This is a genomic window from Curtobacterium sp. MCJR17_055 (assembly GCF_003224335.1).
In the GTDB taxonomy this organism is placed as follows: Bacteria; Actinomycetota; Actinomycetes; order Actinomycetales; family Microbacteriaceae; genus Curtobacterium.
On the sequence record NZ_QKLF01000005.1, the window covers coordinates 169,519 to 400,204 of the forward strand.

Genomic DNA, 230,686 nt, shown 5'->3' on the forward strand with positions numbered 1-230,686 from the left:
GTGTCGTCGGGGCTGTGGATAACCGTGTCACCCCTGAACTCGTCGTCATCCGGGTCGACCGGGAGCGGCGCCTGAGTGCTCTTCGGGTGCATGACGATGTCCCAGACGATCGGACGGCGGTTGCCCTGCCAGTGCGACACTGCGCGCTGGTCGCCCTTTCGAATCAGGTTCGCCCGCTCGAGTTCCTGCGTGGCGCGCTGGATGCTGCGGGTGCTGACGCCGAGTTCGTCAGCAATCTCGTAGACGAGGCGCCACGCCCGCGTGCCGTCCTGTGCGGCGACGTTCGCGAGTTTCGTGAGGACGCGGAACGCGAGCGGACCGCACGCGTCGTAGGGCAGCTGGTCAATCGCGTCCATGGCCTGCCAGCTCATGCAGTAGCCGCCAGGTCGTCAGCGAGCCGTGCGATGTCCTCGGCGTTGAAGACGTAGGCGCCTCGCAGACCCGGCATCTTCGCTACGGGTTCGAGGGTGCCGGCTTCGACCCGGCGGATGGTCTGCCGGATCGACTCGCCGAGCCGTTCGGACGCCTCGCGGGTTCCGATCAGTTCAGGGGTTGACATGCGTCAAAGGTAGTACACACTTAGCGTGTGTCAAAGACTTGACGCAAACGATCCAGGAGGATGACATGACCGAAGAGCAGATGATCGAACTCAAGAAGAAGCTCGCCGACTACCTCAACAGCTACCCGGGCGCCGAGAACGCAGAGGTCGTGGACGGCGACATCCTCCTGACCGTCGACGACGTCGACATGGTGGTCGACCTCGAACTCATCTGACCGATCACAAGGAAGGGCGCCCCGTTCGCGGCGCGCCCTTTTCGTGTGTCAAACGTTGCGCAGGCGTCGATATTGGGCGTACGTTTGACACATGACGATTCTTCCCGCCACGCGCAAGGTCCCGCCGGTGACCCTCGCGCACCGACTCCGCATCGCGCGCGAGTGGCGCGACCTCGAGCAGGCCGACATCGCTCGCGAACTCGGCATCAGCCGTGCCACGGTCAGCAACTACGAGCGAGGCGTCACAACGCCCGGCAAGCTCGCCGTCAACGCGTGGGCCGTCGTGACGGACGTCGAGGTCGACTGGCTGCGTGAGGACGACTGGCAAACGCCTCCTCCGGTGGGCCCTGCCGGGATCGAACCGACGACATCCACGGTGTAAACGTGGCGCTCTACCAGCTGAGCTAAAGGCCCTCGCGCGCCGCTGCCGGCGCACCCCACATCCTACGGGTGCGCCGAGAGCCGTGCCGCGCCGCTGACTACGCTCGCGCTCATGCACCGTCGCTCCCCCGCCGTCGTCACCGCCACCGTGCTCGTGACCCTGCTCGGCACCCTGCTCGCCGGCTGCTCGGTGCCCGGCTCCGACACGAGCACGACGGCGCCCCCGTGGCCGCGCCCGACGGACCTGGAGCACCGCGCCGACGAGGCCGGGCTGAAGGACGTCTGGGGCGAACGGCTGGCCGAACACGTTCACACCCATCTGTCGATCACGGACGGCGACACCCCGGTCGTCGTGCCCGGGAACGTCGGCCACTCGGCGTCCGAGCACTTCGCCGCGCAGCTCCACACGCACGACAGGTCGGGCATCCTGCACGTGGAGTCGCCGACCCGCGAGACCTTCACCCTCGGGCAGTTCTTCGACGAGTGGGGCGTCTCCCTCGGTCCGGCTCACGTCGGCGGACTCCGAGGCGAGCTCACCGTGTGGGTGGACGGGGAACGCTTCCTCGGCAACCCCCGCTCGATCGCGTTGACGAACCGGCGCGAGATCGCCCTGGCCGTCACGACGATCGGCGAGGTCCCGCACCGTCCGGCACCGTTCGACTGGCCGCGGCAGTACCGCTGAGCGCGCGGCGCCCGCGCACGCCGCTGTCGGACCCAGCCGCGGTCTGGGAAGCTGGGGAGGAGGGGGTGGGAGCACCATGACGGATCCGTCCAGCACACCGGGACCGGACGCACCAGCGAGCGGGACACGTCGACGGTGGATCGTCGGCGTGGGGGCACTCGCGGTCGTCGTCGCAGCCGCGACGACCGCCTGGGCGCTCTCCGGCACCGGCCAGGAGGCCCGCCCCACGCCCGTCGCGGCCGCACCGTCCGCCACGCGCACCCCGACACCGTCACGGACGCCGCTGCCGGCCGTGCCCGCGCGCCCGTCGGACGCCGCCCTCGCCGCCCTGCCGCTCGCGTTCCACGACGCCGTGATCGGCGGGCTCCTCGACGGCTCTCAGGTGGACGCGGAGAACCACTGGACGACCGCGACCCCGAAGACCCCGCTCGTCCCCCTCTACGCCTCCCCCGACGCCGACGCCGCTCCCGTCGCCACGCTGTCGTCCTCGGTGTCCACGCTGAACACCCCGACGGTGACCGCCGTCTGGGACCGCGCACCCGGGCGGGACGGCGGGATGGTGCTCGTCTCGACGCCCTCGCGGAACCGGACACCGGGCGACGGCGGGGTCGCCACGGCCCCGAGCGCGACGTTCGCCTGGGCCCGCGCCGCGGACTTCACCCTGACCGGCGTCGACCGGGTCGTGCGGGTGGACAACCAGGCGTCGACCATCGCGATCGTCCGTCGCGACGGCTCGGTGCAGACGAGCGAGGCCGCGCGCCTCGGCACCCCGCAGGACCCGACCCCGGCGGACACGAAGACGTACATGGAGGCGAACTACGTCGACCCGCAGGTGGCGTACACGCAGGGGCACCCGATCTCGCTGACCGGCGCGCACTCCGCGACGCTCGCCGGCTACGGCGGGAACGCCGCCCTCACCGCGTTGCACTACTACCCGGACCCGAACGGGTCGTCGCACGGGTGCGTCCGCATCTCGGCGGCGATGACCGAGGCCCTGGCCGGGCTGCCGATCGGGACGCCGATCGAGTTCAGCTGAGCAGCTCCCGGACGACCGCGTCCGGCCGCTCCACGTGCGCGAAGTGCCCGCAGTCCTCGAGCAGCACGGTCCGCACGTCCGGCAGCGTCCGCCGCAACCGGTCGAGGTCGTCGGTCCGGGCGAACACGTCCTGCCGCCCGGCGACCGCCACCACCGGACACCGCACGGCGGACCAGCGACGGGTGTCGTAGTGTGCCGCGGAGCGGGCTGCGCCGAGGAACCCGGCCGGCCGGAACTCCTCGACGAAGGCGTCGAGGACGCTGCGGTCGAGTCGGCGCACGGCCGCGAACACGGGTGCCGCGAGGAGCGGGAGCAGCCCGACCCGGGCGAACGCCCGCAGGACGGTGTGCGCGGACCCGCGGGTCACGGCGAGCCCGGCGCGCAACAGGGTGAACGCCGGCAGGGACCGCAGCGCCCGCACGGGGTGTCGCGATGCCGCCGCGGTCGCGAACGTCGTCCCCGAGACGAGCCCGAGGGACCGCACCCGAGCGGGTCGGTCGACGGCGAGGTGCAGGCCGACGAAGGCCCCCATCGAGTGCCCGACCACGTCGACGTCGTCGAGGCCGAGCGCGTCGAGCACCGCGACGAGCACCCGGGCGGAGTCGTCCACGTCGAGCGGGACCTCCGGCGCGGGCGACGCCCCCCCCACCCGGGCAGGTCGACGAACACGAGGCCGCGGCCCGGCAGCCCGTCGGCTGCTGCCAGGAGCGGCGTCCACGTCGACCACGAGCCGGCGACACCGTGCAGGAACAGGAGCGGCCGCACACCGCGACGGTGGTGGACGACGGCCGGGCCGGCGTCCGTCGCGGTCGTCGTCGTGGTCAGACCCCAGCGGGCCGGGTCGTCGACCACGGGGTACGGCGCGTAGCGGCCGTCCGGGACCCCGCCGACCTGCGGGGCCGAGCCGGTGTCGGTGGCGGTCACCGTGCCTCCAGTCCGGTGCGCTCGGGCACCGTCAGGGGTTCGGAGCCGACCGTGCCGGGGAGGGCAGGTGGGCGTCCGTCAGCGGGCGCGCAGCGGCCGGGAGGCCCGGGTCAGCTGACCGGGACCGGCGCGGAGCACGCGGCGAGGCGGTCCAGGGCGGCCCGGTACTCGGTCACGTCGCGGGCGACGCCCGGCTCGGTGATGATCGACGCCTTGATGCGTCCCTGCACGTCGATCACGAAGGTCGCGCGGGTGGCGAAGCCCTTCTTCTCGAGGAAGACGCCGTACTCCTTGGACACGGCACCGTGCGGCCAGAAGTCGGCGAGCAGCTCGAAGTCGTAGCCGTTCGCCTGGGCGAAGGACCGGAGCGTCGCCTTCGAGTCGACCGAGATGCCGATCAGCTCGATGCGCTGGTCCTGGAACATCGCGATGTTGTCCTGCAGCGTGCAGAGCTCGTCGGTGCAGGTGGACGAGAACGCGAGCGGGAAGAAGACGAGGGCGACCGGGCGGTGGCCGCGGTGGTCGCTGAGTCGGACGTGCTCACCGAACTGGTTCGGGAGCTCGAAGTCCGGCGCGAGTGAGCCGATCTCCAGTGCCATCGTGGTGGTGCTTCTCTCCCCGGGCGTTGGGTGTGCCCGTCGGTTCCACGCATCCACCGGTCGCGGACGCACGGTCGGCCATGCTACGCCGACGGCCCGCGAACGCAAGTGCCGTCCGGACCGCGTCGTCATCAGCATCGCGGTCGGTGCGTGGGCCTAGAGTGGACGCGGCCCGTCCCCGGTCGTGATCCGACCACCGACGGCTCGACATGTCCACCACCACGAGAACGAACGAGGTCAACGGTGACGGTGAACGACCAGGACCCGCGCAGCACCGCAGGGCAGGACCAGGACCCGGAGGAGACCGCCGAGTGGCGTGAGTCCCTCGACGGTCTCGTCGCGACCCACGGGCACCAGCGGGCCCGCGAGATCATGCAGAGCCTGCTGAAGCGCTCGAACGAGCTGCACCTCGGCGTGCCGATGGTCCCGACGACGGACTACGTCAACACGATCGCCCCCGAGGACGAGCCGACGTTCCCCGGCGACGAGGAACTCGAGCGCCGCTACCGCCGCTGGATCCGTTGGAACGCGGCCATCACGGTGCACCGCGCGCAGCGTCCCGGCATCGCCGTCGGCGGCCACATCTCGACGTACGCGTCGAGCGCCGCCATGTACGAGGTCGGCTACAACCACTTCTTCCGCGCGCAGGACCACCCGTCCGGCGGGGACCAGGTCTTCTTCCAGGGCCACGCCTCCCCCGGCATGTACGCCCGCGCCTACATGGAAGGCCGCCTGAGCGAGGACCAGCTCGACGGCTTCCGCCAGGAGAAGTCCCACGCCGGCGGCGGACTGTCCTCGTACCCGCACCCGCGCCTCATGCCGCACTTCTGGCAGTTCCCGACCGTGTCGATGGGCATCGGCCCGATCAACGCGATCTACCAGGCGCAGCAGGCCAAGTACCTGTCGAACCGCGGCATCAAGGACGCCTCCGAGCAGCAGGTCTGGGCCTTCCTCGGCGACGGGGAGATGGACGAGGTCGAGTCCCGCGGCCAACTCCAGGTCGCGGCGAACGACGGCCTCGACAACCTGAACTTCGTCATCAACTGCAACCTCCAGCGCCTCGACGGCCCGGTGCGCGGCAACGGCAAGATCATCCAGGAGCTCGAGGCGTTCTTCCGCGGCGCGGGCTGGAACGTCATCAAGGTCGTCTGGGGCCGCGAGTGGGACGACCTGCTCGCCCGCGACACCGAGGGTGCGCTCCTCAACCTGATGAACGCGACGCCGGACGGCGACTACCAGACGTACAAGGCCGAGAACGGTGCCTACGTCCGCGAGAACTTCTTCGGGCGCGACCCGAAGGCGCTCGAGCTCGTCAAGGACTACACCGACGACCAGATCTGGAACCTCAAGCGCGGCGGCCACGACTACCGCAAGGTCTACGCGGCGTTCAAGGCGGCGACCGAGCACAAGGGCCAGCCGACCGTCATCCTCGCGAAGACGGTCAAGGGCTACGGCCTCGGCCCGAGCTTCGAGGGCCGCAACGCGACCCACCAGATGAAGAAGCTCACGCTCGACAACCTCAAGCAGTTCCGCGACGAGATGCGCATCCCGATCTCGGACGCGCAACTCGAGGAGAACCCCTACACGCCGCCGTACTACCACCCGGGCAACGACGACGAGGCGATCCAGTACATGCACGAGCGCCGCCGTGAGCTCGGTGGCTACGTGCCGGAACGTCGGTCGAAGTACACGCAGGTCAACCTGCCCGACGAGTCGAAGTACCAGATCGTCAAGAAGGGCTCCGGCAAGCAGGAGGTCGCCACGACGATGGCGTTCGCCCGTCTGCTGAAGGACCTGCTCCGCTCGCCCGACTTCGGCAACCGCGTCGTCCCGATCATCCCGGACGAGGCCCGCACGTTCGGCATGGACGCGTACTTCCCGACAGCGAAGATCTACAACCCGAACGGCCAGCACTACACGTCGGTCGACCGCGAGCTGCTCCTGGCGTACAAGGAGAGCCCGCAGGGCCAGATCATCCACGTCGGCATCAACGAGGCGGGCGCCCTCGCGGCGTTCACCGCCGTCGGCACCTCGTACTCGACGCAAGGCGAGCCGCTCATCCCGGTCTACGTCTTCTACTCGCAGTTCGGGTTCCAGCGCACCGGCGACGCGATCTGGGCCGCCGGCGACCAGATGACCCGCGGGTTCATGATCGGCGCAACCGCCGGTCGCACCACCCTGACCGGGGAGGGCCTCCAGCACGCCGACGGCCACTCGCCGCTGCTGGCCGCGACGAACCCGGCCGTCGTCTCGTACGACCCCGCCTACGGCTACGAGATCGGGCACATCGTCCGCACCGGCCTCGAGCGGATGTACGGCACGAACGAGGACGGCTCTCCGTCCCACGACGACCCGAACGTCATGTACTACCTCACGGTCTACAACGAGCCGCTCGTGCAGCCGGCCGAGCCGGAGGGCGTCGACGTCGAGGGGATCGTCAAGGGCATGTACCTGCTCAAGCCGAGCGAGCACGACGGCCCGAAGGCCCAGCTGCTCGCGTCCGGTGTCGCCGTGCCGTGGATCCTCGAGGCGCAGCAGCTCCTGGCCGAGGACTGGGGCGTGTCCGCCGACGTCTGGAGCGTCACGAGCTGGGGCGAGCTGTACCGCGACGGGGTGGACGCCGAGCAGCACGCGTTCCTCAACCCGAACGACGAGCCGCGCACCCCGTACGTCACCGAGCGCCTGCTCGGGACCGAGGGCCCGGTCGTCGCGGTGAGCGACTTCATGCACGCCGTGCAGGAGCAGATCCGTCCGTTCGTCCCGTCCGACTACGCCACGCTCGGTGCCGACGGCTTCGGCTTCTCGGACACCCGTCCGGCAGCGCGCCGCTTCTTCCACATCGACGGTCCCTCGGTCGTCGTGCGGACGCTGCAGCAGCTGGTCCGGCAGGGCAAGCTCGACGCGTCGGTCCTCCAGCAGGCGATCGACAAGTACCGCCTGCACGACGTGACCGCCGGCACGACCGGCAGCGCGGGCGGCGAGAGCTGATCTCCGCGTGACCACACCCCGCACCGCCACCGCCGCGGGCCGGGAGGACGACCGGCAACGGGCGCTCTCCTGGCTCCGGCAGGTGTCGGGCGAACTCTCGACCGCGACGATCAAGCGGCTCGAGGACACCCTGCCCTGGTACAGCGAGATGCCCCCGGGCCGTCGCTCGGCCGTCGGCATGGTGGCCCAGGCCGGCATCACGTCGTTCATCTCGTGGCTCGAGGGCAGCGCCTCCACCCCGTGGATCGCCGCCGCCGACGTCTTCGGCTCGGCTCCGCGTGAACTCCTGCGCTCGGTGAGCCTGCAGCAGACCCTGCAGCTCATCCGTGTCGTGGTGACCGTGGTCGAGGAGCGCGCCGCCGACGACGAGATGCTGCAGGAGGCGATCCTCAAGTACTCGCGCGACATCGCGTTCGCGGCGGCCGACGTCTACGCCCGTGCGGCGGAGGCCCGCGGGCTGTGGGACGCCCGGCTCGAGGCCCTCGTCGTCGACTCGATCCTGTCGGGCGAGTACGACGACGAGCTGCCGTCGCGCATCGCCGCCCTCGGCTGGCACGGGCACGGCGAGGTCGCGGTCCTGGTCGGGACGGCGCCGAAGCAGCTCGAGGTCGACCAGGTCCGTCGGACTGCCCGCCACCAGGACGCCGACGTGCTCATCGGCGTGCAGGGGTCGCGACTCGTCGTGGTGATCGGTCGGGCGACCCCGCGGGACGACGTGCCCGAGGGCGAGGAACCCGTGTCGTTCATGTCGATCGCGCAGGAACTCGAGCCGTTGTTCGGCGAGGGCCACCTGGTGCTCGGCAACGAGGTCCCCGGGGTCGTCGACGCCTCGACCAGCGCCAAGGCCGCCCTGGCCGGGTTCGCCGTGGCCCGGGCCTGGCGCGGCGCTCCCCGACCGGCCCTCGCCGACGACCTGCTGCCGGAGCGTGCACTCGCGGGCGACCCCCTGGCGCGCTCGGCCCTGGTGCAGCGGATCTACACGCCGCTCAAGGACCAGTCGACCGAGCTCCTGCAGACGCTGTGGTGCTACCTCGACACCGGACGGTCGCTCGAGGCCACGGCCCGTGAGCTCTTCGTGCACCCGAACACCGTCCGCTACCGCCTCCGCCGCGTCGCGGACATCATCGGGTGGGACGCCACGCACGCGCGGGACGCCCTCATCGTGCAGTCCGCGCTCATCCTCGGCGCGATGTCCGAGGCGGCCTCCACGCGCCGACGCCCCACACGCCGCTGAGCACACCGCCGGGTGGGGTTCCTACAACGCATCCCGGCAATCCGTGTGGGGAGTCCACACGAGCCCGACGGTGGCGGCCCGGCATCATTGAGCGGTGATCGTCGTCGTCGCGCCCGGACAGGGCTCCCAGACCCCCGGCTTCCTCGCCCCCTGGCTCGAGGACGCCGCCGTCCGTGAACGTGTCGGACAGTGGTCCGAAGCGATCGGCGTCGACCTCGCCAGCCACGGGACGGACTCCGACGCGGACACCATCAAGGACACCGCCCTCGCGCAGCCGCTCATCGTCGCCGCCGGGCTCGTCACCGCCGACGCGTTGCTCGCCGACGGCCGCCGCGCCCTCGTCGGCGGTGTCGCCGGACACTCGGTCGGCGAGTTCACCGCCGCAGCCGTCGCCGGGGTCCTCACGCCGACCGACGCCGTGTCGCTCGTCGCCGAGCGGGGCCGGGCCATGGCCGACGCCGCTGCGCTCGAGCCGACCTCGATGGCAGCGGTCCTGGGTGGCGACGCCGACGAGCTCGCCGCGCTGCTCGACTCCCTCGAGCTCGCCGCCGCGAACCACAACGGCGGCGGGCAGACCGTCGTCGCTGGTCCGGTGGACGCGATCGCCCGCCTGGCGGAGCAGCCGCCCGCGAAGGCCCGTGTGGTCCCCCTCGCGGTCGCCGGCGCCTTCCACACGCGCTTCATGGCCCCGGCCGTCGACCGGGTCGCCCCCGTCGCCGCGGCCGCGGCCGTGCAGGACCCGACCCTCCCGCTCTGGACGAACGCCGACGGCTCGCAGGTCGAGGACGGACGCCGCTTCGTCGACCTCATGGTCCGGCAGATCGCCAGCCCCGTGCACTGGGACGCCGTCATGACGTCCTTCCAGCAGGCCGGCGTGACCGGCATCATCGAACTCGCGCCGGCCGGAGCCCTGGTCGGTCTCGCCAAGCGCGGGTTGCGCGGCACGCCGACGGTCGCGATCAAGACCCCGGACGACCTGCCTGCTGCCGTCGAGCTGCTCCAGAGCGCCACCGACGACTCCACGGAGGCCGCCCGATGACCGACGCCAGCACCACCGCCGTCGGGACGGACGCGACCGCCGGGACGGACGCGACCGCCGGGACTGTCGTGACTCCGAGCCTCCAGGCCGGCGACCGACCGGTCCTCTCCCAGCGACGCGGCCACGAGTTCACGCGGATCCTCGCCTTCGGCGCCGCGCGCGGCGAGAACGTCGTCCCGAACGACGACCTCGTCGGTCCGATCGACTCCTCCGACGAGTGGATCCGCCAGCGCACCGGCATCGTGACCCGCATGCGCGCCGGGCGTGACGTCGAGGCCGTCGACCTCGCCGAGGCCGCCGCGCGCGAGGCGATCGAGAAGGCCGGGCTCACCCCCGACCAGATCGGTGTCGTCCTCGTCGCGACCGTCACCCACACCGTGGCGACGCCGTCGATGGCGTCCCTGCTCGCCGAGCGGATCGGTGCTGCACCGGCCGCCGCGTACGACATCAGCGCCGCGTGTGCCGGATACGCGTACGGGATCGCGCAGGCGGACTCGTTCATCAAGTCCGGCATCGCCGACCACGTGCTCGTCATCGGCGCCGAGAAGCTCAGCGACGTCGTCGACCCGACCGACCGCTCCATCTCGTTCCTCCTCGGGGACGGGGCGGGCGCGGCCGTCGTCGGTCCGAGCGACACCGCCGGCATCGGGCCGAGCATCTGGGGCTCCGACGGCTCGAAGTGGGACGCGATCGGCATGACCGCGACCTACAACGAGTGGGCGGCGGGAGCCCCCCGCCCGACGATGCGCCAGGCCGGGCAGACCGTGTTCCGCTGGGCCGTCTGGGAGATGGTCAAGGTCGCACGCCAGGCGCTCGAGGCCGCCGGTGTCCGCGCCGACCAGCTCGCGGCGTTCGTGCCGCACCAGGCGAACATCCGGATCATCGACGAGTTCGCCAAGCAGCTCGGGATCCCGGACACCGTCGCCATCGCCCGTGACATCACCACGACGGGCAACACCTCGGCCGCGAGCATCCCGCTCGCCACGCACCGCCTGCTCTCCGAGCACCCGGAACTGTCGGGCGGTCTCGCCCTGCAGATCGGCTTCGGCGCCGGACTCGTGTTCGGCGCGCAGGTGGTCGTCCTCCCCTAGTCCCCTCGCGCCTCCGGGCGCGGGCAGTGCCCGTGCCCTAGGCTGTCCCACGGTCAAACGACACCCCCCTCAAGGAGAACACTCATGGCCCTGTCCAACGAAGAAGTCCTCGCCGGCCTGGCCGAGCTGATCAACGACGAGACCGGTATCGCCACCGACACCGTCGCCGCTGACAAGTCGTTCACCGACGACCTGGACATCGACTCCATCTCGATGATGACCATCGTCGTGAACGCCGAAGAGAAGTTCGACGTCAAGATCCCCGACGAAGAGGTCAAGAACCTCAAGACCGTCGGCGACGCCGTCGACTTCATCGTCAAGGCCCAGGCCTGAAACGAGCTTCCTGAGCGCCGCGGGCCGCTGACCCTCGAGTCGTGGCCCGCGGCGCTCGTCTTGTCCCTCGCAGAAAGAACCGTCGTCCATGACCAAGAGAACCGTCGTCGTCACCGGGATCGGTGCGATCAGTCCCCTCGCTGCGACCGCCAAGGAATCCTGGGCGGCCCTGCTCGCCGGCGAGTCCGGCATCACCCGCATCGAGGACACGCGCTACGCCGAGCTCGAGCTCCCCGTGGAGTTCGCCGGTCAGGCGCGCCGCTTCGTCACCGACCAGCTCACCCGCCCGGAGGCGAAGCGACTTGACCCGTCCTCGCAGCTGTCGCTCATCGCGGCTCGTGAAGCCTGGGCCGACGCCGGCATCGACGCCGAGTCCGTCGTGCCGGAGCGGCTCATCGTCGACTGGGCGACCGGCATCGGCGGCGTCAACACGCTGCTCGACGCATGGGACACCCTGCGGGAGCGCGGTCCCCGACGCGTCCTGCCCATGACCGTCCCGATGCTCATGGCGAACGGGCCGGCCGCCGCCATCGAGATGGAGTTCGGCGCCCGTGGTGGCGCCCGCACCTACCTCTCCGCCTGCGCCTCCTCCACGGAGTCCCTGGCCGAGGCATATCGCCACGTCGCCTTCGGTGACGCCGACATCGTCATCGCCGGTGGTGCCGAGGCCGCGCTGCACCCGCTGCCGCTCGCGGCGTTCGCCGCGATGCAGGCGCTCTCGCGTCGGAACGACTCCCCCGCGACCGCGTCCCGTCCGTACGACGTCACCCGTGACGGCTTCGTGCTCGCCGACGGCGCCGCCGCGCTCATCCTCGAGACGAAGGAGCACGCCGAGGCCCGCGGCGCGCACATCTACGCCGAGGTCGCCGGTTCCGGCATCACGTCCGACGCCTTCCACATCACCGCTCCGGACCCCGAGGGCTCCGCCGCCGCCCGTGCGGTCATCATGGCGCTCGAGCACGCGGACGCCAGCCGTTCGGACGTCGCGCACGTCAACGCGCACGCGACGTCGACCCCGGTCGGCGACGTGGCCGAGTACCACGCGATGCGTCGGGTCTTCGGTGACCACCTCGACCAGGTCGTCGTGTCCGCCACGAAAGCGTCGACCGGGCACCTGCTCGGCGGTGCCGGCGCGATCGAGGCGGTCTTCACCGTCCTCGCGCTCGAGAACCGTCTCGCACCGCCGACGATCAACCTCACCGAGCAGGACCCGGAGATCGTGATGGACGTCGCGACCGCTCCGCGGGAGCTGCCGGCGGGCGACCTGCTCGCGGTGAGCAACTCGTTCGGCTTCGGTGGGCACAACGCCGTGGTCGCGTTCCGTTCGGTCTGATCCGCCGTCGGCCTGGAGGCCCGTCCCGCGTCGCGGGGCGGGCCTCCGTCGTCCTGCGTGCGCCGCCGGTCGGCGCGCTCCCGGGACCCCTCCGCGGTCGCACGACGTGCCGCTCACGTCCGCCGCGGTCCCACGATGTGCGGCTCTCGACGCGCGAGGTCCGCACATCCCGGAACCTGGACGTCTGCCTCCGGGCGAGCCGCGCCTCCCGGCTGCCCGTCGGCCCCCCGCTGCCCGAGGTCGCCCGCGCTCGCCCGCGGTCGCACGACGTGCCGCTCACGTCCGTCGTGGTTCCACGATGTGCCGCTCTCGGCGCGCGAGATGGGCGGATTCCGGAACCGCGGCGCAGGAGCCCGCGCGCGTCGGACCCCGGCCCCACGACGCAGACGACGGCGCCGCCTCGGCAGAGGCGACGCCGTCGATCGGAGGAAGCAGGCCCGGGACTACCCCACGCGGTGGAGCCAGACGACCGGGTTGCCCTCGGCCGCGTGCCGGAAGGGCTCGAGCTCGTCGTCCCATGCCTGACCGAGCGCGAGTCGCAGTTCGCGGTGCAGGTCGAGGGCGTTGCTGCCGGCGACCTCCATGGCGTAGCGGACCCGGTCCTCGGGGACGACCATGTTGCCGGTGACGTCGGTCTGCGCGTAGAAGACGCCGAGGTCCGGCGTGTGCATCCACCGGCCGCCGTCGGAATGAGCGGTGGCGTCCTCGGTGACCTCGAACCGCAGGTGCTCCCAACCGCGCAGGGCGGAGGCGATCGCCGCGCCGGACCCGACGGGGCCGGACCAGGTGAACTCGGTGCGACGTGAGCCGTCGAGCGCGGGCTGGTCGAGCCACGAGAAGTTCACGGCGCGGTTCATCGCGCGACCTGCCGCCCATTCGACGTGCGGGCAGAGCGCGCGTGGTGAGGAGTGCACGTAGAGCACTCCTGACGTTGTCCCAGTCACGATTCCTCCGATCGTCAGGTGCGACTTCCCCATCGACCTGGACTGCGGAGGACCCGTTCGGGACCATCGGTATGCGATTGTGATGTCCCGCAGGACAAGCTCATCATGCCAGCTGCCGACCGGGAACGGCAAGCACCCGGACGAAGACCGTGGAGCCCGATCCCCTACGCCAGTTCCTGACGCGGGTAGATGACCTTCTGCACGATGATGATCACCGACGCTGCTGCCGGCACGGCCACGAGCGCGCCGAGCACCCCGCCCACCGTCGCTCCGGCGACCGCGGCGATGACCACGAGGGCCCCGGGGACCTGCACGGCCCGCGACATGATGCGCGGCGAGATGATGTACGCCTCGACCTGCATGTACACGAGGTAGTAGATCGCCGCAGCCAGTGCCGTCGCCGGCGAGGCGAACAGGCAGAGCAACGAGATGAGCACCGCGGCGCCGATCGTGCCGACGAGCGGGATGAGCGACCCGAGGAACGCGAACGTCGCCAGCAGCACGGGCAGGGGCGCTCCGATGATGAGCAACCAGATGATGCTCAGCACACCGTTGATGCCGGCCTGGGTGATCTGGCCGACGACGTAGCGGCCCACCGACGACGTGACCTCCTCGCTCACCGCGACGAAGTTCTCCCGACGGGACGCCGGCACGAACCGGTACGCCATCGTCTTCAGGCCGCGCATCGACGCCAGGAAGTACAGCATCAGGATGATGACGATGAGGGCACCGGTCAGGCCGGAGAGGATGCCACTGCCGACGGCGAGGATCCCGCCGCCGAGGGAGAGCAGGTTGCCGGGGTTCTCGACGAACTTCTGCGCGGACTCCAGTGCGTGGTCGACGTCGAACGACCCCTCGAACTGTCGCGAGAGGTCCTGCACCCAGCCCTGTCGTGAGATGTCGTCCACGATCTCGGGGAAGTTCTGGACGAGGTTCGTGGCCTGTTCCACCAGCAGCGGCACGATCGCGAAGACGACCCCGACGAACGCGCCGAGCACCGCGACGACGACGACGAGGATCGCCGACCACCGCGGGATGTACCGCTCGAGCAGGGTCACGAGTGGGTCGAGGCCGAGCGCGATGAACAGCGCGACGCCGATGTAGACGAGGACGGTGCTCAGCTCGTGGATGAGCGTGCCGGCCAACAGTGCGACGAGCACACCGATCGCCCCCATGAACCCGATGCGGAAGGCGTTGACGCGCACACCGGTGCCGGCCCGGCTCACCTCGAACATCACGTTCGGGGTGGGCGCGTGACTCGTGTCTTCGGGAGGGCGCTTCTTGGACGGCAGGTGCACGTAGGGCGGGCGGGACTTGAACCCGCGAATCGTTCGGTTATGAGCCGACTGCCTTGACCAGCTTGGCTACCGCCCCTCGGGGCCAGCGGCCACCGGCTCCCCACGATACAGCGCCTCGAACGTGGAGAGGGTGCGGTTGATGTCGTGTGCCTCGATCATCGTCAGGCTGCGTGCGCGCATGCGGGCGTACTCGTCGTCGGGCGCGGTGAGCACCGCGGCGAGCTTCGCGGCGAGGTCGTGCTCGTCGCCCGGCGCGAACAGGGCGCCATTGCCGTCGACGAGGTGCGGGAGCGCCATCGCGTGCGCCGCGACGACGGGCAGCCCGGAGGCCATCGCCTCGAGCGAGGAGATGCTCTGCAGCTCGGCCGTCGACGGCATCACGAACACGGTGCCCTCGGTCAGGGTGCGGAGCTTGACCTCGTCGGGGACGAACCCGAGGAAGCGCACCCGGTCCTCGACACCGAGCTCCTGCGCGAGCGCGGTGAGCTTCGGGATCATGTCGCCGTCGCCGACGATCGTGAAACGGGCGTCGAGCGCGGCGGGCAGGAGCGGCAGCGCACGGATGACGACGTCGAGGTTCTTCTCGGGCGCGACCCGGCCGACGAACACGATGTCGTTGCCGGCGGGCCGTCCGGTCGCCGGCGTGTACCGGGTGGCGTCGATCCCGCACGAGATGGCGAGCACCGGCTGCCCGGCGATCGCGTCGCGCAGGTAGTCGGCGGCGAGCTCGGTGGGCGTCGTGATCGCCTCGGCGAGCCGGTAGGTCTTCGCCGCGTCCCGCCAGGCGATCTTGAGCGCGATGGGCGTCGTCCGCTTGCCGAAGGGCGTGTACTCGAGCAGGTTCTCGGGCATGAAGTGGTTCGTGCCGATGATCCGGATGCCCCGGTCGTGTGCCTCGCGGGCGACGCCGCGGCCGACCACGATGTGGGACTGGATGTGCACGACGTCGGGCTGCAGTGCGTCGATGACCGGGGCCGTGTGCTTGCGGACCGTCCACGGCCACGCGAACCGGTACCAGGCGTGTGCCGGCCAGCGGTACGAGGCCAGCCGGTGGACGGTCAGCGTGACGCCGCGGTACTCCTCGTCGAAGGAGCCGTGGTGCGTCCGGTTCCAGGACGGGGCGATGACGTGCACCTCGTGCCCGCGCTGCGCGAGCCCGACCGCGAGTTCCTCGGTGAAGGTCGCCGCACCGTTCACGTCGGGCGCGAAGGTGTCGGCGGCGATGAGCACCCGCAGCGGCCGTCGCCCCCCGGTGGCGGCCGTGGTGTCGGTCGTCTCGGTCCTGGCGTCTGCTGACACGGCGGGGGTCGTCCTCTCGTCGCGGTCACCGGCGCGCGTCCTGACGGACGGCCGGTCTGGTCGGTTCGGAACGCTACCGCACCCCTCTGGCCGCCCGCCTCCGCCGCGCGGCTGACCCGGGTCATCCCCCGGGGTCGCGCCGGACGGGAGGCACGCCTCCCGTCCGCCCGTCAGCGGCGGGTGTCGGGGTGGTGCTTCGCGAGCAGGAACACGCCCGTGATCGCGATCGCCCCGGCGACGAGGAAGCCGATGCCGGCGCCGACCGGCGCCCCGGCGGCCTCGTCGAGGACGATCACGCCGATGCCGACGGCGACGATGGGGTCGACGACCGTGAGGCCGGCGATGACCAGGTCGGCCGAACCGCTGGAGTACGCGTTCTGCACGAAGTACGCTCCGACAGCCGAGGCGACGACGACCCCCACGATCGCGAACACCGTCACCCAGTCGAACGTGCCGTTCACGATGCGGTTCAGCGTGACCTTGGCGAGCGTCGCGACGAAGCCGTACAGGACCCCGGCGCCGATGATGTAGTACAGCGCGTTCCGCCGCTTGGCCACGAGCCGGAACGACACCACGACGAGCCCCAGCACGACCGCCAGGACCACGAGGACGGTGATGAGCTGCCCGCGCCCGATCGGGCTCTCCCGGCCGTACAGCGCGGCGATGAGCACGAACAGGCCGACGCCGCCGATGCACGTCCACACCGCCCGACGTGCCCGGGTGCCGAGCGGGACGCCGCTGCTGCGGGACGAGAACCACGTCGTCACCACCAGGGCGACCGCACCGAGGGGCTGGACGACGATGAGCGGCGCGTAGGTGATGCTGACGAGCTGCAGCACGATGGCGGCACCGAGCATGAGCGTGCCGAGCACCCAGTTGCCGCTGCCGAGCAGGGCCAGGACGTGTCGGACGGACAGGCCCTTCGACTGCTGCCCCAGCCGGGCCTCGACGCGCTGGACGCCGCGGCTCTGGAACTGCGCACCGAGCGACAGGAACACCGCACCGACCAGTGCCACGGGGATCATCAGGGCCTGGAACGGGGTCAGGTTCTGCACCACGTCGGGGATCGGCAGGTCCGGTGTCACGGGTCGAGGCTATCCGACCCGCGCGGATACCCTGGGAGCATGCCCGTCCTGCCGATCCGGATCACCGGTGACCCCGTCCTGCACACCCCCGCGACCGAGGTGACCGTCTTCGACGATGCCCTCCGCGCACTCGTGGCCGACATGGTCGAGACGATGGACCTCGCTCCCGGTGTCGGCCTCGCCGGTCCTCAGGTCGGTGTCGGCAAGCGGCTGTTCGTCTACTCGTGGACGGACGACGACGGCGTGCTGTGGCGGGGTGTCGCGGTCAACCCGGTGCTGTGGACGACTCCCCCGCTGCCGGAGTCGGTGGAGGAGCTCGACGAGGACGAGGAGTCCGAGGGGTGCCTGTCGATCCCCGGGGAGCGCTTCCCGCTGCGCCGGTCGGAGGGCGCCCTCCTCCGCGCGGTCGACGAGTACGGCGAACCCTTCGAGATCGAGGCGCACGGGTGGCTCGCCCGGGTGTTCCAACACGAGTACGACCACCTGGACGGCCTGCTGTACGCGGACCGGCTGGTGCACCCGTACGCGAAGCAGGCGCAGAAGGCCGTGCGGAAGAACAGCTGGGGCGGTCCGGGGAAGTCGTGGCTGCCGGGTCGGGACCACCCCGAGGGCTGAACGCTCCACCGGCACACCGCGTCCGGCAGCCGGGCGTCAGCCCCGGTACGTGTCCAGGGCGTCCCGGAGCCGGCCGATCTCGGGGTGCCCCGGGCAGTAGCGCTCGAGCCCGGCCGCCAGGTGCGCCTGCGACCGGCTCGTCACGGCACCCGTCCACGGCGCCGTCCCGCTGACGGCGCACGCTGCCGCGAGCTGTTCGAGCGTCGCGTCGCCCTCCGTGGCGGCCAGGGCGGACCGCTGCTGCTCCGACGGCTCGGTGCCCGTGATCGGTGCCGCCGTGCACGAGGTCCTGCCGTCCTCCCAGACGGCCGCGGCGGTCGTGTAGGTCTCGGTCTCCGGTCCGTCGCCGACGGCGCAGGTGAAGGCGAACACGATCGGTGCCGACCCGCTCGGGCCGGACGTCGCGGAACTCGCGGACGACGTCGGTTCCTCCGCGACCGCGCGGTCTGTCAGGTCGTCGGCCGAGGAGCACCCGGTGAGCGCCGTCACGGCGAGCCCGAGCGCCAGCACGGCGACGGTGGTCGCGGAGCGGCGGGGACGACGGGGCACCTGTGGACGTTAACAGCATCGGGCGGACGATCGGCTGAGGATGCGCACCACGGCGCCCGGGAACCGCAGGCCCGCGCCGTGCGGCACACGAGTCGGGCCAGGACGGGCGAGCCGGGCCGGAACGCAAGAGGCCCCCACCCCGGAGGGTGAGGGCCTGTCGCTCCCCGAGTTGGACTCGAACCAACAACCTGCCGGTTAACAGCCGGCTGCTCTGCCAATTGAGCTATCGAGGATCACTGTGTCCTCCGCTGGAGAGCGGTTGAACAGCGGGTAACAGCATAGCAGCAAACGTCCAGCGTCCCGCGCATCGGTCGCGCATCCCGGGCGTGCCGCACGGGAAGCCCTGGTCTGGGGCGGATCGTCAGTACCCCGCGGCCGGGTCGACCACGCCGATGAAGCCGGTGCCGTCGGCGCGGAGGAACGCCGCCACGTTGGTGCCGACCCGCTCCGCCAGCAGCGGCGCGACCATGTCCGGGGTGTCCGCCTGGTGCGGCGTGACGAGGGCGCCCGGCTCGCTCCACAGCGGGTGCCCGTCGGGCAGCGGCTCCGGGTCGGTGACGTCGAGTCCGGCGGCGGCGATGCTCCCGGACCGCAGGGCGTCCACGAGTGCGTCGGTGTCGACCAGCCCGCCACGGGCGATGTTCACCAGTCGGGCGTGGTCGGGCATGAGCGCGAACTGGTGCGCGCCGAGCAGGCCGGACGTCCCCGCCGTCATCGCGGCGGCGACCACGACGACGTCGGCGTCCGGCAGCACGTCGTCGAGCTGGTCGGTCGTGACGGTGCGGTCGGCGCCGGGGACGTCGTCGGCGGAACGGCGGACGACGGTGACCCGGACGTCGAAGGGCGCGACGAGGCGCAGGTACTCGAGCGCGATCCCTCCGGCGCCGATGAGGACGACGTGCCGGCCGTAGAGCGACAGGCCCTCCGGTTCGCGGCCCCAGGTCGTCGTGCGGGCGCGCTTCTGCAGCACCCGCAGGGTCGCGAGCGTCAACGCGAGGGCGTGCTCGGCGACCGGCTCGGCGTAGGCGCCCTTGGCCGAGGTGAAGAGCACGCGGTCGCCGTGCTCCGCGATGAGGTGGGCGAACGCGTCCACGCCGGCGAACGGCAGCTGCACCCACGTCACCCCCGGGGCGGTCGTCAGCGCCTGCTGCAGGCCGTCGGGGTCGCTCGCGTCGAGCCAGACGATGCCCCGCGTGTCACCGCCGAGGTCGGCGAGCGTCCCGCCCGCCTGCCGCACGGCGTCCTCGTGCAGATCGGTGGGCGTCGGCAGGACCGTCACGGCACCCGGGGTGGGCGGCCCGACCGGCAGGGGACGCCCGCCGTCGGTGACGACCGCCCGGTGTCCGCGTTGCTGGTGCTGTTCGCTCATGCTTGTCGTACCCCTCCTCGGCCGGCCGCGACCGGCTTGCGCTTCACCGGGCGCGACGCCGTCGCGGCGAGCGTCCGGACGTACGGGTCGAGCGGGTTGTCGAGCACCTCGTCGAAGGTCCCGAGCCCGACGAGCCGGCCCTCGTTCATGACGGCCACCCGGTCCGCGAGTGCCCGGGCCTCGCGCAGGTCGCTCGACACCACGATCGCCGAGAACGCGCGCTTCCGCTGCAGGCCGACCAGGGCCTCGAGCACGGACTGGCGGACGAGGACGTCGACACCGCGCGCGGGTTCGTCGGCGACGAGCAGCTGCGGTTCGAGCACGAGCGCACGGGCCAGCGCCACGCGCTGCCGCTGGCCGCTGGAGAGCTCCCACGTGTTCAACCGCAGGACCCCGAGCGGCAGGTGCACGGCGTCGACGAGCCGCGCCACGATGAGCCCGGCCTCCTTCCGGTCGAACCGGCGGTCGCGCGCGTAGATCGGTTCGGCGATGGCCTCGCCGACGAGCAGGTCGGGGCGGAGGCGGTCGGCGCCGTCCTGCGGCAGGTAGCCGATCTGTCCGGTCAGCCGTGCGTGGCGTCGCGAGGACGGCCGGATCCGGCGCATCCGCTCGCCGAGGACGGTGAGCTCCCCGCCGATGACCCGACGCCGGTGCGCACCCTCGCCCTCGCCGTTCGTGCCGAGCTGACCCGCGACCGCCGCCGCGAAGGTCGACTTGCCGGAACCGGACGCACCGAGGACCGCGAGCACCTCACCCCAGCCGAGTGACAGGCTCACGCCATCGACGGCGCGGATCGGGCTGGTGACCGCACCGCCCCGGTACTCGATGCTGACGTCGTCCGCGACGACGGCCGGCCCGTTCTCCCCGGTCATGCAACCCCTTCTCGTGCCGCGCGCACCCTGCTGCGGCACCGTGTCGGGAGGCCCGGCCGCACCGCCGACGCGACGTGCGTCGCGGACGGGGGCCGGGCCTCCAGGCTGGTCGTGCTGCCGTCGGTCCTGACCGAGCGGTCAGGCTCCGGCCTGCTCCAGTCGCTCCAGCGTACGCCGTCGCTCGGCCTGCTCCTCCGGGTCCGGCACCGGCAGCGAGGCCAGCAGCCGCTGCGTGTAGGGGTGCTGCGGCGCGCCGAGGACCTGCGCGGTGGTGCCGGTCTCGACCAGGTCGCCGCGGTACAGCACCGCGATCCGGTCGGACAGCGCGCCGACGACGGCGAGGTCGTGGCTGATGAACAGCGACGCGAAGCCGAAGTCCTGCTGCAACTCGAGGAACAGTTCCAGCACGCGGGCCTGCACCGACACGTCGAGCGCACTGGTGGGCTCGTCGGCGATGAGCAGCTTCGGCCGGAGCGCGAGCGACCGGGCGAGCGACGCACGCTGCCGCTGTCCGCCGGAGAGCTCGTGCGGGTACCGGTCGCCGTACGCCGCGGGCAGCTGCACGGCCTCCATGAGCTCGTCGACCTGCTTGCGGGCCGCGCGCGGCGACGAGGCCACTCCGTGCACGACGAGCGGCTCGGCGACGGCCTCGGCGATCGTCAGCAGCGGGTTGAAGGACGTCGCCGGGTCCTGGAAGACGAACCCGATGTCCTTCCGCAGCCGCTTGAAGTCGCGCTCCTTGTACCCGAGCATCTCGGTCCCGAGCACCTCGAGCGAGCCGCCGGTGATCTTCGTCAGACCGGCGATCGCGCGGCCGATGGTGGTCTTGCCCGATCCGGACTCCCCCACCAGACCGAGCACCTCGCCGGGACGGATCGACAGGTCGACGCCCTTGACGGCACGGAACGGCGCGGCGCCGAGCCGGCCCGGGTAGACGATCTCCAGGCCCTTCGCGGACACGACGGGCTCCACGTCCTCGGTGATCGCCGCACGCCGGGCGACGCCGGTCGACGCCTCGAGCCGGGGCACCGCGGCGAGCAGGCGCTTCGTGTAGTCGGCCTGGGGCGCCGCGAAGAGCTGGTGCACCGGCGCCTCCTCGACGATCTCGCCCTGGTACATGACGGCGACCCGGTCGGCCAGGTCGGCCACGACCCCCATGTTGTGCGTGATGACGACGATCGCCGCACCGAACTCGTCACGGCACCGGCGGAGCAGGTCGAGGATCTCGGCCTGCACGGTGACGTCGAGCGCGGTGGTCGGCTCGTCGGCGATGATGACGCTCGGCTCGAGGGCCAGCGCGCTCGCGATGACGACGCGCTGCTTCTGTCCGCCGGAGAACTGGTGCGGGTAGTGGTCGACGCGGGTCTCCGGGTCGGGGATGCCGACGCGGCCGAGGTAGTCGATCGCCTTGGCGCGCGCCTCCTTCTTCGACATCCCGCCGTGCGCCCGGAGGCCCTCGGCGATCTGCCAGCCGACCGTGAAGACCGGGTTGAGGGCCGTGGAGGGCTCCTGGAACACCATCGCGCCGGCCGTGCCCCGCAGGTCGCGGAGCTTCTGCGCGCCCACCGACACGACGTCGGTGCCGTCGAGCAGCACCGCGCCGCCGAGCGTCGCGGTCTCCGGCATGAGCCGGAGCATGCTCCGCGCCGTCACGGACTTGCCGGAGCCCGACTCGCCGACCAGGGCGAGCACCTCACCCGGGCGGACGTCGAGGCTGACGCCCTTCACCGCGTCGACGGCGCCGCCGTCGGTCGCGAAGGTGACGGTCAGGTCGTCGACGACGACCACCGGGTCGGCTGCCGTCCGGCCGGTGTCGGACCGGAGGCCCGAGGGGACGTCGCTCACGAGCCCGCTCCTTCCGTCGTGGCCGCCGCGCGACGCGTGGAGACCAGCTGCTTCAGCCGACGACGCGCACGGAGACGCGGGTCGGAGATGTCGTTGAGGCTCTCACCGATGAACGTGACACCGAGGACGAGCAGCACGATGGCGACACCCGGGAAGACGCCCGTCCACCAGACGCCGCTGGCGACGTCGGACAGTGCACGGCTGAGGTCGTAGCCCCACTCCGCACCCTGCGTCGGTCCGATGCCGAACCCGAGGAAGCCGAGGCCGGCCAGGGTCAGCACGGCGTCGCTCGCGTTGAGGGTGAGGATGAGCGGCAGCGACCGGGTGGAGTTCCGGAGCACGTGCCGGGTCATGATGCGCCACGGGTTCGTGCCGATCACGCGCGCCGACTCGACGAACGCGTCGTTCTTCAGACGGACGGCCTCGGCACGCACCACGCGGAAGTACTGCGGGATGTAGACGACCGTGATCGAGATCGCCGCGGCGATGATGCCGCCCCAGTAGGTCGACCGGCCGCCGGAGACGACGATCGAGACGACGATCGCGAGCAGCAGCGACGGGAACGCGTAGATCGCGTCCGCGACGACCACGAGGATCCGGTCGAGCCAGCCACCGATGTAACCGGAGACCATGCCGAGCAGGACGCCGATGGTGATCGAGACGATCACGGCGACGATGACGACGAGCACCGCGGTGCGCGTGCCGAAGAGGACGCGGCTGAAGACGTCGAGCCCGCCGACGGTCGTGCCCCAGATGTGCTCGGCACTCGGCGCCGCCGTGCGCGGGAAGTTCACGCCGTCCGCGCCCTGCTGCTGGCCGAAGCCGTACGGGGCGATGAGCGGGGCGAAGAGCGCGACGAGCAGGAACAGCGCGCAGATGACGACGCCGACGATGAGCATGGCGCGCTGCCATCCGGTGCTCCGACGGAGCTGGACGACGACGGGGAGCCGCTTCCACAGCGGCTCGTGGCGGTCGACGAGGGTGATGTCGGACATCGTCAGAACCTCACTCTCGGGTCGATGAGCGCCGCGATGACGTCGACGACGAAGTTCGTGACGGCGACGATCACCGCCAGCATCGCGACGATGCCCTGCACGGCGACGAAGTCACGGGCGGACAGGTACTGGTTGAGCTCGAAGCCCAGGCCACGCCAGCCGAAGGTCGTCTCGGTGAGCACCGAGCCGCCGAGCAGCATGGCGATCTGCAGGCCCATCACGGTGATGATCGGCACGAGTGCCGGTCGGAACGCGTGCGTCCGGACCAGGCGGGACTCCCGGACACCGCGCGACCGGGCCGCGTCGACGTACTCGGACCCGAGCGACCCGATCATGTTCGCGCGTACCAGGCGCAGGAAGATGCCCGCGGTGAGCAGGCCGAGGGTCAGCGCCGGCAGGACGGCGTGCTGCAGCACGTCGCTGATGATCTGACCGTTGCCCGTCCGCAGGGCGTCGATGATGTAGATGCCGGTCGGGTTCTCGATCCGGTCGAGGATGAGCTGCGCGCGGGTAGACGCGCGGTCGCCGAGGGGCAGCCAGCCGAGCCACACGGAGAACACGAGCTTGAGCAGCAGGCCGCCGAAGAACACCGGCGTCGCGTAGGTCAGGATCGCGAGCGCGCGGAGGAGCACGTCGGGCCACTTGTCGCGCAGGTAGGCGGCGAGCATGCCGAGCGGGATGCCGAGCACGAGGGCGACGATGAGCGCGTAGAAGACGAGCTCGGCGGTCGCGCCGCCGTACTGCAGGATGATCTCGGTGACCGGCCGGTTGTCGGTCGACGTCGTGCCGAAGTCGCCGCGGACGATCTGGCCGAGGTACTCGAGGTACTGGACGATCACCGGTCGGTCGTAGCCGGCGGCGTGCAGGCGTTCCTGCAGCTGGGTCGGCGTGAGGCGACCACCGACGGAGGCGGTGATCGGGTTCCCGACGACGCGCATCAGGAAGAAGACGAGCGTCACCAGGATGAAGACCGTCGGGAAGATCAGGAGGAAGCGGACGAGGACGTACCGACCGAGTCCGCCGCCGCCACTGGCACGTCGCTGTGCCTGTGGCTTCGTCGGCTCCGTGTCGATCGCCTCGGGGTTCGTGAGGGTCACGGGGTGGGTGCCTTTCGCATGACGCGACCGGGGGTGCCCCTCGTGGGAGCACCCCCGGTCGTCCGTCTGGTTACTTGGTGATGGTCCCGTAGCGGAACTTGAACGACGCGTCGAGCGTGACGCCCTTGACGTCCTTGCCGGCCACGGCGACCGACTTGCCCTGCAGGAGCGGGAGGGTCGAGATCTGCTCGGCCTCACGCTGCTGGGCCTTCTCGATGATCGCGGCGCGCTTGTCCGCGTCCGACTCCTCCTGCTCGTCGGCGATCAGACCCTGGATGGTCGGGTCGTCGTAGTGGTTCTGCACGAAGTTGTCCTTCGTGAAGAACGGCGACAGGTAGTTGTCGGCGTCGGAGAAGTCCGGGAACCAGCCGAGCTGGTACAGCGGGTAGGCGTCCTTCGTGCGCTCGACGGCGTAGGTCGTGTAGACCGTCGACTGGATGTTGACGGTGAACAGACCCGAGTCCTCGAGCTGCGTCTTGAGCGTCGCGTACTCGTCGTCCGAAGCCGAGCCGTAGTGGTCCGGCGAGTACTGGATGTCGAGCTCGACCTTGCCCGTGACGCCCGCGTCGGCGAGGGTCTTCTTCGCCTTGTCGACGTCCGGGGCACCGTTGCCGTCGCCGTAGAGCGACTTGAACGGCGTCGCGGCACCCGTCAGGCCGTCCGGCACCATCGAGTAGACCGGCGTGTAGGTGTCGTTGTAGACCTCCTTGGCGAGCTCGTCACGGTCGACGACGTCCGCCACGGCCTGACGCACGGCGAGGGCCTTGGCCTCGTCGGCGTCGTCCTGGCCGGTCCCGAAGGGCTGGGTCTTGAAGTTGAAGACCACGTAGCGGATCTCGCCGCCGGGGCCGTCGATCACCTGCAGCGCGTCGTCCTTGCGGAGCGACGAGATGTCGGTCGGGGTCAGAGAGCGGTACGCCACGTCGACGTCGCCCTGCTGGACGGCGAGCTTGAGGTCGGTCTCCTTGGTGAAGTACTGGGCGGTGACGTCCTTGGTCTTCGCCTTGTCGAGGACACCGTCGTACTTCGGGTTCGCCTTGTAGGCGATGAGGTCGTTCTCCTTGTAGGAGGTGATCGTGTACTGGCCGGCGAAGGCCTTGCCCTTGACGATGTCCTCGGCGCTGGTGAGCTCGGTCGCCGAGAAGACGTCCTCGTCGACGATCGGACCGGCGGGGCTCGAGAGCACCTGGGGCCAGGTCTGGTCGGCGTGGTCGAGGTGGAACACGACCGTGGTGTCGTCCGGGGTCTCGATGCTCTTGAGGTTCGCGAGCAGCGACCACGGGCCGTTGTCGTTCTTGATCTTCAGGTCACGCTCGAACGAGAACTTGACGTCGCTCGAGGTGAGGTCGTTGCCGTTCGCGAACTGGAGGCCCTTCTTCAGGGTCACCTCGTACGTGGTCGGGTCGGTGAACTCGGCCTTCGTGGCGATGTCCGGCTCGACGTCCGGGCTGCCCGTCGGGGTGTTCATGAGGAACGGGAAGACCTGGTTCTGCACGGCGAACGAGCCGTTGTCGTACGAGCCGGCCGGGTCGAGCGACGTGATCTTGTCGGTCGTGCCGATGATCAGGCCGTCCAGGTCGCCGGTGCCGCCGCTGGTGCCGCCTGCGCAGCCGGTGAGCACGAGCGCGGTCACTGCCGCGCCGGCGCCCAGCGCGAGGGTGCGCTTGCCCCATGTGGGAACGGATGCCATGTCCGATTGCCTCTCTGGTGTGGTTGCAGGAGTCCTGGGACCGAGGTGGAACGGGCTGTGACCGGTCGCAGGGACGTTCAATGGTCACACCCTGCCAGACAACGGAGCGCTCCGGGAACGGATTGTTTACACCGCTGTAACGCACGATCGCAGCTTCGAGGGCAGCATCGGAGTCGGTGTGCCCGGCGCGGCGCGCATCTTCGTTGCGCTCGGGACGCCTTGTTGCGTCCGGCAATTCCGCAGTACTCCGCGGGAGTCAGGACCTGGCGACGGACCGCGACGACCGGTCGGGAGGGCCCGGCCTCAGGCTCCGGGGGTGTCCGCGCGGAGGCGCATCCGCTGGGCGTCGAGGTCGACGAGTTGCCGCTGCACATCCGCCCGACGCTCCTGGTCGGACGGGTCGGTGCGCTGCAGCTGTCCGAGCAGCGACGCCTTGCGGGCGAGCAGGTCGCGCTCGACCAGGGCCACCACGATGCCGCGGCAGTAGATCGCCAGGTCCTCGTCAGAGCGCGCCGGGATCGGCGCCAGGGCGAGTTCCTGCACGAGCGAGCGGAACGGCGCCGGCACGTCCGCGAGCAGCTTGTCGAGCCAGGACCGGTCCCCCACGGCATCGATGTTGGCGACGACAGCGTCGCGGACGACCGAGAGCATCCGTGCCGAGAACGTGGCGGACGCCGCCAGGCCGAGCAGCGGCACACCGACGGACTGCGGCTGCTGCACCATCGCCATCACCGCGTCGCGCTCCATCCGCGCGATCGGGTCGTCCGGCAGGGACCGGAGGCTCGCCTGCGGCTCCTCGGGCACGCTCGGTCCGGCGCCGTGACCGGGGTGGCCGTTCCCCGAGCCGGTGTGACCGGCGCCGGACGGACCTGGCGACCGGGTCTCCGCGCCGCTGTCGGCCGGGCGTCGCCGCGCCGCAGAGACGGCGCGACGGACGTCGTCGATGTCCATACCGAGCCAGCCGGCGGTGTTCCGGATGTACCCGTCGGCCAGCGCGCGGTCCCGGATCTCGGAGATGACCGGCGCCGATTCACGGAGTCCCGCGACGCGCCCCTCCACCGTGTCGAGGTCGTGGCCGTCCAGCCGACGGCGGATCATGAACTCGAACATCGGTCGACGGTTCTCGACGAGCCGGCGGACGGCGTCGTCGCCGCGGGCCAGGCGCAGGTCGCAGGGGTCGAGCCCGCCCGGCGCGACCGCGACGTAGGTCTGTGACGCGAACCGCTGCTCCTCGGTGAAGGCACGGGAGGCGGCGCGCTGCCCGGCCTCGTCCGGGTCGAAGGTGAAGACGATCTGCCCGAGCTGGGAGACGTGCTGTGCGGCGGAGTCGCCGAGCATCGGTCGGAGGACCTTGATGTGGTCGACCCCGAACGACGTCCCGCAGGTGGCCACCGCGGTCGTGATCCCGGCGAGGTGGCACGCCATGACGTCCGTGTAGCCCTCGACGATGACGACCTGCTTGCCCTTCGCGATCTCCTTGCGGGCGAGGTCGATCCCGTAGAGCACCTGGCTCTTGTGGTAGATCGGCGTCTCCGGCGTGTTGAGGTACTTCGGCCCCTTGTCGTCCTCGAGCAGCCGTCGTGCGCCGAAGCCGATGGTGGCCCCGGTGACGTCCCGGATCGGCCACATCAGGCGTCCGCGGAACCGGTCGTACGGGGACCGGTCACCCTGGCTGACCAGTCCGGCGGCGACGATCTCGTCGATGCTGAACCGGAGGCCGCGCAGGTGGTCCTTGAGCGCGTCGAACGACTTCGGTGCGAAGCCGACGCCGAAGTGCTGCGCCGCCGCCGGGTCGAAGCCGCGCTCGCCCAGGAACCGGCGGGCCGGCTCGGCCGCGGCCGTCGTGAGCTGCGCGGTGAAGAACGCCTGCGCGGCCTCGTTCGCGGCGATGAGCCGGGCGCGCGCGTTGTAGTCGGTCCGCGGCCCGTCGCCCTCCTCGTAGTGGAGTGTGAAACCGATCTTGGCGGCCATCCGCTCGACGGCTTCCTGGAACGTCGTGTGGTCCTGCGACATCAGGAAGCTGAAGACGTCGCCGTCCTCACCGCACCCGAAGCAGTGGTAGCGACCGACCTGCGGGCGGACGTGGAACGAGGGCGTCCGCTCGTCGTGGAAGGGGCAGAGGCCCTTCAGTGACCCGACGCCCGCCGACTTCAGCGTGACGTAGTCGCCGACCACGTCGGCGATGTTCACGCGCGCGCGGACCTCGTCGATGTCGTTCCGCGCGATCAGGCCTGCCACCCGACGATTCTAGTTCGGCGGGCCGACGCCGGCGGACCGTGTGCACCCGCGTCGGGACACCGGTCCGCGCGGGCAACGGACCCGCTCCGGTCAGACGGCGATGGAGACCGTCTCGCGCTCCCCGACCACCAGCCGCTTGTGCCAGGCGAGCGCCCCCTGGTCGGTGAGGCTCGCCACCTGGTCCACCACGGTCCGGAGCCGTCCGGCGTCGTCCCCGGCGGCCCGCCAGTCGGCGGCGAACCCGGGCTCGAGTGCGGAGTCCTCTCGCGCGGCGATCGCGTCGAGCAGTTCGGTCAACACGCGCCGCTGGTCCTCGTACACGGGCTGCCGGTCGCCGTGCGTCATCACGAAGGCCGCGACGATGCCCTTGAGCACCGCGATCTCGCCGATGATCTCCGGCGGCGTGACGACGCTCGCGGCGAACCGGACGAGCGAGCCGGAGGCGTAGGACTCCCGAGTCGCCGTGGTCGCGGTCCGGGCGAAGCGGCCGATGAGCTGACTCGTCAGGTTCTTCAGGCGTGCCTGGTCCTGCCGCGAGCCGTCGTACGAGGTCATCCACAGCGACATCCCGCGCAGGCGGTCGAACGCCTCGAGCAGTTCGTCGCGGCTCAGGTCGTCGCCGACCCAGGCGTGCATGGCGGTGACGATGTCGTTCTCACCGACGCGGTCGCCGAGCGCAGCGACGTCGATGAAGCCCGCGACGACGGCGTCCTCGAAGTCGTGCACCGAGTACGCGATGTCGTCGGACAGGTCCATCACCTGGGCCTCGATGCACCGCTGTCGTCGCGGTGCGCCGGCGCGGAGCCAGGCGAAGGCCTCGTGGTCGTCGTCGTAGAAGCCGAACTTGGTCCGTCCCGACGACGCCTCGCCGACGCCCTGCGACGCCGGCCAGGGGTACTTGCAGCTGGCGTCGAGGGAGGCCCGGGTCAGGTTGAGCCCGTAGGCCCGGCCGTCGTCGCCGTAGACCTTCGGCTCGAGCCGCGTGAGCAACCGCAGCGTCTGCGCGTTGCCCTCGAACCCGCCGATGCCGGCGGCCCAGGCGTTGACCGCGGTCTCGCCGTTGTGGCCGAACGGCGGGTGCCCGATGTCGTGCGCGAGGCACGCCGTGTCGACGACGTCCGGGTCGAGGCCCAGGCTGTCGGCGAGCTCGCGCCCGACCTGCGCCACCTCGAGCGAGTGCGTCAGGCGGTTCCGGGCGAAGTCGAGCCCGGTGGTCGGGCTGAGGACCTGCGTCTTCGCGGCGAGGCGGCGCAGCGCGCTGGAGTGCAGCAGGCGGGCGCGGTCACGCGCGAAGTCGCTCCGCCGGCTGCTGTGCTGCTCGGGGAACCACCGGTCGGCGTCGGCCGGACCGTACGACGAGGTGGCGCTCATCCGCCGCTGTGGTGCATCTCGGCGGCGGCGAGGACCTTGCGGAACTCCGCGTCCACATCACGGCTCTCGAGCCACCGGTCGGGCAGTGCGGTGCGCTTGGCGTGGCCGGCACGGCCCCGCGGACCCTCGACGTCGGCGCCCGGGTAGGGGGCGCTCCAGTCGAGCTTGCCGAGCAGGTCGTCGATCTCCTGCAGGCTCGACGCCATCGCGAGACCGGAACGGACCTCTCCGCCGATCGGGTACCCCTTGAAGTACCACGCCACGTGCTTCCGGATGTCCCGGCAGCCGTGCTCCTCGGACTCGAAGAACTCGACGAGCAGCTCGGCGTGCCGACGGAAGGCGACCGCGACGTCACCGAGGCTCGGTGCCGCGCGGACGTCCTCGCCCCGGAACGCCGCGGCGAGGTCGCCGAACAGCCACGGTCGGCCGAGGCAGCCGCGTCCGACGACGACGCCGTCGCAACCGGTTTCGTCGACCATCCGGAGGGCGTCGGCCGCGGACCAGATGTCCCCGTTGCCGAGCACCGGGATGTCGGTGATCGTCTCCTTGAGGGTCGCGATCGCCGACCAATCGGCCTGGCCCGAGTAGTGCTCGTTGGCGGTACGAGCGTGCAGGGCGACGCTCGCGACACCGGCGTCCCGCGCGATCTTCGCCGCGTCGAGGTAGGTGAGGTGGTCACCGTCGATGCCCTTGCGCATCTTCACGGTGACCGGCACGTCGCCCGCGGCCGCGACGGTCTTCGTCACGAGGTCCCGGAACAGGTCGAGCTTCCAGGGCAGGGCCGCACCGCCGCCCTTGCGCGTGACCTTCGGCACCGGGCACCCGAAGTTGAGGTCGATGTGGTCCGCGCGGTCCTCGCCGACCAGGATCGTGGCGGCCTCGGCGACGGTGTTCGGTTCGACGCCGTACAGCTGGATCGACCGCGGGGTCTCGGACTCGTGGTGCCGGATCAGCCGCATCGACTCGGGCGTCCGCTCCACCAGGGCACGGGAGGTGATCATCTCGCACACGTACAGCCCGGCGCCGTACTCGCGGCAGAGGCGGCGGTACGCCATGTTCGTGATGCCGGCCATCGGGGCGAGCACGACGGGCGCATCGACCTGGATCGGGCCGATGCGCAGGGGTGCTGCTGCTTGTGTGATCGTCATACCTCGCCCATTCTCCCACGTCGGCTGCCGCCGGTAGCGTTCTCCACATGACCGATCCCGATGCCGTCTCCCGCTTCGACGCCGACGCTGCCGCCCGGGGCCTCGACGTCCAGGTCGTCGAGCGTCCCGCGGCCGATTCGCTCGAGGGCGCCGCCGCCCTGCTCGGCATCGACCCCGGCGACATCGTGAAGACCCTCGTGGTGAAGCGGCACGACGGCGGCTTCCTGCTCGCCCTCGTCCCCGGCGGCCGGAGCATCGCCTGGAAGAAGCTCCGCACCGTCGTCGGCGTGAACAAGCTGTCGATGCCCGACGCGGCCACGGCCCTCCAGGCCAGCGGCTACGAGCGCGGCACCATCACCCCGATCGGCGCGACCGGCGACCTGCCGGTGTACGCCGACGAGCGGGTGCTCGGCCGACGGATCGCACTGGGAGCGGGTCGCCAGGGCGCGAGCGCGTTCGTCGACGGCGACGCACTCGTCGCCGCCTACGGCGCGACGATCGCGGACATCACCGACGAGGAGCCCGCCCGCCCCTGACGGAGCCCGCGTCAGTCCGGGACCTCGGACCAGTCCCCCTCGGCTCCCGGCACGAAGCACGAGTCGCCCTCGCAGACGGGGGCGCCGCCGGCCGTGACCAACGTCAGGAGGGCGGGTCGTCCCTCTCCCCACGAGCTCGGCCGCCCCGCCGCTTCGCGACGCGTCGGTACCGGCTCGCGTGGGCCCAGGCCGGCCGGGAGGCCCGACCCGGCACCCAGCGGGCCCGTCGCGCCCGTCATCGGGTCACCTCGGCGTCCGCTGCCGCGTCGTCCTCGGCGCGCTGGGCGGCCTCGGCCATCTCGGCGGGGGTCGACTCCCGGAGGGCGACCACCTGGCGGAGGACCTGCTCGAACGCCGCCGGGTCCTGGGCACCCGAGACGCCGTACTTGCCGTCGATGACGAAGAACGGGACACCGTTGATGCCGTACGCCTGGGCCTGCGCCTGGTCGGCACGGACCGCGGCGAGCTGGGCGTCGTCGCGGAGGGTGGCGAGCACCTCGTCACGGTCGAGTCCGACCTCGGCGGCCAGGTCGGCGAGCGATTCGTCCTGCCCGACGTGTTCGCCGCGCTCGAAGTAGGCGGTGAAGAGCCGCTCGACCATCTCGAGCTGCTTGCCGTGCTGCTTGGCCACGTGGATGACCTGGTGCGCCTTGACGGTGTTCGTGTGCCGTAGGGCGTCGTAGTCGTAGTGCAGGTCGACCTGGGCGGCGATGCCGGCGACCTGGTCGATCATCTGCTGCGCCTGCTGCACCGGCAGGCCCTTGTGCTGCGAGAGGAACTCGGCCTCGGTGCCCTCGAAGTCGACGGGGGTGTCCGGGCTCAGTTCGAAGGAGTGGTACTCGACCTCGACCGGCCCACCGAACGCGGAGACGCCCGCCTCGAACTTGCGCTTGCCGATGTAGCACCAGGGGCAGGCGATGTCCGACCAGACATCGACCTTCACAGTGTCGCTCATGCTCACCCCAACGCCAGCCGGCGTTCCCCATTCCCGCCCCGCCGGCGTCGTTCGGCACCGCACAACCAGGACCGCCCCGAACCGACGGATCCCGTGGTTCGAGGCGGTCTTGGTCGTGCGAGTCCGATCGGCGCCGGCCGACGGAACGGCACCGGCCGCGTGCTACGCGCCGAGCAGCCGCTCCCCCAGGTACCCCTGCAGGCGATCGAGGCCGACGCGCTCCTGGCCCATCGTGTCGCGCTCGCGCACCGTCACGGCCTTGTCCTCGAGCGTGTCGAAGTCGACCGTGATGCAGAACGGCGTGCCGATCTCGTCGTGGCGGCGGTAGCGGCGGCCGATCGCACCGGCGTCGTCGAAGTCGACGTTCCAGTTCTTGCGGAGGTCGTCCGCCAGGCCGCGGGCGACCGGCGAGAGCTGCTCGTTGCGGGACAGCGGGAGCACCGCGGCCTTGACGGGTGCCAGGCGCGGGTCGAGGCGCAGGACCGTGCGCTTGTCGACGCCGCCCTTCGCGTTCGGGGCCTCGTCCTCGGAGTACGAGTCGAGCAGGAACGCCATGAGGGCACGGGTCAAGCCGAAGGACGGCTCGATGACGTACGGGACGTACTTCTCGTTCGCGGCCTGGTCGAAGTAGCGGAGGTCCTGGCCCGACGCCTCGATGTGGTTCTTCAGGTCGAAGTCGGTGCGGTTCGCGACGCCCATGAGCTCGCCCCACTCGGTGCCGGCGAACCCGAAGCGGTACTCGATGTCGGCGGTGGCGTCGGAGTAGTGCGCCCGCTCACCGTCCGGCACGTCGAACCGGCGGAGGTTCTCCGGGTCGATGCCGAGGTCGGTGTAGAACGCGACGGCGTCCGCGATCCACTGCTCGTAGTGCTCCTCGGCCGAGGCCGGCGGCACGAAGTACTCGATCTCCATCTGCTCGAACTCGCGGGTGCGGAAGATGAAGTTGCCCGGCGTGATCTCGTTGCGGAACGCCTTGCCGACCTGGCCGATGCCGAACGGGGGCTTCATGCGGCTGGTCGTGACGACCTGCGCGAAGTCGACGAAGATGCCCTGCGCGGTCTCGGGACGGAGGAAGTTCAGGCCCTCCTCGGACTCGACCGGGCCGAGGTACGTCTTGAGCATGCCGGAGAACTCACGGGGCTCGGTCCACTCGCCGCGGGTGCCGCAGTTCGGGCACGCGACCTCGGCCATGCCGCCCTCGGGAGCGCGGCCCTTCTTCGCCTCGAACGCCTCGAGCAGGTGGTCCTCGCGGAAGCGGTGGTGGCAGTGCAGGCACTCGACGAGCGGGTCGGTGAACGTCGCGACGTGCCCGGAGGCCTCCCACACCTTGCGGGGCAGGATGACGGCGGAGTCGAGGCCGACCATGTCGCCGCGGCCGCGGACGAACCGCTGCCACCACTGGCGCTTGATGTTCTCCTTGAGCTCCACGCCGAGGGGGCCGTAGTCCCACGCGGAGCGGGATCCGCCGTAGATCTCCCCCGACTGGAAGACGAAGCCACGGCGCTTGGCCAGGGCGATGACGCTGTCGAGACGGGAGGGCTGTGCCACGGAGAGCTCCTGTGTTCGCCGAGCTGGGTGCTCGGTGTGCGGGCGGACCCGGCAATGCTAGCGGCCCGGGAGGCCCGCCCAGGCTCCTCCTCGGCTCGTCACGGTTCCGACGCGGCCGGCTCCTCCCCCGCCAGCGCCGCGACCACGGCGGACACGTCGTCCTCGTCGTTCCAGTGGTGGAACGCGATGCGGAGGCGGCCGGCCCGACCCGAGGCGGTGAGCCCCGCAGCGGTCACCGCCCGGAGTGCCGTCCCGTCGGCGTCCGGGAACGTGACGATCGCCTGCCCCTCGGCACCGCCGCCGGCCGCAGCACCGACACCGCGCCCCTGCCGCGGCGACCCGAGCGCGTCGCAGAGCCGGTCCGCCAGAGCGGTGGCGTGCCTCCAGGTCGAGCGCTGGTCGAGGGCCACGGCGTGCCGGAGCGCCGCCACCGCGCCGGGCCACGCCGGCCAGGCCGGGGAGACGTCGAACCGGCGTGCGTCGTCGGCCAGGCGCATGGCGGGGCCGTAGCAGGACGACCACACGTCCTCGCCCGCGTACCACCCGGCCTGCACGGGGCGCAGCCGACCGAGTGCCTCGTCCGAGAGCGTCATGAACGCGACGCCGCGCGGGGCGCACAACCACTTGTAGGCGTGCGTGAGCGTCACGTCGAAGGGCGCGGCGGAGACCGGCAGCACCCCGGCCGCCTGCGTCAGGTCGCAGAGCGTGAGCGCACCCACCCGGCGGGCCGCGGCGACGACCGGGTCCGGGTCGGTAACGACGCCGCTCGCCGACTGCACGGCGGACCAGACGACGAGCGCGGTGTCCGGTCCGACGGACGCCGCGAGTCGGTCGAGCGGGACGCTGCGCACGCGGACGCCGCGGTGGGCCTGCGCCAGGAAGGGGAACACGACCGAGCTGAAGTCACCGTCGGGGACGACGACCTCGGCGCCGTCGGGCAGGGCGTCGGCGACGACGGCCGCCATCACGGACGTCTGGGAGCCGGTCGCGACCTGCGCCGCCGGGACGCCGACGAGGGACGCGAACAGGGCGCGCCCCTCCTCCACGAGGGCGCCGTAGCGGGCCGGGGAGGTCTCGGCGCGCGACCACGCGTCGAGGTCGGCGCGCTGGGCGGCGAGGGTGCCGAGCGACGGGAGGCCTGCGGTGCACGCCGCGAGGTAGCCGCGGCCGTCGGGGAACGAGTCCATGTCCGACAGGGTCCTCCCGACCGACCCATCACGCCAGACCATCCTGCTTGTGCCACCGGTAACATGACGTGATGGACGAGATCGATCCGCAGCTGCTCCGGGTCCTCCGCGCCGTCGCGGACCACGGTTCGATCACGCGTGCGGCGACCTCCCTGGGCTCGAGCCAACCCGCCGTCAGCCAGCTGCTGACCCGCGCGGAGCAGCGGCTCGGGCACGCGCTCGTCCTCCGCGGCGGCCGCGGTGCCACGCTCACACACGCCGGGCAGGTGCTCGCCGACCACGCCCTGCACGTGCAGGCGGCGCTGACCGCCGCGCGCGAGGACCTGGACGCCGTCGGCGGCCTCACCCGCGGCCGGGTGCGGCTGGCCGGGTTCCCGAGCGCCTCCTCGGGCCTCGTGCCCACGGTGCTCGCGCGGCTGGCGGTGACGGCGCCGGGCGTGCGGACCTCGTACGTCGAGGTCGAACCGCCCGAGGCGCTCGACCTGGTCCGCAGTGGCGAGGTCGACGTCGCCCTCACGTTCACCTACGTCGGGGACGAGGTCGGCGCCGTCCCCGACCCCGGGCTCGTCACCCGGGCGCTCGGACGCGACCCGCTCGCGCTGGTGACGCCGGTCGACGCGGGTCGGCCGGGAGGCCCGGACACCGACCGCACCGCCGCCGCCGTCGTCGACCTCGCGGCGCATCGGGACGACCGGTGGATCGGCGGCTGCCCGCGCTGCCGTGGCCACCTGCTCGCCTCGTGCGCCACGGCGGGGTTCACGCCGGACATCGTCCTCGAGACCGACAACGCGGCCGCGGTGGTGGGGCTCGTCGCCGCCGGGCTCGGGGTGGCGCTGCTCCCCCGGCTGGCGCTCGCGACGACGGTCATCCCCGCCGGTGTCGCGATCGACCCCGTGGACGACGACCTGGCCCGACGCGTCGAGGTCGTCGTCGCCCGCGGCGCCGAGCGCGTGCCGAGCGTGCGGGCCGCGCTCGACGCCGTGCGGTCGGCGGCACACCTCCTCGCTTGACCGGGCGGCCACACGCACCGGCCTCGGCTGCGCGGGCGGCCTAGGCCGTCGGGGTGTCCACCGCGCCGCCGTACCGACGGTCGCGGCGGGCGTACTCCTCGATCGCGCCCCACAGGTCGGAGCGACGGAAGTCGGGCCACAGCCGGTCGAGGAACACCATCTCGGCGTAGGCCGACTGCCAGAGCAGGAAGTTGCTCGTCCGCTGCTCCCCCGAGCTCCGGAGGAAGAGGTCCACGTCGGGCAGCTCGGGGACGTACAGCCGCTTCGCCAGGGTCTTCTCGGTCACCTGGCTCGGCTTGAGGCGTCCGGCGGCGACGTCGTCCGCGATCGAGCGCACGGCGTCGGCGATCTCGTTGCGTCCGCCGTAGTTGACGCACATCGTGAGCGTGAGGACGTCGTTGCCCGCGGTCAGCTCCTCGGCGGTCTGCAGCTCGTCGATGACGCTCCGCCACAGCCTCGGCGTGCGACCCGCCCACCGGACGCGGACGCCCCACTCGTGCAGCTGGTCGCGCCGACGGCGGATGACGTCCCGGTTGAAGCCCATGAGGAACCGGACCTCCTCCGGTGAGCGCTTCCAGTTCTCGGTCGAGAACGCGTACGCCGACACGTGCGTGACGCCGATCTGGATCGCGCCGGCCACCACGTCGAGCAGCGAGGCCTCGCCGGCCTTGTGTCCCTCGATGCGGGTGAGTCCGCGCTGGTTCGCCCACCGGCCGTTGCCGTCCATGACGATCGCGACGTGCTCGGGGACGAAGCGCCCCGGGATGGCGGGCGGCTGCTCGCCCGTCCAGTCGACCGGCAGGAAGGACTCCGGCTCGGCAGCGGGACGGCGAGGGCTCATGCGCGGGTTCCTTCGGGTTCGGGCGGTGCGGGTACGGCGCCGGCGGCGTCGGGGTCCGCCGGGTCGGGCGTCGGCACCGGCGGCGCCGGCACCGCTGCCACCGCCGCCGGCACCCCGCCCGGGTGCGGGGCCAGGGGCGACGGGTGCTCGGTGCGGTCGACGTGCGGCAACGACCGGAGCGATCGTTCCAGGTGCCACTGCGCGTACGCCGCGACCACGCCGGAGGCCCGGGATCTCGTCCGCTCGTCCGTCGCGTCGACGGTCCCCCAGTCACCGGCGAGCAGCGACCCGAGGACGTCGAGCGTCGCGGGGTCCAGGCGCGGTGTGCCGGGAGGCGCGGCCGAGTCCGCCACGACCCCGCCGAGCTGCACGACGAACGCCGAGTGCGGCCCGGGCTCCCCGGTGACGGCGCAGTCGCTGAACGACGGCGCCCACCCCGCGATGCTCATCGCGCGGAGCAGGTACGAGTCGAGGGTCGCGCTCGGCTGGTGTTCCCCGCGCGACAGCGACCGCAGGGCACCGACGAGCAGCAGGTACTGCTGGAGCCCGGCGTCCGCCTCGCTCAGTCGGTCGGCGGTCTCGACCATCGCACTCGCCGCCGTGTACGCGCCGTAGTCGGCGACGATGCGGGCCCCGTACGCGCCCAGGGACTCGGCCTGCGTGACGATGTCGAGCGACCGGCCCTCGTAGAACTGGGCGTCGACGACCATGAACGGTTCGAGCCGCGAGCCGAACTTCGACGCGGTGCGCCGGACGCCCTTCGCGACGGCCCGGATCTTGCCGTGCTGCCGGCTGAGCATGGTGACGATGCGGTCGGCCTCACCGAGCTTGTGGGTGCGCAACACGACGCACTCGTCCCGGTACAGCGGCATGACCCCAGTATCCCCCGCCCGACCGACACGACCTGCCCGCTGGTCGCCGCGGTCGCACGACCCGCCGCGCGCAGATCGCCGAGGTCGCAGGACGTGCCGGCCCGGCACGCTCCGAGCGGCAGGTCGTGCGACTTCGGCGCACGGACGGGATGGGCGGACGGACGGGACCGGCGCACGGACGGGATGGGCGGACGGACGGGACCGGCGGACGGACGGGAGGCGCGGGGCGGGCCCGCACCGCGCCTCCCGTCCGCCGCGGTGCTACGCGGAGACGAGCTCCGGCGCGCCGGAGGCCGCACCCGCGCGCACGGCACGGTTCACCGCGGACACGATCGCCTTGAGCGACGCGGTGGCGATGTCGGCGTCGATCCCGACGCCCCAGAGCCGGACGCCGTCGACGTCGAGTTCCACGTACGACGCCGCCTTCGCGTCCCCGGAGGCGCTCATCGTGTGCTCGGAGTAGTCGTACAGCGTGACGGCGACGCCCTGCTCCGCCATCACGGAGAGGAAGGCGTCGATCGGACCCGTGCCGACCGCTTCGGACGTGACCGAGCCCTCGTCGACGCGCATCGCGACGGACAGCTTCGTGGTTCCGTCGAAGTCGCTCGAGGTCGCGGTCTTCGTGATCTCGTAGCGGCCCCACTTGTCGTCGTCGACGTGCGCGGGCAGGTACTCGTCGGAGAACAGCTCCCAGATCCGCTCGGACGTGAACTCGCCGCCCTCGGCGTCGGTCCGCCGCTGCACGACCCCGGAGAACTCGATCTGCAGCTTGCGGGGCAGGTCGAGCGCGTGGTCGGTCTTCAGCAGGTACGCGACACCGCCCTTGCCGGACTGCGAGTTCACCCGGATGACGGCCTCGTACGAGCGGCCGATGTCCTTCGGGTCGACCGGCAGGTACGGGACGGCCCAGACGACGTCGTCGACACCGACGCCCTCGGCGGCCGCACGGGCCTCGAGCGCCTCGAGGCCCTTCTTGATCGCGTCCTGGTGCGACCCGCTGAACGCGGTGTAGACGAGGTCGCCCGCCCACGGCTGGCGCTCCGGCACCGGCAGCTGGTTGCAGTACTCGACCGTGCGCTTCACCTGGTCGATGTCCGACAGGTCGACCTCCGGGTCGATGCCCTGCGTGAACAGGTTCATCCCGAGGGCGACCAGGTCGACGTTGCCGGTGCGCTCCCCGTTGCCGAACAGGCAGCCCTCGATGCGGTCGGCACCGGCCATGTAGCCGAGCTCGGCGGCGGCGACGGCGGTGCCGCGGTCGTTGTGCGGGTGCAGCGACAAGATGACGTCCTCGCGGTGGGCGAGGTGGCGCGACATCCACTCGATCGAGTCGGCGTAGACGTTCGGCGTCGCCATCTCGACGGTCGCGGGCAGGTTGATGATGACCTTGCGCTCGGGGGTCGGCTCGAAGACCTCGAGCACGGCGTTGCAGATCTGCACCGCGACCTCGAGCTCGGTGCCGGTGTAGGACTCCGGCGAGTACTCGTAGTAGACCGTCGTGCCGTGCTGCAGCCGGGCCTCCGCCGCCTTGCACATGTGCGCCCCGGCGACGGCGATGTCGATGACGCCCTGCACGTCGGTGCGGAAGACGACCTCGCGCTGCACGATGCTCGTCGAGTTGTACAGGTGGACGATGGCCTGCTTCGCGCCGTCGATCGCCTCGTAGGTGCGCTGGATGAGGTGCTCGCGCGCCTGGGTCAGCACCTGGATCGTGACGTCGTCAGGGATCGCGCCCTCGTCGATCAGCGACCGGACGAAGTCGAAGTCGGTCTGCGAGGCGCTCGGGAACCCGACCTCGATCTCCTTGTAGCCCATCCGGACGAGGAGGTCGAACATCGCCCGCTTGCGCTCGGCGTCCATCGGGTCGATGAGGGCCTGGTTGCCGTCACGCAGGTCGACGGCACACCAGCGCGGCGCCTTGTCGATGCGCTTCGTGGGCCAGGTGCGGTCCGGCAGGTCGACGCTGATCTGCTCGTGGAACGGGACGTACTTGTGGATCGGCATCCCGGAGGGCTGCTGGGTGTTCTGCATCGGTTCGCTTTCGTCGGTGTGGTTCAGGAGCGGCCACGACGGACTCCGCGACGAGGTGGGCCGGTTGTCAGGCCTCGTCGCGGCGACGAAGGAGGAGGAGTGCCGAGGACATCGGGTTCACGCTAGCACCGGAGGTGGCCGCCGGCGCACTGTGTGACGGCAGGCGCACGGACGGGAGGCCCACCACCGGTCCGGTGGTGGGCCTCCCGTCCGGCACGGCCGACCCGCCGCTGGCGCGTCGCACCGGACCGGCGGCCGCTCAGTCGACCGCGAGCGCCTCCGTCGGTGGCACACGCATCGCGCGTCGCACCGGCGCGACCGTCGCGACGACCGCGAGGACGAGTGCCCCGACCACGACGATCGCGATCGTCAACGGCGGCAGGACGGGCGTGACGACCGAGCCGAGCACGCCGAGCAGCGTCTGCCCGCCGAGCCACCCGTAGAAGGTGCCGAGCACGAGCCCGGTGACGACGGCGGCGACCACCATCTGCACGGCCTCGGTGACGATCATCCGACGGACCTGCACACCGGTCAGTCCGAGCACGCGGAGCAGCCCGAGCTCCCGACGGCGCTGCAGGACGCCGAGCGCGAGTGCGTTGACGACCCCGACGGCGGCGATCACGGCCGAGAACCCGACGATCACGCTCACGACGGCGTTGAGCTGCTCGAAGAAGCTCCGCTGCTCCTCGAGCATCGCGGGCGTCATGCCGTCCACGCCGGACAGGGTCGACTCGGTGACGTGCTGCATGATGCCGAGCGCCACGGCGAAGGTCACGAGCAGCGTGACGCCGATGACGAGCCCGATGGTGGCACGGGCGGACCGCGCCGGAGCACGCATGGCGTTGCGCCCGGCGAGCAGGACCACCGGGTCGTGCGCGCCGATCCGGCCGATCGCCTGCAGCACCGGGGGCATGACGATCGTCGCGCCGACGGCGACCCCGGCGAAGGAGACGAAGCCGCCGAGCGCCGCCGGCAGGACGGCGAGCGGGGTGACGGCGCTCAGCGCGAGCCCGAGGACGGCGAGGAGCGCGCCGCCGGACATGAGGACGATCGCCCAGACCTTGCGCGCTGTGCCGGACCGGACGTCGTCGTGGCTCGGCTCGACGCTCGACGACAGGGCCTCGAGCGGGGTGACCGTGAGCACGCGGCGCGACCCCGCGGCGAAGGCGCCCCAGGTCGCGAGGACCACCGCGACCACCGGCAGGACGAGCTCCCACGGCACGAGGGTGTACGAGCGGTCCGGCAGGAAGCCGTTCCCGCGGAGGACGGTCACGAACACCGCCGACAGCCCCGTGCCGACCAGGGCGCCGACGACCCCGCCGACCAGCCCGACGAGCAGCCCGGTGCGGGTGATGCGGGACCGGATGGACGCCCCCGTGGCGCCGACGAGCCGCTGCAGGGCGATGACGCGGGTCTGCCCGGCGATGAGGGTCGCGCACGTGTTGGCGGTGACGATCGCCCCGACGTACAGGGCGATGCCGAGGAAGAGCCACCCGATCACCGAGAGGATCGCCTTGACGGTGGCGACGTCGTCCAGCGGGCTCATCGCCATCGCCTCGGTGACGATGCCGGGTGCGATGACGAGTGCGGAGCCGAACGTCGTGCCGAGCGCCGCGACGAGGACGGTCGGAGCGAACTGTCGGAGCCCGTTCACGCGGCGGCCTCCATCCCGAGCATCGTGGCGGAGATGTCCGCTGCTGCCATCGCGGGGCGGTCGGCGACGATCCGGCCGTCGGCCAGGAACAGGATCCGGTCCGCGTTCGCCGCCGCCACGGGGTCGTGCGTGACCATCACGACGCTCTGCCCCCAGTCGGCGACCGCACCGCGCAGGATGGCGAGCACGTCACGGCCGGTGCGGGAGTCGAGCGCGCCGGTCGGCTCGTCGGCGACCACGACGGCGGGTCGGGAGGCCAGCGCGCGGGCGATGGCGACGCGCTGCTGCTGCCCGCCGGAGAGCTGGTGGGGTCGGTGCGTGAGACGGTTGCCGAGGCCGAGCATGTCGACGAGGCGGTCGATCCACGCCGACTCCTCGCGGTCCGGCTTGTGGCCGCCGAGCAGGAACGGCAGCCGGATGTTCTCGCTGACGTCGAGCGTCGGCACGAGGTTGAAGGACTGGAACACGAAGCCGAGACGGCGACGACGGAGTTCGGTGAGTTCCCGGTCGCCGAGGCCGGTGATGTCCGTGCCGTCGATGGTGATGCGACCGGACGACACCTGGTCGAGTCCGGCGGCGACGTGCATGAGGGTGGACTTGCCGGAGCCGGACGGGCCCATGACGGCGGTGAACTCGCCCGCGCCGATGTCGACGCTGACGTCGTCGAGCGCCGTCACCCGGCGCGAGGCGTCACCGTAGTGCTTGGACACGTGGTCGAGACGGATGATCGGAGCGTGGTTGGTCATGGCTCCACGATCGCGTCCGGGAGGACCGTCCCGCGTCCGTCGCCTGGCTCGCGTCCGTCATCCGTTCGGCTCGGTTCCCCCGTCCGGGTCCGCCTGACGGATGATGTTTCAGTCGCCCTTGGTGACGAGCCCGTACTCGTGGGCGAAGACGACCAGGCGGACGCGGTCCCGCAGTTCGAGCTTCGTCAGGACCCGCGAGATGTGGGTCTTCACGGTCGCCTCGCTGACGTACTCGTGCTTCGCGATCTCGGCGTTGCTGAACCCCCGGGCCGCGAGGTCGAAGATCTCGCGCTCGCGGGGCGTCAGGTCCGCGAAGGCGGGCGGCACGCTCTGCCGCTGCTCTGCCGGGTCCTCGTAGCGACGCAGGAGCTCGCGGGTCGCCGAGGCCGCGAACACCGTCGTGCCCGCGTGCACCGTCCGGATCGCCGCGAGCAGGAACTCGGGGTCGGCGTCCTTCAGCACGAAGCCGCTCGCACCGGCCCGGATGGCCTTCGCGGCGGCTTCGTCGAAGTCGAAGGTGGTGAGGACGAGCACCTTGGCGGACGCAGCGCTGTCGACGATCCGGGCCGTGGCGGTGATGCCGTCCATGACCGGCATCCGGACGTCCATGAGCACGACGTCCGGACGGCTCTGCCGGACGAGTTCCACGCCCTCCGCGCCGTCACCCGCTTCGCCGACGAACTGCAGGTCGGGCTGCGACCCGATGAGCATCCGGATCCCGGTGCGGAAGAGTGCCTGGTCGTCGACGAGGGCGACGCGGATCCGTGCCGGCTCGGTGCTGCTCGTGCTGTCCGCGGTGGTCATCTCGTGCTGCGCTCCTGATCGGTGGACGGGATCATGGCCCGGGGCATCTGCCCGGTGGCGGGTTGGGCGGGCATCCGGACCTCGACGGCGAAGTCGTCGCCTCGGGGTCCCGCGGTCATGCTCCCGCCGGACATGGTGGCACGCTCGCGCATGCCGACGAGTCCGTGTCCGGTGCCGGGTCCCGGTCGGTCGTCCTCGGCGCGGCGGTTCACGACGGCGATCTCGACCGTGTCCGGGCGGTAGGTCAGTCTGGCCCGGACGGGTGCACCGCGCGCGCCGTGCTTGTACGCGTTCGTCAGGCTCTCCTGCACGATGCGGTACACGGCGAGCTGCGTGGTCGTCGGCAGCGCGGACGGGTCGCCCTCGCGCTCGACCTGCACGTCGAGGCCGACCTCCCGCATCTGGCCGACGAGCTGTTCGATGTCGTCGACGTCCGGCGTGGGCGCGGTGCCCTGCTCGTGGCGGAGTGCTCCGAGCAGCTCGCGGACGTCCCCGAGGGCCCGACGTGCGGTCGACCCGATCGTGCCGAGTGCTTCGTCGGCGAGGGACGGGTCGGCGCGCAGGGCGTACCGTGCGCCGTCGGCCTGGGCGATCACCACCGCGAGTGAGTGCGCCACGATGTCGTGCATGTCGCGGGCGATGCGTACCCGTTCCTGCTCGATCGCCACGGCGCGGTCAGCCCGGGCGGCGTCACGCTCGGCGAGCAGCTGCGCCTCCCGGCTCATGCCCGCGGCACGCCGGGCGCGGGCGACGACACCACCGAGCCACGGCAGGAGGAGGACGGCGAGGACGATGACGAGGTACGCCAGGAGCGTCTTCAGCGTCTGGTCCCATGCGTCGGCCTGCGAGGACCCGTAGTCGACCTGCCGGGCCCACTCCTGGGCCGCCGAGTAGACCGCCGCGACCACGCTCCCGAGGACGGCCGACACGAGCCCGGCGACGCGGGTCTTCCGACCGCCGTACGCGCTCGTCGTGTACATGACGCCCGCGATCATGATGTCGAAGAGGTTGCCGCGCTGCGCCGTCACCATCTGGAACACCGCGGTCAGCCACGCGAGCGCGAGCGCCAGACCGGGAGCGGACCGCCGCAGCGCGAGCGCGACGACGAAGCCGCCGATGGCCGCGAGGATGACGACCTGGTCGACCCCGCCGACCGACAGCACGGCGAAGACCCCGCCGGCGAAGAGGGCGATCAGGACGTCGACCACGACCTGGTTGCGGAGCATCGGACGGAACACCTGACCACGGTAGGCGGCGGGATGCGTCGCGCGCGTCCGACGACGGGATGACCCCTGCTCCGCGGTCCGCATCGGCCTGGTCCGGGTCAGAACCCGAGGCGTCCGAGCTGCTTCGGGTCCCGCTGCCACTCCTTGGCGACCTTCACGCGGATGTTGAGGTAGACGTGCCGCCCCAGGAGCCCCTCGATCTCGACGCGCGCACGAGTGCCGACGTCCTTGAGCCGACCGCCCTTGTGACCGATCACGATGGCCTTCTGGCTGTCCCGCTCGACGAACAGGTTCGCGAAGACCCGCAGCGGGCCGTCCGGGTCGTCGTCCGCGTCCGGCTCGACGACGTCCTCGATGACGACCGCGAGCGAGTGCGGGAGTTCGTCCCGCACGCCCTCGAGCGCGGCTTCCCGGATGAGCTCGCCGATGCGCTCCTCGTCGGTCTCCTCGGTCACGGCCTGGTCGTCGTACAGCTGCGGCGACTCCGGCAGCAGCGACACGACCTCGTCGAGGAGGTCCTCGAGCTGCAGGCCCTCGGTGCCCGACGTGGGGATGATCGCGTCCCACTCGCGCAGTCGCGAGACCGCGAGCAGCTGCTCGGCGACCTTCTCCTTGCCGGCACGGTCGATCTTCGTGACGATCGCGACCTTCCGAGCGCGCGGGTACTGGTCGAGGGTGTCGTTGATGAAGCGGTCGCCCGGGCCGATCGGCTCGTTCGCCGGCACGCAGAAGCCGATGACGTCGACGTCGCCGAGCGTCGACTGCACGAGGTCGTTGAGCCGCTCACCGAGCAGCGTGCGCGGACGGTGCACCCCGGGGGTGTCGACGACGATGACCTGTCCGTTCGGCCGGTGCACGATCCCGCGGATGGCGCGGCGCGTCGTCTGCGGCTTCGAGGACGTGATCGCGACCTTCTGCCCGACCAGGGCGTTCGTCAGCGTGGACTTGCCGACGTTCGGACGGCCGACGAAGGAGACGAACCCCGCACGGTAGGGGGTGGTCGTCTCGGGGGCGGCGTCGGTTCCGGGGTCCGTCATGTGGTTCGTGTTCCCGTCGTGGTGGTGTCGGTGTCGCCGAAGGCCTGCTCGGCCGACGCGAGGTCGGTGGTGCGCTCGGCGAGCACCGTGATGAGGTGGCGCCGCTTGCCCTCGACGCGGTCGGCGGTGAGCACGACGCCGGACACGGTGACGGTGTCCCCCGCGGACGGCAGGTGACCGAGCTCCTTCGTGAGCAGACCGCCGGCCGTGTCGACGTCGTCGTCGTCGAGCTCGATGCCGAACAGGTCGCCGAGCTCGTCGATCGGGAGCCGCGCCGAGATGCGCCAGCGCCCCGGCTCGACCTCGGCGCGGTCGACCACGGCACGGTCGTACTCGTCCGAGATGTCCCCGACGAGCTCCTCGATGAGGTCCTCCATCGTCACCAGGCCGGCGACCCCGCCGTACTCGTCGACCACGAGCACGAGGTGGTTCTTCGCGAGCTGCATGTGGCGCAAGGTGTCGTCCGCGGGCTTCGACTCCGGCAGGAACTCCGCCGGTCGGAGCATCGTGCGGACCGACCGCGACCCGACCTCGGGCCGTTCGTACAGGGCCCGGGCGAGGTCGCGGAGGTACGCCACGCCGAGCACGTCGTCGCTGTCGCGACCGGTCACCGGCATCCGGGACACGCCCGTAGCGAGGAACTGCTCCATGACGGCGGCGACCGTGTCGTGTGCGTCGGCCGTCACCATGTCGGTGCGCGGCACCATCACCTCGCGGACCAGGGTGTCGCTGAACGCGAAGACCGAGTGGATGAGTTCGCGGTCGTCGGCCTCGAGCACGTTGCTCTCCGTGGCCTCGTCGACGAGCGACAGCAGCTGCTCCTCGCTCGAGACACTGGAGGCGCTCCGGACCCGGCCCGGTGTCACCCGGTCGCCGATCGCCACGAGGAGCCCGGCGAGCGGACCGAGCACGATGCGGACACCGCGGACGAGTCCGCCCGTCGCGGCGATGATGCCCTCGGCGTGCGCGCGACCGACACTGCGCGGGCTCGAGCCGACGAGCACGAAGGACACCGCGGTCATGATCGCCGCGGACAGGATCAGCGCGACCCACCACGTGTCGGTCACCCGGACGAGGGCGATCGTCACGAGGACCGCGGCGGCCGTCTCGGCGAGGACGCGGAAGAAGTTGAGGGCGTTGACGTGCGCGCCGGGGTCGTCCGCCAGCGCCTCGACGGCACGGCGGCGCTTGCTCCCGCGGGCGATCTCCTCGAGGTCCGCGCGGGACAGCACGGAGAGCGCGGAGTCGGCGGCCGCGAGCAGTCCACCGAGGACCACCAGCACGAACGCCACCGCGAGCAGACCGGTGACGAGGAGCACTGCGGTCACCGCCCCCGACGCTGGGCGGCGAAACCGCGGAGAATCTCGCCCTGCAGGCCGAACATCTCGGCCTTCTCGTCCGGCTCGGCGTGGTCGAACCCGAGCAGGTGGAGGATGCCGTGGCAGGTGAGCAGGAGGATCTCGTCGAGGGTGGAGTGCCCCGCGGTCCGCGCCTGCTCCTCGGCCACCTGCGGGCAGACGACGATGTCACCGAGGAGCCCGGCCGGCGTCGGCTCGTCCTCGGTGCCGGGACGCAACTCGTCCATCGGGAAGCTCAGGACGTCGGTGGGGCCGGGCTCGTCCATCCACCGGATGTGCAGCTGCTCCATCGCGCCCTCGTCGACGAAGACGATCGCGAGCTCGGCGTCGGCGTGCACGTGCATGGCGTCGAGCGCGAAGGCGGCGAGGCGCTGCACGGTGTCCTCGTCCACCGCGACGCCGGACTCGTTGTTGAGCTCGATGCTCACCGGGTGCCTCCTCGGCGGTCGTCCTGGTGCTCGGAGCGCTTCGCGGCCTGCTCGGCGAGCCGTTCCTCGTCGTGGACCGTGTAGGCGTCGACGATCTTCCCGACCAGGGTGTGGCGGACCACGTCCTCGCTGCCGAGACGGGCGAAGTGGATGTCCTCGACGTCCCGCAGGATCCGCGTCACGAGACGCAGCCCCGAGACGTTGCCCGGCAGGTCGACCTGCGTGATGTCGCCCGTGATCACCATCTTCGAGCCGAAGCCCAGACGGGTGAGGAACATCTTCATCTGCTCGGGCGTGGTGTTCTGCGCCTCGTCGAGCACCACGAAGGAGTCGTTGAGCGTCCGCCCGCGCATGTAGGCGAGCGGTGCGACCTCCACCGTGCCGGCGGCGAGGAGCTTCGGGACGAGCTCCGGGTCCATCATCTCGTTGAGCGCGTCGTACAGCGGGCGGAGGTACGGGTCGATCTTGTCGGTCAGCGTCCCCGGCAGGAACCCGAGCCGCTCACCGGCCTCGACCGCGGGGCGGGTGAGGATGATCCGGGAGACCTCGCGGCGCTGCAGGGCCTGGACGGCCTTCGCCATCGCCAGGTACGTCTTGCCGGTACCGGCCGGCCCGATGCCGAACGTGATGGTGTTCTCGTCGATCGCGTCGACGTACGCCCGCTGCCCGTCCGTCTTCGGACGGACCGACTTGCCGCGGCTCGACACGATCGGCGTGCCGAACACATCGGACGGGCTGCGGTCCGCGTCGATGATGCGGGCCGAGTTCGGGATGTCCGACTGGCCGATGTCCTGCCCGCGCCGGACCATGCCGACGAGTTCGTCGACGAGCGCCCGCGCGCGGGTGACGTCACGCTCCGGACCGGACAGCGAGACCTGGTTGCCGCGCACGAGCACGGTCACGCTCGGGTACTGGCGCTCGACGGTCTTCAGCAGGCGGTCCTGCGGCCCGAGCAACTGCACCATGGCGATGCCGTCGACGGTGAGCTCTGAGACGGACACGGGCTCGGAGACGGACTCCGGCTCGGTGGTGGCTGGTTCGTCAGCTGGCAAGGGTGCCTTCCTGCAGGTCTCCTGCGAGTACGTGCGCATGCACGTGGAACACGGTCTGACCGGCGGCTTCGCCGGAGTTGAACACGAGTCGGAACTGACCGCCCGCACGCTCGTCGGCGATGCGCTGGGCGGTCGCCACGACGTGGGCGAGCAGTCCGGGGTCCGCGCTCGCGAGCTCGCTCACGGTCGCGTACTCCTGGGTCTTCGGGACGACGAGCACGTGGACGGGGGCCTTCGGCGCGATGTCCTCGAAGGCGATGACACGGTCGTCCTCGGCGACGATCGTGGCCGGGATCTCACGCGCGACGATCCTCGTGAAGACGCTGGGCTCGGTGCTGGTCATGGCACCATCGTAGAACGCGCGACCGATGCCACGCCTTCCCGCCGTCCGAGCCGGGTCCGATCAACGCGGTGGCCGCTCACCAGCGTCCGAGCCGTGCCTGCAGCACCGCGAGGGCGGCCGGTCCGGCGGTGGAGGTCCGCAGCACCGTGTCGCCCAGGCGCACCCGGACGGCGCCGGCCGTCTCGAGCCGTTCGAGTTCGGACGGGTCGATGCCCCCCTCCGGGCCGACGACGAGCGCGATCTCGTCCGTCTCCGCCGGTGGTTCCCAGGTGGCCAACCGGACCGTCGCGGTCGGTTCCAGCAGGACCAGCGTGCGCCGCGCCTCCCGTCCGGGTGCCGCCGGAGCGGCTCCTGCCCCTCCGGCGAGCTGCGCCGTGGTCACCGGAGCGAGCACCTGCGGGACCCGTGACCGGATCGCCTGCTTGGACGCCTCCTGCGCGATGGCCGCCCAGCGGGCACGGCCCTTCTCGATCTTCGCGCCGTCCCACCGCGAGACGCTGCGGGCGGCCGCCCACGGCACGACGCGGTCGACGCCGATCTCGGTCGCGGCCTGCACGGCCATCTCGTCCCGTCCGCCCTTCGCGAGGGCCTGCACCAGGGTCAGCGACGGCCGCGGGGCCTCGTCGACCTCCACCGCCTCGACCGTCAGGACCAGCGAGTCCTTGCCGACCGAGGCCACCGGTCCCGTGACGACCGTGCCCCGGCCGTCCGACAGGCGGAGCTCCTCGCCGACGCGGACCCGCGACACCGTCACCGCGTGCCGGCCCTCGGCGCCGTCGAGCGACACCCGGGCGCCCACGGCGACGTCGTCGAGCGCGTCGACGAGGTAGAGCGAGGCCATCAGAAGTTGAAGAACCGGTCGCGGAGCTTGCCGAACATGCCCTGCTGGAAGCGGGACAGCTGCGGGGCGCCGGCCTTGTGCGTCTTCGCCAACTGCTCGACGAGCTGCCGCTCCTTGTGCGAGAGCTTGGTCGGGGTGACCACGTGCACGCCGACCTTCAGGTCGCCACGGCCAGAGCCGCGCAGCTTCGTCACGCCGCGGTCCTTGATCACCAGGACGTCGGCGCTCTGCACGCCCGGACGGAGTTCGAGCTCCACCGGACCGTCCAGCCCGTCGATGGTCGTCGTGGCGCCGAGGATCGCGTCCGTCATGGGCACCTCGAGCGTGGCGAGGAGGTCGTCGCCGTCGCGGCTGAACACGTCGTGATGGCGCACCCGGACCTCGAGGTACAGGTCACCGGCGGGACCACCGGCGGGACCGACCTCGCCCTGGCCGGGCATCTGCAGCCGGAGACCGGTGTCGACGCCGGCGGGGACGTCCACCGGCACCGTCCGACGGGCCCGGACACGGCCCTGGCCCTGGCAGGTCGGGCAGGGGTTCGGGATCACGGTGCCGTAGCCGCGGCAGGTGCCGCAGGGGGCGCTCGTCACGACGTTGCCGAGGAGCGAGCGGACCTGGCGCTGGATGTGTCCGGAGCCGCCGCAGATGTCACACGTCTGCGGACTCGTCCCGGGCGCGCAGCACGAGCCACCGCACGTGTCGCAGAGGACCGCCGTGTCGACCTCGAGGTCTTTGTGGGTGCCGAAGACGACCTCGTCGAGGTCGACCTCCAGCCGGAGCAGGGCGTCGCCGCCGCGCTCGGCACGACTGCGTGGACCGGTCCCCCGGCCGCCACCGCCGCCGCCGCCCCCGAAGAAGGCGTCGAAGATGTCGCTGAAGCCGGCGCCCCCACCGCCGAAGGGGCTGTCCTGCCCACCGGCGTCGTAGCGACGACGCTGTTCCGGGTCGCTCAGGACGTCGTACGCGTGCGTGACGTCCTTGAAGCGCTCTGCCGCGTCGGGGCTCGGGTTCACGTCGGGGTGGAGTTCCCGCGCGAGCCGCCGGTACGCCTTCTTGATGTCGGCATCGGAGGCGTCGCGCGGGACGCCGAGGACGTCGTAGTGGTCTGCCAAGTGTTCCTCAGGGGGTGCGTGGGTGGGCGGGGGTGGTGACGGACGCGGCGGTCAGTTCTCGCCGAGCAGCCGCGACAGGTAGCGGGCGACCGCTCGGACAGCGGCCATGTTCGTGCCGTAGTCCATCCTGGTCGGACCGAGGACGCCGAGTCTGGCGATCTCGCCGCGCGCGGCGAGGTAGCCGCCCGCGACGATGCTCGTCGCGTCGAGACCGTACTCCGCGTTCTCGGCACCGATGCTCGCCGCGACCGCGATGTCGTCGACCTGCATCTCCCCGAACAAGCGGAGCAGGGTGACCTGTTCCTCGATCGCCTCGAGCACCGGGAAGAGTCCGCCGGAGAAGTCCTGTTCGCTCTTGGCCAGGTTCGCCGCGCCGGCCATCAGCAGGCGGTCCTGACGGTTCGCCGCGACCTGCTCGACCAGGCTCGCCACGACCACACCGGCGAGCGGCTGGACCTCCGGACGGAGCTGACCGGGGATGGCGCGGAGCGCGTGCGGTGCATCCTGCAGCGGCAGGCCCACCGTGGCACCGTTCACGACGGACCGCACCTCGGTCAGGGCGGACTCGTCGAACGGGACGTCGGTCTCGATCACGCGCTGCTCGACCCGGGCAGTGTCGGTGATGAGGACCACCATGAGCCGGGTGTCGGCGAGACGGACCAGTTCGACGTGCTGCACGCGGGCGTGACCCATCGTGGGGTACTGCACGAGCGCGACCTGGTTCGTCAACTGGCTCAGCAGCCGGACCGTCCGGGTGAGGACGTCGTCGAGGTCGTTCGACGCACCGAGGAAGGTCTCGATCGCCTGACGCTGGGCACCTGAGAGCGGTCGTGCGGCCGCGAGGTGGTCGACGAACACCCGGTAGCCCTTGTCGGTGGGCACCCGCCCCGACGAGGTGTGCGGCGCGATGATGAGTTGCTCGTCCTCGAGCTGCGCCATGTCGTTCCGGATCGTGGCCGCGCTCACGCCGAAGGCGTGCCGCTCGACAATCGTCTTCGAGCCGACGGGCTCACGGGAGGCGACGTAGTCGCGCACGATGGCCTTGAGGACCTCGAGACTGCGTTCGCTGACCACCGGTTCCCCTTCCGCTCGTGCTGACCTGCGACCGGCTGGCACTCTCACCGGTCGAGTGCTGATCTTACGCCTGACCGCCGACGTCGCGGGACTTCTGCACAGGCGGCTCGGTACGCTGCGGGCATGAGCTACGGACAGGAGCCCGGCGGCCCCGAGCAGCACCGGGACGGCAAGCCCGACGGACGGCAGTACCCCGGAGGGCAGTACCCGGGTGGGCAGCAGCCCGGCAACGGTCAGCAGTACGGCGGGTGGGAGCGCCCCGGGCAGCAGTACCCGGCCGGGTACCAGCCGCCGCAGCCGATGACCCCCGAGGACCAGCGCCTCTGGGCGACCCTGACGCACGTCGGCGGCATCTTCTTCAACATCCTGGTCCCGCTCGTCGCCTACCTCGTGCTGCGGGACCGCGGACAGTTCGTCCGCGAGCACACCCGGGTGGCACTGAACTTCCACATCACGATGGCCATCGCCTACTTCGCCGGCGGCCTGACGTCCGTGCTCGGCATCGGGTTCCTCGTCATCGCAGCCGCCGCGATCGTGTCGATCGTGTTCGGCATCATGGCGGCCATCGCCGCGAACCAGGGCCAGTTCTACAAGTACCCGCTCTCGATCGAGTTCTTCAAGCCCTGACCTCGTCCGGGAGCTAGTCGAGCAGGTCGCGCACGACGGCGTCCGCCAGCAGGCGACCCTGCAACGTCAGCTCCAGGGAGCCGCCGAGCGCAGCCCGACCGTCCACGAGCCCACGTGCGATGAGCCCGGCGACGCGGCTCCGGGCCTCCTGGCGGAGTTCGTCGATGCGCAGCTCACCGCGCACCCGCGCGGCGAGCAGCACGCGCTCCACGTACCGTGTCTCGGCGTCCAGCGTCTCGCGACCGGCCGCCGGCGACACGTCCTGCAACACCCGGTTCGCGTACGCGGCCGGGTGCTTGACGTTCCACCAGCGCGTCCCGGCGACCGCCGAGTGCGCACCGGGGCCGACGCCCCACCAGTCGTGGCCCTTCCAGTAGGACAGGTTGTGCCGGCTCGCGTGCTGCGGGCCGCGCGCCCAGTTCGAGACCTCGTACCAGTCGTACCCGGCGTCCCGGAGCACCCGGTCCGCGAGCTCGTACATGTCCGCGGCGAGGTCGTCGTCCGGTGCGGGGAGTTCCCCCCGCGAGACCGCGCGGCCCATCGCGGTGCCGTCCTCGACGATGAGCGAGTACGCCGAGACGTGGTCCGGCGCGCAGGCGATCGCGGCGTCGAGCGACGTCCGCCAGTCGTCGAGGGACTCCCCCGGCGTCGAGTAGATGAGGTCGAGGCTGACGTCGAGACCCTGCTGCTTCGCGAGGTCGACGACGACCGGCACCCGCTCGGGGTCGTGCGTGCGGTCGAGGGTCGCGAGCACGTGCGGGACCGCGGACTGCATGCCGTAGCTCATCCGCGTGAAGCCCGCCCGCTGCAGGGTGGCGATCGAGTCGGCGTCGACGGAGTCCGGGTTCGCCTCGGTCGTGACCTCGGCCCCGGGGACGATGCCCCACGTGTCCTCGATCGCCCTGAGGATCATCGCCAGGTCGGACGCCGGCAGCATCGTCGGGGTGCCACCGCCGAAGAAGACCGTCGAGACCGGGCGGCGCGGGATGCCGGAGCGCTCGAGCACCTGGTCGGCGAAGGCAATCTCCCGCAGCGCGTGCCCGGCGTAGTCGTCACGCCGCACCCCGCGGAGCTCGGACGCGGTGTACGTGTTGAAGTCGCAGTACCCGCAGCGCACCCGGCAGAACGGCACGTGGACGTAGACGCCGAAGGGGACCTCGCCGGTCCCGGGGGCCGGTTCGACCAGTCCGTCCGCGGGAGCGGGGTCGGCGATCGGGAGAGCACTCGGCATGGGGTCCATTCTCCGTCATCATGGACGGCATGGAGCACCAGCCCGTCACTCCCCCGGCCCCCGTCCCCACCACGGTGTTGTGGGACATCGACGGCACGCTCGTGCGCAACGCCGCGTCACCGGGCAACCTGTACCACCTGGCGCTCGAGCGGGCGCTCGGTCGCGACCTACCGCTGCTCGTCGGCCACCAGCACGGCCGGACCGACGCCGGCATCATCGTCGAGCACGTCCGAGCGCACCACCTGGAGGACGAGCTCGTGCCGACGGTGAGCGGGCACCTGCGCGACCTGTCGGAGGAGCGTCACCGGTCCGGGGACCGCCGCACACCCGCCCCGGGCGCGATCGACCTCGTCCGGCACTTCGCCGCGATCGGCTGGCGGAACGGCCTGCTCACCGGCAACTCCGCCCACCGTGCCCGGATCAAGCTGCTCGGCGCGGGCTTCGACGTCGACGCCTTCGACTGGGACCACTCGTACTTCGGGGACGAGCAGGTCGAGCGGTCCGGGGTGACGGCCCTCGCGGCCGCCGCACTCAGCGGGACCCGGGCGGTGATCGTCGGCGACACGCCCCGCGACGGCGAGGCCGCGGACGCCGTCGGGATCCCGTTCCTCGCGGTCGCGACCGGCGTCTACGACGTCGACGCACTCCGGGCGACGAGCGCTGTGGCGGTCGCCCGCGACTGCGTCGCGGACGCACGCCTCATCGAGGACGCGATCGCGCGTCTCGCGCCGCTGGCCTAGGGAGGGGTGACCGGAGCGTCGGACCCGCTGCGGGCCTCCAGGCCGGGAGGCCCGACGTCGGTCCGTCAGGTGGGTCGCCCGGGTGGGTGACGGCCTGGTCAGTCGCCGCGCAGGGCGGCGAGGTACTTCTCGGCCATCACGCGCTGCTGGCGGCGCACCAGGGGGGCCACGAAACGCCACTTCCGGCTCGCCGGCTGCGAGAACTGCCGGACCTGCAGCCACACCGACCCGTCCGGCGTGCGCTCGACGACGAAGGACTCCTCGCCCGACAGCGGGTGCCCCTCGAGGGTGCCGTAGGCGAAGCCCTTCCGGTCGCGCTCGTCGATGATCGCCACGACCCGCACCGGTGCGTGCACCGTCTGCCCGAACGCGTGCATCGTCAGCGTCGCCGTCGTGCCCGCCGTCACGAGCGGTGTGCCGTCCGGCGCGGTCCGCTCGACCCGGGCCGACCCGATGGAGGCCGGGGCGATCGGGACGCCGTGCTCGTCGAACGTGACCGGGTTGTACCGCACCTCGTCGTCCTCGGGCGCGTCCTCGACCCGCACGCCCATGCCGCTGCGCTCCTGGATCTGCCACGTGAGCGCCTGCATCACGGCGGTCTCGAAGCGCTGGTCACCGTGCCCGATGCGGGCGCGGGACTCGGCGGGCGTGAAGCCCTCCGGCGGGTAGGTCATCAGGTCCGAGGCCTGGGTGGCGCCGACCGCGCCGTAGGTCAGCGCCGTCCGGTGCTGCCCGCGGCTCACTTCTTCTTCTCTTCCACGTCGCCGGAGAGCGCCGCGATGAAGGCCTCCTGCGGCACCTCGACCCGACCGATGGTCTTCATGCGCTTCTTGCCCTCCTTCTGCTTCTCGAGGAGCTTGCGCTTCCGGGTGATGTCACCGCCGTAGCACTTCGCCAGGACGTCCTTGCGCATCGCGCGGATGCTCTCGCGGGCGATGATGCGGGCGCCGATCGCGGCCTGGATCGGGACCTCGAACTGCTGGCGCGGGATGAGCTTCCGCAGGCGCTCGGTCATCAGCGTGCCGTACGCGTAGGCCTTCTCACGGTGCACGATCGCGCTGAAGGCGTCGACCTGGTCGCCCTGCAGCAGAATGTCGACCTTCACGAGGTCGGCCGCCTGGTCGCCGGTGGGCTCGTAGTCGAGGCTGGCGTAGCCCTGCGTCTTGCTCTTCAGCTGGTCGAAGAAGTCGAACACGATCTCGCCGAGCGGGATCTCGTAGCGGATCTCGACCCGGTCCTCGCCGAGGTACTCCATGCCGAGCAGCGACCCGCGCCGCTGCTGGCAGAGGTCCATGATCGCGCCGACGTAGTCCTTCGGGGCGAGGATGGCCGCGCGGACCATCGGTTCGCGGACCTCGACGATGCGGCCGGTCGGGAACTCCGACGGGTTCGTGACCTCGGTGACGGTGTTGTCCTCGGTCGTGACCTCGTAGACCACGCTCGGCGCGGTCGTGATGAGGTCGAGGTCGAACTCGCGCCGCAGCCGCTCGGTGATGATCTCGAGGTGCAGCAGGCCGAGGAAGCCGCAGCGGAAGCCGAAGCCGAGGGCCACCGACGTCTCCGGCTCGTAGACCAGCGCCGCGTCGGACAGCTTCAGCTTGTCGAGCGCCTCACGGAGCACCGGGTAGTCGCTGCCGTCGATCGGGTAGAGGCCCGAGAACACCATCGGCTTCGGGTCCGTGTACCCGGACAGTGCCTCGGTCGCCGGACGCTGCGCGCTCGTGACCGTGTCACCGACCTTGGACTGGCGGACGTCCTTCACGCCGGTGATGAGGTACCCGACCTCGCCGACGGAGAGCCCCTTGGTGGGCGTCGGCTCCGGGTTCGACACCCCGATCTCGAGGATCTCGTGCGTCGACTTGGTCGACATCATCTGGACCTTCTCGCGCGGCTTGATCGAACCGTCGATCATGCGCACGTACGTCACGACACCGCGGTAGCTGTCGTACACGGAGTCGAAGATCATCGCGCGGGGTGCGGCGTCGACCGTGCCGACGGGCGCCGGGACGGTCCGCACCACGCGGTCGAGCAGCTCCGCGACGCCCTGTCCGGTCTTGCCGGAGACCCGCAGCACGTCCTCCGGCTCCCCGCCGATGAGCTGCGCGAGCTCGGCGGCGTACTTCTCCGGCTCGGCGGCCGGCAGGTCGATCTTGTTGAGGACCGGGATGATCTCGAGGTCGTTCTCGAGCGCCAGGTACAGGTTCGCGAGCGTCTGGGCCTCGATGCCCTGTGCGGCGTCGACGAGCAGGATCGCGCCCTCGCACGCGGCCAGGGAGCGGGACACCTCGTACGAGAAGTCGACGTGGCCCGGCGTGTCGATCATGTTCAGCGCGAAGGTCTCGCCGTCGAGCTCCCACGGCATGCGGACGGCCTGGGACTTGATCGTGATGCCGCGCTCGCGCTCGATGTCCATCCGGTCGAGGTACTGCGCACGCATCGCCCGGTCCTCGACGATGCCGGTGATCGACAGCATGCGGTCGGCCAGCGTGGACTTGCCGTGGTCGATGTGCGCGATGATGCAGAAGTTGCGGATCGCGGCGGCCGGCGTCGAGGCGGGCTCGAGCGGCGCAGATGCTTGTGGGCTCACGGTTCCTCGGGGTGGGTCGGACGGTCCGACGATTGTCCCATGCTCGCGCCTCGGCGGCGCGCAGTGTGCGGGTGTCCGTGGACGGTCAGGGCGTCGGCAGGGCCCCGAGACCGCGACGGAGGTCCTCCGGCGTCGCCGCGAGACAGACGCGGATCCAGCCCTCGCCGGTCCGACCGAACGCGCTGCCCGGTGCGACGGCGACCCGCTCACGCTGCAGGAACGCGAGCGCCCATTCGGCGACGTCCCCGTCCGTCGCGTGCGACACGTCGATCCAGAGGTAGAACGCGCCCTTCGGGTCGTTGTAGCGGATGCCGGCGGCGTCGAGCACGCCGGTCGCGACCTCCAGGTTCCGGCGGTAGTGCTCGCGGGCGTCCTGCACGGGCGAGTGGTCGCCGACGATCGCCGCGAGGGCGGCCCACTGGTCGGGTTCGGCCACGCAGCTGATGATCGACTCCTGCACGGTCCGCATCGTCGGACCGAGGCCCTTCGGGGTCACGAGGTACCCGACCCGGACGCCGGTCATCGCGTACGTCTTGCTCAGCGAGAAGGCTGAGAACACCCGGTCGTCCTCGTCGAGCGACGCCAGGCTGACGTGCCGGGTGCCGTAGGTGAAGTACTCGTACACCTCGTCGCTGATCACCCACAGGTCGTGGCGCTTCGCGAGGGCCAGCAGGTCCCGCAGCGTCTGCTCGCCGAAGACGGAGCCGAGGGGGTTGGAGGGCGAGTTGACGACGATGGCGCGCGTGTGGTCGGTGATCCGCGCCTCCAGGGCGGCCAGGTCGGGCTCGAAACCGTGCGCCGGCGACAACTGGTACGGCACCGGGTCGGCACCGATGATGTGCGCGTTCATCGTGAAGGTCGTGTACCCGGGATCCGGCACGAGGACCTCGTCCCCGGGCGAGAGCACGAGCGTCATCGCGGTGAACAGCGCCTGCGTCGCCCCGACCGTCACCCACACCTGCTCGAGGTCGACGTCCACCCGGTTCTCGCGCCGGAGCTTCTCCTGGATCGCCTGGCGCAGCTGCGGGATGCCGCCGTTCGGGCCGTAGTCGGTGCGGTCCTCGGCCCATGCGCGGCGGGCGGCGTCACCGATGTGCTTCGCGACCGGGACGTCCGGCTCGCCGATCACGAGCATCGTCACGTCGTCGAGGAGTGACGCCTGCTCGAAGACCCGGCGGATGCCCGAGGGCGGGACGGTGTCGATGCGGGGCGCGAGGGACGGCATCCCGTCACCGTAACCCGTCACGATCCCGCCGCGTGTCCGACGTGTTGCGCTTTGGTGACGCGGGGTCGGCCTGGTAACGTTGCTGGCTGGCTTACGCGTTCCGTCGCCCACGGGTGGAACGCGATGCGACGAAGGGCCCCTCTACCCGGGATCGCAACCACCCGTCCGAGACGAAACCAGGAGCAACACGCATGGCGAACATCAAGTCGCAGCTCAAGCGCATCAAGACCAACCAGAAGGCCACCGACCGCAACAAGGCGTACAAGTCGGAGCTGAAGACGTACATCCGTCACACCAACGAGGCCATCGCCTCGGGCGACAAGGACAAGGCCGTCGCCGCCCTGTCGCTCGCCGCGAAGAAGCTCGACAAGGCCGTGAGCAAGGGTGTCATCCACAAGAACCAGGCCGCGAACCGCAAGTCGGCCATCGCGAAGAAGGTCTCCACGCTCTGATCTGAGTCGCTGACGACCGAAGGCCCTGCACCGGTGGTGCGGGGCCTTCGTCGTTCCCGGGTGCTGCGGCGCGGCCGCGGTGCGGTGCGGTGCGGTGCGGTGCGGTGCGGTGCGGTGCGGTGCGGTGCGGTGCGGCCGCGCGGCGTCAACTGGTTTCCGCCCGCCGGATCCGGTCCACACCACGGGGATCAGCGGTTCGAACGGGAAGTCGTTGTGCGCAGCCGGACGGAACCGCGGCTGGTCGAGGTCGGCGCGTGGGGCGCCGTCGGTCGGCGCGCAGGCGCCGCGGCATCGACGGTCGGCGTGCAGATGCGGCGGCATCGGGGTCGGCGCGCAGACGCGGCGGCATCGGCGGTCGGCGCGCAGACGCGGCGGCGCCGACGCTCGGCCGGGAGGCCCGGAAGCGTCAGCGGGCCTCGCCGCGCCGGGCGATGGTGCGGACCATGAGCTCGAGGGCGAAGTGCGCGTCACGGGAGCCGCCCTTCACGGCGGCGTCCGCCTCGGCGATGCTCGTGATCGCGTTCGCGAGGCCGGCTTCGCTCCACCCGGCGACGTCCCGTTGAGCGCGCTGCACCTGCCACGGCGCCAGGCCGAGCGCGGAAGCGGCCTGCCCGCTCGAGCCGCGGAAGGAACTCACCTTCGCCATCGTGCGGATCTTGCTCGCGAAGGCGGCGACGATCGGGACCGGTGCCTCACCGGTCGCGAGGGCGTGCCGCAGTTCGACGATCGCCGGGGCGGACCGACCGGCGAGGGCGATGTCCGCCACCTTGAACGCGTTCGTCTCGACCCGGCCGCCGTAGTACTTGTCGACCGTGCGGTCGGTGATCTCGTCGGCTTCGTCGGCGAGGAGCTGCCGGCACGCGGCGGCGAGTTCGGCGAGGTCGTCGGCGAACGCGGCGACGAGTGTCCGCACCGCCGACGGCGCGATCTTCCGACGGGCGGCGCGGAACTCCGCGTTGACGAAGTCGATCCGGTCGGTGTCGCGCTTGATCTCGTCGCACTGGACCTCGATGCCGCCACCGACCCCGCTGCGGATGGTGTCGAGGAGCTTCTTGCCCCGCACTCCCCCACCGTGTCGGAGCACCAGGGTGACGTCGTCGGCGGGACCCTGGAGGTACGAGATGCTCTCGGTGATGAAGGCGTCCGTGCACTTCTCGACGTTCGTGACGCGCACGAGACGGGGTTCGCCGAACAGGGACGGGCTCGCCAGGGTCGCCAGCAGGCCCGGGGCGTACTGGTCGGCCTCGAGGTCGTGGACCTCGAGTGCCGGGTCCTCACCGACGAGCAGGTCGCGCAGCATGCCGATCGAGCGCTCGGCCAGGAAGGTCTCGGCACCGGTGACCAGGACGACCGGGGCGGGACGGATCGCCGACCACGGGACCTGGTCGATCTTCGCTGCGGCGCGCGCGGGCTTCTTGGCGGGCATGCGGGTCCTTCCGGTGGTGCTGGGCGGCGACGCCGGCCCTCCCGCTGCACGGTCGGCAGCGGTCGGGGTCGCCTCGATCCTACGGGCGTCAGCCGACGGCCCGGGCCGACGACGGAGACCGGGGCTGCGGGCCTGCTGCCGGTGCGGCGGATGCCCTCGTCCGGACCGTCGTCGTCATCGTGGCGCTCGGTCCACACCTCGAGCGGGCGAGGACCGGCCGGACCGGCGCTTCCGCCGGGAGCACCGTCATCGGCACCGTCGCCCCCGTCCGTCGGCTCTCCGCCCCGGATGACGATCGTGCCCGACCGGTCCGTCCGGTACGGGGTGGTGCCGGCAGCGACGAGCATCTCCAGCGCCCGCTCCGTCGGGTGCCCGTAGTCGTTGTCCGCCCCGACGCCGATCAATCCGACACGGGCGGCGAGCACGCGGTAGAGGTCCGGATCCTGGTCGGCGGATCCGTGGTGCGCGACCTTCACGACGTCCACCGGGGACAGGGTCTCCGGTGGCGCCGTCCGCAGGAGCCGCCGTTGCGCGTCCTCCCCCAGGTCCCCGAGCAACAGCGCCGTCGTGCACCCCGGGCAGCGCCGGCCCGGTGCCGGGTCGATCCGTAGGACGATGCTCGCCGCGTTGCCCGAACGGTCGTCGCCCGCTGGTGGCCAGGTCACCCGCCACCGCAGGTCGCCGAGCACGCCCCCGGTCCCGTCGGCGGCGCGGCGGACGTCGACACCGGCCGTGCGGAGCTCGGACACCACGCGCACGTCCGCGGGCCGGCCGACCGGTCCGACGAGGGCGATGTCCACCTCACCCGCGACCTCGTCGACCGCACCGACGTGGTCACGGTCGAAGTGCGTCAGGACGAGCAGGTCGATGTGCTCGACGCCGAGCAGGGTGAGGCACGCCCGGAGTCGCTCAGGGTCGTCGCCGGTGTCGACCAGTGCCGTCTGCCCGTCGCTCCTGAGCAGGGTCGCGTCGCCCTGGCCGACGTCGCACATCGCGGTGGTCCAGCCCGTCGGCACCGTACTGCGGACGAGCACGTCGGGCACGGTGACCGCACCGACACCGAGGACGACCGTCACCGCCGCTCCGACACAGGCCAGCCGTCGGACCCGCCCTGGACGGAGCACCGCGACCACCAGCGCGGCGCAGACCACGGTCGCGAGGAGGACCCCGACCGGGGCAGCCGGCCACGGGGCCGAGGCCGCCGGCAGTGCCGCGGCGCGGTCCGCGATCTCCCCGATGCCGGCGGCGGGGACCCACCCGACCGTCGCGAGGAGCTGCGCTCCGGACGGCCACAGCGGGGCGAGGAGGCACGCCACGAGCCCCACGACGGTCGCGACCGGTGCGAGCACCTCGGCGAGCAGGTTGGCCGGCACGGCGTAGGTCGGTAGCGTGGGAGACAGCGCGACCGTGACGGGCCAGCACGCGATCTGTGCGGCGACGGGCACGGCGACCGCGGCGGCCACCGGGGGCCAGAACCGCCGCGTGAGCAGCTCCGTCAGCGGTGGGCCGAGGACCACGATCCCGGAGGTCGCCAGGACCGAGAGCATGAACGCCGGTGACCGCGCCACCCACGGGTCGGCGACGAGCATCCCGATGGCCGCGAGCGCGACGAGCGGCACACCGCGTACCGGCCGCCCGGTCACGTGCACGACGAGCGCCACGATGGCCATCACTGATGCCCGGGTGATGGACGGGTCCGGCCGCACGAGCACCACGAACCCGAGCAACACCACGACGGCAGCGCCGGCACGCGCCGCACGAGGAGCACCGACCGCCCGTCCGAGCAGCACCACCAACGCGACGATGACGGCGCAGTTCGACCCGGAGACGGCAGTGAGGTGGGTCAGGGCAGCGGCTTCCATGGCGCGCTCGGTGTCCGCGTCGAGTCCGGACCGGTCGCCGATGGCCAACCCGCGGAGCAGTGCGGCACCGGGTTCCGGCAGGTCGGCGGTGACGGCGACGAAGGCGGACCGGGCGGCTGCGGTGCCGCCGAGCAGGCCGTGCGGCGGTGCGGCCGGACCGAGGTCACCACGGACGAAGAGGACGAACGCCGTCGGCGCTCCGGGCTCGTCGGCCTCGAGCTGACCGCGCACCTGGACGACCGACCCGGCCGCGAGCGCCTCCCGACGCGGTTCGTCGAGCGCGGGCACGATCCGGACCGGGACGCGCAGGCCGTCGTGCCGCGGGGTGCGCGCTCCGACCGCCAGGAGCGTCCCGACCACGGACCGGTCCGCGGGCGGGAGGTCACGGTCGAGACGCACCTGCGCGTGGACGGTCCGGCCGGACACGGCGCGGACCGCCGCTGGCTCTCGTCGTCCCTGGCCCACCGCGACCGCCACGGACACCAGAGCGACGAGGAGCGCGGCCGTGAGCACCAGGGCCGCCACTGCCCGCACCGAGGCGGTCACACCCGGTCCGGAGGGTCGTCGGTCGACGGCGAGGCTGCCCGACCGCGCCGGTCCCTCCCGGCGTCGGAGCACGACCGTCACGAGCGCCACCACTGCCACAGCGGCCGCCCCCGCACCGATCCAAGCAGCTGCATGGGGAGCGCCGACCACGAGCGCGACGACGACCCACGTGCCTGCGGCCGGCCCGGCGAGCCGGAGATCGGCCACGGAGGCGCGCTGCCCCCGGCCAGCCGCGACCGGGACGGCACCGTGGACGTCGAGGTCGCGTGCGCGCGGTTCGTGCGGCGCCGTCCGAGGCGTCTGCACCCCCGTCGACCCCGTGCTCGCACCCGTCGACCCCGTGCTCGCACCCGTCGTCCTCGTGTTCACACGCGCACCCGGTCCCGGAGCTCAGCGAAGCGCGCGTCGCCGATGCCGCTGACCTCGAGCAGGTCCTCGACGGCCTGGAAGCCGCCGTGCTCCTCCCGCCAGGTCAGGATGCGCTGGGCCATGGCCGGACCGATCCCGGGGAGCGTCTCGAGCGTCGTGGCATCGGCGGTGTTGAGGTCCACGACCGCGTCCGCCGATGGTCCCCCGTCCACCCCGGCTCCGGTTCCGGTCGCACCTCCGCCGCCACCGCCCGCCGGGAGTTCGGCGGGCACCTCGGTCTCCCCGACGCGGGGGACGTACAGCCGCTCACCGTCGACGACGGGCCGCGCCAGGTTCAGTCGGGTGAGGTCGGCGTCCGCCGCGGCTCCCCCGGCCGCGTCGAGTGCATCGGCGACCCGGTCACTCGCGGCCACCCGCACCACACCGGGATGCGCCACCGCCCCGACCACGTACACGACGGCGACGGTGTCCGGCGCGGACGCTCCCGCACCCGCGGCACCGCTCGAGGCCTGCACGCTCGGCTCGACCGGTGTCCCGGTCGCCCCCGCAGCGGCAGCTCCGCCGTCGTCGGACGCGGCCACCGTCGGCGCGCCCGACACCACCGTCACGCCCGTGCCGACGCTGCCGTCGCCGTCGGCGCCCCCGCCCAGCCAGACCACGCCGACCGCGACCAGCACCACGACGCCGACGAGCACCAGGGCGGCACGGGGCGAGAGCGCGAAGCGGGACATGCCGGAACGCTACGGAGCCCGGTTCCCGGATCCGGCCCGAACGGTGCGCCTGTGGACGACCGCCGCTCCCCGGTCAGATGTGGAGGGACGCCCTCTGCTCGACGCCTGGCACGCTGGGACGGACCTGCGGTCTCAACGCTCGTCCTGGTTCCGCAGGCTCCACACGGCTCGCCGCAGGGTGATGGGCATCACGACGACCAACAACAGCCACGAGCCGATGTTCGCCGTGTTGAGGACCGCGTTCACGATGCCCACGAGCAGCAGCAGGCTCGACGAGACCATCGTGGTCAGGGCGAACCACCGCGGCCACGGTCGCTGTGGCTTCACATCGGTACCGTACCGGTCGCTGCGCTGGTCGGTCCTGGCCGTGACTTCGGTCTCGGCCGGGACACGGCGACGACGCCGGAGGCGGTGGGCGCACGCCTGGCGTACGGCATGCCCCGGCTGCTACCCCTTGATCGCGATGTTCACGAGCTTCGGCGCCCGCACGATGACCTTCACGATCTCCCGGTCCCCGATGTACCGCTGCACAGCCGCCGAGTCCCGGGCGAGCTGCTCGAGCTCGTCCGCCTCGATCGACTTCGACACCTCGAACGAGTCGCGCACCTTGCCGTTGACCTGCACGACCGCGGTCAGGGTCTCCTGCACGAGCAACGTCGGGTCGGCCTTCCGCCACCCGAACGTCGCGACCGGCGAGTCGTAGCCGAGCGTCTGCCACATCTCCTCGCCGGTGTACGGCGCGAAGACGCTCAGGCCCAGGGCGATCGTCTCCGCGGCCTCGCGCACGGCGGGGTCGGCGGCGCCGGGGCCGCTGTCGATCGCCTTGCGGGTGACGTTGACCAGGTCCATGAGCCGCGCGATCACGACGTTGAACTTGAACGACTCCATCAGGCCCGGGGCGTCGGACAGGAAACGGTGGGTGGCCTGGCGGACACCACGGTCCCCGGTGGACCACACCGCGTCGGGCGTCGAGGTGACGTCGACGGCGATGCGGTACGCGCGGGCCAGGAAGCGTGCGGAGGCCGCCGGCGAGACGTCCTCCCAGTTGATGTCGTCCTCGGGCGGTCCCGCGAAGCCCATCACGAGACGGATCGCGTCGACGCCGTGTGTGTCGAGCTCGTCGCCGAGCGAGACGCCGCCCTTCGACTTCGACATCTTCGAGCCACCGGAGAGCACCATGCCCTGGTTGAGCAGCGCCGAGAAGGGCTCGGTGAAGTCGAGGTAGCCGAGGTCGAAGAGCACCTTCGTGACGAAGCGTGCGTAGAGCAGGTGCAGGATCGCGTGCTCGACGCCGCCGATGTACTGGTCGACCGGGGCCCACTTGTTGACGAGCGCCGGGTCGAACGCCTGCGTCGCGTCCTGCGGGGACAGGAAGCGCAGGAAGTACCACGACGAGTCGACGAAGGTGTCCATCGTGTCCGGGTCGCGGCGGGCGGGACTGCCGTCCACCGGGTTCGGCACGTTGACCCACTCGGTCGCGCCACCGAGGGGCGACGTGCCCTTCGGCTTGAGGTCGAGGCCCTCGGTGTCGGGCAGGACCACGGGCAGCTGGTCCTCGGGCACCGGGTACTGGGTGCCGTCCTCGCCGTGGATGATCGGGATCGGGGTGCCCCAGAAGCGCTGGCGGGAGATGAGCCAGTCACGCAGGCGGTACGTCTTGGCGGCGCGTCCGGTGCCGCGCTCCTCGAGCAGGCCGATCGCCGCGGTGATGGCGTGCTGCTTGCTCATGCCGTCGAGCGGTCCGGAGTTGATCATCCGGCCCTGCCCGGTGAGTGCCTCCCCCGTGGAGACCGGGTCGAGCGCCGGCAGGTCCTCGAGCGTCGCACCCTCGGAGATGACCGGGATCGCGCCGGTGACGGCCTGGTTCGTGTCGACGACCACCTTGACGGGCAGGTCGAAGGCGCGGGCGAAGTCGAGGTCGCGCTGGTCGTGGGCGGGGACGGCCATGACGGCTCCGTGCCCGTAGTCGGCGAGGACGTAGTCGGCAGCCCAGAGCGGCAGGCGCTCCCCGGTGAGCGGGTGGATCGCCGAGCGGCCGAGCGGCACACCCGTCTTCGGGCGGTCGGCGTTCTGCCGGTCGATGTCCGACGCCTTCTGCGTGGCGACCAGGTACTCCTGGAAGGCGGCGCGGGTGGCGTCGTCGACGGACGGGTCGGCGACGAGTTCCGCGGCCAGGTCCGAGTCGGGCGCCACGACCAGGAAGGTCACACCGTGGATGGTGTCCGGACGCGTGGTGAAGACCGTGACGGGCTCGTCCCGACCCTCGATGACGAAGTCGACGTCGGCGCCGACCGAGCGGCCGATCCAGTTGCGCTGCATCGCGATGACCTTCGACGGCCACCGTCCCTCGAGCTGGTTGAGGTCGTCGAGCAGCCGGTCCGCGTAGTCCGTGATCTTGAAGTACCACTGCGTCAGCTTCTTCTTGACGACGACGGCGCCGGAACGGTCCGAGGTGCCGTCGGGCAGGACCTGCTCGTTGGCCAGGACGGTCTGGTCCACCGGGTCCCAGTTGACCCAGCTGTCCTTCCGGTACGCCAGGCCCTTCTCGTACATCTTGAGGAACAGCCACTGGTTCCACTTGTAGTACTCGGGGTCCGAGGTGTGGATCTCGGTCGACCAGTCGAACGACGGCGCGTAGCGTTTGAAGGAGGCCTTCTGCTGCGCGATGTTCGCGTAGGTCCAGTCCTTCGGGTCGACGCCCCGCTTGATCGCCGCGTTCTCGGCGGGCAGCCCGAACGAGTCCCAGCCGATGGGGTGGAGCACGTTGAAGCCCTGCTGCCGCCAGTACCGCGCCACGAAGTCGCCGAGCGCCCAGTTCTCGGCGTGCCCCATGTGCAGGTCACCGGACGGGTACGGGAACATCTCGAGGATGTACTTGCGCGGGCGCTTGTCGTCGGGGTCGGCGGTGAAGAGGCCGAGCTCTTCCCACCGTGCCTGCCACTTCTCCTGGATGCGCCGGAAGTCGTAGGTGTGCGGGTCCTCGACGTGCTGCTCGATGGTCACGGTCCACAACGATACAAGCCGGGAGGCTCCTCCTGCGTCCTCCGGTCGGCTCACGCCGCGAGCAGGCGTCCGTCCGCCATCCGGAGGGTCCGGTCGACGAGGTCGGCCGGCACCGGCACGTGGGAGACGACGAGGAGCGTGCGCCCCGCTGCGCGGGCCGTCGACACCAGGTCGCGCAGGACGGCGTCGCCGAGGTCGGGGTCGATGTCGGCGGTCGGTTCGTCGAGCACGAGGACCGGGAACGCGTGCAGGAGCGCCCGCGCGAGCGCCAGTCGGTGGGCCTGCCCGCCGGACACGAGCGCCCCGCGCTCCCCCACGCCCGCGTCGAGTCCACCGCGACGGGCCACCCACTCGCCGAGACCGACGCGGTCGAGCACCGCGAGCAGGTCCTCGTCCGTCGCACTGTCCCTGGCGAACAGCAGGTTCTGGCGGACCGACTGGTCGAACACGAACGGGTCCTGCTCGATGAACCCCACCCGGGCGCGGACGGCGTCGGGGTGCAGCGTCCGCGCCTCCACGCCGTCCAGCGTGTAGCTGCCCGTGTGCTCGACGAACCGGACGAGTGCGTCGACGAGGGACGACTTGCCCGACCCGCTCGGCCCGCGCAGCACGACGACCTCACCGGGCTCGAGGTCGAACGACACCTCGTCCACCGCTGGTGCCGCGGCACCGGGCCACCGGACGGAGAGGTCCCGCACGCGGACGGCCACGGTCGCGGGCGCGGCGAGTTCCTCGGCGGAGGCCGCGGCGTCCGGCTCCGGCACCAGGCCGGTGGGTAGCTCGGCGGGCACGACCTGCTCGACACGCTCCGCGGCCGCGCGCACACGGCGCAGGGTCAGGACCGCCAGCGGCACGACGCCGACGACCTCGGACAGGGCGAGCGGGACGAACACCGCCAGCGCCCAGAGCGGACCGTCGAGGGCACCCGACACCACCGCGGGCGCACCGACGGCGAGGACACCGAGGACGGCGGCACCGCAGACGAGCCCGACGAGCGCGCCGACGAGGGACTCCACCGCCCCGCGGCGACGGACGGCACGCGTGACGCGGTCGTCCAGCCGCGCGATGTGCGCGAGCCGTTCCTCGAGGGTGCCGTACGCGGTGAAGACGTCGAGCGTCCGCACGGTGTCGAGCACGAGGTCGGCGACGTGCCCGCGGTCCGCAGCGGTCTCCCGGTCCGACCGGGTCGCGACGACGCTCGTGACGACCGTGCCGACGAGCGCGGCGACGCCGAGCGCCAGCAGGAGCACGAGGGCGGCCGGCGGGGACACGAACGCGACCGCGACCACGGAGAGCAGAGCCGTGACCCCGGCCGAGACGAGCGGGCCGACCACCCGGATGGGCAGGTCCTGCAGGCGGTCGGTGTCGGTGACCAGCCGTGTCAGGAGGTCGCCGCGACCGGACGACCCGAGTCCGGCCGGCGCGACGGAGGCGAGTCTGCGGTACATCTCGGTGCGCACGACGGCGAGTTGCCGGAACGATGCGTCGTGACCGGACAGGCGGTCGACGTACCGGAGGGCGGCGCGGCCGAGCGCGAAGGCGCGGACGCCGACCATGACGAGGGTGAGGTACAGGATCGGCGGGTGCTCGGCGGCCCGGGTGATGAGGTACCCGCTCGCGGCGAGGAGCGCGACGGCGCACAACGCGCTGAGCACGCCGGCGGCGACCGCCTTCGCCCATCCGCGACCACGGGGCATCGCGAGCCGGAGGACCGACGGAGGACGGGCCTCCCGGGCGGTCCCGGTCGTGCCGTCGGGCGCGCTCATGCGGACACCGCCTGCGCGGTCCGGACGGCGACCGAGCCGTCGGGGGTGGTCGACACGACGACGTCGGCCGCTGCGACGACGGCCGGACGGTGGCTGGCGACGACCACGACCGCGCCGCCGTCCGCGAGCCGCCGCACGGCGGCGACCACGAGCGCCTCGGACTCGGCATCGAGCGCCGACGTCGGCTCGTCGAGGAGCACCAGCGGCGTGCTGGCGGCCGCGGCCCGGTACAGCCCGCGCGCCACGGCGACGCGTTGCGCCTCACCGCCCGACAGTCCGGCACCGCCGGAGCTGACCGCCAGGCCCGGGTCCACGCCCAGCCCGACCGCACCGAGCGCGCTCCGTACCTGTGCGGCGTCGCCTCCGGCGGCGGACAGGGTCACGTTCTCGGCGACGGTGCCGCGGACGAGCCGCGCCCGCTGGTCCACCCAGGTGGTCCGGTCCGCCACGGACACGTCGGCCGGACCGGGGACGACGACCGTGCCCTCGTGCGGGAGCACACCGCGGAGTGCGGCGAGGAGGCTCGACTTGCCGGATCCGCTCGGTCCGGCGAGCGCGACCACGGTCCCGGCGGGAGCGGTCAGGTCGACCGGGCCGATGACGACGTCCGGCCGGTGCACGGTCACGCCGCTGAGGACCAGCGCGCCGGCGTCCCCGGTCCCCGTCGGCCGGCTGGGCACCGTCGACGACTCGGGGACGGCCTGCTGCGGGTCGGCGTGCTGAGGCTCGGCGAGCACGTCGAGGACGGCCTGCGAGGCCTCGACCCCGTCCTGGGCCGCGTGGAAGTCGGCGCCGACCTGCCGGATCGGGGCGAACGCCTCGGGTGCGAGGACGAGCACGAACATCGCCGCGCCGAGGCCGAGCGACCCGTCCACGAGCCGGATGCCGATCGACACCGCGACCAGGGCGACGGACAGGCTCGCGGCGAGTTCGAGCGCGAACCCGCTGACGAACGACAGTCGGAGCACGCCCAGGGTGCCGCGGCGGTACTCGTCGGTGACCCGGTCGATCCGACCGACCTGCCGCCGGGCCCGTCCGAACACCTTGAGGGTCGCCAGGCCCTCGACCGCCTCCGTGAACGCCCCGCCGAGTCGGGCGAGCGCGTCCGCCTGACGGCGCTGCAGTGTCTGCGTGGCCAGACCGATGAGGACCATGAAGACCGGGATGACCGGCATCGCGCACACGATGACGACGGCGCTCGTCAGGTCCCCGAGCGCGATCGCGACCACGAGGACCGGGGTCGCGACCGCCGTGAGCGCGAGCTGCGGCAGGTAGCGGCCGAAGTACGCGTCGAGGGCGTCGAGACCCGGACCGAGCGTCGTGGCGAACCCGGCGCTCGACCGACCGGCGAGCCACCCGGGGCCCCGTTCGGCCGCGCGCCGGAGCACGGCGGCGCGGAGTTCGCTCTTCACGCGGGCCCCCGCGCGCGCCGCCAGGTCGTCGGTGGCCCATGCCGCGAGCGCGCGGAGCAGGAACGCCGCGCCGAGGAGCGCGAGTGTGGCCGGGAACGTCCCGGGCACCTGCCCGTCCCGGACCGCGTCGACGACCTGGGTCACCGCCGTGGCGATGCCCCAGGCGATCCCGATGGTGGCGGTCGTCCGCACCACGCCCGTCCCGGCGGCGGCGAGGACGAACCCGCGCGCGGTCCGGGACAGCCGGAGCAGACGGGGGTCGAGCGGCTTCATCCGGGCCTCCTGGTCAGTGCGCGGCCTGCGCGACGGTCGCGCGCGAGACCCGCTTGCGGAAGACCCAGTACGTCCACGCCTGGTACGCGAGCACGAGCGGCAGGAACACCACCGCGACCCAGCTCATCACGGTCAACGTGTAGTCGCCGGAGGAGGCGTTCGCGACGGTGAGGCTGTTCGCCGGGTCGTTCGACGCCGGCATGACGTCGGGGAACACGGCGGTGAACATGGCCAGGACGACCGCGCCGATCGTGACGGCCATGAGCGTGAACGCTCGCCCCTCCCGCCCGCGGGCGGCGCAGAGGACCGCGACCACCAGCGCGACCGCGGCGACGGCGGACAGCACGAGCGACGCCGGGGTGGCGCGGACGGACGCCATCGTGACGAGGAACGCGGCGGCCACCGCGATGGTGAGGACACCGGAGCGCTTCGCCAGCCGGATGGCCCGCTCACGCATCTCCCCCTCGGTCTTCAGCGCGACGAAGACGACGCCGTGCGTGAAGAACACCAGGAGCGTCGTCACGCCGGTGAGCAGGGCGAAGGGGTTGAGCAGGTCGAACAGGGTGCCGGTGTAGTCGTGCCCGGCGTCCATCGGGATCCCCCGCACGACGTTGCCGAACGCGACGCCCCACAGGAACGACGGCACCGCGCTGCCGACGATGATCATGAGGTCGAAGCGGCGCTTCCACTCGAGGCGCTTGTCCTGGTGGCGGTACTCGAACGACACCCCGCGGGCGATGAGCGCGGCCAGGATGAGCAGCAGCGCCAGGTAGAAGCCGGAGAACATCGTCGCGTACCACTCCGGGAACGCCGCGAACAGGCACGCTCCGGCGACGATGACCCAGGTCTCGTTGAGGTCCCAGACGGGGCCGATGGTGTTGATGAGCACGCGTCGGTCGGTGTCGTCCTTGCCGAGGAACGGCAGGGACATCCCGACACCGAAGTCGAACCCGTCGAGCACGAAGTACCCGACGAAGAACAGTCCGACGATCGCGAACCAGAGAACAGGCAGGTCCATCTCAGTACACCGTCACTTCGTGCTCGACCTCGCCGGTCTCCTCGTCGACCGCGGCCGGAGCGGCCGGGCCCTCCTGGGCGACCTTCTTGATGAGTCGGAACTCGACCACCGCGAGGGATCCGTAGATGAGCGTGAACACGACGAGCGAGATGAGCACCTCGAGGCCGGTCACGTTCGGGGAGACGCCGTCGGCGGTCTTCAGCAGTCCGAACACGAGCCACGGCTGACGACCCATCTCGGTGAAGACCCAGCCGACGATCATCGCGGCCATCGGCAGCGGGACCGCCCAGATCGCGATGCGCCACATCCAGCGCTGCTGCGGGAAGCGGCCCTTGCGGGTGAGCCACAGCCCGGCGAGCGACACCATCACGGCGCCGACGCCGAGGGCGATCATCCAGCGGAAGGACCAGTAGGTCACCCAGATGACCGGCTTGTAGTCCCCGGGGCCGTACACCTGCGTGTACTGCGCCTGCAGGTCGTTGATGCCCTCGACCGTGCCGGTGAACGTGTGGGTCGACAGGAAGGAGAGCAGGTACGGGATGCGGATCGAGAACAGCTCGCGGACACCGTCGGGGGTGCCGAGGGTGAAGACCGAGAACGAGGCGTCCTTGCCGGTCGCGGTGCCGTAGAGTGCCTCGGCCGCGGCCATCTTCATCGGCTGCGTCTCGACCATGGTCAGGCCGAGCTGATCCCCGGTGAGGACGGTGAGCGCCCCGGCCGCGACCATCGTCCACAGCCCGAACTTGAGCGCCGGCATCATCGTCTCGAGGTTCTGGTTGCGCGAGAGGTGGAACGCGGCGACCGAGATGATCACGCCGGCCGCGACCATGAAGCACGCGAAGACGGTGTGCGGGAACGCGGCGAGGGCGACCTTGTTGCCGAGGACGGCCCAGATGTCGGTGAGCTCCGCGCGGCCCTTGGCCTCGTTCAGCGCGTACCCGACCGGGTGCTGCATGAAGGCGTTGGCGGCGATGATGAAGTACGCCGACATGATCGTGCCCGCGCTGACGCACCAGATGCTCGCCAGGTGGAGCTTCTTCGGCAGGCGGTCCCAGCCGAAGATCCAGACGCCGATGAAGGCCGCCTCGAAGAAGAACGCCAGGATGCCCTCGAGCGCGAGCGGGGCACCGAAGACGTCGCCGACGAACCGCGAGTAGTCCGACCAGTTCATCCCGAACTGGAACTCCTGCACGATGCCGGTGACGACACCCATCGCGAAGTTGATGAGGAAGATGCGCCCGAAGAAGCGGGTCAGCTGTAGGTAGTGCGCGCGACCGGTGCGGACCCAGGCCGTCTGGAACACCGCGACGACGACCGCCATGCCGATCGTCAGCGGGACGAAGAGGAAGTGGTAGATCGTCGTCAGACCGAACTGCCACCGCGACAGGAGGAGCGGATCGAGGAGGTCGTTCATGCGGCCGGGCCCGTCGGGATCGCCGCGCGCTGTTCGTGCACGTTGAGATGCTTCCTGTGGAAGGGGTTCTGCTCGTTGCCGTCACGTCGTCGGGACCCTTCGACGGTACTGCTGGACGCCCCACTTCGACAAGTTGTAGAGATCCCTCCTGCACATACGTGCACGGCTCCTGCACGGCACAACCGTGCGGAACACATGTCACTCCGGGGGCACATCCGTGCGGAACAGCTGTGCCCGTCGACACCCCTCCCGGGAACGGCGACAGGCGCCGGGCTGGAGGCCCGACGCCTGTCTTCGCGAACGAGGATCCGCCTCCTAGAGGAGACCCTTCTCCGTCAGGAACTCCTTGGCGATGTCCGCGGACTTCTCCTTGTCGACCGTGCTCTTCGTGTTCAGGTCGATGAGCGCTTCGGTCGTCAGGACCTCGCTGACCTCGTCGATCGCGTCGGCGGCCTTCTCGTCGACCTTGTCGGACACGACCGGCGTGACGTTCTGCGGCACGATGAGGTTCTCCGGGTCCTTGAGCGTGACGAAGCCGTTCGCCTTGATGCTCGGGTCCGCGGTGTAGATGTCGGCGAGCTGGACGGTGCCGTCCTTGAGCGCCTTGACCGTGAGCGCGCCGCCCGAGTCCTCGATCGCCTTCGACTCGACGTCGACGCCGTACACGGACTTGAGGCCCTTCGGGCCGTACGGCCGCGTCTGGTTCTCGGAGTTCGCCCCGACGGTCAGCTTCTCCTTCACGTTCTTCAGGTCGGCCAGGCTCGTCACGTCGTTCTCCTCGGAGAACTCCTTCGTCACGGTGTAGCTGTCCTGGTCGGTGGCCTCGGCGGCGTCCAGGGCACGGATGCCCTTCGGCAGCGCCGACTCGAGCTCGTCAGCGATGTCCGACTCGCTCTTCGCGGTCGAGTCCTTGTCGTAGTACTGCAGCAGGTTGCCGCTGTACTCCGGCATCACGTCGATCGCGCCCTTCTGCAGCTGGGGCAGGTAGACCTCGCGCTGTCCGATCTGGTAGTTGCGCTCGACGGTGAAGCCGTCCTTCTCGAGGACCTGCGCGTAGAGCTCGGCGATGATCTCGTTCGAGTAGTAGGCCTGCGACCCGATGACGATGGTCTTCGAGTCGGACGGGGCGCTGGAGCCGCTGTCGAGCGGGCTGCTGGACGAGCAGCCGGCGAGTGCCGCTGCCGCGCCCAGGGCGACCGCTGCGGCGACGCCGGCGCGGAGCTTGGGTGCTGTGATCACGAGGGGGTTCCTTCCGGGATGGGTTTGCGGGGCCGCTCACGCGATCCCGAGCGTTGCCGTGACCCGCGCTCGGTGACGCCCGCGGGCACCACCGCCCGCTGGAGCACGGCGAAGACGACTTCGAACGCGATCGCCAGGACGATCACGAGGACGGAGGCGCCGAGCATCATGGCGTAGTCCTGGGTCTTGAGCCCGAGGAACACGTAGCCGCCGAGGCCACCGGAGCCGACGTACGCGGCGAGGGTGGCGGTCGCGACGACCTGCAGCACGGCGGCACGGATGCCGCCGACGAGCAGTGGGAGCCCGAGGGGGATCTCGACCTTGGTCAGGATCTGCCACCCGGTCATGCCCTGTGCGCGTGCCGCGTCGACGGTGACCGGGTCGACGGACTCGATCCCGGCGTAGGCACCGGCGAGCACCGACGGGATCGCCAGGATGACGAGCGCGAGCAGCGGCGCCTGCAGGTTCACGCCGAGCAGGAGGCCGAACAGTGTCAGCACGCCGAGGGTCGGCAGCGCGCGGACGCCGCCGGAGAGCGCGATCGCGACGCCGCGCGCCCTGCCCGTGTGGCCGATGAGGTACCCGATCGGCACGGCGATCACCGCGGCGATGACGACGGCGACCAACGAGATCCAGACGTGCTCCCACAGCCGGACCGGGATGCCGTTCGGGCCCGGGTAGTTGGCGGGGTCGAGCACCCACGCGAAGGCCTGTCCGATGATCACGAGGACACCTCCGCGGTCTGCAGCACGCGCCGCGCGGCCCGCTTCGACCCGGTCGACGCGCGCGTCCACGGCATCACCATCCGGCCGATCAGCACGAGCAGCCCGTCGATCGCGAACGCGAGGACGAGGACCATGACGATGCCCGCCACGATCTCCTCCGGGATGTTCCGCCCGATGCCGTCGGTGAACAGCGAACCGAGACTCCGGATGCCGAGCACCGCGCCGACCGTGGTGAGCGAGATGGTCGACACCGACACGACCCGGAGGCCGGCGAGCAGGACCGGACCGGCGAGCGGCAGGTCGACGCGGAAGAAGCGCTGCACGCCGGAGTAGCCCATCGCCGTCGCCGCCGACGTGGTGGCCGGGTCGACCGACCCGAGCCCGTCCACGGTCGACCGCACCATGAGTGCCAGGCCGTACAGCGTCAACCCGACGACGACGTTGACCGGGTCCTGCAGCCCGGTGCCGATGATGCCGGGCAGCGCGATGAAGAGCGGGAGGGACGGCACGGCGTAGAGCAGCCCGGCGACGGTGACGATGCCGCCGCCGAACCCGCTGCTGAGTCGCGCGGCGCCGGGACGACGGAGTCGGACGACCAACCACCCGATCGGGATCGACACCAGGAACGCGATCACGATCGGCGGCAGGGCGATGGCCAGGTGCGCCAGCGTGTCGTCCCCGATCGTGTCGAGGTTCGACAGCACCCACTTCACCGGGTGCTCCCACCCTGCGCCGCAGCACCCGGGACGCGTGCGGGCGTCCCGGCCTCGGAGCGGACAGCGGCAGCGGCGTCGACGACGCCCGTGGGACCGGTCAGGACGCCGGCGGCGCGGCCGTCCCCGTCCACGACGATCGGGCCGGTCGGGGTCTGCTCGACCCGCAGGGCACGACGACCGCGCCCGGCACCGATGAAGTTCGCGACGAAGTCGTCGGCCGGCGCGGACAGGATCTCCGCCGGGGTGCCGAGCTGGGCGATCTCACCGCCCTTCTTGAGGATGACGACCTGGTCGCCGAGCTTGAACGCCTCGTCGATGTCGTGCGTCACGAAGACGACGGTCTTCCCGAGCTCACGCTGGAGCCGGATCAGCTCGTCCTGCAGGTCGTTGCGCACGAGGGGGTCGACGGCACCGAACGGCTCGTCCATCAGGAGGATGTTCGGGTCGACCGCGAGCCCGCGGGCCACACCGACCCGCTGCTGTTGGCCGCCGGAGAGTTGGGAGGGGTACCGGTCCGCGAGGGAGCGGTCGAGGCCGACGGTGTCCATGAGCTCGAGGGCACGCGCCCGCGCGTCCGCCTTCGAGACACCGGTCAGCAGCGGCACCGTGGCGATGTTGTCCGCGACCTTCCGGTGCGGCAGCAGGCCGGCGTTCTGCATGACGTAGCCGATCCGGCGGCGGAGCTGCACGGGGTCGACGCCGGCGATGCCCTCGCCGTCGATCTGGACGGAGCCCGCCGTGGGGTCGATCATCCGGTTGATCATCCGGAGCAACGTGGTCTTGCCGCATCCACTCGATCCGACGAACACCGTCGTGGTCCGCGAGGGGATCACGAGGTCGAACGACTCGACGGCGGTCGTGCCGTCCGGGTAGGTCTTGCGCACCGAGCGGAACTCGATCATGGGTGCCCTTCTTGGTGGAGGTAGCCCGACTCCGGAGACAGTACAGGTCCGGGCCTATACCGGTCCGGTCGTGTCGGCGCATGACGCCTGGCGGACATCGGTGCGGTTCCCGCGCAGTCCGGACAGGTCCGGACGCACGGACGCCCGCCCCTCGTGTTCGGAGGGACGGGCGTCGCGGTTCGGTCCGGCGAACGACCGGTCAGGAGGCTCGGATCACCGACTCCAGGTAGGGCCGGCTCATCGCGCGGTACGCGTCGATGAGCGCGTGGTCCGGGTTCTCGCGGTCGACGTGCGCGCGGGCGAGGACGGCGTGTGCCGACTCGGCGAGCACGACCCAGGCGCGGCTCAGCGCCTCCGACTGCGGCAGGTCGAAGCGCTCCCGCATGACGACGCCGACGGCACCGCCCAGGGCCGCCAGCCGGTCGGCGTCCTCGTCCCCGGAGGTGGTGTCGATGTCGGCGAAGCGGATCGCCCGGAAGCCGGGCTCGGTGCGGTACATCTCGGCGGTCATCTCGATGAGGGCGTCGCAGCCCTCCTGCCAGGTGGTGGCGCCGGACGCGTCGAGCGTCTCGACGAACCGAGCGGCGAGGCGCTGGGTGCAGCGGATCGCGAGCGCCTCGACGACGGCGATCCGATCCGGGAAGTACCGGTAGACCGTGCCGATGGACGCTCCGGCACGTTCGGCGACCATGGCGGTCGTCAGGCGCTCGAACCCGATCTCGTCGATCACCGCCGCGGCGGCGTCGAGCAGACCTGCGAGGCGGGCCGAGCTCCGTGCCTGGACCGGCTCGTTCCTGAGCAGTGATGATCCCCCTGGCAGAGCGTTCGGAACCTCGGTGACGAGCACGTGTTCTCCTTCTCGCGGTGACCGCGGGCTGAATGACTGAGACGGCAACTCTGACAGAGACCGCCTTGGTCTTGGCTGCGATTCCCGGGGTGTCGGACGCTGGCGGGCCTCCTGGACACCCCTGCATGGGATGATGGTGCGATGCCCGAGACGACGCCTCCGGACCCTGCTGCGCCCCGGGACACCAGCACTCCCCCGCAGCGTGACGCCCGGTCCGTCGAACGGGAACACGACCGTCGTGAGCAGGCGCCGTGGGGCATCCAGCAGTGGGAGACAGCGATCCCCGAGCCGATCCTGCACCGCGCGGCCCGGATCGAGGACGCCGTGCAGGAGTTCCGCGAGCAGCACGCCCGGAAGCGCGGCCAGGTCCCGACCGTGATCCCGTACACGGGGTACGGCGCGCCGGGGTGGGTCCGCGTGCTCTGCCGGGTGCTCCTGACCCGCCGCGGCCTGGCGTCGGACGTGTCGTACTCCGGGGTCCGCGGCTGGCGCAGCTTCACGAGCGTCGCCGTCGACCACGCCGAGGTCACGATCACGGCGGGGGGCTCGACGCACACCGTGACGAGCGACCGCGGCGGCGTGGTCGACACGATCGTCCCGATCGACCTCGAACCGGGCTGGCAGAAGATCCGGCTGTCCGCCGGCGGCATGCGCGACGTCGACGCCGACGTCTTCGTGGTGCACCCGGACACCCGCTTCGGCCTGCTCTCCGACATCGACGACACCGTGATGGTCACGAGCCTCCCCCGTCCGATGCTGGCGGCGTGGAACTCCTTCGTGCTGACCGAGCACGCCCGCCGTCCGGTGCCCGGCATGTCGGTCCTCTACGAACGCGTCCTCGCGCAGCACCCGGGCGCGCCGACGGTCTACCTGTCCACCGGTGCCTGGAACGTCGCGCCCACCCTCGGGCGGTTCCTCTCCCGCAACATGTACCCGTCCGGCACGCTCCTGCTCACCGACTGGGGCCCGACGCACGACCGCTTCTTCCGCAGCGGGCAGCAGCACAAGCAGGACAACCTGCGGCGCCTCGCCCGGGACTTCCCGGACGTGCAGTGGCTCCTCGTCGGCGACGACGGCCAGCACGACGAGCACCTGTACGGCGAGTTCGTCCGCGAGCACCCCGACAACGTCGCCGCGGTCGCCATCCGGCAGCTCTCCACGAGCGAGGCCGTGCTCGCCGGTGGCCGTTCCCGGGCGCAGGAGCGGACGAGGGACTCGACGAAGCCCTGGGTCTACGCACCCGACGGTGCCGGGCTCTGGACGGAGCTCGGCCGGGTCGGGATCGCCGACGTCGACTGACCGACCGCCCGCCCTGCTCGTCCGGACCGCGCCGCTTCGCCCGAGGTCATGCCGGGTGTGATCTGAACGCACCCTCAGCGCAGGTGCCCACGGGGACCGGGTGGTTCGATCGAGGACATGGCTCAGCGCATCGAGGACCACGCCCTCATCGGGGACTGCCACACCGCTGCTCTCGTGACGCGGGACGGTGACGTCGACTGGGCGTGCCTGCCCCGGTTCGACAGTGCCTCCACCTTCGCCGCGCTGCTCGGCGACGAGCACGACGGGCAGTGGTCGCTCCGCCCGACCGACGGCACCGCGACCCCCGTCCGCCGACACGACGGCGACTCCCTCGTGCTGTCGACGGTGTGGACGACCCCGACCGGCGTCGTCGAGGTCACCGACTTCATGCCGGTCGACGAGCACCGCGCCTCGATCGTCCGGCGGGTGCGCGGCCTCACCGGCTCCGTCGAGGTGCGACAGGTGCTCCGCATCCGGTTCGGCTACGGCGACGTCCTCCCCTGGATCCGCCAGGTCGGGGACGACGACGAGCCCGTGCTCGTCGCCACGGCCGGTCCGGACGCGGTCGTCGTCCGCGGGCCCCGGTTCCGCGCGGACGACCACCGGCACGTCGTGACGACGACCATCCACGACGGTGACGTCCTCGACACCACGCTCACCTGGTTCCCGTCGCACCGCGAACCCCCGGAGCCGTTCGACGTCGACGATGCACTCCACCGGACCCGCGACTGGTGGCACGACTGGACGTCCCGGACGCGGGCCGAGGGCACGTACGCGCCCGCCGTCCGGAGTTCGCTCATGTACCTGCGGGCGATGACCCACGCCGAGACCGGCGGCGTCGTGGCGGCCGCGACCACGAGCCTCCCGGAGGACCCCGGCGGCGAACGCAACTGGGACTACCGCTTCGTGTGGCTCCGCGACGCGTCCATGGCGCTCGCGTCCCTCATCGCCCACGGGTACCGCGACGAAGCCGCCGACTGGCGCAGGTGGTTGCTCCGTGCGATCGCCGGGGACCCGGACGACGTGCAGATCATGTACGGCATCGCCGGCGAACGCGAGCTGCCGGAACGGACCCTGGAACACCTGACCGGCTACGCCGACTCGACGCCGGTCCGCGTCGGCAACGGCGCGTACACGCAGTACCAGGGCGACGTGTTCGGCGAGGTGCTGTCGGCGCTGCACGACGCCCGGGAGCTCGGCGTCGAGGAGAGCGGGGCCTCGTGGTCGCTGCAACGCGCCCTGCTCGCGCACGTCGAGGAGCACTGGCAGGACGCGGACAACGGGATCTGGGAGATGCGTGGGCCGCGGCGGCACTTCACACACTCGCGGGCGATGATCTGGGCCGCCTTCGACCGAGGGGTCGCCGCCTGCGAGGAGTTCGGGCTCGAGGGACCGGTCGAACGGTGGCGGTCCCTGCGCGACCAGGTGCGCGCCGAGATCGAGGAGCACGGCTGGAACGCCGAGCGTGGCTCCTACCGGCAGCACTACGACACCGACGAGGTCGACGCCAGCCTGCTCGTCCTGCCGCAGATCGGGTACTGCCGGCCGGACGACCCGCGGATGCTCGGGACCGTCGCGGCGATCGAGGAGGACCTGCGCGTCGGCGACGACGGCCTCGTGCTGCGGTACCGGACGTCCTCCGGCTTCGACGGACTGACCGGGACGGAGCACCCGTTCCTCGCCTGCTCGTTCTGGCTCGTCGAGCAGTACGCCGGCACCGGGCGCCTCGCCGACGCCGAACGGCTCATGGACGTGCTCGTCGGCTACGCGAACGACGTCGGCATGCTCTCCGAGGAGGTCGACGTCGCCACGGGGCACCACATCGGCAACACCCCGCAGGCGCTGTCGCACCTCACCCTCGTCACGGCGGCCGACGCGATCGCGCGGGCGCAGGGCGCGGCCGCGGGGCACCGGACGCGCGCGGCGCAGCACAGCGGCGGCACGGCGAGCGTCACCGGTGCCGGCGCGCGAGCGGGGAACACCGCCTGACCCGCGGGCGGGCTGCTCCGCCGTCGGCCCTCGAGGTTCGGGAACTGCGGGACCCGCTCCGCGAGGTTCGACAACGTCGGAACCCCGCTCGGCGAGGTTCCGCGATGTCGGGACCCCGCGCGGCCAGGTTCCGGAACTGCGGAACCCCGCCGTGCGCGCACGGCGTGTCCTGGAACCTCGACGAGCACACCCCCAGCCCACCGGCCCGGCAACAGCGGCCCGCTCGGCAACCAGCGGTCCGCTCCGTAACCAGCGCCCGGCTCTGCCCGGAACGGACGGGAGGCCCGGTACCAACTGGTACCGGGCCTCCTGTCAGGACGTCGTGCCGTGCGTCAGGACGAGCTGACCCACTCGGCCGGCCCACGGGAACCGGCGCGGTACTCCTCGAGCGGGACCGCTCCGGACTTCCACGCCGTGACGACCGGCTCGACGATCTCCCAGCAGCGCTCCGCCACGTCACCGCGGATGGAGAGCAGCGGGTCGTCGTGGAAGATGCCGTTGAGCACCTCGCCGTAGGGCGTCAGCTCGCCGTCGTCGAAGGACGACGACAGGGTGACCTGCCCCATCTCGAACGGGTTGCCGCCGCCGTTCGCCGAAACCGACAGCTCGATCTCGTCCGGGTTGAGGACGATGCGCAGCGTGTCGGCCTTCGGGCGACCGGTCAGGCCGGACGGCAGGCGGGTGACCGGCTTGAAGGTGATGAGCACCTCCTTGCGGCTCGCTCCGAGCGCCTTGCCCGAGCGGAGGGTGAAGGGGACGCCGGCCCAGCGGGCGGTGTCGACCTCGACCTCGATCTCGGCGAGCGTCTCGGTCGCGCGCGACGCGTCGACGCCGTCCTCCTCCTGGTACGAGGGGAGCTCTTTGCCGTCGATCGTGCCGGCGGTGTAGACCGCGCGACGCGAGGCGATGGTGGCGTCGTCGCCCTTGAGGCGGGTGGAGCGGAGCACACGGGCCAACGAGGACCGGAACTCGACCGAGTCGATCGCGGCCGGTGCGTCCATGGTCACGAGGGCCAGGATCTGCAGCAGGTGCGACTGGATCATGTCGACGAGGGCGCCTGCCTCGTCGTAGTACTGGGCGCGGTTCTCGAGGCCGAGGGTCTCGTCGTAGAAGACGTCGACCTTCTCGATGTTCTCGGCGTTCCAGATCGGCTCGAACAGGCGGTTCGCGAAGCGCAGGCCGATGATGTTGAGCACCGTCGTGCGACCGAGGAAGTGGTCGGTGCGGTGGACCCGCTCCTCCGGCACCAGCTCGAGCACGGTCTTGTTGAGCGCCTCGGCCGACGCGACGTCGGTGCCGAACGGCTTCTCGAACGCGAGGGTGGTGCCCTCGGGGAGCTCGACGCCCTGCAGGGCCTCGCAGATGTCCGAGGCGATCTGCGGCGGGAGGGCGAAGTACAGGATCGGCTCGGCATCGGCCGCGGCGAGCAGCGCCTTCAGGTGCTCCGGGTCGGTCGGGTCGCCCTGGATGAACTGCGTCGACTCGATGGTCGCGTCGACCTCCGGGCCCGTCACGTCCTGCGACGCGAACGACTTCGTGACGATGTCCTTCCACTGCTCCTCGCTGCGGGCGCTGCGACCCGTGCCGATGAGCTGCACCGGGACCGACCGGCCGCTCTGGAGGAACGTGCCGAGACCGGGCAGGAGGAGGCGGGAGGCGAGGTCGCCCGTCGCGCCGAAGATGATGAGGGTGCGCTTGTCGGTCACCTGAGGTGACTCCTTTCGCTTGTGGACGGTCCGCTGGACCTCAGGCCGCGAGCATGCGGTCCTCAGGACCCAAGGCCCATCGTGCCCGGGTTGTTCCCGGGCCGTTGTCGAGAAGTGGGTGATGTGGATGACCGGGGCGTCGAGCTCTCCTGTGGAGGCCCGGATCACCCCGGACGCAGTTCGGGCGGCACCGAGATGGTGCCGCCCGAAGCGCGTGGAGTGGAGGTCAGTGCCCGAAGTTGCCGCGGTAGTACTCGTAGACCCAGCCGACCAGGGTGATCGCGACGAGCGCGAGACCGATCGGCACGATCCACAGACCGGCGGCGACGCCGAGGAAGCAGACCGCGATGGCCGCGGCCAGGAAGATCGGCCACCACGACCACGGGCTGAAGTGCCCGAGCTCGGCGTCGCCGTCCTCGATGTTCGCGTCCTGGCGGTCCTCCGGCAACACCCCGCCCTGTGCCGACATGACGCGGCCCAAGTAGAAGGCGATGAACGCGGACATGATCCCGGTCAGGCCGATCGAGAGGGTACCGACCCACTCGATGTTGCCGTAGTAGATGACCGACCAGATCGTGTACGCGGCGTCCGCGATCACGAAGAAGATGAACAGGATCCAGAACAGATTGGTGTTGGCGCGCATGGCGTGTTACTTCACCTCGCCCTTCGCGGCGTCGTAGGTCGGAGCGTCGGGAGCGTCCTTCGCGGGTCCCACACCGACCGGCACGCCGGCTTCCGGGTGGTTCAGGTCGAACGCCGGGGACTCCGAACGGATCCGCGGGATCGACGTGAAGTTGTGCCGCGGCGGCGGGCAGGAGGTCGCCCACTCGAGCGAGCGGCCGTAGCCCCACGGGTCGTTCACGGCCACCTTCGGCGCGTTCCGAGCCGTCACGTAGACGTTGAAGATGAACGGCAGGAACGAGATGCCGAGGATCATCGAGCCGACCGTGGACACCTGGTTCATCCACGTGAAGTTGTCGTCCGGCAGGTAGGTCGCGTACCGACGGGGCATGCCCACGACACCGAGCCAGTGCTGGATGAGGAACGTCGTGTGGAACCCGACGAAGAGCAGCCAGAAGTGGATCTTGCCGAGACGCTCGTTCAGCATCTTGCCGGTGAACTTCGGCCACCAGAAGTAGAAGCCGGAGAACATCGCGAACACGACGGTGCCGAAGACCACGTAGTGGAAGTGCGCGACGACGAAGTACGAGTCGGACACGTGGAAGTCGAGCGGCGGCGAGGCGAGGATCACACCGGTCAGGCCACCGAACGTGAAGGTGACGAGGAAGCCGATCGCCCAGAGGATCGGGGTCTCGAACGTCACCGAGCCGCGCCACATGGTGCCGACCCAGTTGAAGATCTTCACGCCGGTCGGGACCGCGATGAGCATCGTCATGAGCGAGAACCACGGCAGCAGCACGCCGCCGGTGACGTACATGTGGTGCGCCCACACCGTGATCGAAAGGGCCGCGATGGTGATGGTCGCGTAGACGAGGGTCTTGTACCCGAAGATCGGCTTGCGGCTGAAGACCGGGAAGACCTCGGAGACGATGCCGAAGAACGGCAGCGCGATGATGTACACCTCGGGGTGCCCGAAGAACCAGAACAGGTGCTGCCAGAGCAGTGCCCCACCGTTGGCCGGGTTGAAGATCTGAGCGTCGAACACGCGGTCGAGACCGAGGCCGAACAGCGCCGCCGCGAGGACCGGGAAGGCCATCAGCACGAGGAGGCTCGTCACGAGGACGTTCCAGGTGAAGATCGACATGCGGAACATCGTCATGCCCGGGGCACGCATCGTGATGATCGTGGTGATGAAGTTGACCGCACCGAGGATCGTGGAGAAGCCGGTCATGCCGAGACCGAAGACCCACAACGTGCCACCCAACCCTGGTGTGAACGTCGTGTCACTCAGTGGCGCATAGGCGAACCACCCGAACGAAGCTGCACCCTGCGGGGTGAGGAAGCCGCCGACGGCGATGGCGCTGCCGAAGAAGTACATCCAGAACGCCAGGCCGTTCAGACGCGGGAACGCCACGTCCGGTGCGCCGATCTGCAGCGGCATGATCGCGTTCGCGAAGCCCGAGAAGAGCGGCGTCGCGAACATCAGCAGCATGATCGTGCCGTGCATCGTGAAGAGCTGGTTGTACTGCTCCTTGGTCGGCACGACCTGGAGACCCGGCTCGAACAGCTGCGCGCGGATGACGAGCGCCATGATGCCCGCGAGCAGGAAGTAGAGGAACGAGGTGATCAGGTACATGTACCCGATCGTCTTGTGGTCGGTGGACGTCGCCCACCGCACGATGATGTTGCCCTTGCGACCGACCTTCGATGCCTGGAAGTCCGGCGTAGAGGGCCTGGTGGTCGCCTGGCCGACGAATGACGTTGTCATTGAGACGCGCCCTTACTTCTTGTCGCTCGACGCCTCGGCAGGCGCCTCGTTGTTCGGCTGGTTCGTGTTGGTGTCGTACTCGTTGCCGAGCAGACCGACGTTGCCCTCGTCCGCGAGGGACTGGAGGTAGTCGTCGTACTCCGCCTGCGACACGACCTTCACCTGGAAGAGCATCAGCGAGTGGTACTCACCGCAGAGCTCGGCACACTTGCCCTGGTACGTGCCTTCCTTCTCCGGGATGAAGTACTCGTAGTTCGTCTTCCCCGGGAGCATGTCCTTCTTGTAGAGGAAGTCGATGACCCAGAAGGAGTGGTTGACGTCGCGCGAGCTGAGCTCGATCTCGACCTTCTTGCCGACCGGCAGGTACAGCGTCGGGAGCAGCGACTCGTCGACCGCCCCGCCGCCGTTCTCTTCTTCCTGGGCCTGGATGCCCTGGTAGTAGACGCTGTCGTTCGGGTTCTTCTGGTCGATGTAGTTGAAGTCCCAGCCCCAGCGCTTGCCGTAGACGTGCACGGTGGCGTCCGGCTGCGCGAAGGGCTTCTCGATCGCTTCCTGGTCCTTCGCGGTGAAGGCGAAGAAGCCGAGCACGAGGATGAGCGGCACGAGCGTGTAGAAGATCTCGAGCGGCATGTTGTACCGCATCTGCACGGGCAGGCCGGTCTGGCCCTTCCGGCGGCGGTAGACGATCGCGGCCCAGATCACGAGGCCCCACACGATCAGACCGACCGCCAGCAGGACGATCCAGCTCGTCGTCCACAGGCCGACGATGCGGCTCGTGTGGTTGGTGACGTCCTTCGTCTCCTCCGTGCCGGGGAGCCATCCGTTCAGCTGCTGCTGCGAGCAACCAGCCAGTGCGATGACCAGACCGACGGCCACCGGGACGGCCGCCCAACGTATACGGCGATTCGAACGCACTGTTACCTCTCGGAAAGACGTGGGCCGGATCCAGTCGGTGGTCGACTGGCTGACGACGAGGATCCCGTCGACGAGCTCCGCGGTCGGCACGAGGCCGGCACATGGGTGGCTCCCAGCTTGGTTGGAACACTCCTAGCTTACTCGCAGCCGTCGACACCGAGCGCACAACCGACACGCGTTGTGGACGGAACGAGGGCTGCGGAAGCCGGTTTCCCCTGGTCATCGACGTCGGGGAACCGGTCCGGGGACGCGAACGGGGAGCGACCGTGTCGGTCGCTCCCCGTTCGCGTGTCGGATCGTCGGACGATCAGTGGAAGCTGTCGCCACACGCGCAGCTGCCCTGCGCGTTCGGGTTGTCGATCGTGAAGCCCTGCTTCTGGATGGTGTCCTCGAAGTCGATCGTGGCGCCGTCGAGGTAGGGGACGCTCATCTTGTCGACGACGACCTCCACCCCGTCGAACTCCGCGGTGGCGTCACCGTCGAGGAGCCGCTCGTCGAAGTACAGCTGGTAGATCAGGCCCGAGCAGCCGCCGGGCTGGACGGCGAGGCGCAGGCGGAGGTCGTCGCGGCCTTCCTGCTCGAGCAGGCTGGCGACCTTCGCCGAAGCCGCGTCGCTCAGCAGCACACCGTGCGACGGGGCGTCGGTCGCTGCTTCGGTCGTGATGGTGTCGCTCATCGGCGTCTCCCTCGTTGGCGGTGACGTTCACCGGCCGTCGCGTCGATTCTAAGCACGCGCACCGACCTCCGGGACCCCGGTCCAGCACCTGTGGAGGAGACACCTCATGCGCGGCCCTGCAGGCGGGCGAGCAGGACGGCCTCGGACAGGACGGCACGGTGCAGCACGCCGAGGTGCTGCGACTCGTTGGGGCTGTGCGCCCGGGTGTCCGGGTCCTCGACGCCGGTCACGAGGATCTGCGCCTCCGGGAACTCCGCGGCCAGGTCCGAGACGAACGGGATGGACCCGCCGATGCCCTGCTCCACCGGGTCGGTGCCCCAGCCCTCGGACATCGCGGTGCGGGCCTCGCGGACCGCCCAGCCGGACGCGTCCACCAGGAAACCGTCACCGGTGTCGACCTCCGTGATCTCCATCCGGGCGCCGAAGGGGACGCGGTCGCGGAGGTGGGCCTCCACGGCGGCGAACGCCTCGGTGGCGGCCTGACCGGGCGCGACCCGCACCGACACCCGCGCCGAGACGGTGGGCAGCAGCGTGTTCGACGCGTTCGCGACGCTCGGGACGTCGAGACCGGTCACGGTGATCGACGGCTGGAACCACATCCGGGACAGCACGGGACCGCTGCCCACGGGACGCGCACCGTCGACCAGGGCGGCCTCGGCCGCGAAGTCCGCCTCGGAGCGCTCCGGCACGGGCGCGTCGTGCGCGGTCAGCCCCGCGACCGCGACCGCTCCGTCGTCGTCGTGCAGCGAGGCGAGCAGACGCACCATCGGCATCATGGCGTCCGGCGCCGCTCCCCCGTACATGCCGCTGTGGCTCGCGTGCTCGAGGGTCGTCACGGTGAGCTTGAAGGTGGTGTTGCCGCGCAGGGACACCGTGATCGCCGGCACCTCGGTCGACCAGTTGTCGCTGTCCGCGACGACGATGACGTCGGCGGCGAGGTGGTCACGCTGCTCCCGCAGGAAGGTACGGAACGAGCGGGAGCCGAACTCCTCCTCGCCCTCGACGAACAGCACGATGCCGACGTCCAGGTCGTCGCCGAACTGGGCGTGCACGGCACGGAGCGCCGCGACGTGGGTCATCACGCCGGCCTTGTCGTCCGAGGCGCCGCGCCCGTACAGGCGGTCACCGCGGAGCGTCGGCTCGAACGGCGGGGTCTCCCAGAGCGCGTCGTCGCCCTGCGGCTGCACGTCGTGGTGCGCGTACAGCATCACGGTCGGCTTGCCGTTGCGGGCAGGGCGCACCGCGAGCACCGCCGGCTGGCCGAGTTCGGTGTCCGTGTCGGCAGTGTCGGTCCGGGTGTCGCCCTCGACGGCGGAGCGGACGATGCGGACCTCGTCGAACACACCGGTCGACCGCACCAGATCGGCCACCGCCTCCGCGCTGCGCTGCACCTGGGCGGGGTCGAACGCGGACCACGACACCGACGGGATGCGGACCAGGGCGGACAGGTCGGCGATCGTCGTGGGCAGTGCACCATGCACGTGCTCGCGCAGCGCCTCGAGCAGGGCGGGGTCGGTCGCGGGTGCCTGGGACCCGGCGTCGGGGCTGTGCTTCTCGGAGTCGGTCATGGCCGGTAATCTAGAGGACGTCCAGCCCGCACAACGCCGTTAGGAACCACCGTGGCGAAGGCAGCCCCCAAGACCAACGTGACCGTGAACCCCGGTGACGACGACCTCGTCGCACACGGCAAGGGTCGCCCGACGCCCTCGCGACGCGAGCGGGAAGCCGCGAACCGGCGTCCGATCGTCGGCAACTCCCCCGCGGACAAGAAGGCCGCCCGGGCGCGTCTGAACACCGAGCGCGAGCGTGCGCGGGTCGGCATGGCGAACGGCGAGGAGCGCTACCTCCCGGCGAAGGACCGGGGCGAGGAGCGCCGCTTCATCCGCGACTTCATCGACGCCCGCTGGAACGTCGGCGAGGTCATGATGCCCGTCCTCGTGCTCTTCCTGATCGTCGGCTTCGTCGCCGCGCAGACGCCCGCGGCCTCGTACTCGCTGCTGTTCATCTGGGCGTTCGTGCTGCTCTTCGTGCTCGACTGCACGGTCATCTGGTTCATGCTGCGTCGACGCTTCGCCGCCGCCGGCCGGACCTTCCAGCGCGGGAACTTCCTCTACATCCTCACGCGCGGGTGGCAGCTGCGGTTCCTCCGCCTGCCCAAGCCGCAGGTCAAGCGCGGGCAGTACCCGACGCTCTGACACAGATTCGACGCTCTGACACAGACCCGACGCTCTGGAACAGGGCCGTCCGCCGGCGGCTGGCGGACGAGAGCGCCGTCGACCCCCGGGTCGGCGGCGCTCTCGTCGTCCGGGGGCGACGATGGCGTCGGGCGAGCGGCCGGGAGGCGCGGCGCCAGCCCGACGCGCACCTCCCGCTGACGGGCGGCTCGGTTCCAGCCCGACGCGCACCTCCCGCTGACGGGAGGCCCGGTACCAGCCCGGCGCGCGCCTCCCGGCCGACGGTGCGCAACGCGGGACGCAGGTCGCGGTCCGGCATGGGACGGGTCGTCAGCGGAGCAGCACGACGCACTGCGTCGTCCGCGGAGCCGTTGACGCGTCAGCTGCGGCGCAGTCGCGTCAGCTGCGGCGCAGTCGCGTCAGCTGTGGCGCAGTCGCCGCCGCCGGAGCCGGTTGATCCGCATCGCCCAGGTCGGCCCCTCGTAGAGGAACGCGGTGTAGCCCTGCACGAGCGTCGCACCGGCCTCGATCCGCGCCTGGACGTCCGCCTCCGACGTGACGCCGCCCACCGCGATGACGCAGAACCCCGCGGGCACGGCGGCACGGACGCGTCGCAGCACCGCGAGCGAGCGCTCCCCGAGCGGCGCACCGGACAGCCCGCCCGCACCCATCGCCCGGACGTCGGCGTCCGGGGTCGTCAGTCCGCCGCGCTCGACGGTGGTGTTCGTCGCGATGACCCCGGCCAGGCCCAGGTCGACCGCGAGTCCGGCGATGGCGTCGATCTGCTCGTCCGTCAGGTCCGGCGCGATCTTGACGAGGACCGGGGTGCGACCGGCGGCCTCGTGTACGGCGGCGAGCAGCGGGCGGAGGTGGTCGAGTTCCTGCAGTCCGCGGAGGCCCGGCGTGTTCGGCGAGCTGACGTTCACGGCCAGGTAGTCGGCGAAGGGCGCGAGCAGGCGCGTCGATTCGAGGTAGTCCTCGACGGCGTCCTCGACCGAGACCACCCGGCTCTTCCCGATGTTCACGCCGATGACCGGGCGCCCCGGGTTCCGGCGGGCACGCTCGAGGCGTCCGGCGGCCTTGACGGCGCCGTGGTTGTTGAAGCCCATCCGGTTGATGAGCGCACGGTCGGCGATCAGTCGGAAGAGCCGCGGACGCTCGTTGCCCGGCTGGGGTCGCGCCGTGACGGTGCCGACCTCGACGTGCCCGAACCCGAGCACGCCGAGTCCGGCGATCGCGCGGGCGTCCTTGTCGAACCCGGCGGCCATCCCGAACCGGGACGGGAAGTGGATGCCCATCGTGGTGATCCCGTCCTCGGCGGACGGCCGCGCCGAGCGCTCGACGGCGCCGGCGACGACGGGCACCTTCGGCAGCCACCGGATGACGGCGAACGCGAGGTGGTGCGCCCGTTCGGGGTCCATCTTCGCGAAGACCGTGCGGAACACCACGCCGTAGCCGGCGCGGACGAGCGTCTCGACGCCGCTCACGCGCTGGCGCCGTCCGTGCTGCGGTCGGGGGCGCGGAGCTCCCGGGGGCCGGCGTGGTGGTCGATCCGCAGCTGCCCGATCGCGTCCTCGAAGTCCTCGAGCGAGTCGAACGCCTGGTACACGCTCGCGTAGCGGAGGTACGCGACCTCGTCGAGCTCGCGGAGCGGGCTGAGGATGGCCAGGCCGATGTCGTTCGCCTCGATCTGGCTCGCGCCGGAGGACCGCACGATCTCCTCTACCCGCTGCGCGAGCACCGCGAGGTCGGAGTCCGTCACCGGGCGCCCCTGGCAGGCCTTCCGTACGCCGGAGATGATCTTCTCGCGACTGAACGGTTCGAGGACGCCGTTGCGCTTGACGACGCTGAGCGACGCGGTCTCGGTCGTCGAGAACCGCCGCCCGCAGTTCGGACACTGGCGGCGGCGTCGGATGGAGGTTCCGTCGTCGCTCGTCCGGGAGTCGACGACGCGGGAGTCCGGGTGGCGGCAGAAGGGGCAGAACATGGCGCCCCCAGGCTAGCGGTTCGTGCGTTCCGACACGGCCGCACCGTGCGCCGGCAGCTGTTCCTCGGTCGAGAGCGCCACGATGTGCGGGACCACCTCGGCGAGTGCCTGCGCGGTGTACCGCACCACCTGCTGCGGCCGGAGGAAGGTGGACGCGGACAGCCCGGAGCCGAACCGTGCCTGGCCGCCGGTCGGCAGGACGTGGTTCGACCCGGCCAGGTAGTCACCGAGGCTGACGGGCGCGTGCGGCCCGACGAACACCGCGCCGGCGGCGTCGATGTCCGCGAGCACGGCGTCGTCGTCCGCGGTCTGGATCTCGAGGTGCTCCGGCCCGTACGCGTTGCTCACGGTCGCGGCGTCGGTGAGCGAGTCCACCAGGACGATCGCGGACTGCGGTCCGTCGAGCGCGGCCTGGAGGCGCGTGGCCGTCCCGAGCACCGCCGTGCGCTCCGGGATCACCGCCTCCACCGCGTCGGCGAACGCGGCCGAGGTCGTCACGAGCACGCTGCCGGCCTGCTCGTCGTGCTCCGCCTGGCTGATGAGGTCGGCGGCGACGTACCCGGGGTCCGCCGTGTCGTCGGCGATCACGAGGATCTCGGAGGCACCGGCCTCGGAGTCGATGCCGACGACGCCCCGGACGAGGCGCTTTGCGGCGGCGACGTAGTTGTTCCCCGGGCCGGTGACCAGGTCGACCGGGTCGAGACCGATCTCGGGCACGCCGTACGCCAGCGCGCCGACCGCGCCGGCGCCACCCATCGCGTAGACCTCGTCCACGCCGAGCAGTCCGGCCGCGGCGAGGATCGTCGGGTGCACGCGTCCCCCGTGGTCGCGCTGCGGCGGCGAGACGAGGGCGATGGACCCGACGCCGGCGACCTGCGCGGGGACGACGTTCATGACGACGCTCGACGGGTAGACGGCCTTGCCGCCGGGCACGTAGAGGCCGACGCGACGCATGGGCTGCCACCGCTGGTGCACCTCGGCTCCGTCGGCGAGCGTGGTCACGGACCCGGTGGGCACCTGCGCCGCGCTGGCGGCCCGGACCCGGCGGATCGCCTCGTCGAGGGCGACCCGGAGCTCGGGCGCGAGGCCCGCGACGGCCGCGTCGATCTCGGCGGCCGGGACCCGCACGTGCTCCGGCGCTCCACCGTCGAAGCGTTCCGCCTGCTCGTGCAGCGCGGCCGCGCCGTGCTCGCGGACGGCGTCCACGAGGTCCCGGGCCGCGGCCGTGGCGCTGCTGACGTCACCGGCGGCACGCGGCATGAGACGGAGGAGTTCGGCGCGGGGCGGGAGCCCCCCGCGGAGGTCGATTCGCTGCATCATGAGGCCCCCAGCGTACCGAGCACCACCGTCGACCGGGGACGACGGGGGTGCTCGGTCGCGGTTGGGGCCGGAGCCGTCAGACCAGGCAGCGCGGTCCGAGCAGGCTCTTCAGCTCGCCGAACAGGTCCGGTGTCAGCGCGACCGGGAACGGCAGCTCGAACGTCCGGGCGACGTCGTCCTTGAGGAGCTTCAACCGCACCTCGGTGTCGCCCTGGTGCCGACCGAGCACGGCCGCAAGTTCGGTCACCGTCTGTGTGGTGGCCTGGCGCTCCGGCAGGGACAGCGTGAGCGGCCCGGACCCCATCGCGTCGCCGACGTTCGGCTGGAACATGCTCACGGCGTGCAGGGCCTTGCCGTCGTCGCGGACGTTGACGCGGCCGCGCAGGACCACGATCGAGTCCGGGACGAGCGACGGCCCGAACTCCTGGTACGTCTTGCCGAGGAACATCACGCCGATCTGGCCGCCGAAGTCCTCGATGTCGACGATCCCGTACGGGTTGCCGCTCGTCTTCGCCACGCGGTGCTGCACGCTCGTCAGGAGCCCGGCGACCGTGACGGTCTCGCCCTCCACCGAGTCGTCCGCTCCGAGCAGGTCGGCGATGGTGATCGACTGGTGCTTCGCGAGTTCGATCTCGAGCCCGGCGAGCGGGTGGTCCGACACGTAGAGCCCGAGCATGTCCCGCTCGAACGCCAGCTTGTCGCGCTTGGACCACTCCGGCCGCTCCGGCACCTGGGACACCGTGAGCGATGCCGGCTGCTCTTCCGCGACCTCGGCGAACAGGGAGTCGAAGTCGAACCCGACGTTGCCGTTGGCCTCGTCGCGCTTGACCTTCACCGCGGCCTCGACCGCGCCCTCGTGGATCTCGACCAGGGCACGGCGGCTGTCGCCGAACCCGTCGAACGCGCCCGCCTTGATGAGCGACTCGACCGTCCGCTTGTTCGCCGACGAGATCGGGATCTTGCGGAGGAAGTCGTGGAAGGACTCGAAGGCGCCCTTCTCGGTGCGCGCCGCGACGATGTCGTCGACGACGTTGAACCCGACGTTGCGGATGGCTCCCATGCCGAAACGGATGTCGTCCCCGACGGCGGCGAAGAACCCGATCGACTCGTTCACGTCCGGCGGCATGACCCGGATGCCCATCCGGCGGCACTCGTTCAGGTAGAGCGCGAGCTTGTCACGGGCGTCGCCGACGCTCGTCAGCAGCGCCGCCATGTACTCGGCCGGGTAGTGCGCCTTGAGGTACGCGGTCCAGAACGACACGACGCCGTACGCGGCCGAGTGCGCCTTGTTGAAGGCGTAGTCGGAGAACGGCAGCAGGATGTCCCACAGCGTTTTGATTGCCGCGTCGGAGTACCCGTTGTCCTTCATGCCCTGCTGGAACCCGGCGTACTGCTTGTCCAGCTCGGACTTCTTCTTCTTGCCCATCGCGCGGCGGAGGATGTCCGCCTGGCCGAGGGAGAACCCGGCGACCTTCTGCGCGATGGCCATGACCTGCTCCTGGTAGATGATCAGGCCGTAGGTCCCGCCGAGGATCTCCGCCAGGGGCTCCTCGAGCTCGGGGTGGATCGGGGTGATCGCCTGCTCACCGTTCTTGCGCAGCGCGTAGTTCGTGTGCGAGTTCGCACCCATCGGCCCCGGTCGGTACAGGGCGATGAGCGCGGAGATGTCCTCGAAGTTGTCCGGCTTCATGAGGCGGAGGAGCCCGCGCATCGGGCCGCCGTCGAGCTGGAACACGCCCAGCGTGTCGCCGCGCTGCAGGAGCGCGTAGGCCTCGGGGTCCTCGAGGCCCATGGTCTCGAGGTCGAGGTCGATCCCGCGGTTGCTCTTGATGTTGTCGAGGGCGTCGCTGATGATCGTGAGGTTCCGGAGGCCCAGGAAGTCCATCTTGATCAGGCCGAGCGACTCCGCTGCCGGGTAGTCGAACTGCGTGACGATCTGGCCGTCCTGCTCCCGCTTCATGATCGGGATGATGTCGATCAGCGGGTCGCTCGACATGATGACGCCGGCGGCGTGCACGCCCCACTGCCGCTTCAGCCCCTCGAGCCCCAGCGCGGTGTCGAACACCGTCTTGGCCTCCGGGTCGGTCTCGACGACGGTCCGGACGTCCACGGCTTCCTTGTACCGCGGGTGGTCCTTGTCGAAGATGCCGGTGAGCGGGATGTCCTTGCCCATCACGGGCGGCGGCATCGCCTTCGTGAGCTTCTCGCCCATCCCGAAGGGGAACCCGAGCACGCGCGACGAGTCCTTGAGGGCCTGCTTCGCCTTGATCGTGCCGTACGTGACGATCTGCGCGACGCGCTCCGACCCGTACTTCTCGGTGACGTACTTGATCGCCTCACCGCGGCGCCGGTCGTCGAAGTCGACGTCGAAGTCGGGCATCGAGACGCGGTCCGGGTTGAGGAACCGCTCGAAGATGAGACCGTGCCGGATGGGGTCGAGGTCGGTGATGCGCATCGCGTAGGCGACCATCGAGCCGGCGCCGGACCCGCGACCCGGGCCGACCCGGATGCCGTTGTTCTTCGACCAGTTGATGAAGTCGGCGACCACCAGGAAGTACCCCGGGAAGCCCATCTGGTTGATGATGCCGACCTCGTAGTCGGCACGCTCCTGGACGTCGGCCGGGATGCCGCCGGGGTAGCGGTACTGCAGCCCCTTCGCCACCTCCTTCTCGAACCAGGAGTGCTCGGTCTCCCCCTCCGGCACGGGGAACTTCGGCATGTAGTTGGCGGAGGTGTCGAACTCGACGTCGCAGCGCTCGGCGATGAGGAGCGTGTTGTCGCACGCCTCGAGGTTGTCGCGGAAGACGTGCCGCATCTGCGCCGGCGTCTTCAGGTAGAACTCGTCGGCGTCGAACTTGAAGCGGTTCGGGTCGTTGAGCGTCGACCCCGACTGCACGCAGAGCAGCGCCGCGTGCGAGGTGGCGTCGTGCGCGTGCGTGTAGTGCAGGTCGTTCGTGCCGACCAGCGGGATGTCGAGGTCCTTCGCCAGGCGGATGAGGTCGCTCATGATCCGGCGCTCGATCTCGAGTCCGTGGTCCATGACCTCGGCGAAGTAGTTCTCCTTGCCGAAGATGTCGCGGTAGTCCGCGGCGGCCTGGACGGCCTCGTCGTACTGCCCGAGCCGCAGACGCGTCTGGATCTCGCCCGATGGGCATCCCGTCGTCGCGATGATGCCCTCGTGGTGTTCCTGCAGGAGCTCGATGTCCATGCGGGGCTTGAAGTAGTACCCCTCGAGCGACGCCTTCGACGACAACCGGAACAGGTTGTGCATGCCCGTGGTGTTCTCGGCGAACATCGTCATGTGCGTGTACGAGCCGGCACCCGAGACGTCGTCACCGCCACCGTCGCCCCAGCGCACACGGGTCTTGTCCGACCGGTGGGTGCGCGGCGTGATGTAGGCCTCGGTCCCGATGATCGGCTTGACGCCGCCGGCCTTCGCGGTCTTCCAGAACTCGAACGCCCCGAACATGTTGCCGTGGTCGGTCACCGCCACGGCCGGCATGCCCTGCGCGGCGGTCTCCGCCACGAGGTCGGAGAGCCTGGCGGCACCGTCGAGCATCGAGTACTCGCTGTGCACGTGCAGGTGGACGAAGGAGTCGGAATCCGACACGGAACCTCCGGTTCGTACGGTCTGCTGCGGGGTGGGGACAGCCTAACCGCGACCGGTGACGATCCCGAGCGTGTCGCGGAGGACGCCGTGCGGTCGGCCGGTGCTGCTGCTCGTGTTCCCGGTCAGGCCGCGCGGATCCGGTCGAGCGCCTGCTGCAGGTCGTCCGGGTAGGACGCCTGGAACTCCACCCACTCCCCGGTCCGCGGGTGCGCGAAGCCGAGCCGGACGGCGTCGAGCCACTGCCGGGTGAGGCCGAGCTCCCCCGCCAGCACCGGGTCGGCGCCGTACATGGTGTCGCCGACCAGCGGGTGGCGTGTCGCGGCCATGTGCACGCGGATCTGGTGGGTGCGCCCGGTCTCCAGGTGCACCTCGAGCAGGGTCGCGGACCGGAACGCCTCGAGCGTCTCGTAGTGCGTGACGCTCGGCTTGCCGTCGGCGGTGACGGCGAACTTCCAGTCGCTCGACGGGTGCCGACCGATCGGGGCGTCGATCGTGCCGGACGTCGGGTCCGGGTGGCCCTGCGCGAGCGCGTGGTACACCTTCTCGACGGTCCGCTCCTTGAACGCCCGCTTCAGGTGCGTGTAGGCGAGTTCGGTCTTCGCGACGACCATCAGGCCCGACGTGCCGACGTCGAGGCGGTGCACGATGCCCGCACGTTCGGCGGCGCCGGAGGTCGCGATCGTGAAGCCCGCGGCGGCGAGCCCACCGGGCACCGTCGGACCGTCCCAGCCCGGGGACGGATGTGCTGCCACGCCGATCGGCTTGTCGACGACGACGATGTCCTCGTCGTCGTGCACGACGGTCATGCCCGGGACGACGGCCGGGACGATGCGCGGCGGTTCCTTCGGGTGCCACTCCACCTCGAGCCAGGTGTCGGCGTGCAACCGGTCGGACTTGTCGACGACGACGCCGTCGACCCGGACACCGCCGGCCGCGACGACGTCCGCGGCGAAGGACCGGCTGAAGCCGAGGAGCTTCGCGATGGCGGTGTCGACACGCTCACCGGCGAGCCCGTCGGGCACGGGCAGACTGCGGGACTCGCTCATGCTGTCCGCGTCACGTCGCGTCGTGCCCGAGGGCGTCGTGCGTGCGACCGTCGTGCCGGCTGCCGTCGGGCCGGGAGGCCAGACCCGCGTCCGGCGCGTGCCCCGCGTCCGTCGTGTCGGTGGCGTCGGCCTGTGCCGCGGCCGTCCGGCGCGCCTGCTTCTCCGACACCGACCGCGTCCCGTCGAGGTTCACCCCGAACACCACGAGCAGCACGAACACCACCATGCTGATGCAGATGAACGAGTCCGCGACGTTGTAGATCGCGGGCATCATCCACGGCGTCGAGATGAAGTCGACGACGTGCCCGCGTCCGAAGCCGGGCTCCCGGAAGAGCCGGTCGGTCAGGTTACCGAGAGCGCCGCCCAGGAGCATGCCGAGGACGAGTGCCCACCACATCGACCGGATCCGACGCGCGTACACGACGATCGCGACGACCACCGCGGCCGAGATGAGCGAGAACACCCACGTCATGTTGACCGCGAAGGAGAACGCGGCACCCGGGTTGCGGACCGAGAGGAACTGCAGGGCGTCCCCGAGCACCGGGACGACGACGCCTTCCGGCAGCTCCGCGACGACGAGAGCCTTCGTGACCTGGTCGGCGGCCAGCACCACGACAGCGGCGAAGGCCAGTGCCGCGATCGCGCGTGCACTGACCTTCGCTCGTGGGACGGGTCGGTCCAACGTCAGTTGCCGAAGCCCTGCGCCGAGGCCGGGGCCGGCGCGAAGCCGGACTGCTCGGTGCTGGCCGACGAGTCGAGCTCGGCGAGCTGGCCCTGGATGTAGCTCTTGAGCTGCGCACGGTAGTCGCGCTCGAACGTGCGGAGCTCGTCGATCTTGCCCTCGAGCTGCGTGCGCTCCTGGTCGAGGACCGCGACACGCTGACGGTTCTGGTTCTCGGTCTCGGCGATGATCTGGCGCTGCTTCGCTTCGGCCTCGGAGACGAGGCGGGCGGCCTGCGCCTGGCCCTCGGCGATGAGGGCGTCACGCTTCTCGACACCTTCACGCACGTGCTCCTCGTGCAGACGACGAGCGAGCGTCAGGAGGTTCGTGGTGCCCTCGGTGTCCTCGTCCGGGTTGACCGTGGTGCTCGGTGCGGCGGCGGCGACCGGGGCGGGCTCCGGAGCAGCGGCGACCGGGGCCGGCTCGGGCGTCGGTGCCGGCGCGGGCTCGTCGTCCTTGGCGAGCGACGGCGCGGAGCCGGCGGACTCGAGGCGCTGGCGCAGCTCCTCGTTCTCCTGGTTCAGGCGACGCAGCTCGGCCACGATCTCGTCGAGGAAGTCGTCGACCTCGTCCTGGTCGTAGCCCTCGCGGAACTTGGTCGGCTGGAACCGCTTGTTGACTACGTCTTCCGGCGTCAAAGCCATTGCCGTCACCTCAATAGAACTGCTGAACGTGTGGAACCGGGGCCCTGCTGGCCGTCCGTGCTGAACCTACCAGCGGGACTCCCGGTGCGGATGTCCCGCCGGGGCGGGGCATCGATCCCGACCACCGTACACCGAGGGCGGGGCCGAACCGCGCCGGATCGCCGCGTGGCGCGTGTCGGACCGATCGGGATCAGACGAATCGGTAGGCCAGGGACTGGACCACGACGCGCAGGATGATGACGACGAGCATCACGATCGTCCACCCGAAGTCGAGCATCACCGGACCGAGTCGGAGCGGCGGCAGCACGCGGCGGACGGCCTTGATCGGCGGATCGGTCACCGTGTAGACGAACTCCGCGATGACGAGCAGCACGCGCTGCGGCCGCCAGCCGCGGTTGAACGACTGGACCAGGTCGAGGATGAAACGCCCCCACATGATGAAGAAGTAGAGCGTCAGGACCAGGGAGAGGATCGTGAAGATGAACACGTTTCGGCTCGCTCGTCTCGTGTGACCGGTACCGGGACGGGCCGGTCACGGGGCGGGTGGGCCTGGGTGCCGCGCGATGTCCCGGGACCCGTCGGACCCCGGTACCGCACGGGCGGCTCAGGACTGGGCGAAGAAGTTCGCCTCGATGTCGGACTCTACCTCAGCCGGCTCGCCGCTCACTGCGATGTGCGCGGGCGACAGCAGGAAGACCTTGTTCGTGACGCGCTCGATCTTGCCGTAGAGACCGAGCGACAGGCCGCTCGCGAAGTCGATCATGCGACGGGCGTCCGTCTCGGTCATCTGCGAGAGGTTGATGATCACGGGGATGCCGTCGCGGAAGCTCTCGGCGATGGACTGGGCGTCCTTGTACTCGCGCGGGTGGACGGTGAGGATCTCGTTCATTTCCTGGACCGGGGTCGCCTTCTGTGCGGTCGTGTGCGAGCGGCGGAGCGGGGTGACCTGCGCGCCGCGCTGGGAGGTGTGCGTGGGCTTCACGGCGACGGCGGCCGGAGCCGACGCGGCCGGGGCTGCGGCCGTCGCGACCGCGGGGGCAGCGGCAGCGGCAGCGGGGGCGTCCTGCTGCGCCGCGGGGGTGGAGGACGGCTGGCGCGCCTGCGTCGGCGCAGCCTGCTGCTCGTCCTCGTACTCGAGTTCCTCGTCGGCGAGGCCGAGGTAGACCATCGTCTTCTTCAGGGGGTTGGCCATGGTTCCTCCGGGAAGTCCGTGCTCGTTGGTGCCCTGTGTCGAGGCTAGGGCGCGTCCGGCCGTTTCCCGGTGATTGCGGTCCCGATCCGCAGGTGTGTCGCGCCCTCGGCGATCGCCTCGGCGTGGTCGCCGCTCATGCCGGCCGAGATGTCGGTCGCGGTGGGCTCGATCGCGCGGACCCGCTCGGAGACCGCCCGGAGCCGGGCGAACGCGGCGCGGGGCTCCTCGTCGAGCGGGGCGACCGCCATCACGCCGCGCAGCCGCAGGGTCCCCGTCGCCAGGACCCGTTCCGCCAGGGCGTCGACGTCCTCGGGTGCGACACCGCCGCGTCCGGGATCGTCGGTCAGGTTCACCTGGACGAAACCGTCGAGCACGCGGGGGTCCGGTTCGGCGTCCGTCGGCGCGAAGGCGTCGACGACGCTCGCCCGGTCGAGCGACTGCACGACGTCGGCGTACCGTCGCGCCTGCCGGGCCTTCTTCGACTGCAGCTGTCCGACGAAGTGCCAGGTCAGGCCGAGGTCGGCGAGCTCGGCCGCCTTCGCCTGGGCCTCCTGGTGCCGGTTCTCCCCCACGTCGGTGACGCCGAGCGCGGCGAGCTCGCGGACCAGGGACGCCGGGTGGTACTTCGTGACGACGACGAGCGTCAGCTCGTCGACCGAGCGCCCGGCGGTCCGGGCCGCCTCGGCGATGCTGCCGCGGACGGACGCGAGCCGAGCCTCCAGTCCGGCGTGGGACGGGAGGCTCGGCTCGCTCTGGTGCCCAGCGGTCACGATGCGCTCGTGCTCACGCGGGGCCGACTCACTTCAGGAAGTCGGGGACGTCGAGTTCGTCGTCGTCGTCGAAGGCCGGGTCGGCGGCGCGCTGCGCCGGCGGCTCGTGCTCCTGCGACGCCCAGGACGGGGTCGTGTGGCCGGAGTCCTCGATGCGGTTGGACGAACCGGTGGCGACGGGCACGGTGGCACCGGCGTCCGGGTCGACGTAGCTCGAGCGGCGCTCCTGGTGCTGCTGCTGCGACGGCTCGCCGCCGTCGAAGCCGGCGGCGATGACGGTCACGCGGACCTCGTCGCCGAGGGTGTCGTCGATGACCGCACCGAAGATGATGTTCGCCTCGGGGTGGACGGCCTCCTGCACCAGGCGGGCGGCGTCGTTGATCTCGAAGATGCCGAGGTTCGAGCCACCCTGGATCGAGAGCAGCACACCGTGTGCGCCGTCGATCGAGGCCTCGAGCAGCGGCGACGCGACGGCGAGCTCGGCCGCCTTGATCGCCCGGTCCGCCCCGCGGGACGACCCGATGCCCATCAGGGCCGAGCCGGCACCCTGCATGACGCTCTTGACGTCCGCGAAGTCGAGGTTGATGAGACCCGGGGTCGTGATGAGGTCCGTGATGCCCTGGACACCGGCGAGGAGCACCTGGTCGGCCGTGGCGAACGCCTCGACCATGGAGATGCCGCGGTCGGAGATCTCGAGCAGACGGTCGTTCGGCACGACGATGAGCGTGTCGACCTCGTCCTTGAGGCTCGCGACGCCGTTCTCGGCCTGGGACTGGCGACGCTTGCCCTCGAAGCCGAACGGCTTCGTGACGACACCGATGGTGAGGGCGCCGATGGACTTCGCGATGCGGGCGACGACGGGGGCGCCACCGGTCCCGGTGCCACCACCCTCACCGGCGGTGACGAAGACCATGTCCGCACCGGCGAGGGCTTCCTCGATCTCCTCGGCGTGGTCCTCGGCGGCACGTCGGCCCACCTCGGGGTCGGCGCCGGCGCCGAGACCGCGGGTGATCTCGCGACCCACGTCGAGCTTGACGTCGGCGTCGCTCAGGAGCAGGGCCTGCGCGTCGGTGTTGATGGCGATGAACTCGACGCCGCGGAGGCCGAGTTCGATCATGCGGTTGACGGCGTTGACACCGCCGCCGCCGACGCCGACCACCTTGATGACGGCGAGGTAGTTGTGGTTCGTGGTCACGTCTGTCCGGCCTCCGGTCAAAACCCTCAACCTGTGCTTGAAGTTCAGAGTTCTAGCTGCTACGAATGGTGCTGGTCCCGACGCTACGGGTGCCGTCCGCTCGGTGACGACCCGCCACGCCGCGTGTCGTCGATGCCGCCCGGCAATTGTCCGCCGCCGTCAGGACCGCGGTCGGATGATCCCGTTGTCGGGAGCCGACACGTCGAACTCGACCTCGGTGTCCGGCGACCGCTGCGCGTGGTCCGCCACGAGTGCCGCGAGCAGGTCGGCCTTCGCCGCGGACTCGTCCGGGCTCCCCCACACCACGCTGGACCCGTCCCGCATGCTCAGGGTGACGTCGTCCGACGTCGAGGCGGCGATGCCCGAGACCTGCTTCCGGACGTCCGTCGGCATCGCCAGGACGACCTCCGTCATCGTCCGGAACACCGTCGAGCCGAGCTTCGCCCGACCGATGTCCGCCAGTGGCATGTCGTCCGGCCGCTTCGTCGACGACTGCACGACGATCCCGGCGGGGTCGACGAGGTCGAAGCCCTTCCCGGACTGCACCGCGACGACCGGGGTCCGCTCGGTGACCGTGACCACGAGGGTGTGCGGTGGTTCCTCCTCGGTCACGTAGCGCTCGATGAGCGGGAAGCCGGCGATCCGCTCCTGCACCTCGTCCAGGTCGATCCGGGCCAGGGGTGTGCCGATCTGCCCGGACAGCGCGGCCCGGACCTCGGCGGCGTCGACGCGGTCGGTGCCCTTCACCTCGATGGTCCGGAGGGCCATGAGCGGCGAGTACACGGCGACGAGCACGGACGCGACGAGGACGACGACGACACCGCCCGCCGCGAGCCACGCTGCACGTCGGTGTCGGCTCCGCCGCGTGAAGCGCCGGACCTCGGCCCGCTCGAGCAGCCGACGGCGCTTGCGGGCGACGCGGGCCTCTCGTGCGGTCTCCGCCGCACGGACGCGCGCGCCGATCGGGGTCGTCGAGGGGACGTGCGGCGCGACGTCCGGCGCGCCGGGGCCGTCGTGTCCGAGGTGACGGTCGTCGTCGGTCCCGCCGAGCGCGGCCGACCTGCCGGCCCGGTCCGTGCCGCTGTCCGGGGTCGTGCCGCTGTCCGGGGTCGTGCCGCTGTCCGGGGTCGTGCCGGCGGACGGGGCCCGGTCGGCGTCCGTCGCCACCCGGACGCGCGGACGGGAGGCCCGACCCGGTCGGGTGGTGCCCGTGTCGACCGGCCCGGTCGACCGCTCGTCCTCGGTGAGGTCCACCTCCGGCAGGTCCGGCAGGCCGGTCACGCGTCCGGCGGTGCCGTCCGCGTCGCGACCCACACCACGTTCGGCGCGCTCGTCCGCAGCCGGCGTGCGGGACGCGCGTCGGGCCTCCCGGGCGCCGTCCAACGCGGCTCGGAGACCCGCTGTCCGGGACGGACGCCGGGCTTCCCACGCGCCGTCGGCAGGAGCGGCGGACCCGGCGTGGCGGTCGTCGAGCCCGGCGTGCTCGTCGAAGCCCTCGGGTCGCTTCACCGGCCCGCGGCCCCGGGTCCGGTCTGCAGTGCGGTGAGCACCTGCGGGATGATGCGGTAGACGTCCCCGCAGCTCAGGGTCATCACGATGTCGCCGTCCCGTGCCACGGCGGCGGCCCGTGCCGACGCCTCGGCCCAGTCCGGCAGGTAGTCCACACGGCTCTGGTCCGCGAAGCGCTCCTGCACCAGGGCGCCCGTGACACCGGGCTCCGGGTCCTCGCGGGCGCCGTACACGTCGAGGACGACGGTGTGGTCGGCGAGCTCCTCGTACACGCTGGCGAACTCCCCGGCCATCATCCGGGTGCGCGAGTACAGGTGCGGCTGGTGGATCGCGATGATCCGACCGTCGCCGACGACGTCACGCGCGGCCCGGAGCGCCGCGGCGACCTCGGTCGGGTGGTGCGCGTAGTCGTCGTACACGGACACGCCGCGCTCGACGCCGTGCAGCTCGAAGCGACGCTCGGTGCCACCGAACGCCTCGATGCCGCGCACCGCGTCCGCCGGGTCGACGCCGAGGCCGACGAGCACGGCGAACGCGCCGACCGCGTTCACCGCGTTGTGGCGACCAGGGACCCGGAGTGCCAGGTGGTACGAGGCGCCGCCCCAGCGGAGGTCCACACCGACACCGGCACCCTCGTCGACGCGCTCGATCCGGACGTCGGCGTCCTCGGCCTCCCCGAAGGTGACGATCTCGGGGGCGTCCTCGCGCTCCCGGAGGCCCGCCGTGACCCGCACCGCTCCGGCGTCGTCGCTCGACACGACGACCCGCTCCCGCGCCTTCGCCGCGAACTCGACGAACGCGTCGATGAAGGCCTGCTCGCTGCCGTAGTGGTCCAGGTGGTCGGGGTCGACGTTCGTGATGAGCGCGACGGCGACGTCGTAGAGCAGGAAGGAGCCGTCGGACTCGTCCGCCTCGACGACGAACAGGTCGCTGCTGCCCGGCGCCGAACTCGTGCCGAGGGACTGGATCACACCGCCGTTCACGAAGCTCGGGTCGAGCCCGAGTTCGACGAGCGCCGTCACGACCATGCCCGTCGAGGTCGTCTTGCCGTGCGCGCCGGCGACCGCCACGAGGCGGTGCGAGGAGATCAGGGCGGCGAGGGCCTGCGAGCGGTGCAGGACCGGGAGCCCGCGGCGCTTCGCCTCGAGCAGTTCCGGGTTGTCCGGCCACAGCGCGCTCGTGACGACCACGGTGTCGGCGTCGCCCAGGTTGGCGGCGTCGTGCCCGATCCGGACGTCCGCGCCGAGTTCGCGCATCCGGCCCGTCGTCGCGGTCTCGCGGGAGTCGCTCCCCGAGACCCGGTGGCCCGCGGCCAGGAACATCCGGGCGATGCCGCTCATGCCGGACCCGCCGATGCCGACGAAGTGCACCTTGCCGAGGTCGTCCGGGATCGGCTGGGTGAGGTCCGGCTTGATGGTCATGGTTCCTCCGTGGTGCTGGTGGTGCTGGTGCCGGTCGGTCGGCCGGTGCTGCTCCCGCGACGTCCGGCCGCGGCGGCGAGCACGAGTCCCGTCATGCGGTCCGCGCCGTCGCGGTGTCCGACGCTGCCGGCGCGGACGGCCATGTCGGCGATGCCGGCACGGTCCTCCAGGACGGTCAGGAGCTGCAACGTCACCCAGTCGGGCGTGAATTCCGCGTCGTCGACCAGCAGCGCTCCCCCGGCGGCGACGACGTCCCGCGCGTTGTGCCGCTGCTCGCCGTTGCCGACCGGGTATGGCACGAGCACACTCGGCAGGCCGACCGCCGTCAGCTCGCAGACCATGCCGGCACCGGAGCGCGAGACCACGAAGTCGGCCGCGGCGTACGCCAGGTCCATCCGGTCGCAGTACGGCAGCACGTGGTAGCCGTCCAGGTCGCTCGGCCCGATGTCGGACGCCGCGCCCACCACGTGCAGGATCTGCCAGCCCGCGCCGAGGATCGTCGCCGCGGCCCGATGCACCGTGCGGTTGATGCTCCGGGCACCCGAGGACCCGCCGGTGACGAGCAGCACGGGGCGGTCCGGGTCGAGTCCGAACTCCGCGAACCCGGCGGCACGCTCGGCACGACGGTCCAGACGCTCGATCTCGCGGCGCAGGGGCATGCCGACGACCTGCGAGTGCGGCAGCCGGGTGTTCGAGAACGTCACGCCGACGTGCGTGGTCAGCACCGCCGCCATCCGGTTCGCGAGCCCGGGCTTGGCGTTCTGCTCGTGCACGACGACGGGCGTCCCGGTGCGCTTCGCCGCCACGTACGCCGGGGCGGCCGCGTACCCGCCGACGCCGAGGACGACGGCGATCTCGCGCTCGCGGATGATGCGCTCGGTGCGGCGGACGGCGGACCAGAACGCGCCCGGGAACCGGAGTGCGGCGGCGTTCGGCTTCCGCGGGAAGGGCAGCCGCGGGATCGTGACGAGCTCGTACCCGCGCATCGGCACGAGCCGGGACTCCAGGCCCTCGGCGGTGCCGAGCACCAGGACCTCGTCCTCCGGCGACCGCTGGGTCAGCCGGTCGGCCACCGCGAGCAGCGGGTTGACGTGGCCGGCGGTCCCGCCGCCGGCGAAGAGGAAGCGGCTCACCGCAGGGCTCCGTTCTGCGTCCCGGGTGCCGGGACGGTGGTGCGTCCGGGCGCACCGCTCCGACCGGGACCGCCCGACCCGGTGCGGGCCGGCAGGTCACGGGCGAAGGACAGCACGACACCGATCGCGACGAGGGTCATGATGAGGGCCGATCCACCGGCCGAGATGAGCGGGAGCGGGACGCCGAGCACCGGGAGCAGCCCCAGGACGACGGCGATGTTGACGAGCGCCTGCCCGATCACCCACGCCAGCACACCACCGGTGACGGTCCGCACGAACGGGTCCGGCGAGAGCCGGATGACCCGGATCATGCCGATCGCGAGCACCACGAACAGCGCGAGGACGACGACGGCGCCGATCAGGCCGAGCTCCTCGCCGACGATCGCGAAGATGTAGTCGTTGTCCGCCTCGGGCAGCCACGACCACTTCAGCTTCGAGTTGCCGAGTCCCACGCCGAACACCCCGCCGGACGCCAGCGCCCACATGCCGTGCACGGGCTGCCAGCACAGGTCCTGGGCCTGGTTCGAGTCGGTGCAGCCGGACAGCCACGCACTGATGCGCGTCTGGCGTGAGCTCGAGGCCATCGTGACGACCGGCAGCATCACCGCGATCGCGACGACGCCGACCGCGAGGTGTCGCAGCCGCACCCCACCGACGAAGAGACTGCCGAAGACCAGGATCATCATGATCATCGCGGTCCCCTGGTCCCCGCCGAGGAGCACCAGGCCGATGGACACCGCGGTCGCGAGCCCGACCGGGATGAAGACCTCGCGCCAGTCGTGCAGCTTCTCGCGCTTCCGGAAGAGCACGGCGCCGATGCCGAGCACGAGCGCGAGCTTGAGGAGTTCGGACGGCTGCGCGGTGAACGCACCGAGGCCGATCCAGTTCCGGTTGCCCTGGATGTCGATGCCCATCGGGGTGAACACGAGGAGCTGCAGGACGAGCCCGGCACCGAGGATGCGCATCGCCCACCGCCGCCAGAACTCGCCGGGGAACCGGCTCACGACGAGCATGAGCGGGACGCCGATGAGCGCGTACAGGCCCTGCTTCGCGAAGGCGCCGAAGAAGCCGTGCTTGTAGCGGTACTCCTCGACGCTCGACGACGACAGCACCATCACCACGCCGAAGACGACGAGGAAGAGCGTGACGCCGAGGATCGTGTAGAACGTCGTGGACTCGGCCACGAACACGTTCTTCACCGCGACGACGGCCCCGTTCGACCGGCGACGCGCACCGTCCACCCCGGCACCCACGCGCGCGGAGGCGGCCGCGCCCGCCGCGCCGGCGCGTGCTCGGGCGCTACGGCCGTTCGTCGGAAGATCCGTCGGTGTCGCCATCGGCGTCGCCTCCCAGGTGCTCGTGGACCGCAGCCGCGAAACGCTCGCCCCGGTCTGCGTAGGAACCGAACTGGTCGAACGACGCCGCCGCCGGGGCGAGGAGGACCGTGTCGCCCGGTCGCGCGACCGAAGCGGCATGCCGGACCGCCTCGGGCATGACCTGCTCAGTGTCCGTCGCTTCCACCTGCAGCACCGGGACCGTGGGCGCGTGTCGTGCGAATGCCTCGAGCACCGGAGCCCGGTCGGTCCCGATGACGACGACGGCGCGCACCCCGGGGCCGAACCGCTCGACGAGCCCGTCGATGTCCACGCCCTTGAACAGGCCGCCCACGATCCACACGACCGGGTCGAAGGCGGACAGGGACGCCGTCGCCGCGTGCGGGTTCGTCGCCTTCGAGTCGTCGACCCAGGCGATGCCGTCCGCGGTCGCGACCGACTCGGTGCGGTGGTGGTCGGCGCGGAAGGCCTGCACGGCGGCACGGACGGCACTCGGCTGCACGGCCGCGGCACGCGCCAGGGCGGCCGCCGCGAGCACGTTCGCGGTCATGTGCGGGCTGTCCAGGCCGGCGAGCTCCAGGTCCGCGACGGTCGCGAGCTCGAGCGCGCTGTTGCGGCGGTCCTCGGTGAAGGCGCGGTCGCAGAGCACGTCGTCCACGACGCCGACGTCCCCGGGCGCGGGGACGCCGAGCGAGAACCCGACGGCGCGGCACCCCTCGACCACGTCGGCCTCCTCGACCATGTGCCGGGTGACCTCGTCCGCCGTGTTGTACACGCACGCCATCACGGTGCGCTCGTAGACCTTGGCCTTCGCGGCACGGTATGCCTCCGCCGACCCGTGCCACTCCAGGTGGTCGTCGGCGATGTTCAGGCACGCCGACGCGAGCGGGACCACGGCGCCGGGCCCGGTGGTCGGCATGTAGTGGAGCTGGTGGCTGGAGAGCTCGACGACGAGCACGTCGAAGCCCTCCGGGTCCCGCACGACGTCGAGCACCGGCACCCCGATGTTCCCGCAGGCGACGGCACGGAGTCCTCCGGCGGCGTACATCGCCGTCGCGAGCTGCGTCGTCGTGGTCTTGCCGTTCGTGCCGGTGATCGTCACCCAGGGCGCGGCGACCGGCCCCTTCACGACCTTGTCGCGCACGCGCCAGGCGAGCTCGATGTCGCCCCACACGGTGCTGTTCGCCACAGCCCAGGCGACGGTGGGGTTGTGCGGCGGGAGCCCGGGCGACACGACGACCAGGTCCGGGGCGTGCTCGACGAGCGCCGCGGGCACGGTGTCGAGCGGCGTCTGCACGAACCGCGCCCCGATGACGTCGAGCAGCTCGACGCTGTCGGCGGGAGCGTCGGTCGAGTAGACGACGACCTCGCTGCCGAGCTCCGCGAGCGTGTCGGCGACCGAGAACCCCGTCGAGCCGAGGCCGAGCACCGCCACCCGCAGGCCCTTCCAGCCTCCGGCGTACCAGCTGTCGAGACCGTTCAGGCGTTCGCTCATTGGACTCGTGCGATCCATTCCAGGTAGAACAGTCCGACCCCGGCCGCGACGCAGAGCCCCGCGATGATCCAGAACCGGACGACGACGGTCACCTCGGCCCAGCCCTTGAGCTCGAAGTGGTGGTGCAGGGGGCTCATCCGGAAGATGCGCTTGCCGTGCGTGATCTTGAAGTACGCGCGCTGCAGGATGACGGACCCGGTGACGATGAAGAACAGGCCGCCGATGAGGATGAGCAGGAGCTCGGTGCGGCTGAGGATCGCGAGCCCGGCGAGGGCACCGCCGAGGCCGAGCGACCCGGTGTCACCGAGGAAGATCTGCGCCGGCGAGGTGTTGTACCAGAGGAAGCCGATGAGGCCGCCGCAGACCGCCGCCGCGACGACGGCGAGGTCGAGCGGGTCCGTCACGGTGTAGCAGGCGTGCCGGGTGCTCTCGTCGATCCGGGCACCGCCGCAGATCTGGTTCGACTGCCAGAAGCCGATGATGACGTACGAGCCGATGGCGAGGATGCTCGACCCGGTCGCGAGCCCGTCGAGTCCGTCCGCGACGTTGACGCCGTTCGAGGTCGAGACCGTGAGCAACACGATCCAGGCCAGGAACAGGACGGTCCCGATGACCGTGCCGAGCGCCATGAAGTCGAGCCACGGGACGTCGCGGATCGCGGAGATCATCGTCGACGCCGGCGGCTTCCCGTTGCCGGTCGGGACCACCAGGGCGATCGTCGCGAAGACGACCCCGACGATGACCTGGCCGAGGACCTTGGCCCAGCCGCCGAGCCCCAGGCTGCGCTGTCGGCGCACCTTGAGGAAGTCGTCGACGAAGCCGACCACGCCGAGCCCCACCATGAGGAACAGCACGAGCAGCCCGGACAGCGTCACCGGGTCGCGCCCGGCGAGGTGCCCGACGAAGTACCCGATCACGGCGCCCAGGATGAGGACGATGCCGCCCATGGTCGCGGTGCCGCGCTTGGTGTGGTGCGACTGCGGACCGTCGTCACGGATGAACTGCCCCCACCCGAGCCGGTGGAACAGCTTGATGAACAGCGGCGTGAGCAGCAGTGTGAACACCAGCGACACGGCGCCGGCGACGAGGAGCGCGATCATTCGGGGACACCTCCGAGGCGGTCGCCGACGAACCGCAGCCCGGCCGACTTCGAGGACTTGACCAGGACGACGTCACCCGGACGCACGATCTCCTGGAGGGCACGGACGGCGTCGTCGACGTCCTTGATGAACACGGACTCGCCGTCCCACGACCCCTCGAGGGTGGCGGCCTGGTGCAGGGCCATCGCGCCGCGGCCGACGACCACGAGCTGTCCGATGCCGAGCCGCACCACGAGACGACCGATCCGGTCGTGCTCCTCGACGGAGTACTCGCCGAGTTCGGCCATCTCGCCGAGGACGGCGACGGTGCGCTCCCCCGGACGGGCGACCTGCGCGAGCGTGCGGAGCGCAGCCGCCGTGGAGTCGGGCGACGCGTTGTAGGCGTCGTTGATCACGGTGACGCCGTCCGGCCCCTGCAGGAGCTCCATGCGCCACCGCTCGGCGCGCGTCATCGACGCGAGCGCGGCGGCGCCCTCGGCCAGCGGCACGCCCCACAGGTGCGCGACGGACAGCGCCGCGGCGGCGTTCATGGCGTGGTGCTCGCCGAGGATGGCGAGACGGACGTCGACCGTCTCGGGTGCCTCGGACGGGCCTCCCGGCAGGGCGTCCGCCGACTCGACGGGAGGCGCGGTGAGCGTGAACCGGGTGCCGTCGCGGTCCGTCGTGACACCACCGATGCGGTAGTCGGCACCGGCGGAGGTGCCGAAGCCGACGACGCGGGCGGCGGTGCGCCCGCGCATCCGCGCGACGCGGTCGTCGTCGACGTTGAGGAGGGCCGTGGCCGTGGCCGGCAGGTCGGTGACCATCTCCGACTTGGCGCGTTCGGTCGCCTCGATCCCGCCGAACTCGCCGGCGTGCGCGAGGCCGACCTTGAGGACGACACCGACGTCCGGCTCCGCGATGCGGACGAGCTTCGCGATGTGGCCGATGCCGCTCGCGCCCATCTCGACCACGAGGAACCGGGTGTCGGCGGTGACCCGGAGCATCGAGACCGGTGCGCCGACGTGGTTGTTGAACGAGCCCTCGGGCGCGACCGTCTCGCCGACGCGGGACAGGATCGTGCGGAGCATGTTCTTCGTGCTCGTCTTGCCGTTCGAGCCCGTGATGCCGACGACGCGCAGGGCACCGGCGGCACGGACGCGGGCGACGACCTCGTGGGCGAGGGCCGCCAGGGCGGCGTAGCCGTCGGCGACGACGATCTGCGCGGTCGGGGCGTCGTCCGGCAGGTCGACGGCGCGTTCGGTGACGACGAGCGCTGCGCCGGCGTCGGCGGCGGCCGGGACGAAGCGGTGCCCGTCGGTCTCCTCGCCGAGCAGGGCGAAGAAGACGCTGCCGGACGCGACCAGACGCGAGTCCGTCTCGACGGAACCGGTGACGGTCGTGTCGGCGGCACCGCGGACGAGCTCGCCGTCGACCGCTGCGGCGATCTCGGCGAGGGTCAGCGCGATCATCGAGCGTCCTCCGTCGGGCCGGCGTTCGGTTCCCAACCGGCTTCGCGGAGCGCGGCGCGGGCCTCGTCACGGGCCGAGTACGGCGTGCGGACACCCTGGATGTCGCGGTAGTCCTGGTGCCCGGGGCCGGCCCAGAGGATCGAGTCGCCCTCGCCGACGAGCGCGACCGCAGCACGGATCGCCGCCTCGGGCGGGCTGACCTCGTGGATCTCGTGGTCCGGGTAGGCGGCACGGGCGGCGTCGACCAGGGTCTTCCGGATCGACGCGGCGTCCTCGAAGCGCGGGTGGTGGTCGGTGACGACGAGGACGTCGGAGCCCTCCGCCGCGACGCGGGCCATGTCGGCGCGCTTCGTGGTGTCGCGGTCCCCGTCGGCGCCGAAGAGCATGACGACCTTGCCGGGGGTGAACTGCCGGACCGCCGCCAGGGTGTTGAGGAACGCGTCCGGGCTGTGCCCGAAGTCGACGTAGACGCTCGGACCGGTGTCGCCCGAGACGCGCTCGGTCCGGCCGGGCAGGTAGCACTCGATGGCGCTCACCACGGTGCCGTCGGTCTCGTCCGGGTAGCGGCGGTGGTTCGTCTCGAGCGCCTGAGCGATCGCACCGAGCTCGAACCCGCCCTCCACGAGCATGACGATCGCCAGTGCGGCGTTCGCGGCCATGTGCCAGCCGATGAGCGGCACGCGCGTGGTGAGCTCGCGGCCCTCCGGTCCGGTCAGGCGGAACTCGGTGTAGGCCGCGTGCGCCTCGACGATGTCGACGTGCCACTCGGCCTCGACGTCCGGGTGCACCGTGATGGTCGTCACGGGGATGCGGGAGTCCTGCACGACCCGGTGGCCCCAGTCGGTGTCGAGTGAGACGACACCGCGGCGGCCGTGCTCCGGCTGGAACAGCGGCAGCTTCGCCTGGAAGTACTCCTCCATGTCGGCGTAGTCGTCGAGGTGGTCGTGGCTGAGGTTCGTGAAGGCGACGACGTCGAACACGATGCCGTCGACCCGGTGCCGGCTGAGGGCCTGGGCACTGACCTCGACGGCCACCGCGCGCACCTCGCTCTCCCGCATCCGGGCGAGGAGGGCGTGCATCTCGCTGGCCTCCGGCGTGGTGAGCCGGCTCGTCACGCTGAGCGACCCGATGTGGCGCTCGGCGGTGGAGCTCAGCCCGGTGACCAGACCGAGCTGCTTGAGGACGCCTTCGAGGATGTACGACGTGCTCGTCTTGCCGTTCGTCCCGGTGACGGCGAAGAGCTGCGGCAACTCGGCCTCGTCGGGGTTCGTGCGGTAGACCCACGCCGACACGTCACCGAGCGCGGCCCGGGGGTCCTCGACCTCGAGCACCGGCAGCCCGGAGGCCTCGGCGATCGCGACACCGGCGGCGTCGGTGAGCACGGCGACGGCCCCGCGCTCGGCGGCGTCCGTGGCGAACTCGGCACCGTGGCGGTTCGCCCCGTGCACGCCGACGAACAGGTCACCGGGCTGCACCTCGGCGGCGCTCAGGGTGACACCGGTCGTCTCGACGCCGTCGAGCGATCCGACGACGCGGAGCCCGAAGGCGTTCGCGAGTTCGGCGACCGGCCGCGGGGTCGGGTGTTCGGGCCGGAGGACCGGGGGGATCCGTGCTGACAAGTGCTCCTTCTTCCTCACCACGTGGACAGTGCGGCTACCAGGTGGACGGGTAGGTCCGCGCCTCTGTCGTGGAGGGGGCGACTCGGTACTTCTCGAGCACCTGGGACATGAGTGTGCGGAACGCCGGAGCCGCTCCGCTCGACCACTTGGTGGTCTGCGGCTTCGTGAACGTCACCGTGACAACATACTGGGGGTCCTCGGCGGGTGCCATTCCGGCCACCGAGATCACACGCTCCGCGCCGTAGCCCTTCGCGCCGTCCGCGACCTCGGCCGTGCCGGTCTTCGCGGCGATGTTGTAGCCGGAGATCGGCTTCATGCCGACGAGTGTGCCGCCGGTGACGACGCTCTGCAGCATGTCGACCGTCTGCGACGCCGCCTGCTCGGAGACGACCCGCTTCTCCTGCACGTCGGGCGCGTCGATCGTCCTGCCGTCCGCGGTCTCGCAGCCCTTCACCATGTGGAGCGGGATCCGGACGCCGTCGTTGGCGAGGGTCTGGTAGACGCTCGACACCTGCATGGCGGTCGTGACGATGCCCTGTCCGAACATGGAGTTGATGTCGGTCTGCTGGTCCCACTGCGGGCTCGCGCCGTAGTCCATCGTCGGCTGGCCCGGGTAGTCGATGGCGGGCTCGGGCTCGAAGAGGCCGAAGTCGCGCATGACGTCGTACCGCTGCTGGGTCGACAGCTTCGCGCCGAGGTCGGTGATCCCGACGTTCGAGGAGTCGCGGAGGATGCCGGTGAGCGTCAGGTTCTCGGTCGGGTGGAACTCGGAGTCGTGGATGGTGCCGCCCCACGGGAACGTCCTGGAGTACGGCACCACGGCCTGCGTCGTCGGGGTCGCGAGCCCCTTGTCGATGAGCGCGGCGGCGATCGCGGCCTTGATCGTGGAGCCGGGCTCGTAGGCCGCGGTGAGGGCGCGCGAGCCGTACGCACCGGGGTCGGTCGTCGCGTCGACGTCGTTCGGGTCGACCGTCGGGTAGTCCGCGACGGCGAGCACCTCGCCCGTCTTCGCGTTGACGACGGTGGCGGTCGCCGACTCCGCCTTGAGCTGCTGTGCGGCGTCGGCGATGTCCTGTGACGCCATGTACTGCAGGTCGCTGTCGATGGTGGTGACGAGCGTGCCGCCGTCCTTGGCCCGCTTCTTCGTCACGGTGCTGCCCGGGAGCTGCACCCCGTCCTCGCCGCGCTCGTACGTCTCGGAGCCGTTCGTGCCGGCGAGGCACTTCTGGTACGCGAGCTCGAGGCCGGCCTGGGCGCCGTCCGTCCCCATGAAGCCGGTGATGTTGCCCGTCGCCGCGGCGGTCGGGTACGTCCGCGAAGCCTGCTGCTCCTTGTAGACCCAGGGGATGCCGAGCGCGGTGACCGCCTCGTAGTGCTTCACGTCGATGCCCTTGACCAGGTAGGCGAAGTCCGACTTCGGGTCGGCCGCGATGGCCGCCTGCATCTCGGCGACGTCGCCGCCCGACGCCTGCGCGACGGCGGCGAGTGCCTGCTCGACGGTGACGTCCTTGACGCGGCTGCCGCCGAGCTTCCCCTCGAACCCCTTGACCAACCGGGGCGAGGTCGTGATGTTGTACCGGACGACGCTCTCGGCGAGTGCGGTGCCGTCACGGTCGACGATCGAGCCCCGCGTGCCGTACAGGGTCACGGGGATGCTGCGCTTCGACTCGGCGGCCTTCGTGAGTTCCGCGGCCTGCACGACCTGGATGTCGACGAGGCGGACCACGAACACCGCCACGAGCGCGATGACGGCGAGCATCACGACGCTGTAGCGGAGGCGGCGGGAGCGGAGGGTCTTCGTCACGAGCGGCCTTTCCGGGATGGAGCTGCGCCCCGGGTCACCGGGTCGTGGGTGCCTGGAGCTGGTTCGGGTCGGACTCTACGGAGGACCCCGCGGAACCCTCGTCCGACGCGCTGGCCGCGCCGGTGTTCCCAGCGTCGGCGGCCGGTGCCGGAGCGGCGGCGGCCGGAGCGGCAGGGGCCTGGCTGCTGGCCGCCGGTGCCGTGTCCGAGGCGCCGGTCTCCTTGCTCGTGGCGGTGTCCCCGGCCTGGGCTGCGAGGGGGACGTCACCGAGCAGGGCGTTCGGGACCTGGTTCGCGGTGTTCCCCGTCGCTTCCTCCGGGGTCGCGGGCTTCGGCGTGCCGTACACCGTCCCCGTCTTCGGGTCGAGGTAGACCGGCGTCGAGTTCGCGATCATCCCGAGGGCCTGCGCGTTCCGGGCCAGGTTCTGTGGCGACTCGAGCACCTTGAGGTCCTCGGACAGGGACGCCTGGGTCCGCGTCAGCCCGGTCTGCTCGCTCTTCAGGGAGCTGAGCGTGTAGGCGCCCTGGCTGAGCGCCATGCTGATCCCGAGCTGCGCGAGGAGCAGGACGCCGAGCGCCGCGATGGCCACCACGGCGTAGGCCACCCGGGGGCGGGCACGCCGCTGCGCCTTCGTCGGGGTGACCTCGACGAGTTCCGGGCGGCGGTCGCGGTCCGGGCGCGGGGCACGCGACGGGGCGACGACAGGGTCGACGAGTGCGAGGTTCGTGCTCATGTCACTTCCGGATCCGCTCGGCCGCGCGCAGGCGCACGGGGGTGGCTCGGGGGTTGGCGGCGCGTTCCGCCTCGTCGGCCTGTTCCGCGCCCTTGACGACGAGGGTGAAGGTCGGCGCGTGCTCGGGGAGCTCCACCGGCAGGTCGGCCGGTGCGTTCGAGGTCGTGCGCTCGACGAGGGCCCGCTTCACGATGCGGTCCTCGAGGGACTGGTAGGACTCGACGACCAGGCGGCCGCCGACCCGGATGCGGTCGAGCGCGGCGGGGATCGCGCGCTCGAGGACGCTCAGTTCGGTGTTGACCTCGATCCGCAGCGCCTGGAAGACGCGCTTGGCCGGGTGCCCCTGGCGCTGGATCGCGACGGGGGTGGCGTCGTGGAGCACCTGCACGAGGTCGCCGGACATCGTGAAGGGCGTGGTCGCCCGGCGTTCGACGATCGCCTTGGCGTAGCGGCCGGCGAGCTTCTCCTCGCCGTAGCGCTGGAAGATCCGCCGGAGTTCGCGCTCGTCGTACTCGGCGAGGACCTCGGCCGCGGTGATGCCCTGCGTCCGGTCCATCCGCATGTCGAGCGGCGCGTCCTGGCTGTAGGCGAAGCCGCGCTCGGCCCGGTCGAGCTGGAGTGACGAGACGCCGAGGTCGAACAGGACCCCGTCGACCTCCGCGATGCCGAGCCCGTCGAGGGCGGCCGGGAGTTCGTCGTACACGGTGTGCACCAGGTGCACACGGTCGCCGAAACGAGCCAACCGCTCCCCCGCGATGCCGAGTGCGTCGGTGTCGCGGTCGAGGCCGACCAGGGTCAGGTCGGGGAACCGCTCGAGGAGGCCCGCCGAGTGTCCGCCCATGCCGAGCGTCGCGTCGACGACGACCTTGCCCGGACCCTCGAGGGTCGGGGTGAAGAGGTCGACGATGCGCTCGAGCATGACGGGGGTGTGCGGGAACCGTTCGGGTGTGCTCATCTGCGCCCCTGCCCTCCTGGGCCGCGGGTCCGGATCCCCATCCATGCGACCTGACACCGGGGAAGGTGTGTCAGGGCTTCACGGCTGGGAGTCCCGATCCACGGATCAGAAGATGCCCGGGATCACCTCCTCGTCGTTCTCGGCGAAGGCCTCTTCGGCCTCGGCGTAGTAGGCCTCCCATGCGCTGGTCGACCAGATCTCGGCACGGTCACCGCTGCCGATGACCGTCAGGTCCCGCTCGAGCCCCGCGTACTCGCGGAGGTTCTGCGGGATCGTGACGCGGTTCTGCTTGTCGGGCTGCTCCGCGCTCGCTCCGGAGAGGAACAGGCGCATGTAGTCACGAGTGCGCTTCGACGTCATCGGTGCCTGGCGGATCCGTTCGTGGAGTTCCTCGAAGGTCCTGGCACTGAAGACGACCACGCACCGCTCCTGGCCGCGGGTCATGACGAGTCCCCCGGACAGTTCGTCCCGGAACTTGGCGGGGAGGATCACGCGACCCTTCTCGTCGAGCTTCGGGGCATGGGTACCGAGCAGCACGTCGGGGCCTCCCCTCAGCTCCACTCGTCGTCGTCATCCCCCACGGTACTCCACTTCCCTCCACTCCGCTGTGCACACGCCCCACTGAGATGCCCCGGCACCCCTACTGGAGGTCTCCCGCGTGCGCCGACCACGCCCGCGCCCCCGGATCTGCGCGGATCGTGGCGTGACGGCCGCCGGTGGAGCGGAGTGGAGGGGAATCCCCGGGAAAAGGGTGCCGAGACCGCTCGGAGGGCACAGAAAAACGGGGCCGGCCTCGGAAGGCCGACCCCGTGGAGGGATGTGGAGGAGCTAGTCCTGCTGGTTGCGCTTGTCCCAGCGCTCGTTCATCCGGTCGATGAAGGAGCCGCCGGATGAACCCCGTGCGGGACGGGCCCCACCGCGGGCTCCTGGTCCGGACGACGCGGTCCGGGTCGGGCGAGCGGTCGGGGTACGACCACCGGGGCGCAGGGCGAAGAGGACCCCGCCGAGCATGACGACGAAGCCCAGCACGCCGATCAGGGGCTGCTTGATGACCAGGCCCAGCACGATCACCCCGACGCCGACGAGGCCGATCAGGACGCCGATCGTGATCGCGGTGTACGTCGGACGGCCCTGGCGGCGACTGACGCGCGCCACGAAGTCGGAGTCGTTCTGGTAGAGGCTCCGCTCCATCTCTTCGAGGAGTCGTTGCTCTTGCTCCGAGAGCGGCATCTTGGTTCCCTCTTGTTCCTGGGATCGACGCGGTGGAAGGGGTGGATCGATCTTACGACCGGGCCACCCACTAAGGTAAGGACCGTGGCTGAGAGTACGCGATTAGTGGACCTCGTCTCGGCGCGGATCGATCGGGCTCTCGACGAGCAGCGCGACCGCCTCGCGGCGATCAGTCCGGACCTGCTCCCCTTCGACAGGTTCGCGCGTGACCTGCTCGGCGGCGGCAAGCGCTTCCGCGCCCTGTTCTGCTACTGGGGCTGGCAGTCCGTCGCCGGACGCTCCGGCTCGTTCGACCCGCTGTCCGAGGGCTCCCGCCAGACGACCGCCGAGGCCGTCGTCACCGCCGCCGCCGCGCTCGAGGTCTTCCACGCCGCGGCCCTCGTGCACGACGACATCATGGACCGGTCGGACACCCGTCGCGGTCGTCCCGCCGCCCACCGCCGGTACGAGTCGCTCCACGCCGAGTCCGGCTGGGTCGGAGACCGCGCGCTCTACGGCACGAACGCGGCCCTGCTGCTCGGGGACCTGCTGCTCTCGCTGAGCGACGCCGTGTTCGACGAGGCCCTCGCCCTCCTCGACCCCGTCCGGGCGCGCATCGTGCGGCAGGAGTTCCACGCGATGCGGCTCGAGGTCACCGCCGGGCAGTACCTCGACATCCACGAGGAGACCGCCTGGCCGACCGTGGACGACGCCGAACAGCTCGTCCGCGCGCAGCGGGTGATCGTCTTCAAGTCCGCCAAGTACTCGGTGGAGGCACCGCTGCTCATCGGAGCGCTCATCGCCGGCGCGAGTGCGAACCAGCTCGACGGCCTGCGGTCCTTCGGTCTCCCCCTCGGCGTGGCCTACCAGCTGCGCGACGACATGCTCGGGGTCTTCGGTGACCCCGAGGTGACCGGCAAGCCCGCCGGCGACGACCTCCGCGAGGGCAAGCGCACCGTCCTCGTCGCCACCGCCCGCAAGGCCCTGCCGGTCGGTGCACGGCAGCTGCTCGACGAGCTCCTCGGTGACCCGGACCTCGACGACGACCAGGTGCAGATGCTCCGCGCGACGCTCACCGAGTCGGGTGCGGTCAGCGCGGTCGAACGCTCGATCGACCGGCACGTCCAGCGTGCCAAGGCCGCCCTCGACGCCGCACCGCTCACCCCTTCGGCGCGCGACCAGCTCGCGGCCCTCGCCGACACCGTCAGCAACCGCTCCGCCTGACCGGGCGCGCGCGGCACCGCAGACGGACGGGAGGCCCGGGTACCAGCTGGTACCCGGGCCTCCCGTCCGTCGGGCGGTCGCGTCTAGAGCAGTGCCTGGGCCGCGCGGCGCACTTCCGCCTTGCGGTTGGCGCGCAGGGCGGCGACGGGCGTCGTCCCCATCGCGTCGTCGTGCGTCAGCATCCACCGCACGGCCTCGTCGTCGGTGAGCCCGTTGTCGCCGAGGACGATGAGGGTGCCGCGCAACGCGGGCAGCGGCTCGGTGCCGTCGAGGAACTCGACGGGGACGCGGAGCACGCCGTCGACGCGGGCGGGGAGCAGCGTGCGCTCCTCGAACAGACGGTGGACACGGCCGGGGCTCACCCCCAGCAGGTCGACCAGGTCGGGCACGGTCAACCAGCGTTCGGACAGGGCGTCGTCTCCGGGAAGGGCACTCACGGGGACCATCGTGCCAGAGCCGGGCGGGCTCGCGCAGCACACCACGGCGGTGAACAGCGTCGTGTCGGGCGGCCGATTCCCCGCTGAGTCACAGCAGTCACACCCGCATCACCCGACTCTCTGGTTGACTTGGGACCACCGGCGTGTCAGCGTGTGGTCACCTGTGCGTGACGTGCGCGCACGGCCGCCAGAGCCACCCCGTGCCGACGACGTGCGGAGACAGGAGAACGACCGTGGACAGGGACACGACCGCAGACGAGGCAGCGCGCCGCATCCGCTCCGCCCGCTTCGCCACCATGCCGATCGTCCTGGCCGGCACGATCGCCGTGACCGCCGGGCTGACCGGACCGATCGCGCACGCCGAGCAGCGCCACGACGACGACACCGGGAAGCGTCACGTCGACGCGGACCGGGACGTCCACGTGGACCGGGACCTCGGGTCACGCCCGGTGTTCGCCACGGCCGTGGCGCGCCCCGCGACGCCGGTCGCCACCACCGTCGCCGCGACGCGCACCGCCGCGCCGACGACGTACACGGTGCAGCAGGGCGACACCGTCTCCGGCATCGCGGCCCGGTACGGCCTCTCCGCGCAGGAGATCCTCGTCCGCAACGGCCTCGGCTGGAACACGATCATCCACGCCGGGCAGACGCTCCGCCTCGCATCGACCCCGGTCGGCGCCGCGCAGTCCACGGCGTCCGGCACCGCGAGCTACCACGTCAAGCAGGGCGACACCGTCTCGGGGATCGCCGCCAAGGTCGGCGTCTCGACCGCCGCGCTCCTCACCGCGAACGAGCTGTCCCAGCGCAGCGTCATCTACCCGGGCCAGACCCTCCGCGTCCCCGCCGGCACCGCGAGCGCGACGAAGACCGCGACCACCGCCGGGCCCGTGGCACCGTCCGCCGGCCCGACCACGTCGTCGGCCGTCGTCCGCGGCGGCTCGGTCACGATCGGTGACGGCGACACCATCGCATCGGTCGCGACGACCCACGGCGTGTCCGTCGCGTCCCTGCTCGCCGCGAACGGTCTGACCTACACGAGCACGATCTACGCCGGCGGCACCCTGGTCCTCCCGACGAGCGGGGCGTCCCTGTCCAGCGAACAGCGCGCGAACGCGGCGACCATCGTCCGCGTCGGCCGGTCGCTCGGGGTGCCCGACCGCGGGCTCGTCATCGCGCTGGCGACGGCGATGCAGGAGTCGAGCCTCCGCAACCTCGCGCACGGCGACCGCGACTCGGTCGGGCTGTTCCAGCAGCGGCCGAGCCAGGGCTGGGGGACGCCCGCGCAGCTCCAGGACACCGTGTACGCCTCGGAGCTGTTCTTCGGCGGCTCGCGGAACCCCAACCCGGGTGTCACCCGGGGGCTCCTCGACGTCCCCGGCTGGTCGTCGATGAGCGTCACCGAGGCCGCCCAGGCCGTCCAGCTGTCCGCGTACCCGAAGGCCTACGCCCAGTGGGAGCAGTCGGCGGCCGCCTGGCTCCGCTCGCTCTGAGCCGGTCGTCCCCGGCCTGACTCCGATCCCCGGGTCATCCCTCCGGTCGAGATCGTGTAACGACCGGTGCGCCGGTGTGCTCGTCCGGTGCACCGCTTCGTAGAATGCCGCAGATGACCACGAACGCCGCCACGGACCCGATGATCGGTCGCATGATCGATCAGCGGTACCGCGTCCGCTCCCGCATCGCGCGGGGCGGCATGGCGACCGTGTACCTCGCCACCGACGTCCGCCTCGAGCGCCGCGTCGCCGTCAAGATCATGCACGGCCACCTCGCGGACGACCAGGCGTTCCGGGAGCGGTTCATCCAGGAGGCCCGTTCGGCCGCCCGCCTCTCCCACCCCAACCTCGTCGGCGTCTACGACCAGGGTGCCGAGGACGACTGCGTCTACATCGTCATGGAGTACATCCCGGGCATCACGCTCCGCGACCTCCTGCAGGAGCACCGCGCCCTCACGCCGGAGCAGGCGACCGACATCCTCCGGGCCGTCCTCGCCGGGCTGGCGTCCGCGCACCGCGCCGGGATCGTGCACCGCGACCTGAAGCCCGAGAACGTGCTGCTCGCCGACGACGGCCGGATCAAGCTCGGCGACTTCGGGCTCGCCCGGGCCACCACCGCGAACACGGCCACGGGTGCGGCCCTGCTCGGGACCATCGCGTACCTCTCCCCCGAACTCGTCACCCGTGGCGCCGCGGACTCGCGGAGCGACATCTACGCGCTCGGCATCATGCTCTACGAGATGCTCACCGGCGAGCAGCCCTACAAGGGCGAGCAGCCGATGCAGATCGCCTACCAGCACGCCAACGGCACCGTCCCGGCGCCGAGCGCCGCGCTGCCCGGCGTCCCGGCGGAGCTCGACGACCTCGTCGCCTGGGCCACCGCACGGGACCCCCGCGACCGACCCCGTGACGCCCGCGAGATGCTCGACCACATGGCCGGCGGGCAGCAGCGTGCCACCGGCCAGTACCGGACGGCCGTCCTCCGCCCCGAGAACGCGACCGCGATCCTCCCGTCGGGTGGCAGCGCCGGCGCAGCGACCTCCGGCGACGACGTCGAGGACGCGAGCGAACACGACACCACGGTGCTCGACCGCCGCGGGACGCAGGAGACCCCGCCGCGTCGGCCCGGCGGCCGATCGGCGCCCGGGCCGCGACGGACCGGCGCCGTCACCGCCGCGCTCTCCCCCGCCGGGCAGCGGCTCGCGGACAAGTCGGTCAAGCGGCGGAAGCGCGGGTGGATCGCCCTCGTGGTCGTGGTCGTCCTCGCGCTCGTCGGCGCGGGCATCGCCGCGTGGTACGGCCCCGGCCCCGGCGGCAACGTCCGGATCCCCGCCGTCGCCGGCAAGACCGTCCAGCAGGTGCGCCAGAGCCTCGAGTCGACCGGCCTGCGTGCCGCGGCCGCGACGACCAGCCGTCCCGACCTGTCCGTCGAGGCCGGCCTGGTCACCGCGACCCAGCCGCCCACGGACCGCGAGGTCCGGAAGGGCACGGCGGTCCGCATCGTCGTCTCGAGCGGCCCCCGCATGATCGCCCTCCCGGCGATCGTCGGTCAGTCCGTCTCCACCGCGCAGGCCGCCCTCGACGACGACTTCCGGCTGCAGGACCCGCGGTACGAGTTCTCCGCCGACGTGCCCGCCGACGCCGTGATCGCCGCGACCGGCCGGGACGGCTCCGGCGCCGTCGACCTGACCACGGTCGAGCACTACCCCGAACGCGGACCCGTGACCCTGACCGTCTCACTCGGAGCCGTCCCGGACGTCACCGGGAAGACCGTCGACGACGCCAGGGCCGCCCTCGCCGCCGTCGGCCTCGAACTCGGTGCCCAGACGCAGCAGTACAGCGAGGACGTCCCGACCGGCCAGGTCATGTCCGCGACGGTGACCGACGACCCGGCGGTGAAGGGCTCGGCCGTGGACGTCGTCGTCTCGCAGGGACCGGCGCCGATCGCCCTCCCCGACGTCTCCGGCGACACCGTCGACGAGGCGCGCTCGACGCTCGAGGCGCTCGGCCTCGAGGTCACCTACCCCGACTGCACGAACATCCTCTGCGGGTTCTACGACTGGGAGAGCAAGCTCCCCGTGCGCTCGACCGACCCGGCGCCGGGCACCACCGTGCACAAGGGCGACACCGTCACCCTGGCCTACGACCAGTAGCCCTCGGACGACCGGACGGCCGGGCGAACGGGAGGCCGGACGGACGGGAGGCCCGTCACCGGTCCGGTGTCGGGCCTCCTGTCCGTCAGCGGGGTGCGTCGGGGCGACCGCCGCTGGTGGCGGCGTCGATCAGCGCGCGACGGACGGGTGCGCGCGGAGCTCCTCGGCCACCAGGAAGGCGAGCTCGAGCGACTGCATGTGGTTGAGGCGCGGGTCGCAGAGCGACTCGTACCGGGTGGCGAGGGTCGCCTCGTCGATGTGCTCCGAGCCACCCAGGCACTCGGTGACGTCGTCGCCCGTGAGCTCGACGTGCATGCCGCCCGGGTACGTGCCGACCGCGCGGTGCACCTCGAAGAACCCGAGGACCTCGTCCACGACGTCGTCGAACCGGCGGGTCTTGTACCCGTTCGGCGTGGTGAGCCCGTTGCCGTGCATCGGGTCGGTCACCCAGAGCGGGTTCGCGTCCATGCCCTTGGCCGCCTCGAGCAGCTTCGGGAGCTCGTCGCGGATCCGGCCGGCACCCATCCGGGTGATGAAGGTCAGGCGGCCCGGCTCGCGCTCCGGGTCGAGCTTCTCGATGAGGGCCCGCATGTCGTCGACGCTCGTCGTCGGCCCGAGCTTGACGCCGATCGGGTTCCGCACGCGGGACAGGAAGTCGACGTGCGCCCCGTCGAGGTCGCGAGTGCGCTCCCCGATCCAGATGAAGTGGCCGGACGTGTCGTACGCCTGACCCGACCGGGAGTCGATCCGGGTCATCGGGCGCTCGTAGTCCATGAGCAGGCCCTCGTGCGAGGCGTAGAACTCGACGTGCTTGAGCGCCTCGAAGTCGGCGCCGCACGCGGCCATGAACTGGATGGCACGGTCGATCTCGGCCGCCAGGTTCTCGTACCGGGCGTTCGCCGGGTTCGCCGCGAAGCCCTTGTTCCACGAGTGCACCTGGCGCAGGTCGGCGAACCCGCCCTGCGTGAAGGCGCGGACGAGGTTCAGGGTGGACGCCGCCGTGTGGTAGCCCTGCACGAGCCGACGCGGGTCGGCCTGGCGGGACTCCGGGGTGAAGTCGTACCCGTTCACGATGTCACCGCGGTAGGCCGGCAGGGTGACGTCCCCCCGGGTCTCGAGGTCGCTCGACCGGGGCTTCGCGAACTGCCCGGCCATGCGGCCCATCTTGATGACCGGGGTCGACGCACCGTAGGTGAGCACGACGGCCATCTGCAGGATGGTCTTCACGCGGTCGCGGATCGAGTCCGCGGTGGCGCCGGCGAAGGTCTCGGCGCAGTCACCGCCCTGCAGCAGGAACGCCCTGCCCTGGGCGGCGGCGGCCAGGCGGTCGCGCAGCTGGTCGACCTCGCCCGCGAAGACGAGCGGCGGCAGCGTGGCGATCTCCGCGGAGGCGGCCTCGGCAGCGGCGGGGTCCGGCCAGGTCGGCTGCTGCTTGATCGGGAGCGTGCGCCAGTGGTCGAGCCCCGCGATCACGTCAGGGTCCTGCAGGGTGAGGGAGTCGATCGACTCGGACAAGGCTGCACCTCGGTGTTCTGGTCGCACGCGGCCGTCGCCGGGACGGCGTCCCGACGGTTGCGGGACTGTCCGAGCCTACCGTCCGGGTGTGACCCGACGCTCCCGCATGACGGTCTCCCGGGCGGTCGTCGCGCGCTCCTTGACGCTCGTCGCGTAGACGTCCTCGTACTGCTGCCGGCTCAGCCCGCGGAGCTCGTGCATGATCTCGTCCGTGACGCTGCGGAGGATGAAGCGGTCGGTCTCGAGTCCCTCGAAGCGGGAGAAGTCGAGCGGCTTGCCGAAGACGACGCCGACGCGCTTGAACTTCGGGAACTTCTGGCCGATCTGCTGGACCTCGCGGGTGCCGACCATCGCGACGGGCACGACGACGACCCGGCCCTCCAGGACCATCCGGGCGATGCCGGTCCGGCCGCGGTAGAGCTTGCCGTCCGGGCTGCGCGTGCCCTCCGGGTAGATGCCGAGCTGCTCGCCGCGGGCCAGGACCTGCAGCCCGGTGCGGAGCGAGGCCTCCGATGCCTTGCCGCCGGAGCGGTCGATGGGGAGCTGCCCGATCGCGTTGAAGAACGTCTTCGTCGCCCAGCCCTTCAGCCCGCGGCCGGTGAAGTAGTCGCTCTTCGCGAGGAACGACATCCGCCGGTCGAGCACAGCGGGGAGGATCACGGAGTCGATGAACGACACGTGGTTCGACGCGAAGATGACCGGCCCGGACCGCGGGACGTTCTCGCGGCCGATCACCCACGGCCGGAACAGCGTCAGGATGAGCGGGCCGAGCACGAAGTTCTTCAGCAGCCAGTAGAGCATCGTCGACTCCGTCGGGTGGGGTGTGGTCAGGCCGTGCGGGCGTGGATGCGGGCGAGGTCGGCGGCACCGACCACCCCCGCGTCGTTGACGAGCTCGGCGATCACGAAGTCCGGCTCCGGGTGGTAGCCGCGGGCCGGGAGGTTGTTGAGGTACGCCTGCTTGATCGGCTCGAGCAGCCGGTCCCCGGCGCTGGCGACCCCGCCGCCGAACACGAACAGCTGCGGGTCGAGCACCGCGGACAACGACGCGCACGCCTCGCCCAGGTGCCGTCCGAGCCGACGCAGCGCGGCGAGGGCGCCGGGGTCGTCGGCCAGGATGAGGTCCCCGACGACCGCGCCGTCCAGGTGGCCGCCGTTCGCGTCACGGGCCTCGGCCAGTGCCACGCCGATGCCACCGGCGTCCGCGACGTCGTTCGCCATCCGCTGGAGGGCGCGGCCCGAGCCGTACTGCTCGATGCACCCGCGCGCGCCGCACCCACAGGGCAGGCCGTTCGGGACGATGCGGAGGTGCCCGATCTCGCCGCCGGTGCCGAACCCGCCACGGAACAGGCGGTCCTCGGTGACGATCGCGCCCCCGACACCGGTGCCGATGGTCAGCATGGTCATGTCCGACACCAGGCGACCGGCACCGAAGCGGAACTCGGCCCACCCGGCGGCGTTCGCGTCGTTGTCGACGGTGATGTGCAGGTCGCCGAGACGCTCCTGCAGCTTCTGGCGCAGGGGTTCGTTCCGCCAGCGGATGTTCGGCGTGTAGTAGACGATCGACTGCGATGCGTCGATGAAGCCCGGCGCCGCGACCCCCACCGCACCGACCTGGTGCTGGAGGCTGAGGCGCTCGACCATCGACACGACGTCGTCGAGCATGGCGATCGGGTCCGCAGCGTTCGTGGCGACGCGGTCCTCGGCGAGGATCTCGCCGAGCTCCGTGACGACCGCTCCCGCGATCTTGGTGCCCCCGATGTCGATTCCGATGGCATGCACGAACACGCAGCCTACCGGTTCGGCGGCGGCGCACCGAACGGGTGGACGCTCACCGAACTCCGGAGGAGTCGTCCTATGCTGAGTGTGAGCCGTCTCGACGATGAGCGGACTCACATCGAACCGGCCGACGAGGGAGTTGCCGTGACCGATCAGCGTGCCGACCGCACCACGTCCACCAGCAGGGGCGGGTCCCCTGCCGAACACGGCGCCGGCCCGGTCGCACCGGACCACGGTTCAGCGGCCCGCCTGCTCTCCGACCGGGCGAAGCTCACGCCCGACCGTCCGATCCTCGCCGAGCGCACCGGCGACACCTGGACCGGCATCAGCGCCGCCGACGTCCTCGCGCGCGTCCGCGGCATCGCGAAGGGCTTCGTCGCAGCGGGGCTGCAGCCCGGCGCCCACGTGGCGATCCTCTCGCGCACGCGGATGGAGTGGACACTCGTCGACTTCGCGGTGTGGACCGCGGGTCTCGTGTCCGTCCCGGTGTACGAGACGAGCGCGCCGGACCAGATCCGGCACGTCCTGGCCGACTCCGAGTCCGTCGCGATCGTCGTCGAGCAGGAGGAGCACGCCCGACGGGTCGCCGGCATCGCCGCCGACCTGCCGCACCTCGGCCAGCACTGGACGATCGACGGCGGCGGTCTCGACGACCTGACCCGCCTCGGTGAGGACGTCAGCGACGAGGAGCTCGACGGCCGGACGGCCACGGTGTCCGGGCGCGACGACGCCACGATCATCTACACCTCCGGGACGACCGGGCGCCCGAAGGGCTGCGTGCTCCGGCACGACAACTTCACCGCCACCGTGGAGAACGCCACCGAGGCGATGTCGGAGGTGGTGGCCGGGGACGCCTCCACCCTGCTCTTCATCCCGATGGCCCACGTGTTCGCCCGGTTCATCGCCGCGATGTCGGTCTCCGCCGGCGTGCTCGTCGGCCACGAACCGGACACGAAGGACCTGCTGAGGGCGGTGTCGACCTTCAAGCCGACCTTCCTGCTCGCGGTCCCCCGGGTGTTCGAGAAGATCTACAACTCGTCCGAGCAGAAGGCCGACCTCGGGGGCAAGGGCAGGGTCTTCCGCGCGGCAGCCGCGACCGCCGTGGCGCACTCCGAGGCCGTCGCGGCCGGTCGGGTGCCGCTCGGCCTCACGCTGCGCTTCCGGCTCTTCGACAAGCTCGTGTACGCGAAGCTCCGGGACGCACTCGGCGGTCGGGTCCGCTACGCGATCAGCGGGTCCGCACCGCTCTCCCCGCGCCTGTCCCACTTCTTCCGCTCGATCGGCGTCGTCATCCTCGAGGGGTACGGCCTCACGGAGACGACCGCGCCCGCGACGGTGAACCGTGCGACGGAGCTGCGGATCGGCACCGTCGGTCGTGCCCTGCCGGGCGTGGAGGTCCGGATCGCGGACGACCAGGAGATCCTGATCCGCGGGGTCGACGTCTTCGACCGCTACTGGCGGAACCCGGAGGCGACGGCGGCGGCGTTCCGCGACGGCTGGTTCCGCACCGGCGACCTCGGCCGGCTGGACGCCGACGGGGTCCTCACCGTGACCGGGCGCGCGAAGGAGCTCATCGTCACCGCGAGCGGCAAGAACGTCGCGCCGGCGCCGCTCGAGGACGCCGTCCGCGAGCACCCGGTGGTCGGTCAGGTCGTGGTCGTGGGCGAGGGCAAGCCGTTCGTCGCGGCCCTCGTCACGCTCGACCGCGAGATGCTCCCGGGCTGGTGTGCGGCGCGCGGGATCGAGCCCGCGCTGACGCCCCGGCAGGCCGTCCACGACGAGCGGGTGCAGCAGGCCGTGCAGGAGGCGGTGGACGCCGCGAACGGCCGGGTCTCGCGCGCGGAGTCGATCCGCTCGTTCTCGGTCGTCGACGCTGACCTGACCGAGGCCTCCGGGCACCTCACGCCGAAGCTCACCGTGAAGCGCTCGGTCGTGCTGCGCGACTTCGCCGCGGACATCGACCACATCTACTCGGGGTCGAAGGTGCAGACGACGTCGACGCCCGTCGTGCAGGAGCGCCGTCGCCACTGACTCGTGAGAGCACCGGAGGCCCGTCACCGTGGGAACGGTGACGGGCCTCCGGTGGTCCTGGCGCGCCCGGACCGGCGGGGACCGGTCGGGTCGCGCCGCTACGCCTGCGGGACCTCCGGCGAGTCGATCGGGTCGAGGACCGCCGTCGCGGCGGCTCCCGTCGAGACCGGTTCGGGTCGGCGGTTGGTGCGGGTGCGGTGCGAGCTGAGCTCGTCGTTCTGAGGTGCCATCGTGCTCGTCCTCGTGCGTGGGATCGTCATCGGTGGGGTGACCGACCCGAGTACGGTACTCCGTCCTCGACGAGGACCGACAATCCCACGTCCGGGTGTCACCCGACCGCGGCGCACGGGCCGCGGTCGGGTGCTCAGCGGCGCATCGCGATGACGGCCGACGACTTCGCGCTGGCCGTCGAGACGCCCGGGTGTGTGATCGACACGCGGACGCGGTACTTGGCCTCGGGGAGGCTGCCCAGTGCCCAGCGGACCGAGTTCGTCCCCTTCTTGACGGCGACGTTCTTCGCCACCGTGTGCCACGTCCCGGAGCCGCTGCGGGCCACCGAGACGGTCGCCTTGGCCCCGGAGACCCAGGCCGCGTCGTGGAACTTCACGAGGGTCGCGCCGTTCGCGCTCGGGTCGGTCCGCAGGTGCAGGGCCTTGAGGTGCCAGGTGAGCGCACCCGGGTCCTCGTTCGGGTCGAACCGGAGCTGCGAGATGGTGCGACCCTTCCACCCGAGCTTCGGGTTCAGGGCGTCCTCGTCGAGGTCGTTCTGGGCACTCAGGTCGATCTCGATCCGACGGGCGTTGCCGCCCGACCAGGTGAGCATGTCGTTGCCGATCTGCGGGATGGTCGACGACGGGTCCCACCAGATGAGCCGCGCCATCTTGCCGCCACCCGGGGTCCCCGCGAGCGAGAACGGGCCGTCGTACGTGTACTCGACGGAGAGGTGGTGGTACGAGTCGGCCTTGAAGCGGGACACCGGCAGGGAGAGCTGCGAGTCGCCGGGGTACTGGCCGGAGTTCCGCGCGGTCATCCCGTCCGCGCCGTAGCCGAGCACCGTGGCGTACTTCACACCGATGCCGCTCGCGTTGCCCGCGCTCGTGAAGACCCACGGCTTGCCGCGCTGTCGGGTGGCGAGGTCGACGCCCTGCCGCGTGTTCGGCGAGTCGACGACCGGACGCGGACGGCGCGCGACGACGGCGTCCCCGTAGGTCCCCGGCGGGTAGGCGGCGTGCGAGCCACCCGCACCGCGCAGGCGGGTCCAGTCGATGAGGGCCGTGCCGGACTTGCCCGCGGGCAGGACGACCGGGTCGAGACGGAGCGCGACGATCTTCCCCGACCAGGGGCGGCCCGACTGCAGGGTGGACGCGGATGACAGCGACAGGTCGTAGACCTTCGTGCCCGGCGTCACCGGGAAGGTGATGCCGCCACCGCACTCGGAGGTCTTCTCGCGGCAGGTCCACCACCAGACCGCGCCGATCTGCCGGTCGAACGGCTGGTTCATCTTGAACGACAGCCGCTTGTACCGCGAGGCGTCGATCGGCAACGAGGCGCCGTCACGGCCGTACGGCAGGCTGCCGCTCACGGTGTCGACGAGGGAGACGGAGTCCCCGGAGCGGAGCGCGACCCGGAGGTTGCCACCGGAGACCGATGCGGAGGTGCCCACGGCGTCGGTGTTCTGGTCGGCGGTGTTCGAGTAGTCCCACGGGTCGCCGTAGACCTCGGAGGCGAAGTCGGGTGACTCGACCTCACGGGTGGCTGCGGCTGCCCGTTCGGGTGCCGGGACGACGCTGATGGTCGTGCCGACGAGTGCCGCGAAGGCGGCGAGGACGACGATGGACGCGGTACGACGACGTGCCGCGCGGTGACGCTGCTGCATGCTGCTGATCCCCTGACCTGGACCGCCACGGCGGCGGTACCAGGTGACCGTACACAACGCCGGCGCCGGGGTCTGTCCGCCCTTGAGCGGACAAACCCGCTCCAGTTCGGGGGGGGTGGTCAGCGTTCGGCGGTCAGTGGAACCAGTCCTGCGCGCGGATGTCCCGCAGCGCCTGCCGCCGGGTCTCCGGGTCGAGCGTCATGACGTACACCGTGCCGTCGAGGTGGTCGCACTCGTGCTGCAGGGCCTCCGCCATCAGGCCGGTGCCCTCGAGCACGACCTCGGCACCGTCGACATCGACGCCGCGCACCTTGGCGTAGGGGAACCGTCGCGTCGGGTACGCCAGACCCGGCACCGACAGGCACCCCTCGTCCATGAGTTCGGGCTCGCCCGCGGTCTCGACGAGCTCCGGGTTGAGGACGTACCCGACCTCGCCGTCGACGTTGTAGGAGAACGCACGGAGTCCGACACCGATCTGCGGCGCCGCGACGCCGGCACGACCGGGCTCCTTGACGGTGTCGACGAGGTCCTGGACGAGTTCGCGGATCCCCTCGGAACCGATCCGGACGGGATCGGCCGGCGAGCGGAGGACGGGGTCGCCGAACAGGCGGATGGGACGGACGGTCACGTTACTGCAGCACCACCAAGAGGTCGCCGGCGTCCACCTGCTGGGTCACCGGGATCGCGAGACGGCCGACGGTCCCCGCGACGGGGGCCGTGATGGCCGCTTCCATCTTCATCGCCTCGATGCTCGCCACGGCCTGTCCGGCCTCGACGACGTCACCGACGGCGACCTTGAGCGTCACGACCCCGGAGAACGGGGCGGCGACGTGCTTCGGGTCGGACCGGTCCGCCTGCTCGGCGGCCTTGGTCTCGACGACGACGGAGCGGTCACGCACGGCCACCGGCCGCAGCTGCCCGTTCATGGTCGCCATGACGGTCCGGACGCCCTGGGCGTCGACCTCGCCGATCGCCTCGAGCCCGACGAGCAGGTTCACGCCCTTGCCGAGTGGCACCACGTGCTCCTCCCCCTGGCGCAGGCCGTAGAGGTAGTCGACGGTGGGCACGACGGAGAGGTCACCGTACTCGTCCCGCACCTCCTGGAACCGGCGCGTCGGCTGCTCGAACAGCAGGCGGTTCAGGGCCTGCTGCCGGACGGTGCCCGGGGTGCCCAGTGCGGCGCGCTCGTGCTCCGGCACCGGGGTGACGGCGATCCGGACGTCGCGTCCGGCCAGGACCTTCGACCGGAACGGCTCGGGCCACCCCCCGGGCAGGTCACCGAGCTCCCCCGCCATGAAGCCGATCACCGAGTCCGGCACGTCGTACTTCTCCGGGTGCTGCTCGAAGTCCGCGGGGTCGGCGTCGACCGCGGCGAGCTGCAGCGCGAGGTCACCGACCACCTTCGAGGACGGCGTGACCTTCGTCGGACGACCGAGGATCCGGTTCGCCTCGGCGTACCAGTCCTCGACCTGCTCGAAGCGGTCCCCGAGCCCGAGGGCGATGGCCTGCTGACGGAGGTTCGACAACTGTCCGCCCGGGATCTCGTGCTTGTAGACCCGGCCGGTGGGGCCGGCGAGCCCGGACTCGAAGGGTGCGTACACCCGGCGGACCGCCTCCCAGTACGGCTCGAGGTCGCCGACGGCGCCGAGGTCGATGCCCGTGTCCCGCTCGGTGTGTGCGAGCGCCGCGACCAGGGCCGACATGCTCGGCTGGCTGGTCGTGCCCGCCATCGGGGCTGCGGCCACGTCGACCGCGTCCGCTCCGGCCCGGGACGCCGCCATGAGGGTCGCGAGCTGCCCGCCCGCGGTGTCGTGCGTGTGCACGTGCACGGGCTGGTCGAAGCGCGCACGCAGGGCGGTGACGAGCCGCTCGGCCGCCCCGGCGCGGAGGAGGCCCGCCATGTCCTTGATCCCGATGACGTGCGCGCCGGCCTCGACCATCTGCTCGGCCAACCGGAGGTAGTAGTCGAGCGTGTACAGGTCCTCCGCCGGGTCCAGGAGGTCGCCGGTGTAGCAGAGCGCCGCCTCGGCGACCGCCGTGCCCGTGGCGAGCACGGCCTCCAGGGCGGGGCGGAGCTGGCTCACGTCGTTCAGCGCGTCGAACACGCGGAAGACGTCGACGCCGGTCTCGGCGGCCTCGGCGACGAACGCGTCGGTCACCTCCGTCGGGTACGGCGTGTACCCGACGGTGTTGCGTCCGCGCAGCAGCATCTGGATCGGGATGTTCGGCATCGCCGTGCGCAGCGCCGTCAGGCGCTCCCACGGGTCCTCCCCGAGGAACCGGAGCGCGACGTCGTAGGTCGCGCCGCCCCACGCCTCCATGCTGAGCAGCTGCGGGGTGAGCCTGGCGACGTGCGGGGCGACCGCGACGAGGTCCTTGGTACGGACGCGGGTGGCGAGGAGCGACTGGTGCGCGTCGCGCATCGTCGTCTCGGTCACGGCGAGGGCGGTCTGCGCACGCAGCGCCTCGGCCCACGCGGCCGGGCCGACCCGGAGCAGCAGGTCGCGCTGCCCCGCCGGCACCGGCGCAGCGAGGTCCGTGGCCGGGAGCTTCAGCGCCGGGTCCACCACGTGGGCGGCCGGCGAACCGTTCGGCCGGTTGACCGTGACGTCCGCGAGCCAGTTCAGCACCTTCGTACCGCGGTCCTTCGACACGTGGCCGTCGAACAGCTGCGGGCGTTCCCCGATGAACGCGGTCGAGACGTCCCCGCGGGCGAAGTCCGGGTCCTCGAGGACGGCCTGCAGGAAGGGGATGTTCGTGCTGACGCCGCGGATGCGGAACTCGGCGAGGGCACGACGGGCGCGGGCGACCGCCGCCGGGAAGTCACGACCGCGGCACGTCATCTTCGCGAGCATCGAGTCGAAGTGCGGGCTGATCTGCGCGCCGGTGGCGACGGTGCCGCCGTCGAGCCGCACGCCGGCGCCACCCGGGCTGCGGTACGTCGTGATCCGGCCGGTGTCGGGTCGGAACCCCTGCGTCGGGTCCTCGGTCGTGATCCGGGTCTGCAGCGCGGCGCCGTGGACCGCGACGCCGTCCTGCGACAGACCGAGATCGGCGAGCGTCTCCCCCGCGGCGATCCGCATCTGCGACTGCACGAGGTCGACGTCGGTGACCTCTTCCGTCACGGTGTGCTCGACCTGGATGCGCGGGTTCATCTCGATGAAGACGTGCTGGCCGGCGCGCTCCCCCACGGTGTCGAGGAGGAACTCGACCGTCCCCGCGTTCACGTAGCCGATCGAGCGCGCGAAGGCCACGGCGTCGCGGTGCAGTGCCGCCGCGATCGACGGGTCCAGGTTCGGCGCCGGTGCGATCTCGACGACCTTCTGGTTCCGCCGCTGCACCGAGCAGTCCCGCTCGAACAGGTGGATGGTGCCCGCGTCGTCACCGGTCGCGTCGGCGAGGATCTGCACCTCGATGTGCCGTGGACGCAGGACCGCCTGCTCGAGGAACATCGTCGGGTCACCGAAGGCGCTGTCGGCTTCGCGCATCGCCTCCTCGAGCGCCGGACGGAGCTCCGCGGGCGTCTCGACCCGCCGCATGCCGCGTCCGCCACCACCGGCGACCGCCTTCGCGAACACCGGGAACCCGATCGCCTCGGCGCCGGCGACGAGTTCGTCGACGTCGCGGCTGGCCGGCGTGCTCTCGAGGACCGGGACCCCGGCGGCGATCGCGTGCTCCTTCGCGGTGACCTTGTTGCCGGCCATCTCGAGCACGTGCTCACCCGGACCGATGAAGGTGATGCCCGCGGCGGCGGCCGCCGCGGCGAGCTCGGGGTTCTCGGACAGGAAGCCGTAGCCCGGGTAGATCGCGTCGGCACCGGACTCGCGGGCGACGCGGATGATCTCGGAGACGTCCAGGTAGGCACGGACCGGGTGACCACGCTCCCCGATGAGGTACGCCTCGTCGGCCTTCAGCCGGTGCAGGGAGTTGCGGTCCTCGTACGGGTAGACCGCCACGGTGCGCGCACCGAGCTCGTACGCCGCGCGGAAGGCCCGGATGGCGATCTCGCCACGGTTCGCGACCAGGATCTTGTCGAACACGAGGTCCCTTTCAGCCCGGGTTGAGGTCTCACAACCCTACTGGCGGTAACGTTGCTCATCGTGCATGTACTCAGCGTGAGCTCGCTCAAGGGCGGTGTCGGCAAGACGACCGTGACACTCGGCCTGACCTCGGCAGCGTTCGCCAAGGGTCTGCGCACCCTCGTGGTGGACCTCGATCCCCAGTCGGACGTGTCGACGGGACTCGACATCGACCTGACGGGCCACCTCAACGTGGCCGACGTCCTCGAGAACCCCAAGGAGAAGATCGTCCGTCAGGCGATCGCCCCCTCCGGCTGGACGAAGGGGTCCCAGGGCAAGATCGACGTCATGGTCGGATCGCCCTCGGCCATCAACTTCGACGGCCCGCACCCGTCGATCCGCGACATCTGGAAGCTCGAGGAGGCCCTGGCGAACGTCGAAGCCGACTACGACCTCGTCCTCATCGACTGCGCGCCGTCGCTCAACGCCCTGACCCGTACCGCCTGGGCCGCGTCGGACCGCGTCTCCGTCGTCACCGAACCCGGCCTGTTCTCCGTCGCCGCCGCCGACCGTGCCCTCCGCGCGATCGAGGAGATCCGTCGCGGACTCTCGCCGCGCCTCCAGCCCCTCGGCATCATCGTCAACCGCGCCCGCGTGCAGTCGCTCGAGCACCAGTTCCGCATCAAGGAACTCCGTGACATGTTCGGGCCGCTCGTGCTCTCCCCGCAGCTGCCCGAGCGCACCTCGCTCCAGCAGGCGCAGGGTGCGGCGAAGCCCCTGCACGTGTGGCCGGGTGAGTCCGCGCAGGAGATGGCGCGGAACTTCGACCAACTGCTCGAGCGGATCATGCGCACGGGCAAGATCGGTCCGTACGCCGACGGCGCGAGCGCCAGCGCGGAGTAGTCCGCGTCGGACGTCGTGAAGGGCCGCCGATGGGTGGCCCTTCGTCGTTCCCGGACCGGACGCCAGCTCGGTCAGGTCGCCGAGCGGTCACGACAGCCCACTCAGGTCGCCGAGCGGCCTCGGATCGTCGGGTCGAGCGTGCCGAAGCGCTCGACCGCGACCGCTCGGCGAACCCGCGGGACGCCGACGAGCCGGCGGGACGCGGTCTGCGCGCCCGCTGGCTGCGGTCGGTGGTGTCGAGGTTCCACGACGTGCCGCCCGCGTTCGTCGCGGTTCCGGGTTCCCGGCATCCGGAGCGTCGAGATGCCGCAATTGCGGAACCTGGGGCGGACGGCGCATCCCGCCGGTCAGCCCCGAGGCGGTGAAGGCGCGAGCGGGCGAACGCCCCGCGCGTCAGGAGGCGCGCGTCGCCCGGCGGGCGGCGAGCTCGTCGCTCGGGTCCTCGGCCGGGGTGGCGTCGAGTTCGACCAGCGAGGACTCGACCTCGCGCAGGACCTTGCCGACCGCGATGCCGAAGACGCCCTGGCCGCGCGACACGAGGTCGATGACCTCGTCGTCGGAGGTGCACAGGTACACCGAGGCACCGTCCGACATCAGGGTGGTCTGCGCCAGGTCGCTCACGCCGGCTTCGCGGAGCTGGTTCACGGCGGTGCGGATCTGCTGCAGGGAGATGCCGGTGTCGAGCAGGCGCTTGACGAGCTTGAGCACGAGGATGTCGCGGAAGCCGTACAGGCGCTGTGACCCGGAACCGGCAGCACCGCGGATCGTGGGCTGGACGAGTTCGGTGCGGGCCCAGTAGTCGAGCTGCCGGTAGCTGATGCCGGCTGCCTTGGCGGCGACGGTGCCGCGGTACCCGTTCTGTTCGTCGTGCTCGGGCAGGCCGTCGGTGAACAGCAGCCCGAGGTCGTACCGCGTCATGTCAGACGGGGTACCGGGGACATCGTTCCCACTCATCAGCTTGCCTTCCACGACGATCGAGCTCCCACCCGAAGCTTCAACAGCGGGTTGAGAGTTGTTCCGAGGTCCACGGTAGCGAGTCGGGCGGCGTGGAGGCGGGACATCCGCTCCGGCGCGTCCGGCGTGTCGAGGATATGCCCCGGCACCGACGGCCGTCGAGGGTCGACCCGCTCCGGAGCGCTCACGAGTCGAGCCGACCGATGGCCGCTCGGATGAGTGACGAACGGATGACCTCGAGGTGTCCGGCGATCTCCCGGGCGAGTTCGAGCGCCTTGGCGCGCGAGGTGGCGTCACCCCGCCGCGACACCGGCATGAGTGCGGACTCGATGAGCCCGACCTCCCGCTCGGCGGTCGCGCGGAAGGTGCGCAGGTGTCGCGGCTCGATCCCGGAGCGCTGGAGCTCGACGAGGGCCTTGAGGACGCCGACGGACTCTTCCCCGTAGGAGTCCGCCGCGGGGAGCAGGGACGACGAGACCGCGTCCCCCACGAGCATCGGGGACGCTCCGGCCACGCGCTGGAGTTCGTCGCGCGAGTACCGCCGTTCCCGCCCGAGCATGGACGGACGGGGCACGTCCCCACCGCCCGGCAGCGTCGGCTCGCGGCCGGCGTCGAGGTCGGCGAGGTACTCCTTGATGACCTTGAGCGGGAGGTAGTGGTCCCGCTGCAGGCCGAGCACGATCCGGAGTCGGTCGACGTCGGCCGGCGAGAACTTCCGGTACCCGCTCTGCGTCCGGACCGGGGTGACCAGCTCGCGTTCCTCGAGGAACCGCAGCTTCGAGCTGGACAGGTCCGGGAAGTCCGGCTTCAGCCGCGCCAGCACCTGCCCGATCGTGAGCAGGTCCGGTGCCGGCGACACCGCCCGCGCCGCAGCGGAGCGGGGTGCCACTACGCGTTCGCCAGGCGCGCCAGGTCGACCCGGGAGGCGTAGAACGTCAGGCGGAACTTGCCGACCTGGACTTCCGACCCGTCGACGAGGAGCGCTTCGTCGATGCGCACACCGTCGAAGTACGTCCCGTTGAGGGAACCGAGGTCCTGCACGCTGAAGGACGTCCCGCGGCGGATGAAGTCCGCGTGCTTGCGGGACACCGTCACGTCGTCGAGGAAGATGTCGGCGTCGGGGTGCCGCCCGGCCGTCGTGACGTCGGAGTCGAGGAGGAACCGTGCTCCGACGTTCGGACCGCGTCGGACGACGAGCAGCGCCGACCCCGACGGCAGCGCCGAGATCGCGTCGCGTTCTTCCGCGGAGACTCCGGCCTCGGGCGTGAGCGCCGCGGCGTTCTCCATGCTGAAGGTCAGCGTGGTGTCGACCAGCCGCTGCTCCGGGGTTCGTCGTCCCGGCTGCGGGACCACTGGATCTGGCATCGTGGACCTCCTCCTCTTGGTCGCCCAGCGTATCGGAAACCAGCCGGTCGGCGAGAGCCCCGTCCACAGGGGACACAGGAGGCTCCCCGCCGACCGGCGGGGAGCCTCCTGTCCGGTGACTGTCGGACCGCGACCCGTCAGCGCGTCGCGCCCTCCGGGGCTGCCTTCCCGGCGCGGACGTCCTGCAGGATCTCCTTCACCTCGGCGTCCTTCAGGCGGGTCCACGGCGAGCCGTCCGGGTCGCTCGTGGACGCCTCGGGGCTCTCGCCGGTGTTCCACCACTTGGCCTGGTATGGCGTGCCGTCGAACAGGACCCGGTCGCCCGTGTCGTACGCCGCTGTCCCGGACCACCCCGCGTAGGTGCCCTTCGGCAGCGTGAGCGGTGCGACCGGCTTCTCCCCCGCGAGCACCGGGCCGACGAGCTGCCACGGCGTCTCGTACGCGCTGAGCACGGCGTCGTCGGGCAGGTCGCCCGAGGTCCACCACTTCGCCTCGTAGACGTTGCGGTGCCAGACGATCTTCGTGCCCTCGAGGTAGGAGGCCTCGTCGTCCCACACCGGGTACGGGCTCGTCGACGGGTCGTCGGTCGGCTGCACGGTCGAGGACGGCTCGGCCTTCGTGACGTCGCCCGAGGCCGCGACGATGCCGCCGCCGAAGCCCTTGCCGAGCACGTCGGCGAAGAGCACACCGTCCTGGTCCACGCCCGAGCAGGAGTTCGACACGGTGGAGAGGTTGACGTAGTTCGAGCCGCACGTGGTGTCGCGGTTCAGCGACCACATCGACATCCGTCCGAGGCCCTGCTGCTTCGCCCAGGCGTTGAGCTTCCGGGCGTCGGTCAGCGAGAAGACCTCGTCCTGCACGTCGTTCTGCCCGATCATCGGGGTGGCGCCGACCTTGTGCCACAGGGTCCGGTCGCCGAGCGGCGTCCCGGCACGCGTGTAGAGGATGCCGAGCTGCCGCTTGACCTGCTGCAGCGTCTCGACCGATGCCGAGTACATGCTCTGGCTCGAGCCCTTGCTCGCGCCGTAGTCCATCGTCATCGCGTTGACGCCGGCCAGGTCGACCCCGGCACGCAGGAACTGCGCGACCGCCCGGGTGCCGTCCGCGGTGAGCCCGCCGGGTGCGGCCGGCAGCGTCAGCCACACCGCGAGGGGGTGCCCGGCGGCGCGGCGCTGCTCCTGCAGGTCGGCGACCGCTGCCGCACGGCGCTTGCCGGCGTCGGCCTTCGTCAGGTCGTCGCTCTCGATGTCGAAGTCGACGGTCGAGACGTCGTACCGCTTCACGACGCTCTGGTACGCCGAGACGAGCTTGCTCCGGTCGGTGCAGGTCGTCGCGAGTTCGTCGTTGGCGAGCCCGCCGAACGACACCGCGACCGCGCCCTTCTGCTGCTCGAGTCGGGCGATGCGCCGGTCGAGGTCGAGCTGGTCGCCCGCTTCCTGCAGTCCGTACGCCGCGCCCCACGTCGGCGTGCACGCCTCGTCGTGGTCGGCGACCACGAAGGACAGCATGACGTCGCGGCCCGCGGTCGACTTGACGTCCTCGAACGGGAACGTCGGGGTGACGGTGACGTCGGTGTAGGCGGCGAACCAGGGCTTCACCGTCTCGGCGGCCTGGGCGCTCTGCCAGCGGTCCAGCCCGGCGTAGCCTCCGGCTGCGACCGCGAGGGCCACCGCGGCGGCCACGGTCACGCGGATCGGGGACAGTCGTCGTGTGGTGCTCATGGTCAGGCCGCCGTCTTCTCGTCGTGGTGCACGGTGTCGTGCCGGGTCGCCAGGTGTTCCGGCATGGTGGTGCCGCGCTGGCCGAAGTACAGCACCGAGCGCCAGTCCTCGGTCGCGGGCACGGGCTCGGGGACCAGGCCGCGCCGGGCCGCCTTCGCGGAGAGACGGGCCTCCTTGCGGGCCGCCCGGCGTGCGGCGCGGGCGGACGGGTCGTAGAACATCCACCCGGTCGCCCAGAGGAAGACGTCGACCACGGAGTTCCAGACACCGATGTAGGCGACGATCGCGTACGTGGCGAGCAGGGCGTTGAACGCGGCGAACGTGGCGTTGCCCCAGTTCTCGGCGCCGAAGTCACGGACGAAGGTGAACACCGAGAAGGCGACGATCGCGTACGGCGCGAGGACGTAGAGCGCGGGCGAGGCCGTGCGGTCCCGGACCTTCGGCGTGCGGGCGAACGGGATCTTCTTCGCGGTGAGCGCCTGCTGGATGCTCTTGAGCACCCCGGCGACGTTCACCGGCATGAGGATGAGGTTGAACCCGTAGATGCGGAGGATGTCGGTGCGCTTGTACCCGCAGTACTTCAGGTCGCTCGCGAAGAGCCAGAAGTACGGCAGCGCGGCGAGGAGCACCATCGGGCTGAGCAGCCGGGAGTCGTACGGGTAGGCCAGCAGGAAGATGAGCCCGAGCGAGCCCCACGCGATCGACGCCATGTAGTTCACGCGGAGCGCCATCTCGACCACGCTGACGCGCTCCCCGCGGGCCTTGCGCTCGCGTACCTGGCGGATGTACTTCGGCAGGATGAGCAGCCCGCCGTTGGCCCAGCGGCGGCGCTGCACGATGAGCGAGCCGAAGTCCGGCGGGGTGGCGCTGTAGGACAGTCGCTCCGGGTAGTTCACGAGCGTCCAGCCGTGCATGCCGAGGTCGACGCTCGACTCGGTGTCCTCGATGACCGTGCGGTCCTGCACGTAGCGCTTGACCTCGAAGCCGCCGACGGTCTCGGTCTCCTCGATGTCGCGGAGGGCCCGGGTGCGGATGACGGCGTTCGCGCCGACCCAGAAGGTGGCGCCGTACTTCGACATGCCCTGGTGCAGGATGTGCTGGATGTCGGTCGTGGCACCGGCCAGGCGCTCGATGCGGGTGGCCGCACCGCGGAACGACGAGTACGGGGTCTGGGTGACGGCGACGTTCGCGTTCTCGGGCTGCTCGAGGAAGTAGACCAGGCGCAGGCAGTAGTCGCGCAGGAGCACCGAGTCGGCGTCGAGCGTCAGGACGTAGTCGGAGGCGGGGACGACCAGGTCGGCCTCGGCCGGGTCCGCGACGGTGCGGAGGACCGTGCCCGATGCGGTCTCCTCGTACCGGTAGGCGCCGCCGAGCAGGCCGAGGTAGGAGTTCAGGTTCATCGCCTTGTTCGCCTCGTGCGAGAGGTTCGCGTAGCGCTTCCGCTCGAAGGTGGTGATCTCGGCGGTGAACGTCCAGGTGAGCCGGCGCTGCAGTTCGACCGCACGGGCCGAGGTCACGTCGGTGACCTCGCGGTCGCCGGCGTCGGTGATGGCGGCGTCGAGTGCTTCGGCGGTCAGGCGGAACTCGTCGGCCAGGCCCACGAGGACCTGGTCGTGGAAGAAGTGGTCCACGTGGTCGGCGATGCCGTGCTCGCGTGCGTGCCGGCGGAGCCAGGCGTCGGCCCAGCGGTGGTGCGCGACCAGGGTGCGGAGGGCCGCCACGGAGGCCATCGGCGCCTGCTCGGCCTCGATCTCGGCGAAGAACAGGGCTTCGCGGAAGCGGTGGGACGGGGCCGCGAGCTGCGCCTGGATGGACGCCGCCACGGCGCGAGTGCGCTCGAGCTTCGCGGCGGTCTCCGGGTCGGTGGGGAACGGGTCGTCGTCGACGAGCAGGACGACGCGGAGGGACGGGTACTCCTGCAGGGCGGCGGACCAGAGGGTGGTCGCGACGACGTCCGGCTCCTCGGCGTAGCTCGGCACGAGGACGGTCAGCGGCGACCCGTGTCCCTCGGCGAAGTGCCGGTCGAGTTCCGCACGCGGGACCCGGACGTGGGTCGCGAAGCGCTCGAGGGCTCCCTGGCGGGCGACCAGGTGCATGAGGGCGGAGAAGGTGAGGAAGGTGACGACGACTAAGTACGAAACGGCCTCGGTGGTGAACCGGAAGCTCTCGGTGCCGTAGTCCAGGAACTGTCGGATCACCGTGTAGACGAGGTAGGCGAGCCAGAAGGCGATCGTCAGGATGATGGCGACACGGCCGGAGACGAGCTTCCGGTCGGAGGGGCGAGCGTGGATGGTGTCGAGCGGCCGGGTCCGCCGCTCGGCCCCCCACTGTCGACGGCGCATCGGGGCGTCGTCCAGCTGTTCGGGCATGCTGTCCTTCGTTCGTACCGGACCAGTGGCCGTCGGGTGTGGCCGCTGTCGGGAGTCCGGTGTTCGTGGACGACGGTACGGCGACCGTGCGCCCGGAGCGGACCCCCGGACGGGGGGTTCTGACCCCCTTCTGCGGGATACCGCAAGCGTGCGCGCGGACCCGCATCCGGGGGTGGTCCCGGCGAGTCCGACCGTCGCCTGCGCCCCGCCTGGAGGCCCGGTGCACGTCCGTCGGGAGCGCTGCGGTACACGCTCGGTCGCGCCCGTCCGACGAGCTGTGCGGGGTGCGCTGGCTCAGCGCCCGCGGGCGAGCAGCCAGAGCAGGTACGGCGCTCCGACGACCCCGGTGACGACCCCGACCGGCAGCGTGACCCCGGGCAGGGCGAACTGCGCGACCAGGTCGGAGCCGAGGGTCACGACCGCACCGACGGCGGCGGCCGGGCCGAGGGCGGGGCGTCCGCCACCGACGAGCCTCCTGGCGATCGGCGCTGCCATGAGCGCGACGAACGACACCGGGCCGGCGGTGGCGACCGCCGCCGCGGTGAGGAGGACGGCGGTGAGGAGCAGCAGCACCTTGGCCCGGTCGGGTCGGAGGCCGAGCGAGGCCGCGACCTCGTCGCCGAGGGAGAGGACACCGAGACGGGGCGACTGCAGGAGCGCGAGCACCATCAGGACGACGAAGCCGACGAGCAGCGCACCGACGACGGTGCGGTCGACCGCGTTGAGGCTGCCGGAGAGCCACAGGAGTGCCGTCCCCGCCTGCTGCACGCTCCCGCTCGTCAGGAGCCACCCGGTGATGCTCAGGGCGACCGCGCCGACACCGACCCCGACGAGGACCACCCGGTTCCCGGTGATCCCCCGGCGCCAGGCGAGCACGGCGATGAGCACCGCGACCGCGACCGCGCCGACGAGCACGACGCCGAACAGGGCGACACCCGAGGCGCCGAACAGCACGATCGCGACGAGACCCGAGGCGCTCGCCCCGGACGTGATGCCGATGATGTCCGGACTCGCGATGGGGTTGCGGACGACGCTCTGCACGATCGCGCCGGCGGTGCCGAGGCTCGCCCCGACGAGCAGCGCGGCGAGGACCCGCGGCCCGCGCAGCTGTCCGAGCACGAAGTCCGAGACCGCGTCACCCCGCCCGAGCAGACCGTCGAGGACCTGCACGGGCGACAGCGGGATCTCGCCGACACCGAGGCCGACGAGCACGAGGCCGAGCAGCACGACGAGCGCGGCGACGAGCACGAGGAGCTCCCGCCGCGCGGTCCCGCCCCGACGGCGGACGGCGTCGCCGGTGGCCGGTGCACTCTCGGTCGGCGTGGTGCTCACAGGCCCCGCACCACCCGCGACCGGACCAGCGCGATGAAGACCGGCGCACCGATGAGCGCCGTGACGATGCCGACCTGGAGCTCCCCCGGGTAGGCGACGACCCTGCCGATGACGTCGGCGACGAGCAGGAGGGCCGGCGCGACGACCGCGGACAGGAGGATCGTCCAGCGGTGGTCGGGTCCGGACAGGCGCCGGACGGCGTGCGGGACGGCGAGGCCGACGAAGGCGATCGGTCCGGCTGCGGCGACCGCGGACCCGGCGAGCAGCACCGTCACGATGGCCCCGACCGCGCGCACGAGCACCACGCGTTGGCCCAGGGAGGCCGCGAGTTCGTCGCCGAGCGCGAGGGTGTTCAGCGAACGACCGAGCCCGACCGCGACGACGAGCCCGAGGACCACCGGCGCGACGACCACACCCGCTGTGCCGAGGTCCCCGCCCGCGAGCGCGCCGACCTGCCAGAAGCGCAGCTGGTCGAGCAGGGACGCGTTCGTCACGAGCACCGCGGTGGTGATCGAGGAGAGGGCGGCGGCGGTGACGGCGCCGGACAGCGCGAGGCCGACCGGGGTGAGGCCACCGCGGGCGACCGCGGCGATGCCGTAGACGAGCAGGGCGGCGAGGGCGGCTCCGGCGAACGCGAACGGCAGGTACGTGGCGGTCCCGCTGACACCGAACACGGCGATGCCCACGACGACGGCCAGGGCGGCCCCCGCGTTGATGCCGAGGATGCTCGGGTCGGCGAGCGGGTTGCGGGTGACCCCCTGCATGACGGCGCCGGCGACCCCGAGTGCGGCGCCGGCGAGGAGCCCGACGACGGTCCGCGGCAGCCGGTTGCCGAGCACGATGAGGCCGGTCTCGTCGTCGCGGCCCGGGTGCGCGAGGGTGTCGAGGACGACGCCGAGCGGGATCGGTCGGCTCCCGACGGCGATGCTCAGGGCGCAGGCGACGGCCAGCGCGACGACCGCGAGGACGACGGCCAGCACGAGCCGGGACGCGGGCGCGGGTGCGGGAGGCACGACGGATCGGGGACGCATGGGAGGTGCGGCGAGCCTAACCGATCGCCGGCATGCCGCGGAGACCGGCGTCCGGCGACTCCCGAGCGGGTGCTCGGCCGGGCCTCGGGTGGTTCATAGGACGGTCATGGGCAGCGGGCCTGTACTGGTCCCCATCGACGGCCGACCGGGCCGTGCGGACGACCGGAGAGCACCATGAACGAGACCCCGACCCCAGCCGCGGACGATGCCGGACAGCAGCAGGCACCGGCGTGGGAGCCGCCGCACGCGGACCCGTCGACGCTCCGCGCAGCGCACGCCTTCGACGGCTCGGGTCCGTACCTCTTCGCCCCCGACGGGTCCGGTCCGTACGCCTACTCCCCGGACGGTCGCGGTCCGTACCGCGTCGGGAGCGCAGCGCTCGGGGCCACCTCGGCGCCGCAGGGTTGGACGGGCGCCCCCGGGGCCGCTCCGGGGACCACGGGTCGTCGTCGCCGTGTCGGGCTCGCGATCGGGTCGGGCATCGCCGCACTCGCGATCGTGGGCGCCGCCGGCGGGACGGCGCTCGGCCTGTCGTCGCACGGCACGACGGCCACCTCGAGCCGGTCACAGGGCACGACGACCGTCCCCGGTCCCGGATCCGCGGGCAGCGGCATCGACGGCTTCACCGTCCCCGGCCAGGACCAGGGCGGGACGGACGGCCTGTCGGACGGCGGCACGGGTACCGACGGCGGCACGGGCACCGGCGGCACGGGAGCCGGCGGCAGTGGGACCTCGCAGGCGGCAGCCACACCCGCGACCGCCGCGCAGACCGCGGGCGTCGTGACGATCGACACCGTGATCGGCTACGACGACGCGCAGCAGGCCGCCGGGACCGGCATGGTCCTCACCGCGGACGGGACCGTCCTGACGAACAACCACGTGGTCCAGGGCGCGACCTCGATCACGGTGACCGACGAGACGACCGGGGAGCAGTACACCGCTGACGTCGTGGGCACCGACGCGACGAACGACGTCGCGGTGCTGCAGCTGCGGGACGCGTCCGGCCTGTCCACCGTCGCGCTCGACGACGACGGCGTCCAGACCGGCGACACCGTGACCGACGTCGGCAACGCCGAGGGCACGGGTGACCTGGTCGCCGCCGAGGGCACCGTGACCGCGACCGACCAGGACATCCAGGTGCAGAGCGAGTCCGGTACCGGGACCGAGTCCCTGACCGGGCTCATCGAGGTCGCGGCGCAGATCGTGTCCGGTGACTCCGGCGGTCCCGTCCTGGACAGCGAGGGCGAGGTCATCGGCATGGCGACCGCCGCGTCCTCGGGTTCGGCGGACGTCACCGGCTACGCGATCCCGATCAGCACCGCGAAGTCGATCGCCGCGCACATCCTGGCGGGCGAGGCCTCGGACACCATCACGATCGGGCTGCCGGCGTTCCTGGGCGTGCAGGTCAGCAGCGCGGCGACCGGGACCACCTCCGGTGTGCCCGTCGCCGGGACGGTCGAGGGATCGGGGGCAGCGGCCGCCGGGCTCGCCGCCGGCGACACGATCACGAGCATCGACGGCACCGCGGTCACGAGCGCATCCGAGCTGACGGAGGCGGTCGCTCGGCACGCGGTCGGCGACCGGGTCACGGTCGGCTACACGACGGCCGACGGCACCGCGGCCACGGCGACCGTCACCCTGACCGCCGGCCCGGCCGCCTGACCGGGCGCGCACCGGCGGCCCGCCACCGACGGCCCCGCACCGGCGGCCCCGCACCGGCGGCCCGCACCGACGGCCCCGCACCGACGGCCCCGCAAGCACGGCACGACGCTCGCGCTCCGTCCGCGCGGGGTCGTGCCGTCGTCCGCCGTCCGGTGTCGACCGGGCGGCGGTCAGCCGACCACGGCGCGGACGAGCGACCGGTAGACGTTGGCGGACGCCTCGGCCCTGAACGCCGTCGCCCCGCCCTCGGCGCGGCCGACCCGCGCGAAGCCGATCCCCGCCGCGGACACGACCACGACGGGACGGGTCCGACCGGGCGCCAGCAGCGAGGACACCGTCCACGGCGCCGCCCAGAACGCCGCGAGCGTCGGGTCGGCATCGGCGAGGGCGTCCGGCAGGGCCGGGGCGGACGCGCCGCCCGCCAGACGACGGTCGAGCAGGTCGCTCGACAGGACCGGCGTGCGGAACGGCCAGGTCCACGTCGGGCGCACTCCGAGCCTCCCGGCCATCAGCCCGACCACCCGGTCCGGCCGGACGGACGCGATGACCGACCGACCGTCGGCCCCCGTGTCGACGACGGTGCCGGCCCAGGCCCGGAGGCGCGTGACGCGCCCGTCGTCGTCGTGCTGGTCCAGCGTGGTCGGTGGCACCCCGTCCGCCCAGGGCGCGAGGACCTCGGCGGTGTCCGGCGGCACCGTCCCGAAGCGACCGACGAGGTCGGCGGCGACCAACTCCCGGCCGCCGTCCGAGCGGAGCAGCGCCGGGTTCCAGCGCTTGCCGGCGAGGTCCTGCAGCGTGGCGACGGCCTCGGCGCCGAGGGACGGCCCGGTCAGCGTCGAACCGGCGAGCAGGACCGGGAGCGCCTCGAGCGTCCGGGACTCGGTGGCGGTGACGCGGTCGAGCGTCCGGACGGAGTCGAGGACGGCGAACACCGGGTCGTCGGTGGCGGTCATCCGGGCCAGCGGACGCTCCACGGTGACGTCCACGCGGTGCCGACCCGTGACGAGCAGCAGGTGCGCACCGACGACGTCGCCCTCTTCGTCGGGGCGGACGTACTCGACGAGCCGTGCGGGGGCACCGGCCGTCGTCCACACGTCGCAGCCGAGCAGGAGCAGGCCGTCGACCGACCCTGGCAGCCGTTCCAGCAGCGAGGCGTTCTCGTCCCCGATCGTCCGGTCGCCGGGACGCGACCGGACCGTGAGCATGACGTCGTCACCGCGGACGCGGAGGTCGGCACCGGGGGCGTCCTCGACGCGCCAGCCGGTCGGGCGGGTGAACCGGACACGGGCGGTGCGGTCCTCGGTGGTCCCGGCTGCGACGGCGGGTGGGTCGGGGACGGCCATGGAGCGAGGCTACGTGCGCGGTCCCGGAGTGCCGTCGGCGGCTCGCCGGGACGGGGTGGATCGTCCGGTCAGGCGGCCGGCTCGTCCGCGCCGGGACGCCGTCGGGGTGCCCGGGGCGGCGGGGGCGGCGGCACCGGCTTCGCGGCCACGACGTCGGACCGGAGCACGGTGACGGGTCCGCGACGGGTGGCGATCGTCACCGTCTCCGCGGTCCGGCCGGTCAGCTCGCCGAGCGCGTCCCGCGCGCCGGCTCCGTCGTGCGCCCGCACGACGAGCCGGTCACCGAGTGCCGCGCCGTCGAGCACGACGAGGGCCCGGGTGCGGGCGATCGCCGCCTGGGACGGGACCGTGGTCGGCGGGTCGGGGTCGGTCATGGCTCCGAGGCTACGGGCTCGCACGGACGTGCGGGCCCGGTCGACCGTACGTCGAGGGGACGTCGAGGGGACGCAGGACCGGCGCGGCTAGGGTGGCCGGATGGACAAGGCCCGGGTGGACAGCTGGATCTGGGCGGTCCGGATCACCAAGACCCGGTCCGCGGCGACGACCGCGTGCAAGGCCGGCCACGTCCGCGTCAACGGCGAGCGGGCGAAGCCGTCCCAGCCGGTCGGTCCCGGGGACGAGGTCCGCGTGCGCCAGGCCGGCTTCGACCGGATCGTCGTCGTGAAGAGCATCATCCTCAAGCGCGTCGGTGCGACCGAGGCCGCGAAGCACCTCGAGGACCGCACACCGCCGCGCCTGCCCCGCGAGGAAGCCGGCTTCGTCCCGATCCGGGAGCGCGGGGCCGGACGGCCGAGCAAGCGGGAGCGCCGGGACCTCGAGAAGCTCCGCGGGTACTGACCCCGACGGTGCGTGACGGCCGGCGGCGCGTGACGGGCGGCGCTGCTGGTCGGGCGGCGCTGCTGGTCGGGTCAGACGAACCGGACGGTCTGCTGCAGGCGGTCGCGGACCGCGAAGACGTCGACGGAGCCCTCGGGCGACCAGACGCCGGAGAGCACCTGCCCGAGCGCACTCCGACGGACGATGAACGCGGTCGGCTTGCGGGGGGTCCCGACGAGTCGGACGTCCTCGTCGACCGCGGAGTCCGGCACCACCAGGACACGGCCGGTGAACCGGACCCGCGTCTGCTTCTGCACGGCACGGGCCGCGCGGACGAGCTCCTTCACCGGCTGCTCCCCCGGGCCGAGCGTCTCGCCGACGACCTCGCCGTGCTCCACCGCGACCGGGCCGCCCCAGTCGATCGACTCGAGTGCCCAGAGTCCGGTGGGCGTCAGCACCGCGTGGTCGAGCTTGCCCTCGGCACCGGCGTCGAGGTCGTGCCACACCGTGACGCCGATGCCCATCTCCGCGATGATCGCAGCCGTCGCCTCCTCGGCCAGCGCCTCGCCCAGGAGACGCCGGACGTGCCGGGGTGCCGACCGGACGAGTGCCGGGTCGTACGGGTCCTCGATCGGGTCGCCGAGGCCCACCCACTCACGTTCTGCGGCGAGGAAGACCTCGCGGGAGCGCCCGCCGGGGTGCCCGTACGACCGGGCCCGCGGGCGGGAGTCACGTCGGGCGGACGGGGGTGCGTAGGCGTCACGCCCGGTGTCCGACCGCCACGCGGCCGATCCGGACGGCGCTGACGAGGACCCCGCGCGCAGGGTCCCGGCGTCGTAGGCTCGCCGGGCCGAGGGCGTCCCGATGCGCTCCCAGGCGACCTGCACCCGGCGGAAGCGCTGGGCGTCCCCGCCGAGGTCGGGGTGGCTCTCACGCGCGGCCCGACGGTAGGCGCGTCGGAGGGTGTCGTCGTCGGCGGTCGCGGGGACGCCGAGGACCTCGTACGGGGTGGCGTCCGCCGGGCTGTCGGTCATGGCCCTGGAACGCTACCGGACGCAGGATCGAGGTCCGCCGCGAGGGCGCTGGGCACGCGCTGGGCGGTCGGCGACCTCGTCCCCGGCGCGCCCCGTCAGCGGAGCGCGGCGGTGATCCGGTCCCCGTGCTCCTCGAGCCACGCGACGTCGGCCCGGTACAGGTCGGCGTGCCCGTGCGCGAGGTCGCTCACGAACTTCGGGTTGCCCGCGGCCGCCTCGGTCTCGAGGGTCGTCACCAGGGCCACCAAGCCGGCGGTGATCGTCTCGACGAGCACGGCACGCGAGCGGTCGTCGAGACCGTAGGCGCGGCAGAACTCGGCGGCACGGGTGATCCGGTCCTCGAGCGCCGGGACGGGTCGACCCTCGTCGGCTCCGGTCGTGAAGGGCGCGAACCGGTAGACGGCACTGGCGACGTCCCAGACGCGGGGCCCGGGGTGCGCGGTGTCGAAGTCGATCACGCCGACCGCCGCGATGCCGTCGTAGACGACGTTGTACGGGGCGTAGTCGCCGTGCACGACGGTCTCGACCGGCACCCGCGCGGCCTGGGACCACACGTCGACGGAGTCGTCCAGGGGGAAGCTCGCCGCGGCGTCGTGCAGCTGTCGGAGCAGCCGGGCACTCGTGACGAGGGCGGCCTCGCTCGCGACGTCCTCGGTCCAGGGGTACTCGCCGGCCACTCCCGGGACGAACGTCACCGTCTCGAGCGCGTCCCCGAGCGAGATCGGAGCCGGGGCCGCCACGAAGCCCTGCTCGTGCAGGTGCGTGAGCAGCCGGTGGACCGTCGGTGTCCACGGCCCGGCGGGGCGGTGCACCCGGTCGTCGGTCTTGGTGATCCGTTCCATCGGGAACCTCCTGAACGTCGTCGTCGACGTGTCCGCAACTGTAGTGCTCCCGTCCCGTCGACGCCCGGCTCCGCGCCTCACCATCCGGAGGGCGCGCTGCACGGACCCGGAGGGCGCGCTGCACGGACCTACGCGACGCCGGGGCGACCACAGCGGCGGCAGCCGGTCGTCAGTCGGGCAGGAGCTCCCGCAGCCACGACGGCCCGCGGACGTCCGCCCCGACCGCGGTCACGCGGTCACGGAGGCCGCGGTCCGCGGTCACGACGACGACCGGGCCGTCCCCGGCCGCGACGGCGGTCTGCACGGCGGCGACGATCGCGTCGTCCCCGGCGGCCGGTGCCTGCTCGACGGTCACCACGGGGAGACCGGGACGGGTGTCGGCGGCGACGTCGACCGGGGTCGCACCCCGGGCCTCCCCCTCGAGCACCACGGTCCACCGCGGCCACCAGGTGGCGGACGGCAGGTCCAGCGCGGCGGCGTCGACGCCGGACGCGGCGAGCGCGCTCACCCGGGCGACGAGTCGGGAGGCCGCTCCCGCGCGGTCCTTCCACCAGCCGTCCGGGACGCTCCCGACGACGTTCGCCGCGTCGACGACGACGTGCGGTGTCCGGTCGAGCGTGGCCCGGAGCGCGGGCCACGAGGCGCCGAACCCGGGGTGGAGCGGCAGGTCCGGCACGTCGGCGACGGGGACCCAGGCCAGGGCCAGGCTCTCACGGTCGGCGACGACGGGGGCGAACGGGCGGGAGGCGCGTCCCACGACGGTCGTGTAGGTCCAGAAGCCGAGGTCGAGGACGGCGGTGTGCCGGAGGTCGATGCCGTCCTCGGGGACGCCGGCCTCCTCGGCGGACTCGCGGAGGGCGGCGGTCACCGGGTCCTCGTGCTGGTGGCGCGCTCCGCCGGGGATCCCCCAGGTGCCGCCGTGGTGGCTCCACTCGACGCGGTGCTGCAGGAGGACCCGTCCGCGTCCGTCGTCGACGAGCAGGCCCGCGGCGCCGAAGCGGCCCCACGCCTTGGTGCCGTCCGGGCCGACCGCCCAGGCGTCGCCGGGGTCGCGCGGTCCTGCCGGGGGGCCGGGTGGCGGTCCCGCCGGGGTCGCGGTCCGTCGTTCGTCGTCCACGGGTCCACCCTTCCACACCGGTCCCGGACGTGTCGCTGGACGACGGCGGCGATGCGTGTACGGTGTCGTCCGAGACACGGGGTGCCGCATCCGAGCGGCTGAGATCACACCCGTCGAACCTGCTCGAGCTCGTACTCGCGAAGGGATCGTCCATGGAGAACGCTGCGCCGACGACCGACTGGGTCGTCCGTACCGCCGACCTGCTGGAGGCCGTCCGGACCCGGGCGCCCCTGGTGCAGTGCATCACGAACACGGTGGTGCAGAACGTCACCGCCAACGTGCTGCTCGCGCTGGGGGCGTCGGCCGCGATGGTCGACGTGCCGACCGAGGCGGGGCCGTTCGCCGGCGTCGCGGACGGGTTGCTCGTCAACACCGGCACCCCGCACGCTGAGCCGTCGACCGCGTCCCGCGAGGCCGCGGCCGCAGCGGCGGAAGCCGGGACGCCGTGGGTGCTCGACCCGGTCGCGGTCGGGTCGCTGCCGGTCCGGACGGCCCTGGCGCGGGACCTGCTGGCGATGCGCCCGACGGTGCTGCGCGGGAACGCGTCCGAGGTGCTCGCGGTCCTCGGCGCCTCGGCTGGCGGTCGCGGTGTGGACAGCACGGTCGGGACGGAGGACGCCCGCGACGCCGCGGTCGCCGCCGCGGACGCCGGGACCGCGCAGGCGGTGGCGGTCTCGGGTGCGGTGGACCTGCTCGTGGCGCCCGAGGGGCTGGTCCGCGTCGCGAACGGGACCGAGCTGCTCACCCGGATCACGGGTGGCGGCTGCGCCCTCGGGGCCGTCGTCGCCGCCTTCGCGGCCGTGGCGCCGGGGCGTGCGCTCGACGCGGCCGTCGCCGCGACCGCGGTCCACACCATCGCGGCGGAGCTCGCCGCACGGGACGCCGGCGGGCCCGGCGCGTTCCAGCCGCTGTTCCTCGACCGGCTCGCGTCGCTGACGCCGGAGGACGTGGTCCGGGAGGCCCGGATCACCGCCGACGGTCAGAGTGCCCGGGCCGCCTCGACGACGATCGGAGCGGGATCGTGACCGCCGACGCGGCTGCCGCTGCGGTGGCCGGGACCGCCGGACGCGTACCGGGAGCGCAGGAGCTCGGCGTCTACCTCGTCACCGACACCGCCCTGGCCGCTCGGCACGGGCACGGGGTCCTCGGCGTCGTCCGGGCGGCGGTGGGCGCCGGGGTCCGCATCGTGCAGGTCCGGGACAAGACGGCGTCCGCCCGGGACCTGCTCGCGTTGACGGTCGCGGTCGCGGACGCGGTCGGCGACCGGGCACTCGTCGTCGTGGACGACCGGCTCGACGTGGCGCTGGCCGCACGGCACGAGGGGCACGCGGTGGCGGGCGTGCACCTCGGACAGTCGGACGTCCCGGCGAGCGCCGCGCGTGCACTGCTCGGCCCGGACGCCCACGTCGGACTGACCGCGAACACGACGCGGCACCTGGTCGAGGTCGCCGCGATGCCGCACGGCACGGTCGACCTGCTCGGCGTCGGGGTCGTGCACCCGACGAGCACGAAGCCCGACCACCCGCCGGCGCTCGGCGTCGCGGGGTTCGCCCGGATCGCGGCGACGACCACCGTGCCGTGCGTGGGCATCGGCGGCGTCGGACTGGCGGACGTCGGGCCGCTGCGGGCTGCCGGGGCGGCGGGGGTCGCCGTGGTGTCGGGCATCTGCGCGGCCCCCGACCCGGGTGCCGCGGCCGCCGCGTTCGTCGCGGCGTGGAACGGGGCGGGCCGGTGACCGCGACGACGGGGCCGGCTGCGAGCGGCCGGGTGCCCAGGGTGCTCAGCATCGCGGGGACCGACCCGACCGGGGGTGCGGGGATCCAGGCCGACCTGAAGTCGATCGCCGCCCAGGACGGGTACGGCATGGCGGTGGTCACGGCCCTGGTCGCGCAGAACACCCGGGGCGTGCGCTCGGTGCACGTGCCCGACACGGACTTCCTCCGCGAGCAGCTCGACGCGGTCTGGGACGACGTCACGGTGGACGCGGTGAAGACCGGCATGCTCGGCACCGCCGAGGTCGTCCGGGTCGTCGTGGAGTCGTTGCGGGCACACCGGCCGCGGTGGCTGGTCGTCGACCCCGTGATGGTCGCCACGAGCGGTGACCGACTGCTCGACGCCGATGCCGAGGCGGCGATGACCGACCTGTTCGCCCTCGCCGACCTCGTCACCCCGAACCGCGACGAACTGCGGGTGCTCGCCGACCTCGCCGGCTCCGACGCGACGGACCCCCTCGACGCGGCCCTGGCGGTGGCACGACGCTTCGACGTCCGCGTGCTCGCGAAGGGCGGACACGACGGCGGCCCCACCTCGGACGACGCCCTCGTGACGCCGGACGGCTCGGTGCGGGTGTTCCCCGGCCCGCGGGTCGCGACGACGAACACGCACGGGACGGGCTGTTCGCTCTCGAGCGCGATCGCCACGCTCGTGGCCCGACACGGCGACTGGGAGCTCGCCGTCGGTGCCGCGAAGGCGTGGCTCACCGTGGCCCTCCGCGGTGCCGACGCCCTCCAGGTCGGGCACGGACACGGCCCGGTCGACCACAACGCCGCCGTGCGGGCCGCCCTGCCGGTCCCCCGCCTGACCGACCTCTGGTGGACGGACGCGGCCGCGGTGCTCGACGAGACCCTCGCGTGCGCGTTCCTGCAGGGCCTCGCCGACGGCACGCTCGACGCGGAGGTCTTCGCCGGGTACCTCGCGCAGGACGTGCACTACCTCCGCGCGTACGAGCAGCACCTCCGGGCGATCGCGGCCGGCTCGACCGGCGACGCCGCGGCGTTCTGGACGACCGCGAGCGAGGGCTGCGCCGCCGAGGCCCGCGACCTGCACCACCGTAGACTCGCCGGGTCGCACGCGGACGACCCCGTGCACCCGGTCTGCGCCGGCTACCTCGCGCACCTGGCCGCGGCGGCCGACGATGCCGCCGCCACCGGGGACGTCTCGGTGCTCGCCGCCGCCGTCCTGCCCTGCTTCCGGGTGTACGCCTGGGTCGGGGAGCGGCTCGGCACGGCGCCGGTCGGGCACCCGTTCGCGGACTGGATCGCGGCGTACGGGGACCCGGGCTTCGCGGCGTCGAGCGCGCGGGCGACCGACCTCGTCGAGGAGCTCGCCGTGCGCGCCGACCCGGAGCTGCGGGGCCGGATGGCCCGCGCGTTCCGGGAGTCGGTCGCGCAGGAGCTCGCGTTCTTCCGGATGCCGGAGCAGTTGCCCGGTCCCCGGCGGGGCGGAGCCGCAGCGGGCCTCCCGGCCGGTGGGCCCGACTCGGGCCCGACCGCGGGTGCGGAGTCAGGCCGGGTGTGAGGGCGCGGTGCGGACCCCGTCCGCACCGGGGGCGCGCCGCACCAGGGTGACCTGCAGGTCGGCGCCGTCGACCGTGCAGCGCATCCACGTGTGGTCCGGCTGCCGACGACGGTCCGTCGGCGAACCGGGGTTGAGCAGGCGCATGCCGTTCGGCGCCAGCGAGTCCCACGGGATGTGCGAGTGCCCGAACACGAGCACGTCGACGTCCGGGTGGTCGGCGACGGCCCGACGCTCCCGCCCGGTCGCCGCGCCGGTCTCGTGCACGACCGCGAACCGCAGTCCCTCGACGCGGCGTGAGGCGACGAGCGGCAACCGGTCCTCGAACCCCGGGTCGTTGTTCCCGCGCACGGCGAGGAGGTCGCGGGACCGGGCCTCCAGCAGGTCCACGGTCGCCAGGTCCACCCAGTCGCCCGCGTGCACGACGAGGTCTGCCGCGTCGATGTCCGCCCACAGCTCCGGCGGCAGGTCCTTCGCCCGTTTCGGCAGGTGCGTGTCCGACAGCAGGACGAGCGACGTGGTCACGGCTCGGTCGTCCTGCTCGGCATCGGCAGCTCGGCCTCGTCCGCGGCTCCGAGCCGTTCGAGCAGCCCGGCGAGCAGCGCGACGTCGTCGTCGGACCAGTCGGCCAGCCGCTCGACCAGGGCATCGCGGTGCAGCTGCACCGATCGGTCGAGGGCACGCCGGCCGGCCTCGGTCGCCTCGAGCGGTTTCGCGTTGCCGGTGCCGCCGTCGACCGTGCGGACGAGTCCCGCGGCGAGCAGTCCGGACAGCTGACGCGAGATGGTCGACCGGTTCAGCCGGAGGTACCGGGCGATGTCGATCGCCATGCACCCCGGGTGCTGCACGACGAAGTCGACCAGGGACTGGTCGACGACGCTCAACACGTCGGCGGTCCCCCGCGCCCGGACGCTCGCGCGGCGGGTGATGCGGGAGAGCTCGGTGTACGCCCGTCCGATGTCCGCTTCACGGATCCCGGGGCCCCTCGGGTCGGCCATGCTGTTCCAGTCTGTCGTCCGGCGTGGCGCCGGTGGTCGGTCGCCCCTGGTCGGGACGTCGGGTCCGGCGGCCGCCCACGTCCGTGGTCCCCTGCGCCGCTCGGTGTGGCCCACGATAACCGCGGGTCCCCCGGAACGGGGACCGGCGGGTCCCGGGGTCGGGACCGGTGCGACCGTCCGGCGACGGGGCCGGACGTGCCCGGTGTCGGTGATCAGTCGGAGGCCGCCGCCCGGAGTGCCCCGATGTCGAGCTTGACCATGTCCTGCATCGCGCGGAACACCCGCGCGCCCGGTGCCGGGTCACCGCCGGCGGCCATGAGCTCGCCCATCATCGACGGGGTCACCTGCCACGACAGGCCCCAGCGGTCGACGAGCCACCCGCACGCCACCGGGTGGCCGCCGTCGGCGAGGAGCCCGTCCCAGATCCGGTCGAGCTCGTCCTGCGTGTCGACGTCCACCTGCAGCGAGACGGCGTCGGTGAAGGGATGACCGGGACCGCCGTTCATGGCACGGTACGGCTGGCCCATCAGGGTGAACTCGACGACGAGCACGGACCCGTCCGGGGCACGGCCGACCCCGTCGACACGTGCGTCCGGGAAGAGCCCGACGTAGTGCTCAGCCGCGGACTGGGCCTGGTCGTCGAACCAGAGGAAGGGGACGATGCGGGGCACGGTGGCGCCTCTCGGTGGTGCTCAGTCCGCGACGCCGCGGCTGAGCAGGTCTGCCTTGTCGGGGTGTTCGTCGAACCACTGGCTGACGAACCAGCACATCGGGACGATGCGCTTCGTCGACGTCGTCTCGACGTCGGCCACGGCGTGCTCCACGAGTTCCCCGGCGTACCCGTGCCCGCGGTGCGCCGGGACCGTGTACGTGTGCGGGAAGGCGATCGCGTCACCGTTGACGCGATAGTCGAGCACGCTCACGAGGGCTCCGTCGACGTACATGGCGTAGCGGTCGCGGTCGGCCTCGTTGCGGAACTCGTGTGTCATGGCGCCATCCTGCACCGCGCGGCGGATGACGGTCACCCGTCCTCCGGCGAACGCGTGGACCCGCCCCCGACGGGCGGTCCGACCGTCCCGGTCGTCAGGCCGGAATGACCACCGGCCACGGTTGTTGCACCCCACATGACGACCATCGGGATCATCGGAGCAGGCAACATCGGATCACAGCTCGCACGCCTCGCGGTGCAGCACGGCCACCAGGTCGTGATCGCGAACTCGCGCGGGCCGGAGACGCTGACGGACCTCGTCGCGGAGCTCGGCGAACACGCCACCGCCGGCACACGCGAGGACGCGGCCACCCGGGGCGACATCGTCGTCGTGACCGTGCCGCTCGGCGCCGTCGAGACGATCCCCGTCGAGCCGCTCGTCGGCAAGGTCGTCATCGACACGGACAACTACTACCCGGAGCGCGACGGGCACATCGTGGCCCTCGACGACGAGACGACCACCACGGCCGAGATGCTGCAGGACCACCTGGTCGGCGCGCACGTGGTCAAGGCCTTCAACCACATCGGCGCCGCGGACCTGACCGGACACGCCACCCCCAGCGGCACCGAGGGACGCCGCGCCCTGGTCGTCGCGGGCGACGACGAGACGGCGAAGCGCACCGTCGCCGACCTCATCGACGAGTTCGGCTTCGACGTCGTCGACGCCGGACCGCTCGCCGAGGGATGGCGCATCCAGCGCGACACCCCGGGCTACGGCCCGCGCATGACCGCGGACGAACTGCGCGACGCCCTCGCCGCCGCGAAGCGGTACCGCGACATGTGACGGTCCTGCACCGACCGTTCCACCCCCTCTGACTGGGGCGTTCGGCCGCTGTTCCCGCCCGGTAGAACGGACTCTGGATCAATCCAGGGAGAGGAACAGCGGCCGTGGCGTCTCATCGCATGCCCGAGTCCGAGCGACCCCGTCGGGCGGTGCCCGCATGGGTGACCGCGCCTCCGGAGGACGCCGGTTCCCCTGCCCCCAGCCGCGTCGTCCCCGCGGGCACCGTCGCTGACCGCGCCCGACCCGGCATCGACGCCGTGCCCGGCCTGGAGGCCCACCCCACCCCCGCCCCGCCGGTGCTCGACCCGAACGCCGTCGTCCCCGACTTCCCGCCGACCCCCGAGCTGCTGCCGCCGGCTCCGACGTCGCCGAACGTCGACACCCTCCCCTTCTCGGCCGTCGCGGAGGCGCGTGCGACCGTCGCCGGGCTCGGACCGGCCGACGCGACCGCCACACCGGCAGGCACCCGGGACCCTGCTGCGGACCGCACCGCCGCCGGCGATCCCCGCGCCACAGCACGACACGGTGCAGCGCGTCGGAGCGCAACGGATGCCCAGGCCTCCGCCGGGGCGATGGCGATGCCCGCGGCTCCCGTGGTCGGCGCGGCGCATGCGTCCGCAGCGCCCGTCGGAGCGCTCGGGGACACCGGCGACACCCGGTCCGCGGCGCCCGTGCCCGCCCCGGCAGGACCGGTCGCCTCGCAGTCCTGGTCCGCGACCCCCGATGCCGGGGTCCCGACCGCTCCGACGGCCGGGCCGGCAGCGCGCTCCGCCGGACGTGGCGCGACCACCGCGACCCCGGCCGCCCCGCCGGCTCCCGCGTTCCCCGTCGTGCCGGCAGCAGGACAGCCGCGGTTCTCGGTGCCCGGACTCGAACACGTCGTCGTCGAGGGCGGCGAGCCCGAGGCCGTCGGACCCATCGGGTACCGCACGCCCGCCCGCTTCGCCCGGCAGCAGGCGCGCGTGATCCCGCCGGCGGTCACCGCTCCGCCGACGTTCGACGCCGTGCTCGCCACCCCGGCGCCGACCACCGCCGCACCCTTCCCCGGTCCGGCGTCCGAGCCGCACGCCGTGGCGCCGGTCGTCCCCGCGGTCACACGGGCCCTGCCGTCCGTCGCGCCGGCCGCAGCGGAACCGGCGGAGACCGCCACGTCCGACGGCGAGGCGACCCACGCCCCGACCCCTGCCCGGGAGCACCGGAACGCCGACCGCAGCCGCGGCGCGAACACCCGTCGGGGCTTCCTGCCGAAGCGTCGTCCGGCCCAGCCGACGAAGGCGCGGTCCACCGCGGTCCCCGTCGCCGCCGGGACGACCGCGCAGCCGCAAGCCGCTCCGCCGGTGACGCCGGTGACGGGAGCCGACACGGGCCTCCAGGCCGGAACCGGTGCGTCCGCCACGCGCGCTCGACGTCCGATCGGCGCGACGCCGGGTGCCGTGCTCGGTGCCCTGGCCGGTCTCGCCACGCTCGGTCTCGCCGCCTGGTGGTTCACGGCCCCGGCGACCGTGCACGCCGTCGGCGTCCTGCTCGGTGTGCTCGCGGTCGTGGTGTCCGTGGTGACGATGCGGAACCCCGCGTCCACCTGGCAGCGGCCGGTCGCCCTGCTCGGCACCGTGCTCGGCGCGGTCGGGACCCTCGTGTTGCTCTGGGCCGTCGCGTCCGCACTCGGTGCGCCGCTGCCGGACCTGACGGGCACGGGGGCCACGCCGACGATCGCGCCCTGACCCTCCCGCTGACGGCGGGGACGACCCCCGTCACACCGCGCGGACGACGCCCCGGGAGAGGATCGCGTTCGTCAGCGCCTCGATCGGCTCGCGCTGCACGGTCGGGTTCGCGATGAGGACGTAGTCGACCGCGGGCAGGTCCGGCAGCGACAGTCGCTGCGACACCTTCACCAGGTCGGCCGGGATGAGCGAGTGTGGGAACACCGCGACGCCGATCCCCGCCCGCACCGCGGCGAGCACACCGTTCACGTCACGGGTGTTGCAGGTGATCCGCCACGTGCGCCCGGCGGCCTCGAGCGCGTCGATCGCCATCTGCCGGCTGATGCTCGGCGCCTGGTACGCGATCAGCGGCACCGGGTCGTCGGACTCGAGGGCGATGCCGTCCTGCGCCATCCACACCATCTGGTCCGAGGCGACCCGGGTGCCCTCGGCGGACTCCCCCGCCGTCCGCTTGATGAACACGAGGTCGAGTTGACCAGCGTGCACCCGTCGGAGGAGCGGCGCGGACTGGTTCACCGTCAGCTCGAGGTCGACCTGCGGGTGCAGCTTCCGGAAGTCCCGGAGGATGCGCGGCAGCTGCGTGATCGCGAGGTCGTCGGCCGCGCCGAACCGGAGGCGACCACGAGCCGCCACCCCGGAGAAGTACGCGTCCGCTGTCGCGTGCGCCGCCAGGATCGTCCGGGCGAACCCCGCCATCGCGTCGCCGTTGTCGGTGAGCCGGACCCCGCGGGTGTCCCGTGCGACGAGGGTCCGGGCGACCGCTGACTCGAGCCGGCGCACGTGTTGCGAGACGGTCGGTTGGCTGATGCCGAGACGGACGCCGGCCTGCGTGAAGCTGCTCGTCTCGGCGACGGCGAGGAAGGTCCGGAGCAGGACGGGATCGAGCACGGTGGGCCCTTCATTCGACATCGCAATGGAGTGATGCCGATCATAGGAGGATCGAATGGACCGGGAGCGGATAGTTTCGACCGGGTACCGTTCCCGCCCTCGACAGCCGGAGTCCCCCACACCGTGCGTCCGTCACCGACGACCGTCCACCCGCCCACCGAGCCGCTCCCGATCAGCACGACACCGCCTCCGTGGCGGCGTTCCTTCATCGCGCTGTCGGTGCCGAACTTCCGGCTCTTCACCGCCACCAACCTGGTGGCGATGACGGCGGGGTGGATGCAGCGCATCGCGCAGGACTGGCTCGTGCTGCAGCTCACCGGCTCGGTCGCGCAGGTCGGCATCACGGTCGCCTGTCAGTTCACCCCGATGCTGCTGTTCGGGCTGCTCGGCGGGGTCTTCGTCGACCGGTACTCGAAGCGCGCGCTGATGATGATCACGCAGGGCGCCTTCGCGGTGCTGTCCCTGCTGCTCGCCGTCCTCACCCTGGCCGGGGTGGTGGAGGCGTGGCACATCTGGGTGATCGCGTTCCTGGTCGGCATGGTCACCGTGATCGACAACCCGGCGCGGCAGGTGTTCGTCACCGAGATCGTCGGTCACCAGCACCTCCGCAACGCGATCAGCGTCAACTCGTCGGTGTTCCAGCTCGGCGGGATGATCGGTCCGGCGTTGTCCGGCATCCTGCTCGTCGCCGTCGGGGCGGGGTGGTCGTTCGGCATCAACGCCGCCGCCTGTGTCGCGGTGGTCGTGACGCTGGGGTTCCTCCGCGTCTCCGAACTCCACCGCACACCGCCGGCCGCGCGGGCGAAGGGGCAGCTCGTCGAGGGGCTGCGGTACGCCGCCGCGAAGCCGACGATCATCGTGCCCGTCGTCCTGCTCGCGTTCTTCTCCGTCTTCGCGCTGACGATGCCCGTGCTGCTGTCCGCCTTCGCGTCCGACGTGTACGGCGTCGGGGCCGGCGGCTACGGCCTGTTCAACTCCGCGGTCGCGGTCGGCGCCCTGACCGGCGCAGTCCTCTCCACCCGGCGTGCCGTGGTCCGGCTCCGCACCATCGTCGGCGGGGTGTTCTGGACCGGGCTGTTGCTCGTGGTGGCCGGGTCGGCGCCGACGATCGCGCCGTTCACCGTCCTGCTCGTCGTGGTCGGCCTGTCGCAGCTGCTCTTCATGACGGCGTCGAACTCGCTCGTCCAGCTGTCCTCGAACGTCGCGATCCGTGGGCGGGTGATGTCGCTGTACGTGCTCGTGCTGCTCGGTGGTCAGGCGATCGGCGGCCCCGTCATGGGTCAGGTCGTCGACCGCTTCGGCGCGCACGTCGGGATGATGGTCGCGGGCGGCGTGCCCGCCGCGGCCGCCACGGTGATCGCGTTCGTCCTCGCCCGACGCGGCGGCCTGCACCTGGAGATGCGGATGCGTCACCACCTGCCGCTGCCGACCATCGTCGGCAACCGCTGACACGACGGACGGTGGGCCCACGCCGCCGGAACCGGACCGGCGCGCCAGCGGCCGGGCCGCCGTGACGGACGGAAGGCCCGTGACCAGCTGGTCACGGGCCTCCCGTCCGTCACGGGGTGACGCGAGCAGCTGCGCTCAGTAGGCGACGCCGAACCGCGCCTGGTGGTGCTTCGGCTCCTCGACCTCGTCGACGACCGCGATCGCGTAGTCGGCGCCCGAGATGTCCGAGTTGCCGTCGGCGTCGGTGAGGAGCACGTCGTCCGAGGTGCGGTACGTGCCGCGACGCTCCCCCGGGTTGTAGCTGCCGAAGGCGGCGGCGGGGCTGACGTAGAACCAGTCGACGTCGGTGCCACCCGCGCGGAGTGCCTCGAGGACCTGGCCGTGGCTCTTCGCCTCGCCCTTGAAGGCGTCGGGGAACTCGGCCGTGTCGTAGAGGGCCGGGCCGCCCTCGGCGACGAGCAGCGACCCGGCGCCGCCGACGATGCCGAGTCGTGCACCGGCAGCGGCCGCGGCGTCGACGAAGTGCTGGAACCGGTCCTTCAGCTCGGTGCCGTCCGACTGGACCGCGTGCAGGGCGACGATGACGACGTCCGCGTCCTTCGTGACCTCGGTGACGAAACCGGCGTCGAACGCGTCCCCCCGCGCGAGCGTGAGGTGCTCGGCGGCGTCGAGCTTCGTGGTGTCACGCGCGACGGCGACGACCTCGTGCCCGCGGGAGAGGGCTTCGCGGACGATGGCGGACCCGGCGTACCCGGTGCCTCCGAAGACGACGATGGTGGACATGCGAGCTCCTTCGTGGTGGTGGTGCCGACGCGGTCGCGCGCCGTGCCACTCACTGTACGGGTGTTACTCTCTTCAAGTAAGTAGGCACCTCGTGGTGCGTGACGGAGGTCGGGATGAGCGCGCTCGAGTACAGCCCCTACGCGGCGGACTGCCCCTCGCGGCAGCTCCTCGACCGGATCGGGGACCGCTGGAGCGTGCTGACGATCGGCGCCCTCGCGGACGGGCCTCGTCGGTACTCCGCCATCGCCACCCGGGTGCAGGGTGTGTCGCAGAAGATGCTCACGCAGACGCTCCGGGCCCTGGAACGTGACGGCTTCGTCACCCGGACGGTCTTCCCCGAGATCCCGCCGCACGTGGAGTACGAGCTCACCGACACCGGCCGGTCGCTCCGCGCCGTGCTCGTGCCGCTCGAACAGTGGGCGATCGACCACATGGACGGCGTCGCCGAAGCGCGCTCGGGGTACGACTCCGGCTCCTGACCGCGCCCGGTCTGGAATCGTCGCGGACCGCGGGTGGTTGCGTGGAGGCATGCGATCGATCGTCTACTCCCAGCCCGGAACGTCAGCCGTCCTCTCCCTCGCCGACCGTCCGGTCCCCGAGCCCGGTGCCGGTGAGGTCCGCGTCCGCGTCGTCGTCTCCGGGGTGAACCCCACCGACTGGAAGGCACGACAGGGCGGCACGTACGGCGACGGCCTGCCGTTCCCGGAGATCACGCCGAACCAGGACGGTGCCGGCGTCGTCGACGCGGTCGGCGACGGCGTCGAGGGCCTGTCCGTCGGTGACCGCGTCTGGCTGTTCATGGCCGCCGCGTCCCGCCCGACCGGCACCGCGCAGGAGTTCACCGTCGTGCCCGCCGCCCGCGTCGTCCCGCTCCCGGAGGGCGTCTCGTTCGACGTCGGTGCCAGCCTCGGCGTGCCGGCGATGACCGCGCACCGTGCGCTCACCGTGCACGAGGACGGCCCGACCCGCCTCTCGCCCGGTGCCCTTTCCGGCAAGACCGTGCTCGTCGCCGGCGGCGCGGGGGCCGTGGGACACGCCGCGATCCAGCTCGCCAGCTGGGCCGGCGCCACCGTCGTCGCCACGGTCAGCTCGGAGGACAAGGCGGCCCTCGCCACGGCGGCCGGGGCCCACCACACGGTGAACTACCGCGAGGACGGCGCCGCCGACCGGATCCGCTCGATCGCCCCGGACGGCGTGGACATCGTCGTCGAGGTGTCGATCCCGGCGAACGCCGACCTCGACGCTGCGGTCCTGGCGAACCACGGCGTCGTCTCGATGTACGCGGACAACGGCGGAGACGCGGCATCGATCCCGGTGCGGCCGAACATGGGCATCAACGCGCGCTACCAGTTCCTGCTGCTGTACACGATCGGCGACGCCGCCCTCGCCGCCGCTGCCGAGGACATCACCGCCGCGCTGCGCGACGGTGTCCTGCCGGTCGGCGAGGAGGCCGGGCTCGCGCTGATCCGCTTCCCGCTCGAGGAGACCGCAGCAGCGCACGACGCGGTGCAGGGCGACGCGGTCGGCAAGGTGCTCATCGACGTGCAGTCGGCGGAGTAGGCCGCGCCGGGACGGACGGGAGGCACCGCGCGGCGGGGTGCCGCCGCACCCCGTCCCGTGGTGCCCTTCGGCGCTGCACAACGAGAACCGGCTCGAACCGCGGATGTCCGCGGTTCGAGCCGGTTCTCGTTGTGCCGGTCCGGGCGGCTCCGGGAGGCGCGGGGCGGTGGCGATCCGAGCCTCCCGTCCGGCGCGTGGTCGGGTCCGGCAGGACCGACGCAGTACGCGTTCATCGGCGGGGTTGGTAAGCAGGAGGCATGACCGACGCCGCAGCGCCCCTCCCCACCCCCACGCCCGGAACCAGAGCAGTCGTCCTCGGAGGTGGTGGCGTCGCCGGCATCGCCTGGGAGCTCGGCGTCCTGTCGGCCCTCGAGGACGCCGGGGTCGACCTCGGTGCGGCGGACCTGGTGGTCGGCACGAGCGCCGGCAGCGTCGTCGGCACCTTCCTCCGCAGCGGCGGCGTGCGCGGTGCCTACGAGCAGCAGCTGAGCCCGCTCCCGACCACCTACGAAGAGCCCGCGCGCGTCGATGCCGCCGAGTTCGAGCAGCGCTTCGCGGCGGCACTGCAGGGAGCCACCTCGGAGCAGGACGCCCGTGCGCGTCTCGGAGCCGCCGCGCAGCAGATCACCTCCGGACAGAGCGACGACGAACGCGTTGCGACCTTCCGCGACACGCTGCCCACGACCGCGTGGCCGGACCGGCCCTACGCGGTGACCGCGGTGGACGCCGTCGACGGGACCTTCCGGGTGCTCCGCGCCGAGGACGGCGTGCCGCTCGAACGTGCCGTCGCCGCGAGCTGCTCTGTCCCGCTGGTCTGGTCTCCGGTGCGGATCGACGAGCATCCGTACATCGACGGCGGCATGCGCTCGGCGACCAACGCGGACGTCGCGGCCGGGTACGAGCGGGTGCTCGTGATCGCCTGCAGCCCCGAGGGGCCGTCACCGCTCGGGCCGTGGCTCGACCGTGCGGTCACCTCGTTGCGGGACGCCGGTTCGCGGGTCGAGGTCCTCGTCGCGGACGAGGCGTCGCAGCGGGCCTTCGGAACGAACTCACTGGCGCTGTCGACGCAGCGGCCGTCGGCGGAGGCCGGACGCGCGCAGGCCGAGCCGGTGGCGGAGCGCATCGGCGCGTTCTGGGCCTGAGCTGACGAGCGGGCGACGAGCGACCGGCGCCGGGCCGACGACCGGGCGACGGCGGTCATCTGCCACCTGGTCCAGCAGGTCAGACGAACGCGGCCTGCCCCGTCACGGCGCGGCCGACGATGAGCGTGTTGACCTCGCGGGTGCCCTCGTACGAGTAGATGGCCTCGGCGTCGGCGAAGAACCGGGCGACGCCCTTGTCGAGGACGATGCCGTTGCCGCCCTGGACCTCGCGGCACCAGCCGACGGTCTCGCGCATCTTCGCCGTGGCGAACGCCTTCGCCATCGCCGAGTGCTCGTCGCCGCCGAGGCCCTGGTCCTGCAGCGCGGACGCCTGGGTGCACAGGGCGATCGACGCGGTGATGTTCATGAGGGACTTCACGAGCAGGTCCTGGATGAGCTGGTGCGACGCGATCGGCTTGCCGAACTGCTCGCGCTCCCGGGCGTAGCGCAGGGCGGCCTCGTAGGCGCCGACCGAGATGCCGACGGCCTGCCAGGCGACCTCGGTGCGGGTCAGGCGGAGCACCGCAGCCGTGGACCGGAACGAGTCGGCGCGCTGCAGGCGACGGGCCTCCGGGACGCGGACGTCCTCGAGGGTGATGTCGGCGTTCTGCACCGACCGGAGTGCGATCTTGTCCTCGATCTTCGTCGCGGTGAACCCCGGGGTGTCGGAGGTGACGAGGAAGCCCTTGACCTGGTTGTCCGCCTCGTCCTTCGCCCAGATGACGACGACGTCCGCGAAGGTGGCGTTGCCGATCCAGCGCTTCGAGCCGTTGAGCACCCAGGTGTCCCCCTCGCGCCGGGCGGTGGTGCGGAGGCCGCGGGCGGAGTCGCTGCCGGAGAGCGGTTCGGTCAGTCCGAACGCCCCGACGACCTCCCCGGAGGCCATGCGCGGCAACCACTCACGCTGCTGCTCGTCGCTGCCCGCGACCGCGATCGAGTTCATCGCGAGACCGGACTGCACGCCGATGAAGGTCGCGACGCCGGCGTCGACCCGACCGAGTTCGAGGGCCGCCCACCCGCGGTACACCGCGGAGTTCTCGAACTGCCGGACGAGCGGCACGCCGGGGCCGTACATGCCGAGCTCGGCGAGCGGCGCGATGACCTGCGTCGGGAACTCGGCGCGGGCCCAGTACTCGTCCACGATCGGCGCGACGTCGCGCTCGAGGTACTCGCGGAGCTCGCCGAGGGAGGCGCGTTCCTGGTCGGTCAGCTGCTCCTGGAACCGGTAGAAGTCGGATTCCAGCAGGGGCGTTCCCGCGACCGTCGTTGACATGGACCCAACGATGCATCATTCTCGGAAACGTTGCAAGACGACGTCGACGACTTCGGGGGGAACCGTGAGCAAGCAGCCACTCGGCGCCCTCGGGTCGGCGCTCGTCCCGAGCGCGCTCGCCACGCGCCTGGAGGCCCACCCCGACGCCCAGCGCGCGTTCCGTTCCGCACGTCATGCCTTCATCGACGGGGCACGCGTCGACATGCAGGCCCTCGCGTCCTCGCTCGGCGTCGACCGGACCTCGCTGTTCCGCTGGGTCGGCAACCGCGACCAGCTGCTGTCCGAGATCCTCTGGTCACTGGCCGTCCCGACGCTCGACGCCGCCGGCCGAGCAGCGGCACCGTCGGGAGCGGCACGCATCGTCGACGTCCTCGACCACTTCACCGCGGACCTGATCCGGGCGCCGTACTTCCGCGCGTTCCTGACCCGCGAGCCGGCCCGGGCCCTGCGACTCCTGACGACGACCGACAGCGACGTGCAGCGGCGCTTCGTCGCCGTGGTCTCGACCCTGGTCGCCGCCGAGCAGGAGTCGGGGGCCTTCGACCCGGCGCCACTCTCCCCCGAGGAACTCGGTCGACTGCTCGTCCGCGTCTCGGAGTCGTTCACCTACGCGGACCTGATCTCCGGCGAGACCCCGGACCCCGAGCGGGCACGCACGACGTTCGAGTACATCCTGCGCCCTGTGCGGTGACCGCCGCGGGTGGTCAGCTGCGGACGGCCGCCAGTTCCAGGTTGATGTCGTCCGGGTCCTGCACGGACAGGATCACCATGCCGGCGTCTCCGAGGTCGGTCACCTCGCCGTGCTCGACACCGGCGGCGTCGAGCCGGGCGGCCGCCTCGTGCAGCTCGTCGACCGATCCGACCATGAAGCTCACGTGGTCGAGACCGACCGTGTCCGGGTCGAACCGCTGGCCGCTCGGAGCGACGGGGCGGAGGCCGAAGAGCTGGTCCCCGACCGGGAAGATGCAGCCGCCGTAGAGCCGCTCACGGTCCTCGGTGATCCCGGGCTCACCGGCGTGCTCGCTGAAGTCCATCGCGGGCTCGACGCCGAACAGCTGCTGGTAGAACGCCTTGCTGCGGACGATGTCGGTGACGGTCACGCGGACGTGCGCCAGTGCGATGGGTCGAGCGATCGGGTCGGTCATGTGGGGCTCCTCGGGTGTACCGGCAGGGTGGCCGGGTCGTCGTCGCTGTACGACGTGGATCCGAGGCAACGCCGGACACCTGACTGTGCGCACCGACCGTGCGGCGAGCGGACAGGTCGGGCCGACGGGCCGGTACAGCAGCGGGTCAGCGGCTCAGCGGAACCCGTCGTCGTCGGGGAAGGAGCGCGGCACACCGTGGCCCGCGCACCGGTCACGACGACGGACGCCGCGGAAGACCTCACGGACGTGCTCACCGCACCCGGTCCATGTCGCCTTCCCACACACCAGGCACTGCACCGATTCACACATGAACCTGTTGTACCGAGGGGTCGCCGAAGGCCGATCCGGACAGCGCTCACCGGCTGGCCGGGCATCATCCGCCACACTGCAGGACGGACACGGCACCGCGTGGAAGCGAGGGGCCGTGTCCGTCCGGAGGGGTCGTACTGGCGAGCAGCCGTCAGATGAGGTCGTCCGACAGGTGGTTCGGCGTCCCGAAGCGGTGCGCCGTGATGGACACCGCCTGCTCCCGGAGGAACGGCAGCATCTCGATGCGCCCGGCCTCGGTCACGGGCTCCGCGTAGACGGCGACGTCCGGCCGCCCGTCCGTCCCGACGGCGAGCGCGGCAGCGTCCCCGGCGATGAGTCGGACGCGCGTGGACGGGCCGGCAGCGATCCGGGCGGCGAACGTCTCGTCCGACTCGGTCTGCCGCACGGACTCGACGAGCGAGAGGCCTCGGAGCGCGGTGGCCACCGCTTCCGGGAGCGCGACGGCCGTGGAGACCTGGACGGAGGTGCCCGCACGGAGCGCCGCGGCGACGACCCGCACGAGGTCCTCGGTCGTGCCCTCGGCAGCCAAGCGGACGTGTACCCCCGGGAACGGCAGGTAGCGGAAGACGTTGCGCTCGGCGGAGAGTGCGGACACGTCGGCCGCGGTCCCGAACTCCGAGGTCCACGCGAGCTCGTCGGACGCAACCGCACGGTCGACCGACTCGGACGCCACACCGGTCGCCCGGACGAAGGCCGAAACGTCCGACGACGGCGTCGAGCCAGCGCGGGCCACGGCGGGCTCCCAGGAGCCGAGGCCGACCAGGTAGTTCACGCCGCCGGCCTTGGTGCCCGCGCCGACTGCGGACTTCTTCCACCCGCCGAACGGCTGGCGGCGGACGATCGCGCCCGTGATGCTGCGGTTCACGTAGAGGTTGCCCGCCTGGATGCGCCGGAGCCACGTCCCGATCTCACCCGGGTCGAGCGAGTGCAGGCCGGAGGTCAGGCCGTAGTCGACCTCGTTGACGATGTCGATCGCCTCGTCCAGGGTCTCCGCCACCATCACGCCGAGGATCGGGCCGAAGTACTCCGTGCGGTGGTACTCCGAACCGCGCCGGACGCCCTGCCGGACACCGGGGCTCCAGAGCTTCCCGGTCTCGTCGAGCTGCTTCGGTGCGATCGCCCAGGACTCCCCGGCGCCGAGCGTCGTCAGGCCGTCGAGCAGCTTGCCCGATGCCGGTTCGATGATCGGTCCCATCTGGGTCGTCGGGTCGGTCGGGTAGCCGACGGTCAGCGAGGACACCGCGTCGAGGAGCTGGTTGCGGAAGCGCTTGGACTTCGCGACCGAGCCGACCATGACGACCAGCGACGCGGCCGAGCACTTCTGCCCCGCGTGACCGAAGGCCGAGGCGACGACGTCCTTCACCGCCAGGTCGAGGTCCGCCGACGGGGTCACGATGACCGCGTTCTTGCCGGAGGTCTCGGCGACCAGCGGCAGATCCGGGCGGAAGGACCGGAACAGCTCGGCGGTCTCGTACGCGCCGGTCAGGATCACGCGGTCGACGAGCGGCGACGCGATGAGGTCCTTCCCGAGCTCGGACTCCTCGACGTCGAGGAACGCCAGGACGTCGGCCGGTGCACCGTGCGCGTCGAGGGCGGTCTCGATGACCGACGCCAGGACGGCACCACTGCGGGCGGCCGGCGGCGCGGGCTTCAGCACGACGGCGGACCCGGCGGCGAGGGCGGCCAGGGTCGAGCCGGCGGGGATCGCCACGGGGAAGTTCCACGGCGGCGTGACGAGCGTCAGCGCGGCCGGGGTGAACGACGCACCGTCGACGGTGTCGAGCGATGCGGCCAGTTCGCCGTAGAAGTGCGCGAAGTCGATGGCCTCGGAGACCTCGGGGTCGGCCTGGTCGATCGTCTTGCCGGTTTCCGACGCCATGACCTCGATGAGGGCGGCGCGGTTCGCTTCGAGGGCGTCGCCGACGGCGTGCAGGACCGCGCCGCGGGCGGCACCCGACCACGAACCCCAGGTCGTGCCCGCGGCGCGGACGCGCTGCAGGGCGGACTCGAGGGTCGTGGCGGAGGTGATACGGGCCTCCCGGACGGCGGAGACGCCGAGCGTCGAGGTGGCGATCCGCTCGGTGATGGCGGCACCCCACTCGCGGACGGCACCGACGGACGGGTCGCTGTCCGGCGTGTTCTCGAAGTGGCCGGGGACGGGACGGTCGACGGCCGCGTACCGGTCGGCGACACGGTGCGGCGCCGGGGCGTCCAGTCCGCCGGGCAGCGCGAGCGGGGCGAGGGAGTCGCGGAACCGGGCTTCCTCGCGGGCGAACAGCGTCGGGGACGAGGCGAGGGAGAACACCGCGGACATGAAGTTGTCCTGCGACGCGCCCTCCTCGAGACGACGGATGAGGTAGGCGATGGCGACGTCGAACTCCCCCGGGTGCACGACCGGCGTGTAGAGGAGCAGCGAGCCGACGGTCTTCTTCACCGCGGCCGCCTGGCCCTGCGCCATGCCGAGGAGCATCTCGAACTCGATGCCGTTCCGCACACCGCGCTCCCCGGCGAGGAGCCACGCGTGTGCCACGTCGAACAGGTTGTGCCCGGCGACGCCGACCCGCACGTTGGCGATGCGCTCGGGCGTGAGCGCCCAGTCGAGCACGCGCTTGTAGTTGGTGTCCGAGTCCTGCTTGGTGTGCCAGGTCGCGAGCGGCCAGCCGTGCACCGAGGCCTCGACCTGCTCCATCGGCAGGTTCGCGCCCTTGACCAGGCGCACCTTGATGTCGGCGCCCCCGCGGGCACGGCGGGCGGCGGACCACTCCTGCAGGTGTTCCATCGCGGCGAGCGCGTCGGGCAGGTACGCCTGCAGCACGATCCCCGCCTCGAGGTCGGTGAACTGCGGCTCGTCGAGGAGCTTCGTGAAGACCGCGATCGTCAGGTCGAGGTCCTTGTACTCCTCCATGTCGAGGTTGATGAACTTCTTCGGCGTCGACGCCGCCGCACGCTCGAACAGCGGCCGGAGCTGCCCGACGATGTCCTCGACGGCGTGGTCGAACGCCCACGGCGAGTGCGGGTGCACGGTCGAGGAGACCTTGATCGACACGTAGTCCACGTCGCCGCGGCTCAGCAGCGCGTGCGTGCCGGCGAGGCGGCGCGCGGCCTCGCGCTCACCGAGCACGGCCTCGCCGAGCAGGTTCACGTTGAGGCGGATGCCGTCCTGCTTGATCTTCGCGATCGCCGGACCGAGCTTCGCGTCGGTGGCGTCGACGATGAGGTGCCCGACCATGTTCCGGAGGACCCGTCGGGCGACGGGGACGACGACCCCCGGGAGGCCCGGTGCCATCCCGCCACCGAGGCGCACCAGGCCGCGGAGCGCGGCCGGCAGGAAGCCGGGTGCGTCCGGCGCGATGGCGCGGAGCTTGCGGGCAGCGACGCCGAGGTCCTCGGGGCGGACGACGCCGTCGACGAACCCGACGGCGAAGGCCAGGCCCTTCGGGTCGGCGAGGACGCCGGCGAGCTGCTTCGCGGACCCGTCGATCGGGTACGTCTCTGCCTCGGCGAGCCACTGTTGGACGAGCGCGACGGACTCGTCGGCGAGTCCGGCGGAGTCGGTGGTGGTCACATCGTCGGTCGTGGTCGCTGCGTCGTCGCGCGGCTGGACGTCGGTCATGGGTTCAGTGTGGGGCTCGCGCTTCCGGTAGCGGAAGCAACTCTTCCTGATGCATTCCGTTCAGCTGCACTACTGTTTCCCCATGCTCGACGTCCGGCGCCTCGTGCTCCTGCGGGAGCTGTCGATCCGGGGCACCGTGGCCGCCGTCGCCGAGGCGATGAACTTCACCCCGTCGGCGGTCTCGCAACAGCTGGCGGTCCTCGAGCGTGAGGCCGGTGTGCAGCTCCTCCGGAGGGCCGGACGGCGCCTCCAGCTCACGCCGCAGGCCGAGGTGCTCGTGGCCGCGGCGGGCGACGTGCTCGACACGCTCGAGCGGGCGCAGTCCGCCGTCGAGGCGACGCTGACCAGCGTGCAGGGACGCGTCCGGGTCGCGGTCTTCCAGTCTGCTGCGCTCGCCCTCATGCCGAACGCGCTGCGCATCATGGTCACCGAACACCCGGGCGTCCGCGTCGAGATGGTCCAGCGCGAGCCGGAGACCGCACTCAACGAGACGTGGGCTCGGGACTTCGACATGGTGATCGCCGAGCAGTACCCGGCGCACGCGGCCCCGCGTTTCCCGGGCCTCGACCGACGTGAGCTGACGACGGACGCCGTCCGGCTCGCGCTGCCGCCGGTCGACACGTCGCTGTGGCCGGTCGACTCCCTCACCGGCGCGGCCGACCTGCCGTGGGTGATGGAGCCACGAGGAACGGCGTCGCGGCACTTCGCGGAGCAGCTCTGCCGGCGCTCGGGCTTCGAACCCGACGTTCGGTACGAGACCGCCGACCTGCAGGCGCAGATCCGGTTGATCGAGTCCGGGAACGCGGTCGCGCTCATGCCGGACCTGGTCTGGGCCGGCCGGTCGACCACCTGCCGGCTGCTCGACCTGCCCGGGGACGCCGAGCGGACGATCTTCACGGCGCAGCGGACGGCGAGTTCACTGTCCCCCGCCGTGGCAGCGCTCCGGGACGCCCTGGAACGGGCTGCGGCGACCTCCCGTTCCTGAGACCATCGGTGCCGACGAGTCCGGCCCGATCGCGTGGGCACGCGGGCTGTTCGCCGCCGGGGCCGCGGTCCTGACGGCCCGCCTGCGCCGTCGTCGCGCCTGATCGGCGGAGACGCGAGCGCCCCTCCCGGGGGCGCTCACGTCTGTACGAACGCAGAGGAACCGGTGCGGGAAACCGCACGATCTGGAACGCCTACCCCCAACTCGGGGCACTTCTGCCGTTGCGCGCGCCTCTACACCCCGCCATCCCAATACGCTCCGATCACCCGAGGACTCTCGGCCAACTCTTGTGTTCCGGCACCCGTCCGGACTCGAAATATGGGGGAACAACCCGTGCATCGCAGCACCTCCTTCGTCCGACGCGCGTGCGCCGTCGGTACTGCCACAGCACTCATCGGCCTCACGACCGGTCTCGGCGTCATGACCGCGACGACCGCCTACGCCGACGAGGCACCGACGACCGACACGTCGGTCACCACTCCCGCCGCTCCGGGCACCGACGCCACGCCGGGTACCGACGCGACGACGGCGCCGGGCGAGACGACCACGCCGGCCGAGCCGAGCCTCCCGACCGACGGCGTGACCAGCGCCCCCGGTGGCACCGGCGCGACCACGGGTGGTGACGCCGCCGGGACCGGCGCCGTCACGCCGACCGCTCCGACCACCGGCAGCGCGACGCCGGCACCGACCAACCCGAGCACCGCGAAGCCGAGCGCCACCAGCCCGGCCGAGGCCGCGCCCACGGCGGTGGCATCCGCAACCGTGACGATCTCCGGCACCGCGAAGGTCGGCCAGACGCTCCGCGCGAAGCCCAAGGGCTTCACCGACCCGTCCGCGCTCTCCTACAGCTGGTCGGTCGACGGTGTGGCCACCGGCGACCAGGGCCCGACCTACGACGTCGTCGCCGACGACGCGGGCAAGGTCGTCACCGTCACCGTGCAGAACACGCTCCTCGGGCACACGGACGAGACCGCGACGGCGGACACCGCCGTCGTCACCCAGGACCCCGTGTTCGTGGACGAGAACGGCAAGCCCATCGAGAGCGGCACCGACGCCGACGAGGACGTCTTCCCCCTCGAGACCACCGCAGGTGAGGCCTTCTCGTACACCTTCCGCGCGGTCGGGAGCCCCGCACCGACGTACTCGCTCGCCTGGTTCTACGACGGCTACGAGGCCGACCCCGAGTACCCGGAGGACACCCCCGAGGGCCAGCTGCCCGACGGCATCACGTTCGACCCGGCCACCGGCGTCCTGTCGGGTACGACCGAGATCGCCTCGTACTACGACTTCGCCGTGACCGCGACCAGCGGATCGGCCACGACGACCCAGTACGTCGAGTTGTCGGTCGACGCCGCAGCACCCGCGGGCGTGCAGGTCATCGCCACGGACCGCGCTGACTACGAAGAGCTGTTCGGCGACGGGATGTCCATCGGCTTCCAGCTCCGAGCTGCCGCAGCAGAGGAAGAGGACTCGGGCACCATCCGGAGCTGGATCATCGGCGAGGACGGCGACATCGACACCGTCGACCTGAACTGGAGCACCGGCGCTGACGGCGGGGACCTCGACGTCGTCTTCACGCCTGGTGGTCGCCCCACCGTGGAGCAGGACGGCACGCTGCTGGTCGACGGCGGGATCGTCGACCGGTTCGGCAACGAGGTCACCGATGACGAGGGCACGCCGTCCGCGCTCACCGTCACCTCCGACGTCGCCTCCGACGTGATCACCATCGACGAGGAGTTCGGCGGCTACAACGCGGTCGACGTGACCTTCCCCGAAGCCTCGACGCACACCCTGACGGCCACCGGCGACGCGTTCGCCACGTCGTTCCCGGTCGTGGTCACCCCGACCGCGACCACCCCGGGCACCACGCCCCCGGTCGCCACGCCCCCGGTGTCGGCTCCCCCGGTGCTGACCCAGCCGGCAGCCGCGCCGATCGGCACCGTCCCGGTCCGCACCGCCGCGCACGGCCGACTCGCCTACACCGGCACCGACAGCACCGACGCCCTGCCCTGGGCGCTCGCCATGCTCGCCGCCGGTGCGGCACTGGTGGGCCTGCGTACCGTCCGCCGTCGCGCCCGTCGCTGACCCGGACGGGAGGCTCCTCCCGCGGCCCCGTCGATTCCTCCACGGATCGGCGGGGCCGTTCCGTTCCCGCCCGCCCGTTGGCGCGACGGCGCGCCGGTCGTCAGGCGCCGCGGATCTCCTCGGCGCGACCGAGCAGGTCGGCGTGGAACGCGGTCTGGCTGAGGGCACTCGCGAGCAGGAAGCCCGACATCGATTCGATCCCGCCGCTGAACGGCACGCGGGACGCGACCTCGAAGAGCGTCGGCCGGTCGAGTGCGTCGAGCGCGTCCGCGACGTGCCGGGTCCGCTCGTCCCGGTGGTCGATGAGCACACGGGCTCGGGACACGACGTCGCGGAACCGGTACTCGTGCCCGGGGCAGACCTCGAGGTGCCCGTGTCCGTCGAGCCTCGCCAGCGAGCCGAGCGCGTCACGCAGCGGGTTCGTCCCGGTCCGGCCGCCGAGTCCGACGCCGGGGTTGATCCGCGGCAGGACGTGGTCCCCGGTGAACAGGAGCCCGTCCGGCTCGTCGACGAAGCAGACGTGACCGCCGGTGTGTCCCGGCGTCCACAGTGTGCTGATCGTCCGCCCCGGGATCGGCAACACGTCCCCGTCTGCGAGCAGCAGGTCGGCGAACGGCGCCTCCGCCGTCCCCTGCCCGATCCGGCGGCCGGTCCCCCACGCGGCCAGGACCCCGTCGAGCAGCGCGGCGGGCACGCCCCAGGTCCGCACGTCGCGGTCGTTCTGCTCCGCGTCGGCCCGCTCGTGCTCGAGCGCGCGCACCTCCGCGGCGTGCATCGCGACCGGGGCACCGGAGCGTCGCCGCAGTGCGGCCGCGGCACCGAGGTGGTCGGCGTGCAGGTGGGTGACGGCGACGAGGGTGACGTCCTCGAGCCGGCGGCCGATGGTCCGGAACCCGTCGGACAGCACGTCGAGGGAGCCGCCGTCGGACCACCCGGGGTCGATGACCGCGAGCGCCCCGTCGCTCCCCTCGATGACGTACGCGAGCGTGGCGTCGGGCACACCGCCTCGGAAGGGGACCGCGATGGTCCAGATGCCGGGCCGGACCTCCTCGACGGGCGGGAGGGCACCGGCGGCGAGCGCCTCGGCCTGCGCGGTGCTGACGGGCGGCGGGATCGACACGCGACCACCCTAACCAGGCGGTGCCGGCGGACCGGGCCGTGACGGGCATCCAGGCCGGTCCCGCAGCGGGCGGGTAGACAGGCCGCATGGAGACCATCGCGCCCATGCTCGCCAAGGCCGTCGCCACCGTGCCGGACCCCGACAGCGTCGCGGGCGGCCTGCGGTACGAGCCGAAGTGGGACGGCTTCCGGGGCATCGTGACGATCGACGGCGACGACGTCGAGATCGGCAGCCGCGGCGCCAAGCCGCTGACCCGGTACTTCCCGGAGCTCGTCGAGGCGTTCCGCGCCCGGTTCGGCGGCCGGGAGCACCCCGTCGTCCTCGATGGTGAGGTCGTCGTCCGCTCCGGGGTACCGGGGAACGAGCGGCTCGACTGGGAAGCCCTGTCGCAGCGGATCCACCCCGCCGCCTCGCGGATCGCGAAGCTCTCGGTCGAGACGCCGGCGCAGTTCGTCGCCTTCGACCTGCTGCACCTCGACGGCGAGGACCTGACCGGCCGGCCGTTCGACGAGCGCCGTGCCGCGCTCGAGGAACTCGGGGCCGACCTCGCAGCCCCGCTCTTCGTCACCCGCACCACGCTCGACGTCGAGGTCGCCCGCGAGTGGCTCACGACGTTCGAGGGTGCCGGCCTCGACGGGGTCGTGGCGAAACCGCGGTCGAAGCCGTACGAGCCGAACAAGCGCACGATGCTCAAGGTGAAGCACCACCGCGAGGCGGACGTCGTCGCCGTCGGGTACCGGGTCCACAAGAGCGGGACCGGTGTCGGGTCGCTGCTGCTCGGGCTCTACGACGACGCGGGCGAGCTGCGGATGGTGGGCGGGGTCTCCGCCTTCACGGACAAGCGGCGCCGGGAACTCGTCGACGAGCTGGAACCGCTCGTCGAGCGGGACGCGGACGGGAGGCCCGTCACCGGTGACGGGGAGCGCTCACGGTTCTCGTCCGGTCGCGACACGTCGTTCGTCCGGCTGGCACCGGAGCGCGTCCTGGAGGTCCGGTACGACCAGATGGAGGGTGACCGGTTCCGGCACACCGTGCAGTTCGCGCGGTGGCGTCCGGACCGCGAGGCGCGCTCGTGCGGGTTCGACCAGCTCGAGGTCCCGACGGCGTACGACCTCAGCGACGTCCTGTCCTGATCCGACCGCGGTCCGTCCGGTCAGATGTCCAATCCGCGCTCCGCAGTGATCAGTAGTTAGCCGAACTAGTGAAACTGTGGAAACATCTGAGGCACCAGGGAAACGGTGGTCGGACACCGTCTCGACACCACGGATCGGAGTGGACATGAGCAACGAGATCCTCATTCGCCGGGCGCAGCGCAGCCCCTTCAGCGAGGTCCGCGAAGCACGTCATCTGCGTGCGCTCCAGACCAGCGCGATCATCAGCGGCATCGCCGGTGTGACCGCCGCCGCGCTCGCCTTCGTCACGATCGGACTCGGCGCATGATCGTCCTGGACGGCGTGACGCAGGGCAACCGCCGCACGTGGTCGCGCCTCACCCGCCTGCACACCGCCACGGTCGGTCTGCCGCTGCAGACCTCGCGCGTCGAGGACGACGGACTCCGCTCCGAGGACGCCTCCTCGCTCGTCTGAGGCCCCGTCCGAGCGGGCGCCGTCCCAGGGGGCGCCGTCCCAGGGGGCGCCTCAGCGGTCCCGTCAGCCCTTCTTCGCCCGGGACGGCTGGACGCGCGGCGGCTCGCCGGGCATCTTCGGGAAGTCCGGCGGGAACGGCAGCTCCCCCTCACCACGCTCCAGGTCGCGAGCCCACCACTCCAGTAGTGGATCGATGCTCCGCGGCGCGGCGGACATCGTCTCCCACGGATCGCCGGTGGCGGCGAGCCGACCGGGGACGGTGCGGATCGTGAACACGGTCGGGTCCGCGGTGTCGAGCTCCTCCCACGCGAGCGGGGTCGACACGGCAGCGTGCGGGAGCGCACGGGGGCTGTAGGCACCGGCCATCGTCCGGTCGCGGTTCGCCTGGTTGAAGTCGACGAAGACGCGTTGCCCGCGCTCCTCCTTCCACCACGCGGTCGTCACCTGCTCGGGCATCCGCCGCTCGAGTTCCCGGGCCGCCGCGATCACGGCGTGCCGGACGTCGAGGAACTCGTACGCCGGCTCGATCGGCGCGAAGACGTGCAGGCCGCGGTTGCCGCTCGTCTTCACCCACGCCTCGAGCCCGACGTCGGCCAGGACCTTCCGCAGCTCGTGAGCCGCGGGCACCGCGTCGGAGAAGTCCGTGCCCGGTTGCGGGTCCAGGTCGATCCGGAGCTGGTCCGGGTGGTCGCTGTCCTCGGCACGGGATGCCCACGGGTGGAACACGACGGTGTTCATCTGCGCCGCCCAGACCGCGACGGCCGGCTCGTCGACCACCAGCTGCGGGTGGCTCCGGGCGCTCGGGTAGGTGACCGTCACCGCGCGGACGTAGTCGGGCGCACCCTTCGGCGGGTTCTTCGAGAAGAACTGCTCGCCGTCGACACCGTCGGGGAAGCGCTGCAGCGAGATCGGTCGGTCGCCGTTCGCCCGGACGAAGGGCTCCCCCACGTCGACGAGGTACTGCGCCAGGTCGAGTTTCGTGATGCCGAGGTCCGGCCACAGCACGCGTGCCGGGCTGGAGATCCGGACCTCCCGGTCGCCCTCGGGTCCGGGTACGGTCAGCGTCGTCGCCGGTGTCGCCATGCTGCGGAACCTACTCCCCAGCACCCGCGGAGTACGTGCCGCGCGTCCGCACGGGCAGGATGACACCGTGAACGCGTACCTCGGGGTCGACCTGGCGTGGGGCCTCGGGACCGAGCGTCGGGCGCCGAACGAGACCGGCCTCGCCGCCGTCGACGACGCGGGACGGGTGGTCGACGCCGGCTGGGCCCGCGGGGTCGACGCGGTCACCGCCTGGATCGCCGAGCGGCTCGGCCCCCGCACGCTCGTCGCCGTGGACGCCTCCCTCGTCGTCACGAACCCGACGGGCATGCGCCAGGTGGAACGGCAGGTCGGCCAGCGCTACGGCCGATGGAGGGTCGCCGCGAACCCGACGAGCCTCGCCTCGGCCGCGAGCGCGGGCGCCCGCCTGCTCGACCGGCTCACCGCGCTCGGCATCACCTACGTCAGCGACACCGCGAGCATGCGCGCCCGCAGCGGCCCGGCGGTCTTCGAGTGCTACCCGTACACGACCCTCGTCGGCGTCGAGGAGTTCGGCTACGACGACGAACGCCCCCGGTACAAGCGGCTCGCCCCGTCGGTGCCGCCGGCGGTCGCCCGTCAGCGCCGCGCCGAGGCGTTCGACGAACTGGTCCGGCGCGTCCGCACGAGGCCGCTCGACCCGCCGCTCGACCTCGACGGCGATCCGCGCACCCGGGCGCTGGCGGAGCCGTCGGTGCTGCACGGACCGACGCACAAGCACCGGGAGGACCTGCTGGACGGCGTCCTCTGCGCCTGGACGGCGGCGTTCTGGGAGCGGCACGGCGACCGACGGGTGCAGGTGCTCGGAGGCGATGACGGCTCCCCGTCCGACCCGCGCGACACCGCCGGACGGCTGCCGGCCCTCGTCGCACCGGCGCGGGAGGCGCAGCGACCCGCTCGCTAGGCTGGTCCGGTGAGCACGACGACCGAACCGCTGCGCATCGGGCTCGTCTCGCTGCACACCTCCCCCGGCGACGAACCCGGTTCCGGCGAGGTCGGCGGCATGAACGTCGTCGTCCGGCACCAGGCCGAGGCCCTGGCCGACCGCGGCCACCAGGTGGACATCATCACGCGACGCTCGTCGCCGACGCAGCCGGACTCGGTCGCGCTCGTCCCCGGCGTGTGCCTCCGGTTCCTGTCCGCCGGGCCCGCCCAGCCCGTGCCGAAGGGCGAACACGACGCCTTCATCGAACCGTTCCGACACGGGCTCGCCGCACTCGGACCGTTCGACGTGCTCCACTCGCACCACTGGTTCTCCGGTGCCGCAGCGCTCCCCGTCGCCCGTGACCGCGGCGTCCCGCACGTCCAGTCCTTCCACTCGATCGCCGCCGACGCGGAGACGCCGCTGTCCGAGGGCGAACGACCCGAGTCCGCCGGCCGGATGGCCGGCGAGCAGCGCCTGGCCCGGGAGTCCGACGCGGTCGTCGTCGTGAGCGAGGCGGAGGCCGAGACCGTCCGCACACGGCTCGGCGGTGATGCGTCGCGCGTGTGGATCGTCCCGCCGGGCGTGGACGGGTCGGTCTTCCGTCCGGCTGGCGTCGGTGCCCGCCGGGCGACCGCGCCGTACGTGGTCGCCGCTGCACGCGTGCAACCGCTCAAGGGCCTGGACCTGGCGATCGAGGCCATCGCCGGCATCGACCGGGAGGCCCGTCCCACCCTCGTCATCGCCGGGGACGCGTCGAGCGAGGCCGGCGACCACGTGGCCGAACTGCGTCGGCTCGCCGAGTCGCGGGGCATCGCCGACCGGGTCACCTTCATCGGGCCGCAGTCGCGCGCCGACCTCGCCTTCCTGTTCCGCGGGGCAGCGGCCGTGCTCGTCCCGTCCCACTCGGAGACGTACGGGCTCGTGGCGCTCGAGGGTTCGGCGTCCGGTGTCCCGGTCGTCGCGGCCGCTGCCGGGGGGCTGCGCGAAGCGGTGCTCGACGGCGAGACCGGGGTCGTGCTCGAGTCCCGCGACCCGGCGGTGTGGGCCGCGGAGATCCAGCGGGTGCTGACCGAGCCGGAGTACGCCGCCGCACTGTCCTCTGCGGGTCGTGAGCACGCCGAGCGGCTGAGCTGGGACCGATCGGCGGTCGGCCTGGAGCGCGTGTACCTGCGGGTGCTCGGGCGCTGAGGCGACGTGACGCCCGAGCCTGCACCGATCGACCTGGCCGCGTTCTGGGCGGCGCTCGACGCGGTGCCGGCAGCGGCGGACGCCGAGCGGTTGTTCGACGACGGCACCGGGGCTGCCGTGGGCGGGACTGCCGTGGGCGGGGGTGACCGCGTCGGCGCTGGTGCCGGTGCGAGCGGGGCCGGGGTGCTGCGTCGGGCGAACCTCGACCGCTACCTCCGGCGGTTCGGCCCGGCGGCCGACACGATCCTGGTCGCCGAGGCGCCCGGGTGGCGCGGCATGACGAACACCGGTGTGCCCTTCACGAGCATGCGCGAACTGCAGGACCCGGACGGGCTCTTCGCCGACGTCCCGTTCGCGGTGCCCGAGGACCCGACCGCACCGTGGGAGGCGTCATCCCGTGTGGTGCACGCAGCCCTGCGCGGGTGGCACGGCCCCCTGCCGGTGCTCTGGGCGGTGTTCCCGCACCACCCGTTCGCCGCGCCGGACCGGCTGACGAACCGCACACCGCGTCCGAGCGAGGTGCGGGACGGTGCTCCGGTCGCACTGGCCCTGGCCGAGGCCGTCGGGGCACGACGCTTCGTGGCGGTCGGTCGGAAGGCGCAGGGTGCGCTGGCCGCCGCGGGCATCGACGCGATCGCGGTGCGGCACCCCGCCCAGGGCGGCGCGGCAGAGTTCACCGCGCAGCTCGCCGAGCTCCGCTGAGGGACTACGCCGAGCGCACGTCCACACCCTTGGCGGCGAGCGCCTCGGACACGTGCGCCGGGAGCGGAGCAGCGGCGTACACGATGCGCAGGGCCGGCAGGTCGATGACGTCGTCCCAGTTCTGCGGGTCGTAGCGGTCGTCGGAGCCGTCCCACCCGGGGTGCACGTCCTGCAGGACCTCGAGGTCCGAGTCGACCGTCAGCTCGGTGACCAGGTCGAGCTGCGACGGCAGCAGGTCGAGGTCGTCGTAGTACGCACGCGCCCGGTCGTCCTGTCCCGGAACGTCGTCCTCGTCCACCACCGTCTCCTCGTCGTCGTCCCCGTCGTAGGGCTCGATGACGTCCAGGTCGTAGCAGAGCGCGTCGAGCACGAGCAGCTTCGCGTTGAAGTCCGCGAACTCGATGGGTTCCTCGGTGGTCGTCGACTCCTCGTCCATGCAGGGAGCGTACCGAGGGGCGGCTGCACGTGCCCGACTCGGCTGATTTCCCTGTGGGACTGGACAGGAAGCGGTCAGCAGGAACAGGGTGGGGCATGGCGACCACCACGAAGGCCGAACACGACGCGGGGCATCAGACCGAGCTCCGCCGTGTCATCGGTCCGAAACTCCTCCTGCTGTTCATCGTCGGCGACATCCTCGGCACCGGCGTGTACGCGCTCACCGGGCAGGTGGCCGCAGAGGTCGGCGGGGCCGCGTGGCTCCCGTTCCTCATCGCCTTCTCGGTGGCGTTGCTCACGGTGTTCTCGTACCTGGAACTCGTCACGAAGTACCCGCAGACCGCCGGTGCCGCGCTGTACGTGCACAAGGCGTTCGGCATCCACTTCGTGACGTTCATCGTCACCTTCATCGTGATGTGCTCGGGGATCACGTCGGCGTCGACGGCGTCCCGTGCCTTCGCGGCGAACCTCGGCGTCGGGTTCGGGCTCGAGCTGCCGAACGTCGTGGTGATGCTCATCGCGATGGCCTTCATGCTCGCCGTCATGGCGGTGAACTTCCGCGGTGTCAGCGAGTCCGTGAAGACGAACGTCGTGCTCACGCTCGTCGAGCTCTCGGGCCTCGTGCTCGTCATCCTCGTGGGCTTCTACGCCATCGCCGGCGGCAACGCGGACTTCTCGCGGGTCGTGATGTTCGAGACGCCGGAGGACAAGAGCCTGCTGCTCAGCGTCTCGACGGCGACCTCGCTGGCGTTCTTCGCGATGGTCGGGTTCGAGGACTCGGTGAACATGGCCGAGGAGACGAAGGACCCGTCGCGGATCTTCCCCCGCGTGATGCTGACCGGGCTCGGCATCACGGCCGTCATCTACGTCCTCGTGTCGATCTGCGCCGTGGCCGTCGTGCCGATCGGCGAGCTGGCCGGCAACGAGACGCCGCTGGTGACCGTCGTGCAGACCGCGGCCCCGGACTTCCCGATCGGGTCGATCCTGCCGTTCATCTCGATGTTCGCCGTCGCGAACACCGCACTCATCAACATGATGATGGCGTCCCGGCTGCTCTACGGCATGAGCAAGCAGGGCGTGCTCCCGCGCTTCCTCGGTCGGGTCTCCCCCACCCGCCGGACCCCGTCGACCGCGATCGTCTTCACGACCGTCATCTCGCTGCTGCTCATCGGATGGGTCTCGCTCGACCCGGAGTCGCCGATCGTCGTGATCCTGGGCGGGACGACCTCGCTGCTGCTGCTCGCCGTCTTCGCGGTCGTGAACACCTCGGTGCTCGTGCTGCGGCGGGACCGGGTCGGACACAAGCACTTCCGGGCGGGGGTCGTCCTCCCGGTGATCGGTGTCGTGGCCTGCCTGTGGCTCGTGCTGCCGTTCTCGTCCGGTCGTGCTGCGGAGCAGTACCAGATCGCCGGCGCACTGCTCGCGCTCGGCGTCGTGCTCTGGCTCGTGACGTGGTTCACCCACGGGCGGAAGGTCGCGGACAAGGCGCCGACGGGGCTCGTGACCGAGCCGACCGCGGTGCAGCGCGACCCGCGCGACGACCACCACTGACCGAGCGGCGAGGCGCGTCCCCGCCCGACGGCCAGGGTGGCCCGTCGAGCGGGGACGCGCGCGGTACCGGGGTCAGCTCCGGCGGGCGGGGAGGCCGAGCGGCCCGGGGGTCCGGTCGATCGCCCGGACGGCGAGGGACCGGACCCAGTCGAGGCGCTTGCCCGGCCACCCGTGCACGAGGACCGTCCACTGCTCGGGCAGCGCCGACGCCCCGGCGAGCGCCCCGGCCAGTCCGCCGGTGATCGCCGCGACGGTGTCGGTGTCCCCGCCACCGCGGACGGCACGTTCGAGGGTGTCGACCACGCCGTCACCGGAGGTGATCGCCGCCACCGCGGCCTGCAGCGACGCGACGACCCACCCGTTGCGCTCAGTGTGGTCCGCGGGCGTGGAGGCCTCGGCCTCGGCGATCCGGTCGAGCCACAGGGTCCGGCGCTCCCGCGGCAGCAGCGGCACACCGCGACGGACGTCGAGCCGGCCACGACGGACCGCGTGCCGGATCGCCACCGTCCAGAGCACGCAGGCGTCACCGGCGTCCTCCTCGTAGTGCGTCAGGTCGCTCACCCGACGGGCGGCGACGGCGAGGGGGCGCTTGGCCCCGTCGCCGAGGAACCCGAGCACGAGCGGCGTCGTCCGCATGAGTGAACCGTTCCCCGCCGACCGACCGCGTTGCTCGTGCACGGCGCGGGCGGCGGCCTTCGCGGCCTCCTCGGTGTTCGCGGTCATCCGGCCGAGGACGGCACGGGTCTGGGCGCCGACGTCGGGAGCGTCCTGCGCCCAGTCCGACCAGGCCGCGAGGAGGCGTCCGTGGGTCCTCGCCTCGTTCCAGCGCGCACCGTTGGCGACCGCCTCGAGGACGGGGATCGCCATGCTCGTGTCGTCGGTCCACTCCCCCGGCTCCCAGCCGAACGGTCCACCACCGCGCATCTCGACGGGCTGGTCCGCGGTCAGAGGCGGGCCGAACTCGTACGGGGCTCCGAGCGCGTCCCCGCACGCACTCGCCAGCACGGCGCCGAGCGCCCGGTCCTGCATCGCTGTGTCCATCGTTCCCTCCGCTGTCCACGGTAGTGCCGCGAACCGGGGGCATGTCGGCACGCCCCACGTCCAGCGGGAGCGCTTAGCCTCTCTGTGGTGAGCGGCTCCCCGGCCGCTCGTCCCGCCCACCCCGACGGAGGAACGACCCCATGCGCCGTGCCGGCATCGCACTCGCGTCGGTCTTCGGCGTCGGTGTCGTCGCCGCCGTCATCGGGGTCATCGTCCTGATCGTCGTCGCGGTGAACTCACTGACCGGGATGGCGTCGTCCTCGGCGACGCCCCGGGCGCTCACCTGCCCGGCAGCACCGGCGAAGACCGTCGGCGGCGTCGTGGTGCCGGCCGGTCCGATCGGCGGGTTCTGCCAGGACCGTCTGGTGAACGCCGCCGAGGTCATCCGCGCCGCTCGCGCCCTCGGCATCGGACCGCACACGCAGGCCGTCGGCGTGATGACCGCGATCGGCGAGTCCGGGCTCGTGAACATCGACCACGGTGACGCCGCCGGGCCGGACAGCCGCGGACTGTTCCAGCAGCGCGACAACGGCGCGTGGGGCACGTACGAGCAGCGGATGGACCCGTACACGGCGGCGTCGATGTTCTACGCGAAGCTCGTCAAGGTGCCCGGGTGGAAGACCATGACGCCGACGCAGATGGCGCACGCGGTGCAGGTGAACGCCGACCCCGACCACTACGCCAAGTACTGGCCGACCGCGAAGCGCGTGGTCGAGGGTCTGACCGGCGAGACCGTGCCGGACGTCGCACCCCAGGGCTAGGTCAGGCGGCCGAGTCGACGGGTTCGTCGTCGTCGAGCTCGATCATCGACGCCCCGTCCTCGTGCACGACGACCTGCCCGCGCAGCCGGACGCCGTGCTCGGCGAGGGTGCAGGCCATCGCGTCGACCCACGCCCAGTCGACGGGGAACAGCCCGCTCGCCCCCGGTCGTTCCCACGCGAGGACCACCTGTGCGGCGCCGACCTGCGCGACCACGTCCTCGACGAGTGCGCCGAAGTCCGGCACCCGGTCGTCGGGTTCGTAGGGCAGGTCGGCGACCGGCATCACCAGGTGCACGGGGAGGCCCCGTTCGCCCAGGAACAGCACCCAGCACTGTCGCCGGACGGGCGCGTCGAGGAGGGCGACGACGAGGTCCACCACGTCGGCGTCGGTTCGGACTGCGGTTCGCTCGAGTCGGTCGAGCACGTCGGTGTCTGGCATGCCCTCAGCGTCGCCGTCCGACCCGCCGACGGACCCCTCCGATGGCCGATCTGTGGACGACCACGACGTCCGACGGCCCTGTGCAGGAAAACCCGTTCAGATGCCGATCGTCACCGTACCGCCCACGACGAGCCGCGCCACGAGGAACACCACCACGACCAGCCCGAGGCCGAGCAGCGCGACCGGCCACGCCGTCCGGCGTCGGACGAGCCGGAGCACGCAGACGACGGCCGCCACCAGGAACACCAGCGCGACGAGCACCGGCCCGAGCGTCACGACCGTCCCGCCGAGCCCCTCGTTGCAGCGGTTGCCCGGTGCGTCGCACGAACCGAACCCGAGCGCGAGCAGCATGATCCCCCACCCGGCGGTCAGCGCGGCGAGCGCCCCGACCACCAGCAGGACGACGGAGGCGACCACGTCCGCGACGCGACGACCGCGGCGTCCACCGGACCGGGCCTCCCGGCCGTCCAGGACCGCGCCGTCCTGGGCTGCGCCGTCGTGCCGGGCTCCGCCGTCCGGGTGTCCCGACGTCATCGGCGGCGGCGCGTGCGGACCGACCGCAGGGCGGCCGCGAGCACGAGGACGGGGCGCAGGAGCACGCGGGCGGAGGAACGCATGGGTCCATCGTGCCTCGTCGACGGGACGCCCGTTGCCGCTACGGTCGGGGCATGGCCCGTGCGCGCGACCACGAACCCCCTGCCGCTCCCGCCACCGCAGCCGTGCTGCTCTCCGGGTTCGCCTTCCTGCAGGGGCTGATCCTGCCGGCGGAGGACGTGGGACGGCACCTCGCGATCGGGTTCCTGTTCGGCGGACTCGGTCTGCTGTCGGCGTGGCGGGCGATCCGGATCGGTCGTCGCCGACGCGCGGCTCGGCGGTGGGCATGGGCCGCAGCCGTCCTCGGGATGCTCGGCGTGGGGATGCTCGCCTACCAGGGACTCGTCATCCTCACCGGCGGCGCGCTGCCGCCGCCGTTCTGGTGGCCGTACGCGCAGCGCTGACGGGAGGCCCGGCCGGCGTCGCGAGGGCCGCCCGCCCGGCGTCCACCAGGAGCGTGCCGATCCGCCGCGGCGGGTGCAGGATGGCGGCATGGCACCGACGCCGCGATCCTCCACCCTGTTCCGCCGGAAGCCGATCGACACGATCGACGACGACGCCGGAGCCGAGGGCGGCCTGAAACGCCACCTCGGCCTGTGGCAGCTCACCGCGATCGGCATCGGCGGGATCATCGGCGCGGGCATCTTCACGCTGGCGGGGACGGTCGCGAACGGCGTCGCCGGACCCGCCGTCCTCATCAGCTTCCTGGTCGCCGGGGTCGCCAGCGCTGCGGCCGCGTTGTCGTACGCCGAGTTCGCCGGCCTCATCCCGAAGGCCGGCAGCGCCTACACGTACGGCTACGCGGTGCTCGGCGAGATCGTCGGGTGGTTCATCGGCTGGGACCTGCTGCTCGAGTACACCGCGATCGTGGCGGTGGTCGCGATCGGCATCTCCGGCTACGTGGGCTTCCTGGTCGGCCAGTTCGGCATCGACCTGCCGGCGTGGATGCTCGGCGCCCCGGGCACCGGGGACGGACACGTCGTCGACGTCTTCGCGATCCTGCTCTGCCTGCTCACCGCGTTCGTCCTGACCCGCGGCATCCGGAGCGCTGCCCGGTTCGAGTTCGTCGCGGTCGGGATCAAGGTCGCACTCGTGGTGCTCATCGTGGTGCTCGGTGTCTTCCACATCGACAGCGCGAACTACTCGCCGTACTTCCCGTTCGGCTTCGGCGGCGTCATGACCGGGGCGGCGACCGTGTTCTTCGCCGTGTTCGGCTACGACGCGATGTCCACCGCGGCCGAGGAGTCCACCGACGCCCGGAAGCACATGCCGAAGGCGATCCTGCTCTCCCTCGGGATCTCGATGGTCCTCTACGTGCTCGCGACGCTCGTCCTGACCGGGATGGAGGACTACAAGGACATCGACCCTGCGTCCGGCTTCTCGTCGGCGTTCGCGTCGGTCGGCCTCGGCGGGATCGCGAACGTCATCGCGATCGGCGCGATCGTCGGCATCGTCACGGTCCTCGTCACCTTCATGCTCGGTGCCTCGCGCGTCTGGTTCTCGATGAGCCGCGACGGCCTCATGCCGAAGTGGTTCGCCAAGACGGACCCGAAGCGGCACGTCCCGACCCGGGTGACCTGGATCCTCGGCATCGCGTCGGCGGTCCTGGCGGGCGTGCTGCCCATCGGCGTGGTTGCCGAGCTGACGAACATCGGCATCCTGCTCGCGTTCGTGGTCGTCTGCACCGCGGTCATCGTGCTCCGCTACCGGCAGCCGGACCTCGACCGGCAGTTCCGCCTGCCGTTCATGCCGGTCGTCCCGGCGATCGGCGTCCTGGCGTCGCTGTGGCTCGTCTCGTTCCTGCAGTGGGAGACGTGGGTGCGGTTCGGGATCTGGTTCGCGATCGGGCTCGGCGTGTACTTCGGCTACTCGCGGAAGCACAGCGAGCTGGCGAAGCAGCGCTGACCGGCGGCCGGCTCCCACCCTCGTACGGGGACTCCCCCGGCAACAGACCGCCCACCACAATCGGGTGAGCATCTGTCAAAGGAGAACCATGCGCCGTTTCGCGCTCATCGCCGGCATCGTCGCCGCCGTCATCACCACGTCGGTCGTCGGCGTCGGTCCCGCCCAGGCAGTCACCGGGGACACCACGCCGTACAAGAAGGCCTACGGCACCTTCGAGAGCTTCTCCAGACAGGGGAAGACCAGCACGGTCATCAAGCTCCCCGCAGCGGTGAAGAGCGGCATCATCATCGCGACCTACCGTGGCAGCTCCGAGTTCTCGATCGAGGGCCTGGACAGCGCGAACCAGCAGAACGGCGACCTGCCCGTCTACCACTACGGCGCCTACTCCGGCACGACCGCGTTCGGCCTCCAGTCGTTCACGACGACCCGCGCATTCCGGGTCACGGGCACCGGCGCCTGGAGCCTGACCGTCAAGCAGATGTCCCGCGCGCCGTTCCTCACGAAGACGGGTCGCGGCGACCACGTGTACCTGTCCGGCGCGAAGGCGCGGAACGTCCGGATCACCAACCGCGGCGAGGGGTACTTCGGTGTCTTCCAGACCCCGCTGTCGCAGGGCTACTCGAACCTCGTTGTCAACGAGATCGGTCCGTGGACCGGGATCGTACCCCTGGTCAAGGGACCGTCGGTCATCCAGGTCCAGTCCGACGGAGCGTGGTCCATCAAGTGACGTCCGTCCTGGTCCGATACAACCATCGGACCAGGACCGCGTCGGGCGGCCCGCCAGGTTGCAGGACCCGCACAGCAGACGACGAAGCCCACCGGACCAAATCCGGCGGGCTTCGTCGTCGGGGCGCAGACGGCCGGTGTCAGTCGCGCCGGTGCTTCCCCAGCGAGGCCGTCGGCGCCGCCATCGGGTGGTTGCGGAACCACCGGAGCAGCTCACGCGCCTTGCTCGCGTCCGCGCTGGTGTCGCCGGTGAGGAAGTCACTGAAGCCCTCGGGTGGTTCGACCTCCGTGTCCCGGCTGAAGGCCATCGACCACTCGGGGAACCGGCGGGTGTGGATGGTCTCCTCCACCAGCAGACGGACCTCGTCGTGACGCGGGTCACCGACGATCCGGCCGTACGTCGAGAGCACCGCGTCGTGCGGCCCCTCGAGGAGCTGCATGAACCGACCCTCGCGGTAGACGAGGAGGCCGGTCAACCCGTCCTCGGTGTTCCGGACACGCGAGCGCTCCAGGACGGCGTCGAGTGCGGGACCGTCGAAGTGCTCGGTGGCCGAGCTCATGTAAACGAGTGACTGCAGCATGATGATTCATCTTCTCGTTTCCGGCGGCTCCGTGAGGTCCCCAGAACGGGGCAGAGCGTCGGCGGGGCCTGGCACGATGTCCCTGTGCCAGCTGCTCCGATGATCGACGCCGTCGACGTCATCCGCTTCGTGGGGCCGCAGACGTTCGGGCGGGCCCGCGACGTCGTCCGCGCCGGTCTCGTCGAGGACGCTACCTGGCACGACGAGGACGGTTCGATCACCGCGACCGTCAGTGGCAGCGCCGACGACCCCTACGACGTGCAGGTCGACACGACGATCGCCCGCGGCGAGTTCGTCCGCCCCGTCCGCAGCCACTGCACGTGCCCGCTCGGCGGCGAGTGCAAGCACGTCGCCGCCGCGCTCCTCACCATCAACGCCCGGGCCCTCGCCGCGCAGGCCGGCCCGAGGACACAGGCGCCCACCCCGCCGACCCCGGACTGGAGGCGCGACCTCGCCCGCCTCGCCGGCGACGACGACGACGACCCGGTCGGGTCCGGCACCGTTCGCGCGGCAGGTGGGATGGGCCTCCAGTTCGAACTCCGCGACGCGGTCCCGGCCAGGCTCGCCGGCCGCGCCCGCGCAGCCGGCCGCACCCTGCCGGTCGCCTCGCGGGCGGTGCGGCTCGGCGTCCGTCCGGTGAGCCGGAGCGCGGCGGGCAACTGGGTGCGCGGACAACTGACCTGGGGTGCGCTCCCCTACTCGATGAACCGCCTCGGCCTCGAGCCCGAGCAGCACGCCTGGTTCATGCAGTTCGCGGCGCTGCACCGCGCCGGACAGCTCGCCGGTCTGCCCGGAGAGAGCGACTGGATCCACCTCGACGACTTCCGCAGTCCGCTCCTCTGGCCGTTGCTGCGGCAGGCCGGGCCCCTCGGCATCGCGTTCGTGACCGGCAAGCGCGAGGGCGGGGTCGAGCTCGGCACGGACGGCCGCGTGCTGCTCGACGCAGTCCGCACCGCCGACGGGCTCGTGATCGGCGCGAGCGCCGTGATCGACGGGCGACCAGTCGCCGAGGGTGCCGCTCGTGTCGTCGGGGACCACGGCGTGTACGCCTTCCGGGAGTCGCCGGAGTTCTCCGTCGCCCTCGCACCGACGCCGTCGCCCGTCCCCGAGGACCAGCGGCGGATGCTCGTCGAGGCTGCCCGGATCACCGTGCCCGCTGACGAGGTCGACGAGTTCCTGGCGGACTGGTCGCCGCGCCTCCGCGGCTCGCTCGGGCTCGTCAGCTCGGACGGCTCCCTCGAGCTGCCCGAACGGACCCCGCCGGAGCTCGTGCTCACGGTGACGTTCGAGCCGGCGCGGGCTCCCCGGACGGACGACCGTGCCCACCTGCAGTGGCGGTGGAGCGTCGACGGGCGGAAGGACCCGGTGTCGCTGCACGGACCGCTGCCCGACCTCGGCAGCGTGCTCGCCGCCGACGAGGCTCGGGCCACGGCGCCTGCTGCGGACGAGTCGGACCCGGCCACGTCGGGGACGTCCGACGACACGGCGGAGCGGTCCGGGCCTCCCGTCCCGGACGCGGACCACGCCGAACAGACCGATGCCCCCGAGCGCCTACCCGGTCCCGGCGGCGGACTCGGCTGGTTCGAGGACGGGACGATCGACGGCGCCGACGTCGCCGTGCTCGCCACCGAGCTGCTGCCCGCGCTGCCAGCCCACGGCGTCCGCGTCGTCGTGCAGGGCGAGCGGGTCGACTACGAGCGGTTGAGCGGCCGACCGCACATCCGCGTCACGACGATGCCGTCGGACAAGCACGACTGGTTCGACCTCGGGATCATCGTCAGCGTCAACGGCAAGGAGATCCCGTTCACGCCGCTGCTCCGGGCGCTCGCGAAACGGGACCGGCGGCTCAAGCTGATCGACAACTCGTACCTGTCGCTCGCGGATCCGGCCTTCGACCGGCTCAAGGAGGTCATCGAGGAGGCCCGCGAGCTCGAGGAGTGGGAGCCCGACCAGCCGCTCACCGTCACGCCGTACCGGGCCGCGCTGTGGGCGGAGTTCGACCAGCTCGCCGACGAGACCGAGCACGACGAGCGGTGGCAGGAGATCGCCGGGCGCCTGCTCGACGCGACCGCGCCCGCCGACCTCGCGGTCCCGGAGACCGTCCACGCCGAGCTCCGGCCCTACCAGCGTGACGGGTACGCGTGGTTGTCGTTCCTCGTCGAGCACGGCGTCGGCGGGGTGCTCGCCGACGACATGGGCCTCGGCAAGACGTTGCAGGCACTCGCGATGATCGCCGGGCGTCGGGCAGCCGCACCGGAGGCTCCCCCGTTCCTCGTCGTCGCGCCCACGTCCGTCGTCGGGAACTGGGCGGACGAAGCGGCGAAGTTCGTGCCGTCGCTGCGGGTCACGACGATCGCCTCCACCTCGCTGAAGGACCCCGCCCGGGTCGCACGCGCGGCCGCCGCGTCCGACGTCATCGTGACCTCGTACGCCCTGCTCCGGCTCGACGCGGCCGCGTACCTCGACCTGCACTGGTCGGCGTTGCTGCTCGACGAGGCGCAGTTCGTGAAGAACCCGCAGTCGCAGACGCACCGGGTCGCCGCCGAACTCCGCGCTCCGGTCAAGATCGCCGTGACGGGGACGCCGCTCGAGAACGGGCTGTCCGACCTCTGGGCCCTGTTCTCGATCGTCGCGCCCGGACTGCTGTCGTCGTGGACGCGGTTCGGCGAGGACTACGTGAAGCCCCTCGCCTCACCCGAGCTCCGCGGTGCCGCCCGGAAGGAGCTCACCGACCGGCTCCGACGACGGATCCGCCCGCTCATGCTCCGCCGGACGAAGGAGAGCGTCGCCGCGGACCTGCCCGAGAAGGTCGAACAGGTCGTCCGCGTCACCCTCGACCCGGCGCACCGCGACCTGTACGAGACGACGCTGAACCGGGAGCGGCTCAAGGTGCTCGACCTGGTCGACGACCTCGACCGCAACCGCATGATCGTCTTCCGGTCCCTCACCCTGCTCCGGATGCTCGCGCTCTCCCCCGCGCTCGTGTCCGACGACCACGACGACGTGCCGAGCGCCAAGCTCGACCTGCTGCTCGACGAACTCGAACAGCTCGCAGCGGAAGGGAGGCGGGCGCTCGTCTTCAGCCAGTTCACCTCGTTCCTCAAGATCGTCGCGACCGCCCTCGACGACCGCGGGGTGGCGTACGAGTACCTCGACGGGTCCACCCGGCGCCGCGGAGCCGTCATCGACCGCTTCCGGGACGGCACCGCCCCGGCGTTCCTCATCTCGCTCAAGGCCGGCGGCTTCGGGCTCACCCTGACCGAAGCGGACACCGTGTTCGTGCTCGACCCGTGGTGGAACCCGGCCGCCGAGAACCAGGCCGTCGACCGGACGCACCGGATCGGACAGACCCGGTCGGTCACGGTCGCACGGCTCATCGCGGAGGACACCATCGAGGAGAAGGTGCTCGCGCTCGCGCAGCGGAAAGCGCAGCTGTTCGCGACGATGATCGACGACGACGCGCTGTTCGCCGAGGGGTTGAGCGCGGAGGACATCCGGTCGCTGCTGGCGTGACAGGCGGCCGGAATACGACATTCGTACTTCTTGGCGACGGCGGTGCTGCATGGGTACCGTCACGCCATGCTGCTCGAAAGCCCTTCCACAGAGGCCATCAGCGTCGGTGACGACCTCGACCGTTGGCCCGCAGACCGCCTCGCTACCACCACCGGCCCGGGACGTATCCGCCGCCTCGGCGCCGGCACAACCGAGATCCTCCTCACGAACGGAGGACGCGTCCGTCTCTTCGCCGGCAACGGCGCCGGAGACTACCCACCGGGCTACCTCGAGCGACTGCGGACGACCGGCGAGTGCTGACGATCGACGCCAACATCTTGATCGCCTGGCTGAGCCGGAAAGACGCCAGTCATGCCCTTGCGGTGGACATCCTCGACTCCCACGAATGGGATGAATTCGCGACGTCCACGATGACCCTCGCGGAGGTCCTGGTCCGGGCCGCCCGGCACGGTGAGTACCAGGACCGCCTCACCGCCGTGACCGAGTTGGGCGTCCACCTCATCGGCGTCGACGGCGAAGCGGTGCGCACGATGACCCACCTGACCGCTGAGCACGGGTTACGCGGTCCGGACGCGGCCGTCCTGGCCGTCGCGATGCGGGCGAGCTCCGCGATCGCGACCCTCGACAAGAAGCTCGCGGCCGTCGCGCGGAGACTGGACTTCCCGGTCGTCGATGCACCTGCCGACGACCTCGACTCCGAGCACGTCGGGTCCGGAGGCGCGGACACCGGCTCTGCGGCAGACAGAGAACCGGCCTGGTGGGAGCGGGTCCCACCAGGCCGGTGACGGTACTGCGGTCGGTCAGTTGCCGAGGCCGTCGATCCGCGCGATCTCGTCCGCGCTCAGCTCGAGCGTCGCTCCGGCAGCGTTCGACCGGATGCGGTCCGGGTTCGACGACTTCGGGATGACGACGAACTGGTGGGCGACGTGCCACGCCACGATGACCTGCGCGGCGTCGGCGTCGTGCGCTTGGGCGATCTCGACCAGCGTCGGGTCCTGCAGGTTGCTCGCCTTGAAGGGGCTGTAGCCCTCGAGGACGACACCCCGGTCGCGCAAGCCGTCGGCCACGGCACGGTCGAACTCCACCGGGCTCCAGCGGATCTGGTTCACGGCCGGGGTCGCACCGGTCGCGTCGATGAGCTCGTCGATCTGGTCGAGCGAGTAGTTGCTCACGCCGATCGCCTTCGTCAGGCCAGCCTGCTGCGCCTCGACGAGCTGCTGCCAGACGTCCGGACGGGCCTCCCCGTTCGGCGGCCAGTGCACGAGCCACAGGTCGAGGTGGTCGAGGCCGAGCTGGTCGAGGCTCTCCTCGATCGTCTCCCGGACACGGTCGGCGTTGTCCGGCGGGAGCTTCGTGGTGATGAACAGGTTCTCGCGGGCGAGGCCGGACTCGGCGATCGCCTTCCCGACACCGCGCTGGTTGCGGTAGCCGGTCGCGGTGTCGATGTGGCGGTAGCCAGCCTGGAGGGCGGCGGTGACCGCGGCGGGAGCGTCGGGCTCCTCGATCTGCCAGGTGCCGAAGCCGAGGAGCGGCATCGACCCTCCGGTGACGGGCACGGACGGTTGTGCGTAGTCGGTCATGGTTCCTTGCTACGCCCGCGGCCGACGGCCGGACCCAGGTGTGCGGAGCGGCGAGCCGGGAGGTGTCGGGGGCTTCCGCCAAGATCGACGAGTCCCACGAGCACCACCAGGAGCACCACGCACATGACGTCCCGCCGACGCCGCACCCGCACCACCGTCCAGTCCTCGATCGTCACCCTCGTCGTCGCCCTCGGCGTCTGGGCGCTCCTCTCGTCGGGAGTCCTCGCAAGCGGTACCGACGCCGCCGCAGGCGGGCCGACGAGCACCGGCACCCGGACCGGCACCGGCGCCGAACCGACCATCACGACGACGGCGCGTCCGACCGCGCCCGGAGCGACCACCTCGGCACCGGCGGCCGCTCCGACGGAAGTGAGCCGACCCTCCAGTCCGGCCAGCGGCGACGCCGGGAGCACCGAGGCTGCTGCCGCCCGTGCGACCCTCGCCACCCTCGTCGTGAAGGGGAAGGCACCTGCGACGGGCTACGACCGCGAGGCGGACTTCGGCACAGCCTGGCTCGACGTCGACCACAACGGCTGCGACACCCGCAACGACGTCCTGGCCCGCGACCTGACGGACATCGTCCGGCAGGGGCCGTGCAAGGTCATGTCGGGGAACCTCGTCTCCCCCTACACCGGCGGCGAGGTCGCGTTCGTGCGGGGCAACACGACCTCGACCCTCGTGCAGATCGATCACGTCGTCGCCCTCGAGAACGCATGGCGGACGGGCGCGCAGCGGCTCACGCAGGACGAGCGCGAGGCGCTGGCGAACGACCCGGAGAACCTGTTCGCCGTCGACGGGCACTCCAACTCGCAGAAGCGCTCGTCGGACGCCGCGACCTGGCTGCCCGCGGCGAAGGGGTTCCGCTGCGAGTACGTCGAGCACCAGATCGCGGTGAAGGCGGAGTACCGCCTCTGGGTCGTGCCGGCCGAGCGTGACGCGATGGAGCGGGTGCTCAGCGCCTGCTGAGGGACCTCGTCGCACCGCTCCCAGTCAGACAACACCTGTAGCGTAAAGCCGGTCCGGCGGACGCCCGTCGGACCGGACTCGCCGCCCGGTGCCGCGAACCAGCGCACCGCTTCCGGACCCCGAGCCCTTCATCGTCGAAGACCGCAGGAGGCCCTCATGACCAGCACCAGTTCCACCAGCACGCGTTTCAGCGACCGCGTCGTCCTCATCACCGGCGGCGGCTCCGGCCTCGGTCGCGCCACCGCTGTCCGTCTCGCCACCGAGGGCGCGAAGCTCGCCCTCGTCGACGTCTCCGAGCAGGGCCTCGAGGCGACGAAGGCCGCCGTCGTCGAAGCCGCTCCGGACGCCGAGGTCCTCACCACCATCGCCGACGTCGCTGACGAGGCGCAGGTCGACGCGTACGTCGCCGCCACCCGCGAGCGCTTCGGCCGCATCGACGGCTTCTTCAACAACGCCGGCATCGAGGGCAAGCAGAACCTCACCGAGTCGTTCACCGCCGCCGAGTTCGACAAGGTCGTGTCGATCAACCTGCGCGGGGTGTTCCTCGGCCTCGAGAAGGTCCTCGCCGTGATGCGCGAACAGGGCTCCGGCATGGTCGTCAACACCGCCAGCGTCGGTGGCATCCGCGGCGTCGGCAACCAGTCCGGCTACGCGGCGGCCAAGCACGGCGTCGTCGGCCTCACCCGGAACTCCGCCGTCGAGTACGGCCAGTACGGCATCCGCATCAACGCCATCGCCCCGGGCGCGATCTGGACGCCGATGGTCGAGAACTCGATGAAGCAGATCGACGCCGAGAACCCGCGCAAGGCCGCCGAGGAGTTCATCCAGGTCAACCCCACCAAGCGCTACGGCGAGGCCCCCGAGATCGCGGCGGTCGTCGCCTTCCTGCTCTTCGACGACGCGTCCTACATCAACGCTGCGGTCGTCCCGATCGACGGTGGGCAGTCCGCCAAGTACTGACCCACACGGTCCAGGTCACCGGGGCGCGCCTTCCTGACGGGAGGCGCGCCCCACCCGTTCCGCCCCTCCTGCGTGGCACCATGGCCGGTGACACGACGGTGGAGGGAAACGCGATGAGCGCCAACGGAACGACCGGGTCGAGCTTCGGCCCGGGTGCTGAGGACGCGGTACCCAACGACGCCGGGGAGCTGCGACGGCGCATGAGCGAGTCGGCCGCGGGCTTCCTCGGCAGCGCCGCGTGGGTGCCGTGGAAGACCGACGGCGAGGACGCCGACGGCAGCGTCGCGCACGTCGTCATCCGCGAGCGCCAGTTCGTCCCGGTCTTCACCGACCCGTCGGAACTGCGGACGAGCCTCCCGGGCCTGGAAGCACGCGCCATGCCGATGGCCGAACTCGTCACCGCGCTGCCGGAGGAGTTCGGGATCGTCGTCGACCCGACGAGCGCCCAGGCGGCGAACTTCCTGCAGGCCGACGTGATCGCCGGGCTGCGCGAAGGGATGCGCGGCGGCGGTCAGCTCCCGGAGTCCGACCCCGCCTGATGCCCGCGTCGCTCACGCTGCCGCAGGCGTTCGCGCTCCTGCTCGTCGCGTCCGACGGGCGGAGGATCCCCCCGGGACAGGTGCTCGACGCCGGGCTCGCCGGAGCAGCGCTCGGCGAGCTCGCTCTCCGAGGCATGGTCTCCCTCGATCACAACCGGGTGATCGTCGCCAAGGCCCCGCCTCCGGGTGATCCCGCCCTCGACGGGTTCCTGACCTTGCTCGAGACAGCGCCGGCTCCGCGCCGACCCACCAGCTGGGTCGCCCGGCTCGGGAACCGCGGCTTCCGGGAGGCCGTCCTGAACGGACTCGTCGCTCGCGGCGTCCTCGGGCGGGAGGAGAAACGGTTCCTCGCCGTGTTCCCCTCCGTGCGGTGGCCGGAGCGCGACGCTGGTCCCGCGAAGGCCTTGCGCGCCGAGGTCTCGGCCGTCCTGCGCGGGCAGGCCGAGCCGACGCCGTTCACGTCCGCGCTCATCGGCCTGCTGCAGGCGACCCGGACGCTGCGGCCCCTGTTCGGGACACAGGACCGGGCACTGCTGCGCCGGATCACCGAGGGCGACTGGGTCGCGGCGGCGGTCCGTACCATCGTGCAGCGGGCGCAGTCGGCAGGCGGTGGGGCCGACGGCGCCGATGGCGGCGATGGTGGTGGCGGGGACGGCGGAGGAGGCGGCGGAGGCGAGTGACCGGCGCGATGGCCCGGTCGTCCTGCGTCCCTCCGTGTGGCAGCATTCGGACATGGCTGAGCAACTCACCCTCCCGCAGGCGCTCGCGCTGCTGCTCGTCCGCCCGGACGGCAAGGTCGGCCTGACCGAGCAGGGCATCACCGTCGGGCTCGGTGGTGCGGTCGTCGGCGAGCTCGCGCTCCGCGGGCTCCTGACGTACGAGCACCCGCACGTCATCGCCCGGAAGGCACCACTGACCGGCGATCCGCTGCTCGACGGGCCGTTCACCGAGATCGTCGCCACACCGAAGTCGCGACGGGCCGGGTTCTGGGTGGGTCGCTTCGGCAAGAACGCACTCCGCATCGCCGTCCTCGAGGGGCTGGCCGAGCGGGGCATCCTCGACCGAGAAGAACGACGAGCCCTGGGCATCTTCCGGTCGACGGTCTACCCGGAACGGGACGGCGGCCCCGAGAAAGCCCTCCGCGCGGGGATCGCGGACGTGCTGGAAGGGAGGCTGCTCCCGACGCCGTTCACCGCCGCCCTCATCGGCCTGCTCGACGCCACCGGCACGCTCCGGAAGCAGTTCGGCAAGGTGGACCGGGCCATCGTCCGGCGCATCACCGAGGGTGACTGGGTCGCGCCGGCGGTCAAGTCGGTCCTGGCGGCGCAGGCTGCGGCGACAGGCGGTGCAGGAGCGGTGTGATCCGCCGCGCGCCCGGCGGACCTCGGCGGGCCGCCGCTCGGGCGGTCAGCCCCGCGGCGCCACCAGCTCGATGAACCGCGACAGTAGCGCCAGCCCCGGGATCGACGGCGGCAGCGCCGTCGTCAGCGCCGGCGAGTGCACGAGGTACGCCGCCCACTTGGCCCGCGACAGCGCCACGTTGAGCCGGTTCGGCATGAGCAGGAAGTCGAGCCCGCGCGGGATGTCCGCTGCCGAGGACGCGGCCAGCGAGGTGATCGAGACCACCGCCTCCCGGCCCTGGAACAGGTCCACAGTCCCGACCTGCGTCCCGCTGAAGCCCGCACGGTCGAGCGCGTCCCGGATGACCGCACCCTGCGCGTTGTAGGGCGCGACGACGATCACGTCCTCGTCGGTGAGCGCGCGCGTGCCTCGGTCGTCCGTCCAGGTCCGCCCGACGACGTCCGCCACGAGGGTGACGACCCGAGCCGCTTCCTCCGGTGACGAGGTCGTGTTCCCCGCGTGCACGACGGGGACGGGATGCACGCCGGCCGCGACGCCGTCCAGGTGCCGCCCGGAAACCATCGACGCGAGCTGCCCGTCGTAGGACAGCCCCGACACCGCCGCGGTCAGGGCGGGTTCCATCCGCCGGGTCTGCGCGAGGAAGTACCCGAACTCCGGCGGGAGCACGTGCTCCCCGTCCGCCAACCAGCCGAGCGCGGACTCGTCCACGGGCTCGGGGTGCGAGCCCTGCGACACCTGGGGCAACTGCTGCGGATCGCCGAGCAGCAGCAGACGAGTGGCAGCGATCGCGGAGGCGATGGTCGGTGCGAGCGAGAACTGCCCGGCCTCGTCGACGACGAGCAGGTCCAGGGAGCGCCGGCCGATGGTCGCGTCGTTCGCGAAGGTCCACGCCGTCCCGCCGACGACTCCCCCGGTACCGGTGTCGGCGCAGGACTGCAGGAACGCCGCGATCGCCGCACCGTTCTTCACTGGCGTCCACGCCGCCGCCTCGATCTCCTCGGCGTCGGCACCGCTCTTCGGCTGCTTCACGACCCGCTCCGCCGGCACACCCGCGGCGATGACGGCGTCGAGGAAGTTCTCGCTCGTCGCGTGCGACTGCCCGACGACGCCGACCCGCCACCCGTGCTCGCGCACGAGCGTCGCGACGACGTTCGACCCGACGTACGTCTTACCCGTGCCGGGAGGCCCCTGGATCGCCAGGTACGACCGGTCCAGTCCGAGCAGGGTCGCCACCACGGCACCCACCGTGTCGTCGCCGACGACCGGCTCGAGGGTTCCGCGCGGCGGCACCCGCCGGAGGAGGTCGAGCGCCGGGTCGGGCAGCATCTCCGGGAGGGCATCGAGCACCTCGGCGCCCCACTCCGCGATCGCGTCGGGCTGCGGCTTCGCCCGGGGTGGCGACGAGGGCGCGAGCGCGACCGGGAAGTCCGCGTGCGGTTCTCCCCCGCCGACCGGCATGCGTTCGAGGAGCAGCACCTCGGTGGCGTCGCCGTTGTCCCACACCTCCAGGATCGAGGCGCGGTCCGTCGCACCCTTCGGACCGGGCCCCGGGGCGGTGATCGACGCCGGGAGTGGGTCGTCGTAGACGAGGTGGGGCGAGCCTCCCGGCCGGAGCCGCGAGCCGGGCGCGAGCGTCCCCGACAACCGGATCTCTCGTGACAGCGAGCGGGCGCGCGGCAGCGTCGCCCAGTCCCGCTCGACGGAGGCGCGCTCGACGACCAGGACGTCCCGCGTGTCGGCCCACTCGTCGACGGGGTTGCGGAGCCGGTCGAAGTGGTCCTGCCAGAAGGTCTTCGCCTCGCGGCGGTGGTAGTCGATCGCCGCCGCGGCGAGCGCCAACGCGGTCTGGTCGGGCGTGCGGTCGAGGGCGTCGACGTCGCCGAGGTACTCGGTGAGCGCGACGGTCACCGGGTTCGGCTCGCGCTCGACCGGGATGGGCGGCAGCCCTTCGAGCTCGGTCGTTGTGGTGGCGTCCGGCGCGTGTTCGGCGCGGAGGCCGAGCAGCCAGTCGCGGAGGCGCAGTGTCGACCGGCAGTCGTAGGCGTTGTAGTCGGCGACCTGGTCGAGCTGCCGCTGCCCCTCGGCGGGGTCGCCGCTGCGGAGCTCCTCGATCGCGTCGACGTAGGCAGTGATGCTGTCGGCCGCGTTCGTCACGTCGCTCAGTCGCAGGTCGTCGCCCATGTACAGCGGCTCGAGCTTCTTGATCGAGTAGCTGCGGCTGCCGACCACCAGGGCCTTCCGCACGATCGGGTACAGGTCGACCAAGACACCGGCGCGCAGCAGGTCGTCCACCGCGTCCTCCCCCACCCCGTGGCGGGCGGCGAGGGACAGCAGGTGCGTCCGCTCGTATGCGGCGTAGTGGTAGATGTGCATGTCCGGGTACCGCTCGCGGCGCTCGGCGATGAACGCGAGGAAGTCCAGCAGCGCCTGGCGCTCGTCGCGGATGGTGTGCGCCCAGAATGCGCGGAAGTCGGCCTGGTCATCGACGAGGCCGAACAGGTAGTCGAGGCCCCAGTGCACGCCGTCCTCGGTGTGGAGCGGGTCGCCCTCGAAGTCGAAGAAGACGTCGCCAGGATCGGGTGCCGGGATCGCGTCGAGTGCCCGTGCATCCAGGACGTCGAAGGCTGGACCGCGGTTCGGGCTGGCAGCGTCGCTGCGGTTGGCTGCGCGCTCCGTCTCGATCTGGAGGCTCGCCTGCCGCACCAGACGATCCAGCGTCGTCTTCGACATGGTCGCCACCGGCGCGGTCCGGACCGCCAGGTCGTCGATCGACCGGACGCCCTGCCGGATCAGCTTCGTCCGCTGGTCGAGGCGCATGCCGGCGACGAGGACCAGGTCGCGGTGTCGCTGCACCTCCTGCTGGCAAGCAGAGCACCGGCCGCAGCTGGAGTAGCGCGGGTCCCCCCACTGCATCGGTTCGTCGGCAGCCAAGCGCTCGGCGATCACCCGGATCAGCTCGGCCCGCTGCGTGCGGTACACCGGGACGATGTCGGCCAGGTCGTGTGTGGTCGTCGTGCGGTCGCCGAGGACCAGGTGCACCTGCTGCCCGGTCGGGATGTCGTTCGCCCGCATCTGCTCGGCGTAGGCCGCGAGCTGCAGCAGGGCGCTGATCTTGGCGTGGCGGGCGAGCTTGGTGTCGTAGACCTCGTACTCGCCGCGGGCATTGCGGATGATGAAGTCCGCGAAGCCGATGAAGCCTGTGCCGTCTGTGGACGCCGGGACGTGGAACGTCGGTTGGAAGAGGACGTCCGCGCCGTCCCGCATCGCGTTCCGCGCTCGTTCGGCGGCTTCGGCGTACTGCGGCGGGGCCGGGCGGTCGAACTCCACCACGTCGTGGGTCTGCTTCAGGATCTCGAGGTAGTCGAGCTCGTGCTGGTCCCCCAGGCGGGCCGTTCGGTCGAGCATGTCGTCGTGCTCGTCCGGCAGGGGCTCCCCGCGGCCGAGCTTGACGTCGAGGCGGCGGAGGAACGCCCACTCGCAGGATGCCCACGTGCTGAGGTCGCTCGGGCTGAGCAAGACCTGGCCGTCGGTGGTGATCTGCATGCGCTTCCCCGCCTCGTCTGGTGCGGGTCGAGCTTAGGGCCGCCCGCCGACAGCAGGAGGCCGCCGGGAAGCCTCAACCCGGACACCGTCACGTCGGATCGCCGCGGAAACGTTTCCTTGTGATGAGCTTGCAGGGTGTCGCGGAGAGCCGCAGCCGAGAACCAGTAGCCCGCCGTCACCAACCACTTCGTCGACAAGGGCATGAGCGTCGTCAACCTCGTCCGGGCGCCCGAAGGCTGCGAGAATGCGTCAGTATTGGGCCACAGCATTCCTACTTCTTCCCGACGCAGCAGGAGCCATCAATGACCAAAGCCGATCCGTCCGACGCCACTGACGAAGAGCGTGCTGCAGTCGAGCGTGAGCGGGAGGAGCTGAAGGACTTCGTCAAGAGCCTCAGCGGGGAAGACCTGAGGAGTGGCAACTGGTTCTCGAAACTCCTCTCCAACGCCCTCGGTACCTATGCCGAGAAGGTGGACGCCGCGTACTTCCAGGCGCGCTACAAGGGAGTTCCCGCGGACGCTGTGGTCGACCAGCGGATCAAGATGGCCGCCCGCTACGCGGCCATCGAGGGTGGATTATCCGCGGGCGCTTACACGGCCGCGGTGGTGGCCACCCTCGGCTCTGCAGGAGGAGCATCCCCGCTCACTCTTCCCGCCGCGGGCGTGACTCTGCTCGTCGACGTCGCGTACATCGCTCGCCTGCAGCTCCACCTCGCCTACGACATTGCCATCCTCTACCGCGTCCCGGTCGACGTGGAGGACCCCGATGACCTTTGGAAGCTGATCCGCGTCGCCTTCACCATCCGGAGCGCCCAGGCCGCGAGCGAGGGTGTAACCAAAGTGGTGCCGGCTCTCGTGCGACCGCTCGTGAAGACCTTCTACTCGCGGGGCGTGCTCAATGCAGCCAAGGGGCTCCCGGTCGTCGGTCGGTTCCTCTTGCAGCGGAACGTCATCAAGATCGGTATCCCGGTCGTGGGCGTACCGCTGTCGGTCGCTCTCAACTACTACTCGACGATCGTTGCAGGTCGTCACGCGAGGGCCGTCTTCCGCAACGACGCCCGAGTTCATGAGGTCGCAGGAGCCGCCGTCGAGAAGACGAGGCACCCGAGGTCGTTGCTCTGGGTCGCGTGGATGGTCGTGCTGGCCGACGGCAAGATCACCGACGACGAGGCACTCTTCATGCGGAGGCTGGTCGAGGAGCTCCACGACCAGCACGACCTGACTGACGAACAGTTCGCGAACAAGATCGATCTCGACATCGACGACGTGTGGCGCCGACTCGATGGCGAAGACGACGACCTGGCGGACCTGATCGACGTTGCGATGAAGACAGCCGAGATCGACGGCTCGGTGCACAAGCTCGAGACTGCGATCATCGACGAGCTTCGGACCCGGTACTTCAACACGACCGCGTGAAGGACAACGTCGAAGCGGCGGTCGGCAAGCTCGCCACGGCGGGCGAGCGCCAGCGGCGACATTAGGCTGAGACGAAGCGCAGCGGCGAGGGCTGGCTGCGCAGGGGTGAAACAGGGGTGAAAGGTAACAACACGTGTCGTTGATCGACGTCGATTCGTCAACCGTCGAAGGAGCATGGCCGAACGTCGCACCGGGGAGCGTCGTGCTCGTTCGTGACGCCGAGTGGCTCGTGCTCTCGACGGCACCGACCGGCTCCGGTCTCCTCGTTACCGTGCAGGGCCTGTCAGAACTCGTCCGGGACACCACCGCCACCTTCTACAGCGATCTCGACGACATCGAGCCGCTTGACCCTGCGCAGGCGAAGGTCGAAGCAGACGGATCGTCCGGCTATCGCCGCGCAAAGCTCTGGCTCGAGGCGACTCTCCGCAAGACCCCGGTGCCGCTGCACGAGGACGCCCTGACCGTGAGCACTCAGATGCTCGCAGACCCGCTCGACTACCAGCGCGCCGCGGTGCGGAAGGCCCTCGACCGCGACAACCTCCGTCCGCGCCTCCTGATCGCCGACGCTGTCGGGCTCGGCAAGACCGTCGAGATCGGGATGATCCTGTCCGAGCTCGTGCGTCGAGGCCGCGGCGAGCGCATCCTCATCGTGACGCCGAAGCACGTCCTCGAGCAGATGCAGCAGGAGATGTGGACGAAGTTCGCACTCCCCTTCGTCCGGCTCGACTCCCTCGGTATCCAGCGCGTGCGCCAGAAGCTGCCGGCGACCCGCAACCCGTTCAGCATGTACAAGCGGGCGATCATCTCGGTCGACACGTTGAAGCAGAGTCAGTACCGCATCCACCTCGAGAAGCAGCGCTGGGATGCGGTCGTCATCGACGAAGCGCACAACGTCATGAACAACACGACGTTGAACGGCGAGCTCGCGTCGCGTCTCGCCCCGCAGACCGATGCACTCATCCTCGCGTCTGCGACGCCGCACAACGGCAAGAAGGACTCGTTCGCACGGCTCGTGCGCTTGCTCGACCCGACCGCGGTGACCCCTGAGGGCGATCTGATCGAGGATGAGGTGAAGCGACTGATCATCCGCCGGCACCGGCACAGTCCTGCCGTCGCGATGGAGGTCGGTGCCGACTGGGCAGAACGGCAGGAGCCGAACAACGTCCTGGTCCCTGCATCTCCTGCCGAGGCGGCGATCGCCGAGGAGCTCTCCACGGTCTGGCTTCACCCGCAAGGCGGACGGTCGCCGTATTCCGGCGAGAACGCGTCGCTCTTCCCCTGGACCCTTGCGAAGGCGTTCCTGTCGTCGCCGAGCGCCCTCGACGAATCGGTGCGCGAGCGTCTGAAGCGGCTCCGGAAGGGCGATGCCGACAGCGATGTCCAGCGCGAGATCGACGCGCTGGAGCGACTCGAGCAGCTCACCGTCACCGCGCTGAGCTCGAGCTCCGGGAAGTACGACGCCCTCCTGCAGCACGCCAGGAGCATAGGTGTCGGCCCGAAGTCCGAGGAGCGCCTCGTGGTGTTCTCGGAGCGCGTTGCGACCCTGCACTGGCTGCGCCAGAAGCTCGCGAAGGACCTCAAGCTGTCGGACAAGCAGATCCGCGTGATGCACGGAGGTCTGACGGACCAGGAGCAGCAGGAGCTCGTGGACAGCTTCAAGCAATCCGCCTCCCCCATCCGCGTGCTGATCACCGGCGACGTCGCGAGCGAGGGAGTGAACCTCCACTCCCAGTGCCACGAACTCGTGCACTTCGACATCCCGTGGAGCCTCATCCGCATCGAGCAACGCAACGGCCGCATCGACCGGTACGGCCAGAAGCACTCCCCTCGCATCACGACCCTCCTGCTCGACGTCGACGACCACGAGTTCGCGGGCGACGTCCGCGTGCTCAGGAACCTCCTCGAGCGCGAGACCGAGGCGCACTCTGCGCTGGGTGACGTCGCGTCGCTGATGGGCGAGTACACCGCTGTCGCCGAGGAGTCAGCGATCCGCGACGTGCTCCTCCGCCAGCGCAGCTTCGACGACGCAGTCCCGACCGTCGAAGCAACCCTCGAGGACGGCGACGAGATCACGCGGCTCATGGCCGAACTCGCCGCCGAACAAGCGAGCGAGAGCGAGAACGACGCCACACGGGCACCTGATGACACCCCGAAGAACGAAACCGCGAACCGTCAGCAGCGCGACAAGACTGACATCGGTACCGGCCTGTTCCCTGACCTCGTTTCGTTCCTCGACACAGCGCTGGCCGAACGCTTCACCACACCGACCGCCGACGTCGACCACGGCGGTGTCGCCTGGTCCCGCACCAACGCCATCGCGCAGATCGAACCCACTGCCGATCTCCGACAGCGGCTCGAAGTCCTGCCGCAGTCGTACCTCCGCGACCGGCGCGTCACGGAGCGACTGCTCCTGGCGACCACTCCGATCCAGGGCAAGGCCGAGGTCGACAGCGCGATCAACAACAAATCGAGCCCGTCGACCTGGCCACACGCGCACTTCCTCGGACCGCTGCACCCCGTCCTCGACTGGGCTGCGGACAGCGCTCTCTCCCGACTCGGACGAAACCGCGTGTTCGCCGTCCGTGGCGCCGTCGACCACCCCGTCGTCGTCGTCCACGCCACCCTGACGAACCGCGCCGGCCAGGTCGTCGCCGGGTCGTTCCTGACCGTCGACTTCCCTGGCGTCGCGGAGCACTCGTTCCACTTCACCCAGTCGCACGCGGACGCACGCGCCGCTCTGGCCCACGTCGGGTTCACCTCCGAGGTGAAGACGAACCCAGGAGCGGTCGATGCGGCGCCGCTGCAGGACCTGATCCCGACTGCAGTCGACGCCGCCCGCAACCAAGCGGTTCAGCAGATGGAGGCCACGGCAGACGACATTCGCCGCCGCGTGCACCAGTGGGCCGCGCGGATCGATGACTGGCAGGGCGCAGCGGCCGAACAGACCCAACTGCGCGGGCTCCGAGAACACCGCGACCGCGTGGACGACGAATCAAAGCTCGTGGAGCGCATGACGCCCAACCAGCACTTCGTGCGTCCCCTGCTCGTCGTCGCCCCTGCGGACAGCCCCACTGCCCCCGAAGAACACCCTGGAAGCGAGCACTGACGCGTGGGAACCCTGACCTCGGAAGCGATCGTCGTCGGCGAAGACTGGATCAGCGAGCACTACCTCACCACCGACGCGAAGTCGCAGTCCTTCCAGAGCCGGGTGCTCGAGCGCCGGGCAGCCTGGGACGCCGACGATGCGGAGGGCTGCGCGTCGACGCGCTCTCGCTTCAGCGCGAAGCGCGCCGAGCTGATGGACTTCCTCGCCACCGTTAACCCGGACGGCGTCGATGACGCTGCTGACGGCCAGGAGGCTCTGCACGCCCTGTCGACGCACCTGCGGTCCGTCCTCGGGTACGCCCAGGGCGTCTTCCACATCGATGAAGCAGGTCCGGTCCGACACGTGGCCATTCACGGGCTCGAAGACGCGGCGCCGCTGGCGCTCATCGACGCCAAGCCGGTCGCACAACTCGAGGACGTGCTTGCCAAAGACGGCGACACGCTGCTGTCCGCTTGGACGCCGGACGTCGACGACCCCAAGCCGCTGACCTCGGTCGTCCGGGCGCTTTCGGTCGTGTTCGAGGGGACCGCGAAGTTCGCACTCGTCTTCGCAGGCCGCTGGCTCCTGGTGGCCGAACGCGACCGGTGGTACGAGGGTCGCTACCTCGCGCTCGACGTGCAGCTCGCGTGCGAGCGGAACGACACCAAGCGAGGCGGCGAGATCGATCGCGTCCTGACATGTGTGGAAGCTGCCTCACTCGCCCCCGACAGTGACGGCGACGTGTGGTGGACCTCGACGCTCGAAGACGCGGTCAAGCACACCGTCGGTGTCTCCGAGGACCTGCGTGAGGGTGTCCGCGAGTCGATCGAGATCATCGCGAACGACGTCGTCCAGCGCCGACGGGAGCAGGGGCTCGAGCCGCTGCCGAAGGACCAGGCGCAGCCGCTGGCAAAGCAGTCCCTGCGGTTCCTCTACCGCATCCTGTTCCTGCTCTACGCGGAGGCCTCCCCTCAGCTCGGCGTCCTGCCGGTGAACGCGCCGGAGTACGAAAACGGCTACAGCCTCGACCGACTCCGGGAACTCGCGCTTGTGGTGATCGAGAGCCCGCAGGGCGAGCGTGCCACGCACCTCTACCAGTCGCTCGACGTGCTGTTCCGCCTCGTGGATCGTGGGCACGCGCCCAAGGCGACGGATGACGACGGAGCCGAGCCGGGCCTCCAGTTCGAGAGCCTGCGTGCTGACCTGTTCAAGCCCGAGGCGATCGCGCTCATCGGCGAGGTCGGTCTCAGTGACCAAAATCTGCAGCAGGTGCTGCGCCGATTGCTCCTGAGCAAGGAGGCGAAGGGTCGGGACCGGGGCTACATCAGCTACGCCGACCTCGGGATCAATCAGCTCGGTGCGGTCTACGAGGGCCTCATGTCCTACACGGGCTTCTTCGCCGAGGAAGACCTGTTCGAGGTGGCGCCGAACGGCGATCCGTCGAAGGGCTCGTGGGTCGTCCCCGTCGGACGCGAGAACGGCATCAAGTCGCACCACTTCGTGACACGGGAGGACCCGACGACGGGCCAGCCGAAGCGGGTGCGTCACCCCGCTGGCTCGTTCGTCTACCGTCTCGCCGGCCGAGAGCGCCAGCAGTCGGCGTCGTACTACACGCCGGAGGTGCTGACGCAGTTCACGGTGTCGCAGGCGCTCGAGGAGCTGCTCGACCAGGACGGTCAGCGGACGAGCGCGGAGGACATCCTCGCGCTGACGGTCTGTGAACCCGCACTCGGCTCCGGCGCGTTCGCGATCGAAGCCGTTCGTCAGCTCGCGGAGCAGTACTTGAAGCGCCGCGAGGAGGAGCTCGGCGAGCGCGTCGACCCAGATGACCGGCCACGCCAGCTGCAGAAGATCAAGGCTGCGATCGCGCTCCACCAAGTCTACGGCGTCGACCTCAACGCGACCGCCGTCGAGTTCGCCGAGATCACGCTGTGGCTCGACACCATGTCGGAGGGACTCGAGGCTCCGTGGTTCGGCCTGCACCTCCGGCGCGGCAACTCGCTGATCGGTGCCCGCCGTGCCGTCTACGACCGATCGTCGGTCTCCAGCAAAGCGTGGCTCAAGCAGGTGCCGCGGGACGTTCCGCTCCTCAACGAGGTCGAACTCGGCGAGGGGCAGCTCCGCGCGTCGACCGCTGGTGCCGTGCACCACTTCCTCCTGCCCGCCGAGGGCTGGGGCAGCGCGGTCGATGCCAAGGAGGCGAAGGAACTCGCGCCGGAAGCGCTCGCAGCGTTGAAGACGTGGCGTCGCGGCATCCTGGCGAAGCCGACGACGAAGCAGCTCGACCAGCTCGTCGCACTCGGCTATCGCGTCGAGACCATGTGGGACCTCGCGCGACGCCGGCTGACCATCGCCGAGCAGGAGATCCGACGCGACATCCCGCTGTGGGGCCGCGAACAGCCGGGATCCGAGCGGAAGCCCGCCGTCTCTCGCGAGGAGATCGAACGGACCCTGAACGATCGGGACGGCGCCTACCAGCGACTCCGTCGGGTGATGGACGCGTGGTGCGCGATGTGGTTCTGGCCGCTCACGAATGCACTCACCGACGGGGCGACGCCGCCGACGCTCGACGAGTGGATCGCGACCCTCCGCGAGCTCCTCGGAGAGCAGACGGTCGCGAAGCCGAAGGCGGTCGCTCAGGGTCAGGTCACCCTCGGCTCATCGCAGTCCGGTTGGGAGGCGCTCAACGACGAGGAGCGCGACGACCTCGACTTCGCGAGCGCGCGACATGTCGCAGATGTTCTCCAGGACCACCCGTGGCTTGCGGCGACGCAGCGCCTCGCTGATCAGCAGGGTTTCTTCCACTGGGAGCTCGACTTCGCCAGCGTGTTCGAGCGCGGAGGCTTCGACCTACAGGTGGGTAATCCTCCTTGGGTGAAGCCGGATTGGGACGAGACTGCGATGCTCGCGGAAGGCGATGCCTGGTGGGCTCTGAACCCGAAACCTCCGACGGCCGAGGCAGAACGGCGGAGATCCGAAGCGCTTACCCTGGCGAGCTTCAAAAGCGAATTTTTGGACAGCCTGACGGCTGTTCTGGCGACGAGGTCCGCGGTCTCGGCTCGCACGGAATACCCTCTGCTCGAGGGGCTCAGGCCAGACCTCTACCGATGCTTTATGGCGTGCACGTGGAAACACAGCAGCCGCTCGGGCGCAATTGGTCTGATCCATCCCGAGACGCACTTCACGGATGAGAAGGCCGGGTCTCTCCGCGCACTTACGTATGCCCGCCTTCGGCGCCATTGGCAGTTCGTCAATGAGCTGACGCTCTTCGACGTGCATCATCTCGTGTCGTACGGTGTGCACGTCTACTCGGCAGACGGCGCCGTCGGCTTCCTGCAAGCGACGAGCCTCTACCACCCGCAGACGGTCGCGGGCTCGCTGCGCCACAGTGGAGAGGGAGAAGAGCCCGGCCTGAAGAACAGGGAGGGCAAGTGGGACCTTCGTCCGCACCAGTCGAGGATCGTCACCGTGACCGACGAAACGCTCGCGACGTGGCACGCGGTCCTGGAGGACGAGTCGGTGCCGGTGCGTCAGTCGCGGATGGTGTACGCGGTGAACCGTTCGACTGCTGCTGTGCTCGACAAACTCTCGAAGAGCAAGCGCATCGGGGACCTCCAACTTGAGTTCTCCGGCGGCTGGAACGAGACAACCGACTTCAAACGCGGCTTGTTCAAGAAGTCCTGGGGGCCGGTCACGACCTGGGATGAAGTGATTCTGCAGGGCCCCCACATCTTCGTCGGCAACCCATTCTACAAGTCGCCCAACGAGACGATGCTCCACAACCAGGACTGGTCCCCGATCGACCTCGAGACGCTCGCCCCTGAGGCGATGGCGACTACCGCATACAAGCCAGCCGGGGATCGTGCTGTTTACGACACCGCCTACACACGCTGGGGCGAGGAGAAGCGCCCCGCTCGCGACTTCTACCGAGTGGCATGGCGAAGAATGGCGGCTAATACCGGCGAGCGCACGTTGATTCCAGTCATCATTCCGCCCGGCTCGGCGCACGTTGATGGCATCTATTCCGCGGCCACCGAGAACGCATCGGATCTCCTCTTGGCGGCAGGATCACTCGCAAGCCTCGTGTCCGATGCGGCGACAAGGGCGGTTCCCAAGGGCGACATCCGAGCTGGGAGTTTAGTCCGACTGCCCCTGGCACAAGGCAAGCCTGCGAGTCTTATCCGTCACCGCGTAGCCCGTTTGGAGTGTGTGACGAGTGCTTACTCCGCGCTTTGGCTACGAGCGTTCGAGGACGTATGGCAGACCGACAACTGGGTTTCGCCTCGTTCCAACGTTCTGCTGGCAAGTCGGTCACAAGATTGGACGGTGAGCGTCCCCCTACGGAGGGCCGCGGACCGGCGACAGGCGCTGGTTGAAATCGACGCTCTCGTCGCTCTGTCTCTCGACTTGACGGCTGACGAGCTGTGCACCATCTATCGGACTCAGTTCGCCGTGCTGTACGGCTACGACCGCAACGTGTACTTCTACGACGCGAACGGACGGCTTGTTCCGAACGAGGTACTCAAGGTGTGGCGACAGAAGCAGGACGCGATCAGCGAGGACGAGCGCACGGCGACGAACGCCTCGGGTAACACCTACACGTACGAGCTGCCGTTCCGAACGCTGGACCGCGAAGCGGACATGCGCCAGGCGTACGCCCACTTCGAGAAGCTGCTGAAGGACGAGGCATGAGCGAGCTGCTCCCCTCAGTGCAGGCCGGCGAGATCACCAAAGGTCTCGTCGACTTCCTGACCACGACGTTCGCGCTCTCGGAGCCTGAAGCACAGACGACGCTGGAGCAGTTCTTGCAGGATCCGAAGGACGGCATCTTCCGAGGCCCGTACGTCCGGCTCCGGCTGCCGTTCCGTGCAGCGGATCCCGGCTGGGAGTCGGCGCTCGAGTGGACTCCACCGTTTCCGCCATACGGGCACCAGGCGGAAGCGATCGCCCGGCTCTCGAGCTTGCGGACGCCCGAGCACGACGGCCCGCAGCCGACGCTGGTGACGACCGGGACCGGTTCGGGCAAGACCGAGGCGTTCCTCTACCCGATCCTCGACCACGTCCTCCGCGCGAAGCGCCAGGGCATCGAGGGGATCAAGGCGCTCATCCTCTACCCGATGAACGCGCTGGCGAACGACCAGTCCCGCCGCATCACCGACCTGATCATGACCGACCCCGCACTCGGCGGAATCCGCGCGGCGCTCTACGTCGGTGAGGAAGGCCCCCAGCGCTCGACCGTGACGAAGGACGGGCTGATCACCTCACGTCCCGCCATGCGTGAGCAAGCGCCGGACATCCTGCTCACCAACTACAAGATGTTGGACCAGCTCCTGCTGCGACCGTCTGACGCGACCCTCTGGGACCAGAGCGCCACGAGCCTCCAGTACCTGGTCCTCGACGAGTTCCATACGTACGACGGTGCGCAGGGGACGGACGTGGCCATGCTGCTGCGGCGCCTCGGTCTCGCACTCAAGGGGCGGTGGGGCGAGGACGACTTCGATGAGGCGGCGCGGCAGCGCCCCCTCGGGGTCATCGTGCCAGTCGCGACCTCGGCGACGCTCGGTGACGGCAGCGACCCGAGCGCGATGGTCGCGTTCGCGAACACGGTGTTCGGCGGACGGTTCGATGCGTCGAGTGTCGTCACCGAGACGCGACTGTCCGTTGACGAGTGGTCTCGTGAGTCCATCGAGTCGATCAAGAAGCTGCACCTGGCGCCGGTTCCGGTGATCGACGCACGCGCGGCGCAGCTCCAGGAGCGACTCGGCGGGCAACGCCGCAGCCCGGAGGAGATCACGGCCGCGGTGCTCGAGTTGTTCTACGTCGCGATGGAGGCTGAGGAAGGTCAGGAGCGCTATGAGGCCGCGCTTGCCTCGGCGACGGACGATGCAGACCGGCTCGAACTCGAGTTCGCGCTCATGCTGGCTCATCCCTTCGTCCGCGCGCTCGTGACCGCGAGTGAGCGGGCAACATCTCTCGCAGAGCTCGCGCGGACGCTGTTCCCCGACGAACTCGTCGCCGGCGAGCGGCCCGCGGACCGTGACGACGCTCGCCGAACCACGATCGTGATGGTGCTCGCCGCGCTCAGCCACCTCCGTAAGGAGTTCGGACGCCGGTCCGTGTCGGTCGATCTCCATCTCTGGGTCCGCGCGCTCACACGCGTCGACCGGGCGGCACAGTCGCTGCCGGACTTCCGCTGGGCCGACGATGGGGAGCTGCGCACCGATGTGGGGGCCGGAGACGCGGCCGCCGAGGTCGCTCCCGCCTTCCCCGCGCTCTACTGCCGGCATTGCGGTCGCAGCGGCTGGGGCGTCGAGCTGGCGCCGACCGGCTGGGACCTGTCTCAGACCGATGCGAACATCCGTCGGAACCACGCCAACAAGCAGTCGAAGAGCCGGTTCCGGGCACTCATCCACGCTCCCCGCGAAGGGGAACTGGCCCTCGCTGGGGCGAGCGACGACGACGGCCTGACCACCGGCCCGTGGTGGTTCCGCGTCGCCGACCGGCAGATCACCAGCGAGCGCCCGAGCGCGGACGACGAAGGCGTCGCCGTGCCGATCCTCACCCTGACGGGTAACGCCGCGGACGAAGAGTCACGCGACGACGTCTGCCCGAACTGCGGCAAGACGAACGGCATCCGGTTCCTCGGATCCGCGATCGCCACGCAGTTGTCGACCGTCGTCACGACCCTCTTCGGCGATCGGCACCTCGACGACGGCGAGAAGAAGGCGCTGGTCTTCACCGACAGCGTGCAGGACGCCGCGCACCGAGCCGGCTTCATCCAGAGTCGGGCGCGCGTCTTCAACCTGCGCAATGCCGTGCGACAAGCCGTGGCAGAGGAGACCACGCTCGACGACATCCCGGCGGCGATGATGGCATCTGCCCACACGCCGAGCGAACGGTACCGGCTCCTCCCGCCAGACCTTGCTGAGCGCGAAGGCTTCCGTGCGTTCTGGGACACGGAGAAGGCAGCGTCCGCAGTCGTCAGGAAGCGCGTCCAGCGACGGCTCGCGTTCGACCTCGCACTCGAGTTCGGTCTCGAGTCGCGGGTCGGGCGGACGCTCGAAGAGACCGGCAGCCTGGCAGCGCACGTCGAAGCGGGGCCGGCCACCCGACTGGAGGCTGTTGGTCGCGTTGCCGTCGAAGGTCTCGAGGTCGACTGGTCACTCGACGATGCCCGTGACGGATTGATGGACGCCGCTTCCGTCGTTCGATGGGTGCGCGGCACATTGGAACGGTTGCGTGAACGCGGCGCGATCGACCATCCGTGGCTGAACAAGTACGTCGAGAACGACGGCAACCGCCATTGGGTCTGGGGCGGCCGTCCGCGCCAAGAGGGGATGCCTGCGTTCCCCCGCGGACGCGAAGCGCCCGCTTTTGCAAGGGTGGGCAAGAAGACAAGCGGTTCACGCGAATCAGCGCTCGACACGGTCACCTCCTCGCAGAGCTGGTACGCACGGTGGACTGCTCGCTGCCTCGGCGTCGTTCCGTCGGCGGGCGAGAAGCTCGCTCGACGGCTCTTCGAGACACTCGACCGCGAAGGGATCGTGACGTCGAGACCGATCACAGGCGGTGACACCCGCGCCTACGGCCTGGCGCCGAGCAGCATCATCATCGGACCGGTCTCCGGAGCCGGAGCCGGAGCCGGCCAAACGCTCGTGTGCGACACGTGCGAGACCGAGACGCCGTCCGCTCACATCACCGCCGATCAGCTCGCCGGTGGCCCGTGCACCACGGCGCGGTGCCCGGGAACGCTCCTGCGCAAAGACTCGAAGCCGGAGAACTTCTACCGGGACCAGTACGACAACGGGCAGATGCGCCGGGTCGTCGCTCGCGAGCACACGAGTCTGCTCGAGGACAAGCTGCGGCTCGACTACGAGACCCAGTTCAAGAACAGCGATGCGCGGCCGGACGCGCCGAACGTGCTCGTCGCGACACCGACCCTCGAGATGGGCATCGACATCGGTGACCTCTCGACCGTGTTCCTCGCTGGGCTCCCCCGCACCGTGTCGTCGTACCTGCAGCGGGTCGGTCGCGCCGGGCGGCTGACGGGAAACGCTTTCATCCTCGCGTTCGTCCTCGGACGCGGTGACCAGCTCCCGAAGATCGGGGATCCGTCGTCGGTCATCAACGGAGCCGTCCGGCCTCCGGCGACCTACCTGAACGCGGTCGAGATCCTGCAGCGTCAGTACACCGCGTTCGTCATCGACCAGCTCGCCGCGGACGGAGCGTTGCCAGAGACCCAGTACGCGCCGAAGGTCTTGAACGACTCCGAACCGGGCTCGTTCCTCGACCTGGTCATCACGAGTGCCGAGCAGCACGTGGACCAGCACCTGGCACGCTTCACCGGCGCCTTCGACTCGCTGAACGAGGAAGTGGTCAGCGGGCTCTCTGACTGGGCCCGGCCTGTGGGGTCAGAGGCTCGGTCGAGTCAGCTCGCTCGGACGTTGCTCGACGCGAGCCTGCACTGGAACCAGGAGCTCGAGCGGCTCCGGCTCCGGACGAAGGCGATCGAGGAGTCGTTGCCGGAGCTCAAGCGCATGGCGGAGCTGACGAAGGAGAGCGAGGACGTGTCGGCCCACAACGCGGCTCGGGCCTCGCTGCGCTTGGCGAAGAAGCAGGCCGGGCAGCGACGGACGGAGTTCTGGGTCGCGGCCCTCGAACGGTACGGAGTGCTCCCGAACTACACGCTGCTCGACGACCGAGTCCAGCTGGACGTCGGACTCACCTGGGTCGACCCGGAGTCCGGTGAGTTCGCAGAAGAGCAGCGGAGCTACGAGCGAGGACGCAGCCGGGCGATCAGCGAGTTCGCGCCCGGCGCGCACTTCTACGCGCAGGGGCTCGACGTGACCATCGATGCCGTCGACCTCGGGACCGACGGCGAACGCGTTCGTGCCCTGGCCTTCTGCCCCGACTGCGGTTTCGCCCGAGACTTGGAAGAGGGTGCCGTCGTGACGTGTCCGCGGTGTTCGAGCACCGCAATCGCGGACGTCGACCAGCGACTGCGCGTCGTCGAAATCGAGCACGTCTCGGCGGAGGTCCGCCGCGACGAGTCGAGCATCAGCGACTCCAGCGAGGACCGCGAGCGGGTTCGCTTCACGGTCCAGCTCGCTGCCGACCTCGACGAGGCGAACGTCTCGGCGCAGTGGTACGTGGACGAAGTCGGGTTCGGCTGCAAGTTCGCGCGTGCGATGACCTTGCGCTGGGTGAACCTCGGTCGGGCGGGCCTCGGGGCGACGCGGTTCATCGCCGGCGCAGAACACGCTTCACCCCTGTTCCGTCTCTGCAAGGGCTGCGGGAAGCTCGACCGCGAAGGCGACACAAACAACGCGTGGGAACACCGCGTGTGGTGCCGTTACCGGAAGGACCGGTCCGAGCACACCGACACGATCGCGCTCACGCGGACGCTCACGACGCAGGCGATCGTGCTGCGCGTCCCGCCGTCGATGACCGTCGGTGACGCGTTGTCCATGCCGAGCCTGTCCGCCGCGATCCAGCTCGGTCTGCGCGAGGTGATCGGTGGTGACCCCGACCACCTGCAGCTCAGCACCATGGCCGAACCCGTTCCGGGCGAGGACGTCAACAACCTCGCGCTGCTGATCCACGACACCGTCCCCGGTGGGACCGGCTACCTCGCCGACCTCGCGGACCCGTCGCGCATCCGCGAGGTGTTCGAGCAGGCCCTCGCCGCCCTCGAGCGGTGCGACTGTGCCAACGAACCGGTCCGAGCAGCGTGCGACAAGTGTCTGCTGCCGTTCGCCCCGGGGGGCGATGTGGGAAGCGTGTCGCGCACCAGCGCACTCCACAACCTCCAGGTGCTGCTGCAGTACCGCGACGGGAGCGCGTCGGACTGGTCCACGACCGAGGTCGACCCGGGTGTCCAAGACCCGGAGTCGCACCTCGAGCAGTGGTTCCGGAAGGTGTTCAAGGAGCGGGTGACGGCGCTCGGCGCCAGCCTCAAGGAGATCCCGGGCGAGTGGGGGTCGACTATCCAGGTCACGCTGCCGGGTCAGCACCGGACATGGTCGTTGCGGCCCCAGCAACTCGTCGGAGGCACGCGGCCGGACTTCGTGCTCGAGGCATCGGGCGCCCACGTCCCACCGGTCGCGATCTACACGGACGGGTTCGCCTACCACGCGTCGCCGGCGCATCTGCGACTGGCAGACGACGCGATGAAGCGCCAGGGCCTGCGCGATCTCGGCTACCGCGTCGTCGCGCTGACGTGGGACGACCTGCGCCGTCTGCGGGACGACGAAGCGGAGCCTGATCTGGACATCTACGACCCGTCGATGTCGTTGAAGTTCGCCGGGCCGTTCCAGCTGACCCCGGCGGACGTCAAGATGCTCAACGAGAACCCGATCACGACCCTGATGGGCTGGATCCAGAGCCCTGAGGATGCTGCAGCACGGACCGAGCGCCTCGCCGATGCGCTCCCGATGCTCGCGATCCCCAGGGGCAAGATGGTCGTCGAGAGCGGGTCGATCGTCGAGCAGGCGATCGCACTCGCGCTTGTCAGTAGCGGACCGGTCACGGCTGGTCCGACGTCCTGGGCGCTCCGGTCCGCACACCTCGCGATGCTCGCGCGTCGCCCGGTCGGCGCGCAGGGAGCGACGCCGCCCGAGACAGCGCTCGTGCTCGACGACAGCCCGGAAGCGCTGACCGCACCAGGGTTCCGGGAAGCTTGGCAGCGATGGCTCCGACTGTCGAACCTGCTCGGAGCACGCTTGGTCAAGCCGGTGACCATCACGACGGCCAGCTCCAGCGCCGGCATCGCCGTTGCTCCGACGGTGCCGGTACGCGAGGAGTCCCGCGCAGATCTCACGACGGAGTGGCAGGAGCTGATCGCGTTGGCCGAGCCGGAAGAGACGTCGATCCTTCGACAGCTCGTGGAAGCCGGCGTCGTCGTTCCCGTCCTCGGCCATGAGACGAGCAGCGGCATCCCCGTCCCGATCGCGTGGCCAGAGGAACGCATAGCGCTCGACGCACTGTTGAGCGAAGCAGACCGGGACGAACTCCTCGGTGACGGATGGTCGCTCGTCTCGCCCTCGGACGACCCTGCTCTCCTCCGAATCCCGCGCAACCGGAAGGACTCCTGACATGCCGTTGCTCGTCATGGCGAACATGCAGCAGAAGCTCGAGAAGGTTGTCCAGTTGAAGCTTTTCGCCTTCATGGCTAAATTGCAGACCGACGACACCCTGCCCGGGTTGCACATCGAGCCGATCGTCAACTCTGCAGACCCGCGCGCCCGGACCGGTCGTGTCGACCAGAAGCTGCGGGCGGTGCTCTACAAGATCGAGGTGCCGTCCGGGCCGACGACCTACGTCTGCGCGGGTGTGTACGAGCACGACGAGGGCACCGAGATCGCGAAGTCGCAGGTGCTTCGGGTCAACCCGGTCAACGGGGTGACAGAGCTGATCGCAGCGCCTGCACCGGCACCCGCTGCCCAGGCGGCCCAGTGGGTTCCTGAGCCGCCGACGTCGCAGAAGCCGTTCCTCGACCAGTTCGGGTACACGGCTGAAGACCTAACCAGCTCGCTCGGCTTCGACCTCGAGACAGCCGAACGACTCCTCGCGTTCGCCGCCGAGGACGAACTCCTGGCCTTCGCGGAGTCGTTGCCGAACCAGTGGCAGCAGAACGCGGCGCTCGGTCTCGCGGTCGGTGACTCGATCGAGGGGGTCAAGACCTCCCTCGGACTTGGTGACACGGAGCCGGACACAGCTGCTCCGGCGACGATGGACCGCCCCGCGGAGGTGACGCACAGCGGCTCTCCGGAGGAGACCGAGGCTTCGGAGCTGCTCGAATCACTCAAGCGCCCCGCGTCGCAGATGCAGTTCACGTTCGTCGATGATGATGAGGAACTTCGCCGGGTCATCGAGGGTGGCGACTTCGGAGCGTGGCGGGTGTTCCTGCACCCCGAACAGCGTGCCTACGCGACGCGCGCCTACAAAGGACCCTTCCGCTTGACCGGAGGTGCCGGCACGGGCAAGACGGTGGTCCTGCTGCACCGAGCTCGAGAACTCGCCGGGGACACGAACGCGCGGATCGTCCTCACCACGTTCACCAGGACCCTCGCCGGGATGCTCGACCGAGACCTCCGACGTCTCGATCCTCAGCTCGCTCGCGCATCGCAGCTCGGCGAGACCGGCATCCTCACCGCGGGGATCGACCAGCTCGCGCACGCCGTCCGGGACGCCGCAGATCCGGCCGGCTGGGAGCAGGCATCGATCGACGCCATCGGGTGGGACGCCGGGCGTTCCACCTCCCTGGTCTCGAACGGCATCGGATGGGACGAGGCAATTTTCGACGCCAAGCCCGACCTTCCCGGTGAGCTGCGGTCGCCCGCTTTCCTGGAGAGCGAGTACCTCCAAGTCGTCCTACCGAACGGTGTGATCACACGGGCGGACTACTTCGCCGCCCGACGCCCCGGCCGCGGGGTGGCTCTCGACCGGGCGAAGCGCGCTCAGGTGTGGTCCGTGATCGAACAGTTCCGGCGCAATGCGCGAGCCCATCGCCGGCTCTCGTGGGCAGAGCTCTCGTCCGTGGCTGCCGCATACCTCGACGCTTACCCCGAGGAGCGCCCCGCTGACCACGTCCTCGTCGATGAGGCCCAGGACCTGACGCCGAGCCACTGGACGATGCTCCGCGCGCTCGTCGGCGAGCACGGCAACGACCTGTTCGTCGCCGAGGACTCGCACCAGCGCATCTACGGGCAGCGGGTCGTACTGTCGCGTCTCGGCATCAAGATCGTGGGCAGGTCGCGGCGCCTCACCCTCAACTACCGGACGACGCAGCAGAACCTGCGGTACGCGCTCGGCGTGCTCGGAGGCGGCGAGTTCACGGACAGCGAGGGAAGCCCCCAGGACGAGCAGGGCTACCGGTCCGCGCGACTCGGACCCGACGTGCGCGTCCGGGGACATCAGACGCCCGCGGCGCAGTACGACGCGCTGGCGCAACAGCTTGAGGACTGGAGAGCCGAGTCCAGCGACGTGGAGTCGATGGCGGTGCTCGTCCGGACGAAGAGCGCGACCGAGACCGTGGTTCAGCAGCTCGCCACGCGGGAGGTGCCCGCGACGGAGAAGTCCGCACGCGGCAAGGTCCGGGTGATGACGATGCACAGCGCCAAGGGCCTCGAGTTCTCCCGGGTCGTCCTGTTCGACGTTTCCGAGGGTGTCGTCCCGAACAAGCTGGCCCTGCAACATGCAGCGCCCGAAGAGCGAGGCGACGCCGAACTCAGGGAACGATCACTGCTGTACGTCGCCGCCAGCCGTGCTCGCGATGAGCTCGTCGTCAGCTGGCAAGGAGCGCCATCCCCGCTCCTTGCACGCTGAGCACCTCTTCGCCGTGATGAATGAAGCCGCCCTCACGAAGATGGTCACAGCGCTCGTACCGACCATGGCGAGGAGCCTGGCCGAGCAGTTCAACGTGTTTCGAGTGATGCACCACGGCACACACGAGAAGCAGTTGTCGAACGTGTTCGCCTGGCTCCTGAGGGTCGACGCCACGCACCACCTCGGGGACGCGTTTCAACGCATCCTGCTTGCCCGCATCAACTCGGCTCTGTCTCGTGGTGAGCAGCTGCCGCTCGCCGGATTCCGCGTGCTTCAAGAGGTCGACACGACGACCGCTACCGATCCCGTTGAGGACATCGCCGACATCGTCCTGCTGCGCGACGACACAGCGGTGATGATCGAGAACTTCGAGTCATCCGACGGCCACGGGCACGACTACGAGAGCTACCTTGCCTACGGCAGCGCGAACGGGCGACGGAGCGTCGTCGTGATGCTCTGCGCCCGTCGTGAACGCCAGCGCCTGTCGATGGGCTGGGAGGATGCCGTCGTCGTCACCTACGCCGAGGTACTCGATGACCTTCGGGCGCACCTCGATGCTGATCGCAGGTGGCGTGGCGCGAACCCCCGCCAGGACGTGTTCATCAACGAGCTCATCGATCAATTCGTGGAGGGACCGCAGGCGATGACAGTGCAGGAACAGTTGGAGTTCATCAAGACGATGTGCGAGACCGGCGAGTCCGCTCGGTACGGGCGGCGCCCCGTCGCGTCAATCGCGGAGGACTTCGCGGCGCAGATCGCCCTGCACGCTCAGCGGCAGTTCGAGGACAGCCGTAGCACCCTCGGCTCGGTGAAACGCACCTTGCGCCAGCACGCGGTGCGCGTGGTCCGTCCCCGGGTGAACGAGCTCCTCGGTGCTGACACGGTCCACTCCGTGTCGGCGAACTTCCAAGGGCAGTGGGAGTGGTGTTCGACACTCGTGACACCGAGAAGTAAGCCGAACATCTTCCTGGAGTTCGGGCCGACCGCCGTGACGGAGAACGAACGAGCCCCAGAGCCCGTGAGCGAGCCCGACTACTCGAAGGTGTTCGTCACGCGGCAAGCAGGAGCGGGGATCGACCGCATCGTGCAGACGGACGTGACCCTGGAAGAGGTCCTCGCGGGGCTAGCCGACGACGACCAACGCCTGGTCGACGTCGTCGCCATCCTCATCCGTGATCATCCGACCCTGTCCTGATCACCGAGCTTGTACTCTCCGCGCGAACACCGACGACAACTGACGGGTGATGTGAACGACTGACTGATCGAGGTCGAGCGCGTGTTGTCGCACTTCCGGTCCGTTGATGACGGCGACGCGACGCGGCTCGTCCTCGCCCGCCGCGTACAGGAGGTGACCCCGTGACAACCCGAACCTCCGGCAGTACGCCGCCATCTGGTACAGATCAGCGTTCGGGTACTGCCCGTGCTTCTCCACCTTGTACTTCACGTCGATGCACGCCCGCACCTCGCCATCGACCACCCACACGAGGTCCGGCGCGATCTTCACCGTCCCCTCGACATCGAGCGTCGACTGGTACTGCGACACGAGCACTCCCCCGTACGGCTTGAACGCCTCGCGGAGCGCAGCCGACACGAAGTCCTCGAACACCGACCACATCTCGACGAGGAACCCGGAGGCGACGACCGAACCGGCCCGCTGCTCGATCGACGACCCGGACAGCACGAGCGAGGCCAACGCCAGCGCCGACGAGTACCGCTGGTTCCGCCGATCCGGCCGGACGACTGGTACCGGAGCACCGACCGGGATCAGGGACACCCCGTCGAGCACCCGGACGATCCGCTGCAACGCCCCGAGGGCGTCGGCCGGCACCCCGGGCAGCCGGAGGAGCCGAGTAGCAGCGGTCAGCAGCACCTGGTTTTCCGCGATGTCCTCGACGTAGTCGTCGAACGACACCTCGACCGGCAGCGGCTGCCCACCCCGCTGCGTCAGCTGGTCGCCGATCCGCCACCGCCCACGCACGAGTGGCAGCGCGTCCTCCCGCGTGACATACCCGCGGAGCGGCCCGCCTGCGAGCGCCCGTGAGGCCTGCCGCACGAGCGCGTGGGCGAGTGCCGGCACGAGGTCCTCGTCCTCCTCGAACCCGAAGTCGTCCTCGGTCCAGATCGCGCTCCCGGCACGCGCGTAGCCGAGCATCGCAAACAGGCGTCGGACGGGCGTCTTCGGCTTGAGCCACACGGTGTGCCCCGCGATCCGCACGACGCCCACCTTCCGGACACCGCTGACGCGGTACTCGTCGGCGCCCAGCGTCGGCGCGACCGACGCGATGTTCGCGGCGGCGAGCCCGACGGCCACCGCCCGCGGGAGCCGGTGCACGACCGGCTGGTCCGCCTCCCGCAACTCAATCGTCGACGAAAGCACCTTCGGCCCCGTCGGACACGGAGGGCGTCGCCTGGCGACGCAGCGTCGTCAGGCCGTACCGCGCCTCCAGGTCAACGCCTTCCCCGTAGTGGTGCTCCGCCAGGAGCGGCAGGATCTCGTACCGCCACACGTCCTGCAGGCCGGTCCCGGCCAGGTCTCGCATCAGGAAGGACGGGCCCACCTTCGCATCGTGGTCCTGGATCTGCGCGTTGAGTCGCGTCAGCAGGTCCGCACGGTCGTCCTGGAGGCCCTGGGTCACCACCCAGCGCGACAACACGTCCTGCACGGGCTCGCGTTCCGGGTGCAACTCGACGAACGCGAATCGGCGCCGCATCGCGGCGTCGAGCATCGCGATCGAGCGGTCGGCGGTGTTCATAGTGCCGATGACGAAGATGTTGCTCGGCAGGGTGAACGGCTCATCGCTGTAGAGCAGCGAGATCTCGCTGTCCCGGTACTCCAGCAGGAAGTACAGCTCACCGAACACCTTCGCTATGTTGCCGCGGTTGATCTCATCGATGACCAGGAAGTAGTTCGCCTCAGGGTTGGCCGCAGCCGCGTCGGCAAGCCGCCGAAGCGGACCCTTCCGGAGGGTGAAGGCGAGGTTGCCGCTGTCGTCATTGGCGACGGGGCGGAAGCCCTCGAAGAAGTCCTCGTACGAGTACGTCGGGTGGAACTGCACGATGGTGGTCTCGCCGTCGGTGCCGTCCGTCACGTGCTTCGACAGCGCTTGCGCGAGGAACGTCTTGCCCGTGCCGGGAGGTCCGTAGAGAATGACCTGCTTGCGGCGCTCGACGAGGTCGAGGGTCTCTTGCAGCCACAACTCGGGCATGTGCAATCGGCTGGCCATCGTCGATGTCACGGACGGGAACGGATCGCGCGGCTCCGAGCGCGGCGCAGGAATCGGCGCAGGCGGAACGATGTGCTCCTCAGGCTGTTTGACGGGTGCCAGCGGCTGCCATCGGCCGAGTAGAGGCTCGACGTAGAAGAGTGCTGGCCCGTTCGCCTTCTGTTGTAGGGCGATGGTCACCTGCTGGAATGCGGCGTCGGGATCGTCATCGGCTTGCCCCTCGATCTCTCCGACGAAGGCCGTGGTGATCGCTCTCCGCGCATCGGCGGAGATAACCTCTCCGAAGACGCCGGGGTGCACGAGGTAGAGCAACTCATTCCGTTGCGTCGGGAAGCTCTTGTCCGGCAACGTGTCAACGAAGTCGCGCCATGCCCACGGATCGTCGAGGGCATGACTGCGGTCCTCGTCGGACAAGGACGCCCAACGGAGGGCGCAGTTCACGACGAACGACATGGCTCGGAAGAGCTGGACCGACATCGCGGTTCCAGGGTTGAAGGACCAGGCACGGAAGGCGTCTTCGATCTCGGACGGGATCGTAACGGGGTGTGTCATCGTCTCGAGCAGGAGGGTGACCCGTTGCCGCTTCTTGCGTTCCCCTGGGTTCTGAAGTGGGAGGACCTGCCAGCAGATCAGTTCCGCCATCAGGAGTTTCGCGTCGTCCGAGGCACCCTCGAACTGCCCGACGAGCTTCGCGCCGAAGTCGTCCCCAGCGATGTCCGGTTGACCGATGAACCGGGCGACGACCTCCGCTACCACCTCCGAACGCCAGACCTGACGGCCCGGAGCGAACACCGAGTCCATCATGCGGAGGCCACGTTCGACGAAGAGTTGGCCTGTCGTCCTGACGGTCTCTGCACGCGCGTCGGGCGGCACGATCTCTGACTGGAGTCGGGCTTGGCGGTCTTCGCGGAGCGTGCGCTGGAAGGTGCGTTGCCGTTCGTTGAGCTCGTCGCGGAAGCGCTCGAACGGAACGTCGTCACCCGACGCACGCCGGCCCTGATCCGTGAGGTGCCACTCTCCGCGGACGGGCTTCGTCAGGTACCCGGCTTGCACAAGACCGGCGGACCCCCAGAAGAAGTCGGACTCGCCCTGTGGCTTCCCCTTCTGGTTCGCGTCGAGCTCCACGCCCTCCAGCGGTACTCGGGCACGAGCGGCTTCCCACACGTCGATGCGGCTTCCGATTCCACCGTGCTCGTCGAGGACACGAAGGGCCTCTCGGAGCCGATTGATCCGGTTCTCGGAACGGCTCATGCTGTTCTCCTGCGTCTCGCGGCCAGCGGACCGACTGGGTGGTCCGGGAGGCGTCTCCCCGCGCGGGGTTCTGCCTTGACCATCGGTCACGTTACTTGGGAACCGGGCGACTCGAGCAGAACACCCTCGACCATGGACCAGGGATGGGACAACCGGCTGTGGGCTGTCGCTCGTTCGGACTAGTTTGCTTCCCACCACTCGCCTGGCACGACGGAGGAACGTCAATGGTGGAACCGCGCAACCCGGAGACCGTCAAGAACGGCATCGCCAAGACCTTGGGCAGCGTCAGTAGGGCTGCGCGCGACACCTCTGCGCTGCTGGTCGACCGGGCATCCGAGGCGAAAGACAAGACGGTCCGAGCCGTCGGAGAGCTCGCCGCGCGCGATGACAACGAGGCCTCCTACGAGCAAGCAATTGTCGCCTACAACGCTGCGTTCACCGCGATGAACGACTCCGGCCTCTCGCTCCTCCGTCAACGGGAACGGTCGTCGGACATCCTGGAACTCGTGGAACTGCTGATCAACAGCATCGCGAACACCCCCAAGAACTTCGCCACTGCCTTCGAGGCCGTCGAGCTCCAGCGAACCGCGTTCCTCGACGCAGAGGAGTTCGCTCGCCGGGATCTCGCTGCTGCGCGAGCGTCAGCTGCAGGTGCCGGCGCTGGCCTGACCGCCGGCGCGGCCGTGGCCAGTCTTGCGCCGACGGCAGCCATGTGGATCGCGACGACCTTCGGTGCCGCCTCCACCGGTACAGCAATCTCCACTCTGTCCGGTGCTGCGGCGTCGAGCGCCTCGCTCGCGTGGCTCGGCGGCGGAGCAGTGGCGATCGGCGGCGGTGGGACTGCTGCCGGCAGCGCGCTCCTCGCCCTCGCAGGTCCGATCGGTTGGACGGTCGCGGGCGCGGCGCTCCTGACGTCGGTCGTGCTGTTCACGAAGAAGAAGCACGACAACCGCGAGGCGAGGCAGAAGGCCCTCACTGCGGTCAAGGAGAACACCGCGGCGGTGGCGCGGCTTCGGGCCAGGATCGAGCACCTGCTCGAGCGCTCCGTCTCCGTGCGCGAACTGCTCCGGAGCCGCTACGCGGAGTCGCAGGCGTTGTTCGCGCAGGACTTCCTCGAACTGTCGACGGCCGACCGGACGCGGCTGGCAGCGCTCGTCAACACAGCAATGGCATGCGCAGCCCTCCTGAGCGAACGCGTCATCGGCGAGGACGTCGATGTCTGACACGCGTAAGCCGGTATCGGCGATGCAGGAGCAGGCCACCGCAGCTTGGGTCGGTCATCTCAATCAGGTCCGCCTCGATGCCTTGCTCGAACGACTCACCAAGCAGGACGTCAATCTTTCGGACGCGCTCACGCACATCGACGAGGCGTTGCAGAAGATCGATCTCGAGGTCGTCGCGACGAACCGCGGCGGTACGAAGGGCATGCACGGTTTCATCGCCGAAGTCGCTGAGGTCGGCGTCGGCAACGCTCGAGCTCGAGTGGTCGGCGCGGAGGCCGTGTACGAGTGGGTCAACGACAACGGACCGGTGGACCTGCTGCGCGGAGGTCAGGCGATCCAGCAGAAGTTCGTCGCCGCTGGTGGCCGTCTCGGTCTCGGAGCGATCGCCGAGCACCTTGAGCGGTACCCGTCTTTCGTCGCGGATGGGGGGCGGTACCAGATCCCGGCTGACCACTACGAGGTCATCCGCACACTGCACGCCATGCCCCGAGAAGAGGCAGGCAAGCTCGTGTCCGGCGCAGCAGACGGCCCGTCCTTCCGGGACTGGAAGCGCGTTCACGCGTTCTTCGCGACGAACGAGCTCGACATCGACGCACTCGAAGCCTCGACGCTTGACTACAAGGACGTGCAGCGAGGCGTCTACGGTGCCTCGTTGGAGGCCGAAGAGGACTCGCTCCGCCGGACCGATCGCAAGCTCCGAGATCGGGCGCGAGCGGAGAGCGGCCCGTCGCTCCGCGAGGGGGCGCAAGCCACGCTCGTGGCTGCAGCGATCGAGGGCGGCAGCACGTTCGCGTTCGCGGTCATCGCCAAGCGACGACAAGGTACGAAACTCGCGGACTTCACCGCCGAGGATTGGAAAGAGATCGGCGACCGCAGCGGTATCGCCTTCGCGAAGGGTGGCGTCCGCGGCGCGGGGGTCTATGCGATCACCAACATGATCCCGACGTCCGACGCGGTCGCGAGTTTGATCGTCACCGCTGCCATCAGCGTCGCCGAGCAGGCACACAAGTTGCGCAGTGGCGAGATCACGGAGGCACAGTTCCTCGAGAACGCCGAGTACGTCTGTCTCGAGAGTGCCGTCGGCGCTCTGTCGGCCTTGGTCGGGCAGGTACTCATCCCGGTGCCGTTGCTGGGCGCGGTGATCGGCACCACGATCGGATCGGTCATGTACCGAGCCGCAGCGTCATCGCTCGACCGACGTGAGGCCGAGTTGATCGCCGCCTTCCGCGACGAGCAGATCCAGCTCGATGCGCACCTCGCAGCCGAACACCAGCAGCTCCTCGAACACATCGGTGTCAGTACCGCTCGGTACATCGAGGTGCTCGACCTCGCTTTCTCTCCCGACCTCGGGGTTGCGCTCCAGGGCTCGATCGCGCTCGCTGCTCACGTCGGTGTCGCTGCCGACCAGATACTCGACACTGAAGACAAGACGCTCTCGTACTTCGTCGACTGAAGACGGACCGCAAGAGGAACGCACCACTCGTCCCCCTAAGTGGTGCTCCCGCTGTTGGTCCCGCGCGCACGAGGATGAGTCAGCACCGCCCAATCCGGGGACCGCAGGCGGCGCCCGTCTCGACGCGTCCCCGAGGGGCACACGACGATGACGATCGCAGGGGAATCGGCAGGCGTCGAAGCACGCCGTCAGCGCGGCAGAGCAAGCGAGCTCCGCCGCCAGGCTGACGAGGCCGAGCAGCGCGCCGGCCGCTTCGAGGTCGCCCACCGAACCGAGGCCGAGACAGCACGCACGCTCGCACCCCTCGCCGGCATCGGCTACCACCTCCTCGCCGACCGCCGCTGGCCCGGCAGTAGTACCGCGAACGTCGACATGGTCGTCGTCGGCAACTCCGGCGTCTGGATCGTCGACACGAAGGCCTGGCGCGAGGTCGCGATCGACAACGACCGCATCAGGCGCGGCCAGGAGGACGTCACGGACGACGTTGCTCGCCTCGCCGACCTCGCGTGGGACACCGAGAAGGTTCTCGCCGACGTCGGCCTCGCTCCCGGTGAGGTGCATGCCGTCGTCGCCCTCGCAGGCAAGAAGGGCATCGAGGCGCGAGTGGCCTCGGTCGACATCGTCGGCACGCACGACCTCATCGGACACATCACCCGCCCGAAGGCTCGGCTCTCCCCCAGGCGCGTCGACGAGGTCCTCGCCGCCGTCATCTCGCACTTCCCGGTGATGGACGGCGCGGCCGCAAGTACCCAGCAAGTGATCGTCCCGCAGACCGTCGTCCCTCGCGCACCCGAGCCGCAACCGGAGCCGGTCGATCAGGACGAGCTCGACCGTCAGCTCCTCGACGGCATCCTCGAGGCGCCGATCGAGGAGTGGATGGCCTCGCTCGACCCCGCACAGGCGAAGCTCGTCCGTCGCAGCTTCAACGGCCCGGCCCGTATCCGCGGGGCAGCCGGCACGGGCAAGACCGTGGTCGGACTGCACCGGGCTGCCTACCTGGCCCGTTCGACGGGTGGCCGCATCCTCTTCACCACCTACATCCGCACGCTGCCGGCAGTGCTCGAGTCGCTCCTCGAGCGCTTGGCGCCGGAGATGGTCGGCCGCGTCGACTTCGTCAACGTGCACGCATTCGCCACCCGCCTCCTCAAGGAACGCGGGATCGCGTTCCGCACGCCCGGACGGGAGGCCCAACTCACGTTCGCCGATGCATGGAACGCAATCAGCGCCTCCAGCCCGTTGAAGGCGACGCGCTTCACGCGTCGCTACTGGGAGGAGGAGATCAGCCACGTCATCAAGGGACGCGGGCTGACCCACTTCGATGAGTACGCGGACCTCGCCCGCGTCGGGCGGAAGCACCGGTTGACCGTTGACGACCGGCAGGCCGTGTGGGACCTGTACGAGGCGTACTCAGCCGGTCTCCGCGAGCGCGGCGGCTGCGACTGGGAAGACGTGATCCTGCTCGCCCGTGACGCACTGCGGGAGGTCCCGCTCGACCGGTACGACGCGGTGATCGTCGACGAAGCGCAGGACCTGTCCTGCGCGATGGTCTCGCTCCTCCACTCGCTCGTCGGCGACCGCTCCGACGGGCTCACCCTCATCGGCGATGGGCAGCAGACCATCTACCCGGGCGGCTACACACTCGGAGAGGTCGGCATCAGCCTCGCCGGACGCGGTGTCGTGCTCGACGTGAACCACCGCAACACGGCGGAGATCCTCGAGTTCGCCAAGCAGATGGTGGCCGACGACCAGTTCGTCGACATCGAGGGCGTCGACGGCGCTGGCGACTCGGTCTCCGCTGTGACGCGCTCCGGACCGCAGCCGGGCATCAACCACTTCCGCAGCCGGACCGAACACGACGACGCGTTGCTCGCCCGGGTGGAAGAAGTCTCTCGTCTCGTGGGCACGGGACGCGGTGACGTCGGCATCCTGACGGCGACCAACCCGCAGGCCGACAAGGTGATTGCGCTGCTCGCCGACGCCGGGGTGCCGACCGTCTCGCTGAAGAACTACGCCGGCAAGAGTTCCGACATGATCCGTGTCGGCACGATCAAGCGGGCGAAGGGCCTCGAGTTCAAGCAGGTGCTCCTGCCGCACGTGCCGGCCAAGCTGCTCGCAGACCCGCCGCTCACGGAGTCCGAGTCGGCGAAGGAACGGCGTGAGCTCGACCGCCGGGAGCTGTACGTCGGGATGACGCGGGCGCGGGACGGGCTCTGGGTCGGGGTGCGGTGAGGTGGGTTGACCGGGAAGGTCTTGAAGATGAATGAGACGCGTGGACTGATGACTTCCTCGGACCGTTCGGCGGTTCTCGAGGCACAGCGCGCCGCCCAGCAGCAGTCGGTCGGCTACCGAGCTGTGCTCCGATTGCCTGTAGGTACCGACGCAGTGCAGCTGGCGGAGCAGGAGGTGCGCGCTTGGCTTCTGACCAAGACCCGTCCCCGCCGATCAGCAACGCTCGACACTGCTGGTTGGGAAGGGTCGGGTGACTTCGTACTCGGGCCGCAGGCCGTTCTCTCAGTGACCGACCGCTCTGACGAGCGCGGACAAGTACGCCGGCAGTTGATCCGGCTCGTCGAGCGCAATAACGGCTCGTGGATCGTCTCCGTCTATGCGCTGACAAGCGGGACCGGCCGGAGCTCCACATCAGCGCTCGTGATCGAGACCGGTCGGGTGAGCGAGAAAGCCGAGGACTCGGTTCTGACGGTCGCCCCACCGCGGATCGTCGGGCAGATCCTCGACCGCGTCGAAGTGCGTGACGGCTCGGCTCGGCTGACCAACACGCCGCAGGTCGTCCGGCAGGATGAAGTCGGGGATCTCATCGACGTCCTGACCGACGAAGCCCGCTCGACATCGGTGATCGTCGCTTCATCGCTCGGGGCTGACACAGACAGTGCCTGGGCGAAGACCGTCGAGAGCCTCACGCAGTACAGCGTCGGCGTCGCGTCCGTCTACGTGATGACGCACGACGCCGTCGCCGAGTTCAATTCGCTGATGCCGGCATCCCATGCTGTGCAGCCTGGGCGCATCAGGACCTTCGCGCCTTCCGTCGACCTGGAAGCGGCCTTCGATTCGGTGCGACACAGGGTCTTGGGGCCCTCGACCTTCGCGCGGGCAATACGGCGAGGCAAGGCAGACGTTGCACTCCGAGCGACGCACGCGTCCGGCATACGGCGACGGCTCCTCGAACTCGAGCTGCCGAAGGACGTCCGGCGCACGATGCGCCTGTTGCTCGAAGAAGAAGCCCGACGAGCGCGAGGCACCCTGATCGACGAAGTCGTCTCGGAGGAACTGGGCGCCCGCGGGGTCGTTCCGACGGCCGCTGAAGGTCGGCGCTCAGACGCCCGCGACGACAGCGACGGGGAGCACGGCGAGGCAGCGCCCGCCCTCTCCGAACCCGTACCAGCGCGAACGGGCGCTCTGCGCGTCCCGATGGACTGGGCACCGGACGAACGCCCTGCCGTTTCATCCACACTCCTGCACCGTGCCGGTGCATTTGTCCTTCGCTGGCTCAAGGTCACGGACCCGCGTGAGGAGCACTTCGACGAGCTCGACAAGCTCATCGGGGCAGCGGCGCTCGAGAAGGACACGTACGAACGTCTTTTCGCTGAGGCTGGCGACCGCGAGTCGGATCTCAGCGACAGGATCAAAGACCTCAACTCCCGTATCGCAGACCTCGAGGTAGAGGCAGCGATCGAGGCAGATGAGGCCCGGAAGGCAGCGCGTGAACGGGACTGGCTCCGGCGGAGCCTCGATGCAGATCAACGTGCCCGCTTCGCACCTGTCGGGGACGAGTCGCTGTGGGAGGCTCCCGTTGACGTCCGCGAGCTGGTTGCAAGACTCACTGCGGGAACCGACGCTCATCACGCTCGTGATCGAGTCGTCTTCACCGGTGACGAGGACATCGCTGCCGAAGTCGACGACCGTGACGGAACGGGGCGGTATGCAGCTGCCCTCTGGTCGTACGTGCGCGTGCTGTACGACTACGTCGACGCGAAGAAGAACGGCTATGCCGGCAATGTTCACATGTACCTCAACGACGACGCCCAGGCGGGCACCAAGTGTTCGCCGGATCGCCATGCCGCAACGGAGAGCATGACGGTGATCAACAACAAGAAGATGCACGCCGAGCGCGTGCGGCCGGTCCCGTTGTCCGTGGACGCGTCCGGCGCGGTACCGATGCTGGCGCACTTCAAGCCGACCCATCGCGATCGATTCGCGCCGCGGATGCACTACTTCGACGATTCGGATCGCTCGGGCATGATCTACATCGGGTACATCGGTCGCCACCTCACGACGCCGAACGCGCATTGAGCGCTGAGGGCCCGAAGCGTTTGGGAGCAACCACGGGTGCGTGGAACGCACCAGTGTCCACACCTGACGGTGGCTCATGCCACGATGTGGCAGTCGGACGACTGCGCGGCACAACCGCGACGGCGTCCACCAACGAGAACTGGGGAGAACCGCTGGTGAACAACGCGGACCACGTCGCTGCTGGACTACGGACCCTCGCGGCGGGTCTCCGGCCGGTCGTCGCATCGACCCTGGAGCCGCGACTGCGTCCCGGCGTGTCCTGGACCGAGATCCTGGCGGTGAAGGACCGCGAGAAGGGCGGCGGCGAACGGCGCTACGACGAGGCCGACCTGCAGGTGTTGCTCCGGATCGTCACTGAGACGCTGCCCCGTCTAGGGCGTCCCTTCGACGCGCTCCTCGACCGGAACGGGAGTCGCCTCGCTGGAGAACTCCGTGAAGTCCGGAACCGTTGGGCCCACAACGTCGAGTTCGACGACGCAGACACCTACCGAGCACTCGACAGCGTCTACCGCCTCCTCGATCTCCTCAGCGCCGTCGAAGAGGCTGACCAGGCCGCGTCACTTCGGCGCGACTTTCAAGTGACAATGGTGGGGTCGGCCGCTGGGCGGCCGCAGGTCGTCGACAGCGCCCGATCGGTGACGCCGACCGACGAGCGGACGGACTCCCCCGGTCGCTCGCCGAGTTCGACGGAGATCACGCTCGTCGGGGCCAGCATCGTCAGCTACGCGATGGCCCACAACCGTGTCCGTGTGCTGCCCGGAGTCACGATCCAGCACCGGGGCCCGGCGGTCAGGAACGCCCGACTCACGGTGAGCATCGAGTCGGCGGGGTCTGAACTCGGCGAGCCGCGGGAATACTTCTTCGATCTCGAGCCGTCGAGCGAGGCCGTGTCGAAGACCGATCTCGGCTTGACACTCGACCCGACGCAGATGATGCGGGTCGAAGACTCGCGACCAGGGCTCGTGCGAGCCGTGCTCCGTGATGGTGACGACGTCCTCGCTGAAGCGGCCGCTGACGTGCACGTCCTCGCCGCGAGCCAGTGGCTCCTCGTCCCGAGCCAGGTCGAGCTCTCCCTCGAAATGCTCGCCGCGCACGTGCAACCGAACCATCCGGCACTCGCGCCGGTCATGGACGATGCCTCGAACCGCCTCAGGTCCATGACCGGCGACGGGTCCTTTGTCGGGTACCAACAGGACGAGGAACGCGTCGACCGGACGGTCCAGGCCATGGTCGCGGCGATCCGCGCGCGCCACGTCCGCTACAGCGTTCCGCCTGCGAGCTGGTCGGACGTCGGTCAGAAAGTCCGAACGCCGGCCGAAGTCCTCGACGACCGCTTCGGCACGTGCCTCGACACCGCGACGACGCTCGCCGCTGCCCTGGAGCGTGTCGGCGTGCGCTCGATGATCGTCGTCGTACCGGGGCATGCCTTCCTCGCCTACTGGCGCGTGGAGCAGCAGCTCCCGAACGTGGTGATGGACGACCACACGGTGTTGCGGAACCTGCTGGCCGAGGGACAGATCTCAGTCCTGGAGACCACCATGCTGACCGACGAGGATCAGGACGCGTCCTTCGAGGACATCCGTCGGGCCTCCGTGGACAAGATCCGTGCGTACGGGCTGAGCGAGCTGTTCGGGTACGTCGACCTGTACCTCGCCCGCTCGGTCGCGCGGATCCTGCCGCTCCCTGCGCGCGTCACCCGGCAGGACGGCCACGTGACGGTCGTCGAGTACCAGGTCGAACGGACGGACCCGGCCGCGTACGTACCGCCCGTCTTCGACGGCTCCGCAGCACGGGCGGACGACGAAACGCCTCCTCGGGTCCGGCAGTGGAAGAACAACCTGCTCGACCTCAGCCTGCGGAACCGGCTCATCAACTTCACGAAGACGGCGCAGTTCCCGTTGTTCGTCGCATCCGACGGACTCGCGGAGTTCGAGGACGTCCTCAGCGCCGGAGAGTCGATCGAACTCCTGCCGTCCGACGCACTGCCCGCGGTCGTCCGCGAACGCGGCGTGCAGTGGGCATCGCAGCTCCCCGACGCGGACCGGACCACCCTGTTCCGGACCAAGCGGCAGTTGTTCGCGGACGCCGCGACGGTGAACTACACGCGGAAGTTACAAGCCCTCGCGTACAAGGCGAAGACCGTTGTGGAGGAGACCGGGTCGAACAACCTGTACATCGCGCTCGGATCGCTCGTGTGGAGCATCAAGGGCAAGGAGGTCCGGTCGCCGCTCATCCTCGTCCCGGTCACCCTGAAGACGCGCGC

The 230,686-nt window shown here is 71.2% G+C and carries 191 protein-coding genes, 3 tRNA genes, 1 pseudogene and 1 riboswitch (2 of these 196 running past the window's edge); of the genes and pseudogenes, 68 read left to right on the forward strand and 127 right to left on the reverse strand.

The features are described 5' to 3' along the window. Nucleotides 1-371, reverse strand: the 5' portion of a protein-coding gene (locus DEJ16_RS12695; protein ID WP_110825348.1) for a helix-turn-helix domain-containing protein. 253 nt of this gene lie to the left of the window's left edge; the window shows 371 of its 624 coding nt (coding positions 1-371); its start codon is at nt 369-371; its stop codon lies beyond the left edge, outside the window. Beyond that, the gene (locus DEJ16_RS12700; protein WP_110825347.1) at nt 368-559 is read right to left on the reverse strand and encodes a hypothetical protein; all 192 of its coding nucleotides are present in this window, start codon (nt 557-559) and stop codon (nt 368-370) included. The genes DEJ16_RS12695 and DEJ16_RS12700 overlap by 4 nt, the downstream gene beginning before the upstream one ends. A 65-nt stretch (nt 560-624) precedes the next feature. On the opposite strand from DEJ16_RS12700, the gene DEJ16_RS15815 reads away from it, so the two are divergent. Beyond that, on the forward strand, nt 625-774 hold the full coding sequence (locus DEJ16_RS15815; protein ID WP_181419589.1) for a hypothetical protein: 150 nt from the start codon (nt 625-627) through the stop codon (nt 772-774). Nucleotides 775-865: 91 nt separating this feature from the next. Then, complete coding sequence (locus DEJ16_RS16130) at nt 866-1,156, forward strand: helix-turn-helix transcriptional regulator (RefSeq protein ID WP_110825526.1); 291 nt, start codon at nt 866-868, stop codon at nt 1,154-1,156. On the opposite strand, the gene DEJ16_RS12710 is transcribed toward DEJ16_RS16130, so the two are convergent. Then, nucleotides 1,116-1,188, reverse strand: a tRNA-Val gene (locus DEJ16_RS12710). The genes DEJ16_RS16130 and DEJ16_RS12710 overlap by 41 nt on opposite strands. Nucleotides 1,189-1,267: 79 nt before the next feature. On the opposite strand from DEJ16_RS12710, the gene DEJ16_RS12715 reads away from it, so the two are divergent. Further along, nucleotides 1,268-1,837, forward strand: coding sequence for a hypothetical protein (locus DEJ16_RS12715; protein ID WP_110825346.1), 570 nt, complete (start codon nt 1,268-1,270; stop codon nt 1,835-1,837). Between the two features lie 148 nt (nt 1,838-1,985). Beyond that, complete coding sequence (locus DEJ16_RS12720) at nt 1,986-2,873, forward strand: L,D-transpeptidase (RefSeq protein WP_110825345.1); 888 nt, start codon at nt 1,986-1,988, stop codon at nt 2,871-2,873. Here DEJ16_RS12720 and DEJ16_RS12725 read toward each other — a convergent pair. Both DEJ16_RS12725 and DEJ16_RS12730 read right to left on the reverse strand, forming a co-directional pair. Next, nucleotides 2,866-3,600, reverse strand: coding sequence for an alpha/beta hydrolase (locus tag DEJ16_RS12725; RefSeq protein WP_309146414.1), 735 nt, complete (start codon nt 3,598-3,600; stop codon nt 2,866-2,868). The two genes, DEJ16_RS12720 and DEJ16_RS12725, sit on opposite strands and share 8 nt — an antisense overlap. A gap of 307 nt (nt 3,601-3,907) precedes the next feature. Then, nucleotides 3,908-4,396: a peroxiredoxin gene (locus DEJ16_RS12730; protein ID WP_110825343.1), complete on the reverse strand. Its 489-nt coding sequence runs from the start codon at nt 4,394-4,396 to the stop codon at nt 3,908-3,910. 243 nt (nt 4,397-4,639) lie between these two features. On the opposite strand from DEJ16_RS12730, the gene aceE reads away from it, so the two are divergent. The 6 genes from aceE to DEJ16_RS12760 all read left to right on the forward strand — a co-directional run bounded on the left by aceE (nt 4,640) and on the right by DEJ16_RS12760 (nt 12,414). After that, the gene (gene aceE / locus DEJ16_RS12735; protein WP_110825342.1) at nt 4,640-7,384 is read left to right on the forward strand and encodes a pyruvate dehydrogenase (acetyl-transferring), homodimeric type; all 2,745 of its coding nucleotides are present in this window, start codon (nt 4,640-4,642) and stop codon (nt 7,382-7,384) included. Between the two features lie 7 nt (nt 7,385-7,391). Beyond that, nucleotides 7,392-8,618, forward strand: a complete 1,227-nt coding sequence (locus DEJ16_RS12740; protein ID WP_110825341.1) for a CdaR family transcriptional regulator — start codon at nt 7,392-7,394, stop codon at nt 8,616-8,618. A 94-nt stretch (nt 8,619-8,712) separates the two neighbouring features. Continuing rightward, nucleotides 8,713-9,657, forward strand: a complete 945-nt coding sequence (locus DEJ16_RS12745) for an ACP S-malonyltransferase (protein WP_110825340.1) — start codon at nt 8,713-8,715, stop codon at nt 9,655-9,657. 68 nt (nt 9,658-9,725) lie between these two features. Continuing rightward, nucleotides 9,726-10,748 carry a beta-ketoacyl-ACP synthase III gene (locus DEJ16_RS12750; protein ID WP_375232123.1) on the forward strand — a complete coding sequence of 341 codons (1,023 nt, stop codon included), beginning with the start codon at nt 9,726-9,728 and terminating at the stop codon, nt 10,746-10,748. A gap of 84 nt (nt 10,749-10,832) precedes the next feature. Then, nucleotides 10,833-11,081: an acyl carrier protein gene (locus DEJ16_RS12755; protein WP_058741348.1), complete on the forward strand. Its 249-nt coding sequence runs from the start codon at nt 10,833-10,835 to the stop codon at nt 11,079-11,081. An 88-nt stretch (nt 11,082-11,169) separates the two neighbouring features. Then, a complete protein-coding gene (locus DEJ16_RS12760) occupies nt 11,170-12,414 on the forward strand; it encodes a beta-ketoacyl synthase (protein WP_110825339.1) in 1,245 nt (414 codons plus the stop codon). A gap of 443 nt (nt 12,415-12,857) precedes the next feature. On the opposite strand, the gene DEJ16_RS12765 is transcribed toward DEJ16_RS12760, so the two are convergent. From DEJ16_RS12765 to DEJ16_RS12785, 5 genes are all read right to left on the reverse strand, one after another. Beyond that, on the reverse strand, nt 12,858-13,391 hold the full coding sequence (locus tag DEJ16_RS12765) for a DUF3145 domain-containing protein (protein ID WP_110825338.1): 534 nt from the start codon (nt 13,389-13,391) through the stop codon (nt 12,858-12,860). 131 nt (nt 13,392-13,522) lie between these two features. Continuing rightward, nucleotides 13,523-14,593 carry an AI-2E family transporter gene (locus DEJ16_RS12770; RefSeq protein WP_258365971.1) on the reverse strand — a complete coding sequence of 357 codons (1,071 nt, stop codon included), beginning with the start codon at nt 14,591-14,593 and terminating at the stop codon, nt 13,523-13,525. Nucleotides 14,594-14,657: 64 nt separating this feature from the next. Next, nucleotides 14,658-14,732: transfer RNA gene (locus DEJ16_RS12775), tRNA-Ile, on the reverse strand. Then, the gene (locus DEJ16_RS12780) at nt 14,723-15,955 is read right to left on the reverse strand and encodes a glycosyltransferase (protein ID WP_258365972.1); all 1,233 of its coding nucleotides are present in this window, start codon (nt 15,953-15,955) and stop codon (nt 14,723-14,725) included. The genes DEJ16_RS12775 and DEJ16_RS12780 overlap by 10 nt, the downstream gene beginning before the upstream one ends. A gap of 170 nt (nt 15,956-16,125) precedes the next feature. Next, nucleotides 16,126-17,040: a multidrug DMT transporter permease gene (locus DEJ16_RS12785; protein WP_181419591.1), complete on the reverse strand. Its 915-nt coding sequence runs from the start codon at nt 17,038-17,040 to the stop codon at nt 16,126-16,128. A gap of 39 nt (nt 17,041-17,079) precedes the next feature. Here DEJ16_RS12785 and def point away from each other — a divergent pair, with 39 nt between their 5' ends. Further along, entirely contained in the window at nt 17,080-17,655 is a 576-nt protein-coding gene (def, locus tag DEJ16_RS12790) for a peptide deformylase (protein ID WP_110825337.1), read from the forward strand. Nucleotides 17,656-17,691: 36 nt separating this feature from the next. On the opposite strand, the gene DEJ16_RS12795 is transcribed toward def, so the two are convergent. From DEJ16_RS12795 to dusB, 11 genes are all read right to left on the reverse strand, one after another. Further along, a complete protein-coding gene (locus DEJ16_RS12795) occupies nt 17,692-18,204 on the reverse strand; it encodes a hypothetical protein (RefSeq protein WP_110825336.1) in 513 nt (170 codons plus the stop codon). 160 nt (nt 18,205-18,364) lie between these two features. Further along, a tRNA-Asn gene (locus tag DEJ16_RS12800) sits at nt 18,365-18,437 on the reverse strand. A 128-nt stretch (nt 18,438-18,565) separates the two neighbouring features. Next, complete coding sequence (locus DEJ16_RS12805; RefSeq protein WP_110825335.1) at nt 18,566-19,573, reverse strand: D-isomer specific 2-hydroxyacid dehydrogenase family protein; 1,008 nt, start codon at nt 19,571-19,573, stop codon at nt 18,566-18,568. Continuing rightward, nucleotides 19,570-20,445, reverse strand: a complete 876-nt coding sequence (locus DEJ16_RS12810; RefSeq protein ID WP_110825334.1) for an ATP-binding cassette domain-containing protein — start codon at nt 20,443-20,445, stop codon at nt 19,570-19,572. The genes DEJ16_RS12805 and DEJ16_RS12810 overlap by 4 nt, the downstream gene beginning before the upstream one ends. Before the next feature lie 138 nt (nt 20,446-20,583). Further along, a complete protein-coding gene (locus DEJ16_RS16065) occupies nt 20,584-22,290 on the reverse strand; it encodes an ABC transporter ATP-binding protein (RefSeq protein WP_375232121.1) in 1,707 nt (568 codons plus the stop codon). Beyond that, nucleotides 22,287-23,285: an ABC transporter permease gene (locus tag DEJ16_RS12820; RefSeq protein ID WP_110825333.1), complete on the reverse strand. Its 999-nt coding sequence runs from the start codon at nt 23,283-23,285 to the stop codon at nt 22,287-22,289. The genes DEJ16_RS16065 and DEJ16_RS12820 overlap by 4 nt, the downstream gene beginning before the upstream one ends. 2 nt (nt 23,286-23,287) lie before the next feature. Beyond that, nucleotides 23,288-24,382: an ABC transporter permease gene (locus DEJ16_RS12825; RefSeq protein ID WP_110825332.1), complete on the reverse strand. Its 1,095-nt coding sequence runs from the start codon at nt 24,380-24,382 to the stop codon at nt 23,288-23,290. Between the two features lie 70 nt (nt 24,383-24,452). Further along, a complete protein-coding gene (locus DEJ16_RS12830; protein ID WP_110825331.1) occupies nt 24,453-26,072 on the reverse strand; it encodes an ABC transporter substrate-binding protein in 1,620 nt (539 codons plus the stop codon). 303 nt (nt 26,073-26,375) lie between these two features. After that, nucleotides 26,376-28,310 (reverse strand): DNA primase, encoded by a 1,935-nt coding sequence (gene dnaG, locus DEJ16_RS12835; protein ID WP_110825330.1) that lies wholly within the window; start codon nt 28,308-28,310, stop codon nt 26,376-26,378. Nucleotides 28,311-28,400: 90 nt separating this feature from the next. Then, on the reverse strand, nt 28,401-29,681 hold the full coding sequence (locus tag DEJ16_RS12845; protein WP_110825329.1) for a deoxyguanosinetriphosphate triphosphohydrolase: 1,281 nt from the start codon (nt 29,679-29,681) through the stop codon (nt 28,401-28,403). Beyond that, entirely contained in the window at nt 29,678-30,829 is a 1,152-nt protein-coding gene (gene dusB / locus DEJ16_RS12850) for a tRNA dihydrouridine synthase DusB (protein WP_110825328.1), read from the reverse strand. The genes DEJ16_RS12845 and dusB overlap by 4 nt, the downstream gene beginning before the upstream one ends. 47 nt (nt 30,830-30,876) lie before the next feature. Here dusB and DEJ16_RS12855 point away from each other — a divergent pair, with 47 nt between their 5' ends. Beyond that, nucleotides 30,877-31,365 carry an aminoacyl-tRNA deacylase gene (locus DEJ16_RS12855; protein WP_110825327.1) on the forward strand — a complete coding sequence of 163 codons (489 nt, stop codon included), beginning with the start codon at nt 30,877-30,879 and terminating at the stop codon, nt 31,363-31,365. A gap of 235 nt (nt 31,366-31,600) precedes the next feature. Here the strand turns inward: DEJ16_RS12855 and DEJ16_RS12860 are convergent, their stop codons facing one another. The 3 genes from DEJ16_RS12860 to DEJ16_RS12870 form a co-directional block, all read right to left on the reverse strand. Beyond that, nucleotides 31,601-32,320 (reverse strand): DsbA family protein, encoded by a 720-nt coding sequence (locus DEJ16_RS12860; RefSeq protein WP_110825326.1) that lies wholly within the window; start codon nt 32,318-32,320, stop codon nt 31,601-31,603. A gap of 162 nt (nt 32,321-32,482) precedes the next feature. Then, on the reverse strand, nt 32,483-33,868 hold the full coding sequence (locus tag DEJ16_RS12865) for a glycine--tRNA ligase (RefSeq protein WP_110825325.1): 1,386 nt from the start codon (nt 33,866-33,868) through the stop codon (nt 32,483-32,485). Between the two features lie 98 nt (nt 33,869-33,966). Continuing rightward, the gene (locus tag DEJ16_RS12870) at nt 33,967-35,055 is read right to left on the reverse strand and encodes an aminotransferase class V-fold PLP-dependent enzyme (protein WP_110825324.1); all 1,089 of its coding nucleotides are present in this window, start codon (nt 35,053-35,055) and stop codon (nt 33,967-33,969) included. Nucleotides 35,056-35,126: 71 nt separating this feature from the next. Here DEJ16_RS12870 and DEJ16_RS12875 point away from each other — a divergent pair, with 71 nt between their 5' ends. Then, complete coding sequence (locus DEJ16_RS12875; RefSeq protein WP_110825323.1) at nt 35,127-36,065, forward strand: LysR family transcriptional regulator; 939 nt, start codon at nt 35,127-35,129, stop codon at nt 36,063-36,065. A gap of 40 nt (nt 36,066-36,105) precedes the next feature. Here the strand turns inward: DEJ16_RS12875 and DEJ16_RS12880 are convergent, their stop codons facing one another. The 15 genes from DEJ16_RS12880 to hrcA form a co-directional block, all read right to left on the reverse strand. Further along, nucleotides 36,106-36,906, reverse strand: coding sequence for an isoprenyl transferase (locus DEJ16_RS12880; protein ID WP_110825322.1), 801 nt, complete (start codon nt 36,904-36,906; stop codon nt 36,106-36,108). Beyond that, nucleotides 36,903-37,778, reverse strand: coding sequence for a DNA repair protein RecO (gene recO, locus DEJ16_RS12885; protein ID WP_110825321.1), 876 nt, complete (start codon nt 37,776-37,778; stop codon nt 36,903-36,905). The genes DEJ16_RS12880 and recO overlap by 4 nt, the downstream gene beginning before the upstream one ends. Nucleotides 37,779-38,039: 261 nt before the next feature. Further along, nucleotides 38,040-39,809 (reverse strand): 2-isopropylmalate synthase, encoded by a 1,770-nt coding sequence (leuA, locus tag DEJ16_RS12890; protein ID WP_110825320.1) that lies wholly within the window; start codon nt 39,807-39,809, stop codon nt 38,040-38,042. Nucleotides 39,810-40,068: 259 nt separating this feature from the next. Continuing rightward, nucleotides 40,069-41,463, reverse strand: a complete 1,395-nt coding sequence (locus DEJ16_RS12895) for an ABC transporter permease (protein ID WP_110825319.1) — start codon at nt 41,461-41,463, stop codon at nt 40,069-40,071. Next, a complete protein-coding gene (locus tag DEJ16_RS12900) occupies nt 41,460-42,209 on the reverse strand; it encodes an ABC transporter ATP-binding protein (protein ID WP_110825318.1) in 750 nt (249 codons plus the stop codon). The genes DEJ16_RS12895 and DEJ16_RS12900 overlap by 4 nt, the downstream gene beginning before the upstream one ends. 108 nt (nt 42,210-42,317) lie before the next feature. Next, nucleotides 42,318-43,013 carry a response regulator transcription factor gene (locus DEJ16_RS12905; protein ID WP_110825317.1) on the reverse strand — a complete coding sequence of 232 codons (696 nt, stop codon included), beginning with the start codon at nt 43,011-43,013 and terminating at the stop codon, nt 42,318-42,320. Then, nucleotides 43,010-44,251: a sensor histidine kinase gene (locus tag DEJ16_RS12910; protein WP_110825520.1), complete on the reverse strand. Its 1,242-nt coding sequence runs from the start codon at nt 44,249-44,251 to the stop codon at nt 43,010-43,012. The genes DEJ16_RS12905 and DEJ16_RS12910 overlap by 4 nt, the downstream gene beginning before the upstream one ends. Before the next feature lie 86 nt (nt 44,252-44,337). After that, complete coding sequence (era, locus tag DEJ16_RS12915) at nt 44,338-45,276, reverse strand: GTPase Era (RefSeq protein WP_110825316.1); 939 nt, start codon at nt 45,274-45,276, stop codon at nt 44,338-44,340. After that, nucleotides 45,273-46,595, reverse strand: coding sequence for a hemolysin family protein (locus DEJ16_RS12920; RefSeq protein ID WP_110825519.1), 1,323 nt, complete (start codon nt 46,593-46,595; stop codon nt 45,273-45,275). The genes era and DEJ16_RS12920 overlap by 4 nt, the downstream gene beginning before the upstream one ends. Nucleotides 46,596-46,600: 5 nt before the next feature. Beyond that, on the reverse strand, nt 46,601-47,062 hold the full coding sequence (ybeY, locus tag DEJ16_RS12925; protein ID WP_110825315.1) for an rRNA maturation RNase YbeY: 462 nt from the start codon (nt 47,060-47,062) through the stop codon (nt 46,601-46,603). After that, the gene (locus DEJ16_RS12930; RefSeq protein WP_110825314.1) at nt 47,059-48,153 is read right to left on the reverse strand and encodes a PhoH family protein; all 1,095 of its coding nucleotides are present in this window, start codon (nt 48,151-48,153) and stop codon (nt 47,059-47,061) included. Before DEJ16_RS12930 ends, ybeY begins: the two co-directional genes overlap by 4 nt. Further along, entirely contained in the window at nt 48,104-48,457 is a 354-nt protein-coding gene (locus tag DEJ16_RS12935) for a histidine triad nucleotide-binding protein (RefSeq protein WP_110825313.1), read from the reverse strand. The genes DEJ16_RS12930 and DEJ16_RS12935 overlap by 50 nt, the downstream gene beginning before the upstream one ends. A gap of 76 nt (nt 48,458-48,533) precedes the next feature. Then, entirely contained in the window at nt 48,534-49,298 is a 765-nt protein-coding gene (locus tag DEJ16_RS12940; protein ID WP_110825312.1) for a 16S rRNA (uracil(1498)-N(3))-methyltransferase, read from the reverse strand. Next, the gene (gene dnaJ / locus DEJ16_RS12945; RefSeq protein WP_110825311.1) at nt 49,298-50,410 is read right to left on the reverse strand and encodes a molecular chaperone DnaJ; all 1,113 of its coding nucleotides are present in this window, start codon (nt 50,408-50,410) and stop codon (nt 49,298-49,300) included. Before dnaJ ends, DEJ16_RS12940 begins: the two co-directional genes overlap by 1 nt. Before the next feature lie 51 nt (nt 50,411-50,461). Beyond that, nucleotides 50,462-51,484, reverse strand: coding sequence for a heat-inducible transcriptional repressor HrcA (gene hrcA / locus DEJ16_RS12950; RefSeq protein WP_110825310.1), 1,023 nt, complete (start codon nt 51,482-51,484; stop codon nt 50,462-50,464). 123 nt (nt 51,485-51,607) lie between these two features. Between hrcA and DEJ16_RS16005 the strand changes: the two genes are divergently transcribed. Continuing rightward, nucleotides 51,608-52,111, forward strand: a complete 504-nt coding sequence (locus tag DEJ16_RS16005) for a DUF4870 domain-containing protein (protein WP_258365973.1) — start codon at nt 51,608-51,610, stop codon at nt 52,109-52,111. A 13-nt stretch (nt 52,112-52,124) separates the two neighbouring features. Here the strand turns inward: DEJ16_RS16005 and hemW are convergent, their stop codons facing one another. After that, entirely contained in the window at nt 52,125-53,342 is a 1,218-nt protein-coding gene (gene hemW, locus DEJ16_RS12960; RefSeq protein ID WP_110825309.1) for a radical SAM family heme chaperone HemW, read from the reverse strand. Nucleotides 53,343-53,371: 29 nt separating this feature from the next. Between hemW and DEJ16_RS12965 the strand changes: the two genes are divergently transcribed. Beyond that, nucleotides 53,372-54,082, forward strand: a complete 711-nt coding sequence (locus tag DEJ16_RS12965) for an HAD family hydrolase (protein WP_181419592.1) — start codon at nt 53,372-53,374, stop codon at nt 54,080-54,082. A gap of 98 nt (nt 54,083-54,180) precedes the next feature. On the opposite strand, the gene DEJ16_RS12970 is transcribed toward DEJ16_RS12965, so the two are convergent. The 3 genes from DEJ16_RS12970 to DEJ16_RS12980 all read right to left on the reverse strand — a co-directional run bounded on the left by DEJ16_RS12970 (nt 54,181) and on the right by DEJ16_RS12980 (nt 57,894). Then, nucleotides 54,181-54,825 (reverse strand): DUF1990 family protein, encoded by a 645-nt coding sequence (locus DEJ16_RS12970; RefSeq protein ID WP_258365974.1) that lies wholly within the window; start codon nt 54,823-54,825, stop codon nt 54,181-54,183. Beyond that, the gene (gene lepA, locus DEJ16_RS12975) at nt 54,822-56,669 is read right to left on the reverse strand and encodes a translation elongation factor 4 (protein WP_110825307.1); all 1,848 of its coding nucleotides are present in this window, start codon (nt 56,667-56,669) and stop codon (nt 54,822-54,824) included. Before lepA ends, DEJ16_RS12970 begins: the two co-directional genes overlap by 4 nt. An 85-nt stretch (nt 56,670-56,754) precedes the next feature. Beyond that, nucleotides 56,755-57,894, reverse strand: a complete 1,140-nt coding sequence (locus DEJ16_RS12980; RefSeq protein WP_110825306.1) for a pyridoxal phosphate-dependent aminotransferase — start codon at nt 57,892-57,894, stop codon at nt 56,755-56,757. Between the two features lie 191 nt (nt 57,895-58,085). Between DEJ16_RS12980 and rpsT the strand changes: the two genes are divergently transcribed. Next, nucleotides 58,086-58,346, forward strand: a complete 261-nt coding sequence (gene rpsT / locus DEJ16_RS12985; protein WP_110825305.1) for a 30S ribosomal protein S20 — start codon at nt 58,086-58,088, stop codon at nt 58,344-58,346. Nucleotides 58,347-58,752: 406 nt separating this feature from the next. On the opposite strand, the gene holA is transcribed toward rpsT, so the two are convergent. The 14 genes and pseudogenes from holA to DEJ16_RS15575 all read right to left on the reverse strand — a co-directional run bounded on the left by holA (nt 58,753) and on the right by DEJ16_RS15575 (nt 76,595). Beyond that, entirely contained in the window at nt 58,753-59,772 is a 1,020-nt protein-coding gene (gene holA / locus DEJ16_RS12990) for a DNA polymerase III subunit delta (protein ID WP_110825304.1), read from the reverse strand. A gap of 788 nt (nt 59,773-60,560) precedes the next feature. After that, a pseudogene (locus DEJ16_RS16135) lies at nt 60,561-61,634 on the reverse strand (ComEC/Rec2 family competence protein); the annotation flags it as partial. Between the two features lie 911 nt (nt 61,635-62,545). Beyond that, a complete protein-coding gene (locus tag DEJ16_RS13005; protein WP_181419593.1) occupies nt 62,546-63,280 on the reverse strand; it encodes a ComEA family DNA-binding protein in 735 nt (244 codons plus the stop codon). A 132-nt stretch (nt 63,281-63,412) separates the two neighbouring features. Beyond that, nucleotides 63,413-63,607, reverse strand: coding sequence for a hypothetical protein (locus DEJ16_RS13010; RefSeq protein ID WP_110825303.1), 195 nt, complete (start codon nt 63,605-63,607; stop codon nt 63,413-63,415). A gap of 120 nt (nt 63,608-63,727) precedes the next feature. Continuing rightward, a complete protein-coding gene (gene leuS, locus DEJ16_RS13015) occupies nt 63,728-66,283 on the reverse strand; it encodes a leucine--tRNA ligase (RefSeq protein ID WP_110825515.1) in 2,556 nt (851 codons plus the stop codon). A gap of 50 nt (nt 66,284-66,333) precedes the next feature. Further along, a complete protein-coding gene (cydC, locus tag DEJ16_RS13020) occupies nt 66,334-68,049 on the reverse strand; it encodes a thiol reductant ABC exporter subunit CydC (protein WP_110825302.1) in 1,716 nt (571 codons plus the stop codon). Beyond that, entirely contained in the window at nt 68,046-69,734 is a 1,689-nt protein-coding gene (cydD, locus tag DEJ16_RS13025) for a thiol reductant ABC exporter subunit CydD (protein ID WP_110825301.1), read from the reverse strand. The genes cydC and cydD overlap by 4 nt, the downstream gene beginning before the upstream one ends. Before the next feature lie 13 nt (nt 69,735-69,747). Beyond that, the gene (gene cydB / locus DEJ16_RS13030; RefSeq protein WP_110825300.1) at nt 69,748-70,752 is read right to left on the reverse strand and encodes a cytochrome d ubiquinol oxidase subunit II; all 1,005 of its coding nucleotides are present in this window, start codon (nt 70,750-70,752) and stop codon (nt 69,748-69,750) included. A gap of 1 nt (nt 70,753) precedes the next feature. After that, nucleotides 70,754-72,166, reverse strand: a complete 1,413-nt coding sequence (locus tag DEJ16_RS13035) for a cytochrome ubiquinol oxidase subunit I (RefSeq protein WP_110825299.1) — start codon at nt 72,164-72,166, stop codon at nt 70,754-70,756. Nucleotides 72,167-72,481: 315 nt separating this feature from the next. Then, on the reverse strand, nt 72,482-73,405 hold the full coding sequence (locus DEJ16_RS13040; RefSeq protein WP_110825298.1) for an ABC transporter substrate-binding protein: 924 nt from the start codon (nt 73,403-73,405) through the stop codon (nt 72,482-72,484). Then, on the reverse strand, nt 73,402-74,130 hold the full coding sequence (locus tag DEJ16_RS13045) for an ABC transporter permease (protein ID WP_110825514.1): 729 nt from the start codon (nt 74,128-74,130) through the stop codon (nt 73,402-73,404). The genes DEJ16_RS13040 and DEJ16_RS13045 overlap by 4 nt, the downstream gene beginning before the upstream one ends. Then, on the reverse strand, nt 74,127-74,843 hold the full coding sequence (locus tag DEJ16_RS13050; protein WP_110825297.1) for an ABC transporter permease: 717 nt from the start codon (nt 74,841-74,843) through the stop codon (nt 74,127-74,129). Before DEJ16_RS13050 ends, DEJ16_RS13045 begins: the two co-directional genes overlap by 4 nt. Continuing rightward, on the reverse strand, nt 74,840-75,748 hold the full coding sequence (locus tag DEJ16_RS13055; RefSeq protein WP_110825296.1) for an ABC transporter ATP-binding protein: 909 nt from the start codon (nt 75,746-75,748) through the stop codon (nt 74,840-74,842). The genes DEJ16_RS13050 and DEJ16_RS13055 overlap by 4 nt, the downstream gene beginning before the upstream one ends. A gap of 199 nt (nt 75,749-75,947) precedes the next feature. Beyond that, entirely contained in the window at nt 75,948-76,595 is a 648-nt protein-coding gene (locus tag DEJ16_RS15575) for a TetR/AcrR family transcriptional regulator (RefSeq protein WP_181419594.1), read from the reverse strand. A gap of 141 nt (nt 76,596-76,736) precedes the next feature. Here DEJ16_RS15575 and DEJ16_RS13070 point away from each other — a divergent pair, with 141 nt between their 5' ends. Beyond that, the gene (locus DEJ16_RS13070) at nt 76,737-77,894 is read left to right on the forward strand and encodes an App1 family protein (RefSeq protein WP_110825294.1); all 1,158 of its coding nucleotides are present in this window, start codon (nt 76,737-76,739) and stop codon (nt 77,892-77,894) included. Between the two features lie 117 nt (nt 77,895-78,011). After that, nucleotides 78,012-79,883: a glycoside hydrolase family 15 protein gene (locus DEJ16_RS13075; protein WP_110825293.1), complete on the forward strand. Its 1,872-nt coding sequence runs from the start codon at nt 78,012-78,014 to the stop codon at nt 79,881-79,883. A 332-nt stretch (nt 79,884-80,215) separates the two neighbouring features. Here the strand turns inward: DEJ16_RS13075 and DEJ16_RS13080 are convergent, their stop codons facing one another. From DEJ16_RS13080 to DEJ16_RS13105, 6 genes are all read right to left on the reverse strand, one after another. Further along, the gene (locus tag DEJ16_RS13080; protein ID WP_110825292.1) at nt 80,216-81,589 is read right to left on the reverse strand and encodes a glucose-6-phosphate dehydrogenase; all 1,374 of its coding nucleotides are present in this window, start codon (nt 81,587-81,589) and stop codon (nt 80,216-80,218) included. 226 nt (nt 81,590-81,815) lie between these two features. Then, nucleotides 81,816-82,232 carry a cytochrome c oxidase subunit 4 gene (locus DEJ16_RS13085; RefSeq protein WP_110825291.1) on the reverse strand — a complete coding sequence of 139 codons (417 nt, stop codon included), beginning with the start codon at nt 82,230-82,232 and terminating at the stop codon, nt 81,816-81,818. A gap of 6 nt (nt 82,233-82,238) precedes the next feature. Next, on the reverse strand, nt 82,239-83,978 hold the full coding sequence (gene ctaD, locus DEJ16_RS13090; RefSeq protein ID WP_181419595.1) for a cytochrome c oxidase subunit I: 1,740 nt from the start codon (nt 83,976-83,978) through the stop codon (nt 82,239-82,241). A gap of 12 nt (nt 83,979-83,990) precedes the next feature. Next, on the reverse strand, nt 83,991-84,893 hold the full coding sequence (gene coxB, locus DEJ16_RS13095; protein ID WP_110825512.1) for a cytochrome c oxidase subunit II: 903 nt from the start codon (nt 84,891-84,893) through the stop codon (nt 83,991-83,993). Between the two features lie 307 nt (nt 84,894-85,200). Further along, entirely contained in the window at nt 85,201-85,569 is a 369-nt protein-coding gene (locus tag DEJ16_RS13100; protein ID WP_110825290.1) for an iron-sulfur cluster assembly accessory protein, read from the reverse strand. Nucleotides 85,570-85,673: 104 nt separating this feature from the next. After that, on the reverse strand, nt 85,674-87,137 hold the full coding sequence (locus DEJ16_RS13105; RefSeq protein WP_110825289.1) for a dipeptidase: 1,464 nt from the start codon (nt 87,135-87,137) through the stop codon (nt 85,674-85,676). A 51-nt stretch (nt 87,138-87,188) separates the two neighbouring features. Here DEJ16_RS13105 and DEJ16_RS13110 point away from each other — a divergent pair, with 51 nt between their 5' ends. Continuing rightward, entirely contained in the window at nt 87,189-87,764 is a 576-nt protein-coding gene (locus tag DEJ16_RS13110) for a DUF3043 domain-containing protein (RefSeq protein ID WP_110825288.1), read from the forward strand. A gap of 398 nt (nt 87,765-88,162) precedes the next feature. Here the strand turns inward: DEJ16_RS13110 and DEJ16_RS13115 are convergent, their stop codons facing one another. The 24 genes from DEJ16_RS13115 to DEJ16_RS13230 form a co-directional block, all read right to left on the reverse strand. Next, the gene (locus DEJ16_RS13115) at nt 88,163-89,164 is read right to left on the reverse strand and encodes a quinone-dependent dihydroorotate dehydrogenase (RefSeq protein WP_284180721.1); all 1,002 of its coding nucleotides are present in this window, start codon (nt 89,162-89,164) and stop codon (nt 88,163-88,165) included. Between the two features lie 62 nt (nt 89,165-89,226). Continuing rightward, on the reverse strand, nt 89,227-89,730 hold the full coding sequence (gene nrdR / locus DEJ16_RS13120) for a transcriptional regulator NrdR (RefSeq protein WP_110825286.1): 504 nt from the start codon (nt 89,728-89,730) through the stop codon (nt 89,227-89,229). A gap of 12 nt (nt 89,731-89,742) precedes the next feature. Then, complete coding sequence (hisD, locus tag DEJ16_RS13125) at nt 89,743-91,050, reverse strand: histidinol dehydrogenase (protein ID WP_110825285.1); 1,308 nt, start codon at nt 91,048-91,050, stop codon at nt 89,743-89,745. A 76-nt stretch (nt 91,051-91,126) separates the two neighbouring features. Further along, on the reverse strand, nt 91,127-94,609 hold the full coding sequence (gene dnaE / locus DEJ16_RS13130) for a DNA polymerase III subunit alpha (RefSeq protein ID WP_375232124.1): 3,483 nt from the start codon (nt 94,607-94,609) through the stop codon (nt 91,127-91,129). A gap of 173 nt (nt 94,610-94,782) precedes the next feature. Then, nucleotides 94,783-95,706, reverse strand: coding sequence for an RluA family pseudouridine synthase (locus DEJ16_RS13135; protein ID WP_110825283.1), 924 nt, complete (start codon nt 95,704-95,706; stop codon nt 94,783-94,785). A gap of 10 nt (nt 95,707-95,716) precedes the next feature. Next, entirely contained in the window at nt 95,717-96,388 is a 672-nt protein-coding gene (lspA, locus tag DEJ16_RS13140) for a signal peptidase II (RefSeq protein ID WP_181419596.1), read from the reverse strand. Between the two features lie 2 nt (nt 96,389-96,390). Further along, a complete protein-coding gene (locus DEJ16_RS13145) occupies nt 96,391-97,071 on the reverse strand; it encodes a DivIVA domain-containing protein (RefSeq protein WP_110825281.1) in 681 nt (226 codons plus the stop codon). Between the two features lie 190 nt (nt 97,072-97,261). Continuing rightward, entirely contained in the window at nt 97,262-97,558 is a 297-nt protein-coding gene (locus DEJ16_RS13150; RefSeq protein WP_110825280.1) for a YggT family protein, read from the reverse strand. A 117-nt stretch (nt 97,559-97,675) separates the two neighbouring features. Next, complete coding sequence (locus DEJ16_RS13155; protein WP_110825279.1) at nt 97,676-98,263, reverse strand: cell division protein SepF; 588 nt, start codon at nt 98,261-98,263, stop codon at nt 97,676-97,678. Nucleotides 98,264-98,307: 44 nt separating this feature from the next. Next, the gene (locus DEJ16_RS13160) at nt 98,308-99,033 is read right to left on the reverse strand and encodes a YggS family pyridoxal phosphate-dependent enzyme (RefSeq protein ID WP_110825278.1); all 726 of its coding nucleotides are present in this window, start codon (nt 99,031-99,033) and stop codon (nt 98,308-98,310) included. Nucleotides 99,034-99,061: 28 nt separating this feature from the next. Then, nucleotides 99,062-100,228: a cell division protein FtsZ gene (gene ftsZ, locus DEJ16_RS13165; protein ID WP_110825277.1), complete on the reverse strand. Its 1,167-nt coding sequence runs from the start codon at nt 100,226-100,228 to the stop codon at nt 99,062-99,064. Between the two features lie 159 nt (nt 100,229-100,387). Continuing rightward, entirely contained in the window at nt 100,388-101,737 is a 1,350-nt protein-coding gene (locus tag DEJ16_RS13170) for an FtsQ-type POTRA domain-containing protein (RefSeq protein WP_110825276.1), read from the reverse strand. Next, entirely contained in the window at nt 101,734-103,158 is a 1,425-nt protein-coding gene (gene murC, locus DEJ16_RS13175; RefSeq protein ID WP_110825275.1) for a UDP-N-acetylmuramate--L-alanine ligase, read from the reverse strand. Before murC ends, DEJ16_RS13170 begins: the two co-directional genes overlap by 4 nt. Further along, nucleotides 103,155-104,291 (reverse strand): undecaprenyldiphospho-muramoylpentapeptide beta-N-acetylglucosaminyltransferase, encoded by a 1,137-nt coding sequence (murG, locus tag DEJ16_RS13180; protein WP_110825274.1) that lies wholly within the window; start codon nt 104,289-104,291, stop codon nt 103,155-103,157. The genes murC and murG overlap by 4 nt, the downstream gene beginning before the upstream one ends. Continuing rightward, on the reverse strand, nt 104,288-105,628 hold the full coding sequence (gene ftsW, locus DEJ16_RS13185; protein ID WP_110825273.1) for a putative lipid II flippase FtsW: 1,341 nt from the start codon (nt 105,626-105,628) through the stop codon (nt 104,288-104,290). Before ftsW ends, murG begins: the two co-directional genes overlap by 4 nt. After that, complete coding sequence (murD, locus tag DEJ16_RS13190) at nt 105,591-107,120, reverse strand: UDP-N-acetylmuramoyl-L-alanine--D-glutamate ligase (protein WP_110825272.1); 1,530 nt, start codon at nt 107,118-107,120, stop codon at nt 105,591-105,593. Before murD ends, ftsW begins: the two co-directional genes overlap by 38 nt. Beyond that, nucleotides 107,117-108,220, reverse strand: a complete 1,104-nt coding sequence (gene mraY / locus DEJ16_RS13195) for a phospho-N-acetylmuramoyl-pentapeptide-transferase (RefSeq protein WP_110825271.1) — start codon at nt 108,218-108,220, stop codon at nt 107,117-107,119. Before mraY ends, murD begins: the two co-directional genes overlap by 4 nt. Beyond that, complete coding sequence (gene murF / locus DEJ16_RS13200; protein ID WP_110825270.1) at nt 108,217-109,671, reverse strand: UDP-N-acetylmuramoyl-tripeptide--D-alanyl-D-alanine ligase; 1,455 nt, start codon at nt 109,669-109,671, stop codon at nt 108,217-108,219. Before murF ends, mraY begins: the two co-directional genes overlap by 4 nt. Beyond that, nucleotides 109,668-111,290 (reverse strand): Mur ligase family protein, encoded by a 1,623-nt coding sequence (locus tag DEJ16_RS13205; protein ID WP_110825511.1) that lies wholly within the window; start codon nt 111,288-111,290, stop codon nt 109,668-109,670. The genes murF and DEJ16_RS13205 overlap by 4 nt, the downstream gene beginning before the upstream one ends. Before the next feature lie 34 nt (nt 111,291-111,324). After that, nucleotides 111,325-113,094 carry a penicillin-binding protein 2 gene (locus DEJ16_RS13210; protein WP_110825269.1) on the reverse strand — a complete coding sequence of 590 codons (1,770 nt, stop codon included), beginning with the start codon at nt 113,092-113,094 and terminating at the stop codon, nt 111,325-111,327. Nucleotides 113,095-113,128: 34 nt separating this feature from the next. Then, a complete protein-coding gene (locus DEJ16_RS13215; protein ID WP_110825268.1) occupies nt 113,129-113,827 on the reverse strand; it encodes a hypothetical protein in 699 nt (232 codons plus the stop codon). A 1-nt stretch (nt 113,828) separates the two neighbouring features. After that, complete coding sequence (gene rsmH / locus DEJ16_RS13220) at nt 113,829-114,782, reverse strand: 16S rRNA (cytosine(1402)-N(4))-methyltransferase RsmH (protein WP_110825267.1); 954 nt, start codon at nt 114,780-114,782, stop codon at nt 113,829-113,831. A 105-nt stretch (nt 114,783-114,887) separates the two neighbouring features. Continuing rightward, nucleotides 114,888-115,319, reverse strand: coding sequence for a division/cell wall cluster transcriptional repressor MraZ (gene mraZ / locus DEJ16_RS13225; RefSeq protein WP_110825266.1), 432 nt, complete (start codon nt 115,317-115,319; stop codon nt 114,888-114,890). Nucleotides 115,320-115,610: 291 nt separating this feature from the next. Next, complete coding sequence (locus tag DEJ16_RS13230; RefSeq protein ID WP_110825265.1) at nt 115,611-116,012, reverse strand: DUF3040 domain-containing protein; 402 nt, start codon at nt 116,010-116,012, stop codon at nt 115,611-115,613. Nucleotides 116,013-116,096: 84 nt separating this feature from the next. Here DEJ16_RS13230 and DEJ16_RS13235 point away from each other — a divergent pair, with 84 nt between their 5' ends. Next, a complete protein-coding gene (locus tag DEJ16_RS13235; RefSeq protein ID WP_110825264.1) occupies nt 116,097-117,215 on the forward strand; it encodes a polyprenyl synthetase family protein in 1,119 nt (372 codons plus the stop codon). Nucleotides 117,216-117,298: 83 nt separating this feature from the next. Here DEJ16_RS13235 and DEJ16_RS13240 read toward each other — a convergent pair whose 3' ends face one another. Next, a complete protein-coding gene (locus DEJ16_RS13240) occupies nt 117,299-117,652 on the reverse strand; it encodes an Rv2175c family DNA-binding protein (RefSeq protein ID WP_258365978.1) in 354 nt (117 codons plus the stop codon). Nucleotides 117,653-117,885: 233 nt separating this feature from the next. Here DEJ16_RS13240 and DEJ16_RS13245 point away from each other — a divergent pair, with 233 nt between their 5' ends. Then, the gene (locus DEJ16_RS13245; RefSeq protein WP_258365979.1) at nt 117,886-119,142 is read left to right on the forward strand and encodes a LysM peptidoglycan-binding domain-containing protein; all 1,257 of its coding nucleotides are present in this window, start codon (nt 117,886-117,888) and stop codon (nt 119,140-119,142) included. Nucleotides 119,143-119,255: 113 nt separating this feature from the next. Beyond that, a complete protein-coding gene (pknB, locus tag DEJ16_RS13250; protein ID WP_110825509.1) occupies nt 119,256-121,295 on the forward strand; it encodes a Stk1 family PASTA domain-containing Ser/Thr kinase in 2,040 nt (679 codons plus the stop codon). Between the two features lie 129 nt (nt 121,296-121,424). On the opposite strand, the gene DEJ16_RS13255 is transcribed toward pknB, so the two are convergent. The 3 genes from DEJ16_RS13255 to DEJ16_RS13265 all read right to left on the reverse strand — a co-directional run bounded on the left by DEJ16_RS13255 (nt 121,425) and on the right by DEJ16_RS13265 (nt 124,591). Further along, nucleotides 121,425-122,768 carry a class II 3-deoxy-7-phosphoheptulonate synthase gene (locus DEJ16_RS13255; RefSeq protein ID WP_110825508.1) on the reverse strand — a complete coding sequence of 448 codons (1,344 nt, stop codon included), beginning with the start codon at nt 122,766-122,768 and terminating at the stop codon, nt 121,425-121,427. A 117-nt stretch (nt 122,769-122,885) separates the two neighbouring features. Continuing rightward, nucleotides 122,886-123,611 (reverse strand): 1-acyl-sn-glycerol-3-phosphate acyltransferase, encoded by a 726-nt coding sequence (locus tag DEJ16_RS13260; RefSeq protein WP_110825262.1) that lies wholly within the window; start codon nt 123,609-123,611, stop codon nt 122,886-122,888. A gap of 26 nt (nt 123,612-123,637) precedes the next feature. Further along, a complete protein-coding gene (locus tag DEJ16_RS13265) occupies nt 123,638-124,591 on the reverse strand; it encodes an ROK family protein (RefSeq protein WP_110825507.1) in 954 nt (317 codons plus the stop codon). 141 nt (nt 124,592-124,732) lie between these two features. On the opposite strand from DEJ16_RS13265, the gene DEJ16_RS13270 reads away from it, so the two are divergent. Further along, nucleotides 124,733-126,619, forward strand: a complete 1,887-nt coding sequence (locus DEJ16_RS13270) for an AMP-dependent synthetase/ligase (protein WP_375232122.1) — start codon at nt 124,733-124,735, stop codon at nt 126,617-126,619. A gap of 98 nt (nt 126,620-126,717) precedes the next feature. Here DEJ16_RS13270 and DEJ16_RS16015 read toward each other — a convergent pair whose 3' ends face one another. From DEJ16_RS16015 to DEJ16_RS13285, 4 genes are all read right to left on the reverse strand, one after another. After that, nucleotides 126,718-126,849 carry a hypothetical protein gene (locus DEJ16_RS16015; protein WP_258365980.1) on the reverse strand — a complete coding sequence of 44 codons (132 nt, stop codon included), beginning with the start codon at nt 126,847-126,849 and terminating at the stop codon, nt 126,718-126,720. Between the two features lie 134 nt (nt 126,850-126,983). Then, nucleotides 126,984-128,495 carry a hypothetical protein gene (locus DEJ16_RS13275; RefSeq protein WP_110825260.1) on the reverse strand — a complete coding sequence of 504 codons (1,512 nt, stop codon included), beginning with the start codon at nt 128,493-128,495 and terminating at the stop codon, nt 126,984-126,986. Between the two features lie 133 nt (nt 128,496-128,628). After that, a complete protein-coding gene (locus DEJ16_RS13280; protein WP_110825259.1) occupies nt 128,629-129,123 on the reverse strand; it encodes a peptide deformylase in 495 nt (164 codons plus the stop codon). A gap of 1 nt (nt 129,124) precedes the next feature. Then, nucleotides 129,125-132,535, reverse strand: coding sequence for a pyruvate carboxylase (locus DEJ16_RS13285; protein WP_110825258.1), 3,411 nt, complete (start codon nt 132,533-132,535; stop codon nt 129,125-129,127). Nucleotides 132,536-132,595: 60 nt separating this feature from the next. Between DEJ16_RS13285 and DEJ16_RS13290 the strand changes: the two genes are divergently transcribed. Beyond that, nucleotides 132,596-133,417: a ParA family protein gene (locus DEJ16_RS13290; RefSeq protein WP_110825506.1), complete on the forward strand. Its 822-nt coding sequence runs from the start codon at nt 132,596-132,598 to the stop codon at nt 133,415-133,417. A 393-nt stretch (nt 133,418-133,810) separates the two neighbouring features. On the opposite strand, the gene DEJ16_RS13300 is transcribed toward DEJ16_RS13290, so the two are convergent. The 7 genes from DEJ16_RS13300 to DEJ16_RS13330 form a co-directional block, all read right to left on the reverse strand. Further along, on the reverse strand, nt 133,811-134,371 hold the full coding sequence (locus tag DEJ16_RS13300) for a MerR family transcriptional regulator (RefSeq protein ID WP_110825505.1): 561 nt from the start codon (nt 134,369-134,371) through the stop codon (nt 133,811-133,813). Nucleotides 134,372-134,555: 184 nt separating this feature from the next. Next, the gene (locus DEJ16_RS13305; protein WP_110825256.1) at nt 134,556-135,260 is read right to left on the reverse strand and encodes a MerR family transcriptional regulator; all 705 of its coding nucleotides are present in this window, start codon (nt 135,258-135,260) and stop codon (nt 134,556-134,558) included. Beyond that, on the reverse strand, nt 135,260-135,736 hold the full coding sequence (locus DEJ16_RS13310) for an FHA domain-containing protein (RefSeq protein ID WP_110825255.1): 477 nt from the start codon (nt 135,734-135,736) through the stop codon (nt 135,260-135,262). The genes DEJ16_RS13305 and DEJ16_RS13310 overlap by 1 nt, the downstream gene beginning before the upstream one ends. 137 nt (nt 135,737-135,873) lie before the next feature. Further along, nucleotides 135,874-137,457, reverse strand: a complete 1,584-nt coding sequence (locus tag DEJ16_RS13315) for a chitinase (protein ID WP_220032709.1) — start codon at nt 137,455-137,457, stop codon at nt 135,874-135,876. A 2-nt stretch (nt 137,458-137,459) separates the two neighbouring features. Next, the gene (locus DEJ16_RS13320; RefSeq protein ID WP_110825254.1) at nt 137,460-139,826 is read right to left on the reverse strand and encodes a glycosyltransferase family 2 protein; all 2,367 of its coding nucleotides are present in this window, start codon (nt 139,824-139,826) and stop codon (nt 137,460-137,462) included. 294 nt (nt 139,827-140,120) lie between these two features. After that, nucleotides 140,121-141,158: an iron chelate uptake ABC transporter family permease subunit gene (locus DEJ16_RS13325; RefSeq protein ID WP_110825253.1), complete on the reverse strand. Its 1,038-nt coding sequence runs from the start codon at nt 141,156-141,158 to the stop codon at nt 140,121-140,123. After that, nucleotides 141,155-142,189, reverse strand: coding sequence for an iron ABC transporter permease (locus DEJ16_RS13330; protein ID WP_110825252.1), 1,035 nt, complete (start codon nt 142,187-142,189; stop codon nt 141,155-141,157). Before DEJ16_RS13330 ends, DEJ16_RS13325 begins: the two co-directional genes overlap by 4 nt. 174 nt (nt 142,190-142,363) lie before the next feature. On the opposite strand from DEJ16_RS13330, the gene DEJ16_RS13335 reads away from it, so the two are divergent. Continuing rightward, complete coding sequence (locus tag DEJ16_RS13335; protein ID WP_110825251.1) at nt 142,364-143,851, forward strand: trypsin-like peptidase domain-containing protein; 1,488 nt, start codon at nt 142,364-142,366, stop codon at nt 143,849-143,851. Between the two features lie 170 nt (nt 143,852-144,021). Here DEJ16_RS13335 and DEJ16_RS13340 read toward each other — a convergent pair whose 3' ends face one another. Further along, nucleotides 144,022-145,194, reverse strand: coding sequence for a hypothetical protein (locus tag DEJ16_RS13340; protein WP_181419597.1), 1,173 nt, complete (start codon nt 145,192-145,194; stop codon nt 144,022-144,024). A 68-nt stretch (nt 145,195-145,262) separates the two neighbouring features. Then, nucleotides 145,263-145,568 carry a hypothetical protein gene (locus DEJ16_RS13345; RefSeq protein ID WP_258365981.1) on the reverse strand — a complete coding sequence of 102 codons (306 nt, stop codon included), beginning with the start codon at nt 145,566-145,568 and terminating at the stop codon, nt 145,263-145,265. Between the two features lie 100 nt (nt 145,569-145,668). Between DEJ16_RS13345 and DEJ16_RS13350 the strand changes: the two genes are divergently transcribed. Beyond that, the gene (locus DEJ16_RS13350) at nt 145,669-146,031 is read left to right on the forward strand and encodes an RNA-binding S4 domain-containing protein (protein ID WP_110825249.1); all 363 of its coding nucleotides are present in this window, start codon (nt 145,669-145,671) and stop codon (nt 146,029-146,031) included. A 71-nt stretch (nt 146,032-146,102) separates the two neighbouring features. On the opposite strand, the gene DEJ16_RS13355 is transcribed toward DEJ16_RS13350, so the two are convergent. The 3 genes from DEJ16_RS13355 to DEJ16_RS13365 form a co-directional block, all read right to left on the reverse strand. Next, nucleotides 146,103-147,044 (reverse strand): DnaJ domain-containing protein, encoded by a 942-nt coding sequence (locus tag DEJ16_RS13355; RefSeq protein WP_110825248.1) that lies wholly within the window; start codon nt 147,042-147,044, stop codon nt 146,103-146,105. Between the two features lie 95 nt (nt 147,045-147,139). Next, nucleotides 147,140-147,886 carry a phosphotransferase enzyme family protein gene (locus tag DEJ16_RS13360; protein WP_181419598.1) on the reverse strand — a complete coding sequence of 249 codons (747 nt, stop codon included), beginning with the start codon at nt 147,884-147,886 and terminating at the stop codon, nt 147,140-147,142. A 169-nt stretch (nt 147,887-148,055) separates the two neighbouring features. Further along, on the reverse strand, nt 148,056-149,003 hold the full coding sequence (locus DEJ16_RS13365; RefSeq protein ID WP_110825246.1) for an NUDIX domain-containing protein: 948 nt from the start codon (nt 149,001-149,003) through the stop codon (nt 148,056-148,058). Nucleotides 149,004-149,070: 67 nt separating this feature from the next. Beyond that, nucleotides 149,071-149,167: riboswitch (TPP riboswitch) on the forward strand. Between DEJ16_RS13365 and thiM the strand changes: the two genes are divergently transcribed. The 3 genes from thiM (at nt 149,156) to thiD (ending at nt 152,300) form a co-directional block, all read left to right on the forward strand. After that, nucleotides 149,156-150,028 carry a hydroxyethylthiazole kinase gene (gene thiM / locus DEJ16_RS13370; RefSeq protein WP_110825245.1) on the forward strand — a complete coding sequence of 291 codons (873 nt, stop codon included), beginning with the start codon at nt 149,156-149,158 and terminating at the stop codon, nt 150,026-150,028. (Overlaps the previous riboswitch by 12 nt.) Further along, nucleotides 150,025-150,738: a thiamine phosphate synthase gene (gene thiE / locus DEJ16_RS13375; RefSeq protein WP_258365982.1), complete on the forward strand. Its 714-nt coding sequence runs from the start codon at nt 150,025-150,027 to the stop codon at nt 150,736-150,738. Before thiM ends, thiE begins: the two co-directional genes overlap by 4 nt. Beyond that, nucleotides 150,735-152,300 (forward strand): bifunctional hydroxymethylpyrimidine kinase/phosphomethylpyrimidine kinase, encoded by a 1,566-nt coding sequence (gene thiD / locus DEJ16_RS13380; protein ID WP_110825501.1) that lies wholly within the window; start codon nt 150,735-150,737, stop codon nt 152,298-152,300. Before thiE ends, thiD begins: the two co-directional genes overlap by 4 nt. Here the strand turns inward: thiD and DEJ16_RS13385 are convergent. The 4 genes from DEJ16_RS13385 to DEJ16_RS13400 form a co-directional block, all read right to left on the reverse strand. After that, entirely contained in the window at nt 152,286-152,822 is a 537-nt protein-coding gene (locus tag DEJ16_RS13385) for a metallophosphoesterase (RefSeq protein WP_110825244.1), read from the reverse strand. The two genes, thiD and DEJ16_RS13385, sit on opposite strands and share 15 nt — an antisense overlap. Continuing rightward, nucleotides 152,819-153,295: a MarR family winged helix-turn-helix transcriptional regulator gene (locus tag DEJ16_RS13390; RefSeq protein ID WP_110825243.1), complete on the reverse strand. Its 477-nt coding sequence runs from the start codon at nt 153,293-153,295 to the stop codon at nt 152,819-152,821. The genes DEJ16_RS13385 and DEJ16_RS13390 overlap by 4 nt, the downstream gene beginning before the upstream one ends. A 212-nt stretch (nt 153,296-153,507) precedes the next feature. Beyond that, a complete protein-coding gene (locus DEJ16_RS13395) occupies nt 153,508-153,966 on the reverse strand; it encodes a VOC family protein (RefSeq protein ID WP_110825242.1) in 459 nt (152 codons plus the stop codon). A 21-nt stretch (nt 153,967-153,987) separates the two neighbouring features. Further along, complete coding sequence (locus DEJ16_RS13400) at nt 153,988-154,284, reverse strand: GNAT family N-acetyltransferase (protein ID WP_110825500.1); 297 nt, start codon at nt 154,282-154,284, stop codon at nt 153,988-153,990. 135 nt (nt 154,285-154,419) lie between these two features. Here DEJ16_RS13400 and DEJ16_RS13405 point away from each other — a divergent pair, with 135 nt between their 5' ends. Together DEJ16_RS13405 and DEJ16_RS13410 are read left to right on the forward strand one after the other, a co-directional pair. Next, nucleotides 154,420-155,067, forward strand: a complete 648-nt coding sequence (locus DEJ16_RS13405) for an NADPH-dependent F420 reductase (protein ID WP_110825241.1) — start codon at nt 154,420-154,422, stop codon at nt 155,065-155,067. A gap of 104 nt (nt 155,068-155,171) precedes the next feature. Continuing rightward, complete coding sequence (locus DEJ16_RS13410) at nt 155,172-156,788, forward strand: hypothetical protein (protein ID WP_146232885.1); 1,617 nt, start codon at nt 155,172-155,174, stop codon at nt 156,786-156,788. 30 nt (nt 156,789-156,818) lie between these two features. Here the strand turns inward: DEJ16_RS13410 and DEJ16_RS13415 are convergent, their stop codons facing one another. Continuing rightward, nucleotides 156,819-157,676, reverse strand: coding sequence for a LysR substrate-binding domain-containing protein (locus DEJ16_RS13415; RefSeq protein WP_110826066.1), 858 nt, complete (start codon nt 157,674-157,676; stop codon nt 156,819-156,821). A 123-nt stretch (nt 157,677-157,799) separates the two neighbouring features. On the opposite strand from DEJ16_RS13415, the gene DEJ16_RS13420 reads away from it, so the two are divergent. Continuing rightward, nucleotides 157,800-159,125: an MFS transporter gene (locus tag DEJ16_RS13420; protein WP_258366377.1), complete on the forward strand. Its 1,326-nt coding sequence runs from the start codon at nt 157,800-157,802 to the stop codon at nt 159,123-159,125. 135 nt (nt 159,126-159,260) lie between these two features. Here the strand turns inward: DEJ16_RS13420 and DEJ16_RS13425 are convergent, their stop codons facing one another. Next, complete coding sequence (locus tag DEJ16_RS13425; RefSeq protein WP_110826068.1) at nt 159,261-159,908, reverse strand: NAD(P)-dependent oxidoreductase; 648 nt, start codon at nt 159,906-159,908, stop codon at nt 159,261-159,263. 113 nt (nt 159,909-160,021) lie between these two features. Between DEJ16_RS13425 and DEJ16_RS13430 the strand changes: the two genes are divergently transcribed. The 3 genes from DEJ16_RS13430 to DEJ16_RS13440 all read left to right on the forward strand — a co-directional run bounded on the left by DEJ16_RS13430 (nt 160,022) and on the right by DEJ16_RS13440 (nt 162,610). After that, nucleotides 160,022-160,387, forward strand: coding sequence for a helix-turn-helix domain-containing protein (locus DEJ16_RS13430; RefSeq protein ID WP_110826069.1), 366 nt, complete (start codon nt 160,022-160,024; stop codon nt 160,385-160,387). 49 nt (nt 160,388-160,436) lie between these two features. After that, nucleotides 160,437-161,468, forward strand: coding sequence for an NADPH:quinone reductase (locus DEJ16_RS13435; RefSeq protein ID WP_110826070.1), 1,032 nt, complete (start codon nt 160,437-160,439; stop codon nt 161,466-161,468). A gap of 257 nt (nt 161,469-161,725) precedes the next feature. Further along, nucleotides 161,726-162,610, forward strand: coding sequence for a patatin-like phospholipase family protein (locus tag DEJ16_RS13440; RefSeq protein ID WP_110826071.1), 885 nt, complete (start codon nt 161,726-161,728; stop codon nt 162,608-162,610). Between the two features lie 79 nt (nt 162,611-162,689). Here DEJ16_RS13440 and DEJ16_RS13445 read toward each other — a convergent pair whose 3' ends face one another. Then, on the reverse strand, nt 162,690-163,883 hold the full coding sequence (locus DEJ16_RS13445; RefSeq protein WP_110826072.1) for an acyl-CoA dehydrogenase family protein: 1,194 nt from the start codon (nt 163,881-163,883) through the stop codon (nt 162,690-162,692). Between the two features lie 64 nt (nt 163,884-163,947). On the opposite strand from DEJ16_RS13445, the gene DEJ16_RS13450 reads away from it, so the two are divergent. After that, nucleotides 163,948-164,574, forward strand: a complete 627-nt coding sequence (locus tag DEJ16_RS13450) for a QsdR family transcriptional regulator (protein ID WP_181420489.1) — start codon at nt 163,948-163,950, stop codon at nt 164,572-164,574. 13 nt (nt 164,575-164,587) lie between these two features. Here the strand turns inward: DEJ16_RS13450 and DEJ16_RS13455 are convergent, their stop codons facing one another. Beyond that, nucleotides 164,588-165,028, reverse strand: coding sequence for a VOC family protein (locus DEJ16_RS13455; RefSeq protein ID WP_110826073.1), 441 nt, complete (start codon nt 165,026-165,028; stop codon nt 164,588-164,590). A gap of 460 nt (nt 165,029-165,488) precedes the next feature. Further along, complete coding sequence (locus DEJ16_RS13460) at nt 165,489-168,971, reverse strand: proline dehydrogenase family protein (protein ID WP_110826074.1); 3,483 nt, start codon at nt 168,969-168,971, stop codon at nt 165,489-165,491. A gap of 82 nt (nt 168,972-169,053) precedes the next feature. On the opposite strand from DEJ16_RS13460, the gene DEJ16_RS13465 reads away from it, so the two are divergent. Together DEJ16_RS13465 and DEJ16_RS13470 are read left to right on the forward strand one after the other, a co-directional pair. Beyond that, a complete protein-coding gene (locus DEJ16_RS13465) occupies nt 169,054-169,956 on the forward strand; it encodes a LysR substrate-binding domain-containing protein (RefSeq protein WP_110826075.1) in 903 nt (300 codons plus the stop codon). A 333-nt stretch (nt 169,957-170,289) separates the two neighbouring features. Next, the gene (locus DEJ16_RS13470) at nt 170,290-172,041 is read left to right on the forward strand and encodes a putative Ig domain-containing protein (RefSeq protein ID WP_110826076.1); all 1,752 of its coding nucleotides are present in this window, start codon (nt 170,290-170,292) and stop codon (nt 172,039-172,041) included. Between the two features lie 100 nt (nt 172,042-172,141). Here DEJ16_RS13470 and DEJ16_RS13475 read toward each other — a convergent pair whose 3' ends face one another. Further along, nucleotides 172,142-173,161, reverse strand: a complete 1,020-nt coding sequence (locus tag DEJ16_RS13475) for an MBL fold metallo-hydrolase (RefSeq protein ID WP_110826077.1) — start codon at nt 173,159-173,161, stop codon at nt 172,142-172,144. Between the two features lie 86 nt (nt 173,162-173,247). On the opposite strand from DEJ16_RS13475, the gene DEJ16_RS13480 reads away from it, so the two are divergent. The 3 genes from DEJ16_RS13480 to DEJ16_RS15825 all read left to right on the forward strand — a co-directional run bounded on the left by DEJ16_RS13480 (nt 173,248) and on the right by DEJ16_RS15825 (nt 174,747). Continuing rightward, nucleotides 173,248-174,294, forward strand: a complete 1,047-nt coding sequence (locus DEJ16_RS13480; protein ID WP_110826078.1) for an ATP-dependent DNA ligase — start codon at nt 173,248-173,250, stop codon at nt 174,292-174,294. Between the two features lie 145 nt (nt 174,295-174,439). After that, nucleotides 174,440-174,601, forward strand: coding sequence for a hypothetical protein (locus DEJ16_RS15820; protein WP_181419599.1), 162 nt, complete (start codon nt 174,440-174,442; stop codon nt 174,599-174,601). Then, entirely contained in the window at nt 174,598-174,747 is a 150-nt protein-coding gene (locus DEJ16_RS15825; protein WP_181419600.1) for a hypothetical protein, read from the forward strand. The genes DEJ16_RS15820 and DEJ16_RS15825 overlap by 4 nt, the downstream gene beginning before the upstream one ends. A gap of 63 nt (nt 174,748-174,810) precedes the next feature. Here the strand turns inward: DEJ16_RS15825 and ligD are convergent, their stop codons facing one another. Continuing rightward, nucleotides 174,811-175,830 (reverse strand): non-homologous end-joining DNA ligase, encoded by a 1,020-nt coding sequence (gene ligD, locus DEJ16_RS13485; protein ID WP_110826079.1) that lies wholly within the window; start codon nt 175,828-175,830, stop codon nt 174,811-174,813. Nucleotides 175,831-175,897: 67 nt separating this feature from the next. Between ligD and DEJ16_RS13490 the strand changes: the two genes are divergently transcribed. The 3 genes from DEJ16_RS13490 to DEJ16_RS13500 are packed head-to-tail and all read left to right on the forward strand — an operon-like array spanning nt 175,898 to nt 178,642. Next, complete coding sequence (locus DEJ16_RS13490; RefSeq protein WP_181419601.1) at nt 175,898-176,731, forward strand: DUF429 domain-containing protein; 834 nt, start codon at nt 175,898-175,900, stop codon at nt 176,729-176,731. 9 nt (nt 176,732-176,740) lie between these two features. Further along, nucleotides 176,741-177,940, forward strand: a complete 1,200-nt coding sequence (locus DEJ16_RS13495) for a glycosyltransferase (RefSeq protein ID WP_110826080.1) — start codon at nt 176,741-176,743, stop codon at nt 177,938-177,940. 6 nt (nt 177,941-177,946) lie between these two features. After that, complete coding sequence (locus DEJ16_RS13500; protein ID WP_181419602.1) at nt 177,947-178,642, forward strand: uracil-DNA glycosylase; 696 nt, start codon at nt 177,947-177,949, stop codon at nt 178,640-178,642. A gap of 4 nt (nt 178,643-178,646) precedes the next feature. Here DEJ16_RS13500 and DEJ16_RS13505 read toward each other — a convergent pair whose 3' ends face one another. Next, nucleotides 178,647-179,078: a DUF6892 domain-containing protein gene (locus DEJ16_RS13505; RefSeq protein WP_110826081.1), complete on the reverse strand. Its 432-nt coding sequence runs from the start codon at nt 179,076-179,078 to the stop codon at nt 178,647-178,649. Nucleotides 179,079-179,173: 95 nt separating this feature from the next. Here DEJ16_RS13505 and DEJ16_RS13510 point away from each other — a divergent pair, with 95 nt between their 5' ends. Then, complete coding sequence (locus tag DEJ16_RS13510; RefSeq protein ID WP_110826082.1) at nt 179,174-180,628, forward strand: APC family permease; 1,455 nt, start codon at nt 179,174-179,176, stop codon at nt 180,626-180,628. Between the two features lie 72 nt (nt 180,629-180,700). On the opposite strand, the gene DEJ16_RS13515 is transcribed toward DEJ16_RS13510, so the two are convergent. Further along, nucleotides 180,701-181,669: an ADP-ribosylglycohydrolase family protein gene (locus tag DEJ16_RS13515; RefSeq protein ID WP_110826083.1), complete on the reverse strand. Its 969-nt coding sequence runs from the start codon at nt 181,667-181,669 to the stop codon at nt 180,701-180,703. A 140-nt stretch (nt 181,670-181,809) separates the two neighbouring features. On the opposite strand from DEJ16_RS13515, the gene DEJ16_RS13520 reads away from it, so the two are divergent. Next, complete coding sequence (locus DEJ16_RS13520; RefSeq protein ID WP_110826084.1) at nt 181,810-182,430, forward strand: hypothetical protein; 621 nt, start codon at nt 181,810-181,812, stop codon at nt 182,428-182,430. Between the two features lies 1 nt (nt 182,431). Here the strand turns inward: DEJ16_RS13520 and DEJ16_RS13525 are convergent, their stop codons facing one another. After that, nucleotides 182,432-182,869, reverse strand: a complete 438-nt coding sequence (locus tag DEJ16_RS13525) for a hypothetical protein (RefSeq protein WP_110826085.1) — start codon at nt 182,867-182,869, stop codon at nt 182,432-182,434. A gap of 96 nt (nt 182,870-182,965) precedes the next feature. Further along, nucleotides 182,966-183,586, reverse strand: a complete 621-nt coding sequence (locus DEJ16_RS13530) for a DUF6264 family protein (protein WP_375232131.1) — start codon at nt 183,584-183,586, stop codon at nt 182,966-182,968. Here DEJ16_RS13530 and DEJ16_RS13535 point away from each other — a divergent pair. From DEJ16_RS13535 to DEJ16_RS13545, 3 genes are all read left to right on the forward strand, one after another. After that, complete coding sequence (locus DEJ16_RS13535; protein WP_110826087.1) at nt 183,538-183,867, forward strand: hypothetical protein; 330 nt, start codon at nt 183,538-183,540, stop codon at nt 183,865-183,867. The two genes, DEJ16_RS13530 and DEJ16_RS13535, sit on opposite strands and share 49 nt — an antisense overlap. Before the next feature lie 88 nt (nt 183,868-183,955). Continuing rightward, the gene (locus DEJ16_RS13540) at nt 183,956-185,368 is read left to right on the forward strand and encodes an amino acid permease (RefSeq protein WP_110826088.1); all 1,413 of its coding nucleotides are present in this window, start codon (nt 183,956-183,958) and stop codon (nt 185,366-185,368) included. 88 nt (nt 185,369-185,456) lie between these two features. Then, the gene (locus DEJ16_RS13545; protein ID WP_110826089.1) at nt 185,457-186,095 is read left to right on the forward strand and encodes a hypothetical protein; all 639 of its coding nucleotides are present in this window, start codon (nt 185,457-185,459) and stop codon (nt 186,093-186,095) included. Between the two features lie 139 nt (nt 186,096-186,234). On the opposite strand, the gene DEJ16_RS13550 is transcribed toward DEJ16_RS13545, so the two are convergent. Further along, nucleotides 186,235-186,675, reverse strand: coding sequence for a BLUF domain-containing protein (locus DEJ16_RS13550; protein ID WP_110826090.1), 441 nt, complete (start codon nt 186,673-186,675; stop codon nt 186,235-186,237). An 84-nt stretch (nt 186,676-186,759) separates the two neighbouring features. On the opposite strand from DEJ16_RS13550, the gene DEJ16_RS13555 reads away from it, so the two are divergent. The 3 genes from DEJ16_RS13555 (at nt 186,760) to DEJ16_RS13560 (ending at nt 190,973) form a co-directional block, all read left to right on the forward strand. Continuing rightward, complete coding sequence (locus DEJ16_RS13555) at nt 186,760-190,188, forward strand: DEAD/DEAH box helicase (RefSeq protein WP_146232886.1); 3,429 nt, start codon at nt 186,760-186,762, stop codon at nt 190,186-190,188. Nucleotides 190,189-190,254: 66 nt separating this feature from the next. Continuing rightward, on the forward strand, nt 190,255-190,488 hold the full coding sequence (locus tag DEJ16_RS15830; protein ID WP_181419603.1) for a hypothetical protein: 234 nt from the start codon (nt 190,255-190,257) through the stop codon (nt 190,486-190,488). Next, nucleotides 190,482-190,973: a PIN domain-containing protein gene (locus tag DEJ16_RS13560; RefSeq protein ID WP_181419604.1), complete on the forward strand. Its 492-nt coding sequence runs from the start codon at nt 190,482-190,484 to the stop codon at nt 190,971-190,973. The genes DEJ16_RS15830 and DEJ16_RS13560 overlap by 7 nt, the downstream gene beginning before the upstream one ends. Nucleotides 190,974-190,988: 15 nt before the next feature. Here the strand turns inward: DEJ16_RS13560 and DEJ16_RS13565 are convergent, their stop codons facing one another. Further along, nucleotides 190,989-191,768: an aldo/keto reductase gene (locus DEJ16_RS13565; RefSeq protein WP_110826093.1), complete on the reverse strand. Its 780-nt coding sequence runs from the start codon at nt 191,766-191,768 to the stop codon at nt 190,989-190,991. A gap of 123 nt (nt 191,769-191,891) precedes the next feature. On the opposite strand from DEJ16_RS13565, the gene DEJ16_RS13570 reads away from it, so the two are divergent. The 5 genes from DEJ16_RS13570 to DEJ16_RS13590 all read left to right on the forward strand — a co-directional run bounded on the left by DEJ16_RS13570 (nt 191,892) and on the right by DEJ16_RS13590 (nt 195,595). Further along, nucleotides 191,892-192,734, forward strand: coding sequence for an HNH endonuclease family protein (locus tag DEJ16_RS13570; protein WP_110826094.1), 843 nt, complete (start codon nt 191,892-191,894; stop codon nt 192,732-192,734). Between the two features lie 156 nt (nt 192,735-192,890). Continuing rightward, nucleotides 192,891-193,694 carry an SDR family oxidoreductase gene (locus tag DEJ16_RS13575; protein ID WP_110826095.1) on the forward strand — a complete coding sequence of 268 codons (804 nt, stop codon included), beginning with the start codon at nt 192,891-192,893 and terminating at the stop codon, nt 193,692-193,694. Nucleotides 193,695-193,807: 113 nt separating this feature from the next. After that, entirely contained in the window at nt 193,808-194,233 is a 426-nt protein-coding gene (locus DEJ16_RS13580; RefSeq protein ID WP_181419605.1) for an SseB family protein, read from the forward strand. After that, nucleotides 194,233-194,913, forward strand: a complete 681-nt coding sequence (locus tag DEJ16_RS13585; protein WP_110826097.1) for a GPP34 family phosphoprotein — start codon at nt 194,233-194,235, stop codon at nt 194,911-194,913. The genes DEJ16_RS13580 and DEJ16_RS13585 overlap by 1 nt, the downstream gene beginning before the upstream one ends. Before the next feature lie 52 nt (nt 194,914-194,965). Next, the gene (locus DEJ16_RS13590) at nt 194,966-195,595 is read left to right on the forward strand and encodes a GPP34 family phosphoprotein (RefSeq protein WP_181419606.1); all 630 of its coding nucleotides are present in this window, start codon (nt 194,966-194,968) and stop codon (nt 195,593-195,595) included. Nucleotides 195,596-195,640: 45 nt separating this feature from the next. Here the strand turns inward: DEJ16_RS13590 and DEJ16_RS13595 are convergent, their stop codons facing one another. Then, nucleotides 195,641-199,138, reverse strand: a complete 3,498-nt coding sequence (locus DEJ16_RS13595; RefSeq protein WP_110826099.1) for a TM0106 family RecB-like putative nuclease — start codon at nt 199,136-199,138, stop codon at nt 195,641-195,643. A gap of 302 nt (nt 199,139-199,440) precedes the next feature. Between DEJ16_RS13595 and DEJ16_RS13600 the strand changes: the two genes are divergently transcribed. From DEJ16_RS13600 to DEJ16_RS13625, 6 genes are all read left to right on the forward strand, one after another. Next, nucleotides 199,441-200,553, forward strand: a complete 1,113-nt coding sequence (locus DEJ16_RS13600) for a hypothetical protein (protein ID WP_110826100.1) — start codon at nt 199,441-199,443, stop codon at nt 200,551-200,553. A 133-nt stretch (nt 200,554-200,686) separates the two neighbouring features. Then, a complete protein-coding gene (locus DEJ16_RS13605; protein WP_258365984.1) occupies nt 200,687-203,659 on the forward strand; it encodes a DEAD/DEAH box helicase in 2,973 nt (990 codons plus the stop codon). Nucleotides 203,660-203,662: 3 nt separating this feature from the next. Then, nucleotides 203,663-208,330, forward strand: a complete 4,668-nt coding sequence (locus tag DEJ16_RS13610) for an Eco57I restriction-modification methylase domain-containing protein (protein ID WP_258365985.1) — start codon at nt 203,663-203,665, stop codon at nt 208,328-208,330. Next, nucleotides 208,327-214,731, forward strand: coding sequence for a DEAD/DEAH box helicase (locus tag DEJ16_RS13615; RefSeq protein ID WP_110826101.1), 6,405 nt, complete (start codon nt 208,327-208,329; stop codon nt 214,729-214,731). Before DEJ16_RS13610 ends, DEJ16_RS13615 begins: the two co-directional genes overlap by 4 nt. Before the next feature lies 1 nt (nt 214,732). Continuing rightward, complete coding sequence (locus DEJ16_RS13620; protein WP_110826102.1) at nt 214,733-216,964, forward strand: 3'-5' exonuclease; 2,232 nt, start codon at nt 214,733-214,735, stop codon at nt 216,962-216,964. A 40-nt stretch (nt 216,965-217,004) separates the two neighbouring features. Further along, on the forward strand, nt 217,005-218,159 hold the full coding sequence (locus tag DEJ16_RS13625) for a PD-(D/E)XK nuclease family protein (protein ID WP_258365986.1): 1,155 nt from the start codon (nt 217,005-217,007) through the stop codon (nt 218,157-218,159). Here DEJ16_RS13625 and DEJ16_RS13630 read toward each other — a convergent pair whose 3' ends face one another. Further along, nucleotides 218,160-219,341, reverse strand: a complete 1,182-nt coding sequence (locus DEJ16_RS13630) for an McrC family protein (RefSeq protein ID WP_146232887.1) — start codon at nt 219,339-219,341, stop codon at nt 218,160-218,162. Continuing rightward, nucleotides 219,322-221,439: an McrB family protein gene (locus DEJ16_RS13635; RefSeq protein ID WP_110826104.1), complete on the reverse strand. Its 2,118-nt coding sequence runs from the start codon at nt 221,437-221,439 to the stop codon at nt 219,322-219,324. Before DEJ16_RS13635 ends, DEJ16_RS13630 begins: the two co-directional genes overlap by 20 nt. Nucleotides 221,440-221,663: 224 nt before the next feature. Between DEJ16_RS13635 and DEJ16_RS13640 the strand changes: the two genes are divergently transcribed. From DEJ16_RS13640 to DEJ16_RS13660, 5 genes are all read left to right on the forward strand, one after another. Then, entirely contained in the window at nt 221,664-222,662 is a 999-nt protein-coding gene (locus tag DEJ16_RS13640; protein WP_110826105.1) for a hypothetical protein, read from the forward strand. Beyond that, nucleotides 222,655-224,115, forward strand: coding sequence for a hypothetical protein (locus tag DEJ16_RS13645; RefSeq protein ID WP_110826106.1), 1,461 nt, complete (start codon nt 222,655-222,657; stop codon nt 224,113-224,115). The genes DEJ16_RS13640 and DEJ16_RS13645 overlap by 8 nt, the downstream gene beginning before the upstream one ends. A gap of 147 nt (nt 224,116-224,262) precedes the next feature. Beyond that, complete coding sequence (locus DEJ16_RS13650) at nt 224,263-226,344, forward strand: nuclease-related domain-containing DEAD/DEAH box helicase (RefSeq protein WP_110826107.1); 2,082 nt, start codon at nt 224,263-224,265, stop codon at nt 226,342-226,344. 27 nt (nt 226,345-226,371) lie between these two features. Further along, on the forward strand, nt 226,372-228,423 hold the full coding sequence (locus tag DEJ16_RS16020) for a hypothetical protein (protein WP_110899803.1): 2,052 nt from the start codon (nt 226,372-226,374) through the stop codon (nt 228,421-228,423). 155 nt (nt 228,424-228,578) lie between these two features. Next, nucleotides 228,579-230,686: the beginning of a DUF4011 domain-containing protein gene (locus DEJ16_RS13660; protein ID WP_258365992.1), read on the forward strand. 4,444 nt of this gene lie beyond the right edge of the window; only the first 2,108 of its 6,552 coding nucleotides appear in the window; its start codon is at nt 228,579-228,581; the stop codon falls past the right edge of the window.

Excerpts from the sequence above, each read along its gene's own strand:
- DEJ16_RS12700 (WP_110825347.1), bottom strand. The coding sequence starts at position 559 with ATGTCAACCCCTGAACTGATCGGAACCCGCGAGGCGTCCGAACGGCTC.
- DEJ16_RS15815 (WP_181419589.1), top strand. The coding sequence starts at position 625 with ATGACCGAAGAGCAGATGATCGAACTCAAGAAGAAGCTCGCCGACTAC.
- DEJ16_RS16130 (WP_110825526.1), top strand. The coding sequence starts at position 866 with ATGACGATTCTTCCCGCCACGCGCAAGGTCCCGCCGGTGACCCTCGCG.
- DEJ16_RS12715 (WP_110825346.1), top strand. The coding sequence starts at position 1,268 with ATGCACCGTCGCTCCCCCGCCGTCGTCACCGCCACCGTGCTCGTGACC.
- DEJ16_RS12730 (WP_110825343.1), bottom strand. The coding sequence starts at position 4,396 with ATGGCACTGGAGATCGGCTCACTCGCGCCGGACTTCGAGCTCCCGAAC.
- DEJ16_RS12755 (WP_058741348.1), top strand. The coding sequence starts at position 10,833 with ATGGCCCTGTCCAACGAAGAAGTCCTCGCCGGCCTGGCCGAGCTGATC.
- DEJ16_RS12760 (WP_110825339.1), top strand. The coding sequence starts at position 11,170 with ATGACCAAGAGAACCGTCGTCGTCACCGGGATCGGTGCGATCAGTCCC.
- DEJ16_RS12765 (WP_110825338.1), bottom strand. The coding sequence starts at position 13,391 with ATGGGGAAGTCGCACCTGACGATCGGAGGAATCGTGACTGGGACAACG.
- DEJ16_RS12770 (WP_258365971.1), bottom strand. The coding sequence starts at position 14,593 with ATGTTCGAGGTGAGCCGGGCCGGCACCGGTGTGCGCGTCAACGCCTTC.
- def (WP_110825337.1), top strand. The coding sequence starts at position 17,080 with ATGCCCGTCCTGCCGATCCGGATCACCGGTGACCCCGTCCTGCACACC.
- DEJ16_RS12805 (WP_110825335.1), bottom strand. The coding sequence starts at position 19,573 with ATGAGCGAACAGCACCAGCAACGCGGACACCGGGCGGTCGTCACCGAC.
- DEJ16_RS12810 (WP_110825334.1), bottom strand. The coding sequence starts at position 20,445 with ATGACCGGGGAGAACGGGCCGGCCGTCGTCGCGGACGACGTCAGCATC.
- DEJ16_RS12820 (WP_110825333.1), bottom strand. The coding sequence starts at position 23,285 with ATGTCCGACATCACCCTCGTCGACCGCCACGAGCCGCTGTGGAAGCGG.
- DEJ16_RS12830 (WP_110825331.1), bottom strand. The coding sequence starts at position 26,072 with ATGGCATCCGTTCCCACATGGGGCAAGCGCACCCTCGCGCTGGGCGCC.
- DEJ16_RS12845 (WP_110825329.1), bottom strand. The coding sequence starts at position 29,681 with ATGAGCGCCACCTCGTCGTACGGTCCGGCCGACGCCGACCGGTGGTTC.
- dusB (WP_110825328.1), bottom strand. The coding sequence starts at position 30,829 with ATGACGATCACACAAGCAGCAGCACCCCTGCGCATCGGCCCGATCCAG.
- DEJ16_RS12855 (WP_110825327.1), top strand. The coding sequence starts at position 30,877 with ATGACCGATCCCGATGCCGTCTCCCGCTTCGACGCCGACGCTGCCGCC.
- DEJ16_RS12860 (WP_110825326.1), bottom strand. The coding sequence starts at position 32,320 with ATGAGCGACACTGTGAAGGTCGATGTCTGGTCGGACATCGCCTGCCCC.
- DEJ16_RS12870 (WP_110825324.1), bottom strand. The coding sequence starts at position 35,055 with ATGGACTCGTTCCCCGACGGCCGCGGCTACCTCGCGGCGTGCACCGCA.
- DEJ16_RS12875 (WP_110825323.1), top strand. The coding sequence starts at position 35,127 with ATGGACGAGATCGATCCGCAGCTGCTCCGGGTCCTCCGCGCCGTCGCG.
- DEJ16_RS12880 (WP_110825322.1), bottom strand. The coding sequence starts at position 36,906 with ATGAGCCCTCGCCGTCCCGCTGCCGAGCCGGAGTCCTTCCTGCCGGTC.
- recO (WP_110825321.1), bottom strand. The coding sequence starts at position 37,778 with ATGCCGCTGTACCGGGACGAGTGCGTCGTGTTGCGCACCCACAAGCTC.
- leuA (WP_110825320.1), bottom strand. The coding sequence starts at position 39,809 with ATGCAGAACACCCAGCAGCCCTCCGGGATGCCGATCCACAAGTACGTC.
- DEJ16_RS12900 (WP_110825318.1), bottom strand. The coding sequence starts at position 42,209 with ATGACCAACCACGCTCCGATCATCCGTCTCGACCACGTGTCCAAGCAC.
- DEJ16_RS12905 (WP_110825317.1), bottom strand. The coding sequence starts at position 43,013 with ATGACCACCGCGGACAGCACGAGCAGCACCGAGCCGGCACGGATCCGC.
- era (WP_110825316.1), bottom strand. The coding sequence starts at position 45,276 with ATGACGGACCCCGGAACCGACGCCGCCCCCGAGACGACCACCCCCTAC.
- DEJ16_RS12930 (WP_110825314.1), bottom strand. The coding sequence starts at position 48,153 with ATGCGCACGTACTCGCAGGAGACCTGCAGGAAGGCACCCTTGCCAGCT.
- DEJ16_RS12935 (WP_110825313.1), bottom strand. The coding sequence starts at position 48,457 with ATGACCAGCACCGAGCCCAGCGTCTTCACGAGGATCGTCGCGCGTGAG.
- DEJ16_RS12940 (WP_110825312.1), bottom strand. The coding sequence starts at position 49,298 with ATGGCCTCGCTCTACCTCGTCGACGCGCTCGACGACGTCGCCGTGGGC.
- DEJ16_RS16005 (WP_258365973.1), top strand. The coding sequence starts at position 51,608 with ATGAGCTACGGACAGGAGCCCGGCGGCCCCGAGCAGCACCGGGACGGC.
- hemW (WP_110825309.1), bottom strand. The coding sequence starts at position 53,342 with ATGCCGAGTGCTCTCCCGATCGCCGACCCCGCTCCCGCGGACGGACTG.
- DEJ16_RS12965 (WP_181419592.1), top strand. The coding sequence starts at position 53,372 with ATGGAGCACCAGCCCGTCACTCCCCCGGCCCCCGTCCCCACCACGGTG.
- DEJ16_RS12980 (WP_110825306.1), bottom strand. The coding sequence starts at position 57,894 with ATGCCGTCCCTCGCGCCCCGCATCGACACCGTCCCGCCCTCGGGCATC.
- rpsT (WP_110825305.1), top strand. The coding sequence starts at position 58,086 with ATGGCGAACATCAAGTCGCAGCTCAAGCGCATCAAGACCAACCAGAAG.
- holA (WP_110825304.1), bottom strand. The coding sequence starts at position 59,772 with ATGCCCGCCAAGAAGCCCGCGCGCGCCGCAGCGAAGATCGACCAGGTC.
- DEJ16_RS13005 (WP_181419593.1), bottom strand. The coding sequence starts at position 63,280 with ATGTCCCGCTTCGCGCTCTCGCCCCGTGCCGCCCTGGTGCTCGTCGGC.
- cydC (WP_110825302.1), bottom strand. The coding sequence starts at position 68,049 with ATGAGCGCGCCCGACGGCACGACCGGGACCGCCCGGGAGGCCCGTCCT.
- cydD (WP_110825301.1), bottom strand. The coding sequence starts at position 69,734 with ATGAAGCCGCTCGACCCCCGTCTGCTCCGGCTGTCCCGGACCGCGCGC.
- cydB (WP_110825300.1), bottom strand. The coding sequence starts at position 70,752 with ATGGACCTGCCTGTTCTCTGGTTCGCGATCGTCGGACTGTTCTTCGTC.
- DEJ16_RS13035 (WP_110825299.1), bottom strand. The coding sequence starts at position 72,166 with ATGAACGACCTCCTCGATCCGCTCCTCCTGTCGCGGTGGCAGTTCGGT.
- DEJ16_RS13055 (WP_110825296.1), bottom strand. The coding sequence starts at position 75,748 with ATGATCGAGTTCCGCTCGGTGCGCAAGACCTACCCGGACGGCACGACC.
- DEJ16_RS13070 (WP_110825294.1), top strand. The coding sequence starts at position 76,737 with ATGCCCGAGACGACGCCTCCGGACCCTGCTGCGCCCCGGGACACCAGC.
- DEJ16_RS13075 (WP_110825293.1), top strand. The coding sequence starts at position 78,012 with ATGGCTCAGCGCATCGAGGACCACGCCCTCATCGGGGACTGCCACACC.
- DEJ16_RS13085 (WP_110825291.1), bottom strand. The coding sequence starts at position 82,232 with ATGCGCGCCAACACCAATCTGTTCTGGATCCTGTTCATCTTCTTCGTG.
- ctaD (WP_181419595.1), bottom strand. The coding sequence starts at position 83,978 with ATGACAACGTCATTCGTCGGCCAGGCGACCACCAGGCCCTCTACGCCG.
- DEJ16_RS13100 (WP_110825290.1), bottom strand. The coding sequence starts at position 85,569 with ATGAGCGACACCATCACGACCGAAGCAGCGACCGACGCCCCGTCGCAC.
- DEJ16_RS13105 (WP_110825289.1), bottom strand. The coding sequence starts at position 87,137 with ATGACCGACTCCGAGAAGCACAGCCCCGACGCCGGGTCCCAGGCACCC.
- DEJ16_RS13115 (WP_284180721.1), bottom strand. The coding sequence starts at position 89,164 with ATGGACCCCGAACGGGCGCACCACCTCGCGTTCGCCGTCATCCGGTGG.
- nrdR (WP_110825286.1), bottom strand. The coding sequence starts at position 89,730 with ATGTTCTGCCCCTTCTGCCGCCACCCGGACTCCCGCGTCGTCGACTCC.
- hisD (WP_110825285.1), bottom strand. The coding sequence starts at position 91,050 with ATGATGCAGCGAATCGACCTCCGCGGGGGGCTCCCGCCCCGCGCCGAA.
- dnaE (WP_375232124.1), bottom strand. The coding sequence starts at position 94,609 with ATGCTCGACGGTGCCGCCAGGCTCTCCGACCTCGTGGCGGAGACCGCC.
- DEJ16_RS13135 (WP_110825283.1), bottom strand. The coding sequence starts at position 95,706 with ATGAGCGAGTCCCGCAGTCTGCCCGTGCCCGACGGGCTCGCCGGTGAG.
- DEJ16_RS13145 (WP_110825281.1), bottom strand. The coding sequence starts at position 97,071 with ATGGCTTTGACGCCGGAAGACGTAGTCAACAAGCGGTTCCAGCCGACC.
- DEJ16_RS13155 (WP_110825279.1), bottom strand. The coding sequence starts at position 98,263 with ATGGCCAACCCCCTGAAGAAGACGATGGTCTACCTCGGCCTCGCCGAC.
- murC (WP_110825275.1), bottom strand. The coding sequence starts at position 103,158 with ATGACCATCAAGCCGGACCTCACCCAGCCGATCCCGGACGACCTCGGC.
- ftsW (WP_110825273.1), bottom strand. The coding sequence starts at position 105,628 with ATGGCGACACCGACGGATCTTCCGACGAACGGCCGTAGCGCCCGAGCA.
- murD (WP_110825272.1), bottom strand. The coding sequence starts at position 107,120 with ATGAGCGAACGCCTGAACGGTCTCGACAGCTGGTACGCCGGAGGCTGG.
- mraY (WP_110825271.1), bottom strand. The coding sequence starts at position 108,220 with ATGATCGCGCTCCTCGTCGCCGGCGCCGTGTCGCTGGTGTTCACACTG.
- murF (WP_110825270.1), bottom strand. The coding sequence starts at position 109,671 with ATGATCGCGCTGACCCTCGCCGAGATCGCCGCAGCGGTCGACGGCGAG.
- DEJ16_RS13215 (WP_110825268.1), bottom strand. The coding sequence starts at position 113,827 with ATGAGCACGAACCTCGCACTCGTCGACCCTGTCGTCGCCCCGTCGCGT.
- rsmH (WP_110825267.1), bottom strand. The coding sequence starts at position 114,782 with ATGAGCACACCCGAACGGTTCCCGCACACCCCCGTCATGCTCGAGCGC.
- DEJ16_RS13230 (WP_110825265.1), bottom strand. The coding sequence starts at position 116,012 with ATGCCGCTCTCGGAGCAAGAGCAACGACTCCTCGAAGAGATGGAGCGG.
- pknB (WP_110825509.1), top strand. The coding sequence starts at position 119,256 with ATGACCACGAACGCCGCCACGGACCCGATGATCGGTCGCATGATCGAT.
- DEJ16_RS13260 (WP_110825262.1), bottom strand. The coding sequence starts at position 123,611 with ATGCTCTACTGGCTGCTGAAGAACTTCGTGCTCGGCCCGCTCATCCTG.
- DEJ16_RS16015 (WP_258365980.1), bottom strand. The coding sequence starts at position 126,849 with ATGGCACCTCAGAACGACGAGCTCAGCTCGCACCGCACCCGCACCAAC.
- DEJ16_RS13275 (WP_110825260.1), bottom strand. The coding sequence starts at position 128,495 with ATGCAGCAGCGTCACCGCGCGGCACGTCGTCGTACCGCGTCCATCGTC.
- DEJ16_RS13300 (WP_110825505.1), bottom strand. The coding sequence starts at position 134,371 with ATGAGTGGGAACGATGTCCCCGGTACCCCGTCTGACATGACGCGGTAC.
- DEJ16_RS13310 (WP_110825255.1), bottom strand. The coding sequence starts at position 135,736 with ATGCCAGATCCAGTGGTCCCGCAGCCGGGACGACGAACCCCGGAGCAG.
- DEJ16_RS13315 (WP_220032709.1), bottom strand. The coding sequence starts at position 137,457 with ATGAGCACCACACGACGACTGTCCCCGATCCGCGTGACCGTGGCCGCC.
- DEJ16_RS13320 (WP_110825254.1), bottom strand. The coding sequence starts at position 139,826 with ATGCCCGAACAGCTGGACGACGCCCCGATGCGCCGTCGACAGTGGGGG.
- DEJ16_RS13330 (WP_110825252.1), bottom strand. The coding sequence starts at position 142,189 with ATGCGTCCCCGATCCGTCGTGCCTCCCGCACCCGCGCCCGCGTCCCGG.
- DEJ16_RS13335 (WP_110825251.1), top strand. The coding sequence starts at position 142,364 with ATGAACGAGACCCCGACCCCAGCCGCGGACGATGCCGGACAGCAGCAG.
- DEJ16_RS13340 (WP_181419597.1), bottom strand. The coding sequence starts at position 145,194 with ATGGCCGTCCCCGACCCACCCGCCGTCGCAGCCGGGACCACCGAGGAC.
- DEJ16_RS13345 (WP_258365981.1), bottom strand. The coding sequence starts at position 145,568 with ATGACCGACCCCGACCCGCCGACCACGGTCCCGTCCCAGGCGGCGATC.
- DEJ16_RS13350 (WP_110825249.1), top strand. The coding sequence starts at position 145,669 with ATGGACAAGGCCCGGGTGGACAGCTGGATCTGGGCGGTCCGGATCACC.
- DEJ16_RS13355 (WP_110825248.1), bottom strand. The coding sequence starts at position 147,044 with ATGACCGACAGCCCGGCGGACGCCACCCCGTACGAGGTCCTCGGCGTC.
- DEJ16_RS13360 (WP_181419598.1), bottom strand. The coding sequence starts at position 147,886 with ATGGAACGGATCACCAAGACCGACGACCGGGTGCACCGCCCCGCCGGG.
- thiM (WP_110825245.1), top strand. The coding sequence starts at position 149,156 with ATGGAGAACGCTGCGCCGACGACCGACTGGGTCGTCCGTACCGCCGAC.
- DEJ16_RS13390 (WP_110825243.1), bottom strand. The coding sequence starts at position 153,295 with ATGGCCGACCCGAGGGGCCCCGGGATCCGTGAAGCGGACATCGGACGG.
- DEJ16_RS13400 (WP_110825500.1), bottom strand. The coding sequence starts at position 154,284 with ATGACACACGAGTTCCGCAACGAGGCCGACCGCGACCGCTACGCCATG.
- DEJ16_RS13405 (WP_110825241.1), top strand. The coding sequence starts at position 154,420 with ATGACGACCATCGGGATCATCGGAGCAGGCAACATCGGATCACAGCTC.
- DEJ16_RS13425 (WP_110826068.1), bottom strand. The coding sequence starts at position 159,908 with ATGTCCACCATCGTCGTCTTCGGAGGCACCGGGTACGCCGGGTCCGCC.
- DEJ16_RS13430 (WP_110826069.1), top strand. The coding sequence starts at position 160,022 with ATGAGCGCGCTCGAGTACAGCCCCTACGCGGCGGACTGCCCCTCGCGG.
- DEJ16_RS13435 (WP_110826070.1), top strand. The coding sequence starts at position 160,437 with ATGCGATCGATCGTCTACTCCCAGCCCGGAACGTCAGCCGTCCTCTCC.
- DEJ16_RS13440 (WP_110826071.1), top strand. The coding sequence starts at position 161,726 with ATGACCGACGCCGCAGCGCCCCTCCCCACCCCCACGCCCGGAACCAGA.
- DEJ16_RS13445 (WP_110826072.1), bottom strand. The coding sequence starts at position 163,883 with ATGTCAACGACGGTCGCGGGAACGCCCCTGCTGGAATCCGACTTCTAC.
- DEJ16_RS13455 (WP_110826073.1), bottom strand. The coding sequence starts at position 165,028 with ATGACCGACCCGATCGCTCGACCCATCGCACTGGCGCACGTCCGCGTG.
- DEJ16_RS13460 (WP_110826074.1), bottom strand. The coding sequence starts at position 168,971 with ATGACCGACGTCCAGCCGCGCGACGACGCAGCGACCACGACCGACGAT.
- DEJ16_RS13465 (WP_110826075.1), top strand. The coding sequence starts at position 169,054 with ATGCTCGACGTCCGGCGCCTCGTGCTCCTGCGGGAGCTGTCGATCCGG.
- DEJ16_RS13480 (WP_110826078.1), top strand. The coding sequence starts at position 173,248 with ATGGAGACCATCGCGCCCATGCTCGCCAAGGCCGTCGCCACCGTGCCG.
- DEJ16_RS15820 (WP_181419599.1), top strand. The coding sequence starts at position 174,440 with ATGAGCAACGAGATCCTCATTCGCCGGGCGCAGCGCAGCCCCTTCAGC.
- DEJ16_RS15825 (WP_181419600.1), top strand. The coding sequence starts at position 174,598 with ATGATCGTCCTGGACGGCGTGACGCAGGGCAACCGCCGCACGTGGTCG.
- ligD (WP_110826079.1), bottom strand. The coding sequence starts at position 175,830 with ATGGCGACACCGGCGACGACGCTGACCGTACCCGGACCCGAGGGCGAC.
- DEJ16_RS13505 (WP_110826081.1), bottom strand. The coding sequence starts at position 179,078 with ATGGACGAGGAGTCGACGACCACCGAGGAACCCATCGAGTTCGCGGAC.
- DEJ16_RS13510 (WP_110826082.1), top strand. The coding sequence starts at position 179,174 with ATGGCGACCACCACGAAGGCCGAACACGACGCGGGGCATCAGACCGAG.
- DEJ16_RS13515 (WP_110826083.1), bottom strand. The coding sequence starts at position 181,669 with ATGGACACAGCGATGCAGGACCGGGCGCTCGGCGCCGTGCTGGCGAGT.
- DEJ16_RS13520 (WP_110826084.1), top strand. The coding sequence starts at position 181,810 with ATGCGCCGTGCCGGCATCGCACTCGCGTCGGTCTTCGGCGTCGGTGTC.
- DEJ16_RS13525 (WP_110826085.1), bottom strand. The coding sequence starts at position 182,869 with ATGCCAGACACCGACGTGCTCGACCGACTCGAGCGAACCGCAGTCCGA.
- DEJ16_RS13535 (WP_110826087.1), top strand. The coding sequence starts at position 183,538 with ATGGCCCGTGCGCGCGACCACGAACCCCCTGCCGCTCCCGCCACCGCA.
- DEJ16_RS13540 (WP_110826088.1), top strand. The coding sequence starts at position 183,956 with ATGGCACCGACGCCGCGATCCTCCACCCTGTTCCGCCGGAAGCCGATC.
- DEJ16_RS13545 (WP_110826089.1), top strand. The coding sequence starts at position 185,457 with ATGCGCCGTTTCGCGCTCATCGCCGGCATCGTCGCCGCCGTCATCACC.
- DEJ16_RS13550 (WP_110826090.1), bottom strand. The coding sequence starts at position 186,675 with ATGCTGCAGTCACTCGTTTACATGAGCTCGGCCACCGAGCACTTCGAC.
- DEJ16_RS15830 (WP_181419603.1), top strand. The coding sequence starts at position 190,255 with ATGCTGCTCGAAAGCCCTTCCACAGAGGCCATCAGCGTCGGTGACGAC.
- DEJ16_RS13565 (WP_110826093.1), bottom strand. The coding sequence starts at position 191,768 with ATGACCGACTACGCACAACCGTCCGTGCCCGTCACCGGAGGGTCGATG.
- DEJ16_RS13570 (WP_110826094.1), top strand. The coding sequence starts at position 191,892 with ATGACGTCCCGCCGACGCCGCACCCGCACCACCGTCCAGTCCTCGATC.
- DEJ16_RS13575 (WP_110826095.1), top strand. The coding sequence starts at position 192,891 with ATGACCAGCACCAGTTCCACCAGCACGCGTTTCAGCGACCGCGTCGTC.
- DEJ16_RS13580 (WP_181419605.1), top strand. The coding sequence starts at position 193,808 with ATGAGCGCCAACGGAACGACCGGGTCGAGCTTCGGCCCGGGTGCTGAG.
- DEJ16_RS13585 (WP_110826097.1), top strand. The coding sequence starts at position 194,233 with ATGCCCGCGTCGCTCACGCTGCCGCAGGCGTTCGCGCTCCTGCTCGTC.
- DEJ16_RS13590 (WP_181419606.1), top strand. The coding sequence starts at position 194,966 with ATGGCTGAGCAACTCACCCTCCCGCAGGCGCTCGCGCTGCTGCTCGTC.
- DEJ16_RS13595 (WP_110826099.1), bottom strand. The coding sequence starts at position 199,138 with ATGCAGATCACCACCGACGGCCAGGTCTTGCTCAGCCCGAGCGACCTC.
- DEJ16_RS13600 (WP_110826100.1), top strand. The coding sequence starts at position 199,441 with ATGACCAAAGCCGATCCGTCCGACGCCACTGACGAAGAGCGTGCTGCA.
- DEJ16_RS13615 (WP_110826101.1), top strand. The coding sequence starts at position 208,327 with ATGAGCGAGCTGCTCCCCTCAGTGCAGGCCGGCGAGATCACCAAAGGT.
- DEJ16_RS13620 (WP_110826102.1), top strand. The coding sequence starts at position 214,733 with ATGCCGTTGCTCGTCATGGCGAACATGCAGCAGAAGCTCGAGAAGGTT.
- DEJ16_RS13625 (WP_258365986.1), top strand. The coding sequence starts at position 217,005 with ATGGTCACAGCGCTCGTACCGACCATGGCGAGGAGCCTGGCCGAGCAG.
- DEJ16_RS13635 (WP_110826104.1), bottom strand. The coding sequence starts at position 221,439 with ATGAGCCGTTCCGAGAACCGGATCAATCGGCTCCGAGAGGCCCTTCGT.
- DEJ16_RS13640 (WP_110826105.1), top strand. The coding sequence starts at position 221,664 with ATGGTGGAACCGCGCAACCCGGAGACCGTCAAGAACGGCATCGCCAAG.
- DEJ16_RS13645 (WP_110826106.1), top strand. The coding sequence starts at position 222,655 with ATGTCTGACACGCGTAAGCCGGTATCGGCGATGCAGGAGCAGGCCACC.
- DEJ16_RS13650 (WP_110826107.1), top strand. The coding sequence starts at position 224,263 with ATGACGATCGCAGGGGAATCGGCAGGCGTCGAAGCACGCCGTCAGCGC.
- DEJ16_RS16020 (WP_110899803.1), top strand. The coding sequence starts at position 226,372 with ATGAATGAGACGCGTGGACTGATGACTTCCTCGGACCGTTCGGCGGTT.